We start from the raw sequence: 230686 nt of genomic DNA on the forward strand, positions 1-230686 counted from the left end.
AACGTTTACAATATGTTACGCCTATTGTAGGAACTAATTATAAAAAGTTTATGTTAGCTTATACTTATAGCTATATCATAGGCGATGCGAAATTTGATAAAGGCGGTTTTCATCAGTTAACTTTAGGTTTTGATTTTGGATGTAAACGTGAAAAATTCGATTGCAATTGTCCTTCTGTAAATTAATATAGGGATGTTTTAAAAGGGAATAAAGCTATTTTTAATTTTGTTTGTTGTTTTGTTTTAGTCAATAAAAAATAAACTTAAAAGAAGAGATTTTGTAAATGATATCAAATGATGTGATTATGATATTTTTCTTTAGCGTAACAAACTAAATATCGATGTTTCCTTTTAGCCTCCCTTTTTTTGTATATAAATATGTTAGTAAAAACAGTTAATGGTAAAATGCCTTTAATTCCTGAAGATTGTTATGTTGCAGAAAATGCTACGATTGTAGGTGATGTAATTTTTGGAAAAGAATGTAGTGTATGGTTTAATGCTGTAGTTAGAGGAGACGTACACTCTATTCGAATTGGAAATAAAGTAAATATTCAAGATGGAGCAGTAATACACTGTACTTATTTGAAACATCCTACAGAAATTGGAAATAATGTTTCAATTGGTCATAAAGCTATTGTGCATGGTTGTACAATAAAAGATAATGTGTTAATAGGTATGGGAGCTATTGTTATGGATGGTTGTGTTGTTGAAAGTAATTCAATTGTAGCAGCGGGTTCTGTAGTAACACAAAACACAGTTGTTGAATCAGGAACAATTTATGCAGGAATTCCTGCTAAAAAAGTAAAAGATATGAATCAGAGTGATTTTGCAGGTGAAATAGAACGCATTTCTAATAATTATGTTATGTATTCAAGTTGGTTTAAAGAATAAACCAAAAACTATATTTTACTTTGGAAATTTATAACAATAGAAGACTTCTTATTTCAACAATGTAGTAAAACGAAGTTTGTGGTAAAAAAGAGGATGTGTTTTTTATCTTCTTTTACTTTGTTCACCACAAAGTTTATTGCTTAAATGCTACTAAAAGTCTAATTCTAAAACATTTGTATTAAAACCAATAATTGATTTTAAAACACGGGCATCACTATTTGAATAGAAAATAGTGGTGCTCTTTTTGTTTTGGTTATTGATTATTTGATATTGTTCTAAAATAGATTTTGTTTGTTTGGCAACAGCTAATCCTGAATCAATAATTTTGATAGAATCGGGGATTATTTTTTTTATTTCTGGAATTAAATAAGGATAATGACTACATCCTAGTACTAAATAGTCTATTCCTGCCTCAATCATTGGGGTTAAATAAGAAGTTAGTAGTTTTTTCATTTCCTTAGATTGAATTTTACCATCTTCTATGAGTTCAACTAAGCCGTGTCCTACTTGTTCCATGATTCTAATATTGGTATAATTTTCTAATTGACGATTAAAGAGTTCACTATTTAAAGTGCCTTTTGTAGCTAAAATACCAATGGTTTTGGTTTCACTAAGGGTTGCTGCGGGTTTTATGGCAGGTTCAATGCCGATAAAAGGAATATCATATTTAGATCGCATTTCTTTTATAGCATTAGTGGTAGCGGTATTACAAGCCACTATAATTAGTTTACATTTTTTTTGTAGTAAAAAATCAACGTTCTTAAAGCAGAGGTTAATGATTTCTTCTTTTGTTTTTTTGCCATAAGGAGCATTTTTGCTATCAGCAAGATAAATGGTATTTTCATTAGGTAATAAAGAATGTACTTCTTTCCATATTGAAGTGCCACCGATTCCTGAATCAAAAAGTCCTATAGGGTTTGTATTACTCATAAAAACAAAAATAAAAAAAAACTGCCTTGAAGAAAATAACAAGACAGTTTTTTAAAAAAAAATATTTTGATAAAATTAGAATTTTAATTCTTTTTTCACATCTTCAAATAAGTTTGGCCCGTCTGCTAATATTAAAGCTGAAGAATCCATTACATATTGGAAACCTTTAGCACGAGCTACTTTTATTACAGCAGCTTTTGCTTTTTCCATGATAGGTTTTACGATTTCAGTTTCTTTGTCAGAAATTTGTTTTTGAGCGTTATCGCGATACTGTTGGATTCTTTGTCCCATATCTTGCATTTCTTTAGCTCTTTTTTCGTTTTCAGCATCACCAGCAGTTTGAGCTTCGCTTTCGTATTTTTTCATTTTAGTTTGGTATTCTGTTACCATTTTTGAATACTCAGCATCTAAACTTTTACTTAAAGTTTCTAATTGTGCTTTAGCAGTCGTCATTTCGGGCATTTTTGAAAGTAATTGCTGAACGTCAATATGAGCTGTTTTTGATTGCGCATTCATTTCGCTCATTCCCAAAAACATTACAGTCGCAATTAATAAAGATTTCAATTGTTTCATCATCTAAGTATTTAGTATAGTTAAAAATTAATTAGTACTCTTTTTTTCTTCTTGAGCTTTGCGTTGCGCTTCTTTATCTTCAAGAATTTTTTTCCTTTTTTCTTCTAAAGCTTTTTTTCTTTCTTCAAGGGTTTTTTTGTTTTTTTCTATTAACTCTTGTCTTGCGGCTTCACGTATAATTCGTGTAGAGTCTTGACTTGTTTTTTTGTCTTCTCTCTTGTTGAAATTAACGGATTGCGTATTTACTGTGTTATTCTGAGAACTATTGTTCTTTGATGAATCAATAGTTATGCCAGTTTTTTTGGCTTCTTGTTCTTCTAACTGTTTTTTTCTTTTTTCTTCGTAATCTCTACGTTTTTTTTCAGTTTCAGAACGTCTAGCTTCTAATATTTGTTCACGACGTGACTTTTTTTCATCGAGTATCTTTTTGCGTTCTGCTAGATTTGTGTTTTCAGCAATTTCATCTTCTTTTGCCTCTTTTTCTTCTAGTGCTTTTTGTTGCTTTTTGTTTAGTTCCTCTCTTTTTTCAGCTCGGGTTATAATTCTAACGACTAAGTCACTTATATCAAATCTTTTTGCTGAAAAAAGCATTGTTAATTGAGCAGAAGATTTATCAAAGATATAATCGTATTGTTTTTTTTCGGCTAAATCTTGAACAGCATTAAAAACTTGATCTTGTACGGGTTTTAAGATAGCTTCTTTTTGTAAAGCTAAATCACCTCTTGAACCAAAACGTTTTTGTTGGTAGTCTAGTAATTGATTTTCCTGAAATTTAATTTCTTCTTCTCTTTCTTTAATTAACTCCTTTGTTAGTAAAGCACTTTCGCTTTTTAATGTTTCCTTTAGTTTGTTAATTGCATTTTTTTTAGTTTCGATATCCTGTTTCCATTTTTGAGCTTTTTCTTCTAATTGAGAAGAAGCTTCCTTATAATCAGGTGTGTTTTCTAGGATATATTCCATGTCTATATAACCAATCTTGATACCTGCTTTGTTTTGAGCTTTTATATTGGTTATGGTAATTAAGCCTAATAATAAGAAGAATCTTTTCATATTTTTTAAAGTTTTGACAAGCTATATAATCTTAATATGCTTGGCGTTATATGATCATATAACGCCAAATATAATTAAAATTGTTGTCCTATGATAAAATGTGTTTGCCAACCTGATTTAGGACCGCCTGGATTTATGGGGTCAAAACCATGAGCAAAATCGATTCCTAAAAGTCCAAAGGCTGGCATGAAAACTCTTAGACCGACACCGGCAGAACGTTTTATAGCAAAAGGATTATACGATTTGAAACCTTCAAAAGCAGCTCCTCCCTCTACAAAAGCCATCATATATATAGACGCTGTTTGTTTTAGGGTAATAGGATAACGTAATTCTAGCGAAAACTTATTAAATGCAGTACCTCCTATTTGTTGACCTGCTCTTTCTCCTTGTGTAATAGTAGGGGTTAATGAGTTATTAGGATAACCTCTTAATTGGATTGTTTCTCTACCATCCATAGCAAAGTTAGCCAAACCATCGCCGCCTAAATAAAAACGTTCAAAAGGGACTAAGCCTCGTTTATTATTGTAAGCTCCCATGAAACCAAATTCACCCAATGTACGAAGTGTTAGTTTTTCATATACTTTAGAAAACCATTCTGCTTTTACTTTAATCTTGTAATATTCAAGCCAGTTAAATTTTTGTTGATCTACTTTAGAAGGATCAGCAGAAGCTTCTTCGATAGAATTAGCTTTGGTTAATACGCCGTTGTTGTTAATTAATGGATCTCCTGCGTTATATGTTTCAGATGAATTACTCGCATATAATTTGTTCTCAGGTAAATTTCCTAAGTTTTGATAATCTACTCCGTTAAAATAAGAATAAGGAGGAGTGAGTTTAGCTGTTATACTAAATTCAGAACCGTACGTAGGAAATATAGGATTTACCCCTTTATTATTACGAGTTAAGCCAATAGTGTAAGAAAGATTTCTAGAAGTACCATTACCGAATGTAAATAAACCTATGTTGTAATTGTTTAGGTCATAATGTTGGTAACTAACAGCTTGAGAAAGGACAAAATAATCATCTGGAAATTGTAGTCTTTTTGCAATACCTACAGTAGCTGTAAAGATGTTGAAATTTCTGGATCTATCAACTCTATTATTAACAAAATTGTTTGAAAATTGTTTACTGTATGATAATGAACCAGAAAATTGAACAGGCTTTTTACCTCCAAACCATGGTTCCGCAAATGAAAAACTATAAGTTTGAAAATATGAACTAGCTTGTAGACGTAAAGATAATTTCTGTCCATCTCCCATAGGAAGAGGTTTATAAGCACTTTTCTTAAAAATGTTGCTTATAGCAAAGTTATTAAATGATAAACCTAAAGTACCGATAAAGCCACCGCCTCCGTAACCTCCTTGTAGTTCGATTTGACTGGCTCCTTTTTCCGCAACATGGTATTTAATGTCTACAGTACCACCTGCTGGATCTACATTTTCAAAATCTGGTTTTATGGCCTCTGCATCAAAAAAGCCTAACTGACCAATTTCTCGGATAGTACGAACTAAATTTTCTTTGCTATAAACCTCTCCTGGTTTTGTTCTTAATTCACGGTATATTACTTTGTCGTTTGTTTTGTCATTACCCACAACAGATATTTTGTTAAAATATGCTAAAGGACCTTCAACGATTCTAATGTCTAGATCTATTTGATTGTTATCTGTTTTAACTTCTACAGGATTGATGTTTGAAAATAAGTAACCATTATTTTGGTATAAATTGGTAATGTCTTCTCCGTCAGGTTGTGTTTTATCTGCAATTCTTTTGTCTAGTAGGACACTGTTGTATACATCTCCTTTACTAATTCCTAGATATTTTGATAAAACTTGATCACTGTATACGGTATTTCCTGTGAAATTAATGTTTCCGAAGTAGTATTTTTTTCCTTCTTCTAGGTTAATTTTAATTTTTACCTTATTGTTTTTAGAATCATATACAACAGTATCTGATTTTATTCGCGCATCACGATAACCGTTTTCTTTGTATTTATCAATTAATAAACTCAAGTCATTTTTGTATTTATCCTTTTTGAATTTCATGGATTTAAGCTTTAAGAAATTCATAAAGCTTAAATGACGAGTGTCTTTCATTGAACGAAGTAAAATTCCTTTTTTTAATTCATTATTACCAATTAACTCAATATCTTTTATTCTTACTTTTTTTCCTCGGTCTACATTTATTACCATATTTACGTGGTTTATAGTAGTTGTATCTTCAAGAGTACTTATGTTTACCTTTGTGTTGAAATAGCCTTCTTTTTTGTATTTATTTTCAATATAGTATTTTGTTGTTGTTAAAAGGTTTTCATTTACAATTTTTTCGCTAGTAAGGCCATTGTCTTTAATTAAAGATTCTTGCGCGCTTTTTTTAACTCCAACAATTTTAACATTGTTAAGCTTAGGTAATTCGTTTAGATTTAGTTCTAGTGAAATGCTGTCACCTTCTATTTTATCTACATAAAAATTAACATTATTGTATAATCCTAACTTCCATAATTTTTTTATGGAGTTACTGATTTCCTCTCCTGGTACGGTTAAGGTTTGCCCTTTTGTTAAACCTGCAAACGTAACAATTGTTTGTTCGTTGTAGGTAACTTTTCCTGTTACATTTACCTTTTTGAGTACATAAGATTTACCATTTTCAATGGTTAATCTTTCCTGTGCTTGTACGTTCATAGTAACGCTTGTAAATACAAGCAAAATTAGAAGCTTCATGCAGCTTTTAACGGGTGTAAAATTATTTAACTTGCTCACTTGTTTTTCCAAATCTACGTTCTCTTTTTTGATAGCTAATGAGGGCTTCATATAAATCTTGTTCACTAAAATCAGGCCATAAAACATCAGTAAAGTAAAATTCTGCATAGGCTATTTGCCAAAGTAAAAAATTACTAATTCTATGTTCGCCACTTGTTCGTATGACTAAATCTACTTCTGGTAAATCATGTGTGTAAAGATGATTATTAAAAATTGATTCGTCAATATTTTCAATTGAAATTATATTATTTTTAACTTTATCGGATATTTTTTTAACAGCATTTAAGATTTCTTCACGAGAGCCATAACTTAAGGCTAAAGTGAGTGTCATTTGGGTATTGTTTTTGGTTTTTTCAATTACTTCTAATAATTCTTTTTGTACATTCTTAGGAAGTGAATCTAAATTACCTATACTGTTTAATTTGATGTTGTTTTTGATGAACGTATCCAATTCTTTCCTTAAAGAAGAGATTAGTATTTTCATTAAGGTTTCCACTTCTAATTTTGGACGATTCCAATTTTCAGTAGAAAAAGTGTAAAGAGTTAGGTTTTTTATTCCTAATTTAACACACGTTTCTATTGTTACACGTACAGATTTTGTGCCATTCTCATGCCCAAAAACGCGTAACATGCCTTTTTGTTTTGCCCAACGACCGTTTCCGTCCATAATAATGGCAAGATGTTGGGGTAGATTGTCTCGGTTTATTTTTTCTATTAAATTCATTAATTTCTACAGTAACAAGGATTTTGTCCGAAAGTATAGGTTAGAGTTGCTCCAGTAAAATTGTACCAATCATTACTGTTTGTATTCCCAAATGAAAGATGTAAAGCATTGTCTTTTGGTGAACTACCGTCTAAATCATCTATAAAAGAGTAATTAAAACGGGTTTCTAATCCTAAGATAATTTTATTGGTTAATTTCATTTTTATACCCACTGTCATAGGAATTGAAAAAGCCCAAGAGTTTTGTTTAGAAATAGCCGTATTATTTTTAAAATACAAATTTTGATAGTTAAAATAATTTAGACCAGAATGAATATAAGGCGTAATGATAAAACCGTTCTCGTGTAGATTGAAGTCGAAAAAATTAAATTCTAAACCAGCAGATAATTCGGTTATTTTATTCTGAAAAGAGTAGTTTCGTTCTTTTCTTGCAATATTATCGGAATTAAAATCATTACCACTAATAGTACTACTCATAGCAGAAAAACGCCAAGCATGTCTTTTGCTCTTGTTCCACTTATAAATCAGTCCAAAGGCAGGGTCCTTGGGGGATATGAAGTATGTACTTCCAATATCACCAATATAGTTACTACCTCCTCCCAATACACCGATTTCGTGTAATTGAGCGTGGTTCTGACTAAAAGCCAAAAGAAATAGGAGAATGTGTGTTAACTTTTTCATTTTTATAATAGGTTGCAAATATAGTAATTATGAACACTCTACAAAGTGAATTGTCGATTTGTTAGTTTTAATTTGTAAACATGTTTATTCTTAAACGAAAAAGTTGGTTAGCTAGTATTTTATATTTTAACTTAAATTCTGTGTTAGACTTGAACGAAGTAAATTGGCGAAATCAATCTATTCTACTTTATTTTTTAAATTTAAACATTTACTTCAATCTTGATCATCAAAATAGTTGACTCTTTCTTCCTTTAAAAATTTTTCGTAAGATCGTATTTTTTTGAAAACTTTGTTTTATGAGGAAGTCAGTGCGGAATATGGGGTTAATTTCTTCTATCTTCTCCAAACAATAGTTTTTTTCGTAGTGTTTTTAAAAAAGTTTCTTCTGTGATTTCTACCATTTTAATTTTAAAAGGCGTTTTTTTTAGGGTTAATATACTTTCATTTTTAACGGAATTAATTCTTGAATCTAACGAAACTAAATAGTTTTCTTCTCTTCCTGTTACTTTTAATTTTAAGATTGTAGAGTCCGGGATGACCATTGGTCTCGCATTTAAATTGTGAGGGGCAATTGGTGTAATGACAAAGCTTTCTGTTTCAGGGGCTAAAATAGGACCTCCACAGCTTAAAGAATAACCTGTAGAACCAGTGGGAGTAGATATAATTAATCCATCAGCCCAATATGATGTTAAATATTCGTCATTAAGGTATGTTTCTATGGTTATCATAGAAGTAGTGTCTTTACGACTTACTGTAATTTCGTTCATCGCAAAATTTATATCTTCTAAAGTACTCAATTCAGGCGAACAAGTTACACTAATAAGTGTTCTTTCTGAAATAGTGTATTTTTTTTCTAGTACAAGTGTTAGGAATTTTTCAATATTTTCTTGTTGAACATTGGCTAAAAAACCTAGTCTGCCCGCATTTATTCCTAAAATAGGAATTCCAGAATCTCTAACGAATGTAGCTGCTCTAAGAAAAGTTCCGTCTCCTCCTACACTTAATACCATTTGATAAGAAGCATCTAAATCAGCATGTGTTTTAAAAGTTTTTACAGAATTTATGATAATTTGATTTTCTTGAAGAATTTTTAAAAAATTAGCTTCAATAGTAAAGGCTATCGCGTTTGCTTTTAGAAAATGGATTAACCTTTCTATTATGGGAGCAGTTGTGTTTTGGTAATATTGACCGTAGATGGCTACTTTCATGGTTTGTTACTATTGCGGTGAAATGACATTAATATTTGTATATTAGAAAATAGAGAATGAGTTTTTACATGTTTAGGTATTTGTCTAAATAGTCTGAACGTTCTTTTAGTATTTTTAAATGTTCATCTTCTTGATGTTCAGATATGATTTCGTAATCATAACGGCGGAACGTTTGAATAATTTGATTAAGGCTTCCTTCTCCTAATTTTAATGTAATTTGAATTTTTTCTGTGTCAGAATTAGAAATGAAAAGACCTAGTAATTTACCATTGTTGCCTTCTACTATTTGGGTAATTTGACTAAAGGAATAATCATTTATCCCTTTTTCTATAATTATAATGCCACCTAATTCGCGTAGGAAAGGGGTTTCGTTAAAAATGTGTATCACATCCTCTAATTCGTAATACCCTATGTATTGATTGTTTAAGTCTAGTACAGGTATGATGTTGGTCTCATTTTTAGCAAAATCATCTAATACATCTAATAATACAGAATTACTCCTAGTAAAGAAAGTTTCAAAAGTATAGCGATATTCTGCTAGACTTTTGCTAAAATCAAAACCGTTTACATCTTCTGCTGCTACATTGCCAACAAAAATACCATTTTCGGTTATAGGAAAATGTGAAAAAGGATAATCAGTAAAAAAATCTTGCGCAGTTGCAACCTCCTCATTAATATCTAACGGAGAAAAGTCTTGATTGATATAATCTATAAGTGTATTCATGAATTAAGAATATCGTTTAAACATGTTTTTGAGTTATTATTTAATTGCAAAATAATTAAAAAAATGTATAAGACCCGTGGGTAAGTTTGTATTTTTGTTTCGTTTTATTAAAATATAGTTTTAAATGATTCAAAACAACTGCAAACTGAGTGTCAATATAAACAAAATAGCTACGTTGCGTAATTCTAGAGGAGGAAATACGCCCAATGTGGTAGAAGCGGCTAAACGGATTCAGGAGTTTGGTGCGCAGGGTATAACGATACATCCACGTCCAGATGAACGACATATCCGTTATCAAGATGCACGCGATTTAAAAGAAGTCGTGTATACAGAATACAATATTGAAGGAAATCCACAACATAATTTTATTGATTTAGTTTTAGAATGCAAACCTACTCAGGTAACTTTAGTGCCTGATGCAATTGGTGCTTTGACATCGAATGCTGGTTGGAATACCGTTTTGCATCAAGCTTATTTGAAAGAAGTAGTTAAAGAATTTAAACAAAATGGTATTAGAACCTCTATTTTTGTTGATCCAATATTGGAAATGATAGAAGGTGCTAAAGAAACGGGAACCGACAGAATTGAATTGTATACAGAAAACTTTGCGCATCAGTATAGTTTAGGGAATAAAGATAGTATTTTGCCCTACGTAACATCGGCCAAGTTAGCCAATGAATTAGGATTAGGGATAAATGCGGGACATGATTTAAGTTTGGATAATATTGCATTTTTTAATCAAAATATTCCAGGATTGCTAGAAGTGTCTATTGGTCACGCTTTAATTTCTGAATCATTATATTTAGGTTTAGAAAATGTGGTAAATATGTATTTAAGAAAGCTAAAATGATCAAAATAATAATAAATTTAGTGTTTTTTAGATCTTTCAAAATAAATATTTAAAGTACAGATCAAGTTTGTTTTTTGCTAAATGCTGAAAAAATGAGTATAGATTTTACAAAAAAATACATCTTAGAAAATGATTTTGTGATTCTAAGACCTTTAGAAATGTTAGATAAAACGGTTCTAAAAAAATACGCTGTCAACGAACCTGAAATTTGGAAATACAATATTAATGGAGGGAATGGAGAAGAAAACTTTGAACGCTATTTTAATAATGCAATGCAACAGTTTGAAGAAAAGAAGGATTATCCATTTATTGTCTTCGATAAAAAATCCAATCAATATGCGGGAATGACAAGATTTTATGATATTTCAAATGAATTTAAGCGTTTAGATATAGGTTTTACATGGTATGGTAAAGCATTTCAAGGTACAGGGCTAAATAAAAATTGTAAGTATCTTCTTTTAGAATTAGCCTTTGACAATTTAAGAATGATTCGTGTGGGATTTGCTGCTAATAGTAAAAACGAAAGAAGTATTAATGCAATGAAAAGTATAGGGTGTAAAGAAGAAGGGGTATTGCGAAATTATAGTAAAGATGCTGATGGAAATATTATAGATGCTATTAAACTAAGCATACTAAAAGAAGAATGGGATGAGGATGTAAAATTTAATTTGAGAAAAAAAATACAAAATCTATAGAGGTGTTAAAAAAATGAAAACGATATTACATAGCAATATAATAAAACCAACTTCAAATATAAAAGGACAATTAGTAATAATTCATGGTTTTTTGGGAATGTCAGATAACTGGAAAACTTTAGCCGTTCAATATGCAGAGAAAGGTTTTGAAATACACGCTTTAGATATGCGTAATCATGGAAAAAGTTTTCATACTACCGATTGGGGCTATGATTTTATGGTGGAGGATGTTGTAAACTATTGTAGGCAAAATAATTTATCGACTATCTCAGTAATAGGGCACTCAATGGGAGGGAAGGTTGCTATGTTGTTAGCAACAGCTTATCCAGAATTAGTAGATAAGTTAATAGTTGCTGATATAGGACCTAAATACTATGCGCCACACCATCAAGTTATTTTGCAAGCTTTAAATGCTGTTGATTTTTCAGTACAACCATCTCGCGCAAATGTAGAAACAATAATTGCTCAGTATATAGCGGATCTTGGAACGAGACAGTTTTTATTGAAAAATCTATATTGGGTAGAGCCAGGGCAGTTGGGTTTCCGATTTAATTTAAAAGTATTTACAGACAAACCTTCCGTAATTGGTGAAGCACTACCATTTGAAAATCATTTTGATAAAAAAACATTATTTCTGCGAGGCGATAAGTCCGATTATGTTTTGGATGCTGATTTTGAAACTATTTACCATCATTTTCCAAATGCAGAAATACAAAACATAACCAATGCAGGACATTGGCTACATGCAGAAAATCCAAAAGATTTTTTAGAAAAAACGTTGGCTGTTTTGATAGGTTCCCCTTGGAACTAAAATACTGATTAACTTTGTAAAAAAAATAAAACTTTAATCACGAAAAATAACCCCTGAATTAATATCTTAAAATTATATAAAATGAAATTATTACAAAGATTGTTGATCTCAACGTTAATTGTTATGGTACTTTCTTATTTGATAGAAGGAGTAGTAGTTGATAAGATTACAACGGCCGTCGTTGTAGCCGTTGTATTAGGATTATTAAATACCTTTTTAAAACCTATATTGGTTTTCTTTACCTTGCCTATTACTGTTTTTACGTTAGGAATATTCTTGTTGATTATTAATGCTGTAATGGTTCTTTTGTGTAGCATATTAGTAGATGGATTAAAAGTTAAATCATTTGCTGCAGCCTTTATTTTTAGTATCTTTATGTCTGTTTCACAATGGGTTCTTTATAAGTTTATAAAAGACTAAAAATTAGTAAGTTGATTTTAATAAAATAAAATTTGTTGGGTGGTATAAATTATGTAATTTTGCCACCCAATTTTAGTACGTAAAAAACATATATAATGAATATTACAAAAACCAATATTGATGCGTTAAACGCAGTGGTAACTGTAGAAGTTGCAAAGAATGATTATGCTGAAAAGGTAGAGAAAGTTTTGCAGAACTACCGCAAAAATGCAAACATACCAGGTTTCCGTAAAGGTCAAGTACCTATGTCTTTAGTACAAAAACAATACGGTAAAGCAGTTTTAGCTGAAGAGGTAAATAAATTAATAGAAGAAAGTTTAAATAAATTTTTAGTAGAAGAAAAGTTAGATATTTTAGGTAATCCACTTCCTAAGTTTACAGAAGAGTTTAACTGGGATTCAGAAGATTTTAAATTTGAATTCGAATTGGGTTTAGCACCTGAATTTGATGTAAAATTAGAAGGATCTAAAGACTTAACATACTATAATATTATAGCTGATGACAAGTTGCTAGATGAGCAAGTTGTTAGAATTCAAAAGCAATTTGGAAAAATGTCTTCTAAGGAAGTAATAGCGCAAGAAGATGACATTCGTGGTACTTTTGTAAATGAAGAAAAAAACATCAACAAAGCAGCTCAAATTACGTTAGATATTTTTGAAAATAAAGAAGTTGCTGCATCTTTCATTGGTAAAAAAGCAGGAGATGTAGTAGCAGTTCCTACAAAAGGTTTGTTTAATGATGACCATAAACTAATGGATTACTTAGGGTTAGGTCATGATGATGTTCACGGTTTAGATATTACAGTAGACTTTAAAATTGAAGAAGTTACCACAACTGAGCCAGCTGAATTAAATCAAGAATTATTTGATAAATTATTTGGAGAAGGAAATGTAACTTCAGTTGAAGATCTAAAAACAAAAATAAAAGAAGACGCAGAAAAAACTTTTGCACAACAAGCAGATCAAAAGTTTTATAATGATGCAACAGAATACTTGATCAATAATCATCAAGTTGAATTGCCAGCGGAATTCTTAAAAAGATGGATTCAAACAGTTGGAGAAACCCCTTTAACAACTGAACAAGCAGAAGTTGAGTACGCTCGTTCTGAAAACGGATTGCGTTATCAGTTAATTGAAAGTAAAATTATTACGACTAATAATTTACAAGTAACTTTTGAAGATTTAAAAGAATATGCTAGTGATATCATCAAAAAACAAATGGCACAATTCGGACAGTTAGATCCTTCACAAGAAGATGTAGATAATATAGTAAGTCGTGTAATGACCAATCAAGATGAAGTTCGTCGTTTGTCAGAACAAGTAATGAGCGAAAGATTATTAAACGTATTTAAAGAAAAATTAAACGCATCGACTAAAGAAGTAACTTATGATGAATTCATCAAAGCTATGTATGGTGAAATCTAATACGTGAAAATTTAGATGTTTTTTCTTGAAATTTGTATTTTTAAAACAATAAAAATAAAGAATTTACTTTTGTAAACTTTTTAGATTTTCTTCAAGAAAAATCATAAAAAAATACGTAAGTTTGAGCGTCAAATATTTTATTTGACGCTTTTTTATTGACAAACTGTCATTAAAAATAAAAAGGTCTAAAAATTGCAATTCGTTTAACCTGTTTAAAGAATAATAACTTTAAACATTTAAACTTTTAAACTAATAATAAATGAATTACGGTAAAGAATTTAAAAAATATGCTACGAAGCACCATGGAGTAAATAGTATGTACTATGATAAAATAGTAGGTAGTATGACGCCTTATGTAATTGAAGAACGTCAATTAAATATTTCGCAATTAGATGTTTTTTCTCGTTTAATGATGGATCGAATCATTTTTATGGGAACAGGAGTTGACGATTACATGGCCAATATTATTCAAGCACAATTGTTGTTTTTAGAAAGTGTAGATGCTTCTAAAGATATTCAAATATATATTAACTCTCCAGGTGGAAGTGTATACGCAGGTTTAGGTATTTATGATACAATGCAGTTTGTAAAGCCAGATGTAGCAACTATTTGTACAGGTATGGCAGCATCTATGGGGGCAGTCCTTTTATGTGCAGGTGCAGAAGGAAAACGTTCTGCTTTACCTCATTCAAGAGTCATGATTCATCAGCCTTCTGGAGGAGCACAAGGAGTAGCAACCGATATGGAAATAAACTTAAAAGAAATGTTGAAATTGAAAGATGAATTGTATCAAATCATTTCGCATCACTCAAAACAACCTTTTGAAAAAGTATACAAAGATTCTGAACGTGACTATTGGATGAAAGCTGATGAAGCAAAAGAATACGGAATGATTGATGAAGTATTAAGAAGATAATTTTTTCGTCTAAAGTTTAAAATCAATTTTTTTAACCTTAAACTTTATGACATTTGACTTAAATAATGGCAAAAGAAATTTTAGAATGTTCCTTCTGCGGAAGGAGAAAACCCGAAACCAATTTACTAATTGCAGGTATTGATGCACATATATGTGATCATTGTATAGAGCAAGCACATGGGATTGTTTTAGAAGAATTAAAAACAACTGGCTTATCAAGAGAAACGGATTTAGTTTTACAAAAACCAAAAGAAATTAGAGCCTTTTTAGATAAATATGTTATAGGGCAAGAACAAACCAAAAAAGTTATTTCCGTTGCAGTATATAACCACTACAAACGTTTAATTCAGTTAGATCATGGAGATGATGTTGAAATTGAAAAATCAAACATTATTATGGTGGGACAAACAGGTACAGGAAAAACATTAGTAGCTAAAACAATTGCAAAAATGTTGGACGTACCACTTGCAATAGTAGATGCAACAGTATTAACCGAAGCCGGTTACGTAGGAGAAGATGTTGAAAGTATTTTAACCCGTTTGTTACAGGCTGCAGACTATGATGTTGCAAAAGCAGAACGCGGTATTGTATTTATAGATGAAATTGATAAAATTGCTCGTAAGAGTGATAATCCATCTATTACACGAGATGTTTCAGGAGAAGGAGTTCAGCAAGCTATGTTGAAGTTGTTAGAAGGAACCGTGGTTAATGTTCCTCCTAAAGGAGGACGTAAGCATCCTGATCAAAAATTTGTAGAAGTTAATACTAAGGATATCCTATTTATAGCGGGAGGTGCTTTTGATGGAGTAGAACGTATTATATCAAAAAGATTAAATCGTCAAGCAATGGGATTTGGTGCATCCAAAGAAACAGATAAGATAGATGAAACCAATTTATTACAATATATAATTCCAAAAGATATTAAAGATTTTGGATTAATACCCGAAATAATTGGTCGTCTACCCGTATTGACTCACATGGATCCTTTGGATAAAGCTACTTTACGTGCGATCTTAACAGAACCTAAGAATGCTCTTATTAAGCAATATACCAAGTTATTTGCTATGGATGATATAACGTTTAATATTACAGATGAAGCACTAGATTATATCGTAGATAAAGCATTAGAATACAAGTTAGGCGCACGTGGTTTACGTTCGTTATGCGAAGCCATTCTAACAGATGCTATGTATGAAATACCTAGTTCAGATGAAAAGCAATTAAACGTAGATAAAGAGTACGTAGAAATAACTCTTAATAAGAATTTACTTAAACGTTTAGAAATAGCTTCATAAAAAAATAAGCTGTCCAAAAAATAAACTTATAGCAAGAAAAGATGTAAGTTAAGTTTTTTGGACAGCCTTTTATGCAACTAATAAGTCTGTTGGATTAACAACTTTTAGATAATTTTTTTAAATGACTAGCCTTGTGAATTTTTACAAAATATCCAATGTTTTAATATTCTCGGGTTTATAACGTTTGTAAAAGACTATCTATGTATTCGCGAGAGTTTGATAAACGAGGAACTTTGTTCTGACCACCTAATTTTCCTTTTTCTTTTAGCCAATCATAAAATAGATTTTCACGTGCAATGTTTATCTTTAAAGGGTTTAGAGTCATATTGTTGTAGCGTTTAGCTTCATAATCAGAGTTTAATGATTGTATAGTTTTGTCTAAAATATGACTAAACTCCTCAATACATTTAGGTTGAGTTTTAAACTCAATAATCCATTCATGAGCTCCTTTTTCTTTTCCGTTCATAAAAATAGGAGCAACGGTATAATCTTTTACTTCACAATTGGTTAGTTGACATGTTTTGGCTAGTGCTTTATCTGTATTTTCAATCATTAATTCTTCTCCAAATACATTAATGTAATGTTTGGTTCGACCTGTAATACGAACTCTATAAGGAGATAAAGAAGTAAATCGAACAGTGTCTCCTATTAAATAACGCCATAAACCTGAATTAGTAGTAATTAAAATAGCATAGTTTTTATGAAGTTCTACATCTACTAAACGAACCGTTTTTTGATTAGGAGTGCCGTATGTATCCATTGGTATAAATTCATAAAAAATACCATAATCAAGCATTAGCAATAAATCGTTAGAATGATTAAGATCCTGAATGGCAAAAAAACCTTCAGAAGCATTGTATATTTCGTAATATTTAAAATTAGATTTTGGAAGTATTTTTTTGTACTGATCGCGATAAGGGTCAAAACTTACACCTCCGTGAAAATAAACTTCTAGGTTAGGCCAAATGTCAAATAAATTTGATTTACCCGTTTCCTCCATCAGTTTGTTAAGTAAGACCATCATCCAAGATGGAACACCAGCAAAACTAGTCACGTTTTCGCTCTTAGTTTCATTAACAATTGCTAGAAGTTTCGTTTCCCATTCACTCATTAAGGAGGTTCTGTTGGATGGTGTACTACTAAATTCAGCCCAAAAAGGCATATTGTCTATAAGAATAGCTGATAAGTCTCCAAAAAAAGTGTTATTATCCTCATATAATTGTTTACTACCTCCTAAACGAAGACTTTTTCCTTTAAAAAGCTGAGAGTCCTCATTGTTATTAAGGTACATGCAAAGTAAGTCCTTGCTGCCTTTATAATGACAATTTTCAAGAGCTTCATTACTTACAGGTATAAATTTACTTTTTGCGTTCGTTGTACCACTCGATTTTGCAAACCATTTAATAGGCTGATGCCAAAAAACATTTTGTTCTCCTTTACGTGTACGTTCAATTAAGGGTTCTAAATCCTCATAACATGAAACAGGAACTCTTTCTTGAAAAGTGTGATATGTTTTTATAGATTGGAAATCATAAGTTTTACCTATTACAGTGTTTTCTGATTGACGAATCAAATTTATCAGCAGTTCTTCTTGTACTTCATTTGGATATTTTAAAAAAAGTTCTATCTGATGAATACGTTGTTTTAAAACCCAAGAGGCAATAGAATGTATAATAGATAAAGGCATTATAATCGTGAATTTTGAATTTTGAATTTTGAATTATAACTTTACGCTAAAATAGAAAAAAAAAGATTATCTAATGTCTAAAATCAAAAATCTACTATGACTTTTCAAGGTGTTCTTACTAAAATGCAAACAGAGTTTGTTCGTCCTATTGAATATTATCTAGTTCTTGAAAACTCTTTTTTAAATCTTAATCAATTATTAGGTAAATCAATGACCTTTTTACATCTTGGTTACCAGTGTTTAGAGTGTGGGAAAGAAAAAAAAGTTTTTAGACAAGGTTTTTGTTATGATTGTTTTACGGCAAGTGCTTCAGCTGGAGATTGGATTATGAAACCTGAGTTGAGTAAAGCTCATTTAGATATAGAAGATCGAGATTTAGAATATGAAAAAAAAGTACAATTACAACCTCATATAGTCTATTTGGCTTTATCTAGTGAAGTAAAAGTAGGAGTAACAAGAAAATCACAGGTTCCTACTCGATGGATAGACCAAGGAGCTATAGAAGCTGTTCCTATTGTTGAAGTTCCTAATCGCTATTTAGCAGGAGTTACGGAAGTGGCGCTGAAAAAAATATACGCAGATAAAACAAACTGGCAACGTATGTTGAAAAACGAAGTGCCTAAAGTAGATTTAATGACTGAACGTAATAATTTACAGACCATATTGCCGCAAGAAGTACAAGAATATTATAAGCCTGTTGCAGAAGAATTATATAAATTTGAGTACCCTGTTTTAGAGTATCCTAAAAAAGTGGTGAGTTTAAATTTAGAAAAAACACCCCATTATACAGGTGTTTTAAAAGGAATTAAAGGACAATATCTGTTGTTTGAAGATAATACTGTTTTTAATGTTAGAACCTACGAAGGCTATGTAGTAAAGATTGACCTGTAATATATTTTTCAATTATATAGTATAAAAAAAAGAGACTGTTGGAAAGGAATAACTCTATGATTAATATTTCTCAAATTAAGAGAAGTCAGATGGTTAAATTATATGACTTCTCTCTTGGTTTGAAAATGACAATATAGAGATCTTTTCAATAGCCTCTTTCTTTTTTTTGAAAGATAAAATATTATTTTTTTCTACCAAAAAGCCCCTCTAAAACTTGGTTAGCAGTATTTTTGATAGCTTCTTTTTTAGGATCTTTAGTATTTGTAGAATCTTTTCCTTTTTTGTTACCTCCTAAAATACTGCCTAAGGCATCAACACCTTGGTTTAAATATTTATCTTTTTGTGATTTAGCAATTTGTAGGGCTAAGTTAGTACTTGCTTGTTTTAAGTCTGTAGTTACTTTTGGTGATTTGAAATTACCAGTCATCAATGCGCTAATAGGAACGCTTTCAATTTTTGAAGCTTCATTAGGACTTAGTTTGGCTAATAATTTATTAACATCACCTCCTAAATATTTTGCGGGTACATCTAACTTAATATTGTAATTCATATTTTGGTCAAAACCATGTGTACCTCCTACTTCTGCTACTATATCTTGGTATTTTATTTTAAAAGGCTTTACGACTACACGTCCTTTGTCAAATGCCAAATTAGCTTTAATGTCATTTAAATTGATTTTTTTGATATCTAAGAACTTTAATTGAGAACTCAGTGCAGTTAGCATTTGTGAATTATTAGCGTTTATTGAAGTTGAAAGTAATTGGCCTAGTAGGTCTCCTGTTAGGGTCTGAATGTTTGGTGTTAATTCAATAGGATCTAAATTACCGTTTAACTTGATAGTGGAGTTCAGTTTTCCTGTTATAGCACCAGCTATAGGAGCAATTGCCTTTAGTAAATTTAATTGAGTAAAAGATTGTCCTATATCAACCTTATCTAAATTTAAATTCATATTAAAGGTTGGAGTACTGCCTTTTGTAGATACAAGTCCGTTAAAACCTATAATACCATTAAAAAGATCTGTTCTAACGTTTTGCAAGGAAATCGCTTCGTTTTTAATCATCATCTTACCTGATACATTTTTGAGTGTCAAGTTGTCATATACGACTGTGTTTGCTTTGGCACTAATTGTACAATCAAGGAAAGCAGGTATTTTAACGGCTTCTTTTTTTGTCTTTTTAGTAGAAGAACTTTCTCCGTTACTAGAAGTGTTAGAACCCGTTTTGTTTGTTGAATTTGTTGGAGCAGGAGCCATGAAATCAGCAACATATAATTGGTTTGATCCCATATTAAAATTACCTTTTAAGGTCTGTTTTCTAAATAAAAAACCATAAAAATTTTCTAATATACCGCTTACTTTTAAATCTGAATTACCTGTCTTCATGTCCAATTGATTCAGTTTAATTTGGCTATTTGTAAAGTTTACTTCAGCTAGTTTTATTTGTACAGGTTTAGCCATTTCAGGGCCTGTATAGTTAAAACCAGTTAAATGTAGAGTACCTGCATTTTTGATTTTTTCATACTCCTTTTTTTCAACAGCTTGCATATTGAAATCTGTTGTTACATTTGCTTTCAAAATTCCAGAAAGCGGTTTGTCTATTTTTATAGGATATGCTTTTGTAAAATTGCCAAGATTAATAGTTCCTTTTAAAGCGGCGTTAACCTGTGGGGTGGTTGCTACATTTTTTATAGAAGCTTTGGCATTAAAAACGTCTTGATCTATCTGAAAAGATAATTGGTCTAGATTTACATACGTATCACTTAAAGCGCCACTATCGTTAATTATTTTAGTATCAATTATGATATTTCGTACTGATTTTGGGAGTTGAGGATACTGGAATGAAGCATTGTTAGATGCTATAGCAATATTAAAAGTAGGGATTATATTTTCTTTTAATTTTCCTTTAACTTTTCCATTTATTGTAAAATCGCCAGATGTTTTTACTGTTTCTAGATTGCCTGCATATTGTGCAGGTACAAGGCCTAAGAAATTCTTGAAAGAAGAGGTGGGGGTTTTAAAAGTTAAGTCATAAAGTTGTTCTTCAGGAAGCATTTGTATAAAACCATTGAACTCAAGAGGAAGTTCATTTATTTTAGCTTTATTTTCCTTAAAGGTATACTTGTTAGCAGATAAGTCTATTCCTAAAACAGCATCTAAGGTAATAACTACATTGTTCATGTAGTTCATTTTATCCATGTCAAGAGACACTTTGGCGATAGATTGTGTTTCTAAATCTAATTTTTGAGAGCCAAAATCCCCTTTTCCATTATGATGTATACTGTCTAAAACCATTTTGATTTTAGAACGCTCATCATAGAATTTAAAACGGAAGTTTTCAACAGCATAGTTTTGGATATTCATTGAAAAAGGTTCCTTTTTTTCGTTACTAGTACTAGGCTCGTTCGTTTTTTTTGCAATATCAAAATTTCCTTTACCTTCTTTATTAAAAAGGATATTTGCTAATCCATTTTTAATGCTAATGGCTTCTAGTGACATAGGTTCTTTTTTGTCCTTCCAAAGTTCCGTTACAGACATTTTAAGGTTTAATTCGTCAAAGGCAACGAGGGTGTCACCTTCAAAAGGAGCATGGTTAATTATAATGAATTTTTCTAAGGAAATAGTAGCTTTAGGGAAACTTTTGAATAAACTTATATCGGCATCTGCAAAGGCAACTTTTGCATTTAGATTTTCATTAATGGTTTCTTGAATTTTGTTTTTTATTGTATCTTTAAAAAATAATGGAATGCAGGCTAAACCCCCTATTATAATAAAGAGAGAGGCTCCAATACCTATAAAAATTTTCTTTTTCATTTTGTAATCTTTTTGAAATTTTATCTTGTAAAACTTTTTAGTTTATTTACAAAAATACATAAAAAAATCCGCTTTCATGTGAAAACGGATTTTTGTATTAGAGGCTAATTTATTTTTAATTCGTAAGGAATTATCAACTGCATTCCTTTTCGATTATTCATTCGTTTTATTTGATTTATCATTTCCAATCCTTCTTCACCAATTTGTTCTTTTAATAAAACTTCGCGTGTTTTAAAGAAACTCATAAATCCATTCTTTTCTAATTCATCAATAAAGTTTTTTTCAAATTCAGGATACGATATGGTGCTATAGTCTTTTGCTTTTGAAATAGTAGCAGCGTAGGCTATCGCATCATCTAATCCACCAATTTTATCTACTAATCCAATCTTAAGAGCATCGGTACCGCTCCAAACACGACCTTGTGCTATAGCATCTACTTGAGTAAAATTCATTTTACGTCCCTTAGCTACGCGGTTTACAAACGTTTTATAAATGGTTTCTACCCCCTCTTGTGTGAAGTTTTTAAAGTCTGCATCTATTGGTTCAAAAACACTATAGCCTGATGCGTTTTTATGTGTTTCCACTGTTTCTGTATTAATGCCATAACGATTGCTGATTTCAGATAAATTAGGTAACATTCCAAAAACACCAATAGAACCTGTTATAGTGCTTGCTTCTGCAAAAATTTTATGGGCATTACAAGCTATATAATAACCTCCTGAAGCCGCCAGATTTCCCATAGATACAACGACTGGTTTTACTTTTTTGGTTAATTCGATTTCTCTCCATATCAGATCGGATGTTAAAGCACTTCCTCCAGGACTATTAATGCGTAGTACAATTGCCTTTATATCTTGATCCTCACGAGCCTCTTTTAATGATCTTTTCATAGAACCTTCGCCCACCGTATTTAGATCACCTTCCCCTGAGCCTATTTCGCCTTGAGCATAAATAATAGCAATCTTTTCTCCTAAGGCAAATTCTTCCTTGTCAGCTAGCTCTTTTGAATAATCAAGAATGTTTACAGTATTATAGTCTTCATTTTGTGCTACTTTTAATCTCTTTTTGATGTCTTGATGGTATACATCTTCATAGGCTACTATGTCTACTAGCTTACTATTTTTGGCTAATTCAGGAGTGCGTGCTAATAAATCCGTAGCGATTAGATTTAAGTCTGTAACGGAAATACTTCTTGATTTAGATATGTCTTCGACAACAGCATTCCAAATAGAATTTAAAAAAAGACTAATTTGCTCGCGATTTTCAGGACTCATACTATTTGTTAAAAAGGGCTCAACCGCACTTTTGTATTTTCCGTGTCGGATAACTTCCATTTTAATTCCTGTTTTATCTTGAAAATCTTTAAAATACATTACCTCACTTGATAACCCTTTGAACTCTAATTCTCCAACAGGATTTAAATAAACTGTGCTCGCAACAGAGTTTAGATAATATTCTTTTTGCGAATACGTATTTCCGTATGCTAAAACAAATTTTCCTGATTTTCTAAAATTTTCTAGTTCATCTCTAAGAGCTTTAGTTTGTGCAACACCCAAATGAAGTGTGTTGTTTAAAATAGAAATACCTCTTATTCTACTATCTTCCTTAGCTTCCTTAATTGCTTTTAATATGTCTATAAGACCTTCTCCTTTTCCTTTTTCGTTTAGAAAAGGCATGTCCTCATAATTAAATTTTCCTGCGTAATCATCTGTTATTTTTTCTAAATTTAAGATCAAAACGGAGTTGTCTTTGATTTCAATTTTCTCTTTTCCGCCGGCTACCAAGGAACCTAGTATAATAATGCTAAAAAAGCAAATGATACAAAATATAAAAAGGCCAATTATACTTGCCAATACATTCTTTAAAAAATTCATTGTTTTGTTTTTTATAAATTAGTGTATAAAATATTAAAAAAGTTACATGCAAAAATAAGTTATTAACACACATGCAAATATACTTCTATTCTCCAAATCTTTTTAGTTACTTTGCCAAGCATGGGAATACAAAAAAAAGTAATACTATCTTTAGGAAGTAATCAAGGAGATAAACTGAGTCATATAACGACTTGTATACAACTCATTCATGATAAAATTGGATTAGTTTTACAGGTTTCTAAGTTATATGAAACACCTGCTTGGGGGTTTGAGAGTGCTGCTTTTTATAATTGTGCCGTACTTATTCATACTTCTTTTACACCAGAACAAGTCTTAAGGAAAATTGGAGGTATAGAAAAAGATATGGGGCGTCAGAGAAAAAAAGAAATAGGATACGAACCCCGTATTATTGATATAGATATTGTGGCATTTGATGATTTGATTTTAAATGCTGATAATTTGATAATTCCACATCCTCACATGCAAAACAGACGTTTTGTGTTATATCCTATGAAAGATCTTGGAGTAGAATGGGTACATCCTGTTTTGTCTAAAAGCGTAGATCGCCTGTTGTTAGATTGTCCAGATACTAGCTCTTGTGACGTAATGGCAGAATTAACAGCTCCTATTAAACAGTTTGATGTAGATAAATTAAACTATATTGCCATAGAAGGAAATATTGGAGCAGGTAAAACTACTTTAGCTTCTAAGATAGCAGCTGATTTTAATGCTAAGTTAGTTTTAGAACGTTTTGCAGATAATCCCTTTTTGCCAAAATTTTACAAAGACCAAGGGCGCTATGCCTTTCCCTTAGAAATGTCATTTCTAGCGGATCGTTATCAACAGTTAGCAGACGATTTGTCTCAGTTTGATCTTTTTGCAGATTTTGTGGTGGCCGATTATCATATTTTTAAATCCTTAATTTTTGCAAAGGTTACTTTACAAGGAGATGAGTTTCGTTTGTATAAGACTTTATTTGATATTATTTATAAAGAAATGCCTAAACCAGATCTATACGTATATCTATATCAAAATACAGATAGATTGTTGAAAAATATTAAAAAAAGAGGACGTAGTTATGAACAAGAAATACCAGCGGAATATTTAGACAAGATTAACAAAGGGTATTTAGACTATATAAAAACCCAATTAGGATTAAATGTTTTAGTAATAGACGTCTCAGATCTTGATTTTGTAAAGAGACAGGAAGATTATGTAACGATTTTGCGAAAAATACAAGAAAAATTAAATTGCTAATACGATGGCGAGCGCTGTCCGAAAAAAACAAATTAATAGTAATATTGTTAGTTTTATGCTAGAAAAAAAAGCTATTGTCAATCACTTCATTTTTTCCTTTGTCGAAATAAATATCGGATTTTTTCGGACAGTCTTTTTTTATTGGTTTAATTTGCAAAATAAATCCCAAACAACAATACCCGTGCTTACAGAGATATTTAAAGAGTGCTTTGTGCCCAATTGAGGTATTTCAATAGCTCCGTGGCAAAGTTTTACAGCATCTTGATTTACTCCAAAAACTTCATTTCCAAAAATCAAAGCATATTTTTTAGTAGGTTCAGGTTTAAATTGATCAAGGAATATAGCATTTTCAACTTGTTCAACAGCGTATACTTCTACCTCTTCCTTTTTAAGGGTTTCAATAACCTCTAATACCTCTTTGTGATATTCCCAACAAACGGTTTCGGTTGCTCCTAAAGCGGTTTTATGAATTTCTTTATTGGGAGGTGTAGCCGTAATTCCGCATAAATAAATTTTTTCAACTAAAAAAGCATCGCTAGTTCTAAATACAGAGCCAATATTATGTAGGCTTCGGATGTCATCTAATATAATAATCAGAGGTGTTTTTTGAGCTTCTTTAAACTCTTCTATTGTTTTGCGATCTAATTCGCTATTTTCTATCTTTCTCATCTGGCAAATTTACATTTCTTTCAATAATAAGTACTATCATTTTTACCCCAGATTTTGCATTAAACCCAGATTTTGCATTAGACCCGAGCGTAGCGAATAGACGAAGTAAATCTATTCCACTTTATTTTTCTTCAAATTCAAGCACGTACTCAAATTTTAATCATCAAAATAGTTCACTATTTCTTCTTCTAAAATTTTCCGTGAGCACTTGAATTTATTGAAAAATTTTGTTTCACAACGAAGTCTAATGCAAAATCTGGGTTGAAAATTTGTTGTAAATAAAAAGACTTTGAGTTTAAAAAATATTTCATTTTTTGACCTGAATTGGGTTGCTTTAAAGATTAGACCTTATTATTTCAATTAAAGAGCGCTTTCAACGAAGTAAATAGGTGAATAACATCCGGATAGTGCTGATAATATAACTTTTCCTAATTATTGAAATGATCAACCGTAATATAACATTACGTCTTTTGTATGGCATATTTTTGTGAAATAATAAAGAAGGTGTTTGTGGGAAATTTTAGAATAAAATAGAATACAAAATTTTAATCTGTAAAGTTTGAGTGTCTGCTTGAATTGGAAGAAAAATAAAGTGAAATAGATTTGTTTTGCCAATTTACTTTGTTCAAATCTAATGCGGAATTTGGATTAATATTGAATAGGAAATAAATGATTATTCTAATAGGATATTAGAAAGAGTATAAAAAAGGAGGTGTTTTAAAAGGTTACAAGGATGTCATCTCGATCATAGGGAGAAATCACATGATACTGATATGTGATTTCTCCTATGGTCGAAGTGATAGATAAGATGTTGCATTTTGATTTTTCAAACACCTTCTATGAAATCTTAAATTTTGATTATTGTGCAGTTGGACCTGTTGGTTTAGCATCTAAAGGGCTAGTTGGTGCAGGTTTAGCTGTAATATTACCTGTAATGTGTAATACTTTTATAGGATTATCTTTCATATTTGTAGTAACTGTTACTGATTTGTTGATAGCGCCTACACGGTTTGTATCATATTTAACACCAATTACAGCTTTTGCCCCTGGAGCAATCGGTTCTTTAGGGAATGAAGGAACGGTACAGCCACAAGAACCTTGAGCGTTTGAAATGATCAAAGGTTCGTTACCATTATTTACAATAACGAATTCTCTTTTTCCATCTGCACCTTGTTCAATTGTACCATAGTCTATAGTCTCTTTTTCTACATACATTCCAGGACCAGCTACTTTCGTAATTTCAAATTTTGTTTCTTCAACTTTTTTAGCTACTTCCATTTTTGCTTTTGAAGCTGCTTTTTTTGCTTTTTCTTGAGCAGTAGCTGATAAATTTCCTAAAAATACGATAGTTGCTACTGTTAGTATTGCCTTTTTCATAATTGACTTGTAATTAGTTATACACAAATGTAAAAATATTTGATCAAATATTACGCCAAAATAAGTAAATTCGTCGCGATTAATCAAAAAATTTAACGTTTTGTCAGTAAAAGCTAAAACACCTAAGGAAACCCCTCTAATGAAGCAGTATAATGAGATTAAGGCTAAATATCCAGATGCTTGTTTGTTGTTTAGAGTAGGCGATTTTTATGAAACCTTTGGAGAGGATGCTGTTCGTACCGCTCGTATTTTAGGAATTACTCTAACCAAAAGAGGAAGTGGTACAGAAAGTGAAACAGCTCTGGCAGGATTTCCACATCATTCGCTAAATACATATTTGCCAAAATTAGTAAAAGCGGGTTTACGTGTGGCTATTTGTGATCAGCTAGAAGATCCTAAAATGACCAAAACGATTGTTAAACGTGGTGTGACAGAGTTGGTAACTCCTGGGGTATCTATGAATGATGAGGTATTAGTGTCTAAATCTAATAACTTTTTAGCTTCTCTTTATTTTGGTAAGAAACAATTAGGGGTTGCTTTTTTAGATGTCTCAACAGGAGAGTTTTTAACTTCTGAGGGAAATTCTGATTATATAGATAAATTATTACAGAATTTTAATCCAAGCGAAATCTTAGTTCCTAAACAAAATAAAAAAGATTTTACAACCATTTTTGGTGAAAACTTTCATGCCTTTTATCTAGAAGATTGGGTGTATAAGCAAGATTATGCAACGGAAAGTTTGATTAATCATTTTCAAACAAATTCTTTAAAAGGATTTGGAATAGAAGAGTTAGAGCACGGCGTTATTGCTTCAGGAGCTATTTTGTATTATTTGTCCGAAACACAACATAATAAAATTCAACATATAACCTCTATTCATCGTATTGCAGAAGATGCTTATGTTTGGATGGATCGTTTTACAATTCGTAACTTAGAGCTATATCATAGCTATAATCCTAATGCCGTAACATTATTAGATGTAATAGATCGTACTCTTTCTCCTATGGGAGGACGTTTGTTAAAACGCTGGTTAGCACTTCCGTTAAAAGATGTGAATAAAATTAAAGGGCGTCATGAGGTAGTAGGTTATTTTAAAGATAATCAAGATCTATTGTGTCAAGTTCAATATCAAATAAAACAAATATCAGATTTAGAGCGTTTGATCTCCAAAGTAGCAGCAGGAAGAGTTTCTCCAAGAGAATTGATATATTTGAAATCCTCTTTAGACGCCATAGAACCTATTAAAGAACTGGCTTTGAAAAGTACACAAGAAGCCGTAAAAGTGATAGGGGATAGTTTGCATGCGTGTGAGTTATTAAGAGAAAAAATTGCAAATACACTAAATCCGGATGCACCCGTAGCAATTAATAAAGGAAATGCTATTGGGGTAGGGATAAATGCAGAATTAGATGAATTGCGAAACATTTCGAATACAGGGAAGGAGTTTTTAGAAGCGATAGAAAAAAGAGAATCCGAAAAAACAGGTATTCCTTCATTGAAGATTTCTTTTAATAATGTCTTTGGGTATTATATAGAGGTTCGAAATACACACAAAGATAAAGTGCCTTCTGAATGGATTCGTAAGCAAACATTGGTAAATGCAGAACGATATATAACAGAAGAACTAAAAGAATATGAATCTAAAATATTAGGAGCAGAAGAAAAAATTCATCAGTTAGAGGTGTCTCTGTTTGAGCAATTAGTAGCGTGGGTTGCCACTTATGTAAAACCAGTTCAGCATAACGCTAATTTAATTGCTCAATTAGATTGCTTAACTTCTTTTGCACAGCAAGCGATTGAAAATAAATATGTATGTCCAAAAATGAATGATACGTATGAATTAGATATAAAAAATGGACGCCATCCTGTTATTGAAAAGCAACTGCCTATAGGAGTACCCTATATAGCCAATGATGTGTATCTTGATCGTGATACGCAGCAAATTATTATGATTACGGGGCCTAACATGTCAGGTAAGTCTGCTATATTAAGGCAGACGGCTCTTATTGTTCTGTTAGCGCAAATGGGGAGTTTTGTGCCAGCAGAAGCTGTTACTATGGGAGTGGTAGATAAAATATTTACCAGAGTAGGGGCTAGTGATAATATATCAATGGGAGAATCAACTTTTATGGTGGAAATGAACGAAACAGCATCCATTCTAAATAATGTTTCCAATAGAAGCTTGGTGTTGTTAGATGAAATAGGGAGAGGAACTAGTACTTATGACGGAGTTTCTATTGCGTGGGCTATTGCAGAGTTTTTGCATGAAAATCCTGCGCAACCCAAAACATTATTTGCAACGCATTATCATGAATTAAATGAAATGACAGAAATGTTTACTCGAATTCAGAATTATAATGTATCTGTAAAAGAATTAAAAGATAATGTGTTGTTTATCCGTAAATTAGAAAAAGGTGGAAGTGCTCATAGTTTTGGTATTCATGTAGCAAAAATGGCAGGTATGCCTCAAACAGTGATACAAAGGGCAGGTAAAATTTTAAAAAAATTAGAAAAAAAACATTCCGCGGAGGTTTTAAATGGAAAAGTGTCAAAAGAAGATTTAACTAGTCAAGAAGAAATGCAATTAAGCTTTTTTAATTTAGATAATCCTTTGTTGGAAGAAATAAAAGAAGAGATTTTGAATTTAGACATTAATACGCTCACTCCAGTAGAAGCGTTGATGAAGTTAAATGAAATTAAAAGAATGCTTAGTAAAAAATAGTTCTTTAAAGAATTGAAATTGAAATATTTGAAAAAAAGTTTTGTTTTTTTTTATTCAAGTACTTGCAAATACTGATTCTTGTTGTATATTTGCACTCGCAATACGGAAGTAAGGCAATGTTCTTTAAGGAAATGCGAAAATAGCTCAGTTGGTAGAGCGCAACCTTGCCAAGGTTGAGGTCGCGGGTTCGAACCCCGTTTTTCGCTCTATTACTAGAATGGTTACGCTCGAGTGGTGGAATTGGTAGACACGCTGGACTTAAAATCCAGTGAACATTAGTTCGTGCGGGTTCAAGTCCCGCCTTGAGTACAAAGTGCCTTATTTATTAAGGCGTTTTAAATAACAATATAAATAAATACGTTCATAACAATATAAGCTTTTAATAAATACGCTCGAGTGGTGGAATTGGTAGACACGCTGGACTTAAAATCCAGTGAACATTAGTTCGTGCGGGTTCAAGTCCCGCCTTGAGTACAAAGCTTTCAATGAAAGTTTTTTAAATGTTTATATTATATAATATTACTTAAACTTGCGAAAATAGCTCAGTTGGTAGAGCGCAACCTTGCCAAGGTTGAGGTCGCGGGTTCGAACCCCGTTTTTCGCTCTATTACTAGAATGGTTACGCTCGAGTGGTGGAATTGGTAGACACGCTGGACTTAAAATCCAGTGAACATTAGTTCGTGCGGGTTCAAGTCCCGCCTTGAGTACAAAGCTTCTTATTTAATAAGAAGCTTTTTTTTTGCTTAAAATGATTAGGCAAATTCATAATTAAACGGATCAAGTTTAAAAGTTGGGCTAGGTAAGATATTTCGTAGTCTGAATAAGACGAAGTTTGTATTGCTGACTTCTCTAAACTGGCTTCTAAAAGCGGTTGTTTTTAGCTTCAAAAGATTTTATAGCTACCTTTGTACTGAATCAAGTTTGAAAACTTATTATTTAGTTGACTTTTTGTTATCCCAATAAAAGTAAGGTATCGGATAAAGTATATAGTGTTACATTTATCAAAATAATTCATTATAACTTGATTTTAGTTGAAGGGACTCTTCCTTATGTCGAAGTGACAAGCTAGACGATGATTTTTTAAAAAATAAATAGACTGCTTTTTGTTATCCCGATAGAAGCTAGTGTTGGATAAAGTATGTAGTGTTACATTTGCAAAATGATTCATTATAACTTGATTTAGTTGATGGGATGTAATCAGGGTTTAAAATTATACCGTTTAAACTTTGAAAACACTGTAAAAAGCATTCATGTAAAACGGATAGCCTGTTATTGATTTAATTGTTTTATCATCAGATATTTTAATCAATTCTTCCATTTTTTGGTTTAAGTCGTCTAAAGTATCATAAATTTTCATTGCAATTTTATCTTTCATCCATTGCCACATTTTCTCAGCAGGGTTAAGTTCTGGGCAATATGGTGGAATTGGCAAAAGAAATATATTGTCAGGAATTATCACATCCTTTGTGGAATGAAATGCGGCATTATCAATTATCATAATCTTTAACTCTGTTGGCTTGTGATTGCTGAAATCTTCCAGATATTTTACAAATAATTCTTTGCAAACACTTTGTGTTGTCATACAAAAACTCTCACCTGTTATGGGGGAAAAACTTCCCCAGAGCCAATTATAAAGATAGCTATGTTTATAAGTACCGATGGCTTTTATTCCTTTTGCGGTAATAACTCTTTTCTGTTTTGTAATCAAACCGAAACGACTTTCATCCTGAAAATAGAGGTTTACAGATTCAAAGTTATTTTTATTAAGAATAATTCTACACTCTTCAAATTTGTTTTCAAGGTTTTTTAAAAAACGCCTCTGCGTTTTCATCCTTTTTATAGTGGGATTTTCTTGCAACTTTCAATTTTGATTGATGCTTGCGTTTGCAATGAGCATATAAAGCACCATAATTAACCGATTCGTTAAGCTCTTTTTCGAGAATCTTCAACAATTCAACATACGATGTTATTGTTGTTTTTGGATCATTCAATTTCTGCTCAATAGCATTGGCCATTTTCTCAGATATTTTCTTTGTATTATTTCCTCCACTTCTAACACTTAACATTTCAGAAATACCGCTTTTCAGATACTCCTGTGCCCAACCTCGTACAGTCTTCTCGGTTCTCCCTAATTTTTTAGCAATGGAACTATAAAAAACATATTTTCCTTTCTTAATTAGAATCAAAGTCTTTATTCTGTCTTTTTTCAAAGATCCAGATGTCTTTACTAGTAATTTATCTAAAAAATCAACATCTTCTTTTATTGCTATTTGGATTTTCTTTGGCATGCCTAAAGGTAAGTAATATCCCAGTAAATTCAAAATTTAAATAGTATTAGTTGTGATTGTAATAAAAAAAAAGAGGATTTTACTCCCCTTCTTCTTTATATTGTTCATTTTCTAATTGATTTACTTTGGATCCGAGTCTTACTTTGGGTTTGTCTTTGGTTCCTTCTATTTTTAAGGGAATACCTATTATACCCATTGGCGGCAATCCTAAGCGCATTTTTAAAGCGAGCTTACCGTCTAAACTGGTGGTTCCTTCTATACGTGGACGAAATCCTGCTATTTTAAATTTAAAACGATCTATTTCCATTAAGTTGTTCTGGATACATGTTTTAATTTCAAAATCATTTACTTCGCCAGAATCAATACCGCTGTGTCCTGTTGAGTTACTTACCGCTTTAAGTAATTTAAACCCATTTAATTTTACCTTTTTGACTCCTACAACACCTCCTCCTTGTAGAGAAGGAAAAACAGGAAACATATCGTCATTTAAAATGCCTTTTAGTTGATATTTTAAAGAAATAATTCCTTCTGCATTGGCAGCAGCTGTTGCCATTTCTCTAAATAATTTAATTTCTTTATAAGCTTTTTTTACATCAAATTCTTCTACTGATAGATCCATTCCAAATTGCGCTCTTTTGGTGTTTTTTGCTTTATAGTTACCTGCAAATATAACGGGGCTATCAATTACTAAACAAGAACCATTTGCAATGGTAATTTCGCCATTTTTAAGCTTTGTTTTGCCTTGTAGGCATTTTATGTTTAAGTCATCAAATAAAATTCGATCTACTGACGCATCAAAATTTAAATCTAAATTTTTAGGTAGCATAACGACTCCTTTTATTGTTTCTTTGGTTGAAGTGTTACTTTTTAATTTATTGTTTACAGGCATCATCCATTCATTCACGTTTAAATAAGGGGCTTGAAGCTGAAATTGTCCTTTTAGGACTCCTTTGTCTTGGGTTAAAAAGTTTACGATATTTTGTACATATCCATTAAATTTTAAGTTACTATGACCATATTTCGCATTAAAGTTGGTAAATTGTAATTGATCATTGTTAAAAGTAAAGATTCCTTTTGTGATATAAAATGGTAAAGGAAGATATTCTGAGGTAGTTCTTACATTACTCAAATAAAATTTTCCTTTATTTATTAATTTATTATAATGTCCTAGTTGAGCATCGCTCTGTTTTCCTTTTAAGTAAACAGCCCCTTGAGCAAAACCTTCAATAGTATGTCCTTTTGTACCAAATACTTTGTAAATTTTTCCAAAATTAATTCCTCCATTGGCACTAACTTGGTATTTAGCATTGGTCATATCGCTAATATTAGCTTTAATGGTTAAAGGTTGTCCTTCAAAAAAGAAACGTAAAGGTTTTAATATTACCTGTGTGGTTTGTAAGTTCTTTTTTATATTTAGATCAACAATAGCATTTATTTTTTCGATAGGTTTAGGATAAAAAGGCGTTTTTAAATAGCCATCTTTTAAATAGCAAAAGGCCTTTGTTAAGGGTAATTTGTTTTGTTTCGTATCAAGTACTCCTTGTATGTTTAAATGTGTTTTTAAATTTCCTTTTAGCTGATAATCAGGTAAAAATCCAATTGCTTGATTTAAATAATTCAAATCTAGATCGGTGTCTAAATTAGCTTTTATATTAGGCTTGGAAAGTCCTACTGTTTCAAGTTTTCCATTTAAATGTCCTTTTCCAATGTCAAAATGGATTACAGGGATTTTAATAGATAATAGTTCTGGATTTAGTTGAGGTAATTGAATATGTAAATCGGTATTGAATTTTTCTAGAGGAAAGGGAGCACCATCGTATTGAATGAATCCATTTTTTAGATTCAAATCAAGTTTCATATTGGGTTTTTTGTTTTGATCTGTTATGAAATCACCTTTCAGGGATAAAACGGCATCTGTTGTGCCTTTTAGGGTTGTTTTTTCCATCCAAGTAATTAGCTTAGGGGGTAAGGCTGTAAAAATGTCTTCTAAATTGCTATTTTCGGTTTTAATTAAAAAGTTCATTCTATAACCATTGGGCAAGAAGTCAAAATTACCTGTAAAATCTACGGGCAATTTATTAATCATTAAGTTATCTTGCTGAAAAACGAAAGCTAAAGATTGTGTGTTAACTTTGGTTACTAAATCGGCATCTACTTTTTTGTTTTTTAGGTATTCTTCCCCTTTAAAAGTGAAATCAAAAGCTTCGATACTGGCTTTTGTTTTAATTTCGAAAATTTTATTTTTTAGACTTCCATTGCCAAAATAATCAAAACCTAATGCGTCTACCATTACTTGTGCTGAGGCATCATTGTATTTTATATGTGCATTGTTGATAGCAATTTGTTTTAATTCAATAGAGGTGTCTTCTTCTTTTTTTGTTTGATTATTTGGTTTGCTTTCGTATACATTGTAGTTTGCATGTCCTTTTTTGTCAACTAATACATTAATTTCTGCATTATCTAAAAATAATTTATTAATGTGTATTTTTCCTTTTAAAAGTTCTTGAACATCAATACCAAATGCTATTTCGTCTGATTTAATCAGATTAATTTGTTCAAATGGGGCAGCTCCTGTTAGTTGAAAATCTTCAAAAGAAAGTGTTAATGCTGGAAAATGTTCAATAATGGAAAGTTGAGCATCTGAGAAGTTGATATTTCCTTTTATGTGTTGATTAGCATACTCTTTTACTTTTTGAGTAATAAAATCCGGGAATAAGAAAGGTAAACTAATTATTGTTAAAACAATAAAGAAGCATCCTGTAATTAGCCATTTAAACTTTTTGATATACTGTAACATACATTTATTCAAAAAGCCTCTTTTAGAGGCTTTAACTTATATATTTTTTAAATTAATTATTTCTTGATTGGTTAAAAATCTCCAATTTCCACGAGGTAGATTCTTTTTTGTCAAGCCTGCAAATGCTACACGGTCTACTTTTAAAACATTGTATTCTAATGATTCGAATAGAGAACGTACAATTTTTACATTGGCCGTTTTTATTTGTAATCCAACTTCTGATTTGGGTGCATTTTCGATATAAGATACCTCATCTACCATTATTTTATGTTCATTGATGTATAATCCTTTTTGGATTTTTTCTAAGTCTTCATATTTTAGATTACGGTCTAATGTAACTTGATAAATTTTAGGGGAACGCTGATTGGGTTGTGTAAATTTGCGTACCATATCGGTATCATTTGTGAATAATAACAATCCTGTAGTAGTTTTATCCATACGTCCAACAGGTTGTAATTTGGCTTTAGTAGCGCCACGTACTAAATCCAGAACATTGTTAGCATTTAAATCTTCTTCTTTTGAAGTAGTAAATCCTTTAGGTTTGTTTAATAGTATGTATTCTTTTTTTTCTGGGGTTACGACACTTCCATCAAAATTTACGACATCGCCTGTTTTTACTTTGTATCCCATTTCTGTTACAACTTCTCCATTTACTCTTACATTACCAGATTGGATATAAATATCGGCATCACGTCGTGAACAAATTCCTGAATTAGAAATATATTTATTTAAGCGAATTTCTTCTTCTTCTAATGAAGTAACTAGTTTGGGTTTACGTTCGAATTTGGGCTTACCATTTGTTAAATTTGATTTTTTAAAATTAGGTTTAGCATTCCCTCCTTCTCGTTTACCAAAAGTAGGTTTAGTATTCGATCTTTTATTATTTCCTCTTCCTTTTATCATTGCAACTATTATTTTTTGTGCAAAGATAGTCAGTAAATTAGAAATTTAAATTGTATAATAAAAATATTTAACTGTTAAATAAAATTTTACTATGTACTATAACTAAAGGATCTATTAAAATAATGCTAAAAACACCTGTTACAATTAAAATTTTCATTATAGTATGTAAATGTATATAATCTGAATGTTTTGAAGATTTCCATAGTTGTAGGACAAAAATGATTAAAACAATCATGCTTATGTAAAAATAAATTTCCATATATCCTACATTAAATTTTTCAATTAAAATATAAATGGGGATAATAGTTAATAAGGCTAATATTGTAATGACATATTTTGATATCTTTTCACCATATCGCACGGGGATTGTTTGATAATTAGTAGCAAAATCACCTTTTATATTTTCAAGATCTTTAATTATTTCTCTAATTAAAATCAATAGTAATAAGAAAGAGGCGTGGGCAAAGATGACTGCGTAAAAATTTTTAAAATAGAGTAGGATTCCAAAAAAGGGAAGTACTGTAAGTAAAGAAGCTGTTAGATTGCCAATAATTGAATAACGTTTTAGTTTATGAGAATAAAACCAAATTAGGAATATATAGACGGCATAAAAAAAAGAAGCGCGCCAAGAAATGATAAAAGCAATGGCTGTTGCTAAAAAGTTTAATCCAAAACATACTTGTAATTTTGTTTTTTGACTTACCAATCGATCTAACATGGACTTATTGGGTCTATTAATCAAATCTTTTTCTGAATCATAAAAATTATTGATTATATAGCCTGAAGCTATTACTAAAGCGGAAACAAAAACTAAAAAGAATAAACGCCAATCTAGCACAACGTCTAAGGCTCTTTTTTCGGGTGCTAGAATAAATATAGATGCAAAATATTGCGCCAGGATAATGATGGCTATATTATACCCCCGAACAACGGAAATGAGACTTACGATTTTTAATAAAAAAAATTTTGTTTTACGCGTTAACATTTATTTTGTTTGAATATTGAATCGCTAAAAGTTTAGGTTTATTTACTCCTAACTTAATATTAAACTAAAATTGATAAACGATTTCTAACTTATAATCTTTTAAAGCTGATTTTGCTTTTTCTAGATCTTCTGTAAAACCAAGGATGTATCCTCCTCCTCCCGAACCACATAATTTTAAATAATAATCATTGGTTTCAATTCCTTTTTGCCAAACATTATGAAACTGTTCTGGAATCATGGGTTTAAAGTTGTTTAAAACTACTTTTGAAAGTTCTTTTGTATTGGTGAAAAGTGACTTTACATCTCCTTTTAGGAAGTTTTCAACGCAGGCATCTGTATATTTTATGAATTGAGATTTTAACATTTTACGGAAACCTTCTTCTTTTAGTTTTTCCATAAAAATACTTACCATGGGGGCTGTTTCTCCTACTATTCCTGAATCTAATAAAAAAACAGCTCCTTTTCCTGTAATACTTTGATTGGGTATGCCTGTTGCCTCTATGTTGTCTTTTGAATTAATTAATATAGGTAAGCTTAAGTAGCTATTAAGAGGATCTAGGCCTGAACTTTTGCCATGAAAGAAAGACTCCATTTGTGAAAAAATGGTTTTGAGTAGTAATAATTTTTCTCGTGTTAGATTTTCTAAAACGGTTATTTTATTGTTTGCATATTTATCATAAATAGCTGCTACTAAAGCGCCACTACTTCCTACTCCATATCCTTGTGGAATACTTGAATCAAAATACATTCCATTTAAAACATCTTGTTCTAATGCCGTGATGTTAAAAGTCACTAAATCAGGTTGTTCCTCTGCTAATTCTTTTAAATAGAAAGTAAATTTCTTTAAACTTTTATTGGACTGTAAGGCTTCTTCGGATGAACTCGCATCTATCTTAAGGGCACCATTATAAAAATTATAAGGAATAGCTAATCCTTTTGAGTCTTTAATTATTCCGTATTCACCGAACAATAAAATCTTTGAGTAAAAAAGGGGTCCTTTCATATTGGCTATTTTTTTATTTATTGGGTTTGTCCTATATTAAAAATAGTGGCTATAGAATTTTATTCTATAAGTATTTATAAAATATTTTTATCGCAACTGTGCTTTTTATTGTTTGTTAACGTTTTGTTTTTAAGGATCTTGAACTAAATGTTTGATCTTTATTATAAAAAACGTTCTTTTTTATTTGATATGTATCTTTTTTATAATTAGACTTCTAAAAATCTTAATCAGATTTATTTTAATAGATCTTAAAAAATGATCTGTTTTTATTGTTTTCTAAATTCATTATAATTCCCTAAACAAGGATTTATTTGTTTGTATAGAGTGTTTATAAAGATACGAATTATATTAATACTGCACCTATACCTATTTGATCGCAAATATATTGACGATTTTGACAATATATAATTAATTCATTGTTAATAAATTCTAAAACTTGATCTTTTACGTTTATTGGGTACAGTATATGTACGTTAGCTCCTGCATCGAGTGTAAAACAAACAGGAATTTGAGTAATTGTTCTAAAATTCCAAATCTTATTAATGATTTCTAATGTATTGGGTTTCATTAAAATAAAATAAGGCATAGAAGTCATCATCATAGCATGTAATGTGAGTGCTTCGCTTTCTACTATTTTTATAAAATCATCTAGATGACCTTTTGTGAGGGTTTCTTTAATACGGGTTAGATTTTGGTGTGCTTGTGCAAAACGTTGTGTGGCAAACGGATGTCCGTGCATTAAATCATGTCCTACTGTACTGGATACTTGTTTTTCTCCTTTATCTACTAGTAATATGGTATCTTGATAGTTATGAAAAATAGGATGTAAATCTTCTAATTCTATACCGTATAAGTTTGAGCTACTGGGTGTATCAGTATGTTCTCCCCAAATTATTGTTTTACCTTTTATACTTCTACAAGCACTCCCTGATCCTAATCTTGCTAGAAAAGAGGCTTTTTGAAAAAAGTACTCATCTGGCATAGAGGGATTGATTAATTTTTCTAGGCTCATAATATTCATAGCTAATGCCGCCATTCCTGATGCAGAAGAAGCAATACCTGAGCTATGAGGAAATGTATTAGAGGTGTTTATGATAAAATGAAATTCTTTTAAATAGGGACAATAATCTAATATTCTTTCCAAAAAATTTTGAATCTTGGGTTTAAATGTTTCTTTAGGATTTCCTTCAAAAAAGAAATCAAAAGAAAAGGTATCGGTATTTTGCTTTTTTACGAAGGAAAGTTTTGTGATCGTTTTACAATTATTAAGCGTAAAACTTATAGATGGATTAGCGGGTAATTGTTTCCCTATTTTCCCCCAATATTTTACTAATGCTATATTACTTGGAGCACTCCACTGACTATCTCCCTCGGTGAATGTGATGGAATAATCCGATACAATAAAATCCTTTTCAGAAAACATATTTCGATTTTTTAGGAGGCAAAGATACATTTTATATACAAACTAGAATTCTAAATTTTTAGCAATAATAAATCCGCCTGTCCAAGCATTTTGAAAATTAAATCCGCCTGTTATAGCGTCTATATTAAGAATTTCTCCAGCAAAATAAAGATTTTTAAGGTGTTTGCTTTCCATTGTTTTAAAATTTACTTCTTTCAAATCAATTCCTCCTGCGGTTACAAACTCTTCTTTAAAAGTGCTTTTACCATTTACTATAAATTCAGCTTGGGTAAGTTGTTGTACTAAGTTTGTTAATTGTTTTTTAGATAAATCAGCCCATTTGGTGTCAGGTTGGATATACGATGCCTTTAACAAACTTTCCCATAATCTTTTTGGGAAGTCAAAAGGGCAAAATTTATTTATTAATCGTTTTAAATTTTGTTCTTTAATTTCTTTTAAATCTTCCAGAACGGTATCAAAATCTAAATCATTTAACCAATTTACTTGTAAAACGAAACGATAATTTAATTCGAATAAATTTCTTGCTCCCCAAGCTGAGAGTCGTAATATTCCAGGACCACTTAATCCCCAATGCGTTATTAGTAGCGGACCTGATGCTTTAAGTTTAGTTCCTTTTATTTTTACTGCGGCATGAGCTGATACTCCCATTAGATCTTTAATTCGCTCATCCTTTATATTAAAAGTAAATAAAGAAGGGACTGGATTTATAATTGTATGGCCTAACTTTTGGAGTAAGTCCCAAATTTTAGGATTACTACCTGTAGTCATAATTACTTTTGTTGTTTTGAATGCTTGCTGATTGGTGGTTATTTTCCAATAATCTTCTCCTTGAAAAATTTCTTGTACACTATGATTTGTAAATATTTCTATTTTTAATTTTTTAGTGGTTGATAAAAAACAATCAATAATAGTTTGTGAACTGTCTGTTATGGGAAACATTCTGCCATCTTCTTCTATTTTTAAAGTGACTCCATGTTTTTCAAACCATTCAATTGTATCGCCACTGCAAAACTGATTAAAAGGGCCTTTTAATTCTTTTTCACCACGAGGATAAAACTTAACTAATTCATTAGGAACAAAACAGGCATGGGTTACATTACAACGGCCTCCTCCTGAAATACGGACTTTGGATAGTACGTCTTTTCCTCTTTCTAAAATAGCTATTTTTAATTGTGGAAATTTTTCGGCTATATTAATTGCCGAAAAAAAACCAGAGGCTCCTCCTCCTATTACTACTATATCGTAATTTGCTATCATATTCTATCGGGGTAATCGGTAATAATGGCATCGACTCCCATTTTTTTGACAAAAATAATATCTTCTGAAGAATTTACAGTATAAGCATGAACCTGAATTTGATGATCGTGGGCTAATTGTATCAAATCGCTTGTTAGTAATTGAAACCATAAATTAATAGAATGAGCGCCTATTTTTTTTGCAAATTCAAATGCTTGATACGCATTTGTATCTGCTAATACGCCTAAAATGATATTGGGATTTATTTTTTTTATTTGTTCTAATGCTTCCCAAGAAAAAGAAGAAACGAGGACATTTTTATATTGGATTTTATCTAATCTTACCCATTCTTCTATTTTTTCTGCTATAACTTTTGTTGCCAATACTTCTTTTATTTCAATATTAAGAAACGCATTTTTTGGTAATATATGAAAGACTTCTACTAATGAGGGGATCCCCATTTTTTTACAATCTTTTGTGGTGAAATTTTTTACATATCCTGATGCGTTCTTAATGGTTCTATCTATGGTTGGATCATGTATTACCACTGCTTGACCATTAGATGAAAGATGTACATCTAATTCAATACCATCTGCTCCCAATTCAAAAGCTTTCAAAAAAGATTCGATTGTGTTTTCGGCTTTATGACCTTTTGCTCCTCTATGGCCTATTTTTAGCATACAAAAAAGGGTAAATTAAATTTTGTGATTTTTATGGACTTATTAAAATTTTATATTGCCAAGGTTGAAAAGTAGATGCTGATGTATTTTTAATTTCTATTAATTTATTTTCAAAAAAATCTTTAAAACATCCTGTGATAGGCCATTTGAAATTTTGTTTTTCAGAAGATAAATTTGCTATAAAGAAAAGTTTTCTATTCTTTTTTTCTCTTTTACACATCCAAAAAACACGATCGTTATTTGTATGAATCCGAATAGAAGTAGCAGATTCTTTTCCTGTATTTAAAAAGGGGTATGCTTTTTTTAGCGTACCTAATTTTTTATAAATAGGCATCATTCTTCCTTCTGTATGCAATAATGTATCTTTCTTGTAAGGAGGGAATTGTTTGTGAGAATCATATTCTTGACCATTATAAATTAATGGAATCCCATTTAATATATAAGTTAGTACTGTCATAACTTCTACAGCTTGTCCCATTCTTTTGTATTCTGTACCATTCCAAATATTTTCATCATAATTTGTGATGAAATGCAAGCGCATTTTGTCTTTTGGAAAGTTATTTTCTTCTTTTTCTAAATAACGATCAAGATCTAGGACATTCATCTTGGATTGGGCAATGCTATTTAAAATATGGTGTGCTTCCCAAGCATATTGTATGTCAAAAGCGTTTTTTAATAAACTTTCTTTTTCTGCTTCGGCTATCATTAAAATGGGTTTTATTTTTCGGAGTTCTTTTACAGCTCGTTCCCAAAAAAAGGTAGGAACTTCTGAAGCTACTTGACAACGAAAACCATCTATATCAAATTGTTGTATCCAATACTTCATTTCATTTATCATTGTAAAATGTAAATCAGAAGAAGTATAGTTTAATTTTGCAACGTTTATCCAATGATAAGGAGTAAGGAGAATTTCTTTTTTATTTTTCAGATAAAAATCAGGATGTGACGTAATCCAATCATGGTTCCAAGCAGTATGATTGGCTACCCAATCTAAAACTACGTACATACCATTAGTATGCGCTGTTTTTATTATTTTTTTAAGATCCGTGTCTGAGCCATAATTAGGGTCTATTTTTTTATAATTTTTAATGACGTAGGGATTCCCTTTTAAAATTTGTTTGGTTACAGTATCCTCTATTTTTTTAGGCGTAGTGATATTTGTAATATTTCTTTTAAAATGGCCCATTTCTTGAACAGGCATTAACCAAATAATTTTAATTCCTATTGCTTTTAACTTAGGAATATCTTTAGCAAAAGCGTTAAAGCTTCCTTCCGCGGAATAATTTTTTATATTAACTTGATAGACTATTGCATTTTGAGTTATTTTAGAATCTAAGCAGTTTATAATTTTTTTAGGTACAATTACTTTTTGAGCTTTTTTATGGCAAGCTATTAATAGAAAGAGTATTATTCCTAAATAAATTACATTTCTTTTCATCTTTACAATACCCAACAATCTGAATTCATCAAGTTAAACATTGCAAAATTAAACATAGAAACTAAATAAATTTAATTTATCGAAAAAAAACTATAGATCTATTTTAAAAAGAAAATGTTCAAAAGCGAATGATTTTATCATTTGACTTTGTTTAGATCCTTTAATTCAATTGATTAAAAGAAGATTTTAATAAAAAAATGACATAACTTAACAATGAAATTCCTTTTAGGTTGAAATACGGAATAATTATTAAGTGGTTGCTTTTGAACATTTTCTATTTTTTATTTTACTTGGTCATCATCTAGATAGGTTTTATTTCCATTTTTATTAATGTAATATTTACCGCCTCTAGGACCTTCATATACTGGGCGATCTTTGTATTTTCCTACCATTTTATCTTTAGAACTAGAACTTACTTTTTCTATTGTTTCTCTTTCTTTTTTAGTAGGTTTAGAAACCTTTATTTCCTTTTCTTTTTTTGTGCTCTTTTGTTTGGTTTCCTCTTTTGCTTTTTCTTTTACGGAGGCTTTGTTTTCTTTTTTTGTTAATTCCGTTTCATTTTTTGCTTGAATTACTTCTTTTTTTGTTTTTTCTAATTTTGTAGTCTTAGATTTGTTTGACTTTTTAGTTTTACTCTCTGTTTCCTGAGCAAATGTGTTTGATAATACAAATATCAAACATAATAACATTATTTTTTTCATAAACACCTGTTTTATATTTATAAGCAATATATAAAAAATATTTTTAACAAAAACTTAACTTTTTATTAAATTTGTATCAAAGCAAATTAAAAATATTTTTGGTTTGCAAAAAAACAAAACTTTTAACCCTTTCAAATCTACAAGTACTTATGAAACAAAAACTGTATCTTATTTTATTTTTGATTTTGGCCAACATAGGCTATTCTCAAAATTCTACTTTTTATGAACCCAAACCTAAATTTCCACATTTATTTAAATCTTTAATTCCTATACAAAAAGAGGATCCCAAATGGGTACAGCTTATGTATGGAGAAAATCCTAATCTTTATGAAATAGAAAAAGAATACAATCTTTATTATCAAAAGCATGATTTTATTAAAACAATACACACTCAAAACTATAAACATTTCATTAATTACGTTTATACTAATAACTGGATAAATGAAAAAGGAGATATTATCCCCAGAGATAATATGACTGAAAAAAATAAAAAAGAGATTCGTAATAGAATTATAAGTACTTCTAGTTGGACTCCTATAGGGCCTATAAATACGTATAATAATGGCGGTACGAAAACAGAGTCACATCAAGCCAATGTGTATTCTGTTGCGCAATCTATTTCAAATCCTAATGTCTTATTTTGTGTTACAGAAACAAGTGGTACATTTAAAAGTAACGATAAAGGAGAAAATTGGTTTTTAGTTGGCGGGGATTACTTTAATGATGATACCTCATGTGTTGAAATTGACCCTACTAATGAAAATAATGTTTTTGTAGCTTCGAGTTCCAGAATATATAAATCAGCTGACGGGGGATATTCTTGGAATTCAGTACTGAATGTTAGTGGTTTAGGAATTTATGAATTTGCCATTAGTCCACAAAACAACCAATTGGTTTTTGCTGCTGGTAATAAAGGTTTATACAAATCAACTAATGGAGGAACAACTTGGACACAAGTTTTTACAGAAAGCTGTTGGGATGTAAAATTTAAGGTTGACGATCCAAATACTGTATTTTTGTTAAAATCAAACAATACACTAAAATTAACTGAATTTTATAAATCTACTGATGCAGGTAATACTTTTTCTCTGAAAAGCCAAGGATGGTTTGTTCCTACTGCAACAAGTTCTATAGGGGGAGCTCGAATGGGACTTACAAAAGCAGATGGAAATAGAATATATGTAATTATGCTAGGTAATGTAGAAAACCAAGCAATAGACGCTAATTTTATAGGTGTATACAGAAGTGATAACACGGGAGACAGTTGGACTTTACCGTATGATCAAAACAATGATGGCGTACCTAATAATAATCCTGGAGGGCCTTATAGTGCTGATCATTGGTGTTTTTCTAGTTTTGGAACGAATGGAGGTACTTACGACCAAGGATTTTATAATTTGGCAATAGACGTGTCGGATACAGATCCTAATAAATTTTTAATTGGCATGCTTAATCTTTTTAAAAGTGAAAACGGAGGAAAAACATACACACGATGGGGAGGATACGCTTGTGATAATTGTCCTTCTTATTATCGCCATCCCGATCATCAGGATATTTTAATAAATGGCAATGATGTATTTGTAGCTACAGATGGTGGGGTTGACTTATATGATAGTAATTTAAACATCATTAAAGGATTAAATAAAGGAATTATATCCTCTGACAATTGGGGATTTGGTCAAGGATGGAATGAAGACGTAGTAACCTCGGGTCGTTATCATAATGGAAATGCAGTATATCATGCTAATTATGGCGATGGAAAATTTATTTCATTGGGAGGAGGCGAATCTTCAACCGGTTATGTTGCTTTAGGAGATAACTTAAAAGTATATCACTCTGATATTTCAGCGTATAAAATATCCAAAGATTTTGCCACTCCTGTACAATGGACCAACGGATTAAGTATGTTTCCGAATGAATCCGTTTTTCCTGACGTAAGGGGGCAAATAACGTATGATCCTAGATATTATAATCATTTATACTTAACAAAGGATAATAAATTATGGAAAAGTTTAGATGGCGGAACCTCTTTTACATTGCTTAAAGAATTTGGAGTTAGTACAGATAAAGTATATGCGGTAGAAGTTTCTAGATTAGATCCTAATATAATTTTTGTAGTTCATAGATCAGGTTCTATAGCTAAACTATGGAAGACCTTAGATGGTGGACTTAATTGGACTCTAATAAATCTTCCTAACACAGATGGTCGATTATATTTTAGTATGAATGAAAATAATACACTTTTCATAGGATTTGGTGGTGGAACTGGAAAAGCGTTCAAATCATTAGATTTAGGAAACACTTGGATCAATCTAACAACTCCTACTATTCAAAATTTAGGTTGTTATTATATAGCTCCTCAATTAGGAACAAATGATGGGGTTTATTATGCGGTAGCTGGTACTAATAAAATTTACTATAGAAATTCTAATATGACCGATTGGGAATTGTTTAATACAGGACTACCACTTGGTTTGCGTTTAATAGGAATAAAACCTTTTTATAAAAGTAGTGAAGTAAGAATTAGTTCTAGACGTGGTTTTTGGAAATCGCCTCTTTTTGAAAAAAGTGTACCTGTAGCACAACCGATGGTTTCTAATCAATCCATTGATTGTAGTAGAACTGTAATTCAATTTGATGATTACTCAGTTCTAAATCACACAGGTGCTAAATGGGATTGGAGTTTTCCTGGTGCAAATAGTGTTTCCTCTACCTCTATTCGTAATCCTTTAGTAACATACGCTACACCTGGTCGTTATAATGTTACACTAACTATAACAGATGCGGATGGTCGTACCAGTACAAAAACGGTAGAAAACATGATAGAAGTTTTGCCTTCTAGTTGTGCTATAGAAAGTCCGTCAAAACAGGTCTTAGAAATGAACTCGGATACTCAATCTATTTTTTCTAACGACATGAGTTATGGATCTACAACGGATTTAACTTTTTCTGGTTGGATAAAACCAAATGGTACACAAGTTTCTTGGGCTGGAATTGCTTGTTTCGGAGATAAACAAAAAACACTATTAAATTTTAGAAGTTCTAATAATGAAATAGGTTTTCATTTTAATGGTGGATATTACAATTATGCAACAGGATTATATGCTCCTGCTGATCAGTGGAGTTTTGTCGCTTTTAGAATTACACCTACTAAAATTACCCTCTTTGTAAATGATAAAAGCTGGTCTATAACAGGTGCTTTTGGAGCCACTATCTTAAATAAAATCATTTTAGGGAAAGACTATGGTAGAAATGATAGGACTTTTAAAGGACAGATGGAAGAATTTACTTTCTGGAATAGAGCTCTAACGGATGATGAAATTTATTTAAATAGACACTTGATTAGGCCTGCTGTAACCGATCCTAATTTAATTGCCTATTATCAATTTAATAACACTATAAATAATGGATTGGTTTATGACAAAGTAAACGCTAATAATTTAACGGTTTCTAACACAATATCCTTTCCAATATCAACGGCTCCAATAGGCGTAGGTAGTAGTCAATTATTATCAATAAATAACACGGGTATCTATAACTTTTCATCAGTTAATGCTAGTCTTAACTTTACAGGACAAGTTCCTAATGGAAAAGTTGTGGTATCTAAACTAAATGTTTCCCCTAATGAAACTCCAACGACTGAGTCAAATGGTAATGAATACTGGATTTTAGATAATTATGGAACTAATTCATCCTTTTCAGGACTTTCTTCTATAGATTTAACTCCTGTATCTAGTATTTCTGCTACTAATCTTTCCAGTCTTATTCTTTTTAAAAGAATTAGTAACGGACATTTACAATCTAGTTGGACACAAAATGGAATAGCTACCGCTTTAAATGGTCAAACCATAAGTTTTTCTGGAACCTCTATAAATCAATCTAACCAACTGTATGTAGCAGGAACTAGTGCTAGTAGTACATATTCTTCAATCCTTTTAGAAACAAATCAAACGGATTCTCAAAAAATATTAACTGTTTATCCTAATCCAACAGTAGTGGGCGAACCATTAGTAATTGATGGTATTCATACTGAATTAATATTTACTCTTTATGATAGTAATGGGAAATTAATAGTAAAAAAACTGGTTTATGACAATAAAATTAGTTTAGATAGTTCTATAAAAGCAGGTGTTTATTTTTATAGAATTGAAACAAGTGATAAAATTTATAACAATAAGCTTATTATTAATTAATCTTTTTTGAATGAGTCTCTTTTAGAAGAAACAATTTACTATTTAAATTGTTACCTCATGATTAAAACGATATCTGTTTTCTTTGTCAGCTTACTTTGTTCAGTTAGAACAAAGTGGCTGAACGAAGTTAAACCTAAATTTCGCGATAAACTTTGTTAAAAGAAAGCCCGTAATTGAATATTACCTGTATGTATAGTTTGAGAAGTTTCACTTTTTCTTCCTTGATAATTTAAATTAATATCTAAATATTGCGTAAGATTTTTTTGGAGTAGTGCACGCCAAGTTAAATTTTTATTGACTTGTAAGCCTTCTAGCATTTGAAAACCTACAGGAGAAAAAGAATTGCCTTCAAAACGATTGTTAATATAAACCAATTCTCCATTTAATATAAAGCCTTTTAGCGTTGCAACATTAAATGAAAATCCCCAACGATCTTGATATAAACTTTCAAACATTCCTATTTTATTGCTTTTTTTCTGAATTTCGTAAAACAAATTAATACTTGTATTTTTTGAAAATAAATACCCTATTTTTGTTTCAAATTGTTTTTCTATAAGTTGAAAATTCTTACTTAAATAACTGGCGGAATGTACCTTGTTTTCAGAAATACTCCCACTAATATTAAGTAACCAATATTTTTTTAATAAATGGGTATAGGATAATTGGTGACTGATATTAGTGTTTTTTATTTCATCTGCTACTAATAAACTTTTTATTTCGTTGGTTATAAAATTATATACAACAGAATGATTTTGTTTTCCTTTATTGTAAAACAAACTATTTCGTATATTAGAGGTAAGTCCTAATAACTGATCTTTTGAACTTTCAAAAGGATTGAAATCAAATCGTTCTCCTTCTTTTTTTACTTTTTTGTCTATTAAAAAACTTGTTTGGTTATAAAAGAAAGACAGAATTTTTTGAAATCCTTTTTTATCTGTCCAATAAAAAGGATTTAGTGTTATAGACTGAGAAAATTTGTTTTGATGTGTTTTGATAAAATTTTGATTGGGTAAAAATACTTTTATATACTTTGCCTGATCAGGAAATTGTGCTATTTCAAATTCTTGTAGTTCTTGAATGCCATTTTTATTATAGTCATTCCAAGCATAAACTCCTTTTGAGGGTTCTACTTCTATAAAATTAAATTCTTGTTGAGGAATACTTCCTGAGAGTGTTTCGTAACTTAATCCGTATTGAATAAAATCATTAAAAAAACGCTGATTATAAAGTAATCTTGAATTTAAAGAGGATTCATTTTTCTTATTGCCTTCAAACTTTAATGTACGATAATTAATAAAAATCGATAAATCGGTTTGGTTATTCTGAATTAGTTTAGAATTTAAATAATAGGAAGATGAACGATTTACCCGTTTTAATACGGTTGATTGTAAAGAGTCATTTAAACGATAAAGAATACCTGTTTCAGCGTATACTTTAGTTGAATCACCTCTGCCTAAAAATGCTCCCCATTCTGTAAAACGTTGACTTAGTTTGGTTAATTTCATGGTTGATTTTATAGTTTCTTGATTATCTTCTAATCGTTGACTACCACCAATCCAATTTTTGTAAAATTTATATTTTAAATACAATTGATTTCGCAAGAATTGGGATCTAAATTCCTTACTTTGGCTATTCATCAAACTTCCTTGTTCTTTTATAAACCATTTTGAGGTTTGATGAATCCCTGAAAAAAGATGTCTTGTGCCAGTAAAGCTTTCTGAAAAAACTAAGTTTTCAAATTGGTATTTCCCTCTTGTTTTTTTTGACCAATCTAACTGTAAAGCAGATGAAATGAATCGTTGACTACCTATTGACTCTTTTAAATTCCAATCTCTATCAAATTCAATTGCAAACAAACGCTCTATAGCTTTGTATTCTTTTTGAATAAATTGTAAATCATTTATAGAGGTAAGCCCCCAGTTTCTTTTAGAAATTATTTTTTGGCGAATATTAAATTTCCCCGCTATTCCTTTATTGTTTTGATCGTCTAAATCTGAAAACAAATTCAAATCATGATTACTGACCGCCAATTCAAAGTCTATTCCTGTTTTTTCTGAAGCTTTATAACCACCTAAAATTGTAGCTATTTGTAATTTTGAAGGGGCTATTAATCGTATAATAGGTTCATATTCTCCTTGTTTTATTCCTCCAAGAGGGGGCTTGTATTCATAAATTCGTCCATTAGCAACAGTAGCTTTTACGATATAGTCTCCTTTATTTTTTCCGACTAAAGAAAATTTTACTTGATAGAGTACTTCTTTTGGATCATTCGAAAATGTGTATATGATAGTCGTTCCTGTAGAAATTTTTTTATATAAAATTTTCTTATCTGTATAAGGTTCTATAGTAGCCGAAGGGGCATTCATTAAGATTGGATCATCCCCTGCATCTGTTAAAATTTTAATTTGATCAGAAGATAGATTTTGTTGAAGTGGTTGATTTTTAACATCATTTTCTGAATATACAAAACCGCCTAAATGCCATTTGTTTCCTTGATGGATAGCACCTCCATAAGTAACAAAACGGGTAAAACTTCTTTCTGAGAATTGATATTCCACCACAATTCGCATTTCTGAATTAATTGGAAACAAGGAAGTGAAAGTCAGTTCGCCTGCATTATAATCTATTGTATATTGATTATTTTCTCCTCTTTCTAGTAAATTTCCGTTTACATACACTCGTTCAGATCCTGATATAACGAGTACATATAACTCCCCATTGGGTCCGCGAAGTTTATAAGGCCCTTGATTCCCTTCTTGTCCTATAAAAGTACTTTTTGCATACTGTCCTCGAACAACAGCTCCTGAAAGAGCTAATTCTGTATTAATAGGAGAAACGCCCAAATTAACACGAGCAGAAACGCCCTGTACTTTTTTGTTAAAATTTAAGAAACGAGATTTCCTGTTTTCTAAAAATAAATCACCCCCACGCAAAGACCATTTATCTGAAAAGAGCTCTACAAAAATTTGATCAAACTCGTCTAATCTCTGTGAATAGCCTCCGTTTTGCAAGGGAATATTATTATCTTGTAAAGAGGCTCTTATGCTTACTTTATCTGATAACTTGCCTATTATTTGTAAATCTAAATTAGAATTAACTGTTGCATTTTGATTATTACCTATACTTAGCCCACGAGTAATACTTCCTGATGTATCTAATCCTTCAAAAGGTTTGAATGTGTTTACAAGATGACTTTCTGTTTTATAAAAAATACCTGAATCAGTAGAAGATACGAGTCTTTTGGTGTTATAAAAGGAATAACTTCGAGTAAGAAAACTTGGATATTTTAGGTAATCAATATAAATACTATCTAATTTTTTTAGAGAAGAATCTAATTGAATTGTAGCTTTTGCAAAATCTACCTTATACAAAGTAGAATCTATTTTCTTATTGTTTTTATCATACAAAATAAAATGAGAAGGATTAATGCTAGTACTATCTATAGATATTGCCTGTTTTGCTACGGGCATTTTTTTATGTTTGTACAAAGTTTCCTGTGCTTTCAACACGAGAGGAAAACACATAAAGTAGATTAGGAAACGAATTTGACTTTGCAACATATTTTATTAACTCAGATCAGTCAAAGATATTGCAATTATTGAAATACTATTGCACTAAAAGCTATAAGCGATGGACTTCAATAGATGAAGACCATCACATAGCTCGATTGTTTTTGCTTATTTCTATCTATTTAGGGAATGAGTGGAATGCGTTTGTTTTGTTGGAGAATAGTCCATTATTTTTATTGCATTCCGTTTGTTAACCCAGAAAAGAGAGAGGTTGCTAGAAAATTTATTGCGCTTTTGTAACGACTTGTAAGGTTTCACGACTCATTTGTCTCACTAAAACGGTTTTGTCTTTTTCTACTGTATGAATAGCGTTTTGATCAAAATGTCTTACAGTGTACAATGCAACGTTTTCGTTGTATGTAACTTTAAATTTTTTTGAAAGTACTTTTACTATTTCTTGAAAATGATTGTATTTATCTTCTACACAAACTGAAAAGCTAATAGCTGAATTTTGTATAAGACTTACTTTTAGTTTGTATTTATGAAGTAATGCAAAAATTTCACTGATATTTTCTTCCATGATAAAAGAAAAATCTATTGAAGATAATGAAAGTAGTATCTGCTCTTTCTTTACTATAAAGCAAGGCATCTTAGGTTCTAGGTCTTGTCCTTTTGCTACGCTGGTTCCTGCTAATAATGGATTAATAAATGATTTAACATATAAAGGAATTTCTTTTCGCTGTAAGGGTTGCAAGGTTTTAGGATGAATGACACTGGCACCATAAAAGGCTAATTCTATAGCCTCCCTGTACGAAATTTGATGAAGTAAATTAGTGTTTTCAAAATAACGAGGATCGGCATTCATAACGCCTGGGACATCTTTCCAAATGGTAACACTTTCTGCATTCAAACAATAAGCAAAAATGGCGGCTGTATAATCGGATCCTTCTCGACCTAAAGTGGTTGTAAAACCGTTTTCATCAGAACCTAAAAAACCTTGTGTAACAAATAATTGTTTCTTTTTAGCTATTTTAGAAATAGCTTTTTGTGTTTTTTCCCAATCAACATTTGCATCACGATAATTGGTGTCTGTTTTGATATAATTACGAACATCTAACCATTGAGATTGAATTCCTTTAAAATTCATATAATGCGATATAATCGCAGTAGAAATAATTTCGCCAAAACTTACAATTTGATCATAAACAAAACTATAATTTGGTGATTTATTACTTCTTAAAAAATATTCAAAATCTGCAAAATGTTCATTAATATCATAGAAGACTTCGTGATTTTCATTATCAAATAAATCTAATAAAATTTGATGATGATATTTCTTAATTTCCTGAATAGAAGCATTTAAATGAGGCGATTTTTCAAAATAATTTTTTATAACTTCTTCTAAGGCATTAGTTGTTTTACCCATAGCAGATACTACTAATAAAACTTCTTCATATCCTACTTTTTGAAGTACATCAAAAACATTTTTTACGCTCGCTGCATCCTTAACAGAGGCACCACCAAATTTGAATATTTTCATATCACTATTTTTTTCAAGATACAAGATATTTATTATTTAAATCTTGAGACTGATTATTTATTGTTTAAAAATTCTTTTAATCCCTGTTCATTCATTTGAACAACGCGCCAGTCATTTAATACTTTTGCTCCTGATTTTTCATAAAAAGCAATAGCGTTTGTATTCCAATCTAAAACATTCCATTCAATACGTCTGACTCCATCCAAATCACCTTGTTTCATAATTTCTTTATACAAGGCTATTCCGATACCTGTCCCTCGTTTATTTTGTGTAACAATTAAATCTTCTAAATGAATTGTTTTTCCTTTCCAAGTAGAATAACGATAGTAATAGAGTGCTACGCCAACTATTACTCCTTCTGATTCAGCTAAAAAAGTATGAAACAAAGGATTAGTTCCAAAACCATCTCGAATTAAATCTTCTTCTGTTATCACTACGGCTTCTGGTTCTTTTTCAAATAATGCTAGTTCTTTTATAAGAAGCAATACTTGTTTCATATCTTGTGCCGTGCCTCTACGAATGGTAAACTCTTTCATTATTTTTTCTTCTTAGTGGGTGTAGCTGTTTTTTTTAACTGACGAACATAAGGTTTGTAAAGTCCTTCTGATTCCGCTCTTTGCTTTGCTTTTTCTGCGCGATCTTTAGGGTCTGGATGTGAACTCATAATTTTTGACATAAAACCAGCATCAGCTCCTTGACTTAAACCGGCCAATACAGTAAAGGCAGATTCTACGGCATTTACATTATAGCCATGTTTTTTCATGAAGTCATACGAAAACATATCGGCCTCTGATTCTTGTTTTTGACTATGACGACTATCTATAATTGCGCTTCCTATTTTTCCTAAAGCACTTTCACTTATTGCAGCCACTCCTTTTACTTGTGATCCTACAGCATCTACTAAGGCTTCTTTTTGATAAGCAGCACGAATGGCATCTCTTGTATCATGATTAACAACGTGACCTATTTCATGTCCTATAACCGCCAATACTTCATTGTCGTCCATTGCATCTAATAAACCTTGAAAAACACGTACACTTCCATCAGCACAAGCAAAAGCGTTTACGTCTTTCACTTTATAAACTTTAAAGTTAAGTGTTACACCACTTTCTGTTTTATGTTTACCAAAAAGCTTATTTAATCGTAATGTATAAGGATCTTTAGGTCCCGCAATAGGGTTTTCTTTATCCATTTTTTCAATAGAAGCTTTGGATAATTGGACTGCATCTTCATCAGAAAATGTAAAACTTGCTACTCCTTTTTGCAAAGCACCTAGTGCTTTTTCGCCCAAATTAATTTGCGCATTCATCGCGAAAGGCATTAAAGTCAATAAACTTACTGCCAATTGTATTTTTTTCATCTTTTTTAAATTTATTTAGTTACCTTCAATACAGACACGAACAAAGATAAGAGAAGTATAATTTATTTTAAACAACTTCACAGAATAAAAATTTTCTACAATTTTTAAAACAAAAACACATCGTGATAAGTTATATTTAATGAAATATTTGAAAAGATCGAATCATGATTCTTTTAGTGCCCGCTTATTTTAATTAAACATTACACTTACATTATTTTAGTTACTTTATTTTTAAAAAATAAATGCCATCTTTGCAATACTAACTGCATAAAAATATGGAAGAACGCAACAGAACTCTTGGTGAGTTTATAATAGAAAAACAAAATGATTTTCAATATTCTTCAGGCGAGCTATCAAGGATTATCAACTCTATACGCTTAGCTGCTAAGGTTGTTAATCATAAAGTAACACAGGCTGGTCTTGTAGATATTGTGGGCGCTGCAGGCGAAACAAATATTCAAGGAGAAGATCAACAAAAGCTAGATGTATATGCAAATGAAGTCTTTATCCAAACTTTAATTAACAGAGAAATCGTTTGTGGTATTGCTAGTGAAGAAAATGATGATTTTATTACTATTTCAGGAGCTGATAATAGTCATAATGACAAATACGTCGTTTTAATGGATCCTCTAGATGGCTCCTCTAATATAGATGTAAATGTATCTGTTGGAACTATTTTTTCTGTATACAGAAGAATTACACCAGTAGGTACTCCCGTTCAATTAGAAGATTTTTTGCAACCAGGAATTAATCAAGTGGCTGCAGGATATGTTATTTATGGGACTTCTACAATGCTTGTATATACTACAGGAAATGGGGTAAATGGCTTCACATTAAATCCTGCAATAGGTACTTTTTATCTTTCGCATCCTAATATGCAATTTTCAAAAGACGGTAAGATTTATTCAATTAATGAAGGAAATTATATTCATTTTCCGCAAGGGGTAAAAGATTATTTAAAATACTGCCAAAAAGAAGAAGGTGATCGTCCTTATACTTCTCGTTATATTGGAAGTTTAGTTGCTGATTTTCATAGAAACATGATTAAAGGAGGTATTTATATGTATCCTCCTAGTTCAAAAGCACCTAAGGGGAAACTAAGGCTTTTGTATGAATGCAATCCTATGGCATTTATAACAGAACAAGCTGGCGGAAAAGCATCTGATGGTTACAATAGAATCATGGAGATTAAACCTACTGAATTACACCAAAGAGTCCCTTTCTTTTGTGGAAGTTATAATATGGTAGATAAGGCGGAAGAGTTTATGAAAGTTAATTTATAATTGAAAGGAAAGTTAAAGTTATTTTGAAGAAACATTTTTTATCCAATCTTTATTATTAGAGCAATAAAAAAGTTTCATTATCATCCCTTATGTTGTTAGGATTAACGGAGTTTGTTTAGAGATGATAATCTGTCAATAAAATCAAGGTTCAGAGCCACTTAAATTTGAATTTAATCCCTGTTTTTAAGGTTTCGCTTTAAAAACAGGGTTATCTAATATCTTTTATAGATACTATTTTGTCTTTTTCAATTTGATTTATTTTGTTTTATTTGAGGTAGGAGTCACTTTATAATGCTAAAATAAAAAGAATTTGATTTTCTTGATTCTTTATAAGGATTTGTTTTAAAATAAAAAAACCACTAATTATAATTAGTGGTTTTAATGTGGTACCTCCAGGAATCGAACCAGGGACACACGGATTTTCAGTCCGTTGCTCTACCAACTGAGCTAAGGTACCATTTCTTTTTTTGAACGTTAATCATTTATTGATTTGTGGTACCTCCAGGAATCGAACCAGGGACACACGGATTTTCAGTCCGTTGCTCTACCAACTGAGCTAAGGTACCATTTCTTAAAGCGTTATTGCTTCTCGAATGCGGATGCAAATATAGAACCTTTTTTCATTTCTCCAAAATATTTTTTTAAAAAAATCTATTTATATCTTTGCTCATTAATTAAAAATAAGATGGTTTTAACAATAGATGTCGGAAATACAAGAGTTAAAGTAGCTGTTATAGAGAAAGATATGTTTTTAGGTTTTTTTTCTTTTTTACTTGAAAATTTTTTACCAGAAATGGAAAAAATTTTAAATAAATATCCTTTGTGCCAGAATTTAGTTCTCTCATCGGTTGGTAAATTAGAAGAAGAACAAATAGAATGGCTCCAAAAAAAGTATAATATCTTACAGATTTCTAGAGAAACCAAGTTTCCTTTTGATAATCAATATGCAACACCTGCTACACTTGGGATAGATCGTATGGTTTTGGCAGCAGGTGCCGTTTTGCAGTTTCCATCCCAAAATAGATTAATTATTGATGTAGGAACTTGTGTTACGTATGATTTTGTAGATGCGCAAAATGTTTATTATGGAGGGGCTATTTCTCCAGGTTTAAGACTTCGTTATGAATCTATGCACCATTACACAGCTAAATTACCTTTGTTGGAATTAAAAGAGCCAGCAGGATTAATAGGAAACTCAACTATTAATTCTATGCATTCTGGTGTTGTTAATGGTTTGCAATTTGAAATAGATGGCTATATTGATGCGTTAATCAGAACAAAAGGAAATTTTATCATAATTTTAACGGGAGGTGATGCTAATTTTTTGGCTAAACGATTAAAAAATACCATATTTGCCAATTCAAACTTTTTATTGGAAAGTTTGAATCGTATATACCAATACCAAATACAATGTTTAGAAAAATAATTTTAGGAATTTTTTTCCTTTTTACATTACAGAATGTTGCTCAAACGGGTTCGTCTTCATTTTATTCGTCTTATGGTCTTGGTGAGACTAAGTTTGCCAATTCAGTTGAAAATCGTTCAATGGCAGGAATGGGTACTGTTATGGATAGTATCCATATTAACTTTCAGAATCCAGCAAGTTTATCGGCTATAAAATTGACAGCATTATCTATGGGAGGGGCTTTTTCATCAGTAAAACTTAAAAATACAAGTATAGAAGAAAAAGCAAATAGAGTTACTTTTGATTATCTTACAGCTGCTTTTCCTCTAACGAATAAGTTAGGAGTAGGAGTAGGGCTATACGCTAATTCCTATGTAGGGTATAAAATAAATTCTAAAGAAGGAACAGATATGCGTAATTTGGAAGGCTTAGGAGGAATGAATAGAGCTTACGTATCATTGGGCTACAAACTTAGACCTAAGTTTAGTCTAGGTGTAGAGTTTGATTATGATTTTGGGATAATTCAAAAAAATATACTATTTGTTCATGATGCTGATGCAAATGCAACATTTGAACGATCAAAGTATGAAGTTAGAGGAGGCAATGTGAGATTAGGAGCATTTTATAAAACGAAAATTGCCCAATATGACTTTGTTACATCAGGAACAGTTGATCTACCATTAGGATTAAGAGTAGAAGAAGTGAAAAACAAAGGGCTGATTTATACTGTTACCGGGGCTGAAATTAGTTTTGGTGCAGAACAAAAAAATTCGTTTAGAAATAATCGTAGCCAGTTTACATTTGGATCTACTTTTGGAATAGACAAAAAATGGGCTATAGGTTTTGAATCTTCATTTGCTACAAAAGGGGATATAGGATTGGATGACAATAAAGCATTAACAGGAGAAGGGAAAGCAAAGATTGCTCTAGGAGGATATTATATCCCTAAGTACAATGCGTTTTCAGGTTACTTAAATCGAGTAGTGTACAGAGGAGGACTTCGTTATGAAAATATTGGTATCTTAGCTCAAGGAGAATCTATAAAGGATAAAGCTTTAACATTAGGGCTAGGTTTGCCGTTAGGAGGTACTTTTTCTAATGTTAACATAGGATTTGAATACGGGCAAAAAGGAACAACAGCAGCAGGTCTTGTGAAGGAAAATTATATGAATTTTTCTGTAGGGTTTTCGTTTAATGATAGATGGTTTGTAAAACGTAAATATGATTAATCTTTTTCAAAAAAAAGGAATATTAAAAGTGTTGCTATCTTCAATGGCTTCACTTTTTTTTATGTCTTGTGAAAACAGTATAAATGAAGTTCGAAAAATAGGAATTACATCAATTAATCCCATAGGAGAAGTTGAAGACTTTAATCTTAAATATACTGATTCTGGACGAATTAAAGCCGTTTTAATTTCGCCTAAAATGCTGGATTATACCACGGCAGAGTTTCCATTTAATGAGTTTCCCGATGGATTAAATTTAGCTGTTTATGATGAAAAGGGAAATAAGAGTTTGGTAACCTCTCAATATGCTATAATCTACAACAAAACAAATTTAATAGAATTAAGTCAAAACGTTATTATTACAACTCATGATGGGAAACGTTTAGAAACAGAACAACTGTATTATGATCAAAAAAATGAGTGGTTTTTTACCCAAAAACCATTTAAATTTATTAATGATGGAAGTGTAATTAATGGAATAGGAATTGATTTTAGTAAAGATTTTCATTTCCTAGATACCCAAAATATACAAGGAACCTATAATTTGTGATCTTCAAAAATAGATTATAAAAAGAGAATGACATAAATAAATAACCATAGTAAACAAAAGATTAGATTTTTTTAATTATTGTAAAAAAAAATATTGAATTTATGAAGTATATGAAATATACCCAATACGCTTATTTGGTAGCGGCAGCTTTTTTGTTTTATGATGCTTTTTCTAAAAAAAACTCAAATAATGATACGTTTTATTTAAGTTTTTTCTTAGGATTAGGCGCTATTGCTATGTTTTTCTTTAGAAGAAATTTTGCAAAAAAATTTGAGAAGAAAGATAATAATTAGAAAAAAACAAACTTTAAGCTAAAATAAAAGCGAACTTATTTTATTATTTCATAGATAGTTGTATTTTCGCCAACTGAATTAAAAAATTAAGATATAAAATGGCAGTTTTATCAAAAATTAGACAGCGTTCTCTATTGGTAGCCGGTATTGTAGGTTTGTCATTATTTGCATTCGTAATAGGTGCCTTAATTGAAAATGGGACTTCTATATTCAATTCGAGAAATGCAGGTACTATTAACGGTGTAGATATCACTTTTGAAGATTTTAGAAATAAAGTAGATGCTTTACAAAAAAGTCAACAAGGCGTTTCTTTTACACAAGCGGGTAATAGTATTTGGGAACAAGAAATTAGAAGAGTTTTATTAGAAAATCAGTTTGAAAGAACAGGGTTAAGAATTGGCGATGACCAATTGATTAATGTGATTAAAGAGGATCCTCAATTTTCACAAAACCCACAGTTTTTAAATGCAGCTGGTAAATTTGATAAAGCAAAATTCAATGAGTTTTTAAACTCAATGAAGAAACAACCTGAATCATGGAATCAATGGTTGAATTATGAAAAATCTGTAGCGCAATTTGCTAAAGAACAAATGTATAATTCAATGATTAAAGGATCTTATTATACAACACAAGCAGAAGGTAAGTTTAACTACGAATTAGAAAATAATAAAGTTACTTTCGATTTAGTGTCTGTTCCTTATTCAACTGTAGAAGATAAAAAGGTTGAATTAACGGATGATGAAATCATCTCTTATATGAAAAAAAATAAGAAGAAGTACAAGGCAGAACCTTCTCGTGAATTAGAGTACGTCGTAATTGAGGATAAACCTTCAGTAGCTGATGAAAAAGCAGTTAAAGATAAAGTAAATGCTTTAATGAATGCCTCAGTAGTATACAATGCTAAAACAGGTAAAAATGATACTTTAGCAGGTTTCCGTAACACGTCAAACGTAATTGAGTTTGTAAATACAAATTCAGACATTAAATATGATTCTACTTATATAGCTAAAAAAGATTTGCCAGTAGATCATGCAGAAGCTTTGTTTAATACAGCTCCTGGGACAACTTATGGGCCTTATATTTTTGGTGAATACTACTGTATTTCTAAATCTATGGGTAAAAAGGCAGGAGTTAACGCTAAAGCAAGTCATATCTTATTGTCTTTTAAAGGTTCAGCAGGTCCACAAGCCAATAGAACAAAAGAAGAAGCAAAAGCTAAAGCAGCAGTTTTGTTAGCGCAAGTACAAGCTAATCCAGGATCTTTTGCAATGTTAGCAATGACTAATTCAGATGATAACTCTAAACAACAAGGAGGTGATTTAGGATATTTCTCAAAAGGGCAAATGACTAAAAATTTTGAAAACTTTGTATTTGGAAACCCAGTAGGTAAGATTGGTATTGTAGAAACAGAATTTGGATACCATATAATTCAAGTAACAGATAAACAAGACGGAATCCGTTTAGCTACTATAGCACAAAAAATTGTGCCTTCAGAGGCTACAAGTGATGAAGCATTTACTAAAGCATCTAAATTTGAAATTTTAGCAAATGAAAAAGGTTTTGATGCAGCAGTAAAAGCAGAAAAATTAACAGTTGCTCCAGCTGCAAGAGTATTTGCATTAGATGAAAATATTCCAGGAGTAGGTTCTCAAAGAGAAATAGTGCGTTGGGCATTTTCAGGAAATAAAGATGATGTTAAGCGTTTTCAAACTCCAAATGCACATGTTATAGTAAAATTAAAATCAATTAATGATTCAGGATTAATGTCTATAGAAGAAGCAAAAAATACTTTTGGATATAAGTTGAAAAACGAGAAAAAAGCAAAAATGATTGAAGAAAAGATGAAAGGCAATACTTTAGATGCAGTAGCTAAGGCAACAGGTTCGCCAGTTAAAGAAGCAAAAGATGTATCAGCAGCAGGATCTTTTATCGAGTCAATAGGTCCAGAGCCTAAAGTGGTAGGGGCTGCTTTTTCTTTAAAAACAGGAGTAGTGTCGTCAACTATTGCAGGTAATTCTGGTGTTTTCAAAATAAAAGTAAAAAGCACTAAAAAAGCGGTTCCTTCAAAAGACTTTAAAGATGTCATAGCACGTTTAGAAGGACAGATAAAAGGTTCTTCAGCTGGCAGATTATTTTATTTGTTAAAGCGTGATGCTAAGATAGAAGATAATAGAGCACAGTTTAATTAATAAGATTTTATAATATTGAAAAAAGGATATCTGAATAGGTATCCTTTTTTTATATAAGGCTTTTATTGACTTTGAATTTTAAAAGCTTTATTTGTATTCCCAATGTAGTGATAACCTTGTCTTCAAAAGAAAAAATCTATGTATTTTTCTTTTGTTCTTTTATCTTCATCAGAAAGGTTATCGCGTAATTAAGAGTTTTTATTATTTGATTTTTTAGGTATTTTATTAAGTTTATACTGATTCAAAAGGAATAGATGATGCCCAATACCTATTAATATTATTTTCTATTATTAGATAGAAACTCTTTTGTTTGCTTATTTTGTGAGTATTTCTTAAATCCAGATTCAGCATTAGTTTTTATGTCTAAAATTTGACTTTTGTAAAATCAATAAATTTTAGAAATTTTTATTGCTTATGGAATTGATCAAATAGAACTATATATTAAACCCAGATTACGCATTAGACCCGAGCGTAGCGAATAGACGAAGTAAATCTATTCCACTTTATTTTTCTTCAAATTCAAGCACGTACTCAAATTTTAATCATCAAAATAGTTCACTATTTCTTCTTCTAAAATTTTCCGTGAGCACTTGAATTTATTGAAAAATTTTATTTCACAACGAAGTCTAATGCGGAATTCTATCTAACTTAATTTAAGGAATTGATAAAGAAGTAGTTTCGATTCCGTATTTTTTAATCATTTTTTTAATTTGTATCGTTTTTTTATTCTTCATTTCTTGAATATATTGGTCTGTATTTATTGGTATATAATGTTGTTTTTTGACTATCATATTCCAAATTATAACTGCTATTTTTCTTGCTGTTGCTGTAATTGCAGCACCTCTTCCTTTTTTAAAAGAAATCCTTTTAAAGAACATAACGAGGTAACCTTCTTTTTTTCTTTCAATTGTATTTGCCGCATTTCTTAATGTCAATGCAAATTTATTTTTCCCTTTTGGAGTTCTGCTACTCAAAACCTTACCTCCACTAATTTTATTATTTGGAGCTAACCTGAGCCAATTCACAAATTGCTTGGAGGTCTTGAATTTATATATATCGGTGCCTATTTCGGCTAAAAAACTAGTAACGGTTCCTGAGCAAACTGATTCTATAGCAAAGAGATCTACTCCAAAAAGTTTTAAACTATATTTCTGTACATCAAATTTGGGTTGGTTTTTCCCTTTATTCTGTTTCTTTACCAATTCGATATCTTCTGATAAAACAATTTCTCTGGTTTGATTTTTCAGCACTTGATCAATACGAGTATCGGTGTTTTTTATTTTATCTTGAATAAGTCTGTAAATATCATAACAATCGGAAAGCTCATGTAGGTATTCATTGTTTATTTTACCTTGTAAAGCGTCGGCTATTTCTTCTTTGCTTTTTTTAACTCGTTTGTCGCAATATTCAGCTAATTTTTCACCTGAAGTTTCACCTGATAGTATCATCTCAATTACTCTTATTCCAGAAACTCCTGTGATGTCACTTATCACAACGTCGAGTCTGAAGTTCATTAAACGTAATGCTTTTTGCATTTTGTTTACAAAGCCTGAACTTTGTTCAATCAAACTAGAACGATGTCTATGAAGTGTTCTTATCTGCAAAGTGGTTTCAGAGGGCAAAAAAGAACCTCGTAATAGCCCTAAAGAATGAAGTTTCTGTATCCATTGTGCATCTTTCACATCTGTCTTTGCTTTGAGGTTTTTTGTTTGAGTCCCTTGAACCAAAAGAACTTCAAAACCATTTCCCTGCAAGATCATAAACAATGATTGCCAATAACTCCCTGTGGACTCCAAAGCAACACTACGAATCTTGTTCTCTTGAAGATAAGCTACCAAAGCGCATAATCCTGATTGATAAACATTAAATTCTCTAATTTGATTTTCATCCTGTCCTATGGCTACAAAATGAGAACGTGACCCAACATCAATTCCTGCAGCATTGGGATTTACAATTTGCATTTTTTCGAAACTTTTCATAAAATATCTTTTTATTAAAATGCGAGGAAATGTAATATCTTTGCTTAAATTATTCTATACGAGATAACATGGTGTTTCATCATTGATTGTCTCAAAGGGCTTCCAAATGGAAGCCTTTTTACATTTCAGCCAAAATCTGGGAGGGGATAAATTCACCATTTTATACATAGGCTTCGCTCGCAAGTGCAAGTTAGCTCTCATTTGTCAAAGAACAATACTTTCTTGAAATCTGGGTTTAATAGACAATCTAAATAATATATAAAAACCTCCAAGGACTTTTGTTCTTAATAATAAAGTTCTTAGAGGTTTCTAGATGGGATTATAACTTGTTGTTTTTTTAAGTTATAATTGAATAAAGTATGTTAATTTTTGAAGTTAATTAACTATAACTTTGTGAATTTAATTGCGTCAGTTTCGCCCTTCAATTCAACATAAGATAAATCTTTTGCTATATCTAATCTTGCAGCTGTGCCATTACTAGCAGCTAATACCAATATATTGTTGAATTTTTTAATAAATGGAGTTCTTTCAGCAGTATTCATAAATTTATCAGCTTTAGATAAAAAATACGCATCAAATTTTGAACTGGCTGGAACAAATAATGCTTCAGCATCTCTAAGAAGAAAATAATCCTTACTGTCTTCAGCAGATACTAAACTTATTTTTTTAGGGTCTCTAACACTTCTCATGATTCTTAATTTTAGATCTCCTTCTTGATTATAATAAACTTTGCCAAATACTTCTTCACTTACTCTTTGTGAATTTACTTTTACTGATTCAACTGATTTTGGTTCGTTTACTTCATCTTTTGAACATGAAAATAATGAAGAAACTACTACTAATGTTAAAAAAATTTTTTTCATTTTTTTTTGAAATTAAATTAATAATAAGTAATTTTAAAGGAAGTTGATTTCTGTAAAGGGGCTCTCTAAAAAATAGATTTGTAAAAAAAAAGATAATTTTGGAGGTAATCATCATGATTTTACTAAATTTCTTAGTTCCTCCCGTTTTTAAGTTTTAAATAACTTCCTTGTTATCTGTTTTACAAATATACAGTGTTATAGTTTTAATAAAATGTTAAGGGATTTAAAAGCGTGAAGTTTTGATAATTTAAAACTAAAAGTGTTTAATTTTTTATTTTATATTGTTTTTTTAACAAATTTATTTTTCTATTATTTTTAGCAAAGCTAAAAATATAAATCCTTATGAAAAAGGAAACTTGTAAATGGAGTTTTATTAACAGTTTTTTTATTAATCTTTTGTTAATTTTTTGTTTTTCAATATCTTGCCTCTAGTAATATGATTCGTGTGATTTATTATTTTAGTCTTTTTTTATGAAATAAGAAGGTATTGTAGTCTGTGAAAAAACTGAAAAGAATAATTTGAGTAAAAAATGATTTTTTTTGTTTTCTAGTAGTTTTTTATTATTCCTTATTTTAACTTTTTCTAACGTATGATAGATAGTCTTTTCTTGTCTGTATTTTAGATTATTCATTTAACTCAAATTTCGGATTAGACTCTAATGAAGTGAATTGGCGAAGAAAACTTATTCTACTTTATTTTTTTCTAATTTAATTATGTACTCAAATTTTAATCATCAAAATAGTTCACTATTTCTTCTTCTAAATTTTCCGTGAGCACTTGAATTTGTTGAAAAATTTTGTTTCACAACGAAGTCTAATCCGTAATCTGGGTTAAATAAAAATATAGACGTATAGAAATAGAAACAATATTATATAATACGTTTTGAAGTTCTTTTTAAATGATTTCTAATCAATTTACTTATGTAACTTAAGTTTTTTTGTTGTATAAGAATTTATATTTTTAAATGTTGTAAAAATGGTTAATGCTGAAGTTAAGGAAAAGATTATGTAAATAGATAGTTTTATATATTAAGCTAAAAGGAATAAGGATATAAAGATTATTATTGAAAGAATGTGTTTTTGAAAATGTTTTAGACTGTATTTTGGATTTTTATATAAGCAAAGAGGTCGCCCTAAGGCGACCTCTTTGCTTATATGATTTTTTACGATTTTACAACTAATTTGTTTTTTTTTGTAGGAGATGTTTTGTTTATAAATGAAGGACTTTTAATTTCACTTAAAACGTTAATCGCTTCATCTATGTAGGCATCTTTAGAAATAGCGTCAAACCAGTCTTTACGCTTTTGTGCAAAAATAGGATCTTTTTTTATTAACTCATTTTCATCTGTTATATTATTAATACCTAAATTATTTTTGTATTTTGTAATATCTTTAAATTTTTTGGTGGCTTCTTCTATATTTTTTTGTTCCGTAATGAATTTATCCATTTTAAGATTAACCATGCTTTCGTCTTTTCTTTCATTTATCCATTTGGCATTTTGGTCTATTAACTTAAATTGTGGATTTTCTATAACTCTTTTTTGACTGTTTGCTACAACACTAGCAAAATTGCTTATACTGTTTGTTACTTGGTAATTGGCAGGGTCTATTTTGTCCCATTGTAAAGCTTTCTTTTCGTCTCTTTCTCCTATCTTTATATAAGTATACCGATCAGGAAAAACAACATCACTTGTAACGCCTTCTAATTGAGTAGAGCCACCGTTTACTCTGTAAAACTTTTGAGTAGTGGTTTTTAAGGCTCCCATATTAAAGTTGAGATTAAATTTTGTTTTTAATTGATTTAGATCGAAAACATTTTGAACAGTTCCTTTTCCAAAAGATTGTTTACTTCCTAAAATAATCCCTCTTTTATAATCTTGGATAGCGGCTGCAAATATTTCTGATGCTGAGGCTGAAAAATTATTTTGTAGGACTACTAATGGGCCATTCCATTGAACTTTGGTATTATGATCAGATAAAACATCTTTTTTATGTCCAGACGATTTAACTTGTACTACAGGTCCTTGATCAATAAATAGACCTGTTATATCTACAACTGTTTTTAGGGAACCTCCTCCATTGTCGCGCAGATCCATAACAATGCCTTCCACTCCTGCTTTTTTAAGTTTTAGGACTTCTGCTTCTACATCTTTAGCGGCATCACGATTATCATCGTTTTCAAAATCAATATAAAATTTTGGTAAATGAATTAGTCCAAATTTTCTTCCATTTTTTTCAAGTATACTTGACTTAGCGTATGTTTCTTCTATTTCAACAATGTCACGTATTAAACGTATTACTTTTATTGTTCCATCTGTCTTTTTTACCGTTAGACGAACTTCTGTTCCTTTTGGACCTTTTATCTTTTTGACTACATCATCAAGACGCATTCCCACAACATCTACTGGTTCATTATTTCCTTGGGCTACTTTTAATACAATGTCACCTGGTTCTAACTCTTTGTTTTTCCATGCGGGACCTCCAGAAATTAATTCTGAAATTTCAGTATTATCATTCTTTTTTTGTAGTTTGGCACCAATACCTTCTAATTTGCCGCTCATGCTTATGTCGAACTTTTCTTTTTCTTCTGGAGCAAAATAGAAAGTATGTGGATCAAATTGTGTTACAATTGAATTTAAGTAAACTTCAAACCAATCTTCGCGATCTAAATCACTAACAAAATCAAAATATTCATCTAGATTTTTTATAGCAGCTTCTCTTGATTCTTTTTCTAATTGATCAAATGTTTTGCTTGAATAGTTGGGATCTTTTGCTTTTTTTTCATCCTCTAGTTTTTGTTTATCTACAACAGATGCTAGAGTAGAAAGTTTGATTTGTAAACGCCATCTGTTTTTTAATTCATTATAATTTTTTGAAAATTCAATTTTATCTGAGTCTATGTCTATAGATTCGTCTAGGTTGAAATTAAAAGGTTTGTCATTTAATGCTCTGTAAATAACTTTAGCTTCGTTCATTCTTTTTTGAAGTCTTTCGTATACGAGATTAAAAAAACTCAGGTTTCGAGCTTGTATCATGTCGTCGATTTGATACTCAAAATTTTTAAATTCTCGAATGTCTGATTCAATAAAAAAACGTTTAGAAGGATCTAAGGCATCAATGAAATTTTCGAATACATTTTTTGAAAAATTATCGTTGATAGTAGCAGGGGTGTAGTGGTAAACTTCTAAAACGCTTACAATCGCGTCTAGTAGAACTCGATCCTTTTCTGGGTCTTCAGTTTTAAATGTTGGTTTAAAACTCCATAATACAGCTGATACTGCTACTGTGAGCAGTAATAATTTGTAGTTCTTTTTCATAAATGTCCAGATTGTATCCATATCTAAATACTAAAATACATAAAAAAATATGCTAAAATAATGTTGAGGCTATAATTTTTTGTTAAAGCTACAAAATTAGTTAGAACAATTTAAATTCCTTATTTTAGCAAGACTTTTTTATGTATTATTTAAATGAAAAAACCACTTATATTAGTAACGAATGACGATGGGATTACAGCTCCTGGCATACGAAATTTAGTAGAAATAGTTAAAGAGATTGGAAATGTAGTAGTTGTAGCTCCCGATAGTCCTCAAAGCGGAATGGGACATGCTATTACTGTAAATAGTACATTGTACTTAAATAAGATATCGGCTGATGATGCGGAAGTATTAGAATATACAACATCAGGAACTCCTTCAGATTGCGTTAAGATGGCAAAAAATGAGATAATAAATGAACCTATTGATCTTTGTGTATCAGGAATTAATCATGGGTCTAATTCTGCTATTAATGTTATTTATTCAGGTACGATGAGTGCCGTTATAGAAGCTGGAATTGAAGGAATCCCTTCTATTGGCTTTTCTTTGTGTGATTTTTCGTGGAATGCTGATTTTAGTGCTCTTAAGCCCTATATAACAAAAATTATTGAACAGGTTTTACAAAATGGATTACCTAAAGGGGTTGTGTTAAATGTTAATTTTCCCAAATTACCTGCTTCTGATATAAAAGGTATCAAAATAGGCCGTCAAGCAAAGGCTAAATGGGTTGAAAAGTTTGATAAAAGGCAATCGCCTTTTGGAAAAGATTATTATTGGTTAGCAGGTGAATTTATTTGTGAAGATATAGGAAAGGATACAGATGAATGGGCATTAGCTAATGGATATGTATCTATTGTACCTATTCAATTTGATTTAACAGCTTATCATGCCATTCAAGAACTTAATAATTGGAAATGGGATGAATAAGTTAGAGTTAATAAAAGGAACAATTCTTGGTTTTTTAGCCGCTTTGATAGGTGTTTTTTTATTTTTTAAACTTTTTACGAATTATAATTTTATTGATGGAATTACTCAAATGAAATCTTTAGGTTTTCTAGGTAAAATAATCACTTTAGGAGCGATGCTAAATATGGTGATTTTTTTTGGGTTATTAAAATTAAATAAAGAATTAATGGCTAGAGGTGTAGTGTTATCAACTATTATTTTAGCTATTATTACACTTTTTGTATAGATGAAATATTATATTATAGCAGGTGAAGCTTCGGGAGATTTGCACGGAGCTAATTTAATGAAGGCTCTTTATAAGGAAGATCCTAAGGCTGATATCCGTTTTTGGGGAGGCGATTTAATGCAAGAATCAGGAGGTGTTTTAGTAAAACATTATCGTGATTTGGCTTTTATGGGATTCGTAGAGGTTGTAATGAACTTGAATACAATATTTAAAAATCTTAAATTTTGTAAAGAAGATATACTGAATTTTGCACCAGATGCTATTATCTTTATTGATTATCCAGGATTTAATATGCGGATTGCTAAGTGGGCAAAAAGTTTAGGTATTGCTACACATTACTACATTTCACCACAAATATGGGCTTGGAAAGAAAATAGAATTCATGCTATAAAAAGAGATGTTGACCAAATGTATGTAATATTACCTTTTGAAAAAGAATTTTATGAAAAAAAACATAATTATAAAGTTCATTTTGTAGGACATCCGCTTTTAGATGCTATTAAAAATAAAAAACATACAAAGGCAATTTCATTGAGAGAAGAGTTTAATTTGTCCTCTAAACCAATTATTGCATTATTACCAGGAAGTAGGAAACAAGAAATTACTAAAATGCTCTCTGAAATGTTAAGCATAGTTCCGTATTTTCCAGATTATCAATTTGTAATAGCGGGAGCGCCTAGTCAAGAATTTTCTTTTTATGAAAAATTCTTAGATGGTAAATCGGTTCAATTTATTTCAAATAGGACTTATGATCTGTTAAGTATTTCTCATGCTGCTTTAGTAACATCGGGAACAGCTACCTTAGAAACAGCACTGTTAAAAGTTCCAGAAGTGGTTTTGTATAAAGGAAACGCGATTTCTTATCAAATTGCAAAGCGTATTATTACGTTAAAATATATATCTTTAGTAAACTTGATTATGGATCTTCCTGTGGTGTCAGAATTAATACAAGATGAATGTAATTCAAGTAGAATTAAAGAAGAACTAGAAAAAATATTGGAAGGCAATGGTCGAGAAAAAATGTTAAGATCTTATGAAGAATTAGAAGTTGTTTTAGGAGGAAGCGGTGCTAGTGCGAATACAGCTCGACTAATTGTACAGAATATGAATGAAAGATAGCTTTTATAATTTTTTAAAAAGAAAGTTAAGTTGTCAAAAAACGAAACAGCGATTGTGTCCTAGATAAAAATTAACTATTATTTGAAATGAAACTCTATCAATTCCCATTAATAAAATCGGTTTTTTGGTTTATACTGGGAATTGTGTTGTTTCATTTTTTTACATTTTCCTTCTTTTCCATCATTTTCATCTGGGGTTTCCTAATTTCAATTGGTTTGATTTTTTCTATTACTTTTTTTAGAAAGCAAATAGGACAATTAGGAATGTCAATTCTTATTTCATTAATTTTTACTATTAGTGGAATTTTGATTTCTATGCTACATGAAGACACTTGTAGATCAAGTCATTTTACACATTATCAAAATTGGGGTAAAAAAGTTTATATAAAAGGAATAATTTATGAACGTTTAAAAAGTACTCCTAATAAAAAACGATATATAGTTTCTATTCAATCAATAAATCAAAAAAACAATTCAGGAAAAGTAATCCTAAATATAATTAAAGAAAAGCAAAATGCTATAGAGTTAACGATAGGTTCTGTGTTATTGATGAAAGGAGTTATATATCCTATACAAACAGTTAATAATTTAGGACAATTTGATTATGCCTCTTATCTTAAAACAAAAAACATATACGGTCAATTATGTGTTAAAAAAGAAGATTTAAAAAGTATAAGTCCCCCTGTAAGATCTATTCGATATTACGCAGCTTTATTTCGAGATCGAATTATAAATAGACTACAAAAGAATGGGTTTCCTGAAAAAGAGCTGGCTGTTTTAACAGCATTGGTTATAGGCCAGCAACAAGAGGTAGATGAACATTTGACAAGAGTTTACCAAGATGCAGGTGTTATACATATACTTTCGGTGTCAGGTCTACATGTGGGGATTCTTTATCTTATACTAGATTTCATATTGGCTGTTTTTTTGAGAGATAAAAGATATGATTTATTGAAACTGTTTTTTGTTTTATTAGGATTGTGGGGATTTGCTTTTGTTGCAGGTTTAGCTGCTTCTGTAGTACGCTCTACTGTTATGTTTAGTATGCTAGCAATTGGAGTAAGCTTTAAAAAAGAAATTAATATATATAATACGCTTGCTGCTTCTGTATTTCTGATTCTAATTGTGCAACCAGCTTTTCTTTTTGATATCGGATTTCAACTGAGTTATTTAGCGGTTCTTTCTATTGTGAGTATGCAGCCTATTGTCATTGGATTATGGAGTCCTAAAAATAAGATTGTATTATTTTTTTGGAAATTATTTGTGGTCTCTTTAGTAGCTCAAATAGGAACTTTACCCTTAAGTTTATATTACTTTCATCAAATTCCAGGTTTGTTTTTTATTGCAAATCTTTTGGTAATACCTCTTTTAGAATATATTATAATGCCTTTAGGTGTATTGGTTGTGTTATTCGCTTATTTTAATTGTGTAGTAGATGTGTTTGTTTGGATTTTGGTAAAAATAATTCAACTGATGAATTTTGTGATAAAATGGATTGCTTCTTTTGAAGAATTTATATGGAAGGGAATCCCTTTTACTTTTGAATTAATATTAGTCAGTTATATAATAAGTATATTTCTCTTTATTTGGCTACAAAAACCGAGATTTAAGACAATAATAACTGTATGTAGTTTTTTATTACTGTTTCAAACGATCCTGATTTTTAAAAAAATAAAAGATTTGAACGAAGAAAAACTTATTGTTTTTCATGTCCCTAAACAAAGAATGATTGCGATTAGTAAGAGAGGGAAAACATTAGTATATACCAATAATACAATAGGTAAAGGTCGTCATTTAGAACATGTTTTGCATGATTATCAAGTTCAAGGATTTAATGAAATATTCCATATAGATAAAGAACAACATGTTTTTTGGATTTCAGGTAAAAAAGTATTGCTTGTTGATTCTAATGATTTTGTGTTAGATAAAACAAATGTTGATTTTTTGATTTTATCCAATTCTCCTAAAATAAATTTAGAGCGAATGATAAGACAATATAGACCTAAAATGATTATTTCAGATGGTTCTAATTTTAAAAGTTATGTGAAGTTTTTTAAGGCTACATGCCTAAAAAGAAAAATCCCTTTTCATAACACGTTTGAAAAGGGATCCTGTATAATTGAGTAAGAATTATTTTTTTTGTTTTTTGTTAGAGCTATAATTTTTAAGTATTTTATTGGCTCCATCTATCCATACCGCTGGACCGCCAGCTGCATAACCTGTACTGCCCAATTGTTGGAAATTTATTTTTCCTTCTTTTTCTTGTGCTTGTACAAACCATACCGTAGGGTATCCTTGAACTTGAAATAATTGTTGTAATTGTGTGTTTTGAGTTTTTAATTCAGTTGCTTGCTCTGTTCTTCTTGGAAAATCTAATTCTACTAAAATTACATTTTCTTTTGCCCATTTTTCAAATTCTGGGGTTTTAAATACTTCTTTTTGTAAGCGAATACACCATCCGCACCAATCGCTACCAGTAAAAAAGAAGAACAACGGTTTGTCCTGTTTTTTTGCTAATGCTACTGCTTTTTTTACATCAGTATGCCATTCTAAATTTTTATCTTCTGTCGTTTTTAAAACAAAACTCATGATGAAGAATGATAAGAGAGTTGTTAAGAGTATTTTTGTTATTTTCATAATGTTAAAAATTTATTTTCCAGCATAAAGATAGAATTTGTTAATAGAACTTTATATCAAGTTGTCTTTTAATTATTAATATGTTTGTCTAATGAAAAGCGCGTTAACAACGATTTTGTATAGAAGCGGTTTGATTTTTTTTGATTAAAGAAAAAAAGGCTTTTTTGTACTATACAGGAGAGCTACGGCGTAGATGACATTATTAACTTTTTAAAATATGTAATAATTCGGTAGGATCTTTAGCCCCTTCAATTACTTCTTTTATGTTACCGCGAGTATCTAATATATAAAGGGTTGGATAGCTCGGAACTTTTAAGTATTTAGTTAATTCATGTGTGCTATTACGTCCTTTTCTTTCGGGATCATAATTAGGGTTGTCAAAATAATTTCCTAAATAATTTACTCTAGAATTTCCTTCTGCATTAAATTTAACGGCATAAAAATTTCGGTTAATATATTCTACAACATCTGCATCTTGAAAAGTGCCCTTGTCCATCATTTTGCAAGGAGCATGCCAGTCCGTATAAACATTTAAAAAAATAGGTTTAGGCATTCTTTTTTGTTTTGCTAAAGCGTCATCAAGAGATAACCAGTTGATATCTTGAGCGTATAAACCAAAACTGCTTATGGTGAAGAGTAATATGAGTAAAGTTTTATTCATGTTTATTTTTTTAGATTCCTAATCTCAAAAATAATGCCGAATTTGTGAAATTATCTCACTTCTTGCATTAATTTTTTAATTAATGGTGAAATTACGATTAAAATTAAACCTGCTATTAAAGCGTATAAGGCTAATGTATAATATCCATCAGTATAAGATTGGAGTTTTGAAAGTAGCGTAGTTCCAGTATTAGATTGCGAAATTTCAGCACCTAACTTTCCAGCAGCTAATTGTCCAAATGCACTAGCTAAAAACCATAATCCCATCATCATACCAAATAATCTTTTGGGTGATAATTTTGTAATAATAGACATACCTATTGGTCCCAAACAGAGTTCTCCTATAGTGGTAATAAAGTACGCAAAAGTAAATACATTTAGTGAGGTAAGACCATTAGAGTGGGCAAAAAATTTTGTTGAATAGAAAAGATAAAATGAAGCTGAAAGAAATAAAAAACCAATGCCAAACTTAATTAGTGTATTGGGTTCTCGTTTTCTTTTTGCTAATCCTAACCACAACAATCCGATAAGCGGACTTAAAACAATAACAAAAAAAGTATTAGAACTATTGTTTACCACATTGGGATCTATTGTAAAACCAAGTAAATTATTGTTTAAATTATCTTTAGCAAATAAAGATAAAGAACCTCCACTTTGTTCATAGATTGCGTTAAAAAGGAAATAGAAAAATATAAAGGAAAAAGCCGCAATCAATTTTTTTTGAGAACTCGAATCCCTAAGTTTTATTAATTCATATACAAAATACGTAATAGCTACAATTCCAATGGTATACATAAAATAATCTGTATAGTCAGTATTAATTACCATACCATGAATAAAAGGGATGCTTAATAATGAGCCTACATATACAGCTATTTCTCTTATTCTTCTTTTATCTTTTGGTAATGTTGTTAGAGGAGAATCGCCAATAGGACCTAAATGTTTTTTTGTGAATAAAAAAGTAATCAAACCAACAATCATAACAATAGCAGCGGCTAAAAAGCATAAAGTCCATGAATGATATTTACCTAAATAAATACATAATGCACCACCTAAAAGACCGCCAATATTTATTCCTGCATAAAACATACCATACCCTGCATCTCTTCTAGGGTCTTTTTCATCATATAACGCGCCTACCATAGAAGAAATATTGGGCTTAAAAAAACCTGTTCCTATAATAGAAAAAGCAATACCATAATAAAACATTTGCTGTGGAGCGAAAGCAATAAGTAAATTGCCTAAAATCATGACGATACCTCCAAAGAAAAGAGATTTTTTAAAACCTAGAATTTTATCTGCAAAAATTCCTCCAATAAAGGTAAAAGCGTACACAAAAGCTTGAATAGCACCATATTGTAAATTGGCAGCATGATCTTGAAGTAATAACTGATCGACCATAAAAAAAGTAAGTACTCCTCGCATGCCGTAAAAACAAAAACGTTCCCACATTTCTACGGTGAACAAATACCATAACTGTTTAGGGTATTTACCTTTAAAATTTTGAATTTCTTCTATTGTTGTTGTTGACATAATGATAAGATTAAAATTAATTCATTCCTTTTTCTTTCATAACGCTGTTCAATCTTTTTAGGATAGATAAACCTAATGCGGTTGCAAATAATAATAATAACATGTTTACAATAAAAAAATTGGCTTTATTCTCGTAATCGTACCACATACTAGCTAATACACCAGAAAGTTTGTTTCCAATTGAAATAGATAAGAAGAAACCTCCCATCATTAAGGCTGTAAGTCTTGGTGGAGCTAATTTAGAAACAATAGATAATCCCATAGGAGATAAACAAAGCTCGCCAATTGTGATAACACCATAAGTAGCCACTAACCATAAAGGAGATACTTTAATAGAACCATTATTTCCAGCATATACAGCAGCTACCATAACTAAACAGGAAAGACCTGATATAAATAAGCCCAATACAATTTTAGAAGGAGTGCTTGGTTCTCTGTTTTTACGACGTAACATAATAAAAAAGCCCACTACTACTGGAGTAAGAAGAATGATCCATCCCGGATTTACGGATTGAAATAATTCCGTATTAATAAGAGAAACTTTTTGTGTTGGATTAGTTGTTAGGTTAGCCAATTTTTCTGGCGTTTCATTTTGAAAATAGACATCTTTACCTTGTGTTTTAATAGGTTCTCCATTTTCATTTTTCTCTGCTTGAAATTGATGATCGTATTTTTGAACTTCTTTTGTGGTAAAATCTTTTTGATCTACTAGATAAATAGAAGATAGAAAATTTTCTGTAGAACCTGTAACTTGTCTATCTGTATAATAATTTGCCCAACGGGTTAAAGCCGTTCCATTTTGTTTAAATACGGCCCAAAATAACATACCAACAGCAAAAATGGCTAGTAGAGCACCTAAAGGACGTTTGTCTTCGGAATTAGCTTTTAGATATAAACGAACATAGAAGATAATAACGGGAATGCAGGCAAAGATAAAGGCATCCGTAGAATCTGATTTAAAAATATTGCCAGGAATCATCCAACCTATAGCTCCACATATAATAGCTGGTAGAAACACTTTTCCTAAAATACTGGCTAATGATATGTCACCTTCTTGAACAGGTTTCGTAATATTAGCATCTTCTAAATGTTTTCTTCCTAAAGTAAAAATAATCAAACCTAAAAACATGCCTATACCAGCTGTTATAAAAGCAGCACTCCATCCGTATTGATTGCGCATGAAAGCAGCTATAATATTACATAAGAATGCTCCTATATTTATACCCATATAGAAAATATTATATCCTGCATCTTTATTTGCAGCATATTTTTCATCTGTATATAAGTTCCCAACAAGGGTAGAAATACTTGGTTTAAAGAAACCATTTCCAATAACAATTAAAGCCATTGAAATATAAAAAACAGTTAGGTTGTGAAAACCTAGTCCTATATATCCTAGCCCCATCAGAGAACCTCCTAGATAAACGGATTTGAAATAACCTAAATAGCGATCAGCCATATAACCTCCCAAAAAAGGGGTTAAGTAGGTTAATGCTATAAAACTACCAAATATGTCATCTGCTTGTTTGTCACTAAAAGCCAATCCTCCTGTAGTAGTAGGATCAATCATGTATAAGACAAAAATTCCAATGATAAGATAATAACCAAAACGTTCCCACATTTCAGTAAAAAACAAAAATAATAATCCTTTAGGGTGTTTATTTTTCATGTGAATTAGTATTTAAAAAGCCTGTAACATTTTTGTTACAGGCTTGAAAGATATAAAATATTTAATGAATTATCTATTTTCTACTGATAAGTCAATCTCTTCTTTGTGGTCTTCTTGCATCATTTTTTGTAACCAAGAACTTAAAATAAATAAAATACCTGCTGCTACGCCTGTCATAATGATGAATAACATAAAGAACTCATATAAATTAGTAATTTGAAATCCTAAGAATGAAGGATATACTAAAGGTGCAGTTGATCCTGCTTCAGGTGATGGTGGTATTAATGAAGATAGAGTACCTGCAAACTTATTTGCAGCAGCATTTGCTAAAAACCAAGTTCCCATTAATAAAGAAGATAATCGTAAAGGAGCCAATTTAGATACCATAGATAAACCAATAGGAGAAAGGCATAATTCGCCAATTGAATGAATAATGTATAAACCAATTAACCACCACATAGATACTTTTTCATCCATTCCAAGCCCCTTAACTGCTATAGCAATTACACCGTAACCTAAAGCCACTAGCGCAAGTCCTAATGCCATTTTTTTAGGAGAGGAAGGTTCTGCATTGCGTTTGTATAAAAAGCCCCATACTATTGACATAATGGGAGCTAATAAAATTACAGCTAAAGGATTTACAGATTGAAAATAAGAAGCAGGCATTTCCCATCCAAATAAGTTACGGTTAGTTTGTCTGTCAGCAAATAAAGTTAAAGATGCGCCAGCCTGTTCAAAAGCTCCCCAAAAAAAGATTACGAAGAAAGCTAAAATAAAGATTACTAAAATTCGATTTCTCTCGATACTAGTTAAGCTTTTGTCTGTTAAAATGATTAGCGGCATTACCACCATTGAACCATAAATGAAATATCCAATAACGTCTGTGTCCGTGCTAAATAATTGCTTGAAGTTAAGCATAAAAAATACGATACCAATAGATCCTATTATGTATAATATGTTTTTTAAATCTAGTTGTTTAACAGGTAGACCTATTTCTTTGCCTTCTTCAGAAACTAAAAATTTCTTTTGAAATAGAGCAAAGAAGATTAAACTCATAAACATTCCTATACAAGCTGCTAAGAATCCCCATTTGAAATCCATAGAACCACATACTAATGGGGAGAAAAATGCACCTAAGTTAATTCCCATATAAAATATAGTAAAAGCACTGTCAATACGACGGTCATTGGTAGGGTATAATTGACCTACCATTGTTGAAATATTTGGTTTGAAGAAACCATTTCCAATAATAATGGCAGTAAGACCTAACCACATTAATGCAACTCCTCCGTTAGCACCTGTTGTGGCACTTAAAAACATGAAAAATTGACCAATAGCCATTAATAACCCACCAATCATGATACTTCTTCTATTTCCTAGGAACTTATCACAAAGATATCCCCCTAAAAGAGGCGTTAAATAGACAAGACCAGTATAACTTCCGTAAATTTCAGATGCTTCTGCATCTTTCATTAATAAGATTTTTGTCATAAATAGAATGAAAATTGCTCTCATTCCGTAGTAACTGAATCGTTCCCACATTTCTGTAAAGAACAAGAAATACAGTCCTTTAGGATGTCCTTGTTTTGCTGTTTCGCTCATTTTAAATTTATTTAATTTTGGTTTTGGTTATTGTTTTATCTTTGCTAATCTTTTAAAAGCTGACAAGTATAATTTATTTACTCTATAATTTTTCTTTAATAAAGTTTGTCATTTTAGTATACAACTGCAAGCGTGTTTTTCCACCGTAAATACCATGATTTTTATCAGGATAAATAGCCCAGTCAAATTGTTTGTTAGCTTGTACTAAAGCTTCTATCATTTTCATAGTGTTTTGTACATGTACATTATCGTCAGCCGTTCCATGAATTAATAAAAAGTTTCCTTTTAATTTGTTTACATGAGTAATAGGTGAATTACTGTCATAACCTTCTGCATTCTCTTGAGGTGTTTGCATATAGCGTTCTGTATAAATACTATCATAAAACCTCCAAGAAGTTACAGGTGCAACTGCTATAGCTGTTTTAAAGATATCAGCTCCTTGAAAAATACAATTAGATGCCATAAAACCTCCAAATGACCAGCCAAAGATACCAATTCTCGTTTTATCTACGTAAGAATAATTACCGATTACTTTTGCGGCATCTATTTGGTCTATTACTTCATATTTTCCTAACTCTTTGTAAGTACATTTCTTAAATTCAGCTCCTTTAAAACCAGTGCCTCGTCCATCTACACAAACGACAATGTAACCTTGTTGTGTTAACATTTTAAACCAGTAATCGTCATTATTATTCCATCTGTTAGCTACTTGTTGTGAGCCTGGTCCAGAATATTGAAACATGAATACAGGGTATTTTTTTGCAGTATCAAAATCTTTGGGTTTAATCATCCAAGCATTTAGTTTGTTTCCTTTTTCTGTTGTTAGTTCAAAAAAATCTTTTGAAGGCAAACTATAGTTGATTAGTTTTTCTTCTAGTTTTTCGTTAGAAGCGATTATTTTAATTTCTTTTCCTGTTTTGGAATCATTAAGAGTGTATTTAGGTGCATTTTTAGCACTTGAATAAGAATTAATAAAGTATTGAAAGTTTGGGCTAAAAGTGGCCGTATTTGTTCCTGTTTGGCTTGTTAAACGTTTTTTTGCATTTCCATCAATTTTTATTGCGTATACATCGCGATTGATTGAGCCATTTTCAACTGATTGGTAGTAAATTATTTCATTTTTTTCGTCATAACCATAATAATTCGTTACTTCCCATGCTCCTTTTGTTATCTGTTTTTTTAAATCCCCCCTTTTGTCGTAATGATAAATATGATTATATCCATCTTTTTCGGAGGTCCAAATAAAACTATTATCTTTTAAGAAAGTTAAATTATCCGTTACATCTATATATGCCTTATCTTTTTCATTAAGGATAACTTTAGCTAATCCAGAATTTCCATCAACAAATAATAAATCTAAATTATTTTGATGACGATTTAAAATTTGGACACTTAATGTGTTCGCTTCATTAGTCCATTTTATGCGAGCAATGTAAAAATCCGTATAATGATCTAATTTTATTTTTTGAGTATTCCCTGTTTTTAAATCATAAATATGCAAAGATGCTACTGCATTCTTTTCACCTGCTTTAGGATATTTAAAGACAGATTGTAGCGGATACAAACCGTCATTGTATAAGTCCATCGAAAACTGAGGAACATCTGTTTCGTCAAAACGAATAAAACCGATTTTATCAGAACCTAAATTCCAGTCATACGCCTTTACAAATGAAAATTCTTCTTCATATACCCAATCTGTTACACCATTAATAATGCTATTTTTTTTGCCATCAGTTGTAATTTGTATATGCTTTTTTGAAGCTATATCATAAACATATAAGTTATTCTGATAGGCATAGGCTATTTTTGAGCCATCAGGAGAAAAGGTAGGCTCTTGTACTTTATAATCTGCCAATTTAGTTAATGATTTTGTAGAGGTATCATAAATAAAAAAATCAGCAACAAAAGAATGACGGAAGATCTGCTCACTATTATTTGCAATTAGTAGTTTTTTTTCGTCTTTACTAAAAGTATAAGAGTCAATTCCTTCTAATTGTTTGAAATCTTTACTGTCAATTAACGTGGCTATTTTACTCAAAGTAGCAAAGTCATACAAGTTAATTTGTGAGGATTTAGAAGTACGATCAGAATCTAAAACAGTATATTGATTCGTGTTTTTCATGGCTTCTAAAGCAGTCATACTTTGAGCTCTAAAAGCTCCAGACCAAATTTCTTCTAAAGATATTTGTTTTTGAGCTATCGTTGAAAATGATACTAAAAACAGGAATAAGACGGATGTAATTTTGTTTTTCATTTTTTAGTTGATGTAAAAAATTGCCCAATTTTAGTAAAAAAAAACTAAATAATAACGTATTTTTTTGTTAAAAACTAATTTGTACTACATAAGGACTCCGATTAACTGTCGCTTTATTGTGTAAAATGTTTACTTTTGTTAATCGAAAGGAGTCATTAAAAAATGAATTTAGTATCATAGAATAATACGGAATAAGGTTTAAAAAAATATAAAACTTAGTCTTTTTTGTTTAGAGTAATATGATGAGTTTGCAATGGCTTATTTTATAAACAGTTAAAAAAGAAAATAATAAAACTAAATTTCAGAATATTGAAGAATAGGAGAATTAAAATTTTATAAATAACGATTTAGAGTTTTAGAAAATGATCTTTTACAAGTGATTTAAAGTACTGTTTGTTGAAAATATTTAATTAAGCATCAAAAGAATATCAATGAAAGGTTGTTAGAATAAATAACTTCTTGATAGGATTAAAATAAAAATAGTAAAAAATAAAATGATTAAAGCAGTTAGCGGATTTTCAAAATTATCAAAGGAAGAAAAAATCAATTGGATAGTTAAAACCCATTTTTCAAATGTAGAAGAAGCAAAGAATATTATAAAACAGTATTGGAATAATGATACAAGTTTGCAAAAGTTACATGATGAGTTTATTGAAAATACCATTACCAATTTTTATTTACCTTTAGGGGTAGCACCTAATTTTATTATTAATGGAAAAAGTTATACGATTCCTTTTGCAGTAGAAGAAAGTAGTGTAGTAGCCGCTGCTAGTAAATCAGCTAAATTTTGGTCAGATCGTGGTGGGTTCAAAACGACTATTATAGATACAGAAAAGATTGGACAGGTTCATTTTATTTATAAAGGAGACAAACAAAAATTAGAGACTTTTTTTAAGACTATCAAATCAAAATTTTTTACAGAAACAGAAAGCCTTACCAAAAATATGCAAAAAAGAGGAGGAGGAATTTTAGATATCCAACTTCGTGATAAGACGTCTGATTTAGAAAATTATTTTCAGTTGCATGCTACTTTTGAAACAAAAGATTCAATGGGAGCGAATTTTATTAATTCATGTTTAGAACAATTTGCTAAAACATTAAAAATTGAGGCACAAACATTTCAGATATTTTCAGAAGAGGAAAAAGACATTGCAATTGTGATGAGTATTTTGTCTAATTACGTTCCTAATTGTTTAGTTCGAGCAGAAGTTTCTTGTAAAGTAGAAGAATTAGCTGAAAAAAACATTGAAAACCCACAAGAATTTGCAGAAAAATTTGTACAAGCAGTTCGTATAGCTGAAATAGAACCGTATCGTGCTGTTACACATAATAAAGGGATTATGAACGGAATAGATGCTGTAGTAATTGCTACAGGAAATGATTTTAGAGCAGTAGAAGCAGGAGTTCATGCTTATGCTTCAAAAGAAGGAAAGTATTCTAGTTTGTCTCATGCCAAAATAGAAAACGGAATTTTTACTTTCTGGATGGAAATTCCTTTAGCATTGGGTACAGTAGGAGGATTAACTACTCTGCACCCCTTAGTAAAAATAGCTCTAGAAATGTTAGAAAAACCATCTGCTAAAGAATTAATGCAAATAGTGGCAGTTGCTGGTTTAGCTCAAAATTTCGCTGCATTACGTAGTTTAACCACTACAGGGATTCAACAAGGACACATGAAAATGCACTTGATGAATATCTTGAATCAGTTTAATGCAAATGAGGAAGAACGTAAAAAAGTAATAAAGTACTTTGAAAAAAATACGGTTTCGCACAGTGCAGTAGTAGATTATTTAGTTGAAATTAGAAAGTAAAAATAAAATTTTACAAAGTAAGGGTAACAATGAAACAAACTTTTTATAGTAACGGGAAATTACTGATTACGGGTGAATATGTGGTTCTAGATGGTGCTCAGGCTTTAGCGTTACCGACCAAGTTTGGTCAGAATTTAATTGTTGAAGAAGGACCATCAAACACTTTTGAATGGGTTAGTTATGATCGTGATGGGAGTGTTTGGTTTGAAGCTACTTTTAGTTTTGATGATGTTGTAAATAAAAAAAAGTTCGAAGAAAATAAAATAAAATCAACATTAATTGAAATCCTCCATGAAGGATACTTATTAAATAAAGAATTTTTAAAGGGAAAATTAGGTTATAAAGTAAAAACAGTATTAAGCTTTCCAAAAGATTGGGGTTTAGGAACTTCGTCAACACTAATAAATAATATTGCACAATGGTTGGATATTGATGCTTTTACTTTGCTTAAAAATAGTTTCGGAGGTAGCGGTTATGATGTAGCTTGTGCCCAATACAATACACCTATTGTGTATCAACTGATAAATGAAGAGCCTCAGATTATTCAGGTAAATTTTGATCCTCATTTTGCTAATCAACTTTATTTTGTTTATTTAAATAAAAAGCAAAACAGTCGCGCTGCAATAGCAAATTATTATAAAAAACAAGAAAATATACAAGAGGTAATTCCTTTTATTAATAAGTTAACTCAACAAGTACTAAAGACCAATAGAATGGAAGAATTTTCTAAATCATTACAATTACATGAAAAAGAAATGAGTAAGATTTTGGATACGCAAACTGTTCAGGAAAATCTTTTTGCAGATTTTAAAGGAGTAGTTAAAAGTTTAGGTGCTTGGGGAGGTGATTTTGTATTGGTTGTTTCAAAAGAAAACCCTTTATCGTATTTTCGAGATAAAGGGTATACTGTAATACTATCTTATAAGGATATGATTTTATAGTTTTTCTAATTCACGTTCAGCTTTTTTTACTTTTTTATCTTGATTAGCTGCTTTTTCGCGCATTTTTTCTATTTTTTTATTCCATTTTTCTATATCTACAGGAGCTAATTTCCCTTTTTGGTTGAGCTTGTCAAACTTCTTTTGTTCTTTTTCAATGTTTTGGTAAATATCTTCTTGTTTATCGCGTGCTTTTGCTAGGTCTTTTTTTGCATCTTCTATCATTTTACGCTCTTTTTCAGCTTTTTGAAGCTGTTTTTCCATTTTTTTCTTATCCTTTTCTAATTGTTCTATTCGACGTCTTTCCTCTTTAACCCGATCTGCTTCTGCTTCTTTTAAAGCTTTTTCTTCTTTTAAAGCTTTTTCTTTTTCTTTTGCTACTCTTTTGGCTTCTTTTTCGGCTTCTTTTTGACTGATTTTAATTTTAGCAATAGAATCCTGTTTTTTAATTATTAATTGTTTTTCTATTTCAGATAATTTGTTTTCTTGTGCTTCTATTCCTATATAGCTAAGGATGAAAACTAATGAATAAATAAATTTTAAGTTCATAATGATTTTTTAAAAATTAGATCGTACTTTTTGTTTGGGGTTACTAAATTTACAAATATTATTTTAAAAAATATGAAGATGCCTATTTTTATTCTTTTTATATTCCTAGAATTAATTGTTTCAAGTTGTAAAAACAAAAAAGAGATTAAAGAAAATAACCCTATATATTCAAAAATTGATTTTAATTTTTTATTACCTCTATCTAAAACAGGTCAGATAATACATCATAAATACTATACTCTCTCATATAGTGAAAAAGATGAACAGGCTGAATGGGTAGCGTATTGGCTAAATCGCAAGGATATTGTGTATATAAAATATAAACGACCTCATTTTGTAAATGACCCAATGGTTGAAGAGGAATCTGCTAATTGGAAAAATTATATTAGTTCAGGATATGAAAGGGGACATTTATGCCCTGCGGGAGATCGAAAATTTTCAAAGGAAGCTTTTGAGGAAACGTTTTATACTTCTAATATAGCACCCCAAAAAAGTAATTTTAATGGAGGAATTTGGAATCGATTAGAACAAAAAGCACGCTATTGGGCTAAAAAATATGATGGATTATATGTTGTTACAGGAGGTGTTTTGTCTGGTAAATTGAAACATATTGGGAGAGAAAATGTAACCGTTCCAGATTTTTTTTATAAAGTATTATTGAATAAAAGGAATGATAGGTATCAAGCGATTGCTTTTTTAATACCTCATCAAGATTCAGATCGCCCGCTTTATGAATTTGTTGTTTCAATAGATGAAATAGAAGAATTAACAGGGATTGATTTCTTCTCTAAACTCTCCGACGCTATAGAGGATAAACTAGAAAGTAATCAAAATTATAACGAGTGGTGTTTTTAAAGAAAACTACCACTCGTTTACTTTATTAGCATCCATTTTTAGGAAAATGAACAGTAAAATAGTAAAAGCCCATAGGCTAGATCCTCCATACGAAAGAAAGGGAAGAGGAACACCAATTGTAGGGAAAATTCCAATTACCATGGCAATATTTACAAAATAATGAGTAAATAAAACAGATGCGACACCATATCCGTAAATTCGGCTAAATTTTGTGCGTTGGTTTTCTGCTAAATATAATATACGTAATAATAATCCTGCAAATAACAAGACTACGAGAGTGGAGCCTAGAAAACCCCATTCTTCTCCAACAGTTGTAAAGATATAGTCCGTATGTTGTTCAGGTACAAAATTACCTTTGGTTTGAGTGCCTTCTAACCAGCCTTTCCCTAATAAGCCACCTGATCCAATGGCTATTTCGGATTGATTGGTGTTGTAACCTATTCCGGCTAAATCAACTTCTTTTCCCAGAAGTATGTTAAAACGATCTCGATGATGTTGTTGAAATACATTTTCAAATACATAGTTGACAGAAATACTAAAACTTGTCATTAATAAAAAGACGATTGAACTGGCCACTATATTTCTTTTTACGGGCTTTGATTTGTAGAAGTGTAAGGTGACACCTATTAGTGAAATAAGGACTACATATTGTGGTTTTAGTAATAAAGACATGATAAAAAGTACAACTGCTCCAACACCAGTCCATAGATACCAAGAAGGTAAGCCTTCTCTGTTAAGTACAAAAATCATGGTGATAAATATAAGAGCACTACCTGCATCTGGTTGTAGCATGATAAGGCCTATAGGGATAAAAAGGATAGCAAGTCCTAATAACTGATGGTTGAAGTTCTTCAAATTGATTTGACTATCACTTAAAAATTTTGCTAATGCTAAAGCAGTTGTGGATTTAGCAAATTCGGAAGGTTGTAGTGTAAAAGAACCAATAGCATACCAACATCTTTGTCCAGCAATTGTTTTACCAGCAATAAATAACCCAATTAGGGATAGTAATGAAATCCCGTAGAGTACACTCGAAAACCGCTCATAAAATTTCGCTTCAATAGAAAGTACTACTATGATTACTAAAATGGTAAAAGAGATAAAAATTAATTGTTTACCATAATTTTGTTTAATGTCAAAAATGTAATTGGAATCAGGAGTTACATCAGCTGAATAGATGTTAGCCCATCCAATTAATACTAATAGGACATAAATTAATACTGTAATCCAGTCAATGTTTTTTCCAACACTTTGATTTCTCATTAATTTGTTTTTATAGCTGAGTTCGTATTTTTTTCTAATGAATCTAATTTTTGTTTGGCTCTAACCCTGTTTAAAGAGTCTTTGCGCAACCTAATTCGGTACATTGAGTCAATATATTTTCTGGTAAATTTATTATATTGATGTTGAAGACTTCTATTTATAATGTTTTCTTCTCTAAATTTATTTGTAACCTTTCCTTTTAGATATTTCTCAATCATAAGAGAAGTAATCGGGCCTGCAATAGTAGCTCCAAAACCTCCGTTTTCAACAAAAACAGCTATGGCAATTTTAGGGTTGTTTTTAGGGGCAAAAGCAACAAAAATAGAGTGGTCTTCTAACTGTACTTTTTTCCCATTTATTCGTGTGAAATTTTCTGCGGTTCCTGTTTTACCACATATTTCAATACCTTCTACGCCTAAAAAATAGGCTGTTCCTGTTTTAAACACCTCCGCTAGTCCTTCTATTACTGGAGGGAAATGTTTTTTGTTTATAGTGGTGACGTGTTTTGTTCTAAATTTAGGGTCAATTGATTGCCCTTTAATTTTTTTTATAATATGAGGGGTATAATAATAGCCTTTATTAGCAATGGTTGCCATCATGTTAGCTAGTTGGATAGGGGTCATGAGTATCTCTCCTTGTCCAATAGAGTTAGAAACAATCATGGTTGATTTTAAGCTGCCATTGGGATAGTAACGTTCGTATGTTTTAGAAGTGGGAATATTGCCTTTTCTTCCTGTAGGTAAATCATATCCCATAAATTGACCTAATCCGAAACTTTTTATATGATCACTCCAATAGTCAACTCCTTTAGAAGCATTCGGAAACATACCTAGTGTTTTTAAATAAGCTGTTCCGAAATAGGCATTACAAGATTTAGCTATACCCATGTGTAATTTTCTGAAACCACCTCCACAATGACAACGCATAAATCTACGACCATAACTAAAACCGTGATGACAACCTACAGTTGTTTCTGTATTTATTGCGCCAGATTGAAGACCAACTAGAGCTGTTAATATTTTAAAAGGAGATCCCGGAGGGTATTCGGCGAGTAAACTTCTGTCGTATAAAGGTTTTGCTAATGAATCATTATATAGTTTAGTATAGTTTTTAGAACGTTGGCGACCTACTAATATACTAGGGTCATAAGTAGGAGCTGTAACTAAGCACAAAATTTCTCCTGTTTTAGGTTCAATTGCAATAATGCCTCCTCTTTTGTTTTTCATTAATAATTCACCGTACTCCTGTAGTTTTGAATCAATGGTTAAAGTAATGTCTTTACCTTGAATAGCAATTGTATCATATTTTCCTTCCTTATAAAGACCAATTTCACGATTAAAACGATCACGTTGAATATGTTTTACTCCTTTTTGACCTCTGAGGATTTCTTCGTACATTTCTTCCACTCCCTGTTTGCCTAATAAGTCACCGCTTTTATAATAAGGATTTTTAGAAATGGTAGCTTCGTTAGCTTGTGTAATGAATCCAAAAATATTAGCTCCATGATGAAATTGATAATCTCGTAAAGAGCGTTTTTGGATATAAAAGCCATCAAATTTGCGTTCTTTTTCTTGAAAAGCAGCATATTCCATTTTATTCAATTGTCCCATAAAAACGGAAGGGAGAAGAGGGGAGTAAACTACTGCTTTTTCTAGACGTTTTAAAAAGTCTTGTTTGGTTATATTTAATAATTTGCAAAATTCAGTAGTATCTAGTTTTTTAACCTCTCTGGGTACAATCATAATGTCGTATGAAGGTTGGTTAGCTACTAATAAATTAGCATTACGGTCATATATATATCCTCTTTCGGGGTAATCATATTTAATCTTGATAGAGATGTTTTCTGATTTTAGTTTTAACTCATCATCTATTACTTGTAAATAAAAAAGCCTTGCTATGATTAGAATAGCAGAAACTATAATCATACCAGGTAAAAGGAGCTTTCTCATTTTTTAACGTTTACTAGGCTTAAATAAATAAATAAATATGATGCTTACTATTAGTGTAAATAGCGAAGCAAAAAGTGTTCGAATAAGGGCGTCTAGCATAAATACGAATTTAAAAAATTCAAGTGTAAAAAGAACTATGTGATGCGTTATTATTGAGATCAGAATAAAAGTAAATCGTTCAGGTGATAAGCGATCATTTATTCGTATTGTTTGGTATTCATAACTTAATCCAAATGCGAATTTGAAAAAACTAGGTCTCAAATAAGCTAATATCAAACAAGCTGTAGCATGAATACCTCCTGAGTTCTCAAAATAATCTACAGAAAGTCCTAAAAAAAAGCTGCTTATTAATAGTCCTGCTTGATTGGTGTTAACAGGGTATAAAAGGATGAATAAGATATAAGGAAATGGGTTTATAAAACCAAACAAATTTATTTTGTTAAAAATAATTACCTGAACCGCAACTAGCAGTATAAAACGAACGATATTTGATATAAGAGTACTATTCATCTTTTTTTACTGTTTCAGTTTCCAGTTTGTTAATTTCAGCAGCATCTTTGTTTTTAATTATATACACATGATTTAGATTGGTCATGTCTGTAAATAAACGAATATCTAAGGTGTAATAATTAGTTTCTGTGTCCATGTAAATACGATCAATAATGCCTACGGGGATATTTTCTGGGAATATGGTTGAACGTCCTCCTGTTACGATAGTATCTCCTTTTTTTACACTTGCCAGGCGAGGTATTTCAACGAGTTGAGCATAACCAGCGTTTTTTGCTTTCCAAATTAAAGAGCCAAAGTGATTCGTTCTTTTAACTTTAGCATTTATTTTAGACTTTAGGTTTAGTACGCTGATTACTGTTGAATAATTAGGCGAAGTTTTTTCAATAACGCCTACTATGCCTTCATTGCTAATTACTCCCATGTCAGGTTTTATACCTTTTATTGACCCAGAATTAATGGTTAAATAGTTTTCTGTTTTATTGTATGAATTGTTAACGACTTTAGATTGTATTACTTCTAATTTGTCGTATCCTTTAACAGAGTCTTTTGGTAGAGGGAAAATACTATCTTTTTTATTGAAGAGTAGTTCTCTTAGGTAAGCATTTTCTTTTGCCAATTTGTTATTTTGATTTTGTAAGCTGAAGTAGGTTTCTATTTCATTTACTTTTTCGTATACACTTCCTGTAACTACATTGGCGGAATTAACTATTTGACTTCTGTGGTAAGAGTGAGATTGAATGGTAAGAGTTAACGAAATTGCTAAAAGCAGCAAAAACAGCAATCGTGTGCTGTTTTTTATAATGAAATTTAGAATTTGCTGCATCGTAAAAAATAGTAAAGGTTGTTATACTAGGTCGTGATTTTAATAAAATAAGATTTTAAAATCTTATTTTATTAAAATGCTACGGAATCTATTTAAGTTTTTAAGGGTCATCCCTGTTCCTCTAACAACAGCTCTTAAAGGATCTTCTGCAATAAAAACAGGTAAATCTGTCTTTTGAGAAATACGTTTATCTAAACCTCTTAGCATAGAGCCTCCTCCTGCTAAGTAAATACCTGTATTGTATATGTCCGCTGCTAATTCAGGAGGTGTTTGCGATAAGGTTTCCATAATAGCATCTTCAATACGCTGTATAGATTTGTCTAAAGCTTTTGCTATTTCACGATATGAAACCTCTACCTGCTTAGGTTTTCCTGTTAATAGATCGCGTCCTTGAACGGACATGTCATCAGGAGGTGAATCCAAGTTTTCTATAGCAGCTCCTATTTCAATTTTTATTTTCTCAGCTGTAGTTTCTCCAACGAATAAGTTATGCTGTGTACGCATATAATAGATAATGTCATTTGTAAATACATCACCAGCAATTTTAACGGATTTATCACAAACAATACCTCCTAGAGCTATTACAGCAATTTCAGTTGTACCACCTCCTATATCTACAATCATGTTTCCTTTTGGTTGCATGATGTCTAATCCAATACCAATGGCAGCTGCCATTGGTTCATGTATTAGATACACTTCTTTACCATTTACACGTTCTGCGGATTCTTTTACTGCGCGCATTTCTACTTCTGTTATACCTGAAGGAATACAAATAACCATGCGTAGAGCAGGAGTGAATAATTTTTTTTGTAACGCAGGAATACTTCTGATAAGCATTTTGATCATTTGTTCAGAAGCATCAAAATCAGCAATTACACCATCTTTTAATGGACGGATTGTTTTTATATTTTCGTGAGTTTTACCTTGCATCATATTCGCTTCCTTGCCTACGGCAATGATTTTGCCAGATATGCGATCACGTGCTACTATGGAAGGGCTATCGATAACAACTTTATCGTTGTGTATTATTAACGTATTTGCGGTACCAAGGTCAATTGCAATGTCCTCAGTCATAAAATCAAAAAATCCCATATTTCCTTTAAAGGGTTACTTAGTTTTTATAGTAATATACTAAGTTGCAAAAGTATGAAAATATTTTGGTTAATATGAAAATAAAAATTGCGTTAAAAAAAATTTAACGCAATTTTTGTGTTTAGTTCGAAAATTGTTTGCTTAATAGTCTTGATAAGTATTTTGCTGTACTAATTCTATCATTTTTGAAAGTTTCTTTTCCCTTTTCCCAGTTAGCAGGGCAAACTTCTCCTGTTTCTTGTATGTTTGTATAACCTTCTATTAATCTCATAAATTCTAGTACATTTCTACCTAAAGACATATTGTTTAAGCTTTGGTGAAATACAATACCATTTTCGTTAATTAGATAAGTGGCTCTGTAGCTAATATTGTCATTAATTATGATTTCATGGTCGTTTTCAGTGCTTTTTTTTCCGTCTAATATCCCTAATATATTAGAGAGATTTCTGTTAGAGTCAGAAATTAAAGGGTAAGTAATTCCTTTGATTCCCCCATCAGCAGCATCTGTTTGTAACCAAGCATCATGTGTTTCGACAGTGTCGCATGATGCGCCAAATAATAGAACATTTCTTTCTTCAAGTTCTTTTGATATTTCTTGAAAAGCAAATAATTCAGTCGGACATACGTATGTGAAGTCTTTTGGATAAAAAAACAATAATATTTTTTTATTTTCTTTTTTTGCTAGTTCAAATAAATTTACTTCTGCAACGCCCTTGTTTTTTTGAATTGTTTTTACCGAAATGCTAGGAAATTCTTTGTCAATTAATATCATATGGATCTGTTTTAATATTTAAAAGTGAATATTTTTATTGTAGGATTTTATATGAGGCGTAAGAAAAAAATGAAAACTATTTGTTTTTGATAGTTATTAATTTTTCTAAGTTTGTTATTTTTTTGTTTTGTTCTTCAATTTTTTTGTTTTGTTCAATAGAATAAAGTGTTAGCTCTTCAATTTTTTGAAGAAGTTTTATTTGAAATTCTCCAATGTTTACTCCTTCTTCTTTCATTTGTTTTGCAGAGGCTATTTCGGGTAAATGTTTTTTTGTTTGAATGTGTTTTTCAACGTCTTCTAATTTTGGAAGATTGTAATTTTCTTCAAATACAAAATCTGCCGTAGGAGTAGTTGTTACCTTTATTTCCTTTGCTTCAAGTTTGCCTTGTAAGGCAGTGTCTCCATTGTTTCGTATTATTGCGTTTTGACCTATTCTTGTGCCTCCTTCAAAATCACTCATGTAATTAACCCATAATTCATCATTACTTCCATGTACTAAAGCTCTTTGGTTTAATATTTTACCTTGATCTTGACCGTCACCCATTCCTAATTTTAAATCAGCTCCTCCTATAGATGTGTTTCCGTGAACTTCAAGTTTATTATTTGATGATTTGCCGCCAATTCCTACATTACCATTTTCGCCTATTAATAAAGCGTCTATGTATTTGTGTGGTATTGTTGCTTCGTTATGTACTCTAAAAAAATAACCTCCACCATAGTGTTTCTCTTTTGTATTGTCAGTAATGATATTGTCATTAGCATTATGGCCAATTTTTATATGTGTATACACAGATGATTGATTATCAAAAATAATATTTCCATTGACCTCAAATTTTTGAGAAGGGGTTAATGTACCAATACCAACATTGCCAGAAGTAGGGAAGGTGTTTTGTGCAATTATGTTGCTATAAGTTGTGAATAATAAAAAGCTAAATAAGGTTTTTTTTATCATGGTATTTTTATTTTGATAAATCCTTTTGAATTTATTTAGATAAATGTTATGTAATATTTTGTTTTTTGTGCCGTTTCCTGTTTTAATTCTTATGATTTGTTTTTATAACTATAAGATATAAAGAATTTTTTTTGATTACTGGGTAGGTAAAACGGTTACATTAGAAATAGTTTTAGACAACTTCTATTGTAAATAGTATTTTGAGGTATTTTAGGGCGATGCAAAAATAAGTTATATTGAGAAAATAACGAGTATTTATGTTTATATATATTGTTAGTGAAAAGTTAAAATTAATGATTGAATAAAAAACCCCTTGTTAAATCAATTGAACAAGGGGTCGTAAAAGTGTTTTATTTTAATGTTTAAAGTGTCTGACTCCTGTGAAAACCATAGCTATTTGGTTTTCGTTGCAGTAGTTTATGCTTAATTCATCTTTTATAGAGCCTCCTGGTTGAATTACAGATGTAATACCTGCTTTATGGGCAATTTCAACACAATCAGGAAAAGGGAAAAACGCATCACTTGCCATCACGGCACCTTGTAAGTCAAAGTTAAATGATTTTGCTTTTTCTATTGCTTGACGTAAAGCATCTACACGAGAAGTTTGTCCTGTACCTGAAGCGTATAATTGTCTGTTTTTAACTAAAACAATCGTATTTGATTTGGTATGTTTGCAGATTTTTGAGGCAAATAGTAAATCTTCTGTTTCTTGTTCTGTAGGTGATAAAGAGGTGGCTGTTTTTAAAATTTCTTTAGAATCTGTTATTAGATCTTTTTCTTGAACTAAAGTGCCATTTAAGCAAGTTCTTATAGTAGTTTTTGGTAAATCAACTGAATTTTGGACTAATATAATCCTGTTTTTCTTTTCTTTTAGTATTTCTATTGCTTCATTATCATAAGCGGGGGCTATAATGACTTCACAGAATAGTTTGTTGATTTCGTTTGCCGTTGTTAAATCAATGGTGTGGTTAGCTATTAGCACACCTCCAAAAGCAGAAGTAGGGTCGCCCGCTAAAGCATCCAAATAAGCTTCTTTCATGGTTGTACGAGTAGCTATGCCGCAAGCATTATTGTGTTTTAGGATAGCGAATGTAGGAGCTTCATTTTTAAATTCACTCATTAGATTTACTGCAGCATCAACATCCAATAAATTGTTATATGACAATTCTTTCCCATGTAACTTGTTAAACATTTTGTTTAAGTCGCCAAAGAAAAAGCCTTTTTGGTGAGGGTTTTCTCCGTAACGAAGAATTTCTCCTTTGGTTTCGCTAATTTTTAAAATAGGTTCTTCAATATTTTTGTTGAAGTAATTAAAAATCGCTGAATCATAATGTGATGAGATATTAAAGGCTTTACTAGCAAAAAGTTTGCGTTGTTCTAAAGTGGTTTTTCCGTTTTGACTTGTAATAAGATCTAATAACAAGGTATATTCGTTAACAGAAGGGATGATAACCGTGTCTTGAAAGTTTTTTGCGCCTGCTCTTATTAGAGAAATACCGCCAATATCTATTTTTTCAATTATATCGGCTTCACTTGCTCCTGAAGCAACCGTTTTTTCAAAAGGATATAGGTCTACTATTACCAAGTCAATTTGCGGTATTGCATATTCTTGCATTTGTGTTACATCATTTTCATTGTCTTGGCGATTTAAGATTCCTCCAAAAACTTTTGGATGTAAAGTTTTAACACGACCTCCTAAGATAGAAGGGTAGTCTGTAACTTCTTCCACAGGTATAACAGGAATTCCTAAATTTAAAATAAATTCTTCTGTTCCTCCTGTAGAATAAATTGTAACTTTTTGTTCGTGAAGTTTTTTTACAATAGGTTCAAGTCCTGTTTTGTCGAACACTGAAATCAATGCCGATTGAATGGTTTTAGTAGTATTCATTGTGTTGTTGTTATTAAAGGGCAAAAGTAGTTTTTTTTAAGAGCTATTCAAAATAAGATTTTAGAATTGTAACAAAAGGGAATAAGTTGGTACCAATTAAAGAAAAAGTTATGGTTATATACCTGCGATTGTTTCAAGAAAGCTTTGGCTTTGCTATGAATGCGTTACGTAATAATAAGTTGCGAACGCTGCTCTCTTTGTTAGGAGTTACTATTGGGATTTTTTCTATCATAGCTATTTTGTCTGCAGTAGACTCATTAGATCGAAAAATCAAAAGGGATGTAAGTAGTTTGGATAATAGTGCTGTGTATTTGTTTAAGTACTCTTTTTCGCCAACAGATGTTCCTGATTGGAAGATAGAACAATTTCCCAAAGTAACCTATGATGAATATCGTTTTTTAAAAGATAATACGACTAAAATTGAATCCATTTGTTATCAGTATTTTACAAATCGAGAAAGTTTAAAATTTGAAGGACGATCTATGAGTAATGTTGGAGTGCTTCCTTGTACTTATGAATATATAGAGATTAATAAATTAGATTTTTTAGAAGGGCGTTTTTTTAATGAACAAGAATCTAACTCAGGAGTTAATGGAGTGGTTATTGGAGCTGAAATTGCTCAAACGCTTTTTGAGGGTATGTCAGCTGTTGGAAAAGAAATTAGATTATATGGCCAGCGTTTTAAGGTTTTTGGTGTCTTAAAAAAAGTAGGGAATCGCATGATTAATTTTGGTGAGAATCCAGATGGTAGCGTATATGTTAATTTAAATAAAGTTCGTACTCTTTATGGTGATAATAATGCTAAGTTTATGCCTGTTATTATTATAAAGCCAGTTGAAGGTTTAAGCGAAACTGAAGTAAAAGATGAAGTTGTTCAAAAGATGCGAAATTATAGAGGTTTAAGTTATGGGGAGCCAAATAATTTCTTTTTGAATTTTTTAAAAGGCGCTACAGATATGTTGGATGGGCTAATTTCTCAGATGAATTTGATAGGTTGGATTATAGCAGGTTTTTCTTTATTAGTTGGAGGTTTTGGTATTGCCAATATTATGTTTGTATCTGTAAAAGAGCGAACAAATTTAATAGGTATACAGAAGTCATTAGGTGCTAAAAATCGTTTTATTTTGTTACAATTTTTATTTGAAGCTATTGTTTTGTGTTTAATTGGTGGTATAATAGGAATAGTATTAGTTGGTTTAGTTGCTTTAGGTTTGACTCAAATATTAGATTTTGATTTTGTTTTAAGTTTTTCAAATATTATTTGTGGTACAATTTTAGCGGTCATTATTGGTTTAGTTGCGGGGATATTGCCTGCGATTTCTGCTTCAAAATTAGATCCCGTAGAAGCCATTAGGAGCGGTATGTAGAAGATGTAAATGTGTTGTGAACTTTTTGAGATGAAGATGAAAAGGAAGTTCTTTTATTCGTAATACTTTTAATCCAAAATAGGTTCATTTGTGATCATGTTGGCTTTTAAATTATAAAACTACCCCAAAAGAGTATTTAACTTTTTTGGGGTAGTTTGAGTATTGAATAGTATTATTTATCTTACTTCTTGGTTCATAATTAAATCAATGTAAAGATTGATTTTGTTTTTAAGATCTTTTCTGTGTGAAATAAAGTCTAAGAATCCATGATCAAGAACAAATTCAGCTGTTTGAAATCCTTCAGGTAGATCTTTGCCTGTAGTGTCTCGTACTACTCGAGGCCCCGCAAAGCCTATTAGAGCCCCAGGTTCAGCTATATTAATATCTCCTAACATGGCATAAGATGCAGTAGTTCCTCCAGTTGTAGGATCCGTACACAATGAAATATAAGGTATTTTAGCATCTGCTAATTGAGCTAATTTAGCAGATGTTTTGGCTAATTGCATAAGTGAATAAGCTGCTTCCATCATACGTGCTCCTCCTGATTTTGAAATCATAACAAAAGGAACTTTATTTTTGATTGAATAATCAATACCACGTGCAATTTTTTCACCAACAACAGCTCCCATAGATCCTCCAATAAAAGCAAAGTCCATACAACAAACTACTAAGTCTTTTCCTTTTGATTTTCCTACGCCTGTACGTACTGCGTCTTTGAGTTGGGTTTTTTTAATAGTATCAACTAAACGATCCGAATATTTCTTTGAATCTACGAAATTTAAAGGGTCTTTTGCAGTCATGTTAGCATCTAACTCTGTAAATTGATTGTCATCAAATAATATTTGAAAATATTCAGCACTTCCTATGCGTACATGAAAATCGTCTTCAGGGCTTACCCATAAGTTTCTAGCTAACTCATCAGCGTCTACAATCTTTCCTGTAGGGGATTTGTACCATAAACCTTTAGGCACATCCATTTTTGCCTCAGTAGGAGTAGTAATTCCTTTTTCTTTTCGTTTAAACCAAGCCATAATTAGTTAGTTATGAATTTAAAGTTATAATTTATGAGTTTAACTTTTACTTTGTTTATAAATTATAACTCATAATTAAAGAGTATTTACGTTATTTAAATCGGCAAAAGCCTGCTCTAATCTTTTATTAAAAGTTATTTCGCCTTCGCGAACCCATTTACGAGGGTCGTAATGTTTTTTATTAGGAGCATCAGCTCCTTCTGGATTACCAATTTGAGTTCTTAAATAGTCAATTTTAGAGTTCATGTAATCACGTACTCCTTCAGTAAATGCAAATTGTAAGTCAGTATCAATATTCATTTTGATTACGCCATAAGAAATAGCTTCTCTTATTTCTTCAAGAGTAGAACCTGATCCGCCGTGAAAAACAAAATCAACTGGATTGTGTTCTGTATTAAATTTATTTTGAACGTATTCTTGTGAGTTTTTAAGAATTTTTGGCGTTAATTTTACATTTCCGGGTTTGTATACACCATGTACGTTTCCAAAGGCAGCAGCAATTGTAAAGCGAGGCGATATTTTCATCAGTTCTTCATAGGCATAGGCTACCTCTTCTGGTTGTGTATAAAGTTTTGAGCTGTCTACATGTGAATTGTCTACGCCATCTTCTTCACCTCCTGTAATGCCTAATTCTATTTCAAGAGTCATTCCCATTTTGCTCATTCTAGACAAGTATTCTTTGCAAATTTCGATGTTTTCGGCTAATGGTTCTTCTGATAAGTCGATCATGTGGGAAGAAAACAAGGGTTTCCCCGTTTCGGCAAAATGTTTTTCAGAAGCATCTAATAAGCCGTCAATCCAAGGTAACAAGTTTTTAGCGCAATGATCTGTATGTAGTATAACGGTTGCTCCATAAGCTTCTGCTAAAGTGTGGATATGTTTGGCTCCAGCTACAGCTCCTAAAATAGCGGCTTTTTGACCTTCATTAGAAAGGCCTTTTCCTGCATTATAAGCAGCTCCGCCGTTAGAAAATTGAATAATTACAGGTGCCTTTAGTTTTGCTGCCGTTTCAATGGCACCATTAATAGTGCTTGATCCTACTACATTTACTGCGGGTAATGCAAATCCTTTTTGTTTTGCGTAATTGAAAATTTCTTGAACTTGATCTCCAGTTGCTACACCTGATTTTATATTGTGTGTCATTTGTTTGTTTTTTTAAAAGATGGACAAAATTACAAATTTATTTAGAAAGGATAATTAATGCCTATATTAAATTGAGATTTATTTACATTAAAATCAGTAAACCAGCGACTTCCTTTATCTAAGGTTGGCGAATATGTTTTGAATCCCCAATCTAGTCTTAATACAAAAAAGTTAAAGTCATAACGGTAACCAATTCCTGTTCCTAAGGCTAAACCTTCTAATGAGCTGAAATGATTAAAAACTTTCTTTTCATCTATTTCGTATGCTTTTCCAATATTAGCATTCCAAATATTGCCACAATCGGCAAATAAAGCGCCGTGATGTTGACCTAAAATGTTGAATCTGATTTCGCCATTAAAGGAAAGTTTCATATTAGCTTCGTTAAAATCATTTATAGTATTTGAATTTCCAGGACCTAAACTATAGGATTGCCAGGCTCTGTTGTCATTAGCACCTCCTGCAAAATAACTTCGTGTAAAAGGAATAGAATTTGAATTTCCGTAGGGGATAGCCAGTCCTCCAAAAGCTCTAAATGCTATTGATATTTCATTTTTTAAGTCCCAATGTTTGATGTATTCTAGCTCTCCCTTTATGTATTGCGAATATTCAAGACCTAGTATGTTACGATTTCCATTAGTATTTCGAGGTCTTTTAGTTATGTCCGCTATAAGAGACATAATGTTACCTGTTGATTCTAATTTAGTTCGAATACTATAAAAATCTTTGTCTGAAATATCTGTTTGAGACGTTTTGTTATAACTGATGTTACTGGATAAAATTAAATTGTTTTCAGTTAATCTTTTTTTCCTTTCGGAAATACTTTGAATAGTTCGGAAATCTTGTTCATTATTATTTAATTTTGGATAAACTCCTTCTAAAGCATTTCTTATAAATAGATCGGCACCATCTTTTTCTATTGATAAGTTATTTTGATCATCTAATAGTTCAGGATAGAGGTTGTATATTTTAGCTAGTTGGTTGAGTTGATCGTAACTCGATGTGTAAACATTAAAGTAATTATTTATATTGATGTTTTTTATATACTGTAAATTGGTTAAATCTAATTTAAAATTGGTTTTAGAAGAGGGAGTCCAACTATAATTGATAGCACCTGTAATGCTTTCCTTGTCTAAGCCTATGTTTAGTTGCTTAGAGAATCCTGCACTTATAAGTGTGCTAGGGAACATATATTTAGGGATAATGTTTTTTGTATTAAGAGGGAAAAATATTCTAGGGAATGATAACTTTAAATCAGCTCCATATTCTTGAATGTTGAAAAATAATTTTTTTGGATTAGCAAAGTCTTTAGAAGATCCTAAATTTCCTTTAATTCCTATTTCTAAAATTTCAGCGCCTCTAAATATATTGTTTATAAGGACAGAAGTGTTTCCTGTAATACCAAAATCCTGAATATTAGAATGAGTAAAATCGCCACTAACTCTAAAACTAAAACGTTCTTTTGGAATAAGTGTAATTTCAGTTGTAAGCGTTTTGTCTTTAGGATTTTCTGTAAAAGTAATATTAGGAAAGTTAAATACTCTTAAATTGCTTAAAGAACGTAATGTTTGTGTTCTGTTAAGATCACTAAAAACACTATCTTTTTGTGTAAAAATAGCGTTTGTTATTGCTTTTGCTCTATGTCTTATTTTTTCATTACTATAAAAATGATAATTTTTGTAGTTAATACTATCTTTTACCTCTTTTATAAAGAAACCTTTTTTAGGCTTATTGACTATATTAATATTTATTTTGCCTATTTTTCTTATCTCATAAGGTTTTGTTATTATTGAATCGCCTTTTTTTATTTTACGATCTGTTATTTTTATTGTTACAGGTGTTTTGTAATTTGCTGTATCAATTTCAAATTCAATGTCTTGTTGTTGGAAATCGTATATTCCGTTGTTTTTAAAGTATTGAGTTAGTCTATTTATTTCATTACTAAAATTACTTTCTTTATATTGTTTGCCTTGTTTAATAGATGATTTTATAGCTACTTTTTTATATAAGGAATCAATTGATTTGTTTGCTATATCTGTATGAATTGTGTCTAAAATATAAGGTTTGCCCTTTTTTACGAAATATTCAATGCGGGCTTTTTTGTTTGGTAAATATTTTATTTTATAAGAAGATTTAGCACGTAAATAACCTTGGTTTTGATACCAGGCCTCTATGTTTTTTGCATTTCTGATTGTTTTAAGAGAATCGATAAGTACTGGTGGCTCTCCTGTTTTTTTAAGAAAATTATGAATACCTGAATAAACAAAAGATTTACCAAGTCTATGAACTTGTTTTTCGGATAGCCATTTAGATAGTCTTTTGTATTTTTTTGGGTTATCCAATATATTTTTTTTGAACAAAGAGTCTGTATGTTCTTTTGCTAAATTATATAAATGCAATCTAAAATTAAAACCTAATATAGAGGTGTTAGGTTGCTGGTTTATTTGCTCAATAATTCCATCTTCATTGGTTTTGAATTTGGCGCCGTCAACTTCTAAAGTATTCTTAACTAATAAATATTTATTAGTAGGAACTTTTTTCACTGTGCTACATGCAGTATAAAGTACTGCTAATAGAATAATTATTGATATTTTTGTTGGAATTTTGCTCAAATCAAAAAAATTAATTCAAAAATACATTTATGCTTAGCAAAAACCAAATAAAACTTGTTTCTAGTTTGCATCAAAAAAAATACAGGAAAGAATATGGCTTATTTTTAGCGGAAGGAATAAAGGTCATTCAAGAACTTTTAGCATCTAAATTTGAGTTGGAGCATTTGTATATGACAGAAAATTTACTAGACGATTTACCCGCTAAGTTCAAAACAGTAGTGTCGACTGTTGAGTTGAATAAAATGAGTGCTTTAACTACAGCTAATAATTGTTTGGCATTGTTTAAAATTCCAAAAGATTGCGTATTGAAAGATGAGGGGCTTATAGTTGCATTAGAAGATATTAGAGATCCAGGGAATTTAGGAACAATCATTAGACTTTGTGATTGGTTTGGAATTTCTCAGATAGTATGTACTAAAGAAACAGTAGATTTATATAATCCTAAAGTTATACAAGCAACTATGGGCTCTATTGGAAGGGTTACGATCCATTATGTTGATTTAGAAATGTTTTTAAAGGATACAAAACAGCCTATTTATGGTACCTTTATGAATGGTAAAAACATATATGAGGAATCTCTTTCTAAGGAGGGGATCATTCTTTTTGGGAATGAAGCAAATGGTATTTCTAAAAAGATAGAAAATTTAGTTACTTCTAAAATTGCAATACCTCAATTTGGTAATTTACAAAAAACAGAAAGTTTAAATGTAGCCACGGCTACTGCAATAGTTTTAAGTGAATTTAGGAGAGGAACTTAATGAAAAGCAAAGTTTATGAAAATACCTCGAGTATTCATACTGTCAATATTACCAGTCCAAGGACTCTTGGGGTTATTATCAGGAATCATTTCGTTATTAAATCCGAAAACACCTCTTATGGAAGGAGAAAATTTGAAATACTCAAGATAAATATCAATACCGGCTCCTAGCTCGTAGTTATTGGTTTGTTTGATCATTCTAAAGCGATTAGCAGCGTTATCATCTGTAGATTCTGCATTACTAGATAAATTAATAGATCTAGAAATACCGCCTATAACGTAGGGTTTTATGTTGCCTGTACGTTTTGATGAAAATTTTAAAAGAAGGGGGAAGTGTATATAAGTTGATTTAACTTCTCTGAGCTCATCCCGTGTTTCTTTCATATTCGGAAAGTGAAGATTTCTTTGTCCATAATTTAAGCCAGGTTCAAATCGTAAATCAATATATTCATGTAATCGTAAGTTTGTTATTAGACCAACATTAAAACCTGTTTGGCTTTCTACAAGGATATCTTGACCATTGTTTTTTTTGTTGATTTTAAAATCATAATTATTGAAACCTAGAAAAAAACCAAAATGAATTCGTTGTTTGTCAAAATTAGCTAGATTTATCAATGGTTTTTTAGCAAACATGTGTTTGGTAAAGGGGGATTGACCCAAAAAGGGTAGTGTAAATAATAGTAATATTAAATATTTTTTCATTTTTTATTTTTTTGAAGCAGAATAAATTGTTGCAACGCCCATAGTTTGTGGAGCGTGCTTTACATTTATAAACCCAATTTTTTGTAAAATATTGTTTAAAGCCTCTCCGTAAGGAAAAATAGATGCTGAATCTGCTAAATAGCGATAAGCTACCTTATCTTTAGAGAAAAATTTTCCAATTAGAGGCATGATCATTTGAGTATAAAAATAATAGCCTTGTTTAAAAGGGAATTTTTCAGGTACTGAGGTTTCTAAAATCACAAAGATTCCTTTTGGTTTTAATACTCGATGAATTTCAGAAAGGCCTTTTTCTAAATTTTCAAAGTTTCGAATACCAAAACTTACCGTTATAGCGTCAAAACTATTGTCTTCAAAAGGAATATTTTCAGAATCTCCAAGTATGAGTTCAATTTGGTTAGATAATCCTTTTTTATCTATCTTTTCTCGTCCAACCTCTAACATTCCTGAAGAAATATCTAAGCCTATTATTTTTTGAGCCTGCGTATCTTTCATTAATATGGCTAAATCACCTGTTCCAGTGGCAATGTCTAATATTTTTTTAGGTTGTATAGAGCCTACTAGTTTTACAATTTTTTTTCGCCATTGCACGTCTATGCCAAATGATATCACACGGTTTAAACGGTCGTATTCATGAGAAATCGTATCAAACATTTTAGACACTTGTTCTTTTTTGCTTGAGTCGGAATTTTTATAAGGTTTTGTGCTAATGGACATAAAAAAATATTTGGAGCAAATATAAAATTTAATTTTGAATGAAGAATAAACTTGCTGGTTGATAAATAGATGTCTTTTCCTAAAATTAGATTTCAAATTTAGGATATGAGGTCGTTTATATTCTCATAAATATTATGGCAGATACGAATCTCGAAATTCTATACAGTAGGAATTTGACTAAAAATAATATTCAAGCATTTATTTACATTTACCTATAATTGTGTCTGGTTTGTAAAAGTCACCGTATTTGTCATAATATCGAATGATTCCTATTTTTTTTATTGAATCATTTTTACATTTCACAAAACCAAATGTTGCAATTCCATCTTCGTCTTGATAGTTAGATATTTCTTTGCTAGAAAAACTTCTAGGGTCTTCTTTATTTTCGATAAAATAAGAAGTGCCTTTATGGAGAGGATCCCAATTTTCTGAGTACAGATAAATGTTTAATCCAGATTACGCATTAGAAAAAATAAATTTTATAACTTACTGAAATAGAAGGTTTATTTGTTTGATAATTCTAGTTCGTAATTTTATATAGTACTAACAATCAATAAAATATGTTTTTTAAAATCTCTAACGCGTAATCAGGGTTAAAATAATTTCACTATCACTAACACGTCTTCTTTATGGTCAATTCCTTGTAAAATATCATCTATTAAACAAAAAATTGATATAATTATGTCTTTACTAAGCATCGGTTTTGTTTATTGGTTCGCAAAACAAATGGCTCACATATTTTTTTTGGGATTAGTTTGATTTAAGCAAATACTTTTTCTCATCTTACTGTACATTTGATTTTACAATTTTCCATTGCCACTGATAGGTTGTGAATACAGGTATTACAGGTAAGGCAATATCTGAAAATTCATAATGTTGTCTTGATCTGCCATATAGGTGAATTTTGCAGTAACAGAAAATCCATCAAATGTATACTGTGAAATATCATTAAAAAGGCTTCCAGTTATTTTTGGAAGCCTAATTATTTATTTTTCTTCTGTTACTTTTCCTGTTTCTCCATCCATTATAAAATCTAAAGGCAAAGCATCTAGTGGTTCCCCTGGACCGGTAGGTATGGCATTATTAGGCTTTCCTTTGATAATAGAAATTACCCAAGATTTATGCCCGTCTTCATCATTGAAATAAAGTTCGAAAGGTGGTCTGCCATCTTTGTCTTCTCTTCCTTTTCCTGTTTTTAAATCGATGTAGCCTTTTTTCTCTAAAAAGGCTAAACAATCTGTATATTTAATTTTACCAAATTTTTCATCTTCATTTACTTTTTTATCTAAAGTACCGTCTTCATCATAATATTCAGAAATGCCTATTTTAACATTTTCACCTATGTAGGTTTCTTTCTTTTTTAAATTCCCATTAGCATAAAATTCTTTATATATTTTAAAAAAAGAGGGGTTTGGCAATGTCATATACATATGGCCACCTCTTTTAGGGTTGTAAACCATTTCATATATAGTATCATTTTTGTGGAAAATATGTACCGCTGATGTTCTTTTAGAATATTCATCAAAATCAAATTTTTCTACCATAGTATTTTTAGTTTGTCCTTTACAAGTTACTAAGCTTATTAGGAGAGTTAAAAGTAAAATTTTTAAAAATGTTCTCATCGTTATAAAATTTTGGAATTTAAAAGTTTACATTTTTCAGCGGTAATCTGAAAAACTTATTAATTTATAATAAAGGCTTTTATCTAATTTAAGATAAAAGCCTAAACTTTACTTTTCTTCAGTCACTTTTCCTGTTTCTCCATCCATTATAAAATCTAAAGGCAAAGCATCTAGTGGTTCCCCTGGACCGGTAGGTATGGCATTATTAGGCTTTCCTTTGATAATAGAAATTACCCAAGATTTATGCCCATCTTCATCATTGAAATAAAATTCGAAAAGTGGTCTGCCATCTTTATCTTCTCTTCCTTTACCTGTTTTTAAATCGATGTAGCCTTTTTTCTCTAAAAAGGCTAAACAATCTGTATATTTAATTTTACCAAATTTTTCATCTTCATTTACTTTTTTGTCTAAAATACCATCTTCATCATAATATTCAGAAATGCCTATTTTAACATTTTCTCCTATATAGGTTTCTTTCTTTTTTAAATTGCTATTAGCGTAAAATTCTTTGTAAACAACATAAAAATAAGGTTTTGGAGCTCTCTCTCTTAATGACCCACCTTTTTCTTTATCAAAACCAATATCAAAAACTTCAAACCCATTTGGTTTTTCGTAATTTTTCCATCCAAATTCTGTTTTTTTATACACTTCAAAATCAAATTTTTCTACCATAGTATTTTTAGTTTGTCCTTTACAAGTTACTAAGCTTATTAGGAGAGTTAAAAGTAAAATTTTTAAAAATGTTCTCATCGTTATAAAATTTTGGAATTTAAAAGTTTCCATTGCCAATGGTAAATTATTTTCATTCTGATATTACCAAATTGTGGCTGATGGGAATAATCCATTATATTATCTGTTTGACCAGCCATATAAGTAAATTTTGCAGTAACAGAAAGTCTATCAAATGTATGCTGTGAAATATCATTAAAAAGGCTTCCAGTTATTTTTGGAAACCTAATTATTTATTTTTCCTCTGTTACTTTTCCAGTTTCGCCATCCATTTTAAAAACTAAAGGTAACCAGCCACTTGGTTCGCCAATACTATTGTCTGGTGGTGTTTTTATAACTTTTCCTTCAACAACTGTAATGTACCATAAATTATCAGACTCACTATAATCTAATTCAAAAACAGGACTTTGATTTTCGTTTTCTCTTCCTTTTCCTGTTTTTAAATCGATATAGTCCTTTTTTTCTAAAAAAGCTAAACAATCGGTATATTTAATTTTGCCGAATTTTTCGTCTTCATTTACTTTTTTATCTAAAGTACCGTCTTCATCATAATATTCAGAAATGCCTATTTTAACATTTTCACCTATGTAGGTTTCTTTCTTTTTTAAATTGCTATTAGCGTAAAATTCTTTGTAAACAACATAAAAATAAGGTTTTGGAGCTCTCTCTCTTAATGACCCACCTTTTTCTTTATCAAAACCAATATCAAAAACTTCAAACCCATTTGGTTTTTCGTAATTTTTCCATCCAAATTCTGTTTTTTTATACACTTCAAAATCAAATTTTTCTACCATAGTATTTTTAGTTTGTCCTTTACAAGTTACTAAGCTTATTAGGAGAGTTAAAAGTAAAATTTTTAAAAATGTTCTCATTGTTATAAAATTTTGGAATTTAAAAGTTTCCATTGCCAATGGTAAATTATTTTCCTTCTGATATTACCAAATTGTGGCTGATGGGAATAATCCATTATATTATCTGTTTGACCAGCCATATAAGTAAATTTTGCAGCTCCAGAAAGTCCATCAAAGGTGTGTGGTAATTGCATAGCGTGCATTAATTCGTGTGCTAATGTTCCCTCATTATGCCCGTTAAAATAAACGCCAAAGGTAGTGTTAAAATAAGAAAATCCGTTTAAATAACCTGTATGCACCCCTTTTTTAAAACTATAAAACTTTTCTCCAATAAAAAATACTGTATAATACCCTTTGTATTTATCGCCAAATTGATCTTTTAATTGATCTTCTAAATAATTCCTAAGTCCAGCATCGGACGAAAGTACATTTTTTGTTACTCCTTTCTTATCAGTTATCGTTTGAGGACAAAATTTATTTCTAAAAGTATTCCACAGTAAGTTGCCTGTACAATCTAAATCTTGTGTCTCAGTTATTAGATTAGGAATCACTAACGCTTGATTCAAGCATTTTTTAAAAAAAACATCTCCTCCATTTGTCATTTTTCCTCTCACTTCAAACCCATTTATATCAGTCTTAACTTTTACAAACACCACATTAATCTTCTTTTGGAATTTAGGAGTATTGGGGTGTATTTTTAAAGCGCCACAAATTTCACCATCTGCTTTTACATACAAGGTTTGTGTAGTGTCAAAAGCTTTATTGCACGTTATTTTTAAAAAATTTGATTTGGTATGTTTGCCTTTACTTAGACCACTAATTTGTTGTACATTTAGTGACAAATGTTTTGTCGCTTCCTTTTCTTTAAACTCCAATGTTAATTTTTTGGGTAATTCTTCTATTTCTATTTTTAAATTGAAAGTTGCAGTTTTACCTTCTAATAATGTGATAATTGGTGTTGGGTAAATAAAAGCATTTTTTCCTTTTTTTTGTTTCCAAGGAATGTTAAAAAGGGTATAATCTCGAAGTAAACGATCATACATTCGAAGATCTTTTTTAAAATTGGTATTCCAGTGATTAGTGTCTTTAAAAACTGTTACATTATCGCTTTCATAATATTTTCCCATAATATTACCAAACCAAGTATCTCCTTTCTTTTTGGTATCGCCAGTTCGAAGCCAATCAAAACCAAACTCACCGTCATAATTATCGTGCGGTCTAAAATAGACTAAACATTTAGGTTTAATTTCTGGTTTAGGTCCTAAAGGAGGACTCTCAGGGGTGCCATATTTTATGCCCTCTTTAGCTGTTTCGGTAACTTCTTTTTGAGAATTATAAATTATATTGCCTGTGGAATATATATTATATTCACCACCAACAATTTCTGTAATTTTTCCTCCAACAATTCTAGTTCTACTCATTATTAATGTTGTTTAGATTTTTCAGCTGAATTATTTTGGATTTCTTTATCGGAGTGTTTATGAATACTTTCATTGCTAGACATTGCTATTCCTTTTCCTGAATTTACAGAAGTTTTACCGCTTTTAGTTTCACTATGCACATCTCCTTCAATTACTTCCGTCAACTTTCCTGTTACCATGGTCATCATATCCATTGCAACGGTAGTGTTTTTCATGGCACCAATGGTTTCATTTTTATTCATTCCCGCACTTTCAGATATATTCATTCCAACGGAGGTTGTCATGTTTTTACCCACGTTAATAATCATATCTTCGCCTGCATTTACTATGAAATTCTTTGGCGCATTTACATTAATATTCCCATGTCCGTCCATCGTCCAAGTGTTGCCGCTTGGGGCTTCAAGATGGATGCTGCCTTGAGCATCCATCATAGATGATTATTTTATTGGAACTGCTTTAGGTTTGATATTTCTTCTATAATCTTTTCTATAAATTATATTAAAATTGAATTTTTAAAACATTTATTAATATTTTGTTATCCAAATAAAAAACAGCGATAACCATTGAAATAAAAGAACTAACAGTATTGCTGTTTTATTAGGTTCAGAAATAGCCTTTAATTGTTGAATAGTTTTTAATTTTACTATTTCAGAAAAATTTTGTCCTTCTTTATCGAAATCAACATCATCTAATTTAATTTTTTTCATACCAAAAATTATGATTTTTCTTAACCATTTATTCTCTGTTCTGTCATTTTGAATATTTTGTATCAACAGTAACTTATTATGGGTAAAGTTTCCAGCATCTTTTAAAATTTTAGGCTGTTTACTTAGAAACTTTGATAGAAACTTATCAAATGCAGGTATTATTAAACTTTCTGACTTATCATTTATTATTTTATGAGTAAGTTTTGTTATAACATATTTATTTGTAAGTACAAAAAATAACATTGGACTCAAAAAAAATGTTAACAAACATAAAATAGCCCCTATTGGTCTAGTGGTTAAAAGCATAAGAGAAAAGGGAATAGCACTTACGTGTGCCGAATGACCACTATCTATCCCTCTTAATAGTAATATCAACTCAATTATAAAAACTATTATTGTAGAAACCAAACTTATAGTTATTATTTTAAAATATGTAAAAAAAGCGATTGAGAATAATTTAGTGGTATATTTGAAGTTATCCATTTTTGGTGTCTTATTTTTTATTTACTTTTCTAAATTCATAGTTTTCTTTTTCTTCACGAGCAATTTTAAGGAATTCTAGCGTGCCGTTAGAGGTGAAAGTTAATTCATAATACTGTAATCTACCCTCTTTACACTCGCATCCAGGAGCACGATAATCACCCCCAAATGTGTCCGTTGTATTGTGAGAATCATTTACCCCATCAATGTCTTGGTCAACATAGCCAAAGCGATCAGAAAAGGATAATTTCTCACGATTTTCATTGATTTCTTTAATTTTCATTCCTGCTTTTAATGGACTTCCGTGTAAATTAACAATGCCTTGGTAAGTGGTAAAAGGATAGACATAATTTTTTTTATATAGCTCATCAACCTGTCTCCTAATAATTTGAAAATCTTCTTCTTTTTTATATTCAGGAAGTTTTTTCATTTCTTCTGCCCATTTTTCAGATTCTTTTATTTCTTCATCTGTACTCTGTTTCCACTCTTTAGCTTTACTTAATAATCCAGCTTTACCATCTGGGCTGTCAAGATTGACAAAATAAATATAAATAGCATCTACTATATTTTCCCCTATTTCCCAATCGCTTACAGAAATTCCTAATTTATCCCAAGTATAACCTTGATCTGTCGTTCTATCTGGTTTTCCTAAAACTTTTTCCCATTGAGAGACCGAATCGCCTAAATCTAAGCGCTTTCCTTTGTAGTAAATACCACAACTATCGACTTTAATAGTGGCTTTTTCTAAATCTATTCCATTATCTTGTTTCATTTGACAACTTACATTTAAAAAAGTTAATATAATAATGTTAAAAAATGATTTTATTTTCATTGACTGTTTTCTTTAAAATAGTTCATTATTTCTTTTATTTTTTTAACTGTTTTATCATTGAGAATTTCTGCCTCATGATGACTGTGCTCATAAATAGTAGCATATTTTAGTTTTTCAAGAATACTTTGAGAGGTTCCTTTTAACCAATCGTTTATTTTTTTATTTGTCCACATCGTTTTAGGTGAAGAAGGATGCACAAAATAATTTTCAGCTACATAATTGGCTAATTGAGAGCCATCCATTCCTTGCTTGAATTTTCTACCTACATCTTCTACTGCTATTTTTGCTAACTCGGCAGAAAGTTTATTTAGAGGGTGGGTTAATGAATCTTTTGCTAGTTGAGAATGAGATGGGCAATTACCATATTTTGTATTTATGTGACTTTGAGCTTCAGGAATTACTTCATCAAAAGAATTAAGTATAATATTAAACACTAATTTAGGAAAAATAGACATCACTTGAGCACTGTAGTCCATCGATTTTTGAGTTGTTTCTAATACTTTTACTCCTACCTTTTCTGCGAATGTAGTTACACCCCATTCTTTTTTATCGGCATTTTCATACATAGTAGCCATTGCATCTTGAAATTTCAAATAAGTTTCAAACCAATTTAACCACGTAGACACCTCAACTCCATAATAGGCAGAACTCTTTTTTGCAGTATCGCTTTTTTGCCCTTTAGCCAAATCTTGTAGTGCTTGCAAAACAAACATTTCACCAAGAGTTCTTTCTTTAGGTTTTCTACGTTTATATTCTTCAATATGAGGCTTGAAAAAAAGTTCAGCTATTTTAGGACCAACACTTGCAATTGTATCCTCAGTCAAGAAAGTTCCACTTACTACTGGCAATTCTGTGTAGTTTTTGCCTTTATAGTTTTCAATCCATGGGTAAATATCTGCTCCAGCTTTTCGTAATAATAATTCTACAAAATTAGTATGAGCAAAAAAATCTTCTAATACATGTAGAGCGGCGCCTAGATGCCTGAAACCTTCTACCGTTTGACCTTCAGAACAAGCTAAAGTTATTTGTTCTTTCATATACGTTACTGTTGCTGGACGTTCTGGATAATTTATCCAGAAGAAATTAGACATATTTCGAGTTTTGTCAATTTTCCAAGAAATGCCATTATCACCAGCATAAAGAGTTTTTTGTTTGCCATTGTAATTGAACGATATTACTTTTCCTTTGTCATCAGTAATTTTTGACTCATCTAATAATCCTTTAGGGTTGTCTATATGTTCTTCTGGTCTATAAATTCCTAGAATATCTTTAGTTAGACCTCCAAAGTTTTTATTGAATTTTTGCTTAAGAATATAGTAATTTTCTGAAGGTACTTTTTTATTTTCTTTCTCAGCCTCATAAACAAATTCTTTTATGGCTAATATCTCCATTAATGAAACCAATGCTTGATGCGAAAATTTTAGTGGAGCAGCTTCTCTAACTACTTTGTATTTTTTTTGAACTTCGGTTGCAACATTTGTGCTTCTTACGGAAATTCCTACTATTATTTGAGAAAAATCACGAAGCCAATTGCCATAATAAATATTTCTTACCTGCTGAGTAGAAAATAAATCTTTCTTTCTCAGAGCTTCAAATTCAATGTCTCCATGGGCATAGGCATTGTTTTTATTTTCTTTACGATTTCTACCGGCTCCATAGTTAGAAATATCTTCGCCAGGTACTTCATCATATTGATTTGTTTCATCTACAATTTTTTTGATTTCATTTTGTAATTTAGAAAAATCAACTTTTAAATCGCCTTTGTAAGAAGGTATCTCAGCTTTTGCGAAGGTTAAAGTGGATTCATTGAAAATATCAAATTTAAATAATTGATAAGCAAATCTAGCCCCTTCATCAATTACATCTTCATCAGCAACTTCATTAATTGATAATTCTGTTCTTAACAAATTATCTATATGGTGTCCATATTCTTCAACTAATGCTGCAAGTAGCTCAGCACTTTTTTCATTATCCTTAGAAGCTTCTTCTATAAACTTTTCATATACAATTATTTGCTTTTTTTTATTACTATATCCAGCTAGTTTTCCTTGGACTGGGTATATTGAAACTAGAATTTCAGGATTATTTATCTTGCGATCACTTAATGCTCTGTATAGCTTACTTAATGCTTGAATTTCAATATCGGATCCAAAGACTTTATAAGCAAAAACCATAAACGTCATTTCTCCTAATTCATCAGCTAAATTGCATAATTGATTGTGTGCATAATCACTTTCCAGTTTATATGTTGATTTTTCTGTTGTTATTTCTGGACTTTCAGGCTTTCCATAACTTACTCCTTTTTCATCTCCTTTGAAACTTACAGTTTTAAGTGAATTTAAAACTATATCTTCTTTAGCATACCAAACATCATTTCCTTTCGTGGTTTCAGTAATTTTACCACCCACATTTCTAATCCTAGTCATTTTTAAAAAGATTTAGATTTTTCAGCACTGTTTATTTTTGCTTCTTTTTTAGAATGTTTAGCTATTTCACCCTCACTATTAGAAGTAATTCCTTTTTGACTATTTGTAATTCTTTCTTTTTCGGTGTGTGATTCTAAATTTCCTGTGATATTCTCAATTAAGTTTCCTGTTACCATAGTTAACATGTCTAATGTAACGGCGGTGTTTTTCATGCCGCCTATGGTTTCGCTATCGTTAATGCCAACCATATTGGTTTTATGCATACCCACACTAGTATTCATATTTTCGGCAACGTTAATATTCATATTTTTACAGGTAATCGTTATTGTTTCGGGAGCTGTGATATTTATATTGCTTCCTACTGTATCCAGATGAATTATATTTCCGCTTTTGTCTGTAATTATTATGCTTTCATCTTCCGTAAATTTAATTAGGTGTCCACTACGGGTTTTTATGGCTTTTACATCATTCCCGCTAGTATGATACCCACTGGTTGCGGCACCGTTATAATGAGTACCTAATACAAAAGGTTTTTCGGCGTTGCCACTTTCAAAACCAACCAGTACTTCCTCGCCTATTTCGGGGATAAAATGAAAGCCTTTGCCTGCTCCTGAGTGGGGTTGTATTAACCTAATCCAAGGGGTTTTTTGGTTTTTTCTTTCTTGCCATGGAAATTGTACCCGTACACGTCCCATGCCCATAGGGTCGTTGTTGTCTACTACTTGTGCGGTTTGTTCTTCGCAATTAGGATAAGCACTGTCGTCAAAATAAGGAGGTGTCCACAAATCGGTTATGGCTACAAATTCGTTGTAGTACTGGTTACCATCATGAAAGTGTTTGATTTCTATGATCCGATAGGTTTCCATCGGTTTGTCGTTAATATCAATTAGCTTGGTTAGATCGCCTTGTTTGAGTTGGGGATCTTTACTTTTGCCTTTTACCACCATAAGGCTTTCGCGTAGCTCTTTTTGTTTTCTTACGGCATCTTGTAGTTCTTGGTCTGTTTTGCTACTAATTCCGGTTTGATTGTAGAGTTTGTTGGGTTTTTTATGAAATACGTCTTTTGAAGCTTTAAGGGCTGCGAGTTGGTAGGGGTTAAATTTGCTTTGTAATTGAGCAAAGGCGCTATCTCGTTGTAGGTTGTCTCCTGATTCTGTATAGTAGGTGGTGTAGGTAAATTGTTGTGGTTTTACCGATAGTTCAAAAGATACATGTATTAGGTCTATGTTTTCTTCTAATACAATTATTTTAGGACCTACTTTATTGCCTAATACCAAGCTTTGTCCGTCATAATACAGGTACTCGCCATAGCGTATGGCCAATTGTTTTAGGAACTGGTAATCGGTTTGGTTGTATTGTACGGTGTAAGGGATTACATGTTGGGTGTTGCCGTTTTTGGTAATTAGGTTGAAGTTGTCTTTTGGATATTCGGTGGTTATTTCTTGTATGATTTGTTCTAGGGTTTTGTTTTCAAAACTTTGGCATTCTAAGCCTTGTTCTAGCATAATGGTCGGTGCGTGTCCTGTAATGTATAACTGACTGTATCCATTTTTTTTTAAAAGGTTCAGATGGGTTATAATGCCTGTAAAGGTTTGTTTTATTTCACCAAATCGATGTAGGTGGATGTGTATGGTTTTGCCTAGATAACTTTTGGAGTTTTCCATGATGTATGCTTCTTGGTTGTCTAGGGAATCGGCACGGGTTGCAATAGTAAAGGTGTCGTGTTCGTTGGTTTTTTGGTCAAGTGTTAGATCAAAATGGGATTTTTCTAAAAAGGATTTGCCTTCTACTGTTAGGGTACAGTAAACTAAGGGGCTTGATTTATCGGCTAAAAAGTCTTTAAAAGTGCCAACGGAGGCGTATTTAGCTAGATCATCAGGATGATTGAGTCTGCCATAATCACTGTTATAGGTTTCCATGGTCTGTGTTTTTTAGTTGTTTGGTTTTGTTAGTCTTTCCATTTTTTTTCATGGGTGGTATCGTTTAGTGTAAAACGTTTGGCTATGAGTCGCATGGCTATTTGTAAGGGTTGGTTGTTTTGGGAATCAAAGAACTCGGAAAAGGATACACAAAAGGCTTTTTCAAATTTTAGTTCTTGTAATTTGCTCATAGCGTCTCTACGAAAGAAAATAATGGTACCGTTTTTGGTTTGACTATGGTCTAGCATCCACTGTAGTAGGTTGGTTTTGCCGTTGCTTTCTATACGGATGTTGATTTCACCTCCTTGGGGCATGCCTTGTGGTTTTCCTGTCGCATCTATTTCTTGTGTGAAATTATAATCGCAGTTTAAGATATTATAGGTGTTACCGTCTAATTCTAATTTGGCTAAAAATGACATGTCTTAAATTTTTATAGTGTTTTTAAAAGAAGGAATTAAACCCAGATTACGCATTAGACCCGAGCGTAGCGAATAGACGAAGTAAATCTATTCCACTTTATTTTTCTTCCAATTCAAGCACGTACTCAAATTTTAATCATCAAAATAGTTGACTATTTCTTCTTCTAAAATTTTCCGTGAGCACTTGAATTTATTGAAAATTTTTGTTTCACAACGAAGTCTAATCCGGAATCTGGGTTAAAAAAGAGGCTGTCTGAAAAGTCAAAAATCAATCTTTAGTTGTCACTTCGACCATAGGAGAAGTCACAGTAATATGTGATTTGCTTCTCCTATTTGGGCAAAACTCTTGGTTTTCCTTTAATCGAAATGATAAGATTGTGCCCTTTTAGGACAGCCTCTTAGGTGTTGTTATACCCATTCGTTTTGGTAAGCGCCTGATCCTAATTCAATTTTTTTAGCTGAAATAGTAAAGGTTTCGGTTAATGGGTTTACCCCAGTTGAGTCGAAGTTTTCTCTGAATTTTACAACATAAGCTTCTGAGAATTTTAATTCTTTTAAAACAGCATCGCTATCTCTTTTAAAGAATTTTACACTACCGTCTTTTCTTTCAAAAGAGTTGGTCATCCACTCAAAGAACGAAGTGTCTGCTGTTCCTTCAATAGTTAACTCAATTTTACCTCCTCTTGTTACGGTAGAAGGTCTACCTGTTGCGTCTGTTTCTTGAAATAACCCGTAATTTACGTTTAATACGGTGTACTCTTTTCCTGCTACTACTAGTTTAGATTTAAATGACATATTTATAAAGATTTAAAAAAAATAAAAAATACAAGGGATGTAGATACCTAAAAATAATATAAGGAATGATTGGGGGGTGTTAGGTTTTTGTAAGGATGTAGGTAAATTGTTTTGTTTGTGTGGTATCATCGTATATTTGTTTTTTAATAATAATAACCATTTATGGAAATACAACTGAGTCAAATATACTGTATTTTTCAAGAAAAAACAAATGTTTTGTTAAAAAAATAACTTCACTTTGTTTTTTGAATAAAAAAAGAAAAATGTATTGGTAAATAATAAAAGGAGTTGTGGTTACTAGTGTTTTTTAACTAGAATTAGACTTCATACGTGAGATGAATAGACAAAAAAGGAACAAAAAAAATCTTGTAGATAGGGAGCAAAAGCCGTAATCCGGTTGTAGTTTGTTACTTCGAATCAAGGGAGAAATTCATTGTTTAAGGTATGTAATTTTGCTTCTATTTTATAAATGACAAGATTACGAATCATTTTTATAGTAAATAAATCACTGTTTTGTTTGTTACTCTGGGAAGGAGGAGTTGTATAATTCTATCTAACTTAGCTAAAATTATTCTATACGAGATAAGATGGTGTTTGATTATTGATTGTCTCAAAGGGCTTCTAAATGGAAGCTTTTTTATATTTCAGCCAAAATTTGGGTTTAAACTAAAAACTTAAAGGGGTCTATTTTTTTAAGATGTTTTATAGATATTATTTTAAAAGTGAAAATATATAAAGGGGTATAATTTTACTTTTAATATTTGAAGATTTATTATAGGTGTTTATTTACAAGTTTGTCGAAAATAGTGTTTAAGGCTAATAAAAAAAGCGATATTTGAAAAATACCGCTTTTGAATTGTATAGTTAGGAACTTATTTTTCCTTTTATAAAAGGAAAGAGAAATTATTTTATGCTAAATAACCCTTCTGGTTTATTTTCTAAGGCATTAAATCGTTCAATACATTCTTTTATAAGTTTTTGAGCTTCCGTAATGTCACCCCATCCTTGAACATCTACTTCTTTGTTTTCTAGGTCTTTATAAACCTCGAAAAAGTGTTCGATTTCCTTTAGTAAATGTGGATTTATGTCTGATAAATTATTTAATTTATTCCAGATAGGGTCAGAAATAGGAACACAAATAATTTTTTCATCTGATCCTTTGTCATCTGCCATGTTAAAAACCCCAATAGGTTTTACTTCTACGACACAGCCTGGGAATGTTGGTTTAGTAACCAAAACCAGAACATCTAGCGGATCTCCATCTAAAGCTAAAGTTTCAGGAATAAAACCATAATCGGCTGGATACATCATAGAAGAATATAACATGCGATCAAAACGCATTCTTTTTAAATCAAAATCATATTCATATTTGTTACGGCTTCCTCTAGGGATTTCGACTAATACGTCAAACGTAGTGATTTTATCAGTAGTCATTATTTTATATATTTAATTTTGAGGGTGCAAAGGTACGTTAAAATTTTGAATATGGAAATTGGAAAGGCTAGTTTTTAGATATATGTTGTTTATCTTGATGTTGAAAACGAGTCGGTTAGTATTAATATGTGATTTTTATTTCGTTTTTGAAAATAATAATGTGTTAGACAAAAACGATGTATGAATTTTATAAGTGGACTCGTTTTGGGTATATAAAATCATCTTTTCCGCGTTTTGTATCTAATGTTTTTTGAAATATTTAGTAAGTTTTTAAGTTTAATTTTTTTTAGGCTTCGTTATTTATAAGTAAGTTTTGCGGAATGGATAGAAAATAGTTGTTTTACTATTTAAAGGAACTATTTTTTATATTCTTTAGGGGGAGAAGAAAGGGATTAGTTAAGGGCAAACCATATTGACTTGTGATTTGCCCAAAAATAGAATCCTTTTCTTTTAAATATTTAACTTTTTTATTTAGAATTCAGGGAAGAAACCAAAACGCACACCAAAAGTAGGCGGAATATTGCCATTAATATCTGTAAATGCTGAACGCCAAATAAAATCTACACGAATGGGTTTGAAATTTCCTAGACCAATATTTTCAATACCAAAACCATATTCGGAATAGCCATTGGTTGGTGCATTGTAGTTTATTGATGAATGATTAATTGATTTGTTGCTTTGTGAAATGCTCCCCCAAATAGTTTTGTAAAATAATACTTCTCTTAATTTTAGTTTTTTTAGCAAAGGTATTCTGTTAAATAGATAACCGTTAAAATGATGTTCAAGTCGCAAAGAAAAATATTGATCTGTCACTAAATCATAATAGTCTAATAATGAAAATGAATTAGGAGAAATAGAGTAAGCTTGATTTACAACAATTGGCGTTAATAAATTTAAGGGTAATTTTTGGAAAACTTTAGCTCCTTCTAAGGTTGTTCGTAAAACGCCAAAGTTGCTTAGTTGTAAAGGTTTCTCATATAATAACTGAATTTTATCATAATTATATTGTCCATTAAATGCTCCTTTTATACCATGTGTGTATTTAAGAGCAAACGTACTGTATAGTCGACCTGTATAGGTTTGGTCTACTCCAAAACCGTAAACATCTCGTTTAGGGGTGTAAAAAAGACCGCAAGTAATGGCAAAATCAGTTAGTGTGTTCTTAATTTCTCCGTTGTAATCATAAGCTAATGAGAATCGGTTAACATTGGCAGATTTCATGAAACGATGAACGAAACTTAAATTGAATTTTAAGTTGTTGTGAGGTTGATAATCAGTGCTTAAAACGCTTTTTTCAACATTTGTTAGGCTGTAATTTTCTCCTCTTGCTATAATTACATTTGTACTGGGACCTGTGGCAATAAGTTCTGATTCTTCTAGTCCTACACTACTTAGTTGTAAATTGTCTTTTAAAAAACCTGCCCCTAACGTAATACGGGGATTGCTGTTAAATAAGTAACGGGTACTAAGTCCGAATTTTATAGCATGATCTAATGTGCCATAAGCCATGTATCCATTTACTCTAAATAAGTCATTCGGACTTGTAAATGTTCTAAAGCCCGCTTTTAGTCGAAGACCTTCGATATTATTGTTTGAAAAAGTTTGGTACAAAGAACCGTATTGTATGTTTTTAAAAACGGTAAAATAACCAGAGGTAAGTATGGTGATTAAGTTGGTAACGCGTCTTATTCTTTTGTTGTTTCCTAAGTCTGTAATGATTTTTCTTGTATTGTTTATTCCCGCTTCACGAGTGGTGAGTTGTTTCCAGTAATCATCTCCTTTTTCAAATTGATTGGCTAATGTTTGTACTTCTGTTTGATCATAAAAGTGAGGAGCTAGTTCTTGGTTGAAAATATAGTCTGAATAAAGAATGTTTTTTTTCAAGTACATGCCTTTTTCTCCATCTTCTTTAGAGAAAAATGTAAAATCACCTTCATAGGTTTCGCGTTCAGGTAAGTAGATGTCATTATCCTGTATGTTATAAATTTTTTCAATAGAAAGGTTTCTTACAAAATTTAAATTTACTTTAGGATTATTACGAAGGTAGACTTCAGTAATAGCAAAGTTTTTATCGCTCACTTTAAAGGATCCTTGGAAAAGTAAATCTTGATTATTTCTAGGGAAATAAAAAATTTCATAAATTTTCTTATTACCGTCTTGAATGCTATCTTTTAAAACATATTCATATTGACTATATCCCCTTACTGATAGAGGACTCATAAAAACTTTGTTAAGTATCACTACGTCGTCGTCGTATACGTCAAAAGGTTTAATGAAATTACCTATTTTTTCCATCATGAATCCTTTGTCCGCTAGACCTGTAGTGCGTTCACCTTCTATGACCTCTTTAAATTTATTGCTTATATTATTACCGTAGACTTTTTCATTTGTTTCTTTTAAGTAAGTAGGGATAATATAATTTGTTTGATTCTTTTTTTGTTCAGCAATTTTTATAACACTATCGTAATGGTTGCCTAAAACTCTTTTTAGGAAGACACTGTCTAAATTGCTTAATCCATTTGCTATTGATGTGTATCGCGTATATTGGTATGATTTGGAAGAGAGTAAACCATTTTTCTTTTTGTTTTTCCAAATTTGCTGTAAGATTTTATAAGCAGGGTTTTCTTCCTTTTTTAAATGTTTTTTAGGTTTAGCTACCACAACAACTTCTTTTAGTTGTTTAGTTGTAGACATAACAATTTTTAGATTGCTTATGCTGGCTGTTTTTAATTCCACTTCTGTATCTTCAAAACCTGCGTATTTAACAATAATTGCTTTGTAATCGTTTGGAGATTCAATGTGGAAAACACCATTTACATCCGAAGAAATACCTGTTTTGTTTCCTTTGAAGTAAATATTTGCAAACGGTAATGGTAGATTTTGATCATCATACACTATACCGCTAATTTTTGTTTGCGCATTTGTAAATAATGTAAAAAACAATATTATAAAAAAACTAACCTTTTTTTGCATATTCTTGAAAATTGGTATATACTTAAGAATAAAGCTCCATCATTTTATCAAAGATGGAGCTTTATAATAAATAGCATATATATAGTTATTATTTATACAATACTTTCCTAACAGCTTTCATCACATCCTGCGCGTTTGGTAACCATTCTTTTAATAAAGTTGGTGAGTAAGGAGCTGGTGTGTCAGCAGTAGTAATTCTTTGAATAGGAGCATCTAAGTAGTCAAATGCTCTTTCTTGAACGATATATGTAATTTCAGAAGCTACGGAAGCAAAAGGCCAAGCTTCTTCTAAGACTACTAATCTATTTGTTTTTTTAATAGAGTTTAAAATAGTGTCATAATCCATAGGGCGAACTGTGCGTAAATCAATAATTTCAGCAGAAATTCCTTCTTTAGCTAGTTCATCCGCAGCAATATAGGCTTCTTTAATAATTTTACCAAATGATACAATAGTAACATCTTTACCTTCGCGTTTAATATCTGCCACTCCAATAGGAATAGTGTATTCTCCTTCTGGTACTTCTCCTTTATCACCGTACATTTGTTCTGATTCCATGAAAATAACAGGGTCATTGTCACGGATAGCTGATTTTAAAAGTCCTTTTGCATCATAAGGGGTAGAAGGAACAATAACTTTTAATCCAGGGCAATTGGCAAACCAATTTTCAAAAGCTTGTGAGTGGGTAGCCGCTAATTGTCCAGCTGAAGCAGAAGGACCTCGGAAAACCATTGGCATTGGAAATTGTCCAGCACTCATTTGTCTCATTTTGGCAGCATTATTAATAACCTGATCAATACCCCCAACAAGGCAGAAATTAAATGTCATGTATTCTACAATTGGACGACAACCGTTCATTGCGCTACCTACTGCTATGCCTGAAAATCCCATCTCGGCAATTGGTGTGTCTATAACGCGTCTAGATCCAAATTCGTCCAACATTCCTTTTGAAGCTTTATAAGCTCCGTTATATTCAGCCACTTCTTCTCCCATTAAATACACCGACTCATCGCGACGCATTTCCTCACTCATCGCTTCACAAATGGCTTCTCTAAACTGTATCGTTCTCATAAAATGTTCTTAGATTCTATAAAATGAATCGCAAAAATATAAAATTTTAAAGCATCATCCACTAAATTAAAAGAGAAACTAATTAAAAAATGATAAAAAATTATTATGCACGCATAATAATTGTATCTATATTTTAATTATATTTGTAATTCTATAATTTTTTAAACCAATTTGATTAGCAATGAAAATATTAGTTTGCATCAGTCACGTACCTGATACTACTTCAAAAATCAATTTTACCAATGGTGATTCAGAATTTGATACCAATGGTGTGCAATATGTAATTAATCCAAATGATGAATTTGGATTGACTAGGGCTGTGATGTTTCAAGAGCAACAAGGTGCTACAGTTACTGTAGTAAATGTTGGAGAAGCTGATACAGAACCTACTTTAAGAAAAGCGTTAGCTATTGGAGCAAATGATGCAATTCGTGTAAACGCAAACCCTACAGATGGTTTGTTTGTAGCGAAACAATTAGCAGAAGTGATTAAAAAGGGTGGTTTTGATTTAATAATCGCGGGAAAAGAATCATTGGATTATAATGGCGGAATGGTTCCTGGTATGACTGCTGGCTTATTGGGTTATAATTTCATTAATTCATGTATAGATTTGAAAGTGGAAGGAAATACCGTAACAGCAGCTCGCGAAATTGATGGAGGAAAAGAAGTTGTTACAACAACATTGCCTCTTATTGTAGGAGGTCAAAAAGGATTAGTAGAAGAAAAAGATTTACGTATTCCTAATATGCGTGGAATTATGACTGCTAGAACAAAACCTCTTAATGTAGTTGAACCACTAGGAGCAGATGTTGCAACAAAAGCAGTGAAATTTGAAAAACCAGCACCAAAACAAGAAGTAAAATTAGTGAGTCCTGATAATTTGGATGAACTTATTAACTTATTACACAACGAAGCTAAAGTTATCTAATTTTAAATTTTAAATGACATTATACATCATTTAAAATATATAATTCAATGTAAAAAAATAATAAAAATTATGTCAATCTTAATATACGCAGAATCAGCGGAAGGTAAATTCAAAAAAGTAGCATTTGAATTAGCTTCATACGCAAAGAAAATAGCAGACTCTACAGGTACTACCGTAACAGCCCTAACAATTAATGCAGGAGATGTTTCGGAATTAGGAAAATACGGTGTTGATAAAGTATTAACGGTATCTAATGATAAATTAAATAATTTTAACGCTAAAGTTTATGCAGATGTTATCAAACAAGCTGCAGAAAAAGAAAGTTCTAAAGTTGTGGTGTTATCTTCTACTACAGATTCATTATATTTAGCTCCACTTGTAGCAGTAAATCTAAATGCGGGATATGCTTCTAACGTAGTGGCTTTGCCAGTAAGTACTTCTCCATTTCAAGTAAAAAGAAATGCTTTTTCAAACAAAGCATTTAATATTACACAAATTGATACTGATGTAAAAGTATTAGCTATAGCAAAAAATAGTTTTGGATTGCTAGAAATAGCTAGCGCTGCTAACGCTGAAGATTTTACTCCAGCTATTTCGGATGCCGATTTTGGTGTACAAACACAGTCCGTAGAAAAAGGATCAGGAAAAGTGACTATTGCAGATGCAGATGTAGTCGTTTCAGGTGGTCGTGGTTTAAAAGGACCAGAAAATTGGGGGATGATTGAAGAGTTAGCAAGTGTTTTAGGTGCTGCAACTGCATGTTCGAAACCTGTTTCTGATTTAGGATGGAGACCTCATAGCGAACACGTTGGGCAAACTGGAAAACCAGTTGCAACTAATTTATATATTGCTGTTGGTATTTCAGGCGCAATTCAGCACATTGCAGGAGTTAACTCCTCTAAAGTAAAAGTTGCAATTAATTCTGATCCAGAAGCACCTTTCTTTAAAGTTGCAGATTATGGTGTTGTGGGAGATGCTTTTCAAGTGGTTCCTACTTTAATTGAAAAATTAAAAGCATTTAAAGCTCAAAATTCATAAATTTTTCCCTTAAAATATTTTTAAAAGAGCCATATTATGGCTCTTTTTTTATTAACAGTACAAAGTTTTTTGTTACTTTGCAAGATATATTCACAGCCAAAAAAAATGAGTTTAGTCAGACTATCTATAAAAGGGATTTCATATAGCCAAACACAAAATGGAGCGTATGCCTTGATTTTAAATGAAGTAGAAGGAGATCGGAAATTACCTATTGTCATAGGGGCTTTTGAAGCACAATCAATTGCAATAGCTTTAGAAAAAGAAATCCGTCCTCCAAGACCTCTTACCCATGATTTGTTTAAAAATTTTGCAGATCGATTTGATATAATTGTTAAACAAGTAATTATACACAAATTAGTAGATGGTGTTTTTTACTCAAGTATGATCTGTGAGCGCGATAAAATTGAGGAAATTATTGATGCTAGAACTTCTGATGCTATAGCATTGGCGTTGCGATTTGATGCTCCAATTTTTACGTATAAGAATATTTTAGATAAAGCAGGTATTTATTTAAATACCTCTTCAGATGAAAATATAGTAGCTGATGAAGATGTACTTTCGGCAACTGAAGCTCATCAAGTCCCAGAACAAGAGGAGAATACTTCGACTTATTCCAAGTTAAGCTTAGCGGAATTAAATGATCTTATGGAAGAAGCGGTTCAAGATGAAGATTATGAAAAAGCGGCTAAAATTCGAGATGAGATCAATAAGAGAGAATTGTAAAAAAAAATACTTCTTTATTAGCTTGTTAGTCGATATGGGTTAAGATAATAAAAGTTCAATAAATTCAAAGATGAAACAATATTTAGATTTAGTTAAACACGTTTTAGATAACGGAAATCAAAAAGGAGATAGAACAGGAACAGGAACTAAAAGTGTTTTTGGTTATCAAATGCGTTTTGATTTAAATGAAGGATTTCCTATCGTAACCACAAAAAAACTACATCTGAAATCTATAATTTATGAACTTCTTTGGTTTTTAAAAGGCGATACCAATATTCAATACCTTAAACAAAATGGAGTGCGGATATGGGATGAATGGGCAGATCAAAAAGGTGATTTAGGGCCTGTATATGGCCATCAATGGCGTAATTGGAATAATGAAGAAATAGATCAAATAACAGAGTTAATAGAAACATTAAAGCATAATCCAAATAGTAGGAGAATGTTAGTTTCTGCATGGAATCCCTCCGCTTTGCCTGATGATAAAAAAACATTTACTGAAAATGTTGCTAACGGAAAAGCCGCCTTACCTCCTTGTCACGCCTTCTTTCAGTTTTATGTAGCAGACGGTAAGTTGTCTTGTCAGCTATACCAAAGAAGTGCCGATGTCTTTTTAGGAGTTCCCTTTAATATTGCATCATACGCTTTGTTAACCATGATGATTGCGCAAGTATGCAATTTACAAGTGGGCGATTTTATTCATACTTTTGGAGATGTACATATTTATAATAATCATATAGAACAATTACAACTACAATTAACTCGAGAGCCTCGTGTATTACCTAAAATGATCTTAAACCCTAATGTTAAAGATATTTTTGATTTTAAATGGGAAGATTTTACTTTAGAAGATTACGATCCACATCCGCATATTAAAGGTCAAGTTGCAATTTAAAAAAAGATAAATGGATATTAATCAACATGAATTATATGAATATGCCCGCCTGCGAATTAAACAAAAAAAACGCTTGTATGTTCATTTTATGATATGGTTTACAGCTAGTTTGTTTTTATTATTTGCCCATTATATATTAAATACCTTTCCTGATTCTAATTGGTCTCTTTGGGTCGTGATGATTTGGTTCTTTTTCTTTGTTTTGCACTTTATTCGGGTTTTTATAACGGAACGATTTATGAATAAAAAATGGGAACGAGAACAAATTGAAAAATTAGTTTTCAAACAACAACGCAAACTGGAACAACTTCAAAAAGATATTCAAAAAAATGCCTAAAAAAATTATATTAATTGCTGCTGCTGGGCAAAAAAATGAACTAGGTAAAGATAATAGCTTACTTTGGCATTTGCCAGACGATTTTAAGCATTTTAAATCGTTAACAACTGGACATTATATTATTATGGGGCGAAAAACTTTTGAAAGTTTTCCGAAGCCTCTTCCTAACAGAACCCATGTTATTATAACTAGATCAAAAACATATTTTGTTCCAAAAGAATGTATTTTGGTTAATTCCGTTAAAGAAGCACTGAAAACCTGTCCTGTAGATCAAAATGTATACATCATTGGAGGAGGAGAGGTTTATAAACAGTTTATTGATTTAGCAGATGAAATCGAATTAACACGAGTACATGCGTGTTTTTTGGAGGCGGATACCTATTTTCCTTATATTGAGCAAAATAAATGGGAGTTAAAAGAGTCTACTTTTCATGCTCAAGATGAAAAACATCTGCATTCCTTTACCATTGAAAAGTATATTCGGATTTGATTTTTTAATCGTTCCTTAATTATTTTTGTTAGCAGAGTCATAAGAACAAGTTTAATAGCTGGTACTATTGTGTGCTGACAATTGTTTTTCAATTAAAATAACGGCGTATTGAAGAAAATAAGTTGTTTTTTGTATTGTTATTTTAGTGTAAACCTAAATTCAAGATTACAAATTTACTGCGTATTATTGTAACGATAATCTAATGTGTAATCTAGAGTAAAAAAAGAATGATAATAAATAGAAAAACCAGAATGAAATTCAGATTTTTCATTCTGGTTTTTGTTGTTTTTAAAAGGACTATTTTTATTTTGAAAGAGAATATATTCCGTTAAAATAAGCCATTAATTTCTGCGTCAATTTTGTTGATAATCATTCCTAAGTCTTCGGGGTTATCAACGAAATTAATGTTGTCAACATCAATTATTAACAAATTTCCCTTTTTGTAAGTTTGTATCCATGCTTCATAGCGCTCATTTAGCCTGCTTAAATAATCAATAGAAATGGAATTTTCGTAATCACGTCCGCGTTTGTGAATTTGACCTACAAGGTTCGGGATTGAACTTCTTAGGTAAATTAATAAGTCGGGTGGCCCTACTAGGTTTTCCATTAATTCAAATAAAGATGTATAGTTTTCAAAATCGCGATTACTCATTAATCCCATAGCATGTAAATTAGGAGCAAAGATATGAGCATCTTCGTAGATAGTTCGATCTTGAATGATCTTCTTACCGCTTTCCCTAATTTTCAAAATTTGACGAAAACGGCTATTTAAAAAGTAAATCTGAAGATTAAAACTCCATCTGTCCATAGAATGGTAAAAATCATCTAAATAAGGATTTTCATCTACATCTTCAAAATGAGGTTCCCACTTGAAATGTTTAGATAGAAGTCTGGTTAAAGTGGTTTTTCCAGCTCCTATATTTCCAGCAACTGCTATATGCATTAGGGTAAAATAATTTTATAATTGGTAATTTCTTGAGCTGTAAAAATAGCTAAATTTTGGTTTTTGTAGTGAAAACTTATGATTGAATTTTTAATATTTTCAATAAGATAGGTTTTTTGTGTTTGAATAGCATAAAGAAAAAGGGTTCCGTTTTTTTGATATATTATGTTCTTTTCACTGTCTAGGGCAATTTTGTCATATTCAGGAATTTGGGTTATGAATGTTCTCTTTCCAAAAAAGTTGCATTGATAAAGATGGTTTGTTGTGTCTATCCATAAAAATTCGTTGTAAGAACAAAAGTAATCCTTAATTGGTTTTTCAAAAGTTACGCCAATTGGCTGTGTTGTGTTTTTTGTGTAATTATAGCGTAATAGTTGTTGATTATTTTGATTAAAAATCCAATAGTTGTTTAAGGCAGATGTTCCAGCGGCACTTAAAGTAATGGTGTTGTCTATGTTATTAAAATCTAATTTTTGTACCTCATTTAATTGGTTATCTAATGCAATAACGATGTTGAAGTTTTCAAAAAAAAGCAAGATTCGTAAAGGGTTTTGTAAGTCAACTCTGGTAATTTTGCCTAATGAAATGTTTTTGTATTGGTATTTTTCAGCGTTTTTTGTTTTGAAGAGGGTATTGTTTTTGATAAAATATAAGAAACCTGTGTTATCTTCGCCAATATACTCATCAGCTTCAATTGATTTAGAGCTTGCTAGGGAAGGGATAATGTTATAAGTTTGAGCAGATGTAAAAAGGGTAAGCAGTAGTAATAAAGTATATAGCAGTTTTTTCATATTAGAAAGATATGAAAATAAAAACAGCCTTGCAATTAAAATGACAAGGCCGTTTTTGTTTTTATGTGCTATTATAAGTTAAAAGTCGTTTTAATTTTATCTACAAAGTCTAATTTTTCCCAAGTAAATAATTCAACTTCCACCTCTTTGGTTTCGCCAGAAGGAGAAATAAAACGTTTTTTTACCGTTTCATTTTTTCGTCCCATGTGTCCATAAGCAGCTGTTTCGCTATATATAGGTGTTCTTAATTTTAAGTGTTGTTCAATGGCATAAGGTCTTAAGTCAAATAATTCATTTACTTTTTCAGAAATTTGAACATCTGTTAAGCCATTTTTAGCTGTTCCATAAGTGTTTATATATACATTACAAGGTTTAGCTACTCCAATAGCGTAAGAAACTTGTACTAAAACTTCATCTGCTACCCCTGCAGCTACTAAGTTTTTAGCTATATGACGTGTAGCGTACGCAGCAGAACGGTCTACCTTTGAAGGGTCCTTTCCAGAGAATGCACCACCACCGTGAGCTCCTTTACCACCATAAGTATCTACGATAATTTTTCTACCTGTTAAACCTGTATCTCCGTGAGGACCTCCAATTACGAATTTTCCTGTTGGGTTGATATGGTATTCAATTGAATCGTTGAATAAATGGGCATATTGTGGGTATTTAGCAATGATTCTTGGAACCAAAATTTCAATGATGTCTTTTTTGATTTTAGCTAACATTTCAGCTTCTTCAGCAAAATCATCATGTTGTGTAGAAATTACGATAGCGTCAATACGAGCAGGTTTGTTATTATCATCGTATTCTAAAGTAACTTGTGACTTTGCATCTGGACGTAAGTATGTAATGGCTGAATTTTCTCTACGTAAATCGGCTAATTCTTGTAATAATTTGTGCGACAAGTCTAAGGCTAAAGGCATATAGTCTTCCGTTTCGTTAGTTGCATAACCAAACATGATGCCTTGATCACCAGCACCTTGCGCATTTGCTTTTGTTTCAAAATCAGCCTCAGCTGTAATTCTGTCTACACCACGATTAATGTCATCTGATTGTTCGTGGATAGCGGATAAAACGCCACAAGAATTGGCTTCAAACATGTATTCGCTTTTGGTATAACCAATTTTTTTGATTACTTCGCGAGCAATACTTTGAACATCTAAATAAGTTTTTGATTTTACTTCTCCAGCTAAAATTACTTGTCCTGTAGTAACCAATGTTTCACAAGCGACTTTGGAAGAAGGGTCAAAAGCTAAAAAGTTATCAATCAATGCGTCGCTGATTTGATCAGCTATTTTATCAGGGTGTCCTTCACTCACTGATTCTGACGTAAATAAATATGCCATATATTAGTTTTTATTTTGTGAAATTAGTGAGGAAATAGTTTGCAGCGATTGCCTAAAGAGTAGTGTTACTGCTTTAGCATTTTTTATCCTGAAGAAGTTAAGCGTCTTTTGATACCCAAACTTTTTCAGAAAGAGGTTGCAATCAGTTCAAATTTTTCCTCTTATAAACGTATGCAAATGTATGAAAGGAATTTGAATTCTAAATAATTATTAACTTTTTTTTGGATAAATTGTTGATTTGAAATTTTATTGTTTTCTAGTTTTTAGTTTTATTTCAATCTTTTTGTTTAGATTTTATTTTGTTTAAAATGTGTTTTTGTAATAAAATTTAGAAAAATAAACTGTTTATTTTACTTTTAAAGAATATTGATCTAGTTTTGCCTTGTTTTGATTTTTAGATGAAAAAGTACTTGCCTAAATATAAGATGTGTATGATGAGAACCAGTTTCTCCAGAGTTACTATTGTCTAAAATTTAAGAAACGCAACGGTGCCTCTGCAAAAAGCAGAGGTTTTTTTTGAATTAATTTTTATAAAATAAAAAATGAAAATAGAAACTTTATTGGCTAATCTTACACAATATAGCGGAATTAAGGATGCTTATGGTGCTACTCATTTGCCTATTTATAATACAGCTACATTTGATTATAAACGCCAGCAGAATTCTGATTTTTTGTATGATTATTCCCGAACAGATAATCCTACACGCAATGCTTTAGAAACCATCTTTGCTAAAGCAGAAAACGGTTTTGGTTGTATTTGTACCAATACCGGAATTAGTGCGCTTGCGTTGTTGTTTGAAACGGTCCTTCGGTCAGGTGATGTGGTTTTAGTAGAAAGAGATTGCTATGGAGGTACGTATCGTTTGTTGCATATTCTTCTTGAAAAAAGTAATATTAAGGTGGAGTTTGCTGATTTTACGAATCAAGAAGAAGTAGAGTCTATACTGGCATCAAAAGCCATAAAATTGATGTTATGTGAATCCCCTACCAATCCAGGACTTAAAATTATAGATATTCAAAAAATAGGATGGCTATCTAAAAAATACAGTTGTGTTTTTGCGGTGGATAATAGTATGGCAACTTTTGCTTCACAACAACCTTTGTGTCTTGGTGCTGATTTTTCAGTTTTTTCGGCAACCAAGTATGTTTCGGGGCATGGTAGCGTGGTGGCGGGAGCCATTGTAGCTAAGTCAGAAGACTGGTTTGAAAGATTGCATTATTTTGCTAATGCTCAAGGAAGAGCACAATCGCCTTTTGATGTTTTTTTGGTTTCCTTAGGATTACCCTCTTTAGTATATCGAATGAAAGCGCAAGAAAAAAGCGCTTTGCAATTAGCAAATCAATTACAGGAGTTTTCGGAAGTAAAATCAGTCAAATTCCCAGGGGTTGTATCACATCCACAATATAAATTGGCTAGAAAACAAATGAAAATTATTCCCGCCGTTTTAACTGTGGATTTTCAAAATAAATGCATTGCTGAATCCGTAATCAAAAAAACAAAGTTATTTGGAGAAAAAGTTTCGTTTGGTACAGTCGATTCTCGTGTAGAAATTCCTGCTAAAATGAGTCATGCAACCTATTCAGAAGAGGATTTAGCCCAAATTGGTTTAACCAGTGCTACGGTGCGATTTTCTGTAGGTTTAGAAAATACAAAAGATCTAATAGAAGATATAAAGCAAGCGATTATTTAAATAATTTTAAAAATTCATTAAAAATGTATGATTATTTAAAACATATTCCTTGTGGTACATCAATACCGTTTGATAATCCTCATGCCGTTTCAGTTAGCTTACCAACTATTTGTGATGTGATTAAGTATGAAGAAGCAGATAAAGAAATACTAGAGAAAATGAAATCGGGATATCCTCGGTTTTTTAGAAATAGATTAGTTCAGCAACTAGTTGATTATATTAAAAAAGAAAAACAAATACCTGAAAATTATTTAGTTGTGCCTATTTCTTCCCTAAAAGCGTATACTATTTTGTGTGAAATGCTTAATGTGAAATTAAATTTTATTGAGTTATCAAATGGTGTTTTCTTATTGATAAAATCAGATGATAAATTATTGAAAATAATAAATGATTATATCCGAAATGCAGGTCTAATTATAAGTTCTCGGCAAGCAGAAAAAATATTATTTGATTTAGGTCTGATTAGTCAATTATATAAAGAAGAAAGAAAAAAATTATCCGAAGCCAATAAAAATATCTATAAAATTTTAACTCAAGCATATAACGTAACTCACGAACATATTGTTTTAACTAATTCAGGGGCTAATGCTGTATTTTCAGTTTGTGAAGCTATTATTCAAAAAAATATTTTAGAAGAAAAAAAAGGCATTGTGCAATTAGGTTGGTTGTATTTAGATACAATGGAAATAATTCAAAAAAGAGGAGATAATAATTATTGGCAAGTAGATGTTTATGATTTAGAAAAATTAGAACTTTGGTTAAAGAAAAATTATAAAAGTATTTCGTTGTTAGTAACAGAAGTAGTTTCCAATCCTAAGTTAGATTGTGTCGATGTACAAAAACTTTATTCTATATGTCAAAAATATAATATAAAATTATTATTAGATGTTACGCTTATTACACCATTTAATTTTAATGTATTACAATATTGTGATATTGCGGTTGAAAGTCTTTCAAAATTTGCTTGTGGAAATGGAGACCTGTTGATGGGGGCAATTGTGTCTAAAAATTTAGACTTGCTATATCAGGTTAAACAATACGTAATAAAGCCCTTTAAAGGAGAAATAGAAAGATTAGGATTTGAAATATTGCGATATAGAGAAAGAATAGAAAATATCTCTTTATCGACACAAATCTTGATTGATTTTTTTTCAAATCAACCTGAAATCAAGCAAGTCTTAAGCGTTAAAAGTGATAAATCGTATGAAAATTATAAAAAAATAGCTACTTCGGATAAAATTCCAGGATTAATATCGATAGTATTTAATAAAAGTCTTTCCAACTTCTATGACTTTTTAGAAATGCCTAAAGGACCCAGTTTAGGAACAGAATTTACTTTAGTAATGCCTTATGTGTATTTAGCACACTATGATTTATTACAAACAGAAAAGGGGAGGAACTATTTGTTAATAAATAAGTTAGAGTCTGAGCTATTACGTGTTTCAGTTGGATTAGAACAAATTCAGGAAATACTTGTTAAATTTAAAGAAGTGTTTACAGATGTAAGTTAATAAAGAGTTAAATTAAAGTTAAATAAAGGTTGTTAAAAAATATATCTTTTTAATAAACGTTGTTCAGGTGATCCAATATAACGCTCATAGTGTTTTGTTTGATTTAAGTATAATAAAAAAGCGGTAACCCGGATTACATGGATAAAATTATTTTTGTTTTAAAAGATTGTTATTTTTCAATTTCAGAATTATCTCCTGTATTACAATTAGCTATAGTTTTAAGTATTGTTTTTATTTTTACATATACTATAACTTTTTTTAAACTGATGTATTTAAGTTGGGAAAAAAAATCAGTGGCAATTCAAAAAAAGACACTGAACCTAATTTATTTACAAAAAATAAAAGAAATAGTTTATTCCCCTAAAGAATATACATTAGAAGATATTAAACTTGTTTTTGAAAATAAAAATGAATTTAAAAAATCACACAAGTTATTAATTACTGAAACTATTATTGAATTAATAGATGAGGACGAAGTGTCGGATTTACATAATTTTAATGAAATTTTATACTTTTTTGATTTAAAGTCTTTCTGGGAAGAAAGATTATTAAAAGGAGATCTTAAGACCAAATTAGAAGGTCTTTCTCAGATTATAAAATTAAGATTGACTATATCCGAATCCGTTATTATTTCATTAGTTTATGATAAAAATGAAGCATTACGTAAAAAGGCAAGAAAAGCCTATATTTATTTAAGTAAACATGATCCATTTCGTTTTTTTAATGAGGATTTTGATAGTGAATTTACAGAATGGGATAAAATTCAAATACACGAAATTCTGTTAAAAAGATCCAAAGAATTTATACCTAACTTTGCACAGTGGATTACTAGGACGGAAAATATTGACTTAAAATGTTTTTTCATATACGAAACATCTTTTTATAAACAACAAGATAATCTTCCGTTTTTACTAACACTTTTAACACAAACTACCAATTCTAAAGTTCGAAAAGCTTTGATTGAAGCCATAGGAGTCCTTCAAAATAATAATATAGAAGATGCTCTAATTGCAAACTATGATTTTGAACCGATATCAGTTCAGCACAGTATTATAAAAACAGTTACAGAAACAAAACCAGACAAAGGATTAGAGTTCCTAAAATCAGCTTTTTATAAAACATTTGATACAAGCTTAAAAATTACAATAGGACGCGCTATCTATAACTATGATAATGACGGAGTAAATCTGATTAATGAAATGGAATCTAAAATTGATGATGGTTTTGAAAATTTAATCTTTAAACACATTAAAAATCCACTAATAAAAGTGTAAACCTTTTATTCTTAAATAATAACAGTACGTCAAAAAACGACGGAAACTACAACTAATAATATGACTGATATTTTTCAAGGTATAATTTTTCTTTATGCTTCCATGCTTACAATAATATACTTTATACTCATTATTTATGGTTATAAAGAAATAAAAAAGTATAAAGAAAATCAAAGTAAAGAAATGGATGAAAATTTCTTGAAGACCCCTTTTGCCCCAGGAATTTCCATTGTGGCACCCGCATATAATGAAGAAATGACCATCATTGATAATGTACACTCCATGATGACCCTAAATTATCCAAAATTTGAAGTAGTTATCGTTAATGATGGTAGTAAAGATAGTACATTAGAATTGCTGATAGAAAACTTTGAGTTAGTTGAAACACCTTTTGCTTATGTAGAAAAAATAAAAACCAAACCTTTAAAAAGAATTTTAAAATCTACAAACCCAGCCTATTCAAAGTTAACAGTGGTAGATAAAGTAAATGGAGGAACAAAAGCGGATGCGTCTAATGCTGGTATAAATGCGTCTAGTTATCCCTATTTTTTATGCACAGATGTAGATTGTATTTTGTCTCGTGATGCACTTATCAAAATGATTAAACCTATTTTGATCAATAAAACACAAGTTATTGGAGTAGGTGCTACCCTGCGTATGGCCAATAGTTGCGTTGTTCAAAATGGAGTAGTTACCCAAGTTAAAGTACCTAATAGAATAATCCCCCTTTTTCAAGAAGTTGAATATTTAAGAAGTTATTTAATTGGAAAAATGGGCTGGTCTAGAATAAATGCAATAGGTAATATATCAGGAGGATTAGGTATGTTTGATAAATCAGTAGTTATTGCTGCTGGAGGATATGATCCGTCATCACATGCGGAAGATATGGATTTAACAACTCGTATAATAGGCTATATGTGCAATTTTAACAAAGATTATAAAATTGTTCAAATACCAGATACTTGTTGCTGGACAGAAGGACCGCCCAATATTAAAATATTGAATAGACAAAGAACGCGATGGGCTCGTGGCTTATTACAGATTTTCACAGTGCATAGAAAATACCTGTTTAATCCAAAATATAAACAACTAGGAATGATTACTCTACCCTATACTTTATTTTTTGAGTTTTCAGCACCCCTTATAGAATTAGTTGGATATCTATATACCGTATATCTATTAATAGCCAAAGGAATAAATTTTTACACAGCAAGTATTATGCTAACATTTGTTTATCTCTTTGGAATATGCCTTTCTTTAATAACTATTTATTTGGATAGATTAGTACAAGAGCAATACAGAACCTTTGGTGAATATTTAAAACTTTGTTTTTTTACACTAATAGAACCTTTTATCTATCATCCACTTATCGTTTTTTATAGTTTAAAAGGATATGTAGATTTCTTATCACGTAAAAAATTTGAATGGGGGCAAATGACTCGTCAAGGTTTTGCCCAAAACAAAACAACAACTCCTGCTGTAGAAAATCAAGAAGTGGAATAAATGTATTACTAAAAATGTTATCAAAAAATTACCTCCTATTATTCGTTTTCATATTTTCAATAAGTTTTTTAAATGCACAAGATACAATGGAAGATTATTCCATTATGGCAAAAAAATATTTTAAAAAACAAGAGTGGCAAAAAGCAAAAGAAATCATTGAAGAAGGATTAAAACAAGATGAAACAGATTCCAATCTCAGAATGCTTCTGGGGAGATATTACTATGTTAAAAAAGATTATCAAAACGCACGTTATCAATTAGTCAAATCTTTGCAATACGATAAAACAAATTTTGATGCAAAACACCTACTCGTAAATGTAGAAATGAACTCCAAACACTATTCAAGTGCTATATGTTATATAAATGAACTATTAGAAGTAAACCCATATTGGAAGCAATTATGGATAAAAAAAATAGAAATATACAGGCTACAAGGAAATATTACAGAAACCAGTAGAATGCTAAAACGCTTAAATCAGATATATCCAGAAGACGAAAGTGTTCAAAAAGATTACATATACAACACACAACAGGAGATAATACGCCTTAAAAAAGAAGGAAAGTTAAATGAAGCCGTTACTTTAGCCGAAGAATTAGCAAAAATAGACAATAAACAAGCCGATATTTATGTAGATATTATAAACAGTTTATTAACAGCTGGAGATAAAGAAAAAGCACTTTTGTATGCAGAAAAAGGAATTCAAAAATTTCCAGAAAACAGACTGTATATAACAAAAAAAGTAGCCATTTTATCAGAAATGAATAGAAATGCAGAAGCATTAGAGTTCCTAAAAAGAAAAATGGCCAAAAAAAATGATCCCCAACTTCAAAAAAGTTATGATGAATTAGTCATAGAGTCGGCAAGAATTCAAAGTAATCACGACCCTTATACATTATATGGTAAAATATTAGAAAAAAACGCCAAAGACGAAGAAGCATTAGCTTATCTTTTAAACAACTCTATAAGTAAAGGATATTATAATGATGCACTCGACTTTATATCAAAAGCTAAAAAAGTAAAAGGAGAGACAAAAGAAATTTTGTCAAAAGAATATTTTGTTTACAAACAACTAGGAAATGAATCAAAGTCTAATCAGTTATTACAAAAATTATACTCAAAATTCCCAAATGATTCTGATGTTAGAGATGATTTTATAGCATTTCAATATAATACAGCTAAACAATTTATGCTAGAGGGAAATCATCTTGAAGCAATCGAATTACTACAAAAAATTTCAAATCAAAAGAAACAAAATGATTATTATGAACCCGCAAAATTAGGATTGTTTCAATGTTATCTTAAAACAGGATTGTATGATAAAGCCCTTGCTATAATCAATGATTTTCTAAGAGAAAAACCAAATGATGATTCTAGAAATTTAAAAAAAATAAACGCATTAGTTGCATCAGAGGATTACACCAATGCCTTTGATATGTACTTACAACTGATAGAAAAATCAAATGAACCGAAAAAGACTATATACGCAAACGGTTTTGAAGAAGAAGGATTAGCATTTGTAAAAAAAGCACTAGAAGAACAAAATATAGAGGAAGCATATCAAGTTGTAAAGAAAATACTAGAAGTAAAACCTGCTAGCAAGCTAGGTTTACAATACGCAATCAGTCTTTCATATCAAATGAAAGATAATACAGCTATGCTAGATGCTGCAAAACAAGCAACAACACAATATCCAGACAATCTGAAGTTTAAAGTAAAATTAGCAGAATCATATACTGCCCAAAAAGAATATGATAATGCCATGACAGTAGCTTTACCTCTTTTGAAAAAATTTCCACGGAATAAACCATTGGTTAATATATATTCAGAAAATGTACATTTTAAAACAAAAGAATTACTTAAGGATAAACAACATGATGCAGCATTAGAATTAGTAAATTCAGCACTACTCTTTGATAAAGACAATAAAGAACTAAAGTATGATAAAGGGTTGTTATTAGAAACAAAAAAAGTTTTTGACTCCGCTTATTACTATCAAAAACAATACGAACCATCCTTAATGGAACTGTCAGACTTTAAAAGACATTTACAAATATTAGAAAATAAAACTTTTAAAGACGAAATAGGAATCTATCATTTAAGAAGTAGAATTCAAGGAAGTCAAGAATATTCCTCTATATCTACGATGGAATATAACCATAAAGGAAATAAAAACACCTATACTTTTCGTTTAAATTATTCGGGTAGAGAAGAAGGAACAGGAACCCAATCTATAATAGAATGGTACCATCCGTTTAATCACAAAATATACATCAGATTAAATGCAGGATATGGAACAAAATATTTTTCTAAAATCCAGACCCAATTGTCCTTGTATAAAGCATTCGGTAACGATTATGAGATCGAATTAGGATTAGGTTTTAGACAATTACCTAGTCAGATTAATATGATTCAAGGAATTTTAGGTTTGTCAAAAGATTGGTCGTCTGCTTGGTGGAATATAAAAGCAGGTGTCTTTTCTATAGATAATACAATGTTTTATAACTGTAGTACAGACGCTAGATTTTATGTCTTTAATGAAAAAAGAAGTTGTCTACAAGTAGTGGGTTCAATAGGAACAGTTTCCGATCTGCAATCACTAAATTTTAATTTATATAATACATGGAATGCTTTTAATACAATGGTAGGAGCTGGACCTAAATATATGATAAATTCAAATTTTACAGTCGGACTTTTAGGGAGTTGGAATACAATAAAAATATCCGAAAAAAACTATACAAACATGTATAATCTCTACTTTCAAACCCAAATTTCATTTTAATAACTATTTTTATATTACATGATTAAAGAAATATTTTCTTCCAATTCCACTATTGTTAAACTTTGTTTAGCAATCGTTTTCTTTTTCGTGTCTTCTGGTTGTTCCTTAAAGGCGCATGCCGATTTGGAAGATGTTAAATTATACTCTGATCAATATAAGATTCTATTTGAACATCAAACCAAATTAAAAAAATTAGAAAAAGACTATTTTTATAATGAATTTAAAAAAAGAACCTCAAAACCCGAAATAATTTCTAAAAATAAAAATCTAGAAGGACTCCTGATAAAAGTAATTTTGTCTTCAGAAAACCTATTCGATTATCAAATAAAAGTACAAGAAAATAAAGAAATTCAACTCATCGCAAATTCCGAAAAAAATTTAAAATGGTTGTTTAATCAATTTCTAAAAAAATTAAGTATTCAAGATGATAGAATCATAACCCAAGACCTATTACCCGCTATTATATCAATAAAAGAAAATACGGTTCGTTTTCCATTTGAGTACAGAGAACCTCATTTTAATCCTGTCTTACAAACAGAATCCGATATACGTTATAATTGTAATAATGTTGAAAATGATTGGGGAATTTGGGGGCATAACTTAGGAAAACTATTAATTGAAGAAAATAGCTCTCAAACATTTGCTCTAGTAGAAAACAAAAGAAATAAATCACAAATATGTTTTTCTTCTGATGCAACATATAAATTTTTAAAAAATTATATAATAGATAACTTTGGACTCAATCCCCATAAAAATTACGCCTTTATGATTATTCCAAACGATAACGATTTCGTTTGTTTAGACTCCAAATGCAAAAACTTAGGGAATACCATTTCAAATGCTACTCCTTCCGTTATCTATTTAATTGAAAAATTAGCAAAAGAATTCCCCAAATATAATTTCTTTACTACATCCTATCGTACAACAGAAATTCCACCAATTAAAAAAACTTCAAAAAATGTAGGAGTAATGATTAGTACTATTGATTTTCCAAAAAATGTACACTTTGAAAAGAAACCAGAAGTGAAAAAATTTGAAGAAAAATGCATGAAATGGAAAGAAAAAGTAAATAAAATCTATTTATGGGATTACGCATCCAATTTTGATGATTATCTAACCCCATACCCCTTTTTTTATCGCTTTAAAAAACAATTAGAGTACTTTAATGAAATAGGCATAAAAGGGGTATTTGTTAACGGAAGTGGTTATGATTATACCAGTTTTCAAGAATTAAAAACATTTGTAGTTTCTTCATTACTTATAGACTATAATCTAAAAATAGAAGACCTAATAAAAAACTATTTTAAACAAGAGTTTCCTCAAAATCATGAATTTCTGTCAGAATATTATCTAGATTTTGAAAAACTAGCCGAGAAACAAAACCTTTCATGTTCTATTTATGACAAAGGAATTAAAAATTTAAACCCGTTACATTTTTTTTATTTTTATGAAAAACTAAACAAGCTAGCAAACGCCACTCAACAAACAAAAGAAAGAATAAAAATAAGAGAGCTACTAGTTGCTCTAAGCTTTACATATTTAAAACTCTCATTAGAAAACGGAAATACTGAAAATGGGTATTATACAATAGAAAACAATACAATGAGTATAAAACCCCAAATAATAGAAGTGTACAACAGATTAAAACAACATATAAACTACCAAGATCTTAAAAATTTTAAAGAAGAAAACGGCTCTATTCAAGCTTTTTTAAAAGAATTTGAAGAAGAAATCATAAAAAATAAATACCCTCTAAACAAATTGTTTAGTAAAAAACTTGAAGCACTCTCCAAATTAGATGAAGATTATCCCAATATAAATGTCCTAAATGATAATTCAGTTGGATTAATTTCCGATTATCATTATGGATGGCTTTTAACTAGCCAAGAAGATTTAGCCATTAAACTTCCCAGTATAGAAATTGAGAATGCCACCCTAAAAGTAAACTTTCTCAATAATCCTGATCTAAAAATCTTTCTTCCTATAAAAGTTCAAGTTTATAAAAATGGCGTTTTATGGGCTGAATTAACAGAAAGTCCTGGATCTAAACAAGAAAAAAGAAAAGGCATTTATACAACAAAAATAACCATTCTTAAGAATGACAATATAGTAATAAAAACAATAACCGATACCAAAAATAGAAAGACAGCCTGTGATGAAATACAATTATTTTAATTTTTTAATGCCCCATTTATTTCAAAAGAATTTAATAGCCATTTTACCCCTATTATTTTTTATAAGTTGCGAAAAAGAAGGACAGAGCACAACTATAGAGGTAAAAGACCCTCAAAGACATTATTTTCCAGTTGTCCAAGGAGAAAAACTACATATCGTATTTCCTGTTAAAAATACAGGGAAAAACTTATTAGAAATAAAAGAAATTCAAACTTCATGTGGATGTATCATAGCAGATGATTCCAATATAAAAAATATAGTACCACAATCTACAGGCTATTTACACTTTGAATATGATACAAACAAAAATACAGGCTATGTGCAACATCAAATTTATATATACGGAAATTTTATTCCCAATAATAAAATTGAACTAAACTTCGATACGCACGTAGTACCCAGTAGTTTACACTCAAAAGATTATGAAGAACTTTATAAAGAAATTCAAGAATCGAGTCCTGATATAGACAAATTAAATTACGGATTAGAAAGACAAAAAAACTATTATACAGGAGATAAACCAGAAGAATAGACTTTTTTTTCGTAAAATTGCCTTGTTTGTAGATAAAATATAGCTAAATATTTGTTATAGCTTTAAAGATTATGGAAATAAAAAATACTCTTTTAACTTACAAAATAACGTGTTATATTTGTCGTGCAATTGTAAAATTATTGTAAACCAGTATTTGAACATACAAATACATTCATTGAGCAATTTAGAAATTAATGTTAAATCAAAGTAACATAAAAAAATAAGTAAGAAAGAGGTAATCATTTCTCTCAATGTAAATAAAACATAAACGTATGAAAAAAAGTATTAAAAATAACAACTGTTGTATGTGCTACTCAAAATCTTGAGGAGTGTGTCGTTGTATATATACTTAATATACGATATAATAAAAACGAACTCCTCATTTTATGAGGAGTTTTTTTATAAATAAATTTTAAACAATAAAAAATGGAAAATACATACTTAAATACAATCATCATAATTACGGCTAGTTGTTGTAAATGACATAAGGAGGTATGTGTAAAAATAATTTTAATATTTATATAATGATGCAGACCTTTTGAATTTCAAGAGGTCTTCTTATTTTAAAAAAAGCATGATGACAGAACAAATAAAAAACTTTTTAAAATATTCGAATAACTTGGGGCAAAGCCTTCGTTTTTTAAGCGAAAATTTTACAGGTAAAATTATTTTTTCAACCAGTTTTGGTATAGAAGATCAAGTAATTACAAATGAAATTTTTACCAATAAATTAAAAAATATAGAAGTATTTACTTTGGATACAGGTAGATTGTTTGCAGAAACATATACCGTTTGGGATAAAGTCAATTTACAATATGGAAACCAAATAAAAGCCTATTATCCTCAAGCATCTACTTTAGAAAAATATGTAAATGAAAAAGGAATCAATGGGTTTTATATGAGCGTAGAAAACAGAAAAGAATGCTGCCACATCCGTAAAGTAGAACCGTTAAACAGAGCTTTAGAAGGAGCCAACCTTTGGATAACGGGACTACGAGCTGAGCAGTCACAAAACCGTCAAAACGTACCATTATTAGAATGGGATCAAAATTTTAAACTATATAAGTACAATCCGCTACTAAACTGGACACTAGAAGAAGTAGTTAGTTATTTAAAACAAAATGGTGTTCCTTACAACACGCTACACGACAAAGGCTATGTAAGTATAGGTTGCGCGCCGTGTACCAGAGCCATCAAAGAAGGAGAGGACTTCAGAGCTGGACGTTGGTGGTGGGAAGATCAATCAAAAAAAGAATGCGGATTACATAAGTAAAATTAGAAATCAGAAATTAGAATTTAGAAAAAGTGGAAAGCCATTAGCCAAAAGAAAATAGATGATTGAACTTAAAAACTTAACCATTCACCTTTGCGTAAATGATTGCGCACTTTGCGGTTAAAAAACTTAGTGAGACTTCGTGTTTTATGGTTAAAATCTTTGCGTAACTTAGTGCTTAATTTTGTAAAAGTCTACGTGAAAAATTTGAGATAAATAAAAATGGAAAAAAATATAGATTACTTAGAACAATTAGAGAACGAAGCCATTTACATCCTTCGTGAAACAGCCGCTCAGTTTGAAAAACCTGCTTTGTTATTCTCTGGAGGAAAGGATTCAATTGTATTAATACACTTAGCTTTAAAAGCATTTAGACCAGGAAAATTTCCTTTTCCGTTAGTACATATCGATACAGGTCACAATTTTCCTGAAGCTATAGAGTTTAGAGATAAACTAGTAGCTCAAATTGGAGAAAAACTTATCGTAGGTAGCGTAGAAGACAGTATCAAAAAATACAATTTAAAAGAAACTGCAGGTCGTTTTCCATCACGTAATGCTTTGCAAACCTACAGTTTATTGGATACCATACAAGAAAATGAATTTGATGCCTGTATAGGTGGTGCCCGTCGTGATGAAGAAAAAGCAAGAGCTAAAGAAAGAATTTTCTCGGTTCGTGATGATTTTGGAGCTTGGGATCCTAAATTACAAAGGCCTGAACTGTGGAACATCTTAAACGGAAAAATTCAAAAAGGACATAACGTAAGAGTATTCCCTATTAGTAACTGGACCGAATTAGACGTGTGGAACTACATTAAAAAATACAATATCGAATTGCCTAATTTATATTTTGCACACGATAGAGAATGTATCGTCCACCAAGACAAATTGGTGGCAACCTCAGCATTTATTCAGCCACAAGCTGGAGATCAAGTAGTGGTTGAGCGAGTAAGATACAGAACTGTAGGCGATATGACGTGTACCGCAGCCGTTCCATCACAAGCAGCAACCATTGATGATATTATTGATGATATTATTCAAACAAGAATCAGCGAAAGAGGACAAACGCGTTTGGACGACCAACTTTCCGAAGCCGCTATGGAAGACAGAAAAAAGCAAGGATATTTTTAAGAACTAATGGCTTTTGCCTTTTGGCTAATGCCTAAAAAGAAATAAAATGAACACATTACGATTTATAACAGCAGGAAATGTAGATGATGGTAAAAGCACTTTAATAGGTAGACTTTTATACGATTCTGATAGTATACATACAGACCAATTAGGGGTTCTACAAAAACAAACCAAGCAAGAAGGCGTTGATATTGATTTATCTTTAATCACAGATGGACTTCGTGCCGAAAGAGAGCAAGGAATTACTATTGATGTAGCCTATAAATATTTTTCCACATCAAAAAGAAAATTTATCATTGCAGATGCACCAGGACACGAGCAATACACACGAAATATGATTACGGGAGCATCAAACTCCGATTTAATTATCATTTTAGTCGATGCTCGTAAAGGAATTACAGAGCAAACGAAACGTCACGCGAGTATTGGTTCCTTAATGGGAATTAAAAAAGCCATTATCGCAATTAATAAAATTGATTTAGTAAGTTATTCTGAAGAAACATTCAATCAAATTCAAAAAGATTTTGAAAAGATAAAAAACGAATTGAATTACAATGAAATTCAATACATCCCAGTAAGTGCATTAGTGGGTGATAATGTGGTAAATACTTCTGAAAATACGCCTTGGTATAAAGGGAAATCCATTTTAGAAACGTTAGAAAGTGTAGAAATCGATTCAACGGATGATTTACCCGCTCGTTTTCAAGTGCAATGGGTGATCCGTCCTAAAGATGAAGAAAATCATGATTATAGAGGGTATGCAGGACCTGTGTTAAGTGGAACTTATAAGGTAGGCGATAAGGTTAAAATATTTCCAGCTAATATTGAAACTACGATTGTTAAAATTGAGAAAAATCAAAAAAAGATGGAGCAAGTAACAGCGGGAGATAATATAGTATTACATTTTAGTGCCAATATTGATATTAGCCGTGGAGACACCATAGTTTTAAATAATCAACTACCTAAAGAAACCAACCAAATAGATACTTGGGTATCGTGGTTGGATAACACCGACTTACAAGTGGGCAAAACCTATCTATTACAACATCGCTTTAAAACGGTTCGTGTAAAAGTGCAACAAGTAAATCGCAAATGGAATATAAACGAATGGCAATTTACAGAAGGAGATACGGTTAAACTAAATGATATTGCCCAAATTAGTTTACGCACCAATCAGTACTTGTTTATCGACTCATTTACTCAAAATTCAAAAACAGGAAATGCCATTCTTATTGATGAAACCACTTACAACACCGTTGGTGCTTTAATGTTCTTATAATATGTCGTACTCAATTTATATTAAAAATCAAGAAAGAGCAAAAAATCCAATCAACAAAAATCAAGTTGAAAAATGGGTTGATGAACTCATTAATTGGTTGTTTGATATCAATCAAGAATACAATAATTATCGGTTTTTTCAAAATAAAGAAAAGTTGCTTCAAATAGAATTACAAAATATCCTAGCCAAAACGGTAGAAGATACCAATCAAATTGTGGTCTATGCTAACTTTTTTTTCGAACAAATAGAAGATTTACACTACGTTCTTTTAAATGATCTGGAAACCATTGTTAATTTTGATCCAGCAGCTAAGTCAAAAGAAGAGGTACTTGTCGCTTATCCTGGTTTTTTTGCCATAACAGTCTATCGGATTGCTAATGTATTTTGGAAATTAAATGTACCTGTAATTCCTCGAGTAATTTCAGAATATATGCACAGTCGAACAGGTATTGATATCCATCCAGGAGCAGAAATTGGCGAAAATTTCTTTATCGACCACGGAACAGGAATTGTAATAGGGGAAACTACTAAAATAGGAAAAAATGTAAAAATTTATCAAGGTGTAACGTTGGGCGCTTTATCCGTTTCAAAAGAAGCTAATTCGGTAAAAAGACATCCAACAATCGAAGATGATGTAACCATTTACGCGAATGCTACAATACTTGGCGGAAGTACAGTAGTAGGAAAAAAAACGGTAATAGGAGGTAACGTTTGGTTAACCCAATCAGTGCCAGAAAATACTTTGGTGTACCATAAAAGTGAAATTAAAATTAAATTAAAAAGCGAATTCTCAGAACCGCTTAATTACGTGATTTAAGAAAAAGGCAATAGTAGAAAAGACAAAAGAGGAAAGTAATTAGTGATAAGGTAATAGGATTCGAGCCTGAAAGGAGACAGTATCGAACTCCTTAAAAAAAATACTTAGTGAAATGAAAGCAAATACTATTTTAGAAACCATAGGAAATACTCCTGTTGTTAAAATCAATAAATTATACGGTAACAAAAACGTCTTCATAAAATTAGAAAGAAACAATCCAGGGAGCAGTATCAAAGATCGTGTTGCATTAGGAATGATTGAAGATGCAGAAGCAAAAGGAGTATTAAAACCAGACAGCGTAATTATAGAACCTACTTCTGGGAATACAGGAATTGGTTTAGCATTAGTAGCAGCTGTAAAAGGATATAAAGTCATTCTCGTAATGCCAGAATCAATGAGTGTAGAACGTAGAAAATTAATGGAAATTTACGGAGCTTCATTCGATTTAACTCCTCGCGAAAAAGGAATGAAAGGCGCTATTGAGCGTGCTGCCGAATTGGTGGCTACTACGCCAAACGCTTGGTCACCTTCACAATTTAATAACCAAGCAAATGTTGAGGTACACAAACGTACGACAGCACAAGAAATTATGGTCGATTTTCCTGATGGATTAGATTATATCATGACAGGGGTAGGTACTGGCGGACATATAATAGGAGTTGCTTCTATACTTAAAGAAAAATTCCCTAACCTAAAAGTAATTGCGGTAGAACCTGAATTATCTCCTGTTTTAAGCGGCGGTAGTCCATCACCACACCCATTACAAGGAATAGGAGCTGGTTTTGTACCTGAAATTTATCAAGCAGGTTTAATTGACGAAGTAATTCAAGTAAGTAAAGACGATGCTTTTGAATATGCCCGAAACATTGCAAAAAACGAAGGGATTTTGGTTGGAATTTCAACAGGCGCCTCTTTAGCCGCAGTAGCTAAAAAAGCAGCCACATTACCAGATGACGCTACCATATTAACCTTTAATTACGATACAGGCGAACGATACCTTTCAATCGAAGGATTGTTTTAATCAATAAAATTTAACGAAAAAACCTAACAGGTTTCTAAAACCTGTTAGGTCTAAAAAAACATTCTCCATCGGGTCAAAATTGGCTCGACAGGGATAACTCATGCCTAAAAAAATGGAAAGAAGTATAAAACATATAGGAAAAGTAATCTTAGCAGGATCAGGTCCTGGTGACCCCGAGCTGATCAGTTTAAAAGCTTTGAAATACTTGCAAAAGGCAGATGTAGTCTTAACAGACCGACTCGTTTCGCCTGAACTTATTGAAGAATATGCACGTAAAGATGCCGAAATTGTGTATGTAGGAAAGCAATGTTCTAAAGGGGTTTGGACACCACAACAAGATATCAACGAATTGATTGTGCTTTTTGCCCAACAAGGAAAATTGGTCCTTCGCTTAAAAGGGGGCGATTCGACCTTGTTTTCGAATATTTTGGACGAATTACAAGTATTAGTAGCTAATGAAATTCCGTATGAAATTATCCCTGGGGTTTCTGCTGCTTTTGGCGCCGCTGCTTATACAGGTATGCCTTTAACGGCAAGAGGGTATTCTCGCGGACTTCGATTTTTGACTTTGTATGAGTTGGAAAAGGTGGAAAGTCAACAATGGACTGATTGGGCAACAACTACTGATACGCTGGTGTTTTATATGAGTGGTCAAAAACTAAAGGTGTTGGCACAAAAATTAATCGAACAAAATATCGATCCTGAAAAAGGGGTTGCAGTCATCCAACAAGCCACCACACCGAATCAAAAAACAAAGGTGTTTAGTTTTGAGGATATTACCACAAAACCGTTACCTGAATTTGAATATGTGCCAACGCTAATTGTGGTAGGTAAAGTGGTAGCACTTCACCAGCAATATGCTTGGTTCGCTGAAAAAAACAACACCGAATCTTATTTCGATAATCATAAAACTATCTATCAAAATGCTATCTGAAACTAAAAACATTTTATTGCAACAATTGGTTCAAAATGCTACCAATGAAGAACTGATTTATGCTAAAGGATATCTAGCAGGATATTTAGCAAAGAATTTCGGAATTCAAGCCACGGGTTTAATTCCTCCAGTTCAAACTACTGCTAGTGCCGTAAAACCACTAATTGTTTATGGTACTGAAACGGGTAATTCTAAAAAAGTAGCTTCTCAAATTCAAGCCACTTTCAAAAAGAATAAAATTCAAGCAAAAAGTGTGGATGTTGCCCAATTTGATTTGGCGAAACTCCAAAAAGAAACCCACGTTTTATTTGTGGTAAGTACACAAGGCGAAGGCGAATTTCCGCAAAATGCCGTTGGTTTTTACGAAGCCATCAAAGCGTTCAATGGTAAACTTGATAAATTGTCGTTTGTGGTTTTCGGTTTGGGTGATTCTTCATATCCTTTATTCTGTAATGCAGGTGTGTTACTAGATGAAGTTTTAGCCGAAAAAGGTGCAAAACGTTTACTGCCATTGGTGAAAGCCGATGTGGATTACGCGAGTTTAATTCCAACTTGGGAAACCGATTTGCAAAATGCATTCGGAAATGCTTCAACGGCAATACCAGCGGTTGTAAAATCGGCGGTAGCAACAACATCGCACAAGCAGAATTTTACCGGACAAATTTCGCATAAAATCGTATTGAATGATAGAGGTTCGAATAAAGAAACCTATCATATCGAAATAACGCCTAACGAAGAAGTGATCTACGAACCTGGAGATGCTTTAGGGTTACTTCCGAAAAATAACGAAACCGAATTACAAAGCATAGCTTCTTATTTCAAAGTGACTGATGTGGCTATTCTTCAGGATAAAAACATTCGTGGCCTATCTAAAAAATCATTAGAAAATTTAGCCAAAGTTTTTGAAATCGAAATTACAGAAGAAAAAGCCGATTTAGTAGATATTATCCAAAAATACCAACCTAAAAAGGGTGCTTTGGAAGAATTGGTGGCTGTATTGCATCCTATTGCACCTCGTTTGTATTCAATTTCTTCTGCTGCCGAAGCACACGACGGACAAGTGCATTTAACGGTGAATTTGAATAGTTTTAAAGTAGGGGATAGTGTAAAAACAGGATTGACTTCTCAGTTTCTTGCGGATTATCCTTTGGATACCGATTATGATTTCTACATCCATAAAAACAACAATTTCCGTTTACCTGCTGAGGATGCCGATATTATCTTAATTGGTCCAGGAACAGGTATTGCACCTTTCCGAAGCTTCTTAGCACAACGTGATGCTACTGGTGCCGAAGGGAAAAACTGGTTATTCTTTGGGGAACAATATTTTGCTTTCGATTTTTATTACCAAACCGAAATTCAAGAGTGGTTATCTACAGGAGTGTTAACCAAATTAAGTACAGCTTTCTCTAGAGATCAAGAGCGTAAAATTTACGTACAAGATCGCATCAAAGAAAATGCAAGCCAGTTTAACGAATGGTTAGAAAACGGCGCTTCTATTTACATCTGTGGCCAAAAAGACCCAATGAGTAAAGATGTCGAAAACACAATTATTGAAGTAATCGCTTCACAAAGAAATATCTCGGTTGAAAAAGCAAAAGAAGTGTTAGACCAATTAGAAGAACAAGGAAAATATCAAAAGGATGTTTATTAGAAGATAAAGTGAATAGGCAATAGGCAATAGCCATAAGTGAGATAAGTAATGCTTAAATTTACTAATGCTCTTGACTAAACAGTATAACTTATAACTATTGCCTAATGCCTAAACAGTATAACTTAAAACTAATGCCTATTGCCTAATGGCTAATGGCTAAAAAAGACTATGAGCGACAAATTATCACCAGTAGAATATATAAAAATCAATAGCGACGGATTAAGAGGGACGCTAAAAGAAAGTATCGATATCGATAACCACACAGGAAATGTGCGACCAGACGATGAAACATTGGTAAAGTTTCACGGAATGTATGTGCAAGATGATAGAGACAGACGTGCTGAAAGAGCAGCGAAAAAATTGGATAAATTATACTCCTTTATGATTCGTTTGCGTATTCCAGGAGGAATTATCAATGCCGAAAAATGGATCGCCTTACATAATATATCAGAACAGTACGGAACAGGAACCTTAAAAATTACAACCCGCCAAACGGTACAGTTACACGGATTGTTAAAACACGAATTACGTCCTACAATCCAAGGATTTAATTTGGCACAACTTGACTCTATTGCAGCGTGTGGCGACGTAAACCGAAATGTAATTGCTAGTTCGCATCCGCAATTGTCTCCGTTGCATGCACAAATTCACGCGTATGCCGATAAAATTTCAACTCTTTTGTTGCCAAAAACACAAGCGTATTACGAAGTATTTATCGACGGAGAAAAAATTTATGAGCGTTCGGCAGAAGCAGATCCGTTGTATGAAAACAGATACCTGCCTCGTAAATTCAAAATAGCCATTGCGATTCCGCCAAGTAACGATGTCGATTTGTTTACAAACGATTTGGGACTCATTGCCATTATCGAAAACAACGAATTAAAAGGATTCAATATTGTAGTGGGTGGTGGTTTAGGAACAACCCACGGGAACGCTTCAACATATCCACGTTTAGGGGATGTGTTAGGCTTTACAGATACCGAAGAGAAAACTTTAAAAGCGGTGTATGAAGTATTAACAGTACAACGTGATTTTGGAAATCGTGTAGAACGTAAGTTATCTCGTTTAAAATATACCGTCGATAAAATGACGGTGGAAGGTTTCAAAGCCGAATTAGAAAAACGCATCGGATTCCAACTAGAACCAGCGCGTCCTTATACCTTCACCGAACGTAATGATCGTTACGGTTGGGAACAAAGTGCTGACAAGCAATGGTATTATACGCTATTTGTAGAGCACGGTGTAATAAAACCAGAGCAAAAAGCCTTTTTGTATGAATTGGCACAATTGAATATAAATAATTTCATTTTTACAGGTAACCAAAATCTACTGTTAGGCGAAATTTCAACGAAAAACAAAGCAAAAGTTGAAGCTTTATTAACTAACTACGACATAGAGAAAAACGTTAGTAACATTCGTAAAAGTTCTATGGCGTGTGTGGCAATGCCTACTTGTCCGTTAGCGCTTGCCGAAGCACAACGTTATTTACCTGTTTTAGTTACTAAAATTGAACCACTTTTAGCAAAACACGGTTTATCAGAAGAGGAACTAACTATACGTATGACAGGCTGTCCAAATGGATGTGGTCGTCCGTATGTGGCTGAATTAGGATTCATAGGTACAGGTCCCGAGCAATATAACTTTATGTTGGGAGGCGATCGTTACGGATTACGTTTAAATAAGCTATACAAAGAAAAACAAACCGAAGCGCAAATTTTAGCAGAAATAGATGTGTTATTAGGACGCTACATCCAAGAAAAATTGGACGGTGAAACCTTTGGGGATTACACTAACCGAGTGATATTAAATTAATGATGACAGACCTAACAGGTTTCCAAAACCTGTTAGGTTTAAAATAGATAAATTCTTTGTGGAACTTTGTGCAAAACTTAGTGAGACATTGTGCGACTTAAAAATGAAAAAAAAAACTCTTTTACTCCTACTCTTATCCAGCCTCACTTTCGCACAAAATAAAGTCGAAAGCCAGCAGTTATTGTGGTATGGATATTACAACCAATTAAAATTTAATTCCAATTGGACATTACATTCAGAGATACAAGAAAGACAATTTTACAATCCAGCGGCACAACATCAATTGGTGTTCAGGTCTAATTTAGATAGAAAGCTAATTGATAATATTAATGGTTCAGTAGGGATGGTGTTGTTTTTACAAAGCCCCAATAACCCCGAATCAAAAAGTAAATTGATAGTCCCTGAATTACGTCCTGACATCGGATTTAATTCCAAGAAAAAATACAGTTTCTTTTCTATTAATCATCGATATAAACTAGAAGCAAGATTTTTTCATCAAACGGAGAATAACGAATTAAAAGGAGGATTTATATTTTCTAATTTCCGATTTAGATACCAGTTAGGATTTGACTTTCCATTGGTTAAAAAAGAAAAGGAAGAAAAATTAATCTTCAAAATTAAAGATGAGGTAATGTTTAATGCAGGAAGCAAAATTATTAAAAATGTTTTTGACCAAAATAGAATATACACCGCATTAAATTATAAATTTGACAAGAATTTTTCAATAGAGCTGGGTTACATGAACTGGTTTCAACAAAAAACTACAGGTAACGAGTTTTATGATAGAAATATCATTCGTTTTTCTATTTTTCACAATATTGATTTAAGTAAATAACAATTATGGATAATAGCACACTTTTTCCCGTTTTTTTAAAAACCGAAAGCAAACGATTCCTTATTGTAGGTGGGGGTAATGTTGCCTTAGAAAAAACAGAAACATTGTTAAAACAAAACCCTAATATTTCTATTAAATTAGTAGGAAAAGAAATTTTTGATACGACATTATTAAAACTCAAAAACGAACCTTCTATCCAATTTGAAGAAAGAGCCTTTCAGGAATCAGATTTAGAAGATATTGATTTTGTCATTACGACTACTAACGATACAGAAGTAAATAAAAATATTAAAAAATTAGCCAATCAAAAGCAAATTTTAGTCAATGCAGCAGATCAACCCGATTTATGTGACTTTTATTTAGGTTCAATTGTGAATAAAGGCAATATGAAAATTGCGATTTCAACCAATGGGAAATCGCCTGTATTAGCTCGTAGAATGCGAGAGTTTTTTACCGATATTATTCCTGATTCGATAGACGAAAATTTAGATAGTTTAAATACCTTACGTGATTCTGTTAAAGGCGATTTTCAAGAAAAATTAGAGGTGTTAAACCAAGCCACAGAAGCACTAAGTCCTAAAAAAGGAAAAAAAACAAATAAAAAATACCAGCAATTAGCTTTTCAATTATCCATTGTGTTTTTTGCTGTTTTTGTAGGTTATGGTTTCTCAGGGATAGTCTCTATTGATCAAATGCTTGATTTTACGAGCCAAATACCCACTGCTTTTTATATCATGTTAGCTGTAGGTTTCGTTGCGCAATTAGTCGATGGTGCTGTTGGTTTGGGTTACGGATTGACTTGTTCGACCAGTATGATGCTCTTTGGAATCAGTCCAAAAGCCATCAGTGGTAGTATTCATACCGCCGAAATGTTTTCCAGTGGTATCAGCGGATTTTCCCACTATAGATTTGGGAACGTAAACAAAAAACTATTATTCTGGTTAGCCATACCAGGAGTAGTAGGCGCTATAGGAGGTGCTTTATTGTTAGTCTATTTAGGGGATAAGTACGAAAAAGAAACTTACTTATTACTATCGATTTACACCTTAATCATGGGGCTTAATTTATTTCGATTAGCGTTACGTAAAAAACCACTGGAACGTAAAAAAAGTGTCGCTACAGGAGTGTTAGGATTTTCTGGCGGATTTCTAGATTCTTTTGCAGGAGGAGGTTGGGGGCCTATAGTAACTTCAACGTTAATGTCATTAGGAAAGAAATCAAAATATGTAGTTGGAACAGTGAGCTTAGCCGAGTTTTTTGTTACCCTAGCCGCTGCCATTACCTTTTTTGTTTCTATGGGAGTAAGTCATTGGTTTATTATTGCAGGATTAATCATAGGAGGTTCCATTGCAGCACCACTCGCAGCCAAGTTGGTAGGCAAAGTACCCCAACGCAAAGCCTTGTTTTTAGTAGCCCTGTTAGTTACCATTTGGAGTATTAAAACAATGATTTCGAAAGCGCATGTGCTTGATTTATTTGGGATTGCTATTTGATGTAGATAAATCAAATTCTAATCTAATCCCTTTTTTTAGTTTTTTAAACGCTTTTGTAAAATGTTTTTAAATTTAAATTCTACTTATAATATATGTAATAATAAAATTTAGAAAAATAATCTAAAAATTTTATTTTAAAAGAAAAAGTATCTAAGTTTGTCCTGTTGAAAAAGTAAAAGAAAAATAAAATGATTACAACGATTTGCAATATGGTTTTTATGATGTGGAAGTTTCCGCAGAGGTAAGTATGGCATAATCAAATCAAAATAATTAGCTATAAACCTCTGCAAAAGCAGAGGTTTTTTGTTGAATATAATTTAAAAGAAAAAAATGTTGACAATTAGAAAAATGATGTGTTGTTATTATATGATGTGCTGTTGTGCATCACCTAGCTATTATCAGTATATAAAGACTTAAATCTTGGTTTGTTTGTGTTTGTAAGTCCTTTTGGTAATAGCTCCAAAAGGACTTTTTTTTAACAATCAATATTGAATTTTAGAAAGTATAATTCCATAAGAACAATGAGTAAACTTCAAAAAATAGATGTTTTTAATTTCAAATTAGAAAATGAAAAAAGAATCCCTTTTCTGAATTTGACTTATCAAACTTTTGGGCAACCTTTAGGAACAGCACCCATTGTGGTTGTAAATCACGCTTTGACGGGGAATTCAAATGTGGCTGGCGAAAAAGGCTGGTGGAAGGCTTTGATTGGAGATGGTAAAACTATAGATACACAGCATTTCACAATCGTTGCTTTTAATATCATAGGAAATGGATTTGAAGGAGGGAGTTTAATTGAAAATTATACGGATTTTACTACTAGAGATATCGCAAAACTTTTTTGGGAAGGACTGGAATACTTGGGGGTTAAAAACGTTTTTGCGCTAATAGGTGGAAGTCTTGGAGGAGGAATTGTGTGGGAAATGGCTTTTTTGAAACCTAAAACAATGCAATATGTGATACCTATTGCTTCTAATTATAAAGCAAATGATTGGTTGATAGCAAATGTGAAAATTCAAGATGATATTTTAAATCATTCGTCCCAACCTATTAAGGACGCACGAAAACACGCCATGATGCTGTATCGAAGTCCGTTGTCAATCGATTTGAAATTTCAACAAGAATATGTTAATGATGCTTACGCTGTGGAAAACTGGCTGGATTTCCACGGGCAATCATTGCAAACACGGTTTTCGCTTTCAGCTTATAAATTGATGAATCATTTGTTACGAACCATTGGTAAATCTGTAGATGAAAGGGCTTTACAGCTTTTTTTTAATGAAACTACTGCAGTCATTCATCAAGTAGCTATAGATTCGGATGGTCTCTTTGTGGCGTATGAAAACGAAAATTTGCACCGTCGTTTTTGTAAACAATACAAGGCACTTTTTCTTCATACCCTAAATTCAGTGCATGGCCATGATGCTTTTTTAATAGAATACGAACAGTTAGGGCAAATTTTATGGCCAATTTTTAATTTTAAAACAACTAAAAATGTCAGTTATCAGAGTTAATGTAATTTTATTTGGGATAGGAAATGTAGGAAGTACATTAATCCAACAAATATTAGAAAGTCAGCAATTTTTTCTAGAACAGCGTAATATCGATTTACGTGTGCCAATAATCACCAATTCCACGGTGGCGTTTTATGAAAAAGAAGGTGTTCGCAATCAATGGGAAGCTGATTTTTCTAGTAATGCTGTGCCTTTTCATTTGGATAGTATTTTTGATTATGTTATAGAAAATGAATTGGAAAACTTAATCGTAGTTGATGCTACAGCGAGTTCAGATATAATAAAGCACTATATTCCATTGGTTCAAAATGGATTCCATATTGTCTCGGCAAATAAAAAAGCGAATACGATTCATTTTGATTTTTATAAAGAATTGCGTCGTCAATTGAAGAAGTTTGATAAGTTATTTTTGTATGAAACGAATGTCGGAGCGGGGTTGCCAGTAGTACAAACGATTCAAGATTTGCATTTGGCTGGAGAAAAAATCACCAAAATACGAGGTGTTTTTTCGGGTACTATCAGTTATATTTTTAATCGTTTTGGTGTTGAGGATGCTTCTTTTTCGAGTATTTTAAAAGATGCCGAAACTCAAGGTTTGACGGAACCCGATTCACGCGAGGATTTGAATGGAAATGATGTGGCGCGTAAACTTCTGATTTTGGCTCGTGAGTTGGGATATGACTTTGAGTTTTCGGACATAAAAATACAATCGCTACTGACCGAAGAATTAGTTTCATTGCCAGTGAAAAGTTATCATAAATCCAAGAAACTTTTAGATGCTCCTTTTGAGAATCAAAAATTGCTACAGCAAGACGAACATGTATTGCGTTATGTGGGGGATTTTGATATAGAGCAAAAAGAACTCTCGGTCAAATTAGTTTCAGTTCCTACGAGTTCAGCTTTAGGACAATTACGCGGAGCAGATAATTTGATAGAAATCTATTCCGATTCGTATGGAGCTATACCTATAGTAATTCAAGGCGCAGGAGCAGGAAAGCAAGTTACTGCCCGCGGGGTTTTAACGGATGTGCTTAAAGTAGCTGAACAATTGAAAGTAAGGGAATTGGTGGAGGTTTAAAGGTTGTTTGAAGGTTTAAAAGTTTAAAAGGCTGTTGCCTGCATAATAATTCGTGTTCTTTTTTCTTTTATAATTAGATTTAATTCATAAAACCCAGTGGTAAATAATCACTTTTAAGTTTTTGTTTTAGAAAATAATTTTGTGTAATTTTATATTTACAGAAAAAATAAAATGTAATTCAAAAATAATTAGTAAATTTCTGAAAAATTTTCAAATTTACATTTTGTGAATTATCTTTGCCCTGTTCATAAGTTTAATGTTGTTATCACGAAAGCGGGAGGGAATAGACCCTGTGAACGCTTAGCAACCCTACACTTGTAGAAGGTGCTACATTCTAATCAATTATTTGTCATTCTTGATGTCACACTGAGCGGAGTCGAAGTGTTTTTCAGAATCACTTTTAATAATTGATAAAGATAACCCAGAGATAATCTCTCCCCTTTTTGATAACGTTTTTTTGTGTAAAATTTCCAAATTTTTTGGAAGCACAATTCCTTAAACCATTTTGTAAAATAAAGTTTTCAAACGGATAGTACTCGTTTTGAATGATAAGAAATGTAATGTCAATGAGTGATATAAATCAAAAAGGGGCAACCTCTTCAAGAGCAAGTGTGCTCATTCAAGAAATTTTAAAGCAACGTATCCTAGTACTCGATGGAGCTATGGGGACTATGTTGCAACGTTATAAGTTTGAGGAGGAAGATTTTAGAGGCGAACGCTTTAAAGATTTTCCGCATCCATTAAAAGGGAACAATGATTTACTGTCTCTGACACAACCTGAAGCGGTAAAAGAAGTGCATCGTTTGTATTTTCAAGCAGGTGCCGATATAGTAGAAACCAATACGTTTTCAGGAACCACCATCGGAATGGCGGATTATCATATGGAAGATTTGGTTTATGAACTAAATTATCAATCGGCTAAAATTGCTCGCGAAGTAGCAGATGAGTTTACTGATAAACCTAGATTTGTTGCGGGTTCCATTGGTCCAACTAATAGAACAGCATCTATGTCGCCTGATGTAAATGACCCAGGTTATAGAGCCGTTACTTTTGATGAGTTAAAATTAGCGTATCGTCAGCAAGTAGAAGCTTTAATTGATGGTGGTGCCGATTTATTATTAGTAGAAACCATTTTTGACACACTGAATGCTAAAGCGTGCTTATTTGCGATAGAAGAAGTAAAGGAAGAACGTAAATTAGATATACCTGTAATGGTTTCTGGTACAATTACAGATGCTTCCGGAAGAACATTATCGGGGCAAACCGTGGAAGCTTTTTTAATTTCAATCCAACATATTCCATTGCTGAGTGTTGGTTTTAACTGTGCTTTAGGAGCCGACCAGTTAAAGCCCTATCTGAAAAGATTAGCACACAATACACAATTAAATATCTCTGCACATCCTAATGCAGGTTTGCCTAATGCATTTGGACAATACGACCAAACTGCAGAAGAAATGCAACAACTCATAAGAGAATATTTGCAAGAAAATTTAGTCAATATTATCGGTGGTTGTTGTGGAACAACTCCAGAGCACATAAAATTAATTGCAGAAGCAGTTGCCCCCCTAACCCCCAAAAGGGGAGTTGTAGCACCGCCTAAAAAAGCATTGACGCTCTCAGGTCTTGAACCACTTAAAGTATATCCAGCAGAGTTGAATAATCAAGTGATGGAAACTGCGGTTAGTGTTGACGCATCAGTAAGCCCCTCCTTTGGAGGGGTTGGGGAGGCTGGTCGAGCGCTGTTTATAAATGTAGGCGAGCGTACTAATGTTACAGGGTCTCGTAAATTTCTTCGACTAATAAAAGAAGAAAAATATGATGAAGCACTTGATATTGCACGAGCTCAAGTTGAAGGTGGTGCGCAAATCATTGATGTGAATATGGATGAAGGGATGCTGGATGGTGTATACGCAATGACCAAATTCCTTAATTTAATTGCATCTGAGCCTGATATAGCAAGAGTTCCCGTAATGATAGATAGTTCTAAATGGGAAATTATTGAAGCAGGTCTTAAAGTGATTCAAGGTAAAGGTGTTGTGAATTCTATCTCCTTAAAAGAGGGAGAAGAAACGTTTATCCATCACGCAAAATTAATCAAGCGTTACGGAGCATCAGTAATTGTAATGGCTTTTGATGAGGTTGGACAGGCGGATACATATCAACGTCGTATTGAAATATGTAAGCGTTCCTATGATATTTTGGTAGATAAAGTAGGTTTTCCTGCGGAAGATATCATTTTTGACCCCAATATCTTTCCTGTGGCTACAGGAATGGAAGAACATCGACGCAATGCCATTGATTTCTTTTTAGCTACTAAATGGATTCGCGAAAATCTTCCGTATGCAAATATTTCGGGCGGGGTGAGTAATGTTTCATTTTCATTTAGAGGAAATGACAAAGTGCGTGAAGCCATGCATTCAGCATTTTTATATCACGCCATTAATCACGGTATGACGATGGGAATTGTAAATCCTGAAATGCTCGAGATTTATGATGAAATTGATAAAGAATTACTAGAACATGTTGAGGATGTTTTATTGGATAGACGTGATGATGCTACTGAAAGATTATTAGAGTATGCGGAACGTATTAAAGGCGACGGCTCCCCTCTCCTTCGGAGAGGGGCTGGGGGAGAGGCTGTTTGGAGAAATGGTTCAGTCCAGGAACGGTTAATACATTCTTTGGTAAAAGGATTAGATGAGTTTATCGAAACAGATGTTGAAGAAGCACGCCAACAAGTAACTCGACCAATTGAAGTGATTGAAAATCATTTGATGAATGGAATGAATGTAGTTGGTGATTTATTTGGTTCAGGTAAAATGTTTTTACCACAAGTGGTAAAATCCGCTCGAGTAATGAAAAAAGCGGTGGCTTATTTAATGCCGTACATCAGCCCCCCAACCCCCGAAGGGGGAGTTGACAAACAGTCGTGGAAAACTGCAAGTCCAACACTATACGCGAAACTCAAAGAAAGTGCAAAAGCAATGCGTAATAATCCAACAGAAGCAGAAAAAATGCTTTGGAATGTGCTTTCTGCTAAGGGTATTGATGAATATAAGTTTAGAAGACAACATATAATTGGTGAGTATATAGTCGATTTTGTTTGTCTAGAAAAAAGATTAGTAATTGAAGTTGACGGTTCTGTACATAATCAGCCAGAACAGATAGAACACGATAAATTCAGAACAGAATGGCTTGAAAAAAATGGTTTCAAAGTCATTCGATTTGAAAACAACCAAGTTTTAAATCATCTATTTGATACCATCGAAATTATTCGCAACGAATTGAACGTACAGTTGGTAGCTCCCCCTTCGGGGGCGGGGGGGGCAGGCAAGTCCGGCAAGATTTTAATGGCAACCGTAAAAGGCGATGTTCATGATATCGGGAAAAATATAGTTTCAGTTGTTTTAGCTTGTAATAATTTTGAAATAATTGATTTGGGGGTAATGGTGCCACCAGAGAAAATTATAGAAACAGCTGTCAAAGAAAAGGTGGATATTATAGGATTAAGTGGTTTAATCACGCCTTCCTTAGATGAAATGGTGTATTTAGCAAAAGAATTGGATAAATTAAATATCAAAATTCCTGTAATGATAGGAGGGGCAACTACATCACGTGCACATACAGCTGTGAAAATTGCACCTGAATATCAATCGACTGTTGTTCACGTTAACGATGCGTCAAGAGCAGTGACGGTTGCGTCTAATTTACTGCAGGAAGAGGTAAAGTTAGATTTTGCAAAATCATTGCGTGAAGAGTACAATACCTTGCGCGAAGGTTATTTGAATAGAAGTAGAGAAAAGAATTTTCTTTCTATTGAAGAAGCACGTAAAAATAAATTCTTAATCGATTGGGATGCTTATAAACCAGTAAAACCAAATTTTATTGGGACAAAAATAGTTGAAGTTGAGCTGTCAGAATTGGTAAGTTATATCGATTGGACACCGTTTTTTCAGTCGTGGGAATTATATGGTAAATATCCAGCAATTCTCACTGATGAAGTAGTGGGCGAACAAGCTTCTAATTTGTTTTTGGATGCACAGAATATGTTAGAAAAAATCATTTCTGAAAAATGGTTTACAGCAAAAGGGATTTTGGGAATTTTTCCTGCTAATACAGTGAATGATGATGATATCGAAGTGAGCCCCCTAGCCCCCAAGGGGGGGGCTCCAAACGTTGTGTCCAAGCAATTTTGGGAAACTGCAAATCCAGTACTTTATGAAGAATTAAAAGTTAGAGCTAAGGAAATGCGTAATCAGCCAACTGATGCTGAAAATATGCTTTGGAAAGTGTTATCTAATAAAGGAATTGGTGGCTTTAAGTTTAGAAGACAACATATCATTGGCCAATATATTGTAGACTTTGTTTGTTTAGAGAAAAACTTGATAGTTGAAGTGGATGGAGCAATTCATAATCTTCAAGAGCAAATAGAACACGATAAATTGAGGACTGAATGGTTGGAATCGAAAGGATTTGAAGTGATTAGATTTACGAATAAGGAAGTTCTAACCAATTTATTCGAAACTATTGAAAAAATTAGACAACGTTTATCCGTAAAGTTGGTCGTTCCCCCTTTGCTTCGCCAGTTCGCTTCTGCTCGTGTGGGGGCTAGGGGGCTCTTTCTAACCTTACGCCAACAAAGTGTGAAAACAGCAGGTGCACCTAACATTGCTTTAGCCGATTTTATTGCACCAATAGAAACTGGTATACAAGATTATATGGGGTGTTTTTGTGTAACTACAGGTTTTGGAGTGGATGAAAAAGCAAAAGAATACGAAACAAATTTAGACGATTACAATTCGATTTTAGTAAAAGCACTAGGCGACCGTTTGGCAGAAGCTTTTGCGGAATATTTACACGAAAGAGTGCGTAAAGAAATTTGGGGTTATGCTTCGGATGAAAATTTAACCAACGAAGAATTAATAAAAGAAAGCTACAAAGGAATACGTCCTGCGCCAGGCTATCCCGCGTGTCCAGACCATTTAGAAAAGCCAGTTATCTGGAAATTGTTAGACGTGGAAAATCAAATAGGAGTCAAACTAACCGAAAGTATGGCAATGTGGCCAGCTTCCTCCGTTTCAGGATATTATTTTGCTAACCCACAAAGTAAATACTTCGGATTAGGAAAAATAAAACAAGACCAAGTAGCCGATTATGCGAAACGCCGTGGAATTTCAGTAGAAGAAGCAACGAAATGGTTGGCCCCCTCCATCTCCCCCTAAGGGGGAGGGCGTTGAACCTAATAAAAAATTTTAATGTTAAAACTATTTCCTCTTGGTAGTTGTGCGTCCCATTAAGCCCCTCCTTTGGAGGGGTTGGGGAGGCTTTGACAAGGGGCTGACTTATGAAAGTAACCGAACATATAGAAAAAGCAAACGGGAAAACGCAATTTTCCTTCGAAATATTACCGCCTTTAAAAGGGCAAAACATCCAATGTATATTTGATGGGATTGACCCATTAATGGAATTCAATCCGCCGTTTATAGACGTGACGTATCATCGTGAAGAATACGAATTTAAAGAGTTGTCAAACGGTTTGTTGCAAAAGAAAATTGTAAAAAAACGTCCAGGAACAGTGGGTATTTGTGCTGGGATTCAAAATAAATATAATGTCGATGCCATACCCCATATTTTATGTGGTGGATTTACTAAAGAAGATACAGAAAACCTTCTAATCGACTTAGATTTCCTAGGGATTGATAATGTGGTAGCTTTACGAGGCGATGCGGTAAAAAGTGAAATTTATTTCAAAGCCGAAAAAGAAGGAAATGCCTATGCTTCAGAATTGGTAACTCAAATTAGTAATTTGAATAAAGGGATTTATTTAGATGACGATTTGCAGAATACCAATGCAACCGATTTTTGTATAGGTGTTGCAGGTTATCCCGAAAAACATATGGAAGCACCAAGTATGGATAGCGACATTTATTTTATGAAACAAAAAATAAAAAATGGCGCGGACTATATCATTACCCAAATGTTTTTTGACAATCAAAAGTTTTTTGAATACGTCGAAAAATGCAGAAATGCAGGTATCACAGTGCCTATTATCCCAGGATTAAAACCCATTGCAACCAAAAAACAACTGAATTTGATTCCGCATCGCTTTAAAGTCGATTTACCAGACGATTTGATTATGGCTGTGGTAAAAGCCAAAGATAATGAAGCAGTAAAACAAATCGGTATCGAATGGTGTATTCAGCAAAGTAAGGAGTTAGTTAAATCAGGAGTACCTTTTTTGCATTATTATTCTATGGGGAAGGCTGAGAATATTAAGGCGATTGCAGAGGAGGTGTTTTAATTTGTTTTGAAATTAATAAGTGAATGATGTTGAGTGTTTAAAAACGAAAACCCCAACGGTTAGTTGGGGTGTGTTATTATGGACTAAAGATGGTTAGATACCATCATAATCTAAAACTATAATGTTTACTCTTTTCATATCATTGATTTTAAGTTGTTTTTTTTCTTTTCTATACGTCAAATGTATACTTTTTTTTTAAGATTTTGTATCCTCCTTCCATTTTTTTGAAAGTTTTTCAAAATTCACCCAGCTTTTACTACGTTTTGTGGCTTTGCGAGGTGCGGAACTCGAAAAGCACTGATTATTAATTATTTACTGTACTCCGCAGGTACAAACTGATTTTTAAATTGAAGACTGCTCTCCGCATCTTGCAAAACCGCTGTTAGCTGTTGTTGTGATTTTATACAAAATAATTTGTTAATTTAAAATTATTTTCGTACAATTGCACAAATAAAATAAGAAATTTGAGAAAAAGTCTATAAACACAGAACAATTTTATCGGAAAACACGATTTTTATTACCTATGTAGAAGTCGTGTTTTTTGTTGTTACTAATCAACTACTTTAATAGTTTTTACTACCAAAGGTGAGGCAGTTCTCCTTGTTCCATTGAATGAAACTGCGTTTATTAATTACAATTAGAAAATTAAATGATAGAGTATACTCCTCTTATTGTTATTTTGGTTTTAATAGTAGTTCTTCTAAGAGAAACTAGAACAAACTAAGGTTTCCACACCTTACTAATATAAAAGTGCTTTCCGAAGGGCTTTTCAGCTTTTATTCCTCCTGTTCCCGCAGGAGGTTCTTTTAAACACTATGCAAATATAAACACAACAAATTAATTTACAACACTTTTTCTCAAAATTTCAAAAACTAATTTTTAATTATAATACTTATGAAAACACTTAAACTTCGTGCAAAAGACACAGAAACTTATTACATTAATGTAAGTCAAATAACTTTCTTTTATACTGCAATTATTGAAAATAAAACAATACTACGTCTCTCTTGTGGAAAAGAGTTTGATGTAGACATGACAGTACATGAAATTCAAGAAATGATTAATCAACTATAGAATTTTTGTTTATATAATTTATTACTGGTTCTAATACAAACTTTGCATCTTGAATTGTCATCCCTCTGAGTTTATCTAAAAATTCTTTTTGTAAAGTTTGTATTTTAAAGTTGCTTGAAGAAGTGTTATTATCTTTGTTATAATCATCTACTCCTGCTATATATTTATCTGTAGCAATAGTATTCTTTTCCATTTTCTTATTTAATTTTTTAGAAAACGCTCTCTGTTTTTATACCTTTTCTCGGCTTTTTTACAATTACAGCTAACTTTCTAATTGACGAAACTCTATGTAGTGCTGTAGTTTGTAATAATATCTACCAAAAAGTTTGCCAAAAAGTCTTTTGACAATGTCGTTGTCTAAATCCCCAGCTAAAACCATAGCCGAAATGCTTTCAAAATAATTGAGAGTAATAATTAAAGATTTTCTATATTTTAGATTTTCCTCTTTATCTATATAATCAACAAATTCTTTAATTTTATTTTTCTCTAAATTTTGCTCTTGGGTTTTAATTAGTTGTCTTAAATCTTCATTTATATCCATCATTGCTGGCTTTCTGAAGTCAGAGCAAATATCATAAGTGTACTTTGCTAAATTTTGTTGATTGCTTTTTTGTTGTGTTTTTATTTGGTTTTCTAAATTGTGAAGATGATAAATTAATGTTAAAAATGCTAAAATTGTAAGTGTGATTTTTGATGTATAATCAAATGCGTCTTTTGTAGACCAATTAGAGATATACTTTAAATATATAAAAATTCCAGAGGCTAGAATAACGAAAATAAAAGAAATTAGCCAAATTAATTTTATTGAATATTTTTTGTTGAAAAAATTTTCCATTGTATATATGAATTTTTAGTTTGTAATGTTGGTAAGTAAACTCTCAATCTCATTGATAGCGTTTAATATGTCGTAAAGCCAAGCCTTTATTTGGTTATCCATAAATCAATTTTTTATGCTGATTTAATGTTTTTAAAAAATAAGGGTTATTAATGGCTTTCTCTTCTAATAAATCGACATTTCTTTTGAAGGTGTTTTCTAATGAAAACTTCAAATCATAGTAATTGTCTCCATAATCGAGTACATCTAACGGTAGAAAATCGACAACTAAATCAATATCGCTTTCGGTGTTAAATTTATCAGTCAATACAGAGCCAAAAGCATACAAAGTCTTTACCTTGTGCGCTTTACAAAGGTTGAAAATCTCGGTAGTATGACTTTCTAATAAATTCATTTTGTGTTGTTATATTCAAAAATACAAAAAAGTTTTGAAGATTTATTTAGTCTTCTCCCTAAACACACGCTCCAAGTTCTTACTCTTCAAAGAAAGTTGCAGAATTTTTAAACCATTAGCTTGAGCAAAATCAAATACCTGAGTTCTACGGTCTTCGTTAGTAGTAAAAGTCAATTCCCAAGTGTTCCCGTTGTTTGAAGATTGGATCAAATCAGCTAATACTTCCAACTGAGTTTCTGTAATGGTTTGGTCAAATTCCACCTCAATTACTTGCTCGGCAACCTCAGAAATTAAGTTTTCAATATTGTTATCGGTTACTATCTTCCCTTTGTTGATGATGATGACACGGTCGCAAATCGCTTCCACTTCTTGCATAATATGCGTAGAAAGAAAAACTGTTTTGTCTTTGCCTATGTTTTTAATCAAATCACGAATTTCAACCAATTGATTTGGGTCTAAACCTGTAGTAGGTTCGTCTAAAATCAATACATCCGGATTGTGTAATAAAGCCGTAGCCAGTCCCACACGCTGACGATAACCCTTTGATAATGCGCCAATTTTCTTATGTGCTTCTGGGGTTAATCCCGTTAAAGCGATGACTTCATCAATGCGACTTTTGGCAACTTTATACACATCGGCATTAAAAGTCAAATATTCTCTTACGTACAAATCCAAGTACAACGGATTGTGTTCGGGTAAATACCCCACCGATTTTTGAACGCGAAGAGCATCTGTTGTTACATCAAATCCATTGACTTTAGCGGTGCCACCATCGGTGCTGATAAATGTGGTAAGGATTTTCATTAATGTCGATTTTCCCGCACCATTAGGACCTAGGAAACCCACAATTTCTCCTTTATTAACCGAAAATGAAATGGAATCTAATGCTTTTTGGGAACCGTAATTTTTAGATATATTTTGAACTTCTATTGACATAGCGTAACTGTAATTTGAAAACAAAACTAATGATTTTAGTGAAAAAGGGAGGTTCGTTTTTATATTATTATTCAACAAGTAAGACTGAGAATATTAAGGCGATCGCTGGGGAAGATTGGTGTTCTAGTAGTATGAAAATGCTGTGTAAGTAATTTAAATGAATAATGAAGCATGTCAATAGTTCCTCTTTGAGCTGTTACTGAAAGGCGTTTTTGAATTTTAAGGGATCAAAAAAAGAGAGATTATTGTAATGAAAATAATCTCTCTTTTGATAGGGTTAATAAAACGAACTATTTTCCAAGGAAAATAATGTAATTTTGACCATTGACTGTCAATGTAGCCTTATCATCGCATTCTCCATTTCCGAAATCTAAAACAGCTGCTGTTTTGTCTAATTTTGTATAAGAAATAATACCTTTCGTAATATAAAAACAATTTGATTTTACGATTAAAGGAGAAGTGATTTCAGCTAATCTTACAGTTCCACTTGGGAAAACAGTTTCCCAGTTTCCTGTAATTTGATAAACATTATCTGATAACTCAGGAGTGTTTTGTCCTTGAATAATTTCTCTGGTTTTAGTTCCTGTTATTTTTAAGATCTTACCATTTTCTAAAGTAACAGTTAAGTTTAAGTCAATCTTAAATATTAAATGTTCATTAGGATTTGCTGCTGAGGTACCTCTTGTAATTGTAATGGTTCTTGTTCCTTCTACTTTTACATTGTTGTGAGAAAAATTTTCGAAAGTATAAGTAATTGTGTGAGAGGTGGCTTTAGGTTGGTAAGTAAATTTAATGATTATTTTACCTTTTAACGTATTGCCATTTGGCATAGAACAACCTGTTGAACCAAAATCAATTGTTTTGCTAATTGTTTGTCCAGAAGTATAAGGGGCTTGTGGGGTTATACTTACAACAGCACAAGAAGGAGTTTGTCTTTCTGTAGACATCATTCTGGCTGCTAAATTAAGTTCTCCTAGTTGTTCAAGGACTACTGTTGAAAGATCTTCAACAAAGGCATCTGTTTTTACAGAAGCAGACATGTCATCTTTGGTAATCTCAGGTGTGTATAAATTTTCATTTTCATCTTTATTACAACTGATCAGTAATGCAAAAGTGCTGCATAAAGCAATAATAAAATTTTTAGTTCTCATAATCAAATGGTTTTAAGGTTTATGGGTTGGACTAAAATAATAAAAAAAGGTTTAAATTGATAGCGTAAAAAAGTTTTTTTTCATATATGAAATTGTTTTACCTTTGAAACCCTGATGGATATTACTTCTCAAATAAAACAGCCAATACTTCAGGAAATGGAAATTTTTGAAAAAAAATTTCATTCCTCAATGTCTTCTAAGGTAGCGTTGTTAAATAGGATTACCTATTATATTGTTAATAGGAAAGGGAAACAAATGCGGCCTATGTTTGTTTTTCTTACAGCTAAAATGATCTCTAAAGGAACTGTTTTAGAAAGAACCTACAGAGGAGCATTGGTAATAGAACTTATTCATACGGCTACTTTAGTTCATGATGATGTAGTAGATGATAGTAATCGTCGTCGTGGTTTTTTCTCTATAAATGCTTTGTGGAAAAATAAAATTGCAGTTTTAGTAGGAGATTATTTATTGTCAAAAGGATTGTTACTTTCTATTGATAATGGTGATTTTGATTTACTCAAAATTATTTCAGTTGCAGTTCGAGAAATGAGTGAAGGAGAATTACTTCAGATTGAAAAAGCACGTCGATTAGATATAACAGAAGAAATTTACTACGAAATTATTAGGCAAAAAACAGCTACCCTCATTGCTGCCTGTTGTTCTTTGGCCGCTTGCTCTATTAAACCAGATGATGCTGAATTAATAGAAAGAATGCGTAAATTTGGAGAACTTATAGGGATGGCTTTTCAAATAAAAGACGATCTTTTTGATTATTCAGAAGAAGCTATAGGAAAACCAACAGGAATTGATATTAAAGAGCAAAAAATGACACTTCCACTCATTTATGTTCTTAATACATGTACTCCGAAAGAAAAAAAATGGTTAATTAATTCTATAAAAAATCATAATAAAGATAAAAAGCGTGTGAAAGAAGTTATAGCATTTGTTAAACAAAATAACGGTCTTCTATATGCTGAAAAAAAAATGATTGAATTTCAACAGGAAGCACTGATGTTGCTTGCTGACTTTCCTGAATCAGATTATAAAAGCGCCTTAGTCTTAATGGTAAATTATGTGATTGAAAGAAAAAAATAATTAATTGGATGTGTTTTGGTGTAATTATTGATAATATTTTATAGATAAAACATTTTTTATCATTTTTTAACAGTTATTTGTTAATAGAAGGTTGTTTATTAACAAACTAAAAAGTAGTTTTGTGCTAATTTTTATAAACCAAACCCCAAAACAATGAGAAAAAAGTTATTGACTATACTATTGTTAGTTTTTGTTTCAGGACAAGCACAAAATGTGCAAGGAATTTACGGCGACTTTAACTGGTTTAATAATTGGACTAATTTTAAGCCTAAAACGCAGGATTACGCAGCACCTAGCCGAATATTAAACGGCGAGATAGGAGTGGATACAACTCTTAAAAAAGGAACTTACCAAATAATGGGATCTGTATATGTTGTTAATGGAGCAACTCTTACTTTAGAGCCAGGGGTAGTTATGAGAGGTGATTCGGATTCTAATGGAACTTTAATCATTACTAAAGGATCTAAAATAAAAGCGGAAGGTACAGAAACAGATCCTATTGTTTTTACATCGAATAAAGGAACCTCTGATAGAAAATCAGGCGATTGGGGAGGTATTATAATTTATGGTGATGCACCTGTTAATCGTTACGGAGGGATCGTTTCTTCTATTTATGATCCAAATCCTAAATATAATCTTTTTGGAGGGAATAATGAAAACAGTGATTCAGGTATTCTAAAATATGTACGTATAGAATTTGCAGGAAAAAAATTAAATGAAAAAACAATGTTAAATGGTTTAACATTAGGAGGGGTAGGAAAAAAAACGAAGATAGAATATGTGCAAATTAGTATGGCCAAGGATGATGGATTAGAAATTGTAGGCGGTGTCTTTGATATAAATAATATTATTTCATTTCAAAATGCAGATGATGATTTTGATTTTTCTATGGGAGCAACCTGTTCTATAAGTAATTCAATAGCTATCCGTAATCCTTATATTTCAGATAATACTCGTTCGAGAGTTATGGAAATAGATACTTATGATAAATTAGAAAATTTTGACCCTACTCGTAAGAAAACGGTTGTTAAACTTAATAACGTGACAATGGTTAGTAATGAGGATAATGCGATGGGGCTAGTAAAAGAAGCTATTTCAGTAAAAACAGATTCATTTGTTGAAATTAATAAATGTGTAATTTCAGGTTTTGCTAGTGTATTTGCTATGGATGATAAATATTTGGAGAGAGAAAATTACAAACAATTAAAAATAGTAAACTCTATTATCAATAATTGTACTGAAATTATTACCAACGAAAATTTAGTTAAAGCAGAAGGACAAACGGATTGGTTTACGTCAAAAGATAAAGTAAATAGTGTTACAAAAATTAGTAATATCAATATGTTTAAAAGTAATGATGTACGAAAAAAACCCGATTTCAGGTTGAAATAAGAAGGGATTGTAAAAGCGAGTAATCATATTTTTGATCAGTAAGAGAAATCACACAATTAAAAGTTGTGTGGCTTCTCTTGTTTTTTTAGCGTAAGTTAAACCCAGATTAGATGATAGGTCTTGTGTAACAAAAAGGAAAAGAACAAAAAGTATAAAAATATATCGAAATTTTTTATCGCAGACAGAGTTTGTTAAACGGAGAATAAAAAGAAAGTTGTTTTTTTAGATTTAGTAATTTTGTTTTATAATGAAGTCTAATGTGGAATCTGGGGTAAATATTAAAAGTGCCTTTTTTTAGATCATTCCTTTTTCTACTTAAAAGGTTTTTAAAGTTTGTATATTTGAATTTTTTTAAAGATTAATTGTGATTTCTAAAAATACAATAGAAACCGTTTTTGAAACGGCTCGAGTGGAGGAGGTTATAGGTGACTTTGTTCAGCTAAAAAGAGCGGGTACAAATTTAAAAGGACTTAGTCCTTTTTCGGATGAAAAATCACCTTCTTTTATGGTCTCACCAGTAAAACAAATATGGAAAGACTTTAGTTCAGGTAAAGGAGGAAATGCTGTGACATTTCTAATGGAACATGAGCATTTTTCATATCCAGAAGCGATTCGATATTTAGCAAAAAAATATAACATAGAAATTGAAGAAACAGAGCAATCTACTGAAGAAGTAGCGGTAGCTAATGAAAAAGAAAGTATGTACTTAGTTTCTGAATTTGCTCAAAAATTTTTTCAAAATGCTCTACTTCATACAGATGAAGGTCAGGCAATAGGACTTTCGTACTTTAAAGAACGTGGATTTACTTTAGAAACTATTGAAAAATTTGGTTTAGGTTTTTCACCTGAAGCTTGGGATATTTTTACAAAAGAAGCTCTCGGAAAAGGGTATAAATTAGAATTTTTAGAAAAAACAGGGTTAACTATAGCTAAGGAAGATGGAAGGCATTTTGATCGTTTTAAAGGACGTGTTATGTTTCCTATTCAAAGTATGTCTGGACGTGTTCTTGGTTTTGGTGGACGTATTTTAACGAATGATAAGAAAGTTGCTAAATACGTTAATTCTCCAGAAAGTGAAATTTATCATAAATCTAAAGTCCTATATGGTATTTATTATGCAAAACAAGCCATAGCCAAACAAGATAATTGTTACTTATGTGAAGGATATACAGATGTTATTCAAATGCACCAAGCAGGTATAGAAAATGTAGTAGCTTCATCTGGTACTGCCTTAACTCCAGATCAAATTCGTTTGATTAATCGTTTGACAAAAAATGTCACAGTTCTTTTTGATGGAGATGCAGCAGGTTTAAGAGCTTCTATTAGAGGGATTGACTTAATTTTGGAGGAAGGTATGAATGTGAAAGTTTGTACTTTTCCAGATGGAGATGATCCAGATAGTTTTGCTAGAAAAACTTCTCATGACGATTTATTGCGTTATCTTGATCAGAATGCCATGGATTTTATTCAGTTTAAAGCATCACTTTTGATGAAAGAAGCTAAAAATGATCCGATAAAAAAAGCAGATCTAATTCGAGATATGGTGATTAGTATTGCTAAAATACCCGATCGAATTAAACGAGAAGTATATATTAAAGAATGTTCTCGTATCATGGATATTTCGGAGGAAGTATTATTTAATACATTAGCACAATTGGTTCAAAAAGACATTGCGGAATCGGGGAAGAAATTAAAACAAGAACAAAAAGCATTTACAGTTGTAAAAAATGAAGAACAATCAGCTAAAACAAAAGTAGATGTTCAATATCAATTAGAACGTAAGATTATAGAAATCCTTTTACTTTATGGGGGAGCAGAAGAAGAATTTACAGATTTTTTATACAAAGCTACTCCAGAAGGTGAATTAAAAGAAATAAAAGAAATTAATAAGTATAAAGTATACCAGCGAATTTATTTGAGTTTACAGGAAGATGAAGTAGAATTGGCAAATCCTCTTTTTAGAGCTATCTATAATGACGTAATGAATTATTATCATCAAAATGAGAAATTAGAAATTGAACATTTTTTGATGCAATTAACACCCGAATTAGCTCAAGAAGTAACTTCTATTTTGATGGAGGATGAAAAGATGAGCCTCCATAATTGGGAGGTTAAACTTATTTATGTAAAATTAAAAGATCAAACAATTGGTCAGTATGCAACAGAAACAATCTTAAGTTTGAGATGGTTTTTAGTAAATAAAATTATAGAAGAAGTTAAAGGACAATTATCACCCGATCCTCAGGCTGATAATTCTGAAATTTTATATATGGTAATGGATTATTCTAAATTGGTGGGTAATTTTTCCAGTAAGCTAGGACGTGTGATGTCTCGTTATTCTTAGTTTTTATAAAGGAATATCCGAAAAGTAAAAATTTCATCTTGTTATTTTTTTCAATAGAAATATATAATTTATTAAAACATTTGCTTAGTCTGTTTAAATAAAATGATCCAGTTTATCTTTAGAAAAGGATTCATAATATAAAATAAATGATGAAATTTTTGAGCTTTTCAGATATTTTTCATTATTTGTTGAGGAATTTAGAGTTTAACAATATAAATAGCTCCTTCTCCCATTGCAGGTATGAACAAGTAGTTGTTATAACTGCTGATGTCTGCTGGACCATTCAGATATTTTTTACCTATTTTGTTAGAAAGATCTATTACTTCACTTTTTTGTGTCATTGGGTTGTATTTAAAAATAAATCCTACTTCATTCGATCCATTGTAATCTTTCCCCCAATCTGAAAGATATACTTCATTGTTAATTAGAGCGATGCCGTCTAGTCCTCCCAAAGCACTTGGGCCATTTGTGACATCCGTATTATTTTTGGAGTTTAAATCTAATTTTTTTAATGATAATCCATTTTTAAAGGCGCAATTCCATAATGTATTGTCTGTTAAAAACAAGCCATTTACAAAACCATTTTCGCCTATTTTTTCCTTAGTTTTTTCTTTTAAATTAATCTTATAAATACCACCGTTATTTGTAATGCTTGCATATAACGTATTGTTGTCATTTCCTTTAACAAGATCGTTTAATCCTGTGCCTCCTTGTTGTGTTAGGTCTATTCCAAGATCTGTAAAAGAAATTCGATCAACAAGTTCTCCTGTATTGATATTTATTCCTTTTAATTCATCTATATCGTTTACCCATAATACATTGTCTATTAAAGCACTGCCTTTTGGAGCATTTAAAATAGTTTTACTGATGTTTTTTGAAATTAACTTACCGTTTAAATCTACTTTGGTTATCATTCCGTCTCCATCTTTTACGTGAGGAGCTAATTGAGCCCCAATGTCTGAAATGTAGAAATATTCTTTGCCGTCAAAAAGAATGCTTTCAGGATGACCAAATTGTAAGGCTAATTTTCCTGTTGAGAATGTAATTTCATTACTAGGGATTGTCGTGTTATTATCTTTTGAACATCCTATTAATAATGCAGTTCCTATAAGAGAGGAAAATAAAAAACTCTTTTTCATAATAGTTATTTTTAATTAGTAACAAATGTATGAATAAGAGTTTTTTTAGGTTTTTTGTGATCGTTCAAAAAGTTATTCTAAAAGTTCATATTTTAAAACTAAACAATTTCTAATATTTTGGCTTTATTAACAAGATCTACAAGATTCGTTACATTTAATTTTGCTAATAAACGGAGTTTATATGTGCTTATAGTTTTTTCATTTAAATTTAAAGATTCGGCAATTTCTTTATTTTTTTTACCGTTTGATAGATAACGTAATACTTCTATTTCTCTACTAGATAGTTTTCTGTATAGTTGTTCTGACTTATTTTGTTTTGAAATTAAAGCTATATTGCGTTTTACCACATCACTAAATACCACAGTTCCTCTGTTGACTTTTATAATTGTTGAGGCTAAATTTTCTAGTTTTTCTGACTTTTCAACAAATGCTGAAGCTCCTGCTTTTATAGCATTAGGAGCGTATACCTGTTCATTTAAATTAGAAAATAAAATGATCTTAAGTTTCCTGTGATTTTCTAATAAATTTTTAATATCATTAATACTATTTAACCCATTCAGCTCCATATCCATGATCAAAATATCTACTTCTTTACGTTTCAACATTTCTTCAATCATTTCAAAGTTATCCACGATTCCTACTAATGTAATATCAGAATGTTCTTTGAAATATGATTTAATACCATAATGAACTACAGGATGATTATCCGCAAGACCTATCTTTATCATACATTATTTGTTTAAAATTGTGTAAGTACAAAATTACAAATAAAAAGATAAAGGCTTGATTATCAGTTGTAGAAAAAGTTTTACACTTTTGTAGAAATTATTTAGGTGCACTCAGAAATAAAATGTATCAATAAAATCAAAGTTTAAGGCTTTTTTATTTTTGAATTTAACCCCCTTTTTTTTAGAGTAAAAGACTCTAAAAAAAAGGGTAATATTTTTTATTAGCACTATTTCAAAAAGTAAAAAAAATAAAAAGGATAGCTTTGCTTTTTTTGGAATATTTGGAGTTATACCTTGAAATTTTTTATATCAAAGTACATGAGGGCAAAAAATATTTTCAAATTTCCTATTTAAGTTCATTAGGAATTATACATACAGGTATTGGATTCATTTTATGTTGATTAATAGTGTTTAATCGTAAATAAATTTTAAAGACTTCTTTCTCTCTCCCTTCAAAATCATTGCTGTTTTTCCCATTTTCTAATTGTTTCATGGCCCATTCTAATTCATCATAATTGGCACCTAGTTGATCTTCGTCGCTTCGATCATCGCCAAATAGTCCATCTGTAGGTTTTGCATTTAGTATAGATTCAGGTACTCCCACATAAGATGCTAAAGTACGAACATCACTTTTTAGCAAGTCTGCTATAGGACTAATGTCTACGCCTCCATCCCCGTATTTAGTAAAAAAGCCTACTCCAAAATCCTCTACCTTATTGCCAGTTCCGGCTACTAATAAGTTGTTTAAACCAGCAAGGTAGTATAAAGATACCATTCGTAAACGTGAACGAGTATTGGCGAAGGCTAAATGAAGTTTGTCCTCATTTTCTGATATAGGTACTTCGTTTTTGAAACTTTCAAAAATGGGGGTCATATTAATTTGAGTATCCAATACATTTGAAAATTTTTGTTTTAGCATATTAATATGTTCGTATGCCCTGTTTACATGGCTTTCTGCTTGATGTATAGGCATTTCTACACATAAGGTTGTAAGACCAGTTTGCGCACATAATGTAGAAGTTAAAGCGGAGTCTATTCCGCCAGAAATACCAACTACAAAGCCTTTTACTCCAGCTTTTATAGCGTATTCTTTTAACCAGTTTACAATATGTTTATTTACTTTTTCTGCATTTAAAGTGCTTATTTTTTGCATAACGATGATTGTATTAAAAAGGGATGTATATTTGCAAAAATAATAAAATTACTTATAAACCGTTTTTTGGTTATCTTAATAGAATTAGTAGGAAAATGAGGAAATATATTGCGTTAGCTGTTTTAGCTCTTTCTGCTTTGTCTTGCAAAAAAAATGCAAAAGTACAAGAACAAGCGGAAGAAATGGAACTAAATGTTGTGGTAGATCGTTATGATAAAGCTTTTTTTGAAGCAAAACCATCTGATTTACCTATTTTAAAAGAAAAATACCCTTTTTTCTTTCCTCCTCAAGTTGATGAACGGTTTTTAGCTGAAAAAATGGTACATCCACAATGGAGAGCATTGTATGATGAAGTAGAAAAACGATATGATAATTTTGATGTTGAAAAGAAGAATATCGAAACACTATTTAAATATATAAAATATTATTTTCCTAAAACAAAAATACCTAAAGTATATACTGTCATTCAGGATATGGATCCCGATTATAAAGTAATTTATGCTCCAGATAAAAATGTTTTAATTATTTCTTTAGAACTGTATTTAGGTAAATCACATCGTTTTTACGAATATCCTGAGTTTTTGAAAAAGAGATTTGAAGCGGTACAAATGATGCCAGATGTGGTAGATGCGTTTGCTTTGTATAAGGTTAAACCTCCTATAGATCGCGATTTTTTATCGCAAATGATTTATGAAGGAAAAAAATTGTACTTAAAAGATGTCTTGTTGCCTACAACTCCTGATGAAGACAAAATAGCTTATACAACAGAAGAGTTAAAGTGGTGCGAAGAGAATGATGAAACTATCTGGCGATTTATGATAGAACAAAAAATGTTATATGATACAAATCCTATGCTAGTTCAAAAATTAATAGCACCAGGACCTTTTTCTAAATTTGGACTCGAAAGTGATAATCAAACACCTGCTCGTATAGGTGCGTGGATTGGATGGCAAATTGTTCGTGCTTACATGGAACAAAATGAGGTTTCTTTAGAAAAAATGCTTGTTGTAGATGCTAAAGAACTTTTTAAAAAATCTAAATATAAACCTGTAAAGAATTAATTGTTAACTCAGAGTGTGGTAAAATATTTAAAGGAAAATTCCTAGCAAAAATATAGTTCATATAAATTTTAAAACATAAAAAATAAAATGCCAATAACTAAAACATCCGATATTAATTTTAAGATTTCATTAGATGAAAATCATGTTCCAGAAAAATTACATTGGACTGCAAAAGACGGTGGAATAGAAGAACAAGAAGCCAAAGCTCTTATGTTAAATATATGGGATAGTAACGCAAAAGAAACAATGCGTATTGATTTGTGGACAAAGGATATGCCTGTAGATGAAATGAAGATATTTTTTCATCAAACTTTGGTGGCTATGGCGGATACTTTTGAACGTGCAACGGCTGATGAAAAAATGAGTGCAACAATGCGTGATTTTTGTGAGTATTTTGCTGAAAAGTTAGAGTTGAAAAAATAAAATGTATAAATTTAAAATGTTAGAAATGGTAAGTAGAAAATTATCTTTTTTATGTGCATGTTTGATTTTAGTTTCTTGTAATAAAGAAGATAGCAAGGATGTGATGTCTGATACTAAAGGAAGTTGTGAGTCTTCAATACCTTTTTTGAAAACGGGCAAGGAAGTAGTGTTTGATCTTTTTACATTTGGAAAGAAATCAGGAACAATGAAAATGACTTTTGGAAGTTGTAATGGAGAAGGATTTCTAGTTACAAGAAATTTTTACAATGACTTAGGTGAATTAGTGCGCTCTAGTGTTGATTTAATGAAACAAGAAGGAGATTTTCTTTTGGTTGATTCAGATAATAATAAAGATTATTTTGCAAAAAGCTATAAAAAGAATGTTCAGTTAAATGAAGAATGGAAACATGTTAGAGCTGATAAAGCGGTTGTAACACATAAAGTTATAGATTTAGATTCTGTTATTAAGGTGCCCGCTGGTACATTTCATTGTAAAGTTTTTAAGTTTTCTACAACAACAGCTATTAATGACTCTTATATTTTTTGGAATGATGATATAGGGAATGTTTACGAAGATACTGGGTTTTTTAAAATGGAACTTAAATCATTTAAGTAGTACAATAAAAAAGAGACTGTCTGGTAAAGGTTGTAATTCTGTTATTTCATCGGCGAGAAAAATCACATATACAGATAATGTGATTTCTCCTGTCATCATTGAAGTAATAAGTTAAAAATATTATACAATTTATTTATTACTTTTTAGATAGTCTCTTTTTGTTAGACAAAATGATCATTGTTTTTGAAAATTTCTTGATTTACATTGTCTATAAAATCTAAAATACCGTCGCGTCCAACTGCATCTAATGAGGAAGTTATAAAATGTTGAGGCATTTCTTCCCAATTGTTAGCTAGTAATGATTTTCGATAAGCTGCAACGTTTTGTTCTGCTTTGCCCTTACTTATTTTATCTGCTTTTGTGAAAATAATACAAAAAGGAACGCCCGTCTCGCCAAGATATGTAATGAATTCTAAGTCTATTTTTTGAGCTTCATGGCGAATATCTATTAAGATAAAGGCACAAACCAATTGAGCTCGTTTTTCAAAATAATCAGTAATGAATTTCTGGAAAACTTCCTTTGTTTTTTTAGAAACTCTTGCATATCCATATCCTGGTAAATCAACTAAAAACCAGTTATTATTAATTTTAAAATGATTAATTAGCTGGGTTTTACCTGGTCTAGAGGAAGTTTTTGCTAAATTTTTATGATTAGTTAGCATGTTTATTAAGGAGGATTTCCCTACGTTAGATCTTCCTATGAAAGCGTATTCAGGTAAACGCTCCTGAGGACATTTGCTTACAAGAGAGTTACTTATGATAAATTCAGCTGTATTAATTTTCATAGATATAAAATATGAGAGTGTCTATTTAATATTTCGTTTTTTGTTTTGATTATGACAAACTATGTTTTTGTGTCTTATTTGTTTTGATAAGACTCTTGGGCTTTTACGTAAAAAGGGATGTCTGTTTTTTTGAAAGATTCCTTTGTTAATTATTTATGTTCTGCTTTTGTTTTTAACCATTCTTCCAAAATCCTATTAAACTCATCAGGATGTTCCATCATAGCAGCATGACCACATTGGTCTATCCAATATAAAGTAGAATTGGGGAGTAATTTGTGAAATTCTTCTGCTACTTCTGGAGGCGTTACTTTGTCCTGTCTACCCCATATAATTCCTGTTGGAACGTGCATTTTTGGTAAGTCTTTGGCCATGTTGTGACGTATGGCGCTCTTGGCAATGGTAAGTGTTTTTAAAAGTTTAATACGATCGTTAACCGTAGCATATACTTCATCAACAATTTCTTTTGTAGCAACAGCAGGATTGTAAAATACGTCTTCTGACTTTTTTTTGATGTACTCATAATCTCCACGTTTAGGATAGCTTTCTCCCATCGCACTTTCATATAAACCTGAGCTACCTGTAATTACTAATCCTGATACTTTTTCGGGGAAAAGTTTTGTGAAATATAAGGCTATATGCCCTCCTAATGAGTTACCTACAAGGACAACTCTATCATAACCTTTATAATTAATGAAATTTTTAAGGTATACAGCAAATGCTTTTACATTGGTTTTTAATATATTTTGGGTATATAAAGGTAATTCAGGAATTACTACTTTGTATCCTTTGTTAGGGAAATATTGAGCAACTCCTCCAAAATTACTAAGACCTCCCATTAATCCATGTAAAATTACAATTGGAGTCCCTTCTCCTGCTTCGAAATATTTGTATTTACCGTCTTCTATTAAGTGCTCCACTTTATTAATTCGTTTTTATATGACAAATATAGTGGTTAAAAATGAAAAAATTATTTTTATTATTTTTTTATGGATAAAGTAATCGGAGATCTTAAAAGGATAGGTGGAAGAAAGAAGTTGAGGCTGTTTTCTAATCTAAATCTATTGAAATTTGGAATGAAAATAGTTTAACAGGTTTTAATTTGAACGCGTAATTGTATTTGATTTTCTTTTTATAAAAATGCCCCAAATAGTGTTTAGCTTTTTTGGGGCGGTATCTTATTGTATAAATTGATTTCTATATTATGATTTGATAATTGTTTGTTTTCTGTCAGGTCCAACAGATATAATCATAATAGGAACTTCTAGCTCTTTTTCAATGAAATGAATATAGTTTTTTAGCTCAATAGGGAGTTCTTCAAAAGAGCTCATGTCTGTTAGATCAGCCTTCCAACCTTTAAATTCGGTATAAACAGGGGTTAGATTTTCTTCTTCAATAGAAAAAGGGAGATGTTTTATAATTTCACCTTTATAGTTATAAGCGGTGCAAACTTTCAGTGTTTCAAAACCAGAAAGGACATCGCCCTTCATCATCATCAATTGAGTTACACCATTTATTTGAATAGCATATTTTAAAGCTACTAAATCCAGCCATCCACAGCGTCTAGCGCGTCCTGTTACAGAGCCAAATTCATTGCCTACTTTAGCCATTGTTTCGCCATCTGTTCCAAAATCCTCTGTAGGGAATGGTCCAGATCCAACACGAGTAGTATAGGCTTTGAAAATACCAAATACCTCTTTTATTTTGTTAGGGGCAATGCCTAAGCCTGTACAAGCTCCGGCAGCAGTAGTGTTAGATGAAGTTACAAAAGGATAAGTTCCAAAGTCAACATCTAATAAGGAGCCTTGTGCCCCCTCGCAAAGAATAGACTTACCTTCTTTTTGAGCTTTTGCTAAAAATTCTTCGCTATCAATAAAAGTTAATTTTTTTAAGCCTTCTATGGCTTCAAAAAATTCTTTTTCCATTTCGGGAAGGTTGTATTGAATATTTACATCGTAAAACTTAATCATTTCCTCATGCTTATTTGCTAAAGAACGATATTTTTCAATGAAATCAGACATTTCAATGTCTCCAACCCTTAGGCCGTTACGTCCTGTTTTGTCCATATAAGTTGGTCCAATACCCTTTAGAGTTGAGCCAATTTTAGCTTTTCCTTTAGCTGTTTCAGAAGCAGCATCTAATAAGCGATGGGTTGGTAAAATAAGATGTGCTTTTCTTGAAATCAATAATTTTGACTCAATGTTCATATTGAACTTTTCAAGTCCTTCTATTTCTTTTTGAAAGACAACGGGGTCTATAACAACACCATTACCAATGATATTTATTGCGTTTTTATGAAAAATACCAGATGGGATTGTGCGTAAAACGTGTTTTATTCCGTCAAACTCAAGTGTGTGTCCTGCATTAGGACCTCCTTGAAATCGCGCTATTATATCGTATTTAGAGGTTAGTACATCGACAATTTTTCCTTTGCCTTCATCGCCCCATTGTAATCCTAGTAGTAAGTCTACAGTCATTGTGTTGTTGTTTGTAATTTTTAAGAATTTTTCTTTTTAGTAGCGTAGAAATATAGAGAATGATTTTGGATCTCAATTCCAAATAAATCTTCCATAGTTTGTTTGATGGTTTGTATTCTTGGGTCGCAAAATTCAATTACTTCGCCTGTATCAGTCATAATAATATGATCATGTTGTTTGTCAAAGTAAGATTTTTCATAATGCGCTTGATTTTGACCAAATTGGTGTTTGCGAACTAAACCGCAATCTAATAACAATTCAATGGTGTTATAAAGTGTAGCTCGTGATACGCGATAATTTTTGTTTTTCATTTTAATATAAAGATTTTCTATATCAAAATGTTCTGAACTGTCGTATATCTCCTGAAGAATTGCATATCGTTCAGGTGTCTTTCGATGCCCATTTTTTTCTAAGTAACTAGTAAAAACATTTTTTACTGTTTCTTGATGGCTATTATTGTCAGATGTAATTTGCGTCATAAGGTTACAAAGATAAAATTTTTATTTAGATTGTAAATAATAATGGTTTTACTTTTATGAGTGCTAATTTGTTAAGAAAGAACGAAGGTGTAATTGAATGGAAATACTGGGGGTGTTCATCTGTTTCTAAATTGAAAATAAATAAGTTTTGTGTATAAAAGTCTTTTAAAAAGTGATTTATGAAGGCGTTAATTGATCTGAATCTAGATTTTATATTAGGCTTCGTTTAGAAAGAAAATAAGTTAAATATTTTTCTAATCTGGAAATTGGGTTAAATAAAGGAAAGTGTTTTGCCTGATTTTATATTCAACTGCTGAAGTGCTTTTGCAATGAGTACAAAAAAAGAAAATAGGAGAGATTTTGGGTGTAATCATAATTAGTCATTTAAGTTGAGTGTTTATTTATAATGAAAAAAATGATTTACTTAATACTGTATATATAGGGTATGAAGATGTTTTGAAAATGTGTATTAATAATAAAAAAAGTGGGTTTGGGGTTAAAAAACTTTAAAATGGCGGTTCAAAATAAAATAAAGAGAATTTGATTTTTAAACAGATTAAGGTCGTCTTCTTTGAGAGTTAAAGGTAGGAAAAGAAGAAAGAGGAGGTTCTTGGGGTTTTGTGGTGTATTTCTTATAAAATCAAAACTTATCAACAAAGTGGTATTTTGTGGTAAAATGTGGTAAAAATATTCCTATCTTTGTATTTGTACAGTACAAAGTGTAACTCCTTGAATACCATTGTTGGAACATATGAATGTAAAGCAGATGCGAAAGGCAGGTTGATGTTACCGGTTGCCTTGAAAGGGCAATTGGCGACTTCTTTGCAGGAAGGGTTTGTGTTAAAACGTTCTGTTTTTCAACAATGTTTAGAGTTGTATCCGATGAGTGAATGGAATGTTATGATGCAAAAAATCAATAAGTTGAATCGTTTTGTAAAAAAGAACAATGATTTTATTCGTCGATTTACAGCAGGAGTTAAAGTAGTGGAGATTGATGCTACAGGACGTTTGTTAATTCCTAAAGATTTAGCGGTTTTTGCAAATATTACGAATAACGTTGTTTTGTCTTCGGCAGTGACTATATTAGAAATTTGGGATAAAGAGTTATATGAAAAAGCTATTGATGATTCAGTGATGGATTTTGCGGATTTAGCTGAAGAAGTAATGGGAGATTTAAATTTTGATGACGATGGAATATCATAATCCGGTTTTATTAAGGGAGACAGTTGATGGTTTGAATATCAAACCGGATGGAGTGTATGTAGATGTAACTTTTGGAGGAGGAGGTCATTCAAGGGAAATATTATCTCGGTTGGGGCCTAATGGGAAATTGTTTGCTTTTGATCAAGACGAAGATGCTTGGGCTAATACAATACCAGATCCAAGATTTGTTTTAATTAAAGAAAATTTTAGGTATATCAGAAATTTTTTACGTTTTCAGAATATTCGAAAGGTAGATGGGATTTTAGCTGATTTAGGAGTTTCCTCTCACCAATTTGATGTGCCTGAACGCGGTTTTTCTACTCGTTTTGATGGCGCTCTCGATATGAGAATGAATCAAAAAAATGAATTGAGCGCCTACACTGTAGTGAACGAATACGATGATGCGAATTTACGTCGTATTTTTTTAGAGTATGGAGAACTTAAAAATGCTCCAGCTTTAGCTAGGACGATTATAGAAGCGAGAGATACAGAAAGAATTGTTAATACAGAAGATTTAAAGCAAGTTTTAGGAAAACACTTACCAAGTCATAAAGCGAATAAAATTCTAGCTCAAATTTATCAAGCCATACGTATTGAAGTAAATCAAGAAATGGATGTCTTAAAAGAGTTTTTAGAGCAATCGTTAGATGTCTTAAATGTAGGAGGAAGATTAAGTGTTATTTCTTACCATTCTTTAGAAGATCGTCTAGTGAAACGATTTGTTAAAAATGGAATGTTTGAAGGAGAGCCAGAACGAGATATGTTTGGAAGATTTGAAGTACCTATGAAAGCTATTGGTAAACTCATTGTTCCGACGAATGAAGAAATAAAAATAAACAACAGAGCTCGAAGTGCAAAACTTCGTATTGCCGAAAAATTATAAGAATCAATGTTGCCTTAGCATCATGATGAAATATGAAAAACAAAATTTTTAATATATTAAAAGCTCGGTATCTTTTAAATGAAGATGCTGCTAAGAATTGGATTTTTATACTCTTTTTATTAGTGTTAGCCATTATAATGATTGCCAATACACATAGTTATGAGAAGAAAGTTTTTCGTATAGCAGAATTAAATAATGAAGTAAAAGAGCTACGATCTGAATTTGTAGACAGAAGATCCGAATTAATGAAAATAAAAATGGAATCCAATGTGGCAGCTCAAATGGCAATATTAAACATCGTACCATCATCGGTTCCTCCTAAAAAAATAAAAGTAGCAAAAGAAAAAACAGCTTGGGAAAAGCTATGGCAGTAATAAATAGAAATATATTAAATCGTATTTATGGGGTGGCATTACTTATATTGGTAATATCATCCGCTGTTGCTGTAAAACTAAGCAATATTCAATGGGTTGAAGGGACTTATTATAGACAATTAGCCAAAGAACGTACTATCAAAAACTTTGTAATTCCAGCTAATAGAGGAAATGTTTATTCATCAGATGGTAGCCTTTTGGCAACTTCTATTCCTGAGTATACAATTCGTTTTGATGCGTTGGCTCCTTCTCAAGAAAATTTTAATAAACATATTAAGCCACTTGCTGATTCTTTAGCACCAATGCTAAAAAAATCAAGTAGTTCTTTATTAAACGATTTTAGAAAAGCAAGAGCCAATAAAAACCGCTATATGTTGGTTGCTCGTAAATTAAGTTATACAGAACATGCAAAAATTAAAAAATTTCCTTTGTTAAACTTAGGAGCTTATAAAGGAGGAATTATCATAGAACAACAAACCGTAAGAGAACATCCAATAGGTAAAATTGCTGAAAGAACAATAGGCTATGAACGTTTTAATGACGGGGGAAGTCTGACTCGTGTAGGGATTGAAGGTGCTTTCGGTAAATATTTAAAAGGAAAAGATGGTCAGGTTCTAAAACAAAAAATAGCCAAAGGACAATGGAAACCTATTCGAGATAATAATGAAGTAGAACCTATAGATGGTTATGATATAGTATCTACTATTGATGTATATATACAAGATATTGCACATCACGCATTACTCAAACAACTAGAACTATATGAAGCAGAGCACGGTTGTGCTGTGGTTATGGAAACCAAAACGGGAGATGTTAAAGCTATTTCAAATTTAGGAAGAGCTAAAGATGGATCATATTACGAAACGATTAATTATGCTGTTGCAGAATCACATGAGCCAGGTTCCACCTTTAAGTTACTTGATGTTTTAGCATTATTAGAAGATAAAAAAATTGATACCAGTAAAATTTATAACACCTACGGTGGAGTAGTAGTATACAGAGGTAGAAAAGTAAAAGACTCTCATGAAGGAGGATATGGGAAAATTTCATTTGCTAGAGGTTTTGAACTCTCTTCTAATACTGTTTTAGTTCAGGCCGTTTATGAAAATTATAAAGATAATCCACAACAATTTGTAGATCATATTAATTATTTAGGATTAAATACGTCTTTAGGTTTGCCTTTTAAAGGAGAAGGAAAACCCAGAATCCCACAACCAGGAAAAGGAAATTGGAGTGGTATTTCTCTTCCTTGGATGGCTTTTGGATATGGTGTTTCGGTAACCCCTTTACAAACACTTACATTGTATAATGCGGTAGCTAATAATGGAGTCATGGTTAAACCTAAATTCGTTCAAGAAGTAAAAGAGTGGAACAAGGTTGTGAAAAAGTTTGATACAGAAGTGATTAATGCTAAGATTTGTTCAAATACCACGCTTTCAAAAGTAAAAGCTATGTTGAAAAATGTTGTTAAACGAGGAACAGCATCTAAGCTATATTCTAAAGATTTTTCTATGGCAGGAAAAACAGGAACAGCTCAAATAGATTACCATAAAGGCGATACACAAATGTATTATGCTTCTTCTTTTGCTGGTTATTTTCCAGCAGAAGATCCACAATATTCGTGTATAGTCGTTATTCATAAACCTAATACGTCTAGTAATAATTATTATGGTGCTGATGTAGCAGGTCCTGTTTTTAAAAGAATTGCGCAAAAAGTTTTTACAGATGTTCCTTCTACAGATGAAATAAAATCATTAAAGAAAAAAGTTAATAAACAAGAAAAAAGTTATTTAGCTTACAATGAAAAACTAAACAAAAAACCTTTATACGTACCCAATACAAAAGGAATGCCAGGAATGGACGCAGTAGCTTTGTTAGAAAATTTAGGTATGAAAGTAAGGATAAGTGGATTTGGCAAAGTAAAAAAACAGTCCATTCAAGCAGGAGAATTTATTAGAAAAAATGCAATTATAGTTTTAGAATTGTCGTAAACAAAACATATAACATTTTGTCTTCCAATTAAAAGATAATAGGGAAAAAATGAATTTAAAAGATTTATTATACAAAGTAACTATAGAGACAGTTTTGGGATCTACTTCCATAACTGTAAATCAAATTCAGTTCGATTCTCGTAAAATCGGAACAGATGATGTTTTTGTAGCAATACGAGGAACATTGTCTGATGGGCATCAGTATATTGACAAAGCAATTAGTTTAGGAGCTAGTGTAATAATTTGTGAAGAATTGCCTCAAACTTGTTTGCAAAATATAACCTATGTAAAAGTAATAGATACAAATAGTGCTTTAGCCCAATTAGCAAATAATTATTATGGAACACCATCACATAAGTTAACTTTAGTTGGCGTTACAGGCACAAATGGTAAAACCACAATAGCATCCCTCTTATATCAAATGTTTAAAAAAGCAGGATATAAAGTAGGATTGTTATCAACCGTTAAAATTATGGTTGATACAATAGAATATAAAGCAACCCATACAACACCCGATTCATTAACTATTAATTATTTTTTAAATGAAATGATCCGAGAAGGATGTGAATATTGCTTTATGGAAGTAAGTTCTCATGGAGTACATCAAAAACGAACCGAAGGTTTACTTTTTGCAGGAGGTGTTTTTACCAATTTGTCCCATGATCACCTAGATTATCATCCTACATTTGCGGAATACCGAGACGTTAAAAAAACCTTTTTCGACCATTTACCCAAAACTGCTTTTGCATTAACCAATATTGATGACAAAAACGGAACTGTAATGTTACAAAATACACAAGCAAGGAAAAAAACCTATGCTTTAAAAACCTATGCAGATTATAAGGCCGTTATATTAGAAAATCAATTGTCTGGACTTCAATTAAAAGTTAATGAACACGATGTTTGGACTCGCTTGATAGGTACTTTTAATGCTTACAACTTACTTGCTATCTATGGCGTAGCCGTAGAGCTCGGAATAGATAAAATAGAAGCTTTACGGTTATTATCCGAATTAGAAAGCGTTTCTGGTAGATTTCAGTTTATTGTTTCCAAAGAAAAAATTACAGCCATAGTAGATTATGCACATACACCAGATGCTCTAGAAAACGTATTGAATACCATTAATGATATTCGTACAAAAAATGAACAACTAATTACTATTGTAGGTTGTGGAGGTGATAGAGATAGAACAAAACGTCCTATCATGGCACGAATTGCCACAGAAATGAGTTCAAAAGCAATTTTAACTTCCGATAACCCTCGTACCGAAAGTCCCGAGGTTATTATAGAAGAAATGGAAGCTGGAATTAGTGCAGAAAATTTTAAAAAATATTTAGCCATAAAAGATCGTAAACAAGCTATAAAAACAGCTTGTCAAATGGCTGAAAAAGGCGATATAATTTTAATAGCCGGCAAAGGACATGAAACATATCAAGAAATCAATGGAATACGTCATGATTTTGATGATATGAAAATAGTAAAAGAATTATTAGAACAATTAAATAAATAATAATTGATTTAGAAAGCTGATTGGTGATTTAAAAAGAAATCCAAAATCAAAATCCAAAATCCAAAACCTTATAAAGTATGTTATACTACTTATTTGAATATTTAGATAAAGTTCAAGATGTGCCTGGAACAGGTGTTTTTCAATACATTACTTTTCGATCAGCATTGGCAATTATTATGTCACTGTTATTGTCAACTATTTATGGGAAAAAAGTAATAAGCTACCTGAGACGTTTGCAAATTGGTGAAACCGTTCGCGAATTAGGTTTAGAAGGCCAAACTCAAAAAGCAGGAACACCAACAATGGGGGGGATTATTATTATATTCTCTACCCTAATTCCTGTTTTACTATTTGCAAGATTAGATAATATTTATGTTATATTGTTAATCATTTCTATGCTATGGATGGGATTGATAGGTTTTTTAGATGATTATATCAAGGTATTCAAAAAAGATAAAGAAGGATTAAAGGGAATTTTTAAAGTTATAGGTCAAGTAGGGCTAGGATTGTTTGTAGGATCCGTTTTGTATTTTCACCCACAAGTAACCATTCGTAAAGAAATGGCACATACCAAAATAGAAATTGACGCTTCTCAGAATACGATCAAACCCATGATGGTAGAAGAAAAATCAACAGCTACTACAATCCCTTTTTTTAAAAATAATGAGTTTGATTATGCAGAAGTTTTATCCTTTATGGGAGAAGGTTATGAAAACTATGCTTGGTTAATTTTTATACCAGTGGTTATCTTTATTATTACAGCTGTTTCAAATGGAGCTAACCTTACGGATGGTATTGACGGATTAGCTGCTGGTACTTCCGCTATATCAGTAATAGCATTAGGGGTATTTACATTTGTTTCAGGTAATATTATTTTTTCTAAATACCTAAATATAATGTTTATCCCTCATTCCGGAGAAATGACCGTTTTTATAGCTGCCTTTATAGGATCATTAGTAGGCTTTTTATGGTATAATAGTTTTCCAGCTGCCGTTTTTATGGGAGATACAGGAAGTTTAACCATAGGAGGAGTAATAGCTGTATTAGCAATAGCCGTTCGTAAAGAAATGTTAATCCCCGTTATTTGTGGAATATTTTTAGCAGAAAATCTATCAGTAGTATTACAAGTAACTTATTTTAAATACACCAAAAGAAAATATGGCGAAGGACGTCGTATTTTCTTAATGTCTCCTTTGCATCATCATTATCAAAAAAAAGGATACCATGAAAGCAAAATAGTAACCCGTTTTTGGATTGTAGGAATTTTATTAACTATTGTTTCTATTGTAACTTTAAAATTAAGATAATCATGAGACTAGTTGTTTTAGGAGGAGGAGAAAGTGGTGTAGGTACCGCAATTCTCGGGAAGAAAAAAGGATACGAAGTATTTGTTTCTGATTTTGGAAAAATGAAAGATACTTATAAAGAAATACTATTACTTCATAAAATTAAGTTTGAAGACGAAAGGCACACAGAAGAACTCATCTTAAATGCAGATGTGGTAATGAAAAGCCCCGGTATTCCAGACAAAGCTCCTATTGTAAAAAAAATAATAGAAAAAAAAATACCCGTACTTTCTGAAATTGAGTTTACAAATCAGTTTACCAATCTTCTAACAGTAGGAATAACAGGTAGTAATGGTAAAACAACTACAACCATGTTAACTTATCACCTTCTAAAACAAGGCGGAATAAATGTAGGTCTTGCTGGTAATATAGGAAAAAGTTTTGCTTGGCAAGTAGCCGATGATAAATTTGATACCTATGTTTTAGAACTAAGTAGTTTTCAGCTAGATGGCGTTGAAACATACAAACCACATATAGCAATCATAACAAACATAAGTCCAGATCATTTAGATCGATATGAGTATAAATACGAAAATTATATCGCTTCAAAGTTTAGAATCACAATGAATCAAACAGAAGAAGATTATTTGATTTATGATGCAGATGACGAAGCTATAAATAATTGGTTACTTCAAAATACAACCAAAGCAAAATTAATACCCTTCTCCATTTCTAAAAAGTTAGACTTTGGAGCCTATTTAGAAAATGATACGATAAAATTCAATATAACAAACGAAATATTTGATATGCCAATCAACGAAATATCTTTAGAAGGAAAACATAATGTAAAAAACGCTATGGCAGCAGCAACAGTTGCACAGTTATTAAAAATTAGAAAATCAACTATACGAGAAAGTTTGTCAGACTTTCAAGCAGTTGAACATCGTTTAGAAAAAGTATTAAAAATTAATAATGTACAATATATAAATGATTCTAAAGCAACCAATGTAAATGCTACATTTTTTGCGCTAGATAGCATGTCTACACCAACCGTATGGATCGTTGGAGGGGTTGATAAAGGAAATGATTATACAGAACTTTTGCCATTAGTAAACGAAAAAGTAAAAGCAATTATTTGTTTAGGAGTAGATAATAAAAAAATAATGGAGTCGTTTGGAAGTATTGTAGATGAAATGATAGAAACAGATTCAATGGCAGAAGCAGTAAAACAAGCTTACCGTTTAGCAGAAAAAGGGGACACCGTTTTATTATCACCTGCTTGTGCAAGTTTTGATTTGTTTGAAAATTATGAAGATAGAGGACGTCAATTTAAGCAAGCCGTTCAAAATTTATAAGATTTAGGTTTTAGAGTACAAAACCTAATCTTTTAAACCTAAATACAAAATATGAAAAAATTACTACATAATCTAAAAGGAGATAAAGTCATTTGGGCATTTGTTGCACTATTGGCCTTATTTTCCTTTATGCCCGTATATAGCGCAAGTAGTAATTTAGCTTATCTGGGTAGAGGTACAGGAAATACCTTAGGCTATCTACTCAAACATTTTATGCACCTAGGATTAGGTTTTGCTATTATGTACGGTTCTCATAAAGTACCCTATCACTATTTTAGAAATCTATCATTGGTTTTATTACCTTTTGTATGGCTAATGTTACTTTATACCTTATTCAAAGGAACTGTAATTGATGGGGCTAATGCAAGTAGATGGATACAACTACCTGGAGGTATCTCATTTCAGCCATCTGCTTTAGCAGCTATGGTCTTGTATATGTATGTAGCGCGCTATTTGTCTAAAACAGATATCGAAGAAATGACCTTCCAAAAATCATTCATTTCTTTGTGGATTCCTGTATTTGTAACTGTAGGCTTAATATTTCCAGCCAACTTTTCTACAGCAGCACTTATTTTTTCTATGGTCTTAATGATTACCTTCGTAGGACAATATCCCATAAAAAATAGTGCCATAATTATAGGTATGGGAATTGCTGCCGCACTTTTTTTTATTATTTTAGTTAAAGCCTTTCCAGATGCTTTTCCAAATCGTGTAGATACTTGGATGAGTCGCATTGAAAACTTTATATCAGACAAATCAGATCCAGATGAAGATTATCAAATTGAAAAAGCCAAAACAGCTATAGCAACGGGAGGGATCTACGGGTTAGGTCCAGGTAAAAGCGTACAACGTAACTTTCTTCCACAATCATCTTCAGATTTTATCTTTGCGATCATTATTGAAGAATTCGGATTAATAGGTGGTTTTGCTATTATTTTCTTATACCTTATGCTGTTTGTTCGTTTTGTAATAGCATCCTATAAAGCCCCCACACTATTTGGTAAACTCATAGTAGCTGGATTAGGTTTTCCAATTATCTTTCAAGCCTTTATCAATATGGGAGTGGCAGTTGAATTATTACCTACTACAGGACAAACCTTACCACTCATCAGTAGTGGTGGTACTTCAATATGGATGACATGTGCAGCCATTGGGATTATATTGAATGTAACCAAAAAAGAAGAAGAAATAGAACAAGAAAAAGAAGAAAAAGAAGAAAGAGAAGCCGCTTTACAACGAATCATAGATAGAGAAATTAAAGAACAAAATAAAATAGATACCGAAATAAACGAAGATTTTTCTATTGAAGATAAAAACAATCCCATGAATCCCATTTTAAATAAATAAGAATGAAGCAAAATCCAAAATTCATAATCAGCGGAGGAGGAACAGGAGGACATATTTATCCTGCTATAGCTATTGCGAACGAAATTAAATCACGTTATCCACAAGCTGCTATTTTATTTGTAGGAGCTCATGATAAAATGGAAATGCAAAAAGTACCTCAAGCAGGTTATTCAATAAAAGGATTGTGGATTGCAGGAATCCAAAGAAAACTAACGTTGCAAAATGCCCTGTTTCCATTAAAATTAGTATCAAGTTTGATCAAATCATTTGGAATTATAAGAAATTTTAAGCCAGATGTAGTTATCGGTACAGGAGGTTTTGCTAGTGGAGCTGTACTAAAAGTGGCTTCCATGCTAGGAATTCCAACAATAATTCAAGAACAAAATTCATATCCAGGAATTACGAATAAATTATTAAGTAAAAAAGCCCAAAAAATTTGTGTGGCTTATGAAAATTTGGAACGATTTTTTCCAAAACAAAATATATTGCTTACAGGAAATCCAGTTCGTCAAGATTTAATCTCTGTTGATAGTAAAAAAGAAGAAGCTTTAGCTTATTTTAACTTAGATCCTTCTAAAAAAAACTTAATAATCTTAGGAGGTAGTTTAGGTGCCAGAAGGATTAATCAATTAATAGCAAAAGAAATAGATTGGTTATTAGAAAAAGATATTCAAATAATATGGCAATGTGGTAAATTGTATTTTGAAGAATACAAACACTTTGGTGATAAAAAAGGAGTGAAGATACTCTCCTATATTGATAGAATGGATTTGGTATATGCCGCCGCCGATTTCGTAATTTCTCGTTCAGGAGCTTCATCTGTTTCTGAATTATGTTTGATAGGTAAACCCGTAATATTTATTCCGTCACCTAATGTAGCAGAAGATCATCAAACTAAAAACGCACAAGCCATCGTTGAAAAACAAGGAGCTATTGTGTTAAAAGAAAGTGAATTAGAAAATCAGTTTAAAGCAGTTTTTCAATCACTTTTTAATGATAACGAAAAACAAGAAAAATTAAGTAAAAATATAAAAGCTTTAGCATTGCCCAACGCAACAAAACAAATTGTAGATGAAATAATAAAGTGGGTTAAATAAAAAAAGAATTACAAGCAAGAATGATCAAAGATCAACAGTAATAAAAAAGAGATTGAAATTAAAGATGAATCTAAATCAAATACATAACGTTTATTTTATAGGAGTAGGAGGTATTGGAATGAGTGCCTTAGCTCGTTACTTTAAGAATATAGGAAAAGAAGTAATGGGGTATGATAAAACACCTACCATACTAACAAATGATTTAATGACAAGCGGTATTACTATTCATTTTGACGATAATATTGCTCATATTCCAGATTTTTGTACGCCTGAAAACACACTAGTAGTTTATACACCTGCTATTAAACAACTTTCAGAATGGGATTACTTTAAAGAAAAAGGATTTACTATAAAAAAACGAGCAGAAGTTTTAGGTATTATTACAAAGGATACTTTTTGTTTTGCCGTAGCAGGGACTCATGGAAAAACCACTACCTCAAGTATTTTAGGTCACATACTTTACGAAAGCGGATTAGACATAACAGCCTTTTTAGGAGGTATAGTAGAAAACTATAATTCCAATTTAATTGGTTCAGGAAAAACAATTACTGTCGTTGAAGCAGATGAATTTGATAGATCTTTTTTACATTTGCACCCAAATATAGCTTGCGTAACATCAATGGACGCAGATCATTTAGATATTTATGGAGATGATGCCTCTATAAAAGCTTCATTTAATGAATTTGCCGAAAAAGTAGAAGATAAGTCTAATTTATTTGTAATCAATGGTTTATCTTTAAAAGGGGTAACGGTAGGAGCAAATGATGACTCTCAGTTTGTAGCGCATAATGTAAAGATCATTGACGGATGGTATGTTTTTGATGTAAAAACACCAACTGAAGAAATTAAAGATGTGAAATTTGGATTACCAGGAAAACATAATTTAACAAACGCTTTATTAGCTTTAGCTATGGCTCGTACTTATGGCACACCTGTAGAATCTATTGTTAAGGCATTAGCAACATTTAAAGGAGTAAAACGTCGTTTTTCATTCCAAATCAGGAAACCTGATTTTGTGTATATAGACGATTATGCACATCATCCGACCGAAATCAATGCGGTACATCAGGCGGTACGAGAATTATATCCAAACAAAAAAGTGTTGGCTGTATTTCAGCCACATTTATTTAGTAGGACTAAAGATTTTGCAGACGATTTTGCTAAAAGCTTAGGACAATTTGATGAACTGCTCTTAATGGAAATTTATCCAGCGAGAGAACTACCCATGCCAGGTATTACCTCGCAATGGTTGTTAGATAAAATTGAAAATAAAAATAAAAGATTAGTACAAAAAGAAGAACTAATAGGTCTTTTAGAAGCATCAGATGCCCCAATAATAGTTACTATAGGGGCAGGAGATGTAGGCGAAATGGTTCCTCTGATAAAAAAAGCATTAGATGCGTAAAAATTGGTTGACAAATATTCAATTAATAGTCATTTTTGGGATTGTAATTTTTCTGTATTCTTTTGCTCTAAAAAGAAATGAATCCAGAAAAATCACCAAACCACAAGTGGAAATTGTGGATAAAAATAACCCTTTTTTAACGCCTGAAATCGTTAATAACTTGTTGATAGAAAATTTTGGAGGCTCTTTTTCAGTGGCAAAAGAAGAATTAGATTTGAATGCTATAGAAGTTTCTATAAACAAACATAAACTGGTTGAGAAAGCCGAAGTTTATGTAAGTGTAGATGGAAAGCTTAAAACTGTAGTTACTCAAAAAACCCCAATCGCTCGAGTTTTTAATAATAACGACTCTTATTATATTGATTATAAAGGAGGTAAAATGCCCTTGTCAGGTAATTTTAGTGCACGTGTGCCATTAGTTTATGGTGCCACGCAGAATTCCTGTAGTAAGGATTTTGTAACGTTACTAAAGATGATTCATGATGATGAATTTTTGAAAAAAAACATCATAGGAATGCAAATAAAACCAGATGGGAGCATAATAATGAAAAATAGAAACTATGGTTATGACGTGATTTTTGGAAGAACCATTTACATGGAACGAAAATTTAATAACTATAAAGCTTTTTTTCAAAAAGCAGTGCAGGATACAATTTTAGGTTCGTATAAAACGATCAATCTAAAATTTATCAAACAAGTAGTATGCACAAAATAAAAGAGTATGGAAAGAGATAATATAGCAGTAGGACTTGATATAGGTACAACTAAAATTGTAGCTATGTTAGGTAAGAAAAATGAATATGGTAAGCTTGAAATTTTAGGTGTAGGGAAGTCTAAAAGTCTCGGTGTGGCTCGTGGGGTAGTAAATAATATTACTCAAACCATCCAGTCTATACAAGAAGCTGTTTCCCTAGCAGAAAAAGATTCAGGTTACAAAATAAAAGATGTAGTGGTGGGTATTGCAGGACAACATATCCGTAGTATTCAGCATAGTGACTATATATCAAGACCTAATGCCGAAGAAGTAATTAGTGAAAAAGATATTAATTTACTTATCGGACAAGTTCAAAAATTACCAATGTTGCCAGGTGAAGAAATTATTCACGTATTGCCTCAAGAATTTAAAATTGATGGACAAGAAGGGATAAAAGAACCCATAGGAATGTACGGAGGTCGTTTAGAAGCTAGTTTTCATGTTGTATTAGGACAAGCATCTTCCATCCGAAATGTAGGCCGTTGTATAAAAAGTGCAGGTCTAGATTTGTCGGGGTTAACGTTAGAACCGTTAGCTTCGGCCGATGCTGTTTTAAGTCAAGAAGAAAAAGAAGCTGGCGTAGCTCTAATAGATATTGGGGGAGGTACAACAGATTTAGCTATTTTTAAAGATGGAATTATTCGTCATACAGCAGTTGTTCCATTTGGAGGTAATGTTATAACAGAAGATATAAAAGAAGGTTGCTCAATCATTGAAAAACAAGCCGAACTGTTAAAAACAAAATTTGGTTCTGCTTGGCCAGGAGAAAATAAAGACAATGAAATCGTATCTATACCAGGATTGAGAGGACGCGAACCAAAAGAAATTTCATTGAAAAATCTTTCTAAAATAATCCACGCTCGTGTCGTGGAAATTGTAGAGCAAATTTATAGTGAAATTAGATCATACGGTCATGATGATCCAAGAAAAAAATTAATTGCAGGAATTGTATTAACAGGAGGCGGATCTCAGTTAAAACATATTAAACAATTAGTCGAGTATATAACAGGTATGGATACTCGGATAGGTTATCCAAACGAACATCTAGCAGGTAGTTCAGGTGAAGAGATTTCAAGTCCATTGTATGCCACAGCGGTAGGTTTAGTCATGAATAGTATTCGTAATAATACCATGAGTGCTATTCTTAAAGAAGATTATATACCAGAGCCTATTTTGGTTCAAAAACCAACAGAAGAAGAACAAAAAAAGATAGAAGAGGAGTTGAAAAAGGAAATTGAGGAAGCCCAAATCCCTGAATCAAAGTCAACTGAAAAAACGATTCGTCGTTCCTTTTTTGATAAATACATAGATAAAATTAAAGATTTTTTAGATAATGCCGAGTAATCGTTTATTGTCAATCGTAACACAAGAAAAAATAAATACCAAATAGTATGGAAAGCAACTCAGGATTTGGAAGTATATCATTTGATTTGCCTAAAACGCAAACCAATGTGATAAAAGTAATTGGTGTTGGTGGTGGTGGTAGTAATGCTATTAATCACATGTATAAACAAGGAATCAAAGGTGTTGATTTCATTGTGTGTAATACAGATTCTCAAGCTTTGCAAAATAGTAATGTGCCACATCGTATTCAGTTAGGTGCTAACCTAACAGAAGGATTAGGTGCTGGAGCAAACCCTGAAGTAGGGCATCAAGCAGCTTTAGAAAGTATAGAGGATATTGAGAAGATGTTAGACACAAATACTAAGATGGTCTTTATAACAGCAGGTATGGGAGGGGGTACTGGTACAGGTGCTGCGCCAGTAATTGCTCAATTAGCTAAAGAAAAAGACATCTTAACTGTTGGTATCGTAACAATTCCTTTTCAGTTTGAAGGCAAAGTTCGTTCAGAACAAGCTTTATTAGGTGTTGAAAAATTAAGAAAACAAGTAGATTCGTTGATTGTTATTAACAATAACAAACTTCGTGAAGTATACGGTAATTTAGGTTTTAAAGCTGGATTTTCTAAAGCTGATGAAGTTTTAGCTACAGCGTCAAGAGGTATTGCAGAGGTAATTACCCATCACTATACTCAAAATATTGACTTAAAAGATGCTAAAACAGTTTTGTCTAATAGTGGCACAGCTATTATGGGATCTGCTACAGCAGAAGGAGAACACAGAGCAAAAGAAGCTATTGTAGCCGCTTTAGATTCACCATTGTTAAATGATAATAAAATTACAGGTGCTAAAAACGTTTTGTTGCTTATCGTTTCAGGTGCTAATGAAATTACTATTGATGAAATAGGAGAAATCAATGACTATATTCAAGAAGAAGCAGGTTATAATGCTAATATAATCATGGGAGTTGGAGAAGATGAAGAACTTGGAGATAAAATTTCAGTAACCGTTATTGCAACAGGGTTTTGTATAGAACAACAGGCAGGTTTTGTAAATACAGAGCCTAGGAAAATAATTCATGCTTTAGAAGACGAACAAAAATTAGTGCAAAATTTAACCCAAAAATTTGAAGCACAAGGTTTTGATTTTAATACGGTTATTACACCTTCTGAGCCCGTTATACCTGTAACTCCAGTTATTCCTACACCGCCTGTAGATTCAAGAGTAGTGTATAATTTAGAGGATGAAACATCTGATGGTCTAATATCTCCTGTTTCTGCACCAACTGATTTTCATCAACCAGTGGTGCAGCAGTCTGTGACACAACAATCAGTTGTGAATCAATCAGTAATTTCAAATTTAGATTTAGTTCCAACTTCTGAATTTATTAAAAATTTAAACGTTACTTTTGAAATAGTTCCGCCTAAACAAGTTGTAGCAAATGAATTTTTTATCACAAGTCCAGAAGCTAAAGCTATGGAAGTAGTAGCACCCGAAGTAATTTCTGCTCAAGAACCTATGGCATTTACTTTCGATTTACCAGTAGCTAGAAAAGAGATGGTAACACCTCCTTCTGCAACTACTGAAAAAAATGTTTTTGAATTAACAGATGAAATAAAAGACATAAAAGTAAATCAGGCTGTTCAATTTGTGTCCATGACAGAAGTGTCACAAGACGGAATTATTCGCCACTCTTTGGAAGAATATATGGAAAATGAAAACCCATTTTTTCAAACCAAAAAAGCAGAACCTGTAATAGAAAAGCTTCCAGAAGAACTAAATATTACAATGAAGCAAACAGAGGAACCGATAATAGAACAAAATCTAGCTTCAGTTTCTAATGAAATTTCTCCAGTAGAAATGTCTATTGAAGAATCATTGCGATTAAGAGCAGAAGAACGTCGTCGCAAAATGAAAGAATTTAATTACAAATTTCATAACAACGCATCTCGTGTAGAAGAATATGAAAAAGTACCAGCTTATAAAAGAATGGGGTTGGATGTAACAAACAACCCAATTCAAAATAATCAGTCAAGAATGTCTTTAGGTTTAGATAATAATGACGAAATACAATTGCGTTCTAATAATTCTTTTTTACATGATAATGTAGATTAATTAAAATAAAAAAAGTATACTATCTTACCCGAAAAATGTAATGATTTTTCGGGTAATTTTTTTAATTTCGCATCTCATAAAAATTTACTTTTTTGTTTTCAAAGTGAAATAAAATGTTTAAACTAATTATAAAAAAATATCTAATATAAAATCCTTATGAGTTTATCAGCAAAAATTATGGACGAAATGAAAAATGCTATGAAGGCTAAAGATTCAGTAGCATTAGAGGCTTTAAGAGCGATTAAGTCAGCTATTCTATTAGCGCAGACAGAAAGTGGAGCTAAGGAAGAGATTTCAGCTGATGATGAAATAAAGTTATTACAACGTTTAGTTAAGCAGCGTAAAGATTCAGCGGCTATTTATATAGAACAAAATCGTTCAGATTTAGCTGAACCCGAATTAGCACAAGTAGCTGTTATCGAAAAGTTTTTACCTGCTCAATTGTCAGAAGAAGAAGTAGAAACTGCAGTTGCTGAAATTATTGCAGAAGGAGGTTTTTCAGGAATGGCAGCTATGGGGCAAGTAATGGGGCAGGCTTCTAAGGTATTAGCAGGACAAGCAGATGGAAAAACGATTTCTAATATTGTAAAAAAGCTCCTAGCTTAAAACGAGAAAAATGATTAAGGATTTTTACTAGATCTCTATTATTAGATATATAGATAAAAATCCTTAATTCAATATTAGTGATTATATTGGCTTTATAGTTCAATTGGATAGAATATCAGATTCCGGTTCTGACGATTTGGGTTCGAATCCCAATAAGGCCACTGCAATAAAATAATTAATTTTTTTTTAAAGAGAGGTAAGTCCTTCTAAGTCCTTTTATTGGGTATTAATAGTCTTTTTTTTGCCTTTTTTAGCTCAGCTTTCTTTTTTTATTCCCTTTCTTTATAATGTTGTAAATCTTGCATTATAAGTTATACACATTAAAGACAATTTGTAATATAATTATGTTTAGGAAATATATTTATTGATGATTTGAATCTTTGTAAGATTGTTTTTATACCGTTTAAACTTTGAAAACACTGTAAAAAGCATTCATGTAAAACGGATAGCCTGTTATTGATTTAATTGTTTTATCATCAGATATTTTAATCAATTCTTCCATTTTTTGGTTTAAGTCGTCTAAAGTATCATAAATTTTCATTGCAATTTTATCTTTCATCCATTGCCACATTTTCTCAGCAGGGTTAAGTTCTGGGCAATATGGTGGAATTGGCAAAAGAAATATATTGTCAGGAATTATCACATCCTTTGTGGAATGAAATGCGGCATTATCAATTATCATAATCTTTAACTCTGTTGGCTTGTGATTGCTGAAATCTTCCAGATATTTTACAAATAATTCTTTGCAAACACTTTGTGTTGTCATACAAAAACTCTCACCTGTTATGGGGGAAAAACTTCCCCAGAGCCAATTATAAAGATAGCTATGTTTATAAGTACCGATGGCTTTTATTCCTTTTGCGGTAATAACTCTTTTCTGTTTTGTAATCAAACCGAAACGACTTTCATCCTGAAAATAGAGGTTTACAGATTCAAAGTTATTTTTATTAAGAATAATTCTACACTCTTCAAATTTGTTTTCAAGGTTTTTTAAAAAACGCCTCTGCGTTTTCATCCTTTTTATAGTGGGATTTTCTTGCAACTTTCAATTTTGATTGATGCTTGCGTTTGCAATGAGCATATAAAGCACCATAATTAACCGATTCGTTAAGCTCTTTTTCGAGAATCTTCAACAATTCAACATACGATGTTATTGTTGTTTTTGGATCATTCAATTTCTGCTCAATAGCATTGGCCATTTTCTCAGATATTTTCTTTGTATTATTTCCTCCACTTCTAACACTTAACATTTCAGAAATACCGCTTTTCAGATACTCCTGTGCCCAACCTCGTACAGTCTTCTCGGTTCTCCCTAATTTTTTAGCAATGGAACTATAAAAAACATATTTTCCTTTCTTAATTAGAATCAAAGTCTTTATTCTGTCTTTTTTCAAAGATCCAGATGTCTTTACTAGTAATTTATCTAAAAAATCAACATCTTCTTTTATTGCTATTTGGATTTTCTTTGGCATGCCTAAAGGTAAGTAATATCCCAGTAAATTCAAAATTTAAATAGTATTATATTATCGAATAGACATGGAATAAAGGTGAAAGAATGTATAAGGATCTCATTTGTTTGTTACTCCTACGGAAGGAGAAGTTTCATAATCTGGATCAAGTACAATAGTTTTTTTGAAAAAGTATCCCTATTTTTTCTAAGATTTTCCGTGAGTATTTGAATTATTATTGTTTTTTGTTTCACTAGAAAGTCTAATACGGAATATGGGGTAAAAACGAGCGAAAGTGAAGAGAAAATAAAACTCCGGTAATCAGCCGGAGTTTCAATCATCAATCAAAAAACGAACAGTCTTAGACTGTTGTTACGGTAATATAAATGTTTAATTATAAACTTAAAAAGTGTAAAGTTAACATTTTTTTATAAAAAAATAGCTTATCCGAGATATGTTTTTAGGATTTTACTTCTAGAAGTATGCTTTAATCTTCTAATGGCTTTTTCCTTAATTTGACGAACACGTTCGCGAGTTAAATCAAAAGTTTCGCCAATTTCTTCTAAAGTCATAGGGTGTTGATCGCCTAATCCGAAGTATAAACGAACGACATCGGCTTCACGAGGAGTTAATGTTTCTAATGAGCGTTCGATTTCGGTTCGTAATGATTCATGAATCAGTTCTCTATCTGGATTAGGTGATTCTCCGGAGCGTAGTACGTCATATAAATTAGAATCTTCACCTTCTACTAAAGGAGCATCCATAGATAGATGGCGACCTGAGTTTTTCATTGATTCTTTTACGTCGTTTACGGTCATATCCAATTCAGCTGCTATTTCTTCAGCGGATGGAGCGCGCTCGTTAGATTGCTCTAATAAAGCGTACATTTTATTGATTTTATTGATAGAACCAATTTTGTTTAGAGGCAAACGTACAATACGCGATTGTTCTGCTAAAGCTTGTAGGATAGATTGGCGAATCCACCATACAGCGTATGAAATAAATTTAAAACCACGTGTTTCGTCAAAGCGTTGGGCTGCTTTAATTAAACCTAAATTTCCCTCGTTAATTAAATCGGGTAGGGTTAATCCTTGATTTTGATATTGTTTTGCTACGGATACTACGAAACGTAAGTTCGCTTTTGTTAATTTTTCTAAGGCTCTTTGATCGCCAGCCTTGATGCGTTGAGCTAATTCTACTTCTTCATCTGCAGTAATTAAATCTACTTTGCCAATTTCTTGTAGGTATTTGTCTAGGGAAGCAGTTTCACGGTTAGTTACCTGCTTAGTAATTTTGAGCTGTCTCATTTAAAAATCTCCTTGCTTTTTAAAAGTTCTAATGGTTATACGTAAAGAAGGGGTGAAAAGTTACAGAAAAAATAAAAAACCTCGAAAAAAAATCGAGGTTTCATCTATTTGAATTAATAAAATTAATTAACCTTGTGGGTTTGTTTTTTTATCTTCTTTTTTTTCTTCGCGAGGAGGGCGAGGAAGTAATTGTTTTCTTGAAACTTTTTCTTTTTTGTTTTTAGGGTCAATACCTAAATATTTAATCATAAATACATCGCCTAAATTTATTACATCGCTAGGTTTTTCGGTGCGTTCCCAAGCTAATTCTGATACATGGAGTAAAACTTCGTTTCCAGGGGCTTTAGTGTATTCTACAACAGCACCAAAATCTAACATTTTGGTTACTTTTACCTCGTAAGCTTCGCCTAATTGTGGTTTGAATACCATAGCTTCAATTTTAGCTAACACAGCCTCTATTCCTTTTTGATTAGTGCCTAGAATTTCAACAATGCCTTTGTCTCCTTCCTCTGTTAGTACAATGGTGGTTTCGGTGACTTTTTGTAGTTCTTGAATGTTTTTACCGCCTGGACCAATAAATGCTCCAATCATACTAGCAGGTATTGAGCTCATGATGATTTTAGGAGCTTTAGGTTTAACGCTAGTTCTTGGTTCTGATATTGTTTCAATGATTTTGTTTAAGATGTGCATACGGCCATCACGGGCTTGTGCTAATGCTTGTTCCATAATGTCATAGCGTAATCCTTCTATTTTAATGTCCATTTGGCAAGCTGTAATACCGTCGGCTGTACCTGTTACTTTAAAATCCATGTCGCCTAAGTGATCTTCATCACCTAAAATGTCTGATAGGACAGCAAATTTTTCTCCATCTGTAATTAATCCCATAGCAATGCCAGAAACGGGTTTTACCATTTGTACACCAGCGTCCATTAGTGCTAATGTTCCTGAGCATACGGTTGCCATAGAGGAAGAACCATTTGATTCTAAGACTTCTGATACAACACGGATCGTGTAAGGGCAATCAGAAGGGATCATGTTTTTAAGGGCGCGTTGAGCTAGGTTTCCGTGTCCTATTTCACGACGTGAAGTGCCTCTTAAAGGTTTGGCTTCGCCGGTTGAGAAAGGAGGGAAGTTATAGTGTAAGTAAAAACGTTCTTCTCCTTGTTCTGAAGGTAAGTCGATAATGTTTGCTTCTCTAGAGGTGCCTAATGTTACGGTAGCTAGAGCTTGTGTTTCTCCTCGTGTAAAAATAGCAGAACCATGAGCAGATGGTAAATAATCGATTTCGGACCAAATAGGACGGATTTCGGTTGTCTTACGGCCGTCTAAACGGATTCCTTGTTCAAGGATTACATTACGAACGGCTGCCTTTTGTGTTTTGTATATGTATCGGCTTACTAACTCTTTTAAATCTTCATTTTCGGCATACTCTTCATCAGAGTATAAAGCTTTTATTTCTTCTGCAATAGCGGCAAATTTTTCACCTCTTTCTTGTTTGGCAGATGCTTCTTGGGCTACTGCGTAAAATTGGTTGTAAGAAGCTTCTTTTACTTTGTTGTATACGGCTTCGTCATTTTTTTCAGGTTCGTATTCACGATATGTTAAGGTGCCAATAGCTGCACGTAACTTTTCTTGTGCTTCAATTTGAACTTTTATAGCTTCGTGAGCAAATTTTATAGCTTCTATCATTTCAGCTTCTGAAATTTCTTTCATTTCGCCTTCTACCATACAAACAGAGTCTTTGGAAGCACCAATCATCATATCGATATCGGAACTTTCAAGTTGTGTCTTGTTAGGATTGATAATTAGTTTACCATCTATTCGTCCTACACGTACTTCTGAAATAAAGTTATAAAAAGGGATATCTGAAACAGCTAATGATGCTGAAGCGGCTAAGCCTGTTAGGGCATCTGGCATAACATTTTCATCATGAGACATTAATTGAATCATGATTTGAGTTTCAGCATGATAATCGTCAGGGAATAAAGGACGTAAAACACGATCAACTAAGCGCATTGTTAATACTTCACTATCACTAGGGCGTGCTTCTCTCTTGAAGAAACCTCCAGGGAAACGGCCTGCTGCTGCAAATTTTTCACGATAATCTACTGTTAGCGGTAAAAAATCTACACCTGGGTTAGCTGTTCTAGCAGAAACAGCCGTTGCTAAAAGCATAGCATCGCCCATTCGCACAACTACAGACCCATCGGCTTGTTTGGCTAATTTCCCTGTTTCGATTGTGATGGTTCTTCCATCTCCTAAATCGATAACTTCTTGAAATACTTTTGGGATCATAAAATCTTTTTTTGTAAAATTAAACAATGGGTTCTAGTTGTGTTGTTGTTGTTGTGTTGTTGTGTAGTTGTTTGAAACCCAATGAAAAACCAAACTTTTGTTGTAAAATATTTAAAAATAAAAAGAGGCGCGCGAGCACCTCTTTTTATCTGGATTATTTTCTGATGTTCAATTCTTTGATAATCGCACGATATCTGTTGATATCCTTGTTTTTTAGATAGTCAAGAAGAGATCTTCTTTTTCCTACTAACTTTACTAACGAGCGCTCAGTGTTGTAATCATGACGATTTCTTTTTAAGTGCTCTGTTAAGTGATTAATTCTGAAAGTAAATAAAGCTACTTGTCCTTCTGCTGAACCTGTGTTTTCAGCTTTTCCTCCGTGTTGAGTGAAGATTTCAACTTTTTTTTCTTTTGATAAATACATGCTAATATTATTTAAATGATTATTATGTAGATTGAGATTTTCCCAATACGGGCACAAAGGTAAAAATAATTATGAATTATAAATTATGAATTATAAATTATTTTAAAAAAGTTTCGCAACTTCTGAATTAACAAACTCTAAAAAATGCTCATCTGCTTCCGTAAAAGGATCTAGGACATGACTATCAATATCTATTTGTCCAATATTTACACCGTTTACAAATAAAGGAACTACAATTTCAGATTTTACAGTAAAGCTACAAGCTATATAATTGTCCTGTGCTTGTACATCTGGAACTACAAAATTAGTATTTGATTCTGCCACTTGTCCGCAGATGCCTTTTCCAAAGGGAATAACAGTATGGTCCGTTTCTGCACCTACATACGGGCCTAAATGTAAAGTACGTGTTTCATGATTGGCAAAATAAAAGCCAACCCAATTATAATAGGAAATAGTGTCTTGTAATAACTGACAAATACGGGTTAATTTTTTATCTCTAGAGGATGAACTGTCATTTATAATAGATATAATTTGAGGTTTTAGATTTTCGAATTGCATGATCTTTTAGAATTTTTTACAAATGTAAAATACTTGTTTTTTTTAAATTATATAAATTTGTTAAAAAATAATTTTTTGAAGACACTTTTAAAACACTACCGCCCCTTTTTCCTTTTTTTAGGAAAGTTTTTTTTGTCTTATTTAGTACTTACAGTACTTTACAGATTGTATTTGTCTGGTTTTGTGAATCAAGTCGATGGATTTACTGAAAATGTATCGTATGCAACGGAAAAAATTCTGGTTTATTTAGGTCTAAAGGTTAATCTTGTAGAAGATGCTCTGAATGAACAATATCAGTTGTATGTAAACAAGCAATACCTAGCTCGTATAATTGAAGGCTGTAATTCAATAAGTATTATTATTCTATTTAATGCTTTTGTAATAGCCTTTTCAACTAATTTTAATCAAACATTCGGTTTTGCGCTGTTAGGAAGTTTGTTTATATATGTTTTGAATATTTTACGAATTGTATTACTTGTTGTTTTATATAATCTTTATCCGCAATACGGACATTTTTTACATGGGATTTTATTTCCTGTCATTATTTATGGTATAGTGTTCGTACTTTGGTTATATTGGGTGAAAAAATATTCGGAATATGTTTCAAAAATTACTAAAAAATAAAGATAGGTTTGTAATAGGTGTTTTATCTATTACAGGTTTAATACTTGTAAGGAATTATGAATCTGATTGGTTTTATGATCCATTTATTGAATATTTTAAAGGAGAATTTCAACAGCAGCTATATCCAGATTATAACTTGGTTAAGTTGTTGTTTAATTGGTTGTTACGTTATTTTTTGAATACATTCTTAAGTCTAATCTTTTTATTTGTATTATTTAGAGAAATTGGAATGATTAAAATAGCTATTATTCTTTATTTATTCTTTTTGTTTTTTTTAATTCTTTTTATTTTTTTTGTTTTACAGTTTTTTGATGAAAGTTATAGGATGACGTTGTTTTATATTCGTCGATTTTTAATTCAACCTTTATTTTTAATTTTATTTATCCCCGCTTTTTATTGCCAAAAAGAAAATACAAAATTCAATTGATTCTTTAGGATTGAACTCGAAAAAAAATAAATTATCTTTGTAAAGATGAAATTTCGCAATTTTATACATATTACTTTGGCATTGCTTGTGTTGGTTTCGAATACAGGATTGGCAATTAATGTACACTATTGCGGAGAGGTAATAGCCGCTATTTCTGTTGAGAGCCTTAAAAAAAATAATTCTTCGGGCTGTTGTGGAGATAAAAAAGAAGTAGAAGATTCTTGTTGTAAAGACAAAAAAGTAGAAATTAAGGAGAGTACTTCTGAAAAAATTTTAATAAAATCAATTCAGTTTGAATCACCTGTTTTTATAACAAAAGAAAGATTTGAGCTCGTATTTAATGAACGTATAGTGAATGAGGTTATGGTAAATAATTTACCTGCTTATCACTGTAATACCCATGCACCACCATTTTACAAATTATATTCTCGATTGTTATTTTACGCTTAAATTAATTAGTCACATTTGGTTTAGAGGGTTTTTCCTAAAAGAATGTTTTACTAATTAATTAAAAAATGAAAACTACTTATACGTATATATTAATGCTCATTAGCGCTTTGCTATTTGGGCAAAAGGTGGATAGTTTAAAAACGATAACAGTCCAATCTAAGCGTGATAAATTAGAAAAATCGTTGTTAAAGACAACTAATACAACTGTTTTATCTAGTAAAGAATTACTAAAAGCAGCTTGTTGTAATCTGGCTGAAAGTTTTGAAACAAATCCTACTATTGATGTTTATTATTCAGATGCGTTAACGGGTACTAAACAAATAAAAATGTTAGGTTTGACATCTCCATATTTGTTAATCACCGAAGAAAATATACCATCAGTTCGAGGCGCTTCACAAGTGTATGGAATGTCTTTTACGCCAGGGACTTGGATAGAAAGTATTCAAATTACGAAAGGAGCCGGAAGTGTGGTTAATGGTTACGAAAGTATTTCAGGTCAGATAAATACGGAATTGTTAAAACCTATAAAAGAAATACCGTTTTATTTGAATTTGTATGGTGCTACTGATTCTCGTTTTGAATTTAATGCGCATCTTACAGAAAAAAAAGGGACTAAATGGGCTACGACTTTATTAATGCACGGTAATATGCGTGTGTCCAAAATGGATATGAACAATGATGGTTTTTTAGATAATCCGTTGGGGAATCAAGTAAATATAATGAATCGTTGGCAATATGCTAATCCCGAAACAGGTTGGGTGAGTTTTTTGAATTTTCGTTATATGAAAGATGAAAAACAATCTGGACAATTAATTTTTAACCCCATAAAAGACAGATTAACAGAAAATGCTTGGGGGACTGAAATTAAAACAGATCGTATCGATTTTTCGTCTAAAATAGGATACGTTTGGAAAGAAGCTCCTTACCAGAGTGTTGGTTTCCAGAGCGCATTGACTATACATAATCAAAATTCATATTTTGGATTACGGACTTATGATATTAAGCAAAAGAGTTTTTATTCTAATCTAATCTTTAATTCGATTATTCATAATACTAAGAATAAGTTTGCTACAGGGTTAAATTTTACTTTAGATGATTATAATGAATTTGTTTTAAAACAAGATCTAAGCAGAAAGGATAATTCTATAGGAGCATTTTTTGAATATACTTACGATAATATGGATGATTTTAGTATTATCATAGGAGGACGTGCAGATCATCATAGTCGTTTAGGTTTTTTTGTAACTCCTCGTATTCATACTCGTTATAATCCCTGGAAAAATGCAGTTCTTAGAGCTTCCGTAGGAAAAGGGAAACGTGTTGCAAATATTTTTGCAGAAAATCAAGTTCTTTTTGCTAGTAATAGGAAAATTAATATTTTGAATAATTCAGGTAATGTTTATGGTTTAGATCCAGAAATAGCTTGGAATTATGGTATCGGTTTTTTGCAAAAATTTAAACTTTTAGGAATGGATGCGGATGCTTCAATAGATTTTTATCGGACTGATTTCAAAAATCAAGTAGTGGTAGACGTTTTAGAATCGTATCAAGATGTTAATTTTTATAACCTAAAAGGAAACTCATTTGCTAACAGTTTTCAATTAGAGTTTACTATTGAAATTCTTAAAAGCCTGAATTTGCGTTCCGCTTATAAGTTTTATGATATTAAAACGGAATATTATACAGGACAATACCAACGACCTTTGCAAGCAAGACATCGTTTCTTTTCTAATATAGAATATACAATCAATAGAAAAGAAAGAGGCAAACAATGGCGTTTTGATTTTACTTTAAATTGGACTGGTAAACAACAATTACCCAATACAAATTTACAATTACCGCTATTTTCGCCTGATTTTGTTGTGATGAATACACAGGTAACACATGTTTTTTCTACGCTATTCGAAGTGTATACAGGGATTGAAAATTTAGGAAATTATAAACAAAAAAAAGCTATCGTAGGTTCTGAAAATCCGTTTGGGATAAATTTTGACACATCTGTAGTATATGCTCCTGTTTTTGGGCAAATGGCTTATGCTGGTTTGCGTTTTAAAGTGAAATAATAATCAAATAAAAGTAGCTTGGGTTAGATAATAAGATCTAAAATAAATAGAAAGATATGAAAAAGATAATTTTAATTTTAACATTATTGATTGGATTTTTAACTTTTGGTCAAGACAAAAAAAATAAAAATGCAAAGTACAATATAGAAGTAAATGGTAATTGTGAAATGTGTAAAAAACGAATTGAAAAAGCCGCTTTTTCAGTTTCCGGAGTCAAAATGGCGCAATATAACATTGAAGAAAAAATGTTGCATTTAGTTATAAATGAAGAAAAAACGACTTTGCTAGATATAGAAAGAGCCATAGGGAAAATAGGGCATGATACTAAAAATGTAAAAGCAAATAAAGAAGATTATGAGAAACTTCATGGTTGTTGCCAGTATGAACGTAATTAAATAATATTGTTAACTACTAAATAGAAAATGTCTTTAAAAACTATTGGAATATAATTTTTTTCTGAAATAATAATGCGTTACAAAGGTCACTTTTGGGATAAGAAAGGATTAGTAGTGTATAATCTTGTTTATTAAGTTTAGAATGTTGTTTCATTAGACAGGATAGGATAATTATAAATATAGTCAGAAAAATAAGGTGTTTAATAAAAGCGGTGCTTATTTAATTTTAAAAAATAAAAATCATTAATTAAGCGAAGATAAGTTTTAAACTGTATTGGTTGCTTTTGTATAATTAAGTTTACTGTTGTGTATTTATTTTTAATTTTTTTTGTTAAAATTTGTTTAAAAAAACATAAAATATCTTTTTTATTTGCAAATAGTTTTATTTTTACGTTTTTGTTTTAATGAAAATTAAATTCGTTTCTGTCTCTAATAAATAGTTAAAGCGTAATTTGGGTAAAAAGTTACGCTCTTGTTTTGCAGGTAATTAGTAAAGCTAAAAAATGATTTTAAATTTTGGATTAAAAGTGAAATAAAGATATTTTATAGTACGATATGTACTATAAAACAAATAGCCTTAAGTCTAAATGCTATTTGAAATCATTAGCTAAGAAAGAATAAAGATTAAGGGCTCGTGTTAAAAATATTAAAGTACTAAAATGAATAAATTAAACAACTACATAAAAACTAAAATTATATTAAAATGAAAACAAAAAAGTTTTATTTATCACATTTTGAAAAGTCTGTTCGAAAATTAAGTATGTCATCTATTATGGCTATTTCTTTATCAGCACTATTCATTTCATGTAGTGTTGATAAAGATGATCATATTATTGATTCAGATAAAGAAGGAGGTACTTCAACCAGTTTAACTCGATTTCCTTCGGATTTGATTAGTACACCCATTTTTACTTCTAATTTCCCTCCATTTGTAATAGCTGCTCAAACACCTATTGATATTCCAACTTCAAATTTAACTTCAGTTAATAAAAATGATTTGGAGATTCATTATGGAAAAATGCTCTTAAGTAATGTTACAAATAATGGTAATGAAGAGTTAAAAATTAATCTGAACAATACAGATACAGATAATAATTATATTACAATTAGTAAGAAAAAATACAATTTAGTAAATATCCACTTTCATTACAATAGTGAACATAAGATTGATGGAGTATATAGTAAAATGGAAATTCACCTTGTAAACAAATCAGTAGATAACTCTTATGCTGTTTTAGGTGTTTTAGTTGAATTAGGATCTGCCAATTCAACCATTCAAAAATTATTTGAAAACTCTCCTAAAGAAGCAGGTCAAGTAAATATGCCTAATATTACACTGTCTATTGCTGAAATACTACCAGAAGACATGAGTAAAATATATTCCTATACAGGATCTCTTACAACACCAAATTTTGGAACAAATTCCAATATGACAAATGGAGGGCCAGTTACTTGGTTTGTATTTAAATCCAAACAAGAAATCTCTTCTACTCAATTTAATTTTTACAAATCCATTTATAAACACCCTAACTTTAGAAATATTCAGCCATTAAATAATAGAAGAGTGTATATTGTAAAATAAAAAAGTTAAACGATCTACAAAGGAGATGTTCCTAGTGTAGAGTATACTTAATAAGATCTAAAAAATATTTAAAACAGATATTGAGTTAAATACTTGATATCTGTTTTTTGTTTTATTCCTACATCTATAAAGCGAATAGAATAGGACCTTTAAGCTCAGATTATACAGTAGAAATTTATTACAAATAAAAGAACTTTGAATATAAAAAGTACACTTTTTACCCTCAATCAAATTATCTTAAAAGGTTCCAATTTTATCATTTATACTAAAGGAGAGATCGTAGAATATTGATAATGCAACTTTTTCCTTTGGCGAAGTAACAAAGGCTTCTTCGAATTATGGCTTTTGCCCTACATCAGCAAAAAAATCTGTGTATTTTTATTTTAGTAACTTTTCCTCTTCACCACGAAATCTAATGCTGAATCTGAGTTTAAAGGAAATCAATGGAATGGATGATGTGTTAAAAAAAACACATCATTATTTGTAATCAAATATTAAAAGCTTAACTTCGTTCGATGAAGTTTTTAACAAGCATATTATTATTGTCTTTTCTTTCTTTTCAATTCATGCCAAGTATCATAGTTTTGATAAATGATGAAAAAGAGAGCAAAGTTTCGTGGTTACTGCTTGAAGAAGATACAGAAGATTCTAAGGAAACAAAAGATTTTAAAGAATACAAAGCAGAATTTATTTTTGATTTTCCTATTAACGAATTAATATTTCTACCCAAAAAAGAAAATAGAAACAATCATATTTATGTGCTAAAAGATTATTTAGTACACTTATTACTTCGTGATATGCCTCCTAAAATAGTTTAAAACATATAAAGTAAGCAAGCACAAAAGAGGCTTGTATTTTTATGGATTTAAATTAAATATGGGATGACAAAAAAAGTAAATATTTTTGGAAACCTTGGTTCTGATTTACCCGCAGGACTAGTGGTTTTCTTAGTGGCTTTACCTTTGTGTTTAGGTATTGCATTGGCTTCAGGAGCTCCTCTTTTTGCAGGAATTATTTCAGGAGTAGTAGGAGGTATAGTAGTAGGATACCTTAGTAAGTCACATTTGTCCGTTTCTGGACCTGCGGCTGGACTCACCGCAATTGTTTTAACTGCAATTTCAGATTTAGGAGGCTTTAATGTCTTTTTATTAGCTGTTTTTATAGCAGGCATTATTCAAATAATTTTAGGATTTCTAAAAGCAGGAGCTATATCTAATTATTTTCCTAATAATGTAATTGAAGGAATGTTAGCCGGTATAGGAGTTATTATATTTTTAAAACAATTACCTCATGCTTTTGGTTATGATAAGGATTACGAAGGCGATTTAGCTTTTTTGCAACCCGATGGAGAAAATACCTTTTCAGAACTGTTTTCGGTTGTAGGAAATATACATTTGGGAGCTACTCTAATTACCATTATATCTTTATCTATTTTAGTTTTATGGCCTAAGATACCTATTTTGAAAGATTTGAAACTAGTTCCGTCAGCCTTAGTTGCCGTGGTAATAGGTATTATCCTAAATCAAGTTTTTGTAGGACTGGGTTCTTCTCTAGCTGTTTTAGATGGTCATTTAGTAAAATTACCTGTTCCAAAATCATTTGTAGCGTTTCAAGAGAGTTTTACAATGCCTGATTTTTCACAAATTTCAAATCAAAAAGTCTGGATTGTGGGTGTTACAATCGCGGTGGTTGCTTCTATAGAGACTTTATTATGTATTGAGGCAGCAGATAGAATGGATAAACATAAAAGATATACAGATACTAACAATGAATTAAAAGCGCAAGGAATTGGTAATTTAGTAAGTGCTCTTTTGGGAGGTTTGCCTATGACATCTGTTGTAGTTCGTACTACAGCGAATGCTAATGCAGGTAGTGAAACGAAAATGGCTGCTATTTTTCATGGTGTTTTGTTAATTTTTTGTGCAGTAGCTATACCTTCTATCTTGAATAAAATACCATTAGCTACTTTAGCGGCCGTTTTACTATTAGTAGGATATAAATTGGCTAATCCTAAAATAATCAAACATTTTTATGAACGAGGTAAATATCAGTTCATTCCTTTTATTGCAACTATGATTGGAGTGGTATTTACGGATTTACTAAAAGGAGTAGCATTGGGTTTAATAATAAGCGTGATTTTTATCTTAAAAGGAAATATACAACGTGCTTATAATTTTAGAAAAGAAAATTATAAAGAAGGAGATTGTATTCATATAGACTTAGCTCAGGAAGTTTCTTTTTTAAATAAAGCCGCTATTAAATTAACATTGTCCTCTATTCCTGGAAACTCATCTGTCGTTATTAATGCGTCAGATACAGTGTATATAGCACATGATGTTCTGGATTTAATAAAAGAATTTAAAAAAATTAGAGCCAAAGAAGAAAATATTAATGTAAAACTAATAGGCTTTAAAGAAGCGTATGAGTTAGAAAATACAGGAGAAGAAGAAAAACATATTTATGTAGAACACACAACTAAATGAAACATAATGAGAACTCTAAATAAAGAATTACAGTCACAAATAAGTCCAAAGAATGCTCTGGAAATATTGAAAGAAGGAAACGAACGATTTGTAAATAACCTGAAAATTCATAGAGATTTGTTAGAACAGGTTAATGATACACGAGACGGACAATGGCCTTTTGCAACCATTTTGAGTTGTATAGATAGTCGTACTTCGGCAGAATTAATTTTTGATCAAGGATTAGGCGATGTTTTTTCAGTAAGAATTGCAGGTAATGTAATCAATACAGATATTTTAGGAAGTATGGAATTTGCTTGTAAAGTAGCAGGTTCTAAACTAATAGTAGTACTAGGACATACTAAATGTGGCGCCGTAAAAGGAGCTTGTGATCACATAGAAATGGGAAATCTAACAGAATTACTCTCAAAATTACAACCAGCAGTATATGAAGAACAAATGACAAAAGACAATAGAACCTCTAGTAATAGCCACTTTGTAGAAAATGTAGCACAAATAAATGTAAAGAGAACGGTAAAATCAATCTTACAAAGAAGTTATATTTTAGAACAGATGGTTGAAAATGGAATGATAGGAATTGTAGGGGGAATGTACAATATAGAAACAGGGTTAGTTGAATTTTATGAAGATTGTACATTTATAAAATCAGATATTAACTTTAATCTAAAAGAATTAATTAAGTAAAAATGGGAGATTTCTATAAAAAACTACTCGACAATAATAAAAAATGGGTCGAGGAAAAATTGAACCAAGACCCTAACTTTTTTAAAGATTTGGCGCAAGGTCAAAATCCACCTTTGTTGTGGATAGGCTGTTCCGATAGTCGTGTGCCAGCTAATGAAATTACAGGGACTAAAGCTGGAGAAGTATTTGTGCATCGAAATATTGCCAATATGGTGGTGCATACTGATATGAATATGTTAAGTGTGTTAGATTATGCAGTGAATGTGCTGAAAGTAAAACACATCATTGTTTGTGGTCATTACGGCTGTGGTGGCGTAAAAGCCGCGATGGGTAATGGCTCCTATGGGGTTATCGACAATTGGATTCGTCATATTAAAGATATTTACCGTTTTAATAAAGAACGATTGAATACGATAACCAATGAAGAAGAGCGATTGAATACGTTTGTCGAACTGAATGTAAAAGAACAAGTGTTAAACTTAGCCAAGACCTCTATCGTGCAATCCGCATGGAAAAACGGACAAGAATTATTCTTACACGGTTGGGTATATGGTTTAAACTCTGGTTATGTAACTGATTTAGAAGTAAATTTCTCTTGTAATTCTGATTTACATGAAATGTATCAATTGGATATTTAAATTTTAAGAATAAATTAAATTAATTTATAAAAGGCGATTGTACCAAAATGAGTACCTTCGCCTTTTTGTTAAAAATAAAATCAGTATTGATGAAAGATTTTAATTGGTTGCAATTATTAAACCCAGAGTTTTATATCTTATTAGAATTCGGTGGAATCAAAATTGGATTAATTGTAGTATTGTTTATCGTTTTTGCCGAAACAGGTTTGTTAGCAGGCTTTTTCTTGCCAGGAGACAGTTTGTTGTTTTTGGCAGGTATTTATAGCGAAACCTTGATGAGTCAAATTTCGTTAGGAAATGATTTTTTAAACGTTACTGTTTTTGCCAGCTTAGTTGGAATGATGGGCGTTTTAGGGAATATGACAGGCTATTGGTTTGGCGCCAAAAGCGGGAATTACCTTTACAATCAAAAAGACACTTTCTTTTTTAAGAAAAAATATTTGTACCAAGCCAAAGAGTTTTTCGACAAATACGGAAATCGCGCCATTGTATTTGCGCGTTTTCTACCTATCGTACGTACGTTTGCACCCGTAGTAGCGGGTATTGTAGAAATGGATAAAAAGAAATTCATGTTTTACAATATAGTAGGTTCCTTCCTATGGGCATTTTCCATGATTTTTGCAGGACATTATTTACACGCGCTGTTCTTAGATAGCTTCGGAATCGACCTGAAACATTACATTGAGTTTATCGTAATTGGTATCGTTGGTTTTACCACTGTGCCTGTGTTGTGGAAAATTTTGAAGAAAAAGGCGCATATTGAGTAGGTAATTGCTTTTGTGTAAAAAAGAACCCCTTGTATTATGTCAGAAATCAAATTTGTTTTTTTACGCGAAACGAGTGAAAAAGCAAAACGAGCAGGCATTGACCCTGCAACAAATCTTCACAGAACGGGATTAGATGAATATTTAGCGGTTATTTTTCCAAAAACGAATGATTGGATTCATGATAAGGCTTTAGGAGAAATTAATGGGATAAAGTATAAGATGCGTCCAGATTATAGAAGTGAATCTCTAAAGCTAATTGTTGAGTTTGACGGGTTGCAACATTATAACAATCCAGATGTTGTTGAGAAAGATTTGAAAAATACTGAACTATATAAAAAACATGGTTACACAGTTGTCAGAATTCCTTATTTCATCCAATTAACGAATAAAGCTGTAAAAACTTTATTTGGGGTTGATGTAGATGTAGCGCTTTTTGATGAATCCATTCCTTCATTGAGCCCTTTAGGACGAAATACACCTGCATATTTATGTCCTGCTGGTGTAATACGAATGAAAGAAGAGTTTAAGAAATTTCCTGAGCAATATAAAGTTAATTTAGATGCGCTTGCAAGATTCAATGACCCATTCAAAACTGGTATAGAATTCATTTTGTAAAATGATGTCAGTTCTAAAACTCTTTTATAAAAATAAATTGCAAAGTAGATATTTTGAAAATTCACCGGATAGTCCGAGTGCTAGGTAGCACTGAGCTTGAAGCTCGAACTATCTAGGTATACGTTGGGTTTCTATTAAAAATAATAGTTAGCAAGAACAAAAGATACATTAAATAAGCCTTTAATCACCCACCATATAGCCAAACTGCATCTTAGGCACAATTCATATTAATTTTTATCTCGACTACTACGTTTATACAAATAACATTTCATAGGACTCATACAATGCTCATTATCATTATAAGATGAGAAAAAGCCTTCCAATAATCTACCGTTTTCAACAAGCATTAAAGATAAAGCTCCTCTATCAATATGACTTTTACTTGTTGATTCATAACTAGCTGTTAATATTAAATTTTTAAAAGAACCATTTAAATCATATGTATGAATATCGCTAGCTCCACCAATTTCAATGATTCTACCATTAATTTGATGACCTTTCCTTTTAAGTTCCGCTCTTACTATAATTGGTTTTGCGGAAATACTGATGAAGGTTCTATTTTGATTATCATTTACATTATTGTTGTTGTCTTTATTATTTAGGATAATTTCTGCTTCAACAGTTTCTTCTTTTCCTGTTTTTTCATCATAAATAGTAGAAGTAGTAACTTGTTGTGAAGATTGCTCTTCATAATTATGCTTTTTGTTATTCAAAGAATTTTCTTTTTGCATTTTTTTGAATCTTTCCCAAGCAATTTTCCTTTGGATTTTATCCAGTTCATCTAGACCAATAAATGGTACAATAAAACCATTCCATTCTCCTTCAATCTTTACATCTTGATATAATAAATTTTCAATCCAGATTAATAAATTCTGTTTCCACAATATTTGTACAATGAAAAGGATAAAAGCAGTAACAACACCACTAATAATGCCATCTACTATGGATTTAAAACTTCCATTTTTGGTGAGGTTTTGTTGGTGGAAATATATTGCTACAAGTGTTACTGATGAGATTACTAGAAGCCAAAATATTGCTTTTCCGCTATATTGAAGTAGTTGTTTTTTTTTCATTTCGTTTTTTAGTATTTTGTCAAAATGTTGTTACCTGCTGGCGTATTTATCATTGTTTAAATTTTCTGTTTAAATAATTCAAAACTGTCTGTGCTGAATTTACAACAAGCATTGCTTCATCATCCTCTAATAACTCTTCATTCGGGTGTGATAAACTTGCTTTATTTCTAATTGGATTTAGTTTGTCAAGAGTATTACTAAATGAGCTTATTATTTGGTCAATGTCGCCTTGTCTATGTCCACCTTGTTGCAATTTTGGATGATTTGCTTTTAGTTTTTTAAATACTTGTGTTAAATTTTCATCATCTGTCAATGCAATTCCTGCTTGTTTACAAACTTCTTTAAGATAACCGTGTAATGCTGTATGAATTCTGTCCACACCACTTGTTGCCCCATTTTTTTCTATTAAAATTTTTGTATCCTGAATTGCTCTTTCAACTGTCTCGTTTGTTATTGTCAATTGTTCAGAAGCAACCGCTTGTCTGCTTTCAAGTCGTCTAATTAATTCTCCGATTTCATTCGCCATTTTCTGTTTGGCTTGTCTATCTTCTTCTGGGAAAAAGTCAACTGGATATTTTTTAATTACACCTTTGAGTATTTTGGCTTGTGTTGGTGCATCTGAATTTTCAAGGATTGTCAAAAATCTTTGTCTTGTTGTACCTTCATATGCTGCTGGTGAAATATTGATGTTACAAAAATATGGATAAAATTCTTCGTGTGTCCGGTATGAAAAGTCTCCAAGATAACCGTGGCTTACTCCAATATAGGAATTTGTTATCATATAAATTTCAGGTCTTGTCAGCATAATTTTTTCTATGTGTTATGTTTCGGAACTCTTTCAGGTAAGTCATAAATAGGCGAACCCAATCCCAAGTTTGTTTATTGATTTGATTGAAACAATACAAAAGTGTATTTCGCTAACTAAAATTGTTTCTATTTCCAAAAATAGAAAATCTGAGCATATTATGTATCTAACGGACTGATGATTTTTCGTAAACTTTTTTCGGTTTTCTCCGTAAGGATATCAAACGCTCGTGGCAGTTCGGTAAAATAGTTGAATTAATTTATTGCTAAATTTTCGTTCATTAATTCCACTTTAAAATTCACTTTTGCGTTTAATGCTTTAAAGACTTTTAGAATAGTTTCAAATCTTGCATCGGTTAAACTATTTTCAATTTTTGAAATTTGAGATTTTTTTACACCAACTAATTTTCCAAGCTCCTCTTGTGTAAGATTTCTTTCTTTTCGAATAGTTTTAATGGTTTCGCCTATAATGTCAAGTTGTAATTCTTGTTCAAATAGGTCTCTTTTTTCAGTCCCTACTTTACCAATATGAGTGTCAATTAAAGCCTCTAAACTTGTTGTTTTTATTTTTTTGTTTTCCATTTTCATCTAGATTTATTTTTCAAAATAAATAGTTCTTAAATTTTCAGCTTTCAGAATTTCGTTTTTTGGTATTTTACTTGTTTTCTTTTCAATTCCGTGAGTTGAAATAACTAAAGTTTCTTGATTGTTAGTTTTGTCCCAGAAAGCAAAGAATCGGTAATATGTCTTATTGTACAAAGTCCTGAATTCCCATATCGTATCAGTTAATTTTTTAAATAACTCTTTGTCGTTTTTATACTGCGATAATTTTATATTATAAAGAATTTTCGCTTTTGTCTTTTCGTCGAGACTTTCTATAAATTTGACAGCTTCATCTAAAAATTCAACTTTAAATTTTGGTTCCATTCATTTTTTATCAAAGGTAAAAGTTTCCTGAAAAAGAAACAAATATTTCTTCTTTAATTATAATTTCGACATTATTTTTCAGTAACGGACAGCTGATACAGAGTGCATAAAAAGCCTGTCCCAATCCCAAGTTTGTTTATTGATTTATTGAAACAATACAAAAGCGTATTTAGCTAACTAAAATTGTTTCTATTTCCAAAAATAGAAAATCTGAGCATATTATGTATCTAACGGACTGATGATTTTTCGCAAACTTTTTTCAGTTTTATATCTCGACTATGAACTTTTTAAAAGTGTGAATCATGATATCGATAGCTTGTAAAAAAATGGCTTCGAAACCTAACAGGTCTTAAAGACCTGTTAGGTTTACTTAAATTCCCCATATAATTTTCTCAAAAAATAAATTATTAAAAAGACTTTTGTAAATTTGCTCCCTATATGACTAGAAAAGAATTAAATACTAAAAATACCACTGGAAGCAAAGGATTCTACTCTTTGCTTTTAGCTTTTTTATTGTTTTTTTCTTTAAGTGCCAAGAGTATTTCTTTTGCTCAAGCCTTATCTACTCATACTTTTAAGATTGAAAAAACCAAAGTAAAGCAAGGGAAGGCTTTAACTGTGCAACAAACCGCAGATGAAGACGAAGAACTGGCTGAACTTGATATAGATGATGAAGATGACTTAGAAGACGGACATCTACTTGCTGTATTTCAATATTTTCAAGACCTACTTGCGCCACTTACTTCTGAGAAAGTAGTTGCTAAGTCCGCTGTATCTTTAGGCGTTTCCTATAAAAAACCACTGTATATTTTATACTGCAATTGGAAATTCCATTTGTCTTAATTAATGTCCTTTAAGATGTTTTTACATCCCTAAATCGGGTATTAATTAAATATTTCCTAAAAATGAATCTAACAAATTCGCGATTTGTGGAGCATGATGTGCTTCACGAGCTATCGCATTATTTACCTGCACAAAATCCATTAAAAGACTTTGTGCACCATAATACGCTACATGCTTTTCAAAAACAATCCTTTTTTGATGCGCTGCATCAAGCATCTGTAGTATTTGGATATAAGACCTATCTACCATTAACAGAGTTCAGAACTAAATATACTAACGGTGAAATTCCAAAAGAAATTCTGAAAAAAGTAATATATGACCGTAAACTGGAATACTCGTATGAATTATGGCAGCACAAAGTGTTACATGAAAAATATGATGAATCTTTATCTTCTAGAATAGGTCGTATCCGTTCTTTGTGGAAAGAGCGTTATGCAATGAATTTAGACAAGGCAACACATGGTATTTTATTTAGAGTACTCTGTAGTTATTTAGATCAAGGAATTTCAGTGTGGTCTTTTCCAGTACATAACAAAGGTTTTTTAACTTCTATAAAAGAGCTAGATAAAAACGGTATTACAGGCTTTTTCAAGACATCAAGAGCAAAAAAATTGTTGCAAGAAGATGTAAGTATAGAAGAATTGCTACATATCGTTGTAGGTAATGAAGCTTATTATACACACTATTTGTTTGATCAACAGTTTTCGCATCCTGGTTGGAGTGGAATGGTAGCAACATTAGAGCAAAATCCAACTTCATTACTAGCCAAGAAAAATATTACATTACAAGAACTTATAAAGTTTGAATTGTTATTAGAAATTGATCTTTTAGATCAAAAATTTGGAGAAAAATGGAAACCAATTGCTTACGATCTACAACAAGTACCAGAAGAAATCTTTTCCATTCCGCAATATTCCGAATATTTTGAAGTATTGTCTATATGGCAAGAAGCTTTTGAATGGAGTTTTTATAATCAAGCATTATTAGGAATCCAACAAACCAATACAGAAACACAACCTAAAAAACAAATTAGTTTTCAGGCCATGTTTTGTATGGATGATAGAGAATGTTCTCTTAGACGATACATAGAAGAAGAAGATCCCAATGCTCAAACTTTTGGTACAGCAGCATTTTTTAATTTTGAATTTTTCTACCAGCCTATAGAAGGAAAATTCTTTACCAAACTATGCCCGGCTCCAATAACACCAAAATATTTGGTAAAAGAATTACCAAGAAAGAAAAAACATGCTACAGATCTTCATTATCATAAAGGTACGCATTCTTTGTTATTCGGATGGCTAATAAGTCAGTCGTTAGGTTTTACATCTGCGTTTAAATTATTTGTAAATATTTTTAAGCCTACTATTACACCCGCAACATCAGCTTCATTTAAACACCTAAATAAAAAGGCACAATTAGTCATTGAAAATGAAAATGGTTTACAAGAAGGAAATCTACAAGTAGGATTTACAATAGAAGAAATGGCTACTCGTGTAGAAGGGTTATGCAGATCCATAGGATTAGTAAAAGATTTTGCTTCTATAGTATACGTAGTAGGACATGGTGCTACCAGTGTAAATAATACTCATTTTGCAGGTTATGACTGTGGTGCTTGTAGTGGAAGACCCAGTTCTGTAAATGCTAAAGTATTATGTTTTGCAGCTAATCATCCCGAAGTGCGAACTCTTTTATCAAAAAAAGGAATTAATATACCAGATACAACTCAATTTTTACCAGCATTACATGATACAACTCGTGACGAAATTGAATTTTATGATGAAAAGGTATTAAGTCAAATTAATTTAAATATTCACCTCAATAACAAGAAAACCTTTGAAATAGCTTTAGACAAAAATGCTGTCGAGCGTTCTCGTCGCTTCGAAATTATAACCAAATCAGATAATTTAAAAAAAGTACATGAATCTGTAAAACTTCGATCAGTTTCTTTGTTTGAACCAAGACCAGAACTAAATCATGCCACTAATGCCTTGTGTATAGTAGGAAGAAGGACAGTGTCCGAACAGTTATTTTTAGATAGGCGTTCTTTTCTTAACTCTTTTGATTATCAGGTAGATCCTAAAGGAGATTATTTAGCAGGAATATTAAATGCCGTAGCTCCAGTAGGAGGAGGAATCAACTTAGAATATTATTTCTCTAGAGTAGATAATCATAAGTTGGGAGCAGGATCAAAATTACCTCATAATGTTATGGGATTAATAGGTGTTGCTAACGGAATTGATGGCGATTTACGACCTGGATTACCTAATCAAATGATAGAAGTACATGATCCAGTTAGATTACTAGTAATAGTAGAACATTTTCCAGAAGTAGTAAAGTATGCCATTACCAAAAATATGGCCACTTATGAATGGTTTTATAATGAATGGGTTAATCTAGTCGTATTTCATCCAGAAACCAAGCAACTTTTCCGATTTGTTAAAGGAAACTTTGAGTTGTATAAACCCATAAAGGTTACGCTGGAGAATATTGATAACACACTTCAGTATACACAAACCAGTATGGATAATTTAAAAGTAGGTATTATTAAATAATAAGAAGTAAGGATATGTGGAATGAAATTTTAATAGCATTTGTGTTAATTCCTTTTGCTGGTTTCTTTATTAGTTTTTGGTTGCCAGAAAAAAAGGAATCATGGTTGTCTTGGACCGTATTAAGTACCGTTATAATTCAATTATTTACATTGACTGTATTTTTGTTTTATTGGGTGATAAAAGGAGCAAAACCCTTTAATCTTTTTGAAGTTAGTTTAGTAAAAACAAATCATTATGAGTTTTTTATTGATTTCTTTTTTGATAAAGTAACAGCCGTTTACCTATTTGTAGGAGCTTTATTAATTTCAATGGTTACAATCTATAGTCGTTATTATCTACATCGAGAAAAAGGATATAAGCGTTTCTTTATGACCGTTTTATTTTTCTTTTTTGGTTATAATCTAGCTGTATTGTCAGGAAATTTTGAAACCTTATTTATAGGTTGGGAAATTATAGGTATTTCATCCTTCTTATTAATAGCATTTTACAGAGAGCGTTATTTACCCGTAAAAAATGCGTTTAAGGTATTTTCTATCTATCGTATTGGAGACGTTGGTTTATTATTGGCTATGTGGGCAAGTCATCATTTATTTCATGAAAATATTACTTTCATGAAAATGCATAATTATGAGTTAATAAGTGAACATCTTCAAACCCATTCCTTTATTGGCGTTTTTATAGGATTGTGTTTAGTATGTGCGGCAGCTGTTAAATCAGCTCAAGTCCCTTTTTCTTCTTGGTTGCCTCGCGCCATGGAAGGACCAACGCCTTCAAGTGCTATTTTTTATGGCTCTTTATCAGTGCATTTAGGAGTATTTCTGATGTTACGTACTCATCCTTTCTGGGAACACCAAACATCGTTACGAATAGCAATTGGTTTAATGGGGGTATTAACAAGTTTCCTAGCTACTTTCATGGCACGTGTGCAATCCTCTGTAAAAAGTCAAATTGCTTATAGCTCTATTTCTCAAATAGGATTGATTTTTTTAGAAATAGCACTTGGTTTTGAAACTTTGGCTCTACTTCATTTTGCTGGTAATGCCTTTTTAAGAACTTATCAGCTTTTAGTATCGCCTTCTGTTGTAAGTTACTTAATAAGAGAACAATTTTATCATTATGAACCAATAGAACATACATTTGAAGATTCTTTGCCTAAACGATTGGAATATGCTCTTTATATTTTAAGTGTAAAAGAATTTAATTTAGAAAAAATAGTAAACTTTTTTCTTTGGAAACCTCTCAAATCTATTGGAAAACTATTGAATTTTTTGAATCTAAAAAGAACTTTTATTCTTTTTGTACCAATTTATATAGGAGGAATTTTGTTACTAAATAGACAAACCAATTTACCAGAACAAATAAATAACAGACTACCCGATTTTTTTGCCTTTATAGGTTTAATATCCGTCTTTAAATCATTTTCTGAACGGAAAAGCCCTTTCGTAGCTTGGGTATTAATCATATTTAATCATTTTTGGATAGTATTAGCTATTTTATTTAATGAAAAAGTAGATTTTTACGAAGTTTCGTTATATCTCACAGGAATAATAATTGCCGGAATACTCGGCTATATAGCACTCGTTAAATTAAGTAAAATAGAAAATGAAACGTCATTAAATCAATATTTAGGACATGTATATGAACATCCTAAGTTTGCTTTGTTTTTCTTAGTTGCTGCTCTTGGCGTAACAGGCTTTCCTATTACAACTACTTTTATAGGTGAAGACCTTTTATTTAGTCACATAGAAAGTAACCAGGTTGTATTGGCCTTTTTTATAGCGAGTAGTTTTGTGGTTTCTGGAATTGCCAGTATTCGTATTTATACGCGCTTGTTTTTAGGACCACATATTAAAACCTATCATGAATTACCTTATAAATCTTCTTAGAAAAAAAAATAACATCATTATGAGCAAAAATAAATTAAATATTCCAGCTGATGGATTAGCAGGATTAAAAGAAAACTTTTCTTCTGATGCCTTGTCAGGATTTTTAGTGTTTTTATTAGCATTACCATTAAGTATGGGGATTGCTCAAGCATCTGATTTTCAGCCTATATATGGTCTTGTGACCGCTATGGTTGGAGGTCTTTTTGTATCCTTAATAGCAGGCTCTAAATTAACTATTAAAGGACCAGCTGCAGGATTGATCGTTATTGTGGCGGGTGCAGTAGCAGAATTTGGCGGAGGGGAACAAGGATGGAAATACGCTTTAGGGGCAATTGTAATAGCAGGTGTATTACAAGTTTTGTTTGGTGTTTTGAAATTCGGTAAACTGAGTGATTTCTTTCCTCTGTCAGCAGTCCACGGGATGTTAGCTGCTATTGGATTGATAATTATTAGTAAACAAATACATGTTTTGTTAGGACAAAACCCATTAACAGAAGAAGGGAAACCTATGGTTGAACCATTGGAATTATTAAGTGCCATCCCACATACTATAACAAATCCTAATATGACAGCTATGCTGGTAGGTGTAGTAAGTTTATTAATCGTTTTTGGATGGCCAATGATAAAACAACCATTACTAAAAAAAATACCAGCTGCTTTAGTTGTATTAGTCGTAGCAATACCACTTTCATTTGTACTAGGTTTACAAAATATTTTAGATGATAAAGGAGCTCCTAAGTATTTAGTACATTTTGGTAAAGGATTATTAGATACTTTAGCTGTGAACGTTAGTTTTGGAGGCTTATCACAAATAGGAGTTTTTATAAAATATGTTGTAATGTTTGCTCTCGTAGGAAGTTTAGAAGCTTTACTTACAGTGAAAGCTATTGATATGATGGATCCTTTTAAGCGTAAATCAGATTATAATAAAGATTTAATAGCAGTTGGCGTAGGTAATATAATAGCCGGAATATTAGGAGGATTACCAATGATTTCTGAAGTAGCTCGTTCTTCTGCCAATGTAAATAATGGAGGGAAAACACGTTGGGCTAACTTTTTTCATGGATTTTTTATTTTAATTTTTTTACTTTTGGCAGTTAAATTTAGTGATTTGATCCCTAAGCCCGCTTTAGCAGCTATGTTGATAGGTGTAGGATATAAATTAGCGCATCCAAAAGAATTTATTCACACCTTTGAAATAGGAAAAGAACAATTAGCAATTTTTTTAACAACTATCGTATTTACTCTGGCTACAGATTTGTTGATAGGTATAGGTGTGGGTATGTTATTAAAAATGATAATACATATAATTAACGGAACGCCTTTGTCGTCCTTCTTTAAAGCGCCTACAGAAGTTTCTTTTCAAGGAGATAACTATTATGTAAAAATTAGTAAAGCAGCTATTTTTACTAATTTCCTTGGCATTAAAAGGAAATTAGAAGAAATACCAACAGGTTTTACCATAACAATTGATTTAAAAGACACAAAATTAGTAGACCACTCGGTTATGGAAAGTTTGGAGCACTTTAAACATGATTATGAAACACATGATAATAGTAAGGTAATCATTAAAGGACTAGAAAATCATAAGGCACTGTCTAGTCATAGATTAGCAGGACAAATAGCTAAGTAATTTTAAAATAATTTAAAATTTAAAAATATAATGAAATTTAATATTAAAAGAATAGGAGTATTATTAATGCTCCTATTCCTAATCATAGAAACTACTACGCAAGCTCAAGTAATAAATCACAATAATGATATTTGGTTTCATTATTTGGGTAAAAATAAGTTAAACAAAAAAGTATCCTTTACCTTAGAAGCCACTATGCGCTATGCTAACGGATTTGATGAAAAACAACAATATTTTATTCGACCATCCCTTGATTATCAGTTTAATAAAAGCTTTGTGGGAAGTATTGGTTATTCACATTACAATACCTATGTATATGGAGAATATCCTATAAACAAAACAAATATTCCAGAAGATCATATCTGGATACAGGTTACCCATACAGCAAATAGTGGTGATTTTAAATTTACAAATCGTTTACGTGATGAATACCGTTTAGTAGGAATTCCTTTAAAAAAAACAGATGGAGATTATGAAATAGATCATTATGATTATAGAAATCGCTTACGTTATATGTTCATTCTTAATCATCCTTTAATAAAAGATGCTGACGGTAAGTCTAAAATGTTTTTAAATATAGGGAATGAGGTGTTTATAAATATAGGCGTAAAAGAAGCAAAAACGTTAGTGCAACAAAATAGAGTAATAGCAGGATTTGGTTATAACCTAAATGAACACCATCAAATACAATTAAATTATATCCATCAAAATAATTGGAATTTAGGAAATACTATTCAAGAAAATAACCCTACGCTTAGAATTTCCTACCTTACAAATTTTGATTGGTACAATAAATAAGATATATTTAAGTTATTTATTGCTATAAATCAAGTAACTTACATTTTGAAAAAATAAAAAAAAATGTTTAAAAAAGTATTAAAAGGCTTTTTTTTATGCCTTATTGTAAATCCTATTTATTCACAAAAAGCACTCAATCTAAAAGAATGCGAAATAGCTTTAAAAAAAAATAATTTACAGCTAATTGCTCAACAATATAATCTTGAAGCATCCAAGGCACAAATTATACAAGCAAAAGTTTGGCAACAGCCCATAGTGTCAGGTGAATTAAATTTTTATAACCCAGAAAAAGGTATCTTTTTTGACGCAGGTACAACAGGTCAGAAAGGATTTGCTATTCAGCAATTAATCTATATGGGAGGTAAAAAGCAAAATGAAATAGCTTTTGCAAAATCAAACTCTCAGCTTGCGGAGTTACAATTTGAACAGGTATTGTTAAGTTTAAAATATCAATTAGCTCAAAACTTTTCAAGTGTTTACTTCGATAGCCAAAAAATAAAAGTACTTAATGAACAAATTGAAAAATTAGAATCTTTATTAGGAGCTTATAATGAACAAGCAAAAAAAGGAAACGTTTCCTTAAAAGATGTGGTACGTTTACAAACACTTGTTTTAGGACTAAAAAATGAGAAGGTTTCCATTACAAAAGATATTATTTCAAATCAACAAACGTTATCATTAATAACAGGAATTACTGAAATAATCGAACCCGTAGTAAATGAAAAAGAGTTGTTAGATACTTATGCTACAACCTTGCTTTCTAAAGAAGAAATGAAGAAAAAACTAATCGAAAATAATCCTGATTATTTATGGACAAAAAAAATGATGGAAAGCCAAGAATTATATGTAAAATGGCAAAGGTCTTTAAACACACCAGATATTACTTTAGGAGGTTCTTATGATCAAGCAGGAGGAGCATTTAAAAATCAAGTAAATTTAACGTTTGCGGTTCCTTTACCTCTTTGGAGACAAAATAAAGGAAACGTAGCGGTAGCTAAAGCACAATTGGAGCAAAGTAAGACCAACTTAGCATACAAGAAACAAGAACTTGAAAATAGTTTAGATGTAGCCTACTTGATATGGCAACAACAAATGCAACAATACAAAGGGATTACTTCAGATATGAAACAAGATTTAGAAAAAGTTTACGAAGGTATTTTATCTAATTTTCAAAAAAGAAATATTAACCTTCTTGAATTTACGGACTTTTTAGAAAGTTATAATGAAGCCGTAATTCAACAAAACGAGATTAAAAAACAATGGGTAATTTCAGGTCTAGAAATTAATTATATAACAAATAGCCAAATTTTTAAACAATAAGAGATATGAAATTTTGCAATGTATTTACTGCAATGATAACCAGTATTTTTTTTATGACGCTCGGCTCATGTAAAGAAGAGAAAAAAGAAGAAGTAAAAGAATCTTTTTCTCTTACAGATAAAATGCTAACATCTACAAAAACAATAGATGTAAAAAAAGAACAATTAAAAAACGAAATCCAGTTTTTTGGAAAAATAACGGCCGATAATAATAAATATATCGAAGTATATCCAGTGGTAGGAGGAAACGTAACAAAAGTATATGTACAACTAGGAGATTACGTTCAAAAAGGACAGCTATTAGCAACAATCAAAAGTACCTCAGTAGCAGGTTTTCAAAAAGATTACGACGATGCTAAAAATGAAGTAGTTGTGGCAAAAAGTAATCTAAAAGCCGCACAAGAAATGTATGAAGGCAAACTAAATACAGAACGAGATGTCTTAGAAGCAAAGAGTGCTTACAATAAAGCATTAGCACAGTTAAAAAGAGCACAAGAAACCAACGCAATTTATCAAGTACATGCTGGATCCATTTTTGAAGTTCGTGCTCCTATAACAGGATTTATAACCCAAAAATCCATCAATGAAAATACCTTGTTACGCGATGATAAAACAGATAATATATTTGATATAGCACAAATTAGCAAAGTATGGGCCATTGCCAATATTAATGAGAGTGATATAGAATTGGTAAAAGTAGGAGAAAAAGCAGAGGTTACTACCTTAAGCTATCCAGATAAAAAATTTTATGGAAAAGTAGATAAAATTTTTAATATCATTAATCCAGATACTAAAGCCATGAGTGCTCAAATTGTTTTAGATAATCCTAAATTTTTATTAAAACCAGAAATGCGTGCCAATATAATCCTGTCTTACAAAGAAAATGATTATATGTTAGCAGTACCTTCTAATGCCGTTATATTTGATAAAAGTAAAAATTTTGTGATGATTTTTAAATCCCGTTCTAATATTGAAACACGTCAAGTTGAGGTATTTAGACAAGTAGGCGATGTAACCTTTATTTCAGGAGGATTAAATGAAGGAGAAAAGGTTATTACCAATAACCAATTATTAATTTATGATGCTTTAAACGACTAATGAAAAAAATAATTTACATTACAGTATTTCTATCTGCCCTAAAAAGTCTTTCACAAGTTAACGACACGATAAATCATAGAAAAGGATTTACCATTCATGCACAAACAACAGTTATTAATCAGACAAAGGCTGGTTTTAATGCCCCTTATTCAGGAGATAATAGTTTAACCCTAACTAATGAAAGCAAAACCTCTATGACAGGTACCCTTTATTTAGGTGCAAAATTATGGAAAGGAGCAAGTATTTACCTTAACCCTGAAATAGCAGGAGGTTCTGGGCTTAGTGAAGCTTTAGGTTTAGGAGGGGCTACAAATGGCGAAACCTTTAGAATAGGTAATCCCGAACCAAAAATTTATGTAGCGAGAATGTTTTTCAAACAAATATTCGATTTGAACAGAGGTGAACACAAAAAAGATATTCAAAATTATTTTCATAATCACAGTGATTTTAACCAGTTAGATGAATATATACCCAACAATTATCTAGCCTTTACAATTGGAAAGGTAAGTCTTGCCGACTTTTTTGATGATAACCGCTATAGCCATGACGCGCGTACGCAGTTTATGAACTGGGGATTAATGGCTAATGGCGCTTGGGATTATGCCGCCAACACACGGGGTTATACACCTGCGATTGTATTAGAATATGTAACACCTAAACATGAATTACGATACGGTACAGCCTTATTGCCTTTAGCAGCTAACGGTAATGATATGAATTGGAATTATCCAAAATCATCATCCCACAATTTAGAATATACCTATAAATTTAAATTAAATAAGAGGCCTGGAGCTATAAGAGCACTTACCTTTTTTAATGCTACTTATATGGGTGATTATCAAAAAAGTATTGCACTAAATGCCTTTAGTCCAGATACAAAAAATGTACGGACTTATGGCGGTACCAAGTTTGGTTTTGGTTTGAATGCTGAACAAGAATTAGCCGATGATTTTGGTGTTTTTGCTCGTTTAAGTTGGAATGATGGAAAATATGAAACTTGGGCATTTACAGAAATTGATAAAAGTTTTAGTTTAGGAGGAGTCTTAAACGGAAATCGTTGGAATCGCAAAAACGATGTATTCGGACTGGCTTATTTAATTAACGGATTGTCCAAACCTCATCAAAATTATCTAAAAGCGGGAGGAAAAGGATTTATGTTAGGAGATGGTTATTTAAATTATACTCCAGAACATATTGTAGAAACCTATTATGCAGCAGAGCTAGTAAAAAATCAAATGTATCTAACAGGAACTTATCAATTTATATTAAATCCTGGTTATAATGCAGATAGACAAGGACCTATAAATGTTTTTTCAATTAGAGTACATTGTCGAATTTAAAAAATAAATTATGAACAAATTCATAAAAAATATAATAGCTTTTTCTCTAAAGAATAAGTCATTTACTTTTTTTTGGGTAACAGTGCTTGTCATTTCAGGTTTTGTTGCCTTTAAAAATATGCCTATAGAAGCCTTCCCAGACGTTACTAATACACAAATTATTATAGTAACAGAATGGAATGGTCGTAGTGCAGAAGAAATTGAACGTTTTGTAACAACCCCTATCGAAATTTCCATGAATTCGGTACAAAAGAAAACAAGCGTTCGTAGTATTACCATGTTTGGTTTGTCCGTAATTAAAATTATTTTTGAAGATGATGTAGACGATTTTTTTGCAAGACAACAAGTTAATAATCAGCTGCGAAATGTTTCTTTACCCGAAGGAGTATCACCAGATGTACAACCCCCGTATGGTCCTACAGGCGAAATTTTTAGATATACACTTCAAAGTAAAAATCGCGATAGTAAAGAATTATTAACACTACAAAATTGGGTAATTGATAGGCAATTAAGAGCCGTTCCTGGCGTAGCTGATTTAGTAGCTTTTGGAGGACAAGAAAAAACATACGAAATAAGTGTAGACCCTAACAGATTAGCCAAATATGGCGTAACCCCTCTGCAAGTGTATGAAGCCGTAACCGAAAGTAATATTAATGTAGGAGGAGATGTTATTGAAAAAAATAGCCAAGCCTATGTGGTTCGAGGTGTAGGGCTATTAGGAAGTATTCAAGATATAGAAAATATTATAGTAGACGATGCGGGAGGTAATCCTATTTTAGTTAAAAATCTTGCTGATGTTCACGAAAGTGCCATGCCTCGTGTAGGTCAAGTAGGCTTAAATAATAACGATGATGCGGTAGAAGGAATTATCGTGATGCGTAAAGGTGAAAACCCAAAAGAAGTCCTAGAGCGCGTAAAAGCTAAAATAGAAGAATTAAATACGTCTATTTTACCTAAAGATGTAAAGATGATAACATTCTACGACAGAGATAATCTAATGAATTTTACAACCGAAACCGTCATGCACAACATGTTTGAAGGAATCATCTTTGTAACCGTTATAGTATTTCTTTTTATGGCCGACTGGCGAACGACCCTTACTGTTTCAATTATTATTCCATTATCTCTTTTATTTGCGTTTTTATGTTTGAAATTAAAAGGGATGAGTGCTAATTTACTCTCTCTTGGAGCCGTCGATTTCGGAATTATTATTGATGGAGCCGTCGTTATGGTCGAAGGAATTTTTGTTACCCTAGACCACCTTGCTCATAAAAAAGGAATGGACAAATTTAATAAGTTTGCCAAAGGAAAAATTATTAAACAAACAGGGACCACATTAGGAAAAGCTATTTTCTTCTCAAAACTTATTATTATAACGGCCTTACTTCCCATTTTTGCTTTTCAAAAGGTGGAAGGGAAAATGTTTTCTCCTTTAGCCTATACACTAGGTTTTGCGTTATTAGGAGCTCTAATTTTTACTCTGACACTAGTACCTGTATTATGTCATATCTTTTTGAATAAAAATGTGAAAGAAAAACACAATCCTTTTGTTAATTTTTGGGATAATTTGGTTCAAAAAGGTTTTAATTGGACCTTCGCTCATAAACGAATTACCTTAATAACATCGGGAACACTAATAGCAATTGTGCTTTTTTCTGCTCAATTTATGGGGACAGAATTTTTACCACAACTTAATGAAGGAGCATTGTGGGTAGAAGCTAAATTTCCAATGAGTCAAAGTCTAACAGAAACAGTTAAAAAAACAGCAGTATTACGCAAAGAATTACAAAAATTCCCTGAAGTAAATGGGGTTTTAAGTCAAGTAGGACGTAGTAATGATGGTACAGATCCAAGTGGATTTTATTACGTACAAATGCAAGTAAACCTAAAGCCAAAAGAGGATTGGAAGCGAGAAATTTCAATGGATGATTTGGTTCGAGAAATGGATAAAAAGTTATCACAATATCAAGGGATAGGATTTAATTATTCACAACCAATTATTGATAACGTAGCAGAAAGTGTAGCAGGAATTAACGCCTCTAATGCCGTTAAAATATATGGTGAAAATTTAGAAGAATTAGATAAACTAGCAAATCAAGTAATAACCAATATTAAGAATGTAAAAGGAATAAAAGATGTAGGTATTTTACGTAATGTAGGACAACCAGAAGTAAGCGTGATTTTAGATCGCGATAAAATGGCAGCTTATGGCGTGAAAATTTCGGATGCTCAAGCAGTATTGGAAATGGCTTTTGGAGGAAAAACAGCAACAGAAAAATATGAAGGAGAAAGAAAATTTGATGTGCGAGTTCGCTACCTAAAAGAATACCGTAAAGATGAAAAAGATATGAGTAATCTACTTGTTCCAACAATTAATGGTAGTAAAATCCCAATTAAAGAATTTGCTACAATTAGAAAAATTACAGGCCCAGCATTCATCTATAGAGACAATACAAAACGTTTTATTGGAGTTAAATTTTCAGTAAGAGATCGTGATCTAGGAAGTACAATTGCCGAAGCACAACAAAATGTGTCAAAGTTAAAACTGCCTACAGGATATAGTATAGGATGGACAGGAGAATTTGAAAATCAAGTAAGAGCTACAACTCGTCTGGGGCAAATGGTACCTATAAGTTTAATAGGAATATTTGTTTTGTTATTTATCATGTTTGGAAATATAAAAGATTCCTTACTAGTCTTAGCAAATGTACCTTTTGCAATTATCGGAGGAATTTTAGCACTGCATATTACAGGGATGAATTTTGGAATTTCAGGAGGTGTCGGTTTTATTGCTTTATTTGGAATTTGTATTCAAAATGGCGTAATATTAATAGCTGAATTTCATCAAAATATAAGAGAGAGAATGACCATTGAAGAAGCTATTTTACAAGGTGTGAAAATGCGTACAAGACCTGTCGTTATGACTGCCTTAATGGCATCTATAGGGTTATTGCCCGCAGCTATAAGCACAGGTATAGGATCCGAAAGTCAAAAACCTTTAGCAATTGTAATTATTGGAGGTTTGATTACTGCAACTGTACTTACCTTACTCGTCTTTCCTGTTATATTTTGGATTTTTAACAGAGTTAAACAAAGTACAATCGTATAATTATTATGCCCCATGTAAACTAAAACGGATTCTTTTAATCATAATAATAAGGCTTTTCAATTTTGTACTGCCCCCAAATAGTATTTAACTTTTTGGGGCAGTGCATTTTAAAATATATCTGTTTGCAACAAATCGTATAGTAAAAACAGCAGAAAAGGCTTTTATGCTTGAAGTGTGTAAAAAACTTAAAGAAGATATTATGATTAAAGTTGGTTTAAATTAGTATATTTACCTCCTGAATTTAAATAATTATGAAAAAAATAATGGGATTGTCCTTGTTATTTATAACAAATGTTATAATTGGACAAACAATCAAATACGAAAAAGAAAAAATCAAAGAAATGGAAACTGTTCTTTTTGAAGAAACTTTTGTTTCCGTTAATAATAAAAAGACTTCAACGATCATTTTAAAAGATGGTCGTTCAATCATTGGTTATTTTGAAGATATTAATAGAAAAAAAGGCCAAATAAAGGAAGTTGAAGTTAAAGACAGTGTTACTGGAAAAGTAGAGACTTTTGATGCTTCAAAAATTTCGGAGTTATATTTGTCTCCGAGCGGTACAGAAAAGTTTCGAAAAGCTATGAAAAATTTCACAAATATTCGCAGTTTGAGTAGAAAAGATCATAAAAAAGTTATAGACAAAGAAACCGTTTTTTATAAAAATCAATTAGTTTCTTTAAAAAATAAGAAAGAACAAAAAGAATATTTAATGCAACTAATAAATCCTACTTTTAATAGCTCTATAGAAGTTTATGGAGATCCTAATGCTAGTGAAACCCAGGCAGTAGCTATAGGTGGTATGAGAATGGGAGGAGGAGTAATTAAATCATATTATATCAAAAAAGGAGAAAAAATGATTTGGTTACATAAAGATGAATTTAAAGAAACGTATAATGATTTATTCGGGGATAATGCGGAGTTTATGAAGAGTTATCCATTAGACTCAGTGAAATGGGATTATTTAAGTTTCTTAATTTATGAATATACAAGAATGAATAAAGAAACTAAATAAAAATTTAAATTTGTTTCAAAAAAGAAACCCAAGTTTTAAACTTGGGTTTCTTTTTGCTCTTGCTCCATTTTTAATAAATGCGCCATATTTTTAATCACACTATCGTGTTTTTTAACAAAAGGATTGGTTTCATCCCAAACATACCCAGCTAAAACAGCACAGATTTTCTTCTTAACTTCTGGATTTTCAGGTTGGTGGAAAAACAAAGTTTGTAAATTACCTGTATACCACTCCTTAACATACGTTGTAAACACCCCAATTCCTGAACGCATATATTGCGTAAATTCTACTTCCCAATCAATTTTTTCACCGTTTAACTGACGATGAACCAATTTAGCAGATAGCATGCCCGATTCTGTAGCAAAAGCAACACCAGACGAGAAAACAGGGTCTAAGAATTCAGAGCTATTTCCTGTTAAAGCAAAACCTTTGCCATACATACTTTTTACAGAACGCGAATAATTTTCTAATTTAACGGGTTCAAACAAGAAATCCACACCACCAAAACGTTTGATGTAATAGTCTGATTTTTGAATGGCATTTTTCAATGCTTCAGCAGTATCGTTATTTTCAGAAAGTGCATTAATAAAAGAGGTAGGGCCTACAACACCTAAGCTGGTATTTCCATTTGAAAACGGAATAACCCATAGCCATACTTCAGTTTCTAAAATGTCGAAAGAGATCATGGTACCTTCTACTCCTTCTGGTCTATTAACATCTTTTACATGGGTAAAAATAGAGGAATGTGGGTCTAATTTAGAAGGCGTATCCAAATCTAGTAAACGAGGAAGCACGCGCCCATAACCACTAGAATCAATGATAAATTTCGCATGAATTTCCTTCATTTCCCCATTCTTATCTTTAACAGTCGTAATCGAGTCGGAACCATTAAATTTTACAGCTAAAACTTCCGTCTCAAATTCTAAATCAATTCCTTTTTTAATAACTTCTTGAGCTAACGTATTATCAAAATCAGCACGAGGTACTTGCCATGTCCAATCCCATCCTTCGCCATGTTTGATACTAAAATCAAAAACACAAATTTCTTCTCCCCTAATAAAACGAGCCCCTAATTTTTTTTCAAAATTCATAGCGTCTAAAGCAGGAAATAACCCCGCTTCGTAAAAATGATCCATTACTCTAGGAATTAAACTTTCGCCTACGACCAGTCTTGGAAACTTTGTTTTTTCAACCACTTTTACACGAGTACCATTGTTATGCAAATATGATGCCGATACACAGCCAGAAGGGCCTGCTCCAATTACCAATACATCAACAAATTCTTGTTTCATGTTTTTCTTTTTCCTTTTTTCTTTTTCAGAATATATTAACTTTGTGGCTTCAAAAGTAAAGACATAATATCAAATAAAAAAAGATATTCAATCAATCATATAAAAATATTGAAATGGCAGTGATACACGAATATTTAAAACTAGAAGAATTTATTTCTATAGTGTTTAAAAAACAAAAAGTAGAAATTAGTAACGAAGTTTTAAATAGAGTAGAAGAGAGTTTTGATTTCTTAAAAGAATTTTCAGGAAATAAAGTTATATACGGAGTAAATACAGGTTTCGGACCCATGGCGCAATACCGCATAAAGGATGAAGAC

The 230686-nt window shown here is 31.5% G+C and carries 190 protein-coding genes, 8 tRNA genes and 1 riboswitch (2 of these 199 only partly in view); of the genes, 105 read left to right on the top strand and 93 right to left on the bottom strand.

The window, feature by feature from the left end:
* Window positions 1-185: the end of a type IX secretion system membrane protein PorP/SprF gene (locus NAB20_RS05775; RefSeq protein WP_235878609.1), read on the top strand. 802 nt of this gene lie to the left of the window's left edge; 185 of the gene's 987 nt are visible here — the last part of the coding sequence; the start codon falls outside the window, past its left edge; it ends in the stop codon at window positions 183-185.
* Window positions 186-377: 192 nt separating this feature from the next.
* Window positions 378-890 (top strand): gamma carbonic anhydrase family protein, encoded by a 513-nt coding sequence (locus NAB20_RS05780; RefSeq protein ID WP_105195778.1) that lies wholly within the window; start codon window positions 378-380, stop codon window positions 888-890.
* A 150-nt stretch (window positions 891-1040) separates the two neighbouring features.
* Here NAB20_RS05780 and murI read toward each other — a convergent pair whose 3' ends face one another.
* The 8 genes from murI to NAB20_RS05820 form a co-directional block, all read right to left on the bottom strand.
* The gene (murI, locus tag NAB20_RS05785; protein WP_105195779.1) at window positions 1041-1820 is read right to left on the bottom strand and encodes a glutamate racemase; all 780 of its coding nucleotides are present in this window, start codon (window positions 1818-1820) and stop codon (window positions 1041-1043) included.
* 75 nt (window positions 1821-1895) lie between these two features.
* The gene (locus NAB20_RS05790; protein WP_164849123.1) at window positions 1896-2393 is read right to left on the bottom strand and encodes an OmpH family outer membrane protein; all 498 of its coding nucleotides are present in this window, start codon (window positions 2391-2393) and stop codon (window positions 1896-1898) included.
* A 27-nt stretch (window positions 2394-2420) separates the two neighbouring features.
* A complete protein-coding gene (locus NAB20_RS05795; protein ID WP_105195780.1) occupies window positions 2421-3443 on the bottom strand; it encodes an OmpH family outer membrane protein in 1023 nt (340 codons plus the stop codon).
* A gap of 74 nt (window positions 3444-3517) precedes the next feature.
* Window positions 3518-6250, bottom strand: a complete 2733-nt coding sequence (gene bamA / locus NAB20_RS05800; protein ID WP_375605684.1) for an outer membrane protein assembly factor BamA — start codon at window positions 6248-6250, stop codon at window positions 3518-3520.
* Window positions 6183-6923, bottom strand: coding sequence for an isoprenyl transferase (locus NAB20_RS05805; RefSeq protein ID WP_105195782.1), 741 nt, complete (start codon window positions 6921-6923; stop codon window positions 6183-6185). Before NAB20_RS05805 ends, bamA begins: the two co-directional genes overlap by 68 nt.
* Window positions 6923-7603 carry a DUF6089 family protein gene (locus tag NAB20_RS05810; RefSeq protein ID WP_127823530.1) on the bottom strand — a complete coding sequence of 227 codons (681 nt, stop codon included), beginning with the start codon at window positions 7601-7603 and terminating at the stop codon, window positions 6923-6925. Before NAB20_RS05810 ends, NAB20_RS05805 begins: the two co-directional genes overlap by 1 nt.
* A 323-nt stretch (window positions 7604-7926) precedes the next feature.
* Window positions 7927-8811, bottom strand: a complete 885-nt coding sequence (locus NAB20_RS05815) for an NAD kinase (protein ID WP_088392103.1) — start codon at window positions 8809-8811, stop codon at window positions 7927-7929.
* 64 nt (window positions 8812-8875) lie between these two features.
* Window positions 8876-9535, bottom strand: a complete 660-nt coding sequence (locus tag NAB20_RS05820; protein ID WP_105195784.1) for a CBS domain-containing protein — start codon at window positions 9533-9535, stop codon at window positions 8876-8878.
* 124 nt (window positions 9536-9659) lie between these two features.
* On the opposite strand from NAB20_RS05820, the gene NAB20_RS05825 reads away from it, so the two are divergent.
* The 7 genes from NAB20_RS05825 to clpX all read left to right on the top strand — a co-directional run bounded on the left by NAB20_RS05825 (window position 9660) and on the right by clpX (window position 15946).
* On the top strand, window positions 9660-10385 hold the full coding sequence (locus NAB20_RS05825; protein ID WP_105195785.1) for a pyridoxine 5'-phosphate synthase: 726 nt from the start codon (window positions 9660-9662) through the stop codon (window positions 10383-10385).
* Window positions 10386-10477: 92 nt separating this feature from the next.
* Window positions 10478-11080 (top strand): GNAT family N-acetyltransferase, encoded by a 603-nt coding sequence (locus NAB20_RS05830; RefSeq protein WP_088392109.1) that lies wholly within the window; start codon window positions 10478-10480, stop codon window positions 11078-11080.
* 13 nt (window positions 11081-11093) lie between these two features.
* Window positions 11094-11891: an alpha/beta fold hydrolase gene (locus NAB20_RS05835; RefSeq protein ID WP_375605685.1), complete on the top strand. Its 798-nt coding sequence runs from the start codon at window positions 11094-11096 to the stop codon at window positions 11889-11891.
* 81 nt (window positions 11892-11972) lie between these two features.
* Entirely contained in the window at window positions 11973-12311 is a 339-nt protein-coding gene (locus NAB20_RS05840) for a phage holin family protein (RefSeq protein WP_105195786.1), read from the top strand.
* Between the two features lie 95 nt (window positions 12312-12406).
* A complete protein-coding gene (gene tig / locus NAB20_RS05845; protein ID WP_375605686.1) occupies window positions 12407-13735 on the top strand; it encodes a trigger factor in 1329 nt (442 codons plus the stop codon).
* Between the two features lie 259 nt (window positions 13736-13994).
* Entirely contained in the window at window positions 13995-14651 is a 657-nt protein-coding gene (gene clpP, locus NAB20_RS05850) for an ATP-dependent Clp endopeptidase proteolytic subunit ClpP (protein ID WP_088392117.1), read from the top strand.
* Between the two features lie 65 nt (window positions 14652-14716).
* On the top strand, window positions 14717-15946 hold the full coding sequence (gene clpX, locus NAB20_RS05855) for an ATP-dependent Clp protease ATP-binding subunit ClpX (RefSeq protein WP_105195787.1): 1230 nt from the start codon (window positions 14717-14719) through the stop codon (window positions 15944-15946).
* A 175-nt stretch (window positions 15947-16121) separates the two neighbouring features.
* Here the strand turns inward: clpX and NAB20_RS05860 are convergent, their stop codons facing one another.
* Window positions 16122-17633, bottom strand: a complete 1512-nt coding sequence (locus NAB20_RS05860) for a GH3 auxin-responsive promoter family protein (RefSeq protein WP_105195788.1) — start codon at window positions 17631-17633, stop codon at window positions 16122-16124.
* A 96-nt stretch (window positions 17634-17729) separates the two neighbouring features.
* Here NAB20_RS05860 and NAB20_RS05865 point away from each other — a divergent pair, with 96 nt between their 5' ends.
* Window positions 17730-18524 (top strand): DUF2797 domain-containing protein, encoded by a 795-nt coding sequence (locus NAB20_RS05865; RefSeq protein ID WP_127823534.1) that lies wholly within the window; start codon window positions 17730-17732, stop codon window positions 18522-18524.
* A 181-nt stretch (window positions 18525-18705) separates the two neighbouring features.
* On the opposite strand, the gene NAB20_RS05870 is transcribed toward NAB20_RS05865, so the two are convergent.
* Both NAB20_RS05870 and sppA read right to left on the bottom strand, forming a co-directional pair.
* A complete protein-coding gene (locus tag NAB20_RS05870) occupies window positions 18706-21333 on the bottom strand; it encodes an AsmA-like C-terminal region-containing protein (RefSeq protein WP_105195789.1) in 2628 nt (875 codons plus the stop codon).
* Window positions 21334-21437: 104 nt separating this feature from the next.
* On the bottom strand, window positions 21438-23207 hold the full coding sequence (sppA, locus tag NAB20_RS05875; protein ID WP_105195790.1) for a signal peptide peptidase SppA: 1770 nt from the start codon (window positions 23205-23207) through the stop codon (window positions 21438-21440).
* Between the two features lie 120 nt (window positions 23208-23327).
* On the opposite strand from sppA, the gene folK reads away from it, so the two are divergent.
* Window positions 23328-24464 carry a 2-amino-4-hydroxy-6-hydroxymethyldihydropteridine diphosphokinase gene (gene folK, locus NAB20_RS05880; RefSeq protein ID WP_105195791.1) on the top strand — a complete coding sequence of 379 codons (1137 nt, stop codon included), beginning with the start codon at window positions 23328-23330 and terminating at the stop codon, window positions 24462-24464.
* Between the two features lie 138 nt (window positions 24465-24602).
* Here the strand turns inward: folK and NAB20_RS05885 are convergent, their stop codons facing one another.
* A complete protein-coding gene (locus NAB20_RS05885; RefSeq protein WP_088394055.1) occupies window positions 24603-25133 on the bottom strand; it encodes an RNA methyltransferase in 531 nt (176 codons plus the stop codon).
* Window positions 25134-25991: 858 nt separating this feature from the next.
* Entirely contained in the window at window positions 25992-26510 is a 519-nt protein-coding gene (locus NAB20_RS05890; RefSeq protein ID WP_088394039.1) for a DUF1573 domain-containing protein, read from the bottom strand.
* Between the two features lie 139 nt (window positions 26511-26649).
* Here NAB20_RS05890 and mutS point away from each other — a divergent pair, with 139 nt between their 5' ends.
* The 6 genes from mutS (at window position 26650) to NAB20_RS05920 (ending at window position 29939) form a co-directional block, all read left to right on the top strand.
* The gene (gene mutS / locus NAB20_RS05895; RefSeq protein ID WP_127823736.1) at window positions 26650-29232 is read left to right on the top strand and encodes a DNA mismatch repair protein MutS; all 2583 of its coding nucleotides are present in this window, start codon (window positions 26650-26652) and stop codon (window positions 29230-29232) included.
* Between the two features lie 133 nt (window positions 29233-29365).
* Window positions 29366-29438, top strand: a tRNA-Gly gene (locus tag NAB20_RS05900).
* Between the two features lie 19 nt (window positions 29439-29457).
* Window positions 29458-29541: transfer RNA gene (locus tag NAB20_RS05905), tRNA-Leu, on the top strand.
* Window positions 29542-29622: 81 nt separating this feature from the next.
* Window positions 29623-29706: transfer RNA gene (locus NAB20_RS05910), tRNA-Leu, on the top strand.
* A 57-nt stretch (window positions 29707-29763) separates the two neighbouring features.
* Window positions 29764-29836 (top strand) — tRNA-Gly (locus tag NAB20_RS05915).
* Window positions 29837-29855: 19 nt separating this feature from the next.
* Window positions 29856-29939 (top strand) — tRNA-Leu (locus tag NAB20_RS05920).
* Window positions 29940-30451: 512 nt separating this feature from the next.
* On the opposite strand, the gene NAB20_RS05925 is transcribed toward NAB20_RS05920, so the two are convergent.
* From NAB20_RS05925 to NAB20_RS05975, 11 genes are all read right to left on the bottom strand, one after another.
* On the bottom strand, window positions 30452-31063 hold the full coding sequence (locus tag NAB20_RS05925) for an IS630 family transposase (protein WP_105196716.1): 612 nt from the start codon (window positions 31061-31063) through the stop codon (window positions 30452-30454).
* Window positions 31029-31553: a transposase gene (locus tag NAB20_RS05930; protein WP_375605126.1), complete on the bottom strand. Its 525-nt coding sequence runs from the start codon at window positions 31551-31553 to the stop codon at window positions 31029-31031. The genes NAB20_RS05925 and NAB20_RS05930 overlap by 35 nt, the downstream gene beginning before the upstream one ends.
* A gap of 46 nt (window positions 31554-31599) precedes the next feature.
* Window positions 31600-34317, bottom strand: a complete 2718-nt coding sequence (locus NAB20_RS05935; RefSeq protein WP_375605687.1) for an AsmA-like C-terminal region-containing protein — start codon at window positions 34315-34317, stop codon at window positions 31600-31602.
* A 36-nt stretch (window positions 34318-34353) separates the two neighbouring features.
* Window positions 34354-35220, bottom strand: a complete 867-nt coding sequence (locus NAB20_RS05940; protein ID WP_088391393.1) for a pseudouridine synthase — start codon at window positions 35218-35220, stop codon at window positions 34354-34356.
* 67 nt (window positions 35221-35287) lie between these two features.
* Window positions 35288-36205, bottom strand: coding sequence for a geranylgeranylglycerol-phosphate geranylgeranyltransferase (locus NAB20_RS05945; RefSeq protein ID WP_375605688.1), 918 nt, complete (start codon window positions 36203-36205; stop codon window positions 35288-35290).
* Between the two features lie 64 nt (window positions 36206-36269).
* Window positions 36270-37208 (bottom strand): mevalonate kinase, encoded by a 939-nt coding sequence (locus NAB20_RS05950; protein WP_105196328.1) that lies wholly within the window; start codon window positions 37206-37208, stop codon window positions 36270-36272.
* Between the two features lie 343 nt (window positions 37209-37551).
* Window positions 37552-38631: a diphosphomevalonate/mevalonate 3,5-bisphosphate decarboxylase family protein gene (locus tag NAB20_RS05955; RefSeq protein ID WP_375605689.1), complete on the bottom strand. Its 1080-nt coding sequence runs from the start codon at window positions 38629-38631 to the stop codon at window positions 37552-37554.
* Between the two features lie 42 nt (window positions 38632-38673).
* A complete protein-coding gene (locus NAB20_RS05960) occupies window positions 38674-39888 on the bottom strand; it encodes an NAD(P)/FAD-dependent oxidoreductase (RefSeq protein ID WP_105196326.1) in 1215 nt (404 codons plus the stop codon).
* Window positions 39885-40547: a glycerophosphodiester phosphodiesterase family protein gene (locus NAB20_RS05965; protein ID WP_127823538.1), complete on the bottom strand. Its 663-nt coding sequence runs from the start codon at window positions 40545-40547 to the stop codon at window positions 39885-39887. Before NAB20_RS05965 ends, NAB20_RS05960 begins: the two co-directional genes overlap by 4 nt.
* Window positions 40548-40578: 31 nt before the next feature.
* A complete protein-coding gene (locus NAB20_RS05970; protein WP_146105926.1) occupies window positions 40579-41985 on the bottom strand; it encodes an alpha-amylase family glycosyl hydrolase in 1407 nt (468 codons plus the stop codon).
* Window positions 41986-42266: 281 nt separating this feature from the next.
* Complete coding sequence (locus NAB20_RS05975; protein ID WP_127823540.1) at window positions 42267-42686, bottom strand: hypothetical protein; 420 nt, start codon at window positions 42684-42686, stop codon at window positions 42267-42269.
* Window positions 42687-42835: 149 nt separating this feature from the next.
* On the opposite strand from NAB20_RS05975, the gene NAB20_RS05980 reads away from it, so the two are divergent.
* Window positions 42836-46879: a LamG-like jellyroll fold domain-containing protein gene (locus NAB20_RS05980; RefSeq protein ID WP_375605690.1), complete on the top strand. Its 4044-nt coding sequence runs from the start codon at window positions 42836-42838 to the stop codon at window positions 46877-46879.
* Window positions 46880-47034: 155 nt separating this feature from the next.
* On the opposite strand, the gene NAB20_RS05985 is transcribed toward NAB20_RS05980, so the two are convergent.
* The 4 genes from NAB20_RS05985 to NAB20_RS06000 all read right to left on the bottom strand — a co-directional run bounded on the left by NAB20_RS05985 (window position 47035) and on the right by NAB20_RS06000 (window position 53288).
* The gene (locus NAB20_RS05985) at window positions 47035-50439 is read right to left on the bottom strand and encodes a hypothetical protein (protein ID WP_105196321.1); all 3405 of its coding nucleotides are present in this window, start codon (window positions 50437-50439) and stop codon (window positions 47035-47037) included.
* Between the two features lie 232 nt (window positions 50440-50671).
* A complete protein-coding gene (locus NAB20_RS05990; RefSeq protein ID WP_105196320.1) occupies window positions 50672-51928 on the bottom strand; it encodes an aspartate kinase in 1257 nt (418 codons plus the stop codon).
* Window positions 51929-51981: 53 nt separating this feature from the next.
* Window positions 51982-52464, bottom strand: coding sequence for a GNAT family N-acetyltransferase (locus tag NAB20_RS05995; protein ID WP_088391415.1), 483 nt, complete (start codon window positions 52462-52464; stop codon window positions 51982-51984).
* Window positions 52464-53288, bottom strand: a complete 825-nt coding sequence (locus NAB20_RS06000) for a M48 family metalloprotease (protein WP_088391417.1) — start codon at window positions 53286-53288, stop codon at window positions 52464-52466. Before NAB20_RS06000 ends, NAB20_RS05995 begins: the two co-directional genes overlap by 1 nt.
* Before the next feature lie 275 nt (window positions 53289-53563).
* Here NAB20_RS06000 and fbp point away from each other — a divergent pair, with 275 nt between their 5' ends.
* Window positions 53564-54571, top strand: a complete 1008-nt coding sequence (gene fbp / locus NAB20_RS06005; RefSeq protein ID WP_105196319.1) for a class 1 fructose-bisphosphatase — start codon at window positions 53564-53566, stop codon at window positions 54569-54571.
* A gap of 384 nt (window positions 54572-54955) precedes the next feature.
* Here fbp and NAB20_RS06010 read toward each other — a convergent pair.
* Window positions 54956-55028, bottom strand: a tRNA-Phe gene (locus NAB20_RS06010).
* Between the two features lie 36 nt (window positions 55029-55064).
* Window positions 55065-55137: transfer RNA gene (locus NAB20_RS06015), tRNA-Phe, on the bottom strand.
* Between the two features lie 119 nt (window positions 55138-55256).
* Between NAB20_RS06015 and NAB20_RS06020 the strand changes: the two genes are divergently transcribed.
* From NAB20_RS06020 to NAB20_RS06040, 5 genes are all read left to right on the top strand, one after another.
* On the top strand, window positions 55257-55997 hold the full coding sequence (locus NAB20_RS06020; protein WP_088391421.1) for a type III pantothenate kinase: 741 nt from the start codon (window positions 55257-55259) through the stop codon (window positions 55995-55997).
* Complete coding sequence (locus NAB20_RS06025) at window positions 55982-57205, top strand: hypothetical protein (protein WP_375605691.1); 1224 nt, start codon at window positions 55982-55984, stop codon at window positions 57203-57205. Before NAB20_RS06020 ends, NAB20_RS06025 begins: the two co-directional genes overlap by 16 nt.
* 43 nt (window positions 57206-57248) lie before the next feature.
* Window positions 57249-57752 (top strand): LPS export ABC transporter periplasmic protein LptC, encoded by a 504-nt coding sequence (gene lptC / locus NAB20_RS06030; RefSeq protein ID WP_235878590.1) that lies wholly within the window; start codon window positions 57249-57251, stop codon window positions 57750-57752.
* A 101-nt stretch (window positions 57753-57853) separates the two neighbouring features.
* On the top strand, window positions 57854-58045 hold the full coding sequence (locus NAB20_RS06035; protein ID WP_164849125.1) for a hypothetical protein: 192 nt from the start codon (window positions 57854-57856) through the stop codon (window positions 58043-58045).
* 98 nt (window positions 58046-58143) lie between these two features.
* Entirely contained in the window at window positions 58144-60234 is a 2091-nt protein-coding gene (locus tag NAB20_RS06040; RefSeq protein WP_105196315.1) for a peptidylprolyl isomerase, read from the top strand.
* Window positions 60235-60887: 653 nt separating this feature from the next.
* Here NAB20_RS06040 and NAB20_RS06045 read toward each other — a convergent pair.
* From NAB20_RS06045 to NAB20_RS06055, 3 genes are all read right to left on the bottom strand, one after another.
* A complete protein-coding gene (locus tag NAB20_RS06045; RefSeq protein WP_127823139.1) occupies window positions 60888-62213 on the bottom strand; it encodes an IS110 family transposase in 1326 nt (441 codons plus the stop codon).
* 383 nt (window positions 62214-62596) lie between these two features.
* Window positions 62597-63076, bottom strand: a complete 480-nt coding sequence (locus NAB20_RS06050) for a hypothetical protein (protein WP_105196314.1) — start codon at window positions 63074-63076, stop codon at window positions 62597-62599.
* Between the two features lie 1163 nt (window positions 63077-64239).
* Window positions 64240-66414: a carboxy terminal-processing peptidase gene (locus NAB20_RS06055; protein WP_375605692.1), complete on the bottom strand. Its 2175-nt coding sequence runs from the start codon at window positions 66412-66414 to the stop codon at window positions 64240-64242.
* A 132-nt stretch (window positions 66415-66546) separates the two neighbouring features.
* On the opposite strand from NAB20_RS06055, the gene surE reads away from it, so the two are divergent.
* The 4 genes from surE (at window position 66547) to NAB20_RS06075 (ending at window position 70830) form a co-directional block, all read left to right on the top strand.
* On the top strand, window positions 66547-67320 hold the full coding sequence (surE, locus tag NAB20_RS06060) for a 5'/3'-nucleotidase SurE (RefSeq protein ID WP_088392285.1): 774 nt from the start codon (window positions 66547-66549) through the stop codon (window positions 67318-67320).
* Window positions 67313-67585, top strand: coding sequence for a hypothetical protein (locus NAB20_RS06065; protein ID WP_088392287.1), 273 nt, complete (start codon window positions 67313-67315; stop codon window positions 67583-67585). The genes surE and NAB20_RS06065 overlap by 8 nt, the downstream gene beginning before the upstream one ends.
* The gene (lpxB, locus tag NAB20_RS06070) at window positions 67586-68704 is read left to right on the top strand and encodes a lipid-A-disaccharide synthase (protein WP_105195704.1); all 1119 of its coding nucleotides are present in this window, start codon (window positions 67586-67588) and stop codon (window positions 68702-68704) included.
* A 215-nt stretch (window positions 68705-68919) separates the two neighbouring features.
* Entirely contained in the window at window positions 68920-70830 is a 1911-nt protein-coding gene (locus tag NAB20_RS06075) for a ComEC/Rec2 family competence protein (protein ID WP_375605693.1), read from the top strand.
* 3 nt (window positions 70831-70833) lie between these two features.
* Here NAB20_RS06075 and NAB20_RS06080 read toward each other — a convergent pair whose 3' ends face one another.
* The 6 genes from NAB20_RS06080 to NAB20_RS06105 form a co-directional block, all read right to left on the bottom strand.
* Window positions 70834-71340, bottom strand: coding sequence for a thioredoxin family protein (locus NAB20_RS06080; protein WP_088392293.1), 507 nt, complete (start codon window positions 71338-71340; stop codon window positions 70834-70836).
* Between the two features lie 202 nt (window positions 71341-71542).
* Entirely contained in the window at window positions 71543-72001 is a 459-nt protein-coding gene (locus NAB20_RS06085) for a thioredoxin fold domain-containing protein (protein ID WP_105195701.1), read from the bottom strand.
* Window positions 72002-72051: 50 nt separating this feature from the next.
* Window positions 72052-73533, bottom strand: a complete 1482-nt coding sequence (locus NAB20_RS06090) for a peptide MFS transporter (RefSeq protein WP_375605694.1) — start codon at window positions 73531-73533, stop codon at window positions 72052-72054.
* A gap of 16 nt (window positions 73534-73549) precedes the next feature.
* Window positions 73550-75202, bottom strand: a complete 1653-nt coding sequence (locus NAB20_RS06095; RefSeq protein WP_105195699.1) for a peptide MFS transporter — start codon at window positions 75200-75202, stop codon at window positions 73550-73552.
* A gap of 69 nt (window positions 75203-75271) precedes the next feature.
* On the bottom strand, window positions 75272-76804 hold the full coding sequence (locus NAB20_RS06100; RefSeq protein ID WP_105195698.1) for a peptide MFS transporter: 1533 nt from the start codon (window positions 76802-76804) through the stop codon (window positions 75272-75274).
* 82 nt (window positions 76805-76886) lie between these two features.
* On the bottom strand, window positions 76887-79058 hold the full coding sequence (locus NAB20_RS06105) for a S9 family peptidase (RefSeq protein WP_375605695.1): 2172 nt from the start codon (window positions 79056-79058) through the stop codon (window positions 76887-76889).
* A 494-nt stretch (window positions 79059-79552) separates the two neighbouring features.
* Here NAB20_RS06105 and NAB20_RS06110 point away from each other — a divergent pair, with 494 nt between their 5' ends.
* Together NAB20_RS06110 and NAB20_RS06115 are read left to right on the top strand one after the other, a co-directional pair.
* Window positions 79553-80869 carry a hydroxymethylglutaryl-CoA reductase, degradative gene (locus NAB20_RS06110; RefSeq protein WP_088392305.1) on the top strand — a complete coding sequence of 439 codons (1317 nt, stop codon included), beginning with the start codon at window positions 79553-79555 and terminating at the stop codon, window positions 80867-80869.
* A gap of 29 nt (window positions 80870-80898) precedes the next feature.
* A complete protein-coding gene (locus NAB20_RS06115) occupies window positions 80899-81810 on the top strand; it encodes a GYDIA family GHMP kinase (protein WP_375605696.1) in 912 nt (303 codons plus the stop codon).
* Here the strand turns inward: NAB20_RS06115 and NAB20_RS06120 are convergent.
* Window positions 81805-82356: a hypothetical protein gene (locus NAB20_RS06120; RefSeq protein ID WP_105195695.1), complete on the bottom strand. Its 552-nt coding sequence runs from the start codon at window positions 82354-82356 to the stop codon at window positions 81805-81807. The genes NAB20_RS06115 and NAB20_RS06120 overlap by 6 nt on opposite strands.
* Window positions 82357-82434: 78 nt before the next feature.
* On the opposite strand from NAB20_RS06120, the gene NAB20_RS06125 reads away from it, so the two are divergent.
* On the top strand, window positions 82435-83211 hold the full coding sequence (locus NAB20_RS06125) for a DNA/RNA non-specific endonuclease (protein WP_181142846.1): 777 nt from the start codon (window positions 82435-82437) through the stop codon (window positions 83209-83211).
* 6 nt (window positions 83212-83217) lie between these two features.
* Here the strand turns inward: NAB20_RS06125 and rodA are convergent, their stop codons facing one another.
* From rodA to purH, 8 genes are all read right to left on the bottom strand, one after another.
* The gene (gene rodA, locus NAB20_RS06130; protein WP_105195694.1) at window positions 83218-84474 is read right to left on the bottom strand and encodes a rod shape-determining protein RodA; all 1257 of its coding nucleotides are present in this window, start codon (window positions 84472-84474) and stop codon (window positions 83218-83220) included.
* A complete protein-coding gene (mrdA, locus tag NAB20_RS06135) occupies window positions 84474-86423 on the bottom strand; it encodes a penicillin-binding protein 2 (RefSeq protein ID WP_105195693.1) in 1950 nt (649 codons plus the stop codon). The genes rodA and mrdA overlap by 1 nt, the downstream gene beginning before the upstream one ends.
* A gap of 3 nt (window positions 86424-86426) precedes the next feature.
* Window positions 86427-86933, bottom strand: coding sequence for a rod shape-determining protein MreD (locus NAB20_RS06140; RefSeq protein WP_088392271.1), 507 nt, complete (start codon window positions 86931-86933; stop codon window positions 86427-86429).
* A complete protein-coding gene (mreC, locus tag NAB20_RS06145) occupies window positions 86926-87756 on the bottom strand; it encodes a rod shape-determining protein MreC (protein ID WP_105195691.1) in 831 nt (276 codons plus the stop codon). The genes NAB20_RS06140 and mreC overlap by 8 nt, the downstream gene beginning before the upstream one ends.
* A 63-nt stretch (window positions 87757-87819) precedes the next feature.
* Window positions 87820-88848, bottom strand: coding sequence for a rod shape-determining protein (locus tag NAB20_RS06150; protein ID WP_014164948.1), 1029 nt, complete (start codon window positions 88846-88848; stop codon window positions 87820-87822).
* Between the two features lie 121 nt (window positions 88849-88969).
* A complete protein-coding gene (locus tag NAB20_RS06155) occupies window positions 88970-89620 on the bottom strand; it encodes a peroxiredoxin (RefSeq protein ID WP_105195690.1) in 651 nt (216 codons plus the stop codon).
* A 76-nt stretch (window positions 89621-89696) separates the two neighbouring features.
* Complete coding sequence (locus tag NAB20_RS06160; protein ID WP_235819745.1) at window positions 89697-90572, bottom strand: hypothetical protein; 876 nt, start codon at window positions 90570-90572, stop codon at window positions 89697-89699.
* 355 nt (window positions 90573-90927) lie between these two features.
* Window positions 90928-92460 (bottom strand): bifunctional phosphoribosylaminoimidazolecarboxamide formyltransferase/IMP cyclohydrolase, encoded by a 1533-nt coding sequence (gene purH / locus NAB20_RS06165; RefSeq protein WP_105195689.1) that lies wholly within the window; start codon window positions 92458-92460, stop codon window positions 90928-90930.
* A 110-nt stretch (window positions 92461-92570) separates the two neighbouring features.
* Here purH and NAB20_RS06170 point away from each other — a divergent pair, with 110 nt between their 5' ends.
* Window positions 92571-93827, top strand: coding sequence for an ABC transporter permease (locus NAB20_RS06170; RefSeq protein ID WP_165764868.1), 1257 nt, complete (start codon window positions 92571-92573; stop codon window positions 93825-93827).
* A gap of 176 nt (window positions 93828-94003) precedes the next feature.
* On the opposite strand, the gene accD is transcribed toward NAB20_RS06170, so the two are convergent.
* The 3 genes from accD to NAB20_RS06185 all read right to left on the bottom strand — a co-directional run bounded on the left by accD (window position 94004) and on the right by NAB20_RS06185 (window position 98610).
* Complete coding sequence (gene accD / locus NAB20_RS06175) at window positions 94004-94858, bottom strand: acetyl-CoA carboxylase, carboxyltransferase subunit beta (RefSeq protein ID WP_105195688.1); 855 nt, start codon at window positions 94856-94858, stop codon at window positions 94004-94006.
* Between the two features lie 75 nt (window positions 94859-94933).
* Window positions 94934-96001, bottom strand: coding sequence for a class II fructose-bisphosphate aldolase (fbaA, locus tag NAB20_RS06180; RefSeq protein WP_375605697.1), 1068 nt, complete (start codon window positions 95999-96001; stop codon window positions 94934-94936).
* Window positions 96002-96042: 41 nt separating this feature from the next.
* The gene (locus tag NAB20_RS06185; RefSeq protein ID WP_375605698.1) at window positions 96043-98610 is read right to left on the bottom strand and encodes an outer membrane protein assembly factor; all 2568 of its coding nucleotides are present in this window, start codon (window positions 98608-98610) and stop codon (window positions 96043-96045) included.
* Window positions 98611-98639: 29 nt separating this feature from the next.
* Between NAB20_RS06185 and NAB20_RS06190 the strand changes: the two genes are divergently transcribed.
* Window positions 98640-99368 (top strand): RNA methyltransferase, encoded by a 729-nt coding sequence (locus NAB20_RS06190; protein ID WP_105195685.1) that lies wholly within the window; start codon window positions 98640-98642, stop codon window positions 99366-99368.
* On the opposite strand, the gene NAB20_RS06195 is transcribed toward NAB20_RS06190, so the two are convergent.
* The 16 genes from NAB20_RS06195 to NAB20_RS06270 all read right to left on the bottom strand — a co-directional run bounded on the left by NAB20_RS06195 (window position 99365) and on the right by NAB20_RS06270 (window position 118481).
* Entirely contained in the window at window positions 99365-100069 is a 705-nt protein-coding gene (locus NAB20_RS06195) for a porin family protein (RefSeq protein WP_088392255.1), read from the bottom strand. The genes NAB20_RS06190 and NAB20_RS06195 overlap by 4 nt on opposite strands.
* A gap of 3 nt (window positions 100070-100072) precedes the next feature.
* Window positions 100073-100804, bottom strand: a complete 732-nt coding sequence (ubiE, locus tag NAB20_RS06200) for a bifunctional demethylmenaquinone methyltransferase/2-methoxy-6-polyprenyl-1,4-benzoquinol methylase UbiE (protein ID WP_088392253.1) — start codon at window positions 100802-100804, stop codon at window positions 100073-100075.
* Window positions 100805-101790: 986 nt separating this feature from the next.
* The gene (locus NAB20_RS06205) at window positions 101791-102426 is read right to left on the bottom strand and encodes a hypothetical protein (protein ID WP_375605699.1); all 636 of its coding nucleotides are present in this window, start codon (window positions 102424-102426) and stop codon (window positions 101791-101793) included.
* Window positions 102427-102534: 108 nt separating this feature from the next.
* The gene (locus tag NAB20_RS06210; protein ID WP_375605700.1) at window positions 102535-103176 is read right to left on the bottom strand and encodes a hypothetical protein; all 642 of its coding nucleotides are present in this window, start codon (window positions 103174-103176) and stop codon (window positions 102535-102537) included.
* 212 nt (window positions 103177-103388) lie between these two features.
* Window positions 103389-104027 (bottom strand): hypothetical protein, encoded by a 639-nt coding sequence (locus tag NAB20_RS06215; RefSeq protein WP_235878573.1) that lies wholly within the window; start codon window positions 104025-104027, stop codon window positions 103389-103391.
* Between the two features lie 2 nt (window positions 104028-104029).
* Window positions 104030-105427 carry a hypothetical protein gene (locus NAB20_RS06220; RefSeq protein ID WP_375605701.1) on the bottom strand — a complete coding sequence of 466 codons (1398 nt, stop codon included), beginning with the start codon at window positions 105425-105427 and terminating at the stop codon, window positions 104030-104032.
* A gap of 2 nt (window positions 105428-105429) precedes the next feature.
* Window positions 105430-105858: a hypothetical protein gene (locus NAB20_RS06225; protein ID WP_127823555.1), complete on the bottom strand. Its 429-nt coding sequence runs from the start codon at window positions 105856-105858 to the stop codon at window positions 105430-105432.
* A gap of 93 nt (window positions 105859-105951) precedes the next feature.
* The gene (locus NAB20_RS06230) at window positions 105952-106617 is read right to left on the bottom strand and encodes a hypothetical protein (RefSeq protein WP_375605702.1); all 666 of its coding nucleotides are present in this window, start codon (window positions 106615-106617) and stop codon (window positions 105952-105954) included.
* Between the two features lie 10 nt (window positions 106618-106627).
* Window positions 106628-107446: a hypothetical protein gene (locus NAB20_RS06235; RefSeq protein WP_375605703.1), complete on the bottom strand. Its 819-nt coding sequence runs from the start codon at window positions 107444-107446 to the stop codon at window positions 106628-106630.
* A complete protein-coding gene (locus tag NAB20_RS06240; RefSeq protein WP_375605704.1) occupies window positions 107443-109872 on the bottom strand; it encodes an HET-C-related protein in 2430 nt (809 codons plus the stop codon). Before NAB20_RS06240 ends, NAB20_RS06235 begins: the two co-directional genes overlap by 4 nt.
* A gap of 2 nt (window positions 109873-109874) precedes the next feature.
* Window positions 109875-111791 (bottom strand): type VI secretion system Vgr family protein, encoded by a 1917-nt coding sequence (locus NAB20_RS06245; protein WP_375605705.1) that lies wholly within the window; start codon window positions 111789-111791, stop codon window positions 109875-109877.
* Between the two features lie 29 nt (window positions 111792-111820).
* Window positions 111821-112210, bottom strand: a complete 390-nt coding sequence (tssD, locus tag NAB20_RS06250) for a type VI secretion system tube protein TssD (RefSeq protein ID WP_088395034.1) — start codon at window positions 112208-112210, stop codon at window positions 111821-111823.
* A 408-nt stretch (window positions 112211-112618) separates the two neighbouring features.
* Entirely contained in the window at window positions 112619-113005 is a 387-nt protein-coding gene (gene tssD / locus NAB20_RS06255; RefSeq protein WP_105195469.1) for a type VI secretion system tube protein TssD, read from the bottom strand.
* Between the two features lie 903 nt (window positions 113006-113908).
* A complete protein-coding gene (locus tag NAB20_RS06260; protein WP_088391211.1) occupies window positions 113909-114439 on the bottom strand; it encodes an inorganic diphosphatase in 531 nt (176 codons plus the stop codon).
* 471 nt (window positions 114440-114910) lie between these two features.
* Window positions 114911-117412, bottom strand: a complete 2502-nt coding sequence (locus NAB20_RS06265) for a DUF5686 family protein (RefSeq protein WP_105195624.1) — start codon at window positions 117410-117412, stop codon at window positions 114911-114913.
* Between the two features lie 88 nt (window positions 117413-117500).
* Complete coding sequence (locus NAB20_RS06270) at window positions 117501-118481, bottom strand: pyruvate dehydrogenase complex E1 component subunit beta (protein ID WP_105195625.1); 981 nt, start codon at window positions 118479-118481, stop codon at window positions 117501-117503.
* Window positions 118482-118662: 181 nt separating this feature from the next.
* Here NAB20_RS06270 and NAB20_RS06275 point away from each other — a divergent pair, with 181 nt between their 5' ends.
* From NAB20_RS06275 to NAB20_RS06300, 6 genes are all read left to right on the top strand, one after another.
* A complete protein-coding gene (locus NAB20_RS06275; protein ID WP_105195626.1) occupies window positions 118663-119409 on the top strand; it encodes an electron transfer flavoprotein subunit beta/FixA family protein in 747 nt (248 codons plus the stop codon).
* 69 nt (window positions 119410-119478) lie between these two features.
* Complete coding sequence (locus tag NAB20_RS06280) at window positions 119479-120447, top strand: electron transfer flavoprotein subunit alpha/FixB family protein (protein WP_105195627.1); 969 nt, start codon at window positions 119479-119481, stop codon at window positions 120445-120447.
* 105 nt (window positions 120448-120552) lie between these two features.
* Window positions 120553-121170, top strand: coding sequence for a bifunctional nuclease family protein (locus tag NAB20_RS06285; protein ID WP_235878563.1), 618 nt, complete (start codon window positions 120553-120555; stop codon window positions 121168-121170).
* 70 nt (window positions 121171-121240) lie between these two features.
* Window positions 121241-122065: a thymidylate synthase gene (locus NAB20_RS06290; protein ID WP_105195628.1), complete on the top strand. Its 825-nt coding sequence runs from the start codon at window positions 121241-121243 to the stop codon at window positions 122063-122065.
* A 10-nt stretch (window positions 122066-122075) separates the two neighbouring features.
* Window positions 122076-122402: a 2TM domain-containing protein gene (locus tag NAB20_RS06295; protein ID WP_127823563.1), complete on the top strand. Its 327-nt coding sequence runs from the start codon at window positions 122076-122078 to the stop codon at window positions 122400-122402.
* A complete protein-coding gene (locus tag NAB20_RS06300; protein WP_375605706.1) occupies window positions 122395-122892 on the top strand; it encodes a dihydrofolate reductase in 498 nt (165 codons plus the stop codon). The genes NAB20_RS06295 and NAB20_RS06300 overlap by 8 nt, the downstream gene beginning before the upstream one ends.
* A gap of 328 nt (window positions 122893-123220) precedes the next feature.
* Here NAB20_RS06300 and NAB20_RS06305 read toward each other — a convergent pair whose 3' ends face one another.
* The 3 genes from NAB20_RS06305 to metK all read right to left on the bottom strand — a co-directional run bounded on the left by NAB20_RS06305 (window position 123221) and on the right by metK (window position 125972).
* Window positions 123221-123835 carry a deoxynucleoside kinase gene (locus NAB20_RS06305; RefSeq protein ID WP_105195631.1) on the bottom strand — a complete coding sequence of 205 codons (615 nt, stop codon included), beginning with the start codon at window positions 123833-123835 and terminating at the stop codon, window positions 123221-123223.
* The gene (locus NAB20_RS06310; RefSeq protein ID WP_105195632.1) at window positions 123835-124626 is read right to left on the bottom strand and encodes a hypothetical protein; all 792 of its coding nucleotides are present in this window, start codon (window positions 124624-124626) and stop codon (window positions 123835-123837) included. The genes NAB20_RS06305 and NAB20_RS06310 overlap by 1 nt, the downstream gene beginning before the upstream one ends.
* 71 nt (window positions 124627-124697) lie before the next feature.
* A complete protein-coding gene (gene metK / locus NAB20_RS06315) occupies window positions 124698-125972 on the bottom strand; it encodes a methionine adenosyltransferase (protein WP_088391191.1) in 1275 nt (424 codons plus the stop codon).
* Window positions 125973-126514: 542 nt separating this feature from the next.
* Here metK and NAB20_RS06320 point away from each other — a divergent pair.
* The 22 genes from NAB20_RS06320 (at window position 126515) to NAB20_RS06425 (ending at window position 159651) form a co-directional block, all read left to right on the top strand.
* Complete coding sequence (locus NAB20_RS06320) at window positions 126515-127663, top strand: PLP-dependent aspartate aminotransferase family protein (protein ID WP_105195634.1); 1149 nt, start codon at window positions 126515-126517, stop codon at window positions 127661-127663.
* A 23-nt stretch (window positions 127664-127686) separates the two neighbouring features.
* Window positions 127687-129174: a PLP-dependent transferase gene (locus NAB20_RS06325; protein WP_105195635.1), complete on the top strand. Its 1488-nt coding sequence runs from the start codon at window positions 127687-127689 to the stop codon at window positions 129172-129174.
* Window positions 129175-129311: 137 nt separating this feature from the next.
* Window positions 129312-130448, top strand: a complete 1137-nt coding sequence (locus NAB20_RS06330; protein WP_375605707.1) for a hypothetical protein — start codon at window positions 129312-129314, stop codon at window positions 130446-130448.
* A gap of 60 nt (window positions 130449-130508) precedes the next feature.
* Window positions 130509-131951, top strand: coding sequence for a glycosyltransferase family 2 protein (locus NAB20_RS06335; RefSeq protein WP_105195368.1), 1443 nt, complete (start codon window positions 130509-130511; stop codon window positions 131949-131951).
* Window positions 131952-131965: 14 nt separating this feature from the next.
* The gene (locus NAB20_RS06340; RefSeq protein WP_375605708.1) at window positions 131966-134731 is read left to right on the top strand and encodes a tetratricopeptide repeat protein; all 2766 of its coding nucleotides are present in this window, start codon (window positions 131966-131968) and stop codon (window positions 134729-134731) included.
* A gap of 18 nt (window positions 134732-134749) precedes the next feature.
* Window positions 134750-136906, top strand: coding sequence for a DUF4838 domain-containing protein (locus tag NAB20_RS06345; protein WP_375605709.1), 2157 nt, complete (start codon window positions 134750-134752; stop codon window positions 136904-136906).
* The gene (locus NAB20_RS06350; protein WP_105195371.1) at window positions 136887-137438 is read left to right on the top strand and encodes a DUF1573 domain-containing protein; all 552 of its coding nucleotides are present in this window, start codon (window positions 136887-136889) and stop codon (window positions 137436-137438) included. Before NAB20_RS06345 ends, NAB20_RS06350 begins: the two co-directional genes overlap by 20 nt.
* A gap of 577 nt (window positions 137439-138015) precedes the next feature.
* The gene (locus NAB20_RS06355) at window positions 138016-138711 is read left to right on the top strand and encodes a phosphoadenylyl-sulfate reductase (RefSeq protein ID WP_375605776.1); all 696 of its coding nucleotides are present in this window, start codon (window positions 138016-138018) and stop codon (window positions 138709-138711) included.
* 222 nt (window positions 138712-138933) lie between these two features.
* Entirely contained in the window at window positions 138934-139839 is a 906-nt protein-coding gene (gene cysD / locus NAB20_RS06360; RefSeq protein WP_105195373.1) for a sulfate adenylyltransferase subunit CysD, read from the top strand.
* Between the two features lie 46 nt (window positions 139840-139885).
* Complete coding sequence (locus tag NAB20_RS06365; RefSeq protein WP_105195374.1) at window positions 139886-141118, top strand: sulfate adenylyltransferase subunit 1; 1233 nt, start codon at window positions 139886-139888, stop codon at window positions 141116-141118.
* A 1-nt stretch (window position 141119) separates the two neighbouring features.
* On the top strand, window positions 141120-141935 hold the full coding sequence (epsC, locus tag NAB20_RS06370) for a serine O-acetyltransferase EpsC (protein ID WP_105195375.1): 816 nt from the start codon (window positions 141120-141122) through the stop codon (window positions 141933-141935).
* Between the two features lie 112 nt (window positions 141936-142047).
* The gene (gene cysK, locus NAB20_RS06375; RefSeq protein ID WP_375605710.1) at window positions 142048-142956 is read left to right on the top strand and encodes a cysteine synthase A; all 909 of its coding nucleotides are present in this window, start codon (window positions 142048-142050) and stop codon (window positions 142954-142956) included.
* Between the two features lie 112 nt (window positions 142957-143068).
* The gene (gene cobA, locus NAB20_RS06380; RefSeq protein WP_375605711.1) at window positions 143069-143890 is read left to right on the top strand and encodes a uroporphyrinogen-III C-methyltransferase; all 822 of its coding nucleotides are present in this window, start codon (window positions 143069-143071) and stop codon (window positions 143888-143890) included.
* Window positions 143880-145544: a sulfite reductase flavoprotein subunit alpha gene (locus NAB20_RS06385; protein WP_375605712.1), complete on the top strand. Its 1665-nt coding sequence runs from the start codon at window positions 143880-143882 to the stop codon at window positions 145542-145544. Before cobA ends, NAB20_RS06385 begins: the two co-directional genes overlap by 11 nt.
* 168 nt (window positions 145545-145712) lie before the next feature.
* Window positions 145713-147356, top strand: a complete 1644-nt coding sequence (locus NAB20_RS06390; protein WP_375605713.1) for an NADPH-dependent assimilatory sulfite reductase hemoprotein subunit — start codon at window positions 145713-145715, stop codon at window positions 147354-147356.
* A gap of 103 nt (window positions 147357-147459) precedes the next feature.
* Window positions 147460-148191: a DUF2490 domain-containing protein gene (locus NAB20_RS06395; RefSeq protein WP_375605714.1), complete on the top strand. Its 732-nt coding sequence runs from the start codon at window positions 147460-147462 to the stop codon at window positions 148189-148191.
* 5 nt (window positions 148192-148196) lie between these two features.
* The gene (locus NAB20_RS06400) at window positions 148197-149684 is read left to right on the top strand and encodes a TSUP family transporter (protein ID WP_375605715.1); all 1488 of its coding nucleotides are present in this window, start codon (window positions 148197-148199) and stop codon (window positions 149682-149684) included.
* Between the two features lie 521 nt (window positions 149685-150205).
* Window positions 150206-151198 (top strand): alpha/beta fold hydrolase, encoded by a 993-nt coding sequence (locus NAB20_RS06405; RefSeq protein WP_375605716.1) that lies wholly within the window; start codon window positions 150206-150208, stop codon window positions 151196-151198.
* Window positions 151179-152276 carry an aspartate kinase gene (locus NAB20_RS06410; protein WP_375605717.1) on the top strand — a complete coding sequence of 366 codons (1098 nt, stop codon included), beginning with the start codon at window positions 151179-151181 and terminating at the stop codon, window positions 152274-152276. The genes NAB20_RS06405 and NAB20_RS06410 overlap by 20 nt, the downstream gene beginning before the upstream one ends.
* Window positions 152277-152535: 259 nt before the next feature.
* Window positions 152536-152641, top strand: a riboswitch (SAM riboswitch).
* Window positions 152642-152842: 201 nt separating this feature from the next.
* Entirely contained in the window at window positions 152843-157498 is a 4656-nt protein-coding gene (locus tag NAB20_RS06415; RefSeq protein WP_375605718.1) for a vitamin B12 dependent-methionine synthase activation domain-containing protein, read from the top strand.
* A 122-nt stretch (window positions 157499-157620) separates the two neighbouring features.
* Window positions 157621-158577 carry a methylenetetrahydrofolate reductase [NAD(P)H] gene (gene metF / locus NAB20_RS06420; RefSeq protein ID WP_375605719.1) on the top strand — a complete coding sequence of 319 codons (957 nt, stop codon included), beginning with the start codon at window positions 157621-157623 and terminating at the stop codon, window positions 158575-158577.
* An 894-nt stretch (window positions 158578-159471) separates the two neighbouring features.
* Window positions 159472-159651, top strand: a complete 180-nt coding sequence (locus NAB20_RS06425; RefSeq protein ID WP_375605720.1) for a hypothetical protein — start codon at window positions 159472-159474, stop codon at window positions 159649-159651.
* On the opposite strand, the gene NAB20_RS06430 is transcribed toward NAB20_RS06425, so the two are convergent.
* The 5 genes from NAB20_RS06430 to NAB20_RS06450 form a co-directional block, all read right to left on the bottom strand.
* Window positions 159638-159844 (bottom strand): hypothetical protein, encoded by a 207-nt coding sequence (locus NAB20_RS06430; RefSeq protein ID WP_375605721.1) that lies wholly within the window; start codon window positions 159842-159844, stop codon window positions 159638-159640. The genes NAB20_RS06425 and NAB20_RS06430 overlap by 14 nt on opposite strands.
* 69 nt (window positions 159845-159913) lie before the next feature.
* Entirely contained in the window at window positions 159914-160486 is a 573-nt protein-coding gene (locus NAB20_RS06435) for a hypothetical protein (RefSeq protein ID WP_375605722.1), read from the bottom strand.
* Window positions 160487-160580: 94 nt separating this feature from the next.
* Window positions 160581-160880, bottom strand: coding sequence for a nucleotidyltransferase family protein (locus tag NAB20_RS06440; RefSeq protein ID WP_375605723.1), 300 nt, complete (start codon window positions 160878-160880; stop codon window positions 160581-160583).
* Between the two features lie 42 nt (window positions 160881-160922).
* Window positions 160923-161816 carry a gliding motility-associated ABC transporter ATP-binding subunit GldA gene (gene gldA / locus NAB20_RS06445; protein ID WP_375605724.1) on the bottom strand — a complete coding sequence of 298 codons (894 nt, stop codon included), beginning with the start codon at window positions 161814-161816 and terminating at the stop codon, window positions 160923-160925.
* Window positions 161817-162106: 290 nt separating this feature from the next.
* The gene (locus NAB20_RS06450; RefSeq protein WP_235878528.1) at window positions 162107-162967 is read right to left on the bottom strand and encodes a hypothetical protein; all 861 of its coding nucleotides are present in this window, start codon (window positions 162965-162967) and stop codon (window positions 162107-162109) included.
* 114 nt (window positions 162968-163081) lie between these two features.
* Between NAB20_RS06450 and NAB20_RS06455 the strand changes: the two genes are divergently transcribed.
* The 3 genes from NAB20_RS06455 (at window position 163082) to dnaG (ending at window position 167798) form a co-directional block, all read left to right on the top strand.
* Complete coding sequence (locus NAB20_RS06455) at window positions 163082-164062, top strand: polyprenyl synthetase family protein (protein ID WP_088390355.1); 981 nt, start codon at window positions 163082-163084, stop codon at window positions 164060-164062.
* Between the two features lie 153 nt (window positions 164063-164215).
* A complete protein-coding gene (locus NAB20_RS06460) occupies window positions 164216-165454 on the top strand; it encodes a hypothetical protein (protein ID WP_105195388.1) in 1239 nt (412 codons plus the stop codon).
* A 364-nt stretch (window positions 165455-165818) separates the two neighbouring features.
* Window positions 165819-167798 carry a DNA primase gene (dnaG, locus tag NAB20_RS06465; RefSeq protein WP_088390359.1) on the top strand — a complete coding sequence of 660 codons (1980 nt, stop codon included), beginning with the start codon at window positions 165819-165821 and terminating at the stop codon, window positions 167796-167798.
* A gap of 197 nt (window positions 167799-167995) precedes the next feature.
* On the opposite strand, the gene NAB20_RS06470 is transcribed toward dnaG, so the two are convergent.
* The 3 genes from NAB20_RS06470 to nadE all read right to left on the bottom strand — a co-directional run bounded on the left by NAB20_RS06470 (window position 167996) and on the right by nadE (window position 170818).
* A complete protein-coding gene (locus NAB20_RS06470; RefSeq protein ID WP_105195390.1) occupies window positions 167996-168937 on the bottom strand; it encodes a hypothetical protein in 942 nt (313 codons plus the stop codon).
* A 98-nt stretch (window positions 168938-169035) separates the two neighbouring features.
* A complete protein-coding gene (locus NAB20_RS06475) occupies window positions 169036-169665 on the bottom strand; it encodes a response regulator transcription factor (RefSeq protein ID WP_127823589.1) in 630 nt (209 codons plus the stop codon).
* A 346-nt stretch (window positions 169666-170011) separates the two neighbouring features.
* The gene (gene nadE / locus NAB20_RS06480) at window positions 170012-170818 is read right to left on the bottom strand and encodes an NAD(+) synthase (protein WP_088390365.1); all 807 of its coding nucleotides are present in this window, start codon (window positions 170816-170818) and stop codon (window positions 170012-170014) included.
* A gap of 95 nt (window positions 170819-170913) precedes the next feature.
* Between nadE and gldB the strand changes: the two genes are divergently transcribed.
* From gldB to NAB20_RS06495, 3 genes are all read left to right on the top strand, one after another.
* Window positions 170914-171879: a gliding motility lipoprotein GldB gene (gene gldB / locus NAB20_RS06485; RefSeq protein WP_235878527.1), complete on the top strand. Its 966-nt coding sequence runs from the start codon at window positions 170914-170916 to the stop codon at window positions 171877-171879.
* Window positions 171880-171966: 87 nt separating this feature from the next.
* The gene (gene gldC / locus NAB20_RS06490; protein ID WP_088390369.1) at window positions 171967-172302 is read left to right on the top strand and encodes a gliding motility protein GldC; all 336 of its coding nucleotides are present in this window, start codon (window positions 171967-171969) and stop codon (window positions 172300-172302) included.
* A gap of 1 nt (window position 172303) precedes the next feature.
* On the top strand, window positions 172304-172918 hold the full coding sequence (locus tag NAB20_RS06495; RefSeq protein ID WP_088390371.1) for a hypothetical protein: 615 nt from the start codon (window positions 172304-172306) through the stop codon (window positions 172916-172918).
* 161 nt (window positions 172919-173079) lie between these two features.
* Here the strand turns inward: NAB20_RS06495 and yihA are convergent, their stop codons facing one another.
* The 4 genes from yihA to NAB20_RS06515 all read right to left on the bottom strand — a co-directional run bounded on the left by yihA (window position 173080) and on the right by NAB20_RS06515 (window position 176656).
* A complete protein-coding gene (gene yihA, locus NAB20_RS06500; RefSeq protein ID WP_105195394.1) occupies window positions 173080-173703 on the bottom strand; it encodes a ribosome biogenesis GTP-binding protein YihA/YsxC in 624 nt (207 codons plus the stop codon).
* Between the two features lie 149 nt (window positions 173704-173852).
* Complete coding sequence (locus tag NAB20_RS06505) at window positions 173853-174620, bottom strand: alpha/beta fold hydrolase (protein WP_088390375.1); 768 nt, start codon at window positions 174618-174620, stop codon at window positions 173853-173855.
* A 282-nt stretch (window positions 174621-174902) separates the two neighbouring features.
* Window positions 174903-176177: an adenylosuccinate synthase gene (locus NAB20_RS06510; protein WP_375605725.1), complete on the bottom strand. Its 1275-nt coding sequence runs from the start codon at window positions 176175-176177 to the stop codon at window positions 174903-174905.
* 20 nt (window positions 176178-176197) lie between these two features.
* Complete coding sequence (locus NAB20_RS06515) at window positions 176198-176656, bottom strand: Fur family transcriptional regulator (protein WP_105195396.1); 459 nt, start codon at window positions 176654-176656, stop codon at window positions 176198-176200.
* Between the two features lie 729 nt (window positions 176657-177385).
* Here NAB20_RS06515 and NAB20_RS06520 point away from each other — a divergent pair.
* From NAB20_RS06520 to NAB20_RS06590, 15 genes are all read left to right on the top strand, one after another.
* The gene (locus tag NAB20_RS06520; RefSeq protein ID WP_088390381.1) at window positions 177386-177859 is read left to right on the top strand and encodes a division/cell wall cluster transcriptional repressor MraZ; all 474 of its coding nucleotides are present in this window, start codon (window positions 177386-177388) and stop codon (window positions 177857-177859) included.
* Window positions 177834-178742, top strand: coding sequence for a 16S rRNA (cytosine(1402)-N(4))-methyltransferase RsmH (gene rsmH / locus NAB20_RS06525; RefSeq protein WP_205728025.1), 909 nt, complete (start codon window positions 177834-177836; stop codon window positions 178740-178742). The genes NAB20_RS06520 and rsmH overlap by 26 nt, the downstream gene beginning before the upstream one ends.
* Before the next feature lie 32 nt (window positions 178743-178774).
* A complete protein-coding gene (locus tag NAB20_RS06530; protein WP_088390385.1) occupies window positions 178775-179116 on the top strand; it encodes an FtsL-like putative cell division protein in 342 nt (113 codons plus the stop codon).
* Window positions 179107-181107 (top strand): penicillin-binding protein, encoded by a 2001-nt coding sequence (locus NAB20_RS06535; RefSeq protein WP_375605726.1) that lies wholly within the window; start codon window positions 179107-179109, stop codon window positions 181105-181107. Before NAB20_RS06530 ends, NAB20_RS06535 begins: the two co-directional genes overlap by 10 nt.
* 49 nt (window positions 181108-181156) lie before the next feature.
* Window positions 181157-182617: a UDP-N-acetylmuramoyl-L-alanyl-D-glutamate--2,6-diaminopimelate ligase gene (locus tag NAB20_RS06540; RefSeq protein ID WP_105195399.1), complete on the top strand. Its 1461-nt coding sequence runs from the start codon at window positions 181157-181159 to the stop codon at window positions 182615-182617.
* Window positions 182618-182694: 77 nt separating this feature from the next.
* The gene (gene mraY, locus NAB20_RS06545; RefSeq protein WP_088390391.1) at window positions 182695-183924 is read left to right on the top strand and encodes a phospho-N-acetylmuramoyl-pentapeptide-transferase; all 1230 of its coding nucleotides are present in this window, start codon (window positions 182695-182697) and stop codon (window positions 183922-183924) included.
* Between the two features lie 2 nt (window positions 183925-183926).
* Window positions 183927-185258: a UDP-N-acetylmuramoyl-L-alanine--D-glutamate ligase gene (murD, locus tag NAB20_RS06550; RefSeq protein WP_105195400.1), complete on the top strand. Its 1332-nt coding sequence runs from the start codon at window positions 183927-183929 to the stop codon at window positions 185256-185258.
* Window positions 185259-185309: 51 nt separating this feature from the next.
* The gene (locus NAB20_RS06555) at window positions 185310-186605 is read left to right on the top strand and encodes an FtsW/RodA/SpoVE family cell cycle protein (RefSeq protein ID WP_088390395.1); all 1296 of its coding nucleotides are present in this window, start codon (window positions 185310-185312) and stop codon (window positions 186603-186605) included.
* Between the two features lie 2 nt (window positions 186606-186607).
* On the top strand, window positions 186608-187702 hold the full coding sequence (gene murG / locus NAB20_RS06560) for an undecaprenyldiphospho-muramoylpentapeptide beta-N-acetylglucosaminyltransferase (protein ID WP_127823593.1): 1095 nt from the start codon (window positions 186608-186610) through the stop codon (window positions 187700-187702).
* Between the two features lie 64 nt (window positions 187703-187766).
* On the top strand, window positions 187767-189107 hold the full coding sequence (gene murC / locus NAB20_RS06565; RefSeq protein ID WP_127823594.1) for a UDP-N-acetylmuramate--L-alanine ligase: 1341 nt from the start codon (window positions 187767-187769) through the stop codon (window positions 189105-189107).
* Window positions 189100-189822 (top strand): cell division protein FtsQ/DivIB, encoded by a 723-nt coding sequence (locus NAB20_RS06570; RefSeq protein WP_375605727.1) that lies wholly within the window; start codon window positions 189100-189102, stop codon window positions 189820-189822. Before murC ends, NAB20_RS06570 begins: the two co-directional genes overlap by 8 nt.
* Before the next feature lie 6 nt (window positions 189823-189828).
* Complete coding sequence (ftsA, locus tag NAB20_RS06575) at window positions 189829-191205, top strand: cell division protein FtsA (RefSeq protein WP_088390403.1); 1377 nt, start codon at window positions 189829-189831, stop codon at window positions 191203-191205.
* A gap of 47 nt (window positions 191206-191252) precedes the next feature.
* Window positions 191253-193316 (top strand): cell division protein FtsZ, encoded by a 2064-nt coding sequence (gene ftsZ, locus NAB20_RS06580; RefSeq protein WP_375605728.1) that lies wholly within the window; start codon window positions 191253-191255, stop codon window positions 193314-193316.
* 156 nt (window positions 193317-193472) lie between these two features.
* The gene (locus tag NAB20_RS06585) at window positions 193473-193922 is read left to right on the top strand and encodes a GatB/YqeY domain-containing protein (RefSeq protein WP_105195405.1); all 450 of its coding nucleotides are present in this window, start codon (window positions 193473-193475) and stop codon (window positions 193920-193922) included.
* 88 nt (window positions 193923-194010) lie between these two features.
* Window positions 194011-194083 (top strand) — tRNA-Arg (locus tag NAB20_RS06590).
* Window positions 194084-194325: 242 nt separating this feature from the next.
* On the opposite strand, the gene NAB20_RS06595 is transcribed toward NAB20_RS06590, so the two are convergent.
* The 6 genes from NAB20_RS06595 to NAB20_RS06620 form a co-directional block, all read right to left on the bottom strand.
* Window positions 194326-194937 (bottom strand): IS630 family transposase, encoded by a 612-nt coding sequence (locus NAB20_RS06595; RefSeq protein ID WP_105196716.1) that lies wholly within the window; start codon window positions 194935-194937, stop codon window positions 194326-194328.
* Window positions 194903-195427 carry a transposase gene (locus NAB20_RS06600; protein ID WP_375605126.1) on the bottom strand — a complete coding sequence of 175 codons (525 nt, stop codon included), beginning with the start codon at window positions 195425-195427 and terminating at the stop codon, window positions 194903-194905. Before NAB20_RS06600 ends, NAB20_RS06595 begins: the two co-directional genes overlap by 35 nt.
* Before the next feature lie 386 nt (window positions 195428-195813).
* Window positions 195814-196677: an RNA polymerase sigma factor RpoD/SigA gene (locus tag NAB20_RS06605; protein WP_014164868.1), complete on the bottom strand. Its 864-nt coding sequence runs from the start codon at window positions 196675-196677 to the stop codon at window positions 195814-195816.
* Between the two features lie 126 nt (window positions 196678-196803).
* Entirely contained in the window at window positions 196804-198972 is a 2169-nt protein-coding gene (locus NAB20_RS06610; protein ID WP_375605729.1) for a polyribonucleotide nucleotidyltransferase, read from the bottom strand.
* A 154-nt stretch (window positions 198973-199126) separates the two neighbouring features.
* Window positions 199127-199396 (bottom strand): 30S ribosomal protein S15, encoded by a 270-nt coding sequence (rpsO, locus tag NAB20_RS06615; protein ID WP_088390053.1) that lies wholly within the window; start codon window positions 199394-199396, stop codon window positions 199127-199129.
* Between the two features lie 102 nt (window positions 199397-199498).
* Window positions 199499-199954 (bottom strand): GAF domain-containing protein, encoded by a 456-nt coding sequence (locus tag NAB20_RS06620; RefSeq protein ID WP_088390052.1) that lies wholly within the window; start codon window positions 199952-199954, stop codon window positions 199499-199501.
* A 75-nt stretch (window positions 199955-200029) separates the two neighbouring features.
* Between NAB20_RS06620 and xrtF the strand changes: the two genes are divergently transcribed.
* From xrtF to NAB20_RS06680, 12 genes are all read left to right on the top strand, one after another.
* The gene (gene xrtF, locus NAB20_RS06625; protein ID WP_105195417.1) at window positions 200030-200578 is read left to right on the top strand and encodes an exosortase family protein XrtF; all 549 of its coding nucleotides are present in this window, start codon (window positions 200030-200032) and stop codon (window positions 200576-200578) included.
* Window positions 200553-201005: an exosortase F system-associated protein gene (locus NAB20_RS06630; protein ID WP_105195410.1), complete on the top strand. Its 453-nt coding sequence runs from the start codon at window positions 200553-200555 to the stop codon at window positions 201003-201005. Before xrtF ends, NAB20_RS06630 begins: the two co-directional genes overlap by 26 nt.
* A 45-nt stretch (window positions 201006-201050) precedes the next feature.
* Window positions 201051-201455 carry a hypothetical protein gene (locus tag NAB20_RS06635; protein ID WP_127823601.1) on the top strand — a complete coding sequence of 135 codons (405 nt, stop codon included), beginning with the start codon at window positions 201051-201053 and terminating at the stop codon, window positions 201453-201455.
* Window positions 201456-201520: 65 nt separating this feature from the next.
* Entirely contained in the window at window positions 201521-203518 is a 1998-nt protein-coding gene (locus NAB20_RS06640) for a TonB-dependent receptor plug domain-containing protein (protein WP_375605730.1), read from the top strand.
* Window positions 203519-203574: 56 nt separating this feature from the next.
* Window positions 203575-203913, top strand: a complete 339-nt coding sequence (locus NAB20_RS06645; RefSeq protein ID WP_105195413.1) for a heavy-metal-associated domain-containing protein — start codon at window positions 203575-203577, stop codon at window positions 203911-203913.
* A gap of 703 nt (window positions 203914-204616) precedes the next feature.
* Window positions 204617-205495 carry a carbonic anhydrase family protein gene (locus NAB20_RS06650; protein WP_375605731.1) on the top strand — a complete coding sequence of 293 codons (879 nt, stop codon included), beginning with the start codon at window positions 204617-204619 and terminating at the stop codon, window positions 205493-205495.
* 515 nt (window positions 205496-206010) lie between these two features.
* A complete protein-coding gene (locus tag NAB20_RS06655; RefSeq protein WP_088390046.1) occupies window positions 206011-206313 on the top strand; it encodes a hypothetical protein in 303 nt (100 codons plus the stop codon).
* A 63-nt stretch (window positions 206314-206376) separates the two neighbouring features.
* Window positions 206377-207978, top strand: coding sequence for a SulP family inorganic anion transporter (locus NAB20_RS06660; RefSeq protein ID WP_105195280.1), 1602 nt, complete (start codon window positions 206377-206379; stop codon window positions 207976-207978).
* A gap of 6 nt (window positions 207979-207984) precedes the next feature.
* Entirely contained in the window at window positions 207985-208662 is a 678-nt protein-coding gene (locus tag NAB20_RS06665) for a carbonic anhydrase family protein (protein ID WP_127823602.1), read from the top strand.
* A gap of 2 nt (window positions 208663-208664) precedes the next feature.
* On the top strand, window positions 208665-209300 hold the full coding sequence (gene can, locus NAB20_RS06670) for a carbonate dehydratase (protein ID WP_088390043.1): 636 nt from the start codon (window positions 208665-208667) through the stop codon (window positions 209298-209300).
* A gap of 89 nt (window positions 209301-209389) precedes the next feature.
* Window positions 209390-210067, top strand: a complete 678-nt coding sequence (locus NAB20_RS06675) for a DedA family protein (RefSeq protein WP_127823603.1) — start codon at window positions 209390-209392, stop codon at window positions 210065-210067.
* Window positions 210068-210103: 36 nt separating this feature from the next.
* Window positions 210104-210682 (top strand): DUF559 domain-containing protein, encoded by a 579-nt coding sequence (locus NAB20_RS06680; RefSeq protein WP_375605732.1) that lies wholly within the window; start codon window positions 210104-210106, stop codon window positions 210680-210682.
* Between the two features lie 227 nt (window positions 210683-210909).
* On the opposite strand, the gene NAB20_RS06685 is transcribed toward NAB20_RS06680, so the two are convergent.
* The 4 genes from NAB20_RS06685 to NAB20_RS06700 all read right to left on the bottom strand — a co-directional run bounded on the left by NAB20_RS06685 (window position 210910) and on the right by NAB20_RS06700 (window position 213486).
* Complete coding sequence (locus NAB20_RS06685) at window positions 210910-211755, bottom strand: hypothetical protein (protein WP_375605733.1); 846 nt, start codon at window positions 211753-211755, stop codon at window positions 210910-210912.
* Window positions 211756-211804: 49 nt separating this feature from the next.
* Window positions 211805-212560, bottom strand: coding sequence for an abortive infection family protein (locus NAB20_RS06690; RefSeq protein ID WP_375605734.1), 756 nt, complete (start codon window positions 212558-212560; stop codon window positions 211805-211807).
* A 254-nt stretch (window positions 212561-212814) separates the two neighbouring features.
* The gene (locus NAB20_RS06695) at window positions 212815-213141 is read right to left on the bottom strand and encodes a helix-turn-helix domain-containing protein (RefSeq protein WP_375605735.1); all 327 of its coding nucleotides are present in this window, start codon (window positions 213139-213141) and stop codon (window positions 212815-212817) included.
* Window positions 213142-213153: 12 nt separating this feature from the next.
* Window positions 213154-213486 carry a type II toxin-antitoxin system RelE/ParE family toxin gene (locus NAB20_RS06700; RefSeq protein ID WP_105195273.1) on the bottom strand — a complete coding sequence of 111 codons (333 nt, stop codon included), beginning with the start codon at window positions 213484-213486 and terminating at the stop codon, window positions 213154-213156.
* 438 nt (window positions 213487-213924) lie between these two features.
* Here NAB20_RS06700 and NAB20_RS06705 point away from each other — a divergent pair, with 438 nt between their 5' ends.
* The 10 genes from NAB20_RS06705 to NAB20_RS06750 all read left to right on the top strand — a co-directional run bounded on the left by NAB20_RS06705 (window position 213925) and on the right by NAB20_RS06750 (window position 229077).
* Window positions 213925-214329: a hypothetical protein gene (locus tag NAB20_RS06705; RefSeq protein WP_088390038.1), complete on the top strand. Its 405-nt coding sequence runs from the start codon at window positions 213925-213927 to the stop codon at window positions 214327-214329.
* Between the two features lie 62 nt (window positions 214330-214391).
* Window positions 214392-216881, top strand: coding sequence for a YbcC family protein (locus NAB20_RS06710; RefSeq protein WP_375605736.1), 2490 nt, complete (start codon window positions 214392-214394; stop codon window positions 216879-216881).
* Window positions 216882-216895: 14 nt separating this feature from the next.
* Window positions 216896-218767: a proton-conducting transporter membrane subunit gene (locus NAB20_RS06715; RefSeq protein ID WP_105195271.1), complete on the top strand. Its 1872-nt coding sequence runs from the start codon at window positions 216896-216898 to the stop codon at window positions 218765-218767.
* Between the two features lie 19 nt (window positions 218768-218786).
* Complete coding sequence (locus tag NAB20_RS06720) at window positions 218787-220400, top strand: SulP family inorganic anion transporter (protein ID WP_375605737.1); 1614 nt, start codon at window positions 218787-218789, stop codon at window positions 220398-220400.
* 30 nt (window positions 220401-220430) lie between these two features.
* Window positions 220431-221198, top strand: coding sequence for a DUF2490 domain-containing protein (locus tag NAB20_RS06725; RefSeq protein ID WP_105195270.1), 768 nt, complete (start codon window positions 220431-220433; stop codon window positions 221196-221198).
* Between the two features lie 63 nt (window positions 221199-221261).
* The gene (locus tag NAB20_RS06730; RefSeq protein WP_105195269.1) at window positions 221262-222518 is read left to right on the top strand and encodes a TolC family protein; all 1257 of its coding nucleotides are present in this window, start codon (window positions 221262-221264) and stop codon (window positions 222516-222518) included.
* A 5-nt stretch (window positions 222519-222523) separates the two neighbouring features.
* Window positions 222524-223615 (top strand): efflux RND transporter periplasmic adaptor subunit, encoded by a 1092-nt coding sequence (locus NAB20_RS06735; RefSeq protein ID WP_088390034.1) that lies wholly within the window; start codon window positions 222524-222526, stop codon window positions 223613-223615.
* Window positions 223615-224955 (top strand): carbohydrate porin, encoded by a 1341-nt coding sequence (locus NAB20_RS06740; protein WP_375605738.1) that lies wholly within the window; start codon window positions 223615-223617, stop codon window positions 224953-224955. The genes NAB20_RS06735 and NAB20_RS06740 overlap by 1 nt, the downstream gene beginning before the upstream one ends.
* 10 nt (window positions 224956-224965) lie before the next feature.
* Window positions 224966-228064 carry an efflux RND transporter permease subunit gene (locus tag NAB20_RS06745; protein ID WP_375605739.1) on the top strand — a complete coding sequence of 1033 codons (3099 nt, stop codon included), beginning with the start codon at window positions 224966-224968 and terminating at the stop codon, window positions 228062-228064.
* Window positions 228065-228315: 251 nt separating this feature from the next.
* Window positions 228316-229077, top strand: coding sequence for a hypothetical protein (locus NAB20_RS06750; protein WP_088390031.1), 762 nt, complete (start codon window positions 228316-228318; stop codon window positions 229075-229077).
* Window positions 229078-229112: 35 nt separating this feature from the next.
* Here the strand turns inward: NAB20_RS06750 and NAB20_RS06755 are convergent, their stop codons facing one another.
* Window positions 229113-230369, bottom strand: coding sequence for an NAD(P)/FAD-dependent oxidoreductase (locus NAB20_RS06755; RefSeq protein WP_105195267.1), 1257 nt, complete (start codon window positions 230367-230369; stop codon window positions 229113-229115).
* A gap of 113 nt (window positions 230370-230482) precedes the next feature.
* Here NAB20_RS06755 and hutH point away from each other — a divergent pair, with 113 nt between their 5' ends.
* On the top strand, window positions 230483-230686 hold the 5' end (the start) of the coding sequence (gene hutH, locus NAB20_RS06760; protein WP_375605740.1) for a histidine ammonia-lyase. It continues 1314 nt past the right edge of the window; only the first 204 of its 1518 coding nucleotides appear in the window; its start codon is at window positions 230483-230485; its stop codon lies off the right edge, out of view.

Origin of the sequence: Flavobacterium davisii, from assembly GCF_042182265.1 — a bacterium.
Taxonomy (GTDB): domain Bacteria; phylum Bacteroidota; class Bacteroidia; order Flavobacteriales; family Flavobacteriaceae; genus Flavobacterium; species Flavobacterium davisii.

What these genes read in the sequence shown, in the direction of transcription:
- NAB20_RS06125 (WP_181142846.1), top strand. Translation starts at nt 82,435, where the DNA reads ATGCCTATTTTTATTCTTTTTATATTCCTAGAATTAATTGTTTCAAGT.
- NAB20_RS06140 (WP_088392271.1), bottom strand. Translation starts at nt 86,933, where the DNA reads ATGAATAGTACTCTTATATCAAATATCGTTCGTTTTATACTGCTAGTT.
- fbp (WP_105196319.1), top strand. Translation starts at nt 53,564, where the DNA reads ATGGAAGAACGCAACAGAACTCTTGGTGAGTTTATAATAGAAAAACAA.
- NAB20_RS06195 (WP_088392255.1), bottom strand. Translation starts at nt 100,069, where the DNA reads ATGAAAAAATATTTAATATTACTATTATTTACACTACCCTTTTTGGGT.
- yihA (WP_105195394.1), bottom strand. Translation starts at nt 173,703, where the DNA reads ATGAAAATTAATACAGCTGAATTTATCATAAGTAACTCTCTTGTAAGC.
- NAB20_RS06715 (WP_105195271.1), top strand. Translation starts at nt 216,896, where the DNA reads ATGTGGAATGAAATTTTAATAGCATTTGTGTTAATTCCTTTTGCTGGT.
- NAB20_RS06530 (WP_088390385.1), top strand. Translation starts at nt 178,775, where the DNA reads ATGAAAAACAAAATTTTTAATATATTAAAAGCTCGGTATCTTTTAAAT.
- NAB20_RS06640 (WP_375605730.1), top strand. Translation starts at nt 201,521, where the DNA reads ATGAAAACTACTTATACGTATATATTAATGCTCATTAGCGCTTTGCTA.
- NAB20_RS06225 (WP_127823555.1), bottom strand. Translation starts at nt 105,858, where the DNA reads ATGATGGATGCTCAAGGCAGCATCCATCTTGAAGCCCCAAGCGGCAAC.
- accD (WP_105195688.1), bottom strand. Translation starts at nt 94,858, where the DNA reads ATGGCTTGGTTTAAACGAAAAGAAAAAGGAATTACTACTCCTACTGAG.
- NAB20_RS05820 (WP_105195784.1), bottom strand. Translation starts at nt 9,535, where the DNA reads ATGAATACACTTATAGATTATATCAATCAAGACTTTTCTCCGTTAGAT.
- NAB20_RS06160 (WP_235819745.1), bottom strand. Translation starts at nt 90,572, where the DNA reads ATGATAAAAAAAACCTTATTTAGCTTTTTATTATTCACAACTTATAGC.
- surE (WP_088392285.1), top strand. Translation starts at nt 66,547, where the DNA reads ATGAAAAAACCACTTATATTAGTAACGAATGACGATGGGATTACAGCT.
- NAB20_RS05965 (WP_127823538.1), bottom strand. Translation starts at nt 40,547, where the DNA reads ATGCTAAAAATAGGCCATAGAGGAGCAAAAGGTCATAAAGCCGAAAAC.
- NAB20_RS05810 (WP_127823530.1), bottom strand. Translation starts at nt 7,603, where the DNA reads ATGAAAAAGTTAACACACATTCTCCTATTTCTTTTGGCTTTTAGTCAG.
- NAB20_RS06260 (WP_088391211.1), bottom strand. Translation starts at nt 114,439, where the DNA reads ATGACTACTGATAAAATCACTACGTTTGACGTATTAGTCGAAATCCCT.
- NAB20_RS06515 (WP_105195396.1), bottom strand. Translation starts at nt 176,656, where the DNA reads ATGACGCAAATTACATCTGACAATAATAGCCATCAAGAAACAGTAAAA.
- NAB20_RS06395 (WP_375605714.1), top strand. Translation starts at nt 147,460, where the DNA reads ATGAAAAAAAAAACTCTTTTACTCCTACTCTTATCCAGCCTCACTTTC.
- NAB20_RS06035 (WP_164849125.1), top strand. Translation starts at nt 57,854, where the DNA reads ATGAAGTATATGAAATATACCCAATACGCTTATTTGGTAGCGGCAGCT.
- NAB20_RS06655 (WP_088390046.1), top strand. Translation starts at nt 206,011, where the DNA reads ATGAAGTTTTTAACAAGCATATTATTATTGTCTTTTCTTTCTTTTCAA.
- NAB20_RS06405 (WP_375605716.1), top strand. Translation starts at nt 150,206, where the DNA reads ATGAGTAAACTTCAAAAAATAGATGTTTTTAATTTCAAATTAGAAAAT.
- NAB20_RS06735 (WP_088390034.1), top strand. Translation starts at nt 222,524, where the DNA reads ATGAAATTTTGCAATGTATTTACTGCAATGATAACCAGTATTTTTTTT.
- NAB20_RS06055 (WP_375605692.1), bottom strand. Translation starts at nt 66,414, where the DNA reads ATGGATACAATCTGGACATTTATGAAAAAGAACTACAAATTATTACTG.
- ubiE (WP_088392253.1), bottom strand. Translation starts at nt 100,804, where the DNA reads ATGTCCATTAGCACAAAACCTTATAAAAATTCCGACTCAAGCAAAAAA.
- NAB20_RS06645 (WP_105195413.1), top strand. Translation starts at nt 203,575, where the DNA reads ATGAAAAAGATAATTTTAATTTTAACATTATTGATTGGATTTTTAACT.
- NAB20_RS05935 (WP_375605687.1), bottom strand. Translation starts at nt 34,317, where the DNA reads ATGTTACAGTATATCAAAAAGTTTAAATGGCTAATTACAGGATGCTTC.
- murI (WP_105195779.1), bottom strand. Translation starts at nt 1,820, where the DNA reads ATGAGTAATACAAACCCTATAGGACTTTTTGATTCAGGAATCGGTGGC.
- NAB20_RS06665 (WP_127823602.1), top strand. Translation starts at nt 207,985, where the DNA reads ATGAGAACTCTAAATAAAGAATTACAGTCACAAATAAGTCCAAAGAAT.
- NAB20_RS06025 (WP_375605691.1), top strand. Translation starts at nt 55,982, where the DNA reads ATGTTTAGAAAAATAATTTTAGGAATTTTTTTCCTTTTTACATTACAG.
- NAB20_RS06110 (WP_088392305.1), top strand. Translation starts at nt 79,553, where the DNA reads ATGATTAAAGCAGTTAGCGGATTTTCAAAATTATCAAAGGAAGAAAAA.
- NAB20_RS06045 (WP_127823139.1), bottom strand. Translation starts at nt 62,213, where the DNA reads ATGAAAAGTTTCGAAAAAATGCAAATTGTAAATCCCAATGCTGCAGGA.
- NAB20_RS06190 (WP_105195685.1), top strand. Translation starts at nt 98,640, where the DNA reads ATGCTTAGCAAAAACCAAATAAAACTTGTTTCTAGTTTGCATCAAAAA.
- NAB20_RS05990 (WP_105196320.1), bottom strand. Translation starts at nt 51,928, where the DNA reads ATGAAAATATTCAAATTTGGTGGTGCCTCTGTTAAGGATGCAGCGAGC.
- clpP (WP_088392117.1), top strand. Translation starts at nt 13,995, where the DNA reads ATGAATTACGGTAAAGAATTTAAAAAATATGCTACGAAGCACCATGGA.
- lpxB (WP_105195704.1), top strand. Translation starts at nt 67,586, where the DNA reads ATGAAATATTATATTATAGCAGGTGAAGCTTCGGGAGATTTGCACGGA.
- NAB20_RS06620 (WP_088390052.1), bottom strand. Translation starts at nt 199,954, where the DNA reads ATGCAATTCGAAAATCTAAAACCTCAAATTATATCTATTATAAATGAC.
- NAB20_RS05860 (WP_105195788.1), bottom strand. Translation starts at nt 17,633, where the DNA reads ATGCCTTTATCTATTATACATTCTATTGCCTCTTGGGTTTTAAAACAA.
- lptC (WP_235878590.1), top strand. Translation starts at nt 57,249, where the DNA reads ATGGCTTCACTTTTTTTTATGTCTTGTGAAAACAGTATAAATGAAGTT.
- ftsA (WP_088390403.1), top strand. Translation starts at nt 189,829, where the DNA reads ATGGAAAGAGATAATATAGCAGTAGGACTTGATATAGGTACAACTAAA.
- NAB20_RS06745 (WP_375605739.1), top strand. Translation starts at nt 224,966, where the DNA reads ATGAACAAATTCATAAAAAATATAATAGCTTTTTCTCTAAAGAATAAG.
- NAB20_RS06320 (WP_105195634.1), top strand. Translation starts at nt 126,515, where the DNA reads ATGAAAATAGAAACTTTATTGGCTAATCTTACACAATATAGCGGAATT.
- NAB20_RS06700 (WP_105195273.1), bottom strand. Translation starts at nt 213,486, where the DNA reads ATGGAACCAAAATTTAAAGTTGAATTTTTAGATGAAGCTGTCAAATTT.
- NAB20_RS05840 (WP_105195786.1), top strand. Translation starts at nt 11,973, where the DNA reads ATGAAATTATTACAAAGATTGTTGATCTCAACGTTAATTGTTATGGTA.
- murC (WP_127823594.1), top strand. Translation starts at nt 187,767, where the DNA reads ATGAATCTAAATCAAATACATAACGTTTATTTTATAGGAGTAGGAGGT.
- NAB20_RS06555 (WP_088390395.1), top strand. Translation starts at nt 185,310, where the DNA reads ATGAAAAAATTACTACATAATCTAAAAGGAGATAAAGTCATTTGGGCA.
- NAB20_RS06095 (WP_105195699.1), bottom strand. Translation starts at nt 75,202, where the DNA reads ATGAAAAATAAACACCCTAAAGGATTATTATTTTTGTTTTTTACTGAA.
- NAB20_RS06720 (WP_375605737.1), top strand. Translation starts at nt 218,787, where the DNA reads ATGAGCAAAAATAAATTAAATATTCCAGCTGATGGATTAGCAGGATTA.
- NAB20_RS05795 (WP_105195780.1), bottom strand. Translation starts at nt 3,443, where the DNA reads ATGAAAAGATTCTTCTTATTATTAGGCTTAATTACCATAACCAATATA.
- NAB20_RS06050 (WP_105196314.1), bottom strand. Translation starts at nt 63,076, where the DNA reads ATGAAAAAAATTTTTTTAACATTAGTAGTAGTTTCTTCATTATTTTCA.
- gldA (WP_375605724.1), bottom strand. Translation starts at nt 161,816, where the DNA reads ATGTCAATAGAAGTTCAAAATATATCTAAAAATTACGGTTCCCAAAAA.
- NAB20_RS06650 (WP_375605731.1), top strand. Translation starts at nt 204,617, where the DNA reads ATGAAAACAAAAAAGTTTTATTTATCACATTTTGAAAAGTCTGTTCGA.
- NAB20_RS06115 (WP_375605696.1), top strand. Translation starts at nt 80,899, where the DNA reads ATGAAACAAACTTTTTATAGTAACGGGAAATTACTGATTACGGGTGAA.
- rpsO (WP_088390053.1), bottom strand. Translation starts at nt 199,396, where the DNA reads ATGTATTTATCAAAAGAAAAAAAAGTTGAAATCTTCACTCAACACGGA.
- gldB (WP_235878527.1), top strand. Translation starts at nt 170,914, where the DNA reads ATGAGGAAATATATTGCGTTAGCTGTTTTAGCTCTTTCTGCTTTGTCT.
- mrdA (WP_105195693.1), bottom strand. Translation starts at nt 86,423, where the DNA reads ATGAGAAAGCTCCTTTTACCTGGTATGATTATAGTTTCTGCTATTCTA.
- NAB20_RS05830 (WP_088392109.1), top strand. Translation starts at nt 10,478, where the DNA reads ATGAGTATAGATTTTACAAAAAAATACATCTTAGAAAATGATTTTGTG.
- folK (WP_105195791.1), top strand. Translation starts at nt 23,328, where the DNA reads ATGGGAATACAAAAAAAAGTAATACTATCTTTAGGAAGTAATCAAGGA.
- NAB20_RS06305 (WP_105195631.1), bottom strand. Translation starts at nt 123,835, where the DNA reads ATGCATATAGCAGTTGCTGGAAATATAGGAGCTGGAAAAACCACTTTA.
- NAB20_RS06495 (WP_088390371.1), top strand. Translation starts at nt 172,304, where the DNA reads ATGTATAAATTTAAAATGTTAGAAATGGTAAGTAGAAAATTATCTTTT.
- NAB20_RS06090 (WP_375605694.1), bottom strand. Translation starts at nt 73,533, where the DNA reads ATGTCAACAACAACAATAGAAGAAATTCAAAATTTTAAAGGTAAATAC.
- NAB20_RS06680 (WP_375605732.1), top strand. Translation starts at nt 210,104, where the DNA reads ATGTCAGAAATCAAATTTGTTTTTTTACGCGAAACGAGTGAAAAAGCA.
- NAB20_RS06705 (WP_088390038.1), top strand. Translation starts at nt 213,925, where the DNA reads ATGACTAGAAAAGAATTAAATACTAAAAATACCACTGGAAGCAAAGGA.
- epsC (WP_105195375.1), top strand. Translation starts at nt 141,120, where the DNA reads ATGTCGTACTCAATTTATATTAAAAATCAAGAAAGAGCAAAAAATCCA.
- fbaA (WP_375605697.1), bottom strand. Translation starts at nt 96,001, where the DNA reads ATGACACACAATATAAAATCAGGTGTAGCAACTGGAGATCAAGTTCAA.
- NAB20_RS06365 (WP_105195374.1), top strand. Translation starts at nt 139,886, where the DNA reads ATGAACACATTACGATTTATAACAGCAGGAAATGTAGATGATGGTAAA.
- NAB20_RS05950 (WP_105196328.1), bottom strand. Translation starts at nt 37,208, where the DNA reads ATGAAAGGACCCCTTTTTTACTCAAAGATTTTATTGTTCGGTGAATAC.
- NAB20_RS06335 (WP_105195368.1), top strand. Translation starts at nt 130,509, where the DNA reads ATGACTGATATTTTTCAAGGTATAATTTTTCTTTATGCTTCCATGCTT.
- NAB20_RS06585 (WP_105195405.1), top strand. Translation starts at nt 193,473, where the DNA reads ATGAGTTTATCAGCAAAAATTATGGACGAAATGAAAAATGCTATGAAG.
- NAB20_RS06215 (WP_235878573.1), bottom strand. Translation starts at nt 104,027, where the DNA reads ATGAGAACATTTTTAAAAATTTTACTTTTAACTCTCCTAATAAGCTTA.
- NAB20_RS05805 (WP_105195782.1), bottom strand. Translation starts at nt 6,923, where the DNA reads ATGAATTTAATAGAAAAAATAAACCGAGACAATCTACCCCAACATCTT.
- NAB20_RS06385 (WP_375605712.1), top strand. Translation starts at nt 143,880, where the DNA reads ATGCTATCTGAAACTAAAAACATTTTATTGCAACAATTGGTTCAAAAT.
- NAB20_RS06205 (WP_375605699.1), bottom strand. Translation starts at nt 102,426, where the DNA reads ATGAGAACATTTTTAAAAATTTTACTTTTAACTCTCCTAATAAGCTTA.
- NAB20_RS06270 (WP_105195625.1), bottom strand. Translation starts at nt 118,481, where the DNA reads ATGAGAACGATACAGTTTAGAGAAGCCATTTGTGAAGCGATGAGTGAG.
- murG (WP_127823593.1), top strand. Translation starts at nt 186,608, where the DNA reads ATGAAGCAAAATCCAAAATTCATAATCAGCGGAGGAGGAACAGGAGGA.
- NAB20_RS06425 (WP_375605720.1), top strand. Translation starts at nt 159,472, where the DNA reads ATGAAAACACTTAAACTTCGTGCAAAAGACACAGAAACTTATTACATT.
- NAB20_RS06690 (WP_375605734.1), bottom strand. Translation starts at nt 212,560, where the DNA reads ATGCTGACAAGACCTGAAATTTATATGATAACAAATTCCTATATTGGA.
- NAB20_RS06330 (WP_375605707.1), top strand. Translation starts at nt 129,312, where the DNA reads ATGGATAAAATTATTTTTGTTTTAAAAGATTGTTATTTTTCAATTTCA.
- NAB20_RS06150 (WP_014164948.1), bottom strand. Translation starts at nt 88,848, where the DNA reads ATGGGATTTTTTGATTTTATGACTGAGGACATTGCAATTGACCTTGGT.
- NAB20_RS06460 (WP_105195388.1), top strand. Translation starts at nt 164,216, where the DNA reads ATGAGAAAAAAGTTATTGACTATACTATTGTTAGTTTTTGTTTCAGGA.
- rodA (WP_105195694.1), bottom strand. Translation starts at nt 84,474, where the DNA reads ATGAGAAATCAAAGTGTTGGAAAAAACATTGACTGGATTACAGTATTA.
- NAB20_RS06295 (WP_127823563.1), top strand. Translation starts at nt 122,076, where the DNA reads ATGGATATTAATCAACATGAATTATATGAATATGCCCGCCTGCGAATT.
- NAB20_RS05815 (WP_088392103.1), bottom strand. Translation starts at nt 8,811, where the DNA reads ATGAAAGTAGCCATCTACGGTCAATATTACCAAAACACAACTGCTCCC.
- NAB20_RS06610 (WP_375605729.1), bottom strand. Translation starts at nt 198,972, where the DNA reads ATGATCCCAAAAGTATTTCAAGAAGTTATCGATTTAGGAGATGGAAGA.
- NAB20_RS06065 (WP_088392287.1), top strand. Translation starts at nt 67,313, where the DNA reads ATGAATAAGTTAGAGTTAATAAAAGGAACAATTCTTGGTTTTTTAGCC.
- NAB20_RS05870 (WP_105195789.1), bottom strand. Translation starts at nt 21,333, where the DNA reads ATGAAAAAGAAAATTTTTATAGGTATTGGAGCCTCTCTCTTTATTATA.
- NAB20_RS06510 (WP_375605725.1), bottom strand. Translation starts at nt 176,177, where the DNA reads ATGACTGTAGACTTACTACTAGGATTACAATGGGGCGATGAAGGCAAA.
- NAB20_RS06280 (WP_105195627.1), top strand. Translation starts at nt 119,479, where the DNA reads ATGTCAATCTTAATATACGCAGAATCAGCGGAAGGTAAATTCAAAAAA.
- NAB20_RS06210 (WP_375605700.1), bottom strand. Translation starts at nt 103,176, where the DNA reads ATGAGAACATTTTTAAAAATTTTACTTTTAACTCTCCTAATAAGCTTA.
- NAB20_RS06450 (WP_235878528.1), bottom strand. Translation starts at nt 162,967, where the DNA reads ATGAGAACTAAAAATTTTATTATTGCTTTATGCAGCACTTTTGCATTA.
- tig (WP_375605686.1), top strand. Translation starts at nt 12,407, where the DNA reads ATGAATATTACAAAAACCAATATTGATGCGTTAAACGCAGTGGTAACT.
- metK (WP_088391191.1), bottom strand. Translation starts at nt 125,972, where the DNA reads ATGGCATATTTATTTACGTCAGAATCAGTGAGTGAAGGACACCCTGAT.
- NAB20_RS05825 (WP_105195785.1), top strand. Translation starts at nt 9,660, where the DNA reads ATGATTCAAAACAACTGCAAACTGAGTGTCAATATAAACAAAATAGCT.
- NAB20_RS06605 (WP_014164868.1), bottom strand. Translation starts at nt 196,677, where the DNA reads ATGAGACAGCTCAAAATTACTAAGCAGGTAACTAACCGTGAAACTGCT.
- NAB20_RS06725 (WP_105195270.1), top strand. Translation starts at nt 220,431, where the DNA reads ATGAAATTTAATATTAAAAGAATAGGAGTATTATTAATGCTCCTATTC.
- NAB20_RS06470 (WP_105195390.1), bottom strand. Translation starts at nt 168,937, where the DNA reads ATGAAAAAGAGTTTTTTATTTTCCTCTCTTATAGGAACTGCATTATTA.
- cobA (WP_375605711.1), top strand. Translation starts at nt 143,069, where the DNA reads ATGGAAAGAAGTATAAAACATATAGGAAAAGTAATCTTAGCAGGATCA.
- NAB20_RS06240 (WP_375605704.1), bottom strand. Translation starts at nt 109,872, where the DNA reads ATGACTAGGATTAGAAATGTGGGTGGTAAAATTACTGAAACCACGAAA.
- NAB20_RS06570 (WP_375605727.1), top strand. Translation starts at nt 189,100, where the DNA reads ATGCGTAAAAATTGGTTGACAAATATTCAATTAATAGTCATTTTTGGG.
- NAB20_RS05940 (WP_088391393.1), bottom strand. Translation starts at nt 35,220, where the DNA reads ATGATAAAAGGAAGAGGAAATAATAAAAGATCGAATACTAAACCTACT.
- murD (WP_105195400.1), top strand. Translation starts at nt 183,927, where the DNA reads ATGAGACTAGTTGTTTTAGGAGGAGGAGAAAGTGGTGTAGGTACCGCA.
- NAB20_RS05890 (WP_088394039.1), bottom strand. Translation starts at nt 26,510, where the DNA reads ATGAAAAAGGCAATACTAACAGTAGCAACTATCGTATTTTTAGGAAAT.
- NAB20_RS05985 (WP_105196321.1), bottom strand. Translation starts at nt 50,439, where the DNA reads ATGTTGCAAAGTCAAATTCGTTTCCTAATCTACTTTATGTGTTTTCCT.
- NAB20_RS06695 (WP_375605735.1), bottom strand. Translation starts at nt 213,141, where the DNA reads ATGGAAAACAAAAAAATAAAAACAACAAGTTTAGAGGCTTTAATTGAC.
- NAB20_RS05780 (WP_105195778.1), top strand. Translation starts at nt 378, where the DNA reads ATGTTAGTAAAAACAGTTAATGGTAAAATGCCTTTAATTCCTGAAGAT.
- NAB20_RS06435 (WP_375605722.1), bottom strand. Translation starts at nt 160,486, where the DNA reads ATGGAAAATTTTTTCAACAAAAAATATTCAATAAAATTAATTTGGCTA.
- NAB20_RS06415 (WP_375605718.1), top strand. Translation starts at nt 152,843, where the DNA reads ATGAGTGATATAAATCAAAAAGGGGCAACCTCTTCAAGAGCAAGTGTG.
- NAB20_RS06265 (WP_105195624.1), bottom strand. Translation starts at nt 117,412, where the DNA reads ATGCAAAAAAAGGTTAGTTTTTTTATAATATTGTTTTTTACATTATTT.
- NAB20_RS06325 (WP_105195635.1), top strand. Translation starts at nt 127,687, where the DNA reads ATGTATGATTATTTAAAACATATTCCTTGTGGTACATCAATACCGTTT.
- NAB20_RS06275 (WP_105195626.1), top strand. Translation starts at nt 118,663, where the DNA reads ATGAAAATATTAGTTTGCATCAGTCACGTACCTGATACTACTTCAAAA.
- NAB20_RS06310 (WP_105195632.1), bottom strand. Translation starts at nt 124,626, where the DNA reads ATGAAAAAACTGCTATATACTTTATTACTACTGCTTACCCTTTTTACA.
- NAB20_RS06455 (WP_088390355.1), top strand. Translation starts at nt 163,082, where the DNA reads ATGGATATTACTTCTCAAATAAAACAGCCAATACTTCAGGAAATGGAA.
- NAB20_RS05865 (WP_127823534.1), top strand. Translation starts at nt 17,730, where the DNA reads ATGACTTTTCAAGGTGTTCTTACTAAAATGCAAACAGAGTTTGTTCGT.
- NAB20_RS06170 (WP_165764868.1), top strand. Translation starts at nt 92,571, where the DNA reads ATGGTTATATACCTGCGATTGTTTCAAGAAAGCTTTGGCTTTGCTATG.
- NAB20_RS06080 (WP_088392293.1), bottom strand. Translation starts at nt 71,340, where the DNA reads ATGAAAATAACAAAAATACTCTTAACAACTCTCTTATCATTCTTCATC.
- tssD (WP_105195469.1), bottom strand. Translation starts at nt 113,005, where the DNA reads ATGTCATTTAAATCTAAACTAGTAGTAGCAGGAAAAGAGTACACCGTA.
- mutS (WP_127823736.1), top strand. Translation starts at nt 26,650, where the DNA reads ATGAAGCAGTATAATGAGATTAAGGCTAAATATCCAGATGCTTGTTTG.
- NAB20_RS06020 (WP_088391421.1), top strand. Translation starts at nt 55,257, where the DNA reads ATGGTTTTAACAATAGATGTCGGAAATACAAGAGTTAAAGTAGCTGTT.
- NAB20_RS05790 (WP_164849123.1), bottom strand. Translation starts at nt 2,393, where the DNA reads ATGAAACAATTGAAATCTTTATTAATTGCGACTGTAATGTTTTTGGGA.
- NAB20_RS06750 (WP_088390031.1), top strand. Translation starts at nt 228,316, where the DNA reads ATGAAAAAAATAATGGGATTGTCCTTGTTATTTATAACAAATGTTATA.
- NAB20_RS06730 (WP_105195269.1), top strand. Translation starts at nt 221,262, where the DNA reads ATGTTTAAAAAAGTATTAAAAGGCTTTTTTTTATGCCTTATTGTAAAT.
- NAB20_RS06390 (WP_375605713.1), top strand. Translation starts at nt 145,713, where the DNA reads ATGAGCGACAAATTATCACCAGTAGAATATATAAAAATCAATAGCGAC.
- NAB20_RS06340 (WP_375605708.1), top strand. Translation starts at nt 131,966, where the DNA reads ATGTTATCAAAAAATTACCTCCTATTATTCGTTTTCATATTTTCAATA.
- NAB20_RS06635 (WP_127823601.1), top strand. Translation starts at nt 201,051, where the DNA reads ATGAAATTTCGCAATTTTATACATATTACTTTGGCATTGCTTGTGTTG.
- NAB20_RS06535 (WP_375605726.1), top strand. Translation starts at nt 179,107, where the DNA reads ATGGCAGTAATAAATAGAAATATATTAAATCGTATTTATGGGGTGGCA.
- NAB20_RS06300 (WP_375605706.1), top strand. Translation starts at nt 122,395, where the DNA reads ATGCCTAAAAAAATTATATTAATTGCTGCTGCTGGGCAAAAAAATGAA.
- NAB20_RS06120 (WP_105195695.1), bottom strand. Translation starts at nt 82,356, where the DNA reads ATGAACTTAAAATTTATTTATTCATTAGTTTTCATCCTTAGCTATATA.
- can (WP_088390043.1), top strand. Translation starts at nt 208,665, where the DNA reads ATGGGAGATTTCTATAAAAAACTACTCGACAATAATAAAAAATGGGTC.
- cysD (WP_105195373.1), top strand. Translation starts at nt 138,934, where the DNA reads ATGGAAAAAAATATAGATTACTTAGAACAATTAGAGAACGAAGCCATT.
- NAB20_RS06540 (WP_105195399.1), top strand. Translation starts at nt 181,157, where the DNA reads ATGAATTTAAAAGATTTATTATACAAAGTAACTATAGAGACAGTTTTG.
- NAB20_RS06410 (WP_375605717.1), top strand. Translation starts at nt 151,179, where the DNA reads ATGTCAGTTATCAGAGTTAATGTAATTTTATTTGGGATAGGAAATGTA.
- mreC (WP_105195691.1), bottom strand. Translation starts at nt 87,756, where the DNA reads ATGCAGCAAATTCTAAATTTCATTATAAAAAACAGCACACGATTGCTG.
- NAB20_RS05945 (WP_375605688.1), bottom strand. Translation starts at nt 36,205, where the DNA reads ATGTTAACGCGTAAAACAAAATTTTTTTTATTAAAAATCGTAAGTCTC.
- bamA (WP_375605684.1), bottom strand. Translation starts at nt 6,250, where the DNA reads ATGAAGCCCTCATTAGCTATCAAAAAAGAGAACGTAGATTTGGAAAAA.
- NAB20_RS06040 (WP_105196315.1), top strand. Translation starts at nt 58,144, where the DNA reads ATGGCAGTTTTATCAAAAATTAGACAGCGTTCTCTATTGGTAGCCGGT.
- NAB20_RS06290 (WP_105195628.1), top strand. Translation starts at nt 121,241, where the DNA reads ATGAAACAATATTTAGATTTAGTTAAACACGTTTTAGATAACGGAAAT.
- NAB20_RS05980 (WP_375605690.1), top strand. Translation starts at nt 42,836, where the DNA reads ATGAAACAAAAACTGTATCTTATTTTATTTTTGATTTTGGCCAACATA.
- NAB20_RS06000 (WP_088391417.1), bottom strand. Translation starts at nt 53,288, where the DNA reads ATGAAAAAAATACAATTGGCAGTAAGTTTATTGACTTTAATGCCTTTC.
- purH (WP_105195689.1), bottom strand. Translation starts at nt 92,460, where the DNA reads ATGAATACTACTAAAACCATTCAATCGGCATTGATTTCAGTGTTCGAC.
- mraY (WP_088390391.1), top strand. Translation starts at nt 182,695, where the DNA reads ATGTTATACTACTTATTTGAATATTTAGATAAAGTTCAAGATGTGCCT.
- sppA (WP_105195790.1), bottom strand. Translation starts at nt 23,207, where the DNA reads ATGAATTTTTTAAAGAATGTATTGGCAAGTATAATTGGCCTTTTTATA.
- NAB20_RS06440 (WP_375605723.1), bottom strand. Translation starts at nt 160,880, where the DNA reads ATGAATTTATTAGAAAGTCATACTACCGAGATTTTCAACCTTTGTAAA.
- NAB20_RS05960 (WP_105196326.1), bottom strand. Translation starts at nt 39,888, where the DNA reads ATGATAGCAAATTACGATATAGTAGTAATAGGAGGAGGAGCCTCTGGT.
- NAB20_RS06105 (WP_375605695.1), bottom strand. Translation starts at nt 79,058, where the DNA reads ATGAAAAACAAAATTACATCCGTCTTATTCCTGTTTTTAGTATCATTT.
- NAB20_RS06740 (WP_375605738.1), top strand. Translation starts at nt 223,615, where the DNA reads ATGAAAAAAATAATTTACATTACAGTATTTCTATCTGCCCTAAAAAGT.
- NAB20_RS06220 (WP_375605701.1), bottom strand. Translation starts at nt 105,427, where the DNA reads ATGAGTAGAACTAGAATTGTTGGAGGAAAAATTACAGAAATTGTTGGT.
- tssD (WP_088395034.1), bottom strand. Translation starts at nt 112,210, where the DNA reads ATGTCATTTTTAGCCAAATTAGAATTAGACGGTAACACCTATAATATC.
- cysK (WP_375605710.1), top strand. Translation starts at nt 142,048, where the DNA reads ATGAAAGCAAATACTATTTTAGAAACCATAGGAAATACTCCTGTTGTT.
- NAB20_RS06430 (WP_375605721.1), bottom strand. Translation starts at nt 159,844, where the DNA reads ATGGAAAAGAATACTATTGCTACAGATAAATATATAGCAGGAGTAGAT.
- clpX (WP_105195787.1), top strand. Translation starts at nt 14,717, where the DNA reads ATGGCAAAAGAAATTTTAGAATGTTCCTTCTGCGGAAGGAGAAAACCC.
- NAB20_RS06400 (WP_375605715.1), top strand. Translation starts at nt 148,197, where the DNA reads ATGGATAATAGCACACTTTTTCCCGTTTTTTTAAAAACCGAAAGCAAA.
- NAB20_RS05995 (WP_088391415.1), bottom strand. Translation starts at nt 52,464, where the DNA reads ATGAAAGAGTTTACCATTCGTAGAGGCACGGCACAAGATATGAAACAA.
- NAB20_RS06245 (WP_375605705.1), bottom strand. Translation starts at nt 111,791, where the DNA reads ATGGAAACCTATAACAGTGATTATGGCAGACTCAATCATCCTGATGAT.
- gldC (WP_088390369.1), top strand. Translation starts at nt 171,967, where the DNA reads ATGCCAATAACTAAAACATCCGATATTAATTTTAAGATTTCATTAGAT.
- NAB20_RS05970 (WP_146105926.1), bottom strand. Translation starts at nt 41,985, where the DNA reads ATGAAAAGAAATGTAATTTATTTAGGAATAATACTCTTTCTATTAATA.
- NAB20_RS06100 (WP_105195698.1), bottom strand. Translation starts at nt 76,804, where the DNA reads ATGAGCGAAACAGCAAAACAAGGACATCCTAAAGGACTGTATTTCTTG.
- NAB20_RS06285 (WP_235878563.1), top strand. Translation starts at nt 120,553, where the DNA reads ATGAGTTTAGTCAGACTATCTATAAAAGGGATTTCATATAGCCAAACA.
- NAB20_RS06085 (WP_105195701.1), bottom strand. Translation starts at nt 72,001, where the DNA reads ATGAATAAAACTTTACTCATATTACTCTTCACCATAAGCAGTTTTGGT.
- ftsZ (WP_375605728.1), top strand. Translation starts at nt 191,253, where the DNA reads ATGGAAAGCAACTCAGGATTTGGAAGTATATCATTTGATTTGCCTAAA.
- NAB20_RS05955 (WP_375605689.1), bottom strand. Translation starts at nt 38,631, where the DNA reads ATGTTTTCTGAAAAGGATTTTATTGTATCGGATTATTCCATCACATTC.
- NAB20_RS06660 (WP_105195280.1), top strand. Translation starts at nt 206,377, where the DNA reads ATGACAAAAAAAGTAAATATTTTTGGAAACCTTGGTTCTGATTTACCC.
- NAB20_RS06230 (WP_375605702.1), bottom strand. Translation starts at nt 106,617, where the DNA reads ATGGATAACTTCAAATATACCACTAAATTATTCTCAATCGCTTTTTTT.
- NAB20_RS05885 (WP_088394055.1), bottom strand. Translation starts at nt 25,133, where the DNA reads ATGAGAAAGATAGAAAATAGCGAATTAGATCGCAAAACAATAGAAGAG.
- NAB20_RS06355 (WP_375605776.1), top strand. Translation starts at nt 138,016, where the DNA reads ATGACAGAACAAATAAAAAACTTTTTAAAATATTCGAATAACTTGGGG.
- NAB20_RS06630 (WP_105195410.1), top strand. Translation starts at nt 200,553, where the DNA reads ATGTTTCAAAAATTACTAAAAAATAAAGATAGGTTTGTAATAGGTGTT.
- NAB20_RS06675 (WP_127823603.1), top strand. Translation starts at nt 209,390, where the DNA reads ATGAAAGATTTTAATTGGTTGCAATTATTAAACCCAGAGTTTTATATC.
- NAB20_RS06235 (WP_375605703.1), bottom strand. Translation starts at nt 107,446, where the DNA reads ATGAAAATAAAATCATTTTTTAACATTATTATATTAACTTTTTTAAAT.
- NAB20_RS05975 (WP_127823540.1), bottom strand. Translation starts at nt 42,686, where the DNA reads ATGAAAAAAATAATGTTATTATGTTTGATATTTGTATTATCAAACACA.
- NAB20_RS06350 (WP_105195371.1), top strand. Translation starts at nt 136,887, where the DNA reads ATGAAATACAATTATTTTAATTTTTTAATGCCCCATTTATTTCAAAAG.
- NAB20_RS06685 (WP_375605733.1), bottom strand. Translation starts at nt 211,755, where the DNA reads ATGAAAAAAAAACAACTACTTCAATATAGCGGAAAAGCAATATTTTGG.
- NAB20_RS05925 (WP_105196716.1), bottom strand. Translation starts at nt 31,063, where the DNA reads ATGAAAACGCAGAGGCGTTTTTTAAAAAACCTTGAAAACAAATTTGAA.
- NAB20_RS06710 (WP_375605736.1), top strand. Translation starts at nt 214,392, where the DNA reads ATGAATCTAACAAATTCGCGATTTGTGGAGCATGATGTGCTTCACGAG.
- NAB20_RS06155 (WP_105195690.1), bottom strand. Translation starts at nt 89,620, where the DNA reads ATGATATTAATTGACAAAGAATTTCCTAGCATTTCGGTAAAAACAATT.
- NAB20_RS06595 (WP_105196716.1), bottom strand. Translation starts at nt 194,937, where the DNA reads ATGAAAACGCAGAGGCGTTTTTTAAAAAACCTTGAAAACAAATTTGAA.
- nadE (WP_088390365.1), bottom strand. Translation starts at nt 170,818, where the DNA reads ATGCAAAAAATAAGCACTTTAAATGCAGAAAAAGTAAATAAACATATT.
- NAB20_RS05835 (WP_375605685.1), top strand. Translation starts at nt 11,094, where the DNA reads ATGAAAACGATATTACATAGCAATATAATAAAACCAACTTCAAATATA.
- NAB20_RS06345 (WP_375605709.1), top strand. Translation starts at nt 134,750, where the DNA reads ATGATTAAAGAAATATTTTCTTCCAATTCCACTATTGTTAAACTTTGT.
- metF (WP_375605719.1), top strand. Translation starts at nt 157,621, where the DNA reads ATGAAAGTAACCGAACATATAGAAAAAGCAAACGGGAAAACGCAATTT.
- NAB20_RS06475 (WP_127823589.1), bottom strand. Translation starts at nt 169,665, where the DNA reads ATGATAAAGATAGGTCTTGCGGATAATCATCCTGTAGTTCATTATGGT.
- NAB20_RS06755 (WP_105195267.1), bottom strand. Translation starts at nt 230,369, where the DNA reads ATGAAACAAGAATTTGTTGATGTATTGGTAATTGGAGCAGGCCCTTCT.